Here is a 230,686-nt window from a genome sequence, read left to right on the forward strand (position 1 = left end):
ATAACCTTGGCCACCGTGGTGTGGGATAACTTTGACTTTTACGCCTTTTGGGGCAATACTTTCAAAATGTGTTTTAAAGAGCTCCGTAACTTCTTCCCAGTCTTGATCGGGAACCAGTCGCATGGATATTTTGGCATAGGCTTTACTGGCAATAACGGTTTTGGCGCCTTCCCCGGTATAACCGCCCCAAATTCCGTTTACATCTAAAGTAGGTCTGATGGAATTCCGTTCGTTGGTGGTATAGCCCTTTTCACCGTAAACGGCATCAATCTCCAATGCTTTTTGATAGGCATCTAGGCTAAAAGGTGCTTTGGCCATTTCGGCACGCTCTTCTTTTGACAACTCTTCTACCTTATCATAAAATCCGGGAATCGTAATATGGTTATTTTCATCGTGAAGATTGGCAATCATCTTCGCCAGAATATTAATGGGGTTGGCCACGGCACCTCCATATAAACCAGAATGTAAATCCCGGTTAGGTCCGGTAACTTCAACTTCTACATAGCTCAATCCTCGGAGTCCAGTAGTGATAGAAGGGATATTGTTGGCAATCATCCCGGTATCCGAAATGAGGATAATATCGTTCTTTAATTTCCCTTTATTCTCAGCTACATAAATTCCCAAGTTATCACTGCCCACTTCCTCTTCGCCTTCGATCATAAATTTGACATTACAAGGAAGCTGATCGGTTTTCACCATAAGTTCCAAGGCTTTCACATGCATATACATTTGCCCTTTATCGTCGCATGAACCACGTGCAAAGATGGCCCCTTCAGGATGTAGTTCCGTTTTTTTGATTACGGGTTCAAAAGGTGGGGAATCCCAAAGTTCTACTGGGTCAGGGGGTTGTACATCGTAGTGACCGTACACAAGGATTGTAGGTAAGTCGGCATTCACGATTTTCTCTCCGTAAACAATCGGAAAACCAGCGGTTTTGTGAATTTCAACTGTATCACAACCGGCCTCTTCCAATGACGTTTTTACCATATCCGCGGTTTTAAGCACATGGTTTGAATAAGCTGAATCCGCACTGATGGAGGGTATTTTAAGTAATTCTATTATTTCGTTCAGAAATCGGTCTTTATTGTCCGAAATGTATGTTTTTATGTTTTTCATCAATCTAATTTGATATGGATTTTAAAAGTACAAAAAGGAGGAATTTAAAGAGTGAAAATTTAGAGAATTGATTTTTTACTTTATATTTACATCCCATTTTAGGATGGATATGCAGGCGTGGTGGAATTGGTAGACACGCTAGACTTAGGATCTAGTGCCGCAAGGTGTGAGAGTTCGAGTCTCTCCGCCTGTACATGTTTAGAAAGCCTCTCTTTGTGAGAGGTTTTTTCGTTTGTAGCGTATTCAAAACTGTTAGGAGAGACGAGAAGTTTATCCCGAGCGCAGTCGAGGGGAGTCTCTCCGCCTGTACATTTCAGCTCCGCTCAATGCGGGCAATGGAAAGTCGACTCTTAAAAGTCGGCTTTTTTAATTGTACAGTTTGATATTAGATTTTTGAACTCTTTATTTATAATGAGCAAATTTGATTTCATTCAATACTAATTCATATTTATCAGGACTTTTTAGTGCAATGAAATACAATCTGATCTAAGCAATATTTATTTCAATTCTTATACACAATCAGTATAGTTGAATAATTAGAATTATTTTCTTACAATCCAAACTCGTTAATCTTCCTGTACACCGTAGTCCGCGAAACCTCTAAAAGTTTTGCCGCTTTAGATTTGTTCCACTTTACTTTTTGTAACGCTAATTCCAATACTTCTTTGGTCAATTCATCTGAAGATTCATCAGAATTTTTAGTATTGAATAGCACAGCATCAGAATGTAACTCACGAGGTAAATCTTCTGCTTTTATAATCGTATCACCTCTAAACTGGGCGTTAAAAGCCGTTTTCAAACAGTTGTTTTTTAGCTCACGTACATTTCCCGGCCAATCGTACACTTGTAATAAGCTAAGTGTTTCTTTTTCTACACCAGAAATGAAAGATGCTTTATCTTTTATAAAATGATTAAATAAAAAGGTAATATCACCTTTACGACTTCGTAAAGGTGGAATATTGAGTTCCATTATTTTAAGACGGTACAATAAGTCAGATCTGAAAGTTTTATGTTTTACCGCCAGCGATAAATCTCTGTTGGTAGCTGCTACAATACGTACATTGATTGGAACTCCTTTTTCTGAACCTAATGGATACACCATTTGCTCTTCTAAAATCCGTAACAAGTAGGTCTGCGATGCTATAGGTAATTCGCCAATTTCGTCTAAGAATAAAGTACCTTTGTTGGCTTGTTCGAACTTTCCTTTTTTACCGCTCGCATTCGCATTCGTAAATGCACCTTTCACATATCCAAAAAGTTCGCTCGCAATTAAATCTTTTGGTAGTGCGCCACAGTTTACGGTTACAAAAGCTTCGTGAGACCTGTTGGAATGTAAGTGTATCGCTTTCGCGAAAAGCTCCTTACCTGTTCCCGTTTCGCCATAAATCAACACCGAATGGTCATTTTTGGCAATCTGTTCCGCTTTGCGTTTAAGGTTTTGTATTTGGGTGTTTTGAGTAATTACAGCACTTAGACCAGACGGAATGGCTTTCTTTGGAAGATCCATAACCGGACTTTCAGTTATTTTCTCAAAACTGGCAAGTCTACCCATCATTCTGCCCATTACTATATAAGGAGTAGTATTTACGTTCCATTTGCGACCACGACTATCTTCAAACTGACTTTGAATAGGATGGTGCGAAAAACTAGATAGTTCATTTGGAGGAAACAATTGTAAACGCTCGCCGGAAACAAACCCAAGTTCGCGCATTGCATATTTGTTAACGTGCTTAATTACATAATTAGGATTAAAAAGCACTACCGGGCTTTTACCATTTAAAAGCTCGCGATAACCGCTACTTTCATCGAACATCAAATGCTCGTACATAGTAGTTTCAATAAGATTGCCTACCATTTTAATTAATGCGGTATTGTGAAGAAATACGCTTCGTTTATCTCCCGAAACATTAATAACCCCTAACTGATTCCCCATTAAAGGATCGTTAAGAGGCACTGCGGTACATATTAAATTGTGCCAGTTTTCGCAAAAATGTTCATACCCGAAAACAGAAATACTTTTATTTTCAACCAGCGCGGTACCAATACCGTTTGTGCCACAATAAGATTCTTCCCAGGACGCACCGGGTAAGAGGTTTATTTGATCAGCGACTTTAGAATTTTTAGGTTGCAATAATTTTAGAACCGTTCCTTTATGGTCAGAAAGGGTCACAAAAGGATTGATCCCATCTAAAGTTTGGTATAGGTTCTTTAAATGTGGCATTGCCATATCAATTAAAAATTGATTTTTGACTTGATGTTCTTTAATCTGAGCATCTGTATACAGCGTTGGGGCATAGGCAGATTTCAATTTTGTATTGAGTGATTTGCATCGTTTCCACGAATCTATAATAAAATCATTGCCACCATCTGTAACCAAAGATTTCCCTTCATTAAAAGAAGTCCATTTTTTATGCAATAGCGCATCTGTTTTAGAGTATTCCCCAAATGATTGTACCATAACATCCAAATTTTAAGTGTTTGTAATTCTGTAACAGAGACTGTAACAAAGGTGTTTTAAAGTGTTACAAAATGTAACAATAACACATAATAAATAAACGACCAGTCTATTCAAAAATAACTATAATTTATTATATATCTGCTGTTTATATCTAAATATTTGCTAATCTCTTAAAAATGGCATGACTTTTTTATCTATATGTTAAAGTGATAAAATAATTATACAGCGTTACACTTTTTAAAAGAATTAGTAATCTTAAAAAGCAATAAGTATGGAAATAAATAAGAAAGACCTCCTGTGGATGTATGAGAAAATGAAAACTTCGCGCTATTTCGAAGAACAAATGGAGAAAGCCTATTTAGAAGGCAAACAGCCTGTTTTTAATATTGGTGCAGGTGCTGTTCCTGGAGAAATGCACCTCTCAAACGGACAAGAACCTGCTGCTGTGGGTATTTGTGTTCACTTAACTGATAATGATACGGTAACGGCACCACACAGACCACATCACAATGCCATTGCAAAAGGGGTGGATTTAAAACCGATGACCGCAGAAATATTCGGGAAAGTTACAGGTTCGGGTAAAGGTAAAGGCGGGCATATGCACCTGTTTGACCTTAAAGCAAAATTTTCTTGTGGTGGAATTGTAGCTGCGGGGATGCCCCACGCTGTTGGTGCTGCTTTGGCAAATAAAAAGAGAGGAACAGATTGGGTCGCGGTAGCTTTTATAGGTGAAGGAGCTGCAAATGCAGGCGCTTTTCACGAAAGTTTAAACCTAGCTGCGCTTTGGAAACTTCCGGTAATTGTTGTCGTAGAAGATAATGCCTGGGGAATTTCGGTGGCAAAATCTGCCTCAACTTCGGTAGCAAGCAATGATGTAAGAGGTGCTGCTTATGGAATTCCAGGGCACTCAGTTAAAAATAATGATCCTTTTGAAATGTATCGTGTTTCTAAACTTGCTGTAGACCGTGCCAGAAAGGGTGAAGGCCCTACTATTATTGAGATTGAAACCTATCGTTATTTAGGGCATTTTCAGGGTGATCCGGAAACATACAGAGACCCCGAAGAGACAAGCGGATTGAGAGCAAAAGACCCGATTGAACGTGTAAAAGCACATCTCCTTGATCATAAACTGGCTACTGAAAAAGACTTTGACGCCTTAGATAAAAAGATTTTTAAAGAAGTAGATGAGGCGTATGAATTTGCTATGAATAGCGATTTACCAAAGCCCGAAGATGCATTAGAAGATGTATTCTGCTAGGGTTCTTTATCAGTTCATATTAAAAAGTTCAATCTTAAAAATATTCTTAAAATGAGTACAAAAACAAAAGTTAGAAAACTTACAGGAAGTAAGGCAATGGCAGAGGCCATTGATATAGCAATGCAAGAAGATAAAGAGGTCTTTGTAATGGGCGAAGATGTTGCAAAATATGGCGGAATTTTCGGTTCAACTACAGGTCTGCACGAAAAATATGGAGACGAGCGCATTATGGATACTCCTATTTCAGAAACAGGGTTTATCGGTGCTGCCGTAGGTGCCGCCGGAGAGGGAATGCGACCTATCGTAGAATTAATGTTCGTTGATTTTATGGGCGTTGTTCTGGACCAGATTTACAATCATATTGCGAAAATCCCGTATATGTCCGGACAAGCCGTAAAAATGCCTATCACCCTTATTACAGCAGTTGGCGGTGGTTATAGCGATGCCGCGCAACATTCGCAATGTTTGTACGCTACGTTTGGTCATTTGCCCGGTATGAAAGTAGTTGCACCCACAACACCGCACGATTTAAAAGGAATGTTATTAGCTGCCATTCGTGACGATAATCCGGTAGTTTTTATGTTTCATAAAACATTGCAAGGTTTAGGATGGATGGACCAGATTGATGCTTCCATAGGCGAAGTGCCTGAAGGAGATTACACTGTGCCTTTAGATAAAGCAAAAGTGGCTCGTGAAGGAACAGATATTACCATTGTAGGCGTACAAATGATGACCGTTGAAGCACTAAAAGCCGCAAAAATATTGGAGAAAGAAGGCATTAGTTGTGAGGTAATTGACTTACGCTCTATTAAGCCTATTGATAAAGAAACTATCCTTACTTCTATCGGAAAAACACATCGTTTGCTTATAGTAGATGAAGATTATTCTGCTTATGGGATAACTTCTGAAATAGCTGCGTTAGCCGCTCAAGAAGCATTATATGATTTGGAAGCACCCGTAAAAACGTTAGCAGTTCCTGATGTGCCGATACCTTATAGCCGCGTCCTTGAAAAATTTGTTATTCCGGATGAAAATAATATTGTTACTGCGGTAAAAGAAGTAATGGAATCCTAAAACTTAAGCAGTAGGTTTCATTTTATAGAGGCCTGCTGTTTTTTAAAATTAATCCAATAAACAGATAAAAAAGTATGTCAAATAGCATAGATGTCATATTGCCCAAAGAAGTTGGCGAAGAGGTAGAAAGTTTGGTAGTAATGTGGTATAAAGAAGAAGGCGATGACGTTGAAAAAGACGAAATTCTTGTCGAAGTACAAACAGACAAAGCCATTTACGAATTACCGGCACCGGAAGATGGTGTGCTTACTGAGATTTTAGTTAAGCGTGGTGAGGTAGCTGCTGTAGGCCAGATTATGGCAAAAATGAACGTTGGTGGCGAAGCTGAAGTCAATGAAACCTCTAAAAAAACAACTACTGCCGAGACTAAATCTAAAGAAAAAGCAATAGAAAATACTACTGTAAACAAAACCATAAAAGCCTCGCCTTTAGTCAAGAAAATGGCTAAAGAAAAGGGGATTGACCTTACTACGATTACAGGTTCAGGACCGGGAGGAAAAATTGTGGAGGCAGATTTAGAAAAAGCCCAAACGTTGGATGCTGACCCGGATTTTGATGTGGTTGAAAATTCACCAATTCGTAAGGCAACGGCCAAAAATATGCTGGCAAGTCTACAAAATACCGCTCAGCTTACCTTACAACGGTGGATAGATGTTTCAGAATTACAGAAGAGAAGAAAAAAATTATCGGCAGATGCCAGTTGGAATGATTGGGTATTGCGTGCGGTAGTGGTCGCCTTAAAAGAGCATCCGGATATGAATGCACATTGGGTAGATGATGAAAAGCGCAAACTTGCCAAAGTAGTGCATCTTGGTTTTGCGGTCGATACTGAAAAAGGCCTGATGGTACCTGTGATAAAAAATGCAGATAAACTTTCTCTCACTGAACTTTCTAGCGCATCTGATGAATTGCAATCTAAGGCAAAAGATATGAAGTTAAAATCTGATGAGTTAAACGGTGGCACATTTACTGTTACTAACCTCGGCGGGTTGGGGATTACCTATTTCACCCCAGTTCTTGATCCGCCACAAGTGGGGATTTTGGGCGTAGGAAGACTTCAAAAGAAAGTTACATTTAAAGGAGAAAACAATCAAACAATGGGGCAGAGCACCCAATTGCCGCTAAGTATCACTTTTGACCACAGAGCCGTTGATGGTGCGCCAGCTGCTCGATTCCTTCAAACCATCGAAACACATTTACAAACACCAGAAAATTTAATTTAAAAAAAATACAATGAGTAAAACAACAGAACAGGTTTTAAACCATCATTTAGAATCCTTTGGAGGCGCTAATATAGAAGAAATTTTGAGTGACTATACCCAAGATTCGATTTTAGTAGACCAGAAGAAAACGTATAAAGGGATTGAAGAAATTCGTGTTTTCTTTGAGTGGCTTTTAGAGCTATTACCGCCAGGTTCAGATTTTGAAATGGAAAAACTTGAGGTAATTAACGAGTATGCGTATATTGCCTGGAACGCCTCTTCTAAAAAGGCAAATTTTTTATTGGGTACAGATACGTTTCACATCGTGAATGGTAAAATTAAATATCAGTCCGTTGCAGCTAGAATGACTGAAAAGTAACAACTTTAACCCATAGAATGGGTTTAATACTATAGTTAATGATAAAAGCCTGCGTATTTGATGCCTTCGGAACATTGTTTCAATTGGATTTACCACCTGATGTAATAACCAATAAAAGAGCAGTAGAGGCGCTTCAAATATGCAGGCAAAAACAATTGGAGTATTCCTGGTTGTACAATCAAATGGGAAACTATTTACCATTTGAAAAAATTACGGAAATAGCACTCAAGTACGCCGTAGAAAAGGTTGATTTGGAGGATATAGCGCTGGAGCCTGCACTGAGCGAAGTCGAAGTGCGAAAGCTGAAAACCATTTTCTTTACACCTAATTATTACGGGGATGTTTTGGAAACTATTTCAACCTTAAAAAAAGAGAAGATTACGTGCGGTATTTTGTCTAACGGTTCTGTTAAAATGCTCTCCGAAGTACTAAAGCATACACAATTAGAAAATACTTTTGATTTTGTGCTTTCAGCAGATGCGGCAAAAACATTTAAACCGAATCCGAAAGTATATGCAATTGCATTACATCATTTAAGGATTCCTAAAGAAGAGATTCTGTTTGTTTCTTCCAATCAATGGGATGTTTCCGGAGCAAATGCTTTTGGTTTTAAAACTGCCTGGGTAAATAGAAATGAACATTTAAAAGAACCTATCTTAGCTAATGATAGCACGCTATTGTTAAAAACTCTTAGCGATATTCCTTTACTAATAGATGAACTGGGTATCGGAACATCTTGAAAATAAACCATTATGGATTGGAAATCCATAATGGTTTATTTTTTATGATCAACTTCTCGTTTTTTTAAATGCATTGCATTAAAGGCTTAAAAATGGCAAAGTTCCAAAAACCCCATCCATTTTTGATAATTAAGCCTAATAGGGTAACTTATATGGACGTTATTTTGAATGTTTCTTTCTAAAGATTTTCAGATGCTCAATCTGTTAATCGTTTAACGAACAATTCTCTGTTCGTACTATTAAAACCTAACTTTTTATATAATCGATTTGCATTGTTATGTTTTTCCACTTCTAAATGTATAGCGTTGATATGCAATCGTTTTGCTTCGGTCAATATAAATTCCATTGTCTTTGTGCCGATACCTTTCCCCCTAAACCGCTCTTTAATGAATAACTCATCAATAAATGCATCACGTCCACCGTATTCAAAACTAAAGCCAAAGGTCAAGACAACATATCCAATGGGCTTATCCTCAACTGATATCAGCCAAAGCCTTCCCAAAGATTCATTACTCAAAAAGTCCGTTAGGTTTTGTTCCGTGATTTTGGGATTGAAACTATAGTTGTCAACAGCATTAAATCCACGCATCATTTCCAAAAGCTTGGGAATATATTCTATGGTCGCTATTTCAAATTCTACTTTCATGAGTCCCTTTCTTTTGTTATTTCCACGAATTTAAAGCGTTGTTTTCAGAATCTATTTGCACAAACGGTTTATGTAAGCAATGTTTCAATAACCAAATTTGTTTTGAGACTGGAAGCGGCATTTCCTCTCACTGTACCCGAGACGGGCATGGTATTAACATAGTGACTGCTCGAAGCAACGGCAATATGGGCATGACCGGTCATAATCCCATTACTGGGGTCAAAACCGATCCAGCCGGCACCGGGTAAAAAGACTTCTGTCCACGCATGTAGTTCATACCGTGGATTTTCAACATCAACATAGTAATATCCGCTGACGAATCTTGCGGCAATCCCCAATTGGCGTAGTAATTGAATCTGCATCCAGACCAGGTCACGACAGGAACCTTTTTTTAAGTGAAATGTTTTGTCAGGTTCAAAAGGAACTCCTTCTTCTCTTGATGCTACGGTGAAATCAGCGTGGATGGCCATGGTAAGTTCCGTCAAAAAAGGTAACGTCTGCCTATTTTTTGAAGTCAGAATGGACTTGCCATAATTTAATAATGCATGGCCCACCTTTTCAGTATTTAGATAGTTTTGAAGCAAAGCGTTCAAATCTTCCGAATAGGAAAAAGGAACAGTATTGAAGTCAGGCGGATGAATCAAAAAATGAAACGGGTTGTATTCGTTGCTGATCACTACAGCTTCGGATACGATATTGATTTTTTCGTGCATTCCGTTAAACCAACAAAAATGGACAAAATTATTTTCTGCATCTAACTGTCCAGAACTACCGGAGGGTTCCGGAAAGAGCGAAAGAGCATGAGATTCCACATCAAGGTGAGGAGTATTCTTTGGTTTGAAAAGAAGATAATGTGGCTCCAAAAAAACGGGCTCGCTAAATGTATATTCCGTTTCATGGATGATTTTGAATTTCATGGGCAAGTAAGACTATTATTCATGTTATGGATTAGGTAAGTGCTACCCCCTGCTAAGGTGTGTCAATGAATTCCCATTGGAATAATCGCTCATTGCTGTATTTGCACTTGCGCGGGAACACCAAAAAAGGAATCATAAAAGCTAACCGAGACAGCATTTAGTTTTTGCTGAAATTCATCAAGATATTCATGCAATCCTTTTGAAAATACATCATTGATATCAATAAATTCGAGTTCCGACTTCAACTTTCCCAAATATTTTTCGGCATCACAACTAAATCCGGTTTTACTTCCCGTTATCTCCTGTAACGACTTTTCTGCATGAATAAGGCAACAAAGCATGGATCGCGGAAATTTTTTATCCAATATCAAAAACTCCGAGATATTCAGGGCGTTAAGTTTACCGTACTTTTTACGGTACATGTCATAAGCACTGACCGACTTTAATAAAGCGGCCCATTGCATTAAATCCAAAGGCCCCCCAACTTGTTGATGGGTGTTCAATAAGATATGGTACTTTACATCCATCACACGAGATGTTTTATCCGCGCGCTCTATGAGTTGTCCTATTTTACCAAAATGCCATCCATCACTTCTGGTAATCGTGGCATCAAAAATTCCGTAAAGCATCTGGCAATCTTCTTTTATTTTTTTGAAAAATGCCCTCGGATCATTACGCTTCCATTGCTTTTTTTCATGACCATCTTTTACGAAGAAATAAATGGCATTGATCTGTTCCCAGACTTCTTTGGTAATTTCCTGTCGTATAGATCTTGCATTCTCCCTTGCCTGTGTGATACAACTGTAGATGGAGTTTAAATTTTGGGGATCAAAGCCCAAGAAAAAAAGAACTTTGTCCTTGTCTACGGTTTTAAATCGCGATTCGTAAATGGGCCAATCTCCTGTGATGACCACCAAAGGTTTCCATTGTTCCTCCGCATCCGGGGGAGACTCTAACGAAAGGTTGAAATTAACGTCCATAAATCGGGCATAGTTTTCGGTTCGTTCAATGTATCGGTTCATCCAATACATGGTATTTGCAACTCTGCTTAGCATATTTTATTTTTTAATTCTAATCGAGTACCCAAGTGTCTTTACTCCCCCCACCTTGAGAGGAATTTACGACCAATGACCCTTTGGTCAATGCCACCCTGGTTAATGCTCCCGGGACTATTTTTATATCTTTCCCATAGAGGCAATAAGGTCTTAGATCTACATGCCTTCCTTCAATAGTATCATCGGTCAACGTAGGGACCCTAGAAAGGTTTATCATAGGTTGGGCAATATAATTTCTTGGATTTTTCTTTATTTTGACCAAAAAATCCTCGCACTCCTTTTTGGTCGATTTTGGACCTATAAGCATTCCGTATCCACCGGAACCATCGGTCTGTTTCACAACTAATTCTTGAATATTTTCCAGCACGTAGTTACAATCGTCTTTCTCGGCGCAGATGTAAGTTTTAATGTTGGGCAAAAGTACCTCTTCATCCAAGTAATATTTTATTAATCTGGGGATATAGGCATAAATGGCCTTATCGTCGGCGACCCCTGCCCCCGGGGCATTGACCAAAACTACATTGCCTTTGCGGTAGGCTTCAAAAATTCCGGGCGTGCCCAATAAGGAATTTTTATTAAAAATCAATGGATCCATAAACTCGTCGTCTACCCTGCGATAGATAACATGAACACGTTGTAGGCCATTTGTGGTGTTCATGTAGACGAAATCATTTTTAACGAGCAAATCCCTCCCTTCGACTAACTCGGCACCCATTTGTTGTGCCAGATAGGCATGTTCAAAATATGCGGAATTATAAATGCCCGGTGTCAATACAGCTATCGATGCCGGGGATTCTTTGGACAAGGATTCCAGCATATCCCGTAAATGATGTGTGTAATCATGGACAGGTCTAACATGAAGTTTTTGGAAAACCTCGGGAAAGGTACGTTTTAGAATCTCCCTGTTCTCCAACATATAGGATACTCCCGAAGGACATCTGAGGTTATCCTCCAAAACATAAAAATTACCATCGTCGCCCCTTATGAGGTCCGTCCCGGAAATGTGGCTCCATACATTTTCCGGAGGTCTTAGGCCAACACATTCTTTAAGATATCCGGCACTGGAGAGTACGAGTTCTTTTGGAATGATACCATCCTTTAAAACTTTTTGTTCATTGTAAATATCATTAATGAAAAGGTTTAATGCAACGATACGTTGTTCAAGACCTTTTGCGAGCCTATCCCAATCCGTGCCACTTATGATCCGTGGAATAATATCTAAATGTAGAATACGTTCCACGCCTTGATTGTCACTGTACACGTTAAAGGTCATGCCAAGAGACAGTTGGGCCCTGTCCGTTGCGTGCTGTAAATATTTGAGCTTATTTTTATTAAGTTTTTCCAAACGTTGTTTGAACTGTTCATAAGTAGGTCTCACAGAATTTGCTTCATTGAACATTTCATCATAAAACCCTGTAGTTTCATAATTGGTAAAATCTACTTTGGCCATAAAGGGATTTTGTTTTGGTTATGCTTTGTTTAAAAGGATAATAAATTTTGTATAGGGTCGCAAATAGAACCCATAATGTGAATTATTATAATATACTACAAATTATTGACCTATGGAAAAGCGGAAGAACGGTTTATGGATAATTTATGGGATTCAGATTTTTTGAAGAAGAATTTGTCCAAATCCTTAACAAAGAAGTATAATTGAACTAAAAGCGATACAAAAATTATGACACGTTCAAATTATTTATCATGATCTTTGCTTTTAAAATGGAACGCTCTTGAACTACAATGCTATTATCGGAAAAGTCTACGAGGAAACCAAGGGACTTCCGAATAAAGGAAAAATAGCCACTTATATCCCGGAATTGGCGAATGTAGACCCAAATAGGTTTGGGGTACATATGACCAACTTGAACGGTAAAGGCTTTGGGGTGGGCGACCATCTTAAGAAATTCTCGATACAGAGCATTGCGAAGGTATTATCGTTGACCTTGGCCTATAAAATAGTAGGCGAAAAAATATGGAAACGGGTAGATGTAGAACCCTCGGGAACCAAGTTTGATTCATTATTGCTACTGGAAGTGAATAACGGCATTCCCCGTAACCCGTTCGTGAATTCCGGTGCTATTGTAATTTGCGACATCTTAATTTCACATTTAGGAAATGCCAAAGTGGATTTCCTCGCTTTTGTAAGGGAGTTGAGCAATCTACCGGACCTTGTATATTCCGATAAAATTGCAGACTCTGAAAAGGCAAACGGTTACCGGAACGTGGCTCTGTGCAATTTTATAAAATCTCTGGACAATATTGAGAATGACCCGGCCGTGGTACTCGATTTTTATTTTGATATGTGTTCCTTGGAGATGAACTGCCAACAAGTATCAAATATGATGACCTATTTGGCCAATGGAGGGCATAAAGTTTCCGATGGTTCGGAGATTATCACAAAATCACAATCAAAACGGATCAATGCGTTAATGCTTACTTGCGGTTTTTATGATGAATCCGGAGAGTTTGCTTTTAAAGTTGGCCTGCCCGGCAAGAGTGGTGTAGGAGGCGGTATTGTTGCCGTATATCCGCAGCATTATGTTATTACCGTATGGAGCCCTCCACTCAATCCTCACGGGAACTCTTTTTTGGGGATGAAATTTTTAGAGGAGTTTACCACACATTCGGATTTTACTATTTTTTAGGACGATATGCTAGCTATTTTAATGTTACAACTTTCGCTTAGGTAAGAGGAGTTGATGAATGAATTTCATCTTGTTCACAACGGCAGGTGTTATTACAAACGGATACACGTCTGGTATACCCATTGCCCTATTGATACTATTTACGGCAAAGGACAAGGGCACGCATGTTTGGACAATGGTCTCAAAATCTTCAATGGTATAGGGGTCAAAAGAGGATGCTATCTTCATATTTTCCAAAATATCCTTATGATTTACTTCCAAGCCAAAAAAGTGTGCTGTTTCTACCATATCCATGATATGGAGATAATGCGCCCAGGTTTCTGCCCAATCCTCCCAAGGGTGGGACGTAGCATATTTGCTTATATATGAGTCCCGCCAATTTTCGGGCGCCCCGTTTTTATAATATGCTTTTAGTGCATCACCATAGTTGGCTTCCTCATTCCCAAAAAAATCCCTGAATGACCGTAACGCACTTTGATCTTTAGCGATTAACTGCTCCCAGAAATAATGACCGACCTCGTGTCTCAGGTGTCCAATAAGCGTACGGTAGCGTTCCTCCATTTCCTGTTTTGCCTGTTCCCTCAGCACATCGTCCGCTTCCCTAAGCAGTATGGTTATAACACCACTGGCATGCCCTGTCATGATATCGGCGTTGTCATTTTTAGCGATAAAATCAAAACACAGCCCGTCTGGATGGGTCATTCTGCTCCGCAGATCAAGCCCTATTTTTTGGAGTTGATAAATAAGGCGGTGTTTGGCAACTTCGAGGCTCTTCCATCTTTGAAGATTTATTTTATTGGAAAGATCAGGTATGGTCCGGTTGAGTTGACAGGCCCTGCAAAAAACCTCTTCAGCATTCTCTGGTATGAGCCAGTTACATATGCCATGTTCTCGGTTCTTACAATATTTGTACACTATTTTTTCCCTATCGGAAAGTAATGATGTACGTGTTGGGTCAAAGGTGAGCATTTGACGGTCATCGTCCCGGTAACCTGACAAGTGACCACAATTACCACAGTCGATGTTTTCAAAAAATAGCGGGTGATCACAATGACCGCATTTAAAAATTTTCATAGGTTGTTCAACTTCTAAAACACTTTAATCAGTGAATGTAGTCAATAAGAAGTTTAAATACTCAGTGCCATATTAATTTTGTCCTTTATCAATATCAAATCAAACAAATACAACTTTAATACAGATAGCCAGCAAAAGGGACAGACAAATTCCTATGGTCATAGCTATTACTGAATAGCGCAAGAATTTCCGCTTACGTTCCAATATTTTACCAACATGGTACATGTCTTTTAGCATAGCACGATGGGCGAAGTCGGTATCCGCTCTCATTTCAATCATAGTATCTTCAAATGAAGTGTAGGGCATGTTCAAATAATTCCCAAAAAATAATGGATTCATTTCATTGGACTTCATTTTTTCCGCAGTAAGCATATTTTTATCCTTTTCCGGAAGGATGGCCAATACGGAGAAAATAATTGAAAGGACGCAAAAAATACTTCCGCCAAAAAGAACAATAATAACGGAATTGAATTCTAATGTACTCTTTAAGATATTCCCTATTATCAAAGACAGTATAACCACGTTCAGCGATAAAATAATTCTAGCCTTTCTGTCTACCATTTGGTTCAACATGTAGTGATTTCTCAATGTAGTGTTCAACATACTGGTGAAAGTCCTTGAAGATGGTTTACTTGTTTTTTCCGCTATCATATAAACTTAAATGAAGTTGGTTCTTCTTTAGTATCCTGTCAAAAGTACTACTTTTAAAAAATGATTTTATATTTCCGATAATACAGACAGTAGAATTTAAGATGAACGACAAATCGAACTTTATGACAAAAAAGAGCCATTTATTGCATGGTTTCCTGCTTATATCGTTTTTTCTCAACGGAATCTGTAGTGCCCAAAGTATAAAGGCAGATGAGGGTAGTTATGGTATTGATGCGGAAAGGAAGTTAATAATTTGGCAAGCAAATGATCTAGATTCCATAGTTTCCAATAATCGTGAAATTAATACTATTGTTTTTGAAAAGGAATATAAGATTTCAAGCAATGTGGAAACTTTATCGAATCACAGTGAAAAACAATTAAAGTATGGCGATGAGAACTATGCGTTGTTCATCACACAGTGGCCCATAGTTCATATTGTTGTAGATACGAATACAATCAACGATAAAAATAAAATACCCGGTTATTTCACTTACTACAATGATGGGGAGTACATGAAAAATACTATGGGAATTCGGCATAGGGGCAATCTTTCCTTGACTTTTCCAAAAAAATCCTATGACATTGAATTTCGCGTTGATAGTGTTTCAAAAGAGTCCAAGGATTTACAATTTAAAGGGCTGCGATCAGATGATGATTGGATCCTTGATGGTCTTTACAATGAACCTTTACGCTTGCGTTCTACTTTGGCGATACGGCTTTGGAACAACATCCATAAGCCTCATTATCTAGATAAGGAGCCTAAAGCAAAAAGTGGTTTTGACTCAAAATTCGTAGAAGTATTTAAAAATCAGAAATATATTGGTCTCTATGCGCTATCCGAATCTGTTGACCGCAAACAATTGGCGTTGAAAAAGCACGTAGGCGATACAGTTCTTGGAGAACTGTTTAAGGCGGAGTCCTACCAAGGGGCAACCAATTTTACCAAGGCACCTGATTTCAATAATTTATTTCCCCACTGGGCCGGATTTTATATGGAATACCCATTGATTGATTACCGTGCACATTGGAACGATTTGTCCAAATTTGTTACTTTGGCCGTGTCCGCACCGGATGAAGAATTTGTCCAAAAAATCGAAAAAAATTTAAGGATTAATAATGCCATTGATTATTACCTCTTTGTAAATCTGGTACGTGCCACGGACAACTTGGGCAAGAATTATTATTTAGGAAGATTTGATGCCGATGAACCCTACTTTTTTATTCCCTGGGATGTAGATGGGGTTTTTGGGACTATACAGGACGGGAAACGCATCCCGACCACCAATGACATCTTGAGCAACCAACTGTTTGACCGTTTATTAAAGACAAATCCAAATGGATATAAGGAGAAAGTTAAATCCCGATGGAAAATGCTGAGGGAAAATGAATGGAGCGATGCTACATTATACGATATGGTAGATCGGTACTATCATGCTTTTCTTGATCAAGGACTTTATGAAAGGGAAGCTATGGTATGGCCGGATAATACCACTCTAGAGGACCATTACAACTATTTAAAAAAATGGATAAATGAAAGAACTCTTTTTCTTGATGCCCATTTTAAGGAGTTATAGGAATTACCGTAAAAGCATTTTTTTGCCTTTGTCATCAATGATATAAGTTACTCCATCTTTTATGAGCAATCCTTTTGTTTTTCCCGAGAATTTTTTAATGCCATGGGCAACATCTGTCCGGATGACCTTGCCCTCATAATCAGTTGATATTGTCCTGACCGGCGTATGGCCGATTATGATTTTATCGGCATCATAATATGTCAGAATTTTTTCCAATTCGGAAAATTCTATTTTAGAATAATTGGGTCGGGATAGCACTAAACCCCTATACCAAAATGGTCCTTTGGAGCTGTATAGAAAAGCTAACGTTGAATTATCATAATCCTCAGAATTATGGAATTGTTGGCGTACGGTATGGTTTATATCCTCCAAGCTCAATTTAAAATCCAATAATTCTGGACTTAGGCCAGCATGGACAAACAGATACTCTCCAATTTTTTCAATTACATTTTTAGTCGCTAACCACTCCCCAAGAACAGCACGATTTGAATATAGATACTTAAGCGCCTCACTTTTATCGGTCAATCCACTGATTTCTCGGGCAACATTGATGTATTTTTCTCGATTATAGCGATAATCCCCCTTAAAATTTAGGACTTCGTGGTTTCCCAGTATAAAATGTACCTGTCCGCCAGATGCCAATGCTTCTTGCTCAAGTTTATAAATTAACCATAACACTTGGGTTACATTCTTGCCTCTATCCACAAAATCACCTACCAGGATCAAATGCCCTTTACCGAATATCCAATCGTGATTTTCATCTATGACCTTATTGGAATATAAAAAACAGGCAAATGCATCATATTTACCTTCGATATCAGAAATAACCACTAATTTATTGGGCATTTCATATTCACTGGGAGGGATATGATAATTCTCTTTAAGCGATACATAAAATGTATTGGAATCCTCGTTATCGGCAATTACACCTATAGAATCGGATTCAAACCTAACATTTTTGAGCAATTGATTTTTGGAATTGACCCTATACAAGGTATCGTTGATAATGTAGGGACCGTCCCTCCCATTTAATCCTATTTTTTTGACGGTATTTTGTGCGTGCTCTGCCTCTTTTTTAGAACTGTTTTCTTGTTGGGCATTAATAGTGTTCATAAATAAAAACAAAAGGAAACTACACAACAGAAAATGGGTAGTCCTTCCAAGCATATATTTTGTTTTAATGACCAAGTAGTGTATAATAATTTCCTTTAAAATTAGTCAAATTAAAGTACTGTTCCTTTCTTGGTTGTAATAGATTGGTATTGGCTTTTAAATATTACATCTTGATCGTCTTTGACTTTTCCGTGAGTCCTTTAATTTCTACGTTCAATTCTACGTATATATGAATATTGCTCCACATAAACATAGACTTCTATATCTTATTGACATTCAAGTGAATATATGTCGCATTAGAGATTTATAAATTAATAATATTTATACGCATTTTCCGGAACATTGAATTTTGATGATTTTTTCATTTTCCCAAATGTTATGGAAATATTGATATTTTAAATAACGTCGACTCATAATAGTACATTTTTTCTTTAAGAAACAGATATACGTACCGTAAAACATAAAAAGCATTTGACACGGAGCCTATGGCCAATAAATTATATAGAGAAAGACTTTATTTCTTCTGTAAAAAAATCTCGGCCATCATACATCTCGCACTACCGCCCCCACAAGTTTCTATGGTGCCGAGCTCACTGTGTATGATGTCACAGTGTTTTTGGATGTTGATTATCTGACGTGGCGAAAGGCTTCTGGCAGCGGTACTGCTCATGACCAAATATTCGTAATCTAGGGTGTTTTTGACCTGTAGCATATTCCCCGCAAAATGACCGACCTGCTCTTCAGAAATGGGAATGATATGTTTACCAGTCTTTCGCAATTGGTCCACCACATGTTCCCTTTCCTCACGATCATCGATGGATTCCAGACAGATGATAGCAAAGGTGGTAGCAATACACATCATGACGTTGGTATGGTAAATGGGCATCCGTTTTTTGCCGACGGTTTGATTGGCCACGAACGAAACGGGCATATAGCCAAAATCATGGCAGAATTTCTCAAAAAGCTCGCGGTCGGCCCTATCGGACAGGGCACAATAGGCCCGTTTGTTTTCCCTGTCCAATACCATACTTCCGGTACCTTCCAAAAATTGACCCGTATTTTCGGCTTGGGAATAGTCCTTAATATCATCGATTTGAAAATCAGCGTCCTTTAGGGATTTCCAAATATCAAGTTTTCGTTCAACCCTTCGGTTTTCAGCATACATGGGATACAATGCGACCGTACCGTTCTCGTGAAAGGATACCCAATTATTGGGAAAAATGGAATCAGGCGTATTTTGTTCGCTTGTGTCCTCGACCACGATAACTTGAATGTTACGCTCCCTGAGAACGGAGACAAACCCGTCAAATTCCCTTTGAGCACTGGCGTTTATCTTATCTTTCCCAACATGTGTGTTTTTTTGGAAATAATTGTTTACCGCTGTCTCACTGTTCATATAAAACCGGTTCGGGCGAACCATCAACAGGGTATCGGTAACTTGCATTTTTTTACGTAAAATTGTATTTCTCATTATATAAATCTAGGAGACTGCTTCCATAATTGATTCATTGAACCAGTCCTTTACTGCTATCTTAATTTCTTTTTCAGGATTTTTATGCACATAGCCATGAGGCGTAAATCGATATTCTTTTTTCCAATCTTTAGCGTTTTCAGCCACTTGTTGCACGGCATCACAGACAAATTCTATTTCGGTATCGGTCATGGTAGGGTGAAAAGAAATACGCACCCAACCTGGCTTGTTGATGACACAACCATTTTCACTGTCCTTCATAATCTGCTGTGATTGTATCTCGTTTATATTCATCAGATAATGTCCATAGGTACCTGCACACGAGCAACCGCCCCGTGTTTGTATACCGAACTTGTCGTTCAGCAATTTCACCACAAGGTCGTAGTTCAATCCATCTAGATAAAAAGAGAAAATCGATAGCCGCTTTTTGTGTTGTGCCGCTAGGAGGTGTATGCCTTCTATTCTTTCTAACCTCTGGAATACCAAGGTGTTTATCTCTTCCTCGCGGGCCATTATGGCCTCTACGCCCATTTTTTCCTTTAATCGTATGGCCAAGGCAGTGCGTATGGTCTGTAGAAATCCAGGCGTACCGCCATCTTCTCGCTCCTCTATATTTTTTTTGTAGCGATGATTCCCCCAAGGGTCTGTGAATACCACGGTACCACCACCGGGATTATCGGGTACGTTCAATTTATAGAGACTCTTATTGAATATGAGAACACCACTACTGCCGGGACCTCCCAAGAACTTGTGCGGAGAGAATGTAATAGCATCCAGGTATTCCGTATCGTTAGGGTGCATATCTATATTGACATAGGGAGCGTTGCACGCAAAATCAACAAAGCAGAGCGCATTGTTCTGGTGCGCTAGACCTGCAATTTTATGATATGGAAGTGCTATGCCCGTAACATTGGAACAAGCGGTAATGGACACGATTTTTTCACGCCTGGGAAACTTCATCAACAGTTTTTCCAAAACCTTTAGGTCTATTAATCCTTCATTTGTATGGGGAATCAATTGTACCTTGGCCAAGGTTTCAAGCCAAGGGGTATGATTGGAATGGTGTTCCATATGGGAGAGGAACACCACAGGACGATTCTCTTCGGGTATATTCAAATGGGGTTTTAATTGTTCGGGAACACGAAGTCCCAAAATACGGAGCAACTTGTTCATGGCCCCGGTCATTCCGGTTCCACAACTTATTAAAACGTCATCATTGCTTGCATTTACATGGCTCTTTATAATCTGTCTGGCCTCTTGATAGGCTTTTGTCATGGTTGCACCGGTGAGTGATGTTTCCGTGTGGGTATTGGCTACCCAGGGAGCAACTTTATGAACCATTGTTTCCTCGATGGGCCAATATAAGCGACCGCTCGCTGTCCAATCGGCATAGATCATTCGTTCTTGCTTGCCATTGATCTCTAAAACCTGATCTTGTCCTATAATACCTTTTCGGAAAAATTCGAAATGTCTTTCCGTCCAGCTTTTTTTAGTCATGGTTATATATTTTTAATTTTTATAGCTGTTTTCAAGTTCTCCAATAACTAATTATGGTAGTAATTTCTAGGTGGAAGTATTACACACGTTGTGCGAGATGCCAAGTTTTTCCCACGGCACTTCTTTACGATGTAAAAAAACTGTGTATTTGTTCCACAATAAATTGTTGGGTTTCTGTTCTTGTTGAAACGAAGTTGTTTAAAAGGGGCCATTTAAATAATGGCCCCTACTGCATTCTCGGATTGCTAATTTTGACTAATTCGCAACTAAACTCGGGAATATACTTTCCTTAAGAATGCATTATTGTTACAACGGATTGCCATTTTTATCTAAAGAGCCTGACTTGACTACAATAAGCCGTTTCACATCAATATACTTTTTAATGGCATTATTTACTTGATCAAGCGTTATGGCCTGGATATCTTTTGAGAATTGGTCAATGTAGTTTGGGTCTTGCCCTCTTTCCACCAAGGCCAAAATGGTACCGGACAGCCCGCCTGTATTGGCCAAACCTACCTTAAAACCTCCCAAGAGGTTCGATTTGCTGTCCTCCAACTCTTGCTTGGTTATCCCTTTGGTCGCCCATTTGTCCAATTGTTCCATAGTGGCATCAAAACCTTGCTGGAACAGTTCAGGACTAAAGGAGGCGCCCACGGACCAATCCCCACCGGTATTCGTATGTCCCGAATGGCCAGAGCCTATGCTATAGGTAAGACCTGCCTCATCGCGCACGGTCTGCATTAAACGCCCTGAAAAACCGGCCCCGAAGGCATGGTTGCCAATATAAAAGGGAAGGAAATCGGCGTCCAATCGCTTTAGACCCGTATAAATACCTATGAACATCTCGGCATTGGGTTTTTCTGGAATGGTGATGACCTCTATTTTTGCCTTTGTTTTTTCGGGTTCTTGGTAATCTACCATGGTCTTGATACCCCCGTTCCATCCCTGAAAGGATTTGGCCAAGGCATTATGTAATATTTGTGCATCCACATCCCCAACAGCGACCAAATGCATGCCAGCAGGACCAAAATAGGTTTTGTGGAAGGCCTTTATCTGATTAAGAGTCGTTGATTTCACATCTTTCAATCGGGTTTCTATGTCATCTGCATAGTTGGGATGCCCTTTGGGATAAAGTGCTTGTGACAAGGCAATACTGCCCATCGTAGAGGGGTCAGTGACCGCATTTTCCAGTCCGCCAATGGTCTGTTCTTTTAAAAGGTCAAGCTCTTTTTTATCGAACAGGGGGTAGCGCAATTCTTCGGCCAATAGCGCGACCACTTTTGGTAGATCATCCGATAAACACTGAAAGGACATTGAAATGAAATGTGTACCTGCACTAATGAAAATATCCACACCCAACTGCTCCAATTTTTGGGAAAAGACGAATTTATCGTTTTTGGTAGTACCCTTTGACAGCATACTCGTAGTCAATGAAGGTATCAGATTGTTGCCCTTGGTATTCATATAAGCACTTATGGGAAAGCTCGCCGAAACGGTTACAAAACCTTTTGCGGCCGTTTTAGCGGAAATGACATCGATGCCCGCAACTTTTTTACGCAGGTATTTTTCTTTGGATGTTTTGGTGGCATGCTCACCGGGGTGAGTTGAACCCACACTTTTTTCTTTTGTAAAAGGAGGTATTTTTACAAACGCATTGTCGTATTTTGGATTTCTATAATATGCCTTGGTATCGCCAGTTTCCTGAAAATTGCTAGGCGCTCCGGTCTGACCGGACGCATCACCATCAAATGTTTCGGGAATAAAATAGCCCGTTGTACTTTGATCTTCTACCAAATAGGTGTTTGCTACTCTTTTAACGTCATCGGCGGTTACTTTTCCCAACCTTTCGTTTTCAGTGATGTAGATTGTCCAATCTCCTGAGGCAATAGCCTCTGTAAGCCCACCTGAAATAGCATCAGAGCCGTCACGGGACAATAAGGTCTGAGCTCTCTTTTTCGCTACTACCCGATTTATATCCTCTTGTTTTACGCCATTCTTCTTGATACTATCAAGGGTGCGTATTAGCTTTTTGTTAATGTCTTCATGGTCGGTTTCGGCATCAAAGCCTGCGCCTACGGTAAAAAGATTCACCTCTTTATAATTGGTTACGTCGGTATAGGCGTAGTAGGTGAGTCCCGTATCCATATATTCTTTTTGTAGTATCGATGAAGGACCTGAGCCCAAAATTTCTCCTAAAACGTTCAAGGCGGGAATATCGTCATGAAAAATACCGGGGATCTTATAGGCGATATTAATAATACCGCTTTCACCCGGTTTTTTGACCGTTACCCTTCTAGGGCCATATTGTTTTGGTTCTTCGGTATAGGGCTGCTCAATTGGTTTTGGAGCCTTGGTTATTTTACCGAAATGCTTGTCTACTAACTTGAAAAGATTCTCTTTCTCAAAATCACCAACAATGGTCAAGGTGGCATTATTGGGCCAATAGTATCGGTTATAAAAATCTTGGAATACGCTAATGGGCATATTCTCTATGTCGGATTTCCAGCCAATGGTAGAGTGATGGTACGGATGTGCCATATACGCCGTTGCCCACATTTCTTTAAGTAAAACGCTGCCCGAGTCGTTCTCACCACGTTCAAACTCGTTGCGAACGACCGTCATTTCAGCTTCCTTATCTTCTTTCAACAACAAAGAATTTCGCATTCTGTCAGCTTCAATATCCAAGGCCAGTTCAATCTTATCGCTGGGGATGGTCTCAAAATAATTGGTACGCTCATACCATGTAGTGGCGTTCATCTGTGCCCCGATTTTGTTGAGTTCGCTGTCAATGGAGGTGCCTTTGCGCTTATTATACCTTTCCGTACCCTTAAACATTAAATGTTCCAACAAATGCGCAGAACCGGTGCTTCCGGGTACCTCGTGTTTTGAACCCACGTGATATACTACCTGTACAGTGACCACGGGAGCGGAATTATCTTGTAGCAATAGTAATGACAGGCCGTTAGGGACGTAGGTATATTCTTCGATGCCCTCGAGCTCTTTTACTTTTTTGAATTTTGAAGTCGAACTTTGACCGTATGCCGATGGAAGCGTATATGCTAAGGCTACTAGTAAAAGTAAACAGGATTTTAGATTCTTTCTCTTTCTCATTGTGTTCAAATTTTGTTTCTAAACGGATAAAATATTAATAGTTATTCATTAACTCATCTTGATTTTTTATATCAAACAAGTACTAAAGACCCACTTCATCGAATAATAATCTTAATTCGGGATCTGAAGGTCTGGGTGCCGTGGCATCAACGATACGTCCGTCAGGACCTATCAGGATAAATCTAGGTATACCGTCCACTTTATAGTCAAGCAAAAATTGTGAATCCCAATTTTTGTCGGCAAGCAATTGAACTCCGCCCAATGCCTTCTTGGACACGATATTCTTCCAGCGATTATAGGCCTTATCGGTATCTATAGAAATACTTACAAATTCGATATTCTTATTTCTGTATGCTTCTTCTATTTTTTTTAGAAACGGAATTTCTGCAATACAGGGCATACACCAAGTCGCCCATAGATCTATGTAGACATATTTTCCCTTAAAATCATCAAGGGATGCGGTACCGCCCTTGACATTTTCATAATCGGTAAACTTAGGAGAAGGTTCTCCCTTGGCAATCGTCAAAAAGTTGTTATAGATTTCTGTGGCCTGCTCTTTGTCTGTCTCTTCAGTGGTCATGGCCATATAGGCATTATAGTATTCCGTGAGATTTTCTACTTGGTCAACATTCATTTGAAAATTATTGAAAATCACCCTATTTCGAATTTTCTCGTTCGGTATACCTTTCGCAATTTCAAGCTCGGCCAATTCGATTGCCATTCCTTCTCTTTCTGCCAGTTCTAGGGCCGCGTCATAATTTCGGGCATCCATAAAGTTGTTGTAGTTGAAAGAATATTCGTAGAGTTCAAAATCGTCGTATGCCACAGCAGCCATCTGATCAAGATACTTTCTAGGAAAGTTTATAAAAACCTTGGAAAATTCAGCGAAGGCATCGGTACCTAAATTATCCTTGACCATCTTATATCCGTACAGCGCGTCCAAAACATAGAATTCCAGGTCTTGGCGCTCCATTTTCTTCACGACTTCCGGTATTTCCGTATTTGTATTCAACAAGTTGGACAAAGAGTCTTCAACGGCTTTATATTCCGATACAAATTCTTCCAAATCAATGCGGTAACGCTCCTCTTTGTCGTATTGCCTATTGACCTTGTCCATCAGTTTTTCCTTGGTCAGAAAATAATTGTTGATGGTTACATCGGTAGGTAAACCTGACACCGACATGCTTTCAACAATGTTGGCAACATCGGCATTAATCTCAATTTCGGTTCCTGGCCTCAAATACAATTTCATGAAATAATCATCTACCCAAAAATCTACCACTTTGCCTTGTTCAATATCAAGGATAGTATCATTAAAGCTTCCGTTTTCGTTCAGGGAAAGTGGATAGTCTTTCCTATCCACGATGATACTTGCACGGTCTTCGATATTATCGAGCTTTCCTTTTATGACGATATAATCGGCCTTTTCCCTTACTGTTTGTTTTGTTTTTTGTTCGCAAGAGCTGATACCTGCTACTAAGCAAAAAATCGGTATGATATATTTGTGTGGTTGCATGCTCAGTTTTTTCTACGTTTCATCAATATTAAAATCCCCATGACTAAAACTATACCTGGAACAATGCCCATCAAAATAATCTTTGAAAATAGTTTCCCTTTACTATCAAGGGTGATAGAAAGGTCATTTACCGCGGGTCTATTGGTGTCAATCGGGTAATTATTATTTACCAGCCATCCGAACAACTCGGTGGCCATTATATTGTTTAGCAGACTTGGTACGTACTGCCTATTATATTCCATGTTGCTCAACCAGTCTGCATCACCGGAGAAAATAATGCGTTGTTGTTTTTTGCCGGAACTTTCTTTGGTCATCAAAAGCGCGGTTGCCGTGGCAATCGGCCTTTCGGGAATACTATCGCCCATGGTTTTCGTATTTGTAGCATCGGTAACAAAAATCGGGGAGGCCTTAAAGGCAGATTGCGAATCGGCTTCCAAGCCCATGACCGTAGGTTGCGAGATTTTGTTGATTCCGATTATTTCCGTTAATTCTTTCGAGAGCTCACCGACCTTTGGACTCAAATCGGTAAGCACGAACTCAGGTTCAAAATCGGGCAGGTCCTGTTGCAATTGCCCGTCGACAAAAGTCACGCCCAGGTGATCGGCTAATGGTAACAGAACTTCACGATGTTGCGGTTCGGCCAAAACCAGAGCATTACCGCCCTTTCCCAAATACATTTTAATTTTGAACAGTTCTTCCTCGGTAAAAGCTGTGGTGGGATCTGCAATAACCAGTACATCGGTTTCGCCGGGAATTTCATCTTGCGACAGGTCGACTTGACTGAAATTAAATCCGTTGTGAATCAACGCATACCGGTAATCCGCTTTCGTCATCGATTGGCCGTAACTACGATCGGATGCCGCGTTAGGGTTGCGTTCCCCATGGCCCTTGGTAAATACTACTTCGGACGGTTTTTCAAGGAGTAATTTCATGGCCGCCGATGTTTGTTGCTCGTCGGGATAGGATTTCATATCATTGAACATGCTCAGATAAGACACCTTATCCTTGTATGACAATTGGCGCACAAATCTATTCCCGTATTTTGATAGATCCACACGTTCCTTGATTTCTTCCGGAGTCAATACGGTCAAATCGCCCTCAACTCCATAACCATCTAAAGCCTTTAGGCTGAGTTCACCTAAATCACCTCCAGGATTATCCTCTATCAAATAACTTCCGCCCCCGACAATCGTATCGTAGAAATACACATATTCAAATTGCATTTGGGGGATGTATCGTTGGAAGTTTTCAAAACGTTTTTTGTCATTGTTCAACCCTTCAGGCATTGCAAAGGAAGCTAGGCCATCAAGAACATTGACATAGGAAGTTATTTTCAAATCGCCTTCGATCTGTTTCACGATTTCCTCACTATTTTTGGTCAGGGTATTGTATTGGGTTTTGGAAGTATCAATGTACCCTACCAAAGACGGTAGTGAACTTATGTAGGCCACTAAAGCCACTGCACCGAACAATAGTACATATTGCATAGCCTTGTACAATTTGGAGGTAACCTTCCGGCCAGAGGCGATCTTAAACGTTGCAAACGCCAGAAACATACAAATGATGATGATAAAGTACAATACATCCGCGGACGAAATCAGCCCTTCTACCATGACTCCGGCCCGGCCCGAGATCGAAAGCCAATAAGTGAGGTCTTCAATTATGGGAATGCCCTGACCTAAAGTGCCTACGAAACTGAGCACGCCCAAAAGAAATAGCGTACCAATGGCCGCAATAACCTGATAGGAGGTCAAACATGAAATAAACAGACCTATGGCCGCATATGTAGACGCCAATAGGAAAAATGCAATTATGGCCGAGGTTATCAGTCCATAGTCGGCATTTTCTATACTAAAGCCGGCCGCCACCAGATACAGTAAGAGGGCTATCACCATAATCAGAATGTAAGCAACAATGGCAAAATATTTTCCCAGCACCAATTCTACCGCCTTTACGGGCGAGGAGAGCACCAGTTTAATGGAACCGCTCGAAATTTCCTTGCTGATGAGCCCCATCGTAAGCAAGGGAATGTATAAAAAGGTATTTCTCAGCACGCCGTCAAAAAAACCTGTATTGGGATCGGAGAACACACCAAAGGTAAATCCTTTGGGCATCGGAAAATCGAACTTGAAGAAACTGATTACCGTATCGATAGAACTATGATACTCAAACGAGGACTGTACGATAAAAATAACAAGTACCAACCACGCAATAGGGGAATAGAACAAAGTGCTCAGTTCAAATCTGGCAATTCTTAAAATAGTTTTCATATTAGGCAACCTTTTCTTTTTTTTCTAAATCACTTGTAATCTTGGCAAAAACATCTTCCAACGAACTCCGTTCTACAGTAATCTCTCGGAGTCGCCAACTTTTCCGTACACTTGTTTCCACAATACGTTCCGCAATCTCTTGAGAGGTGTTGAAAGTAATGCGCACTTTTTCATTGGTAAGTGCCTCAGCAAGGCTTATGCCGTCGATGGCCTCCAATTCCGTTAAGGGCGGACAGTTTTTAAAGGTTAGGAGAATTGTGTTCGGTTCTATGTATTCATTGAATTGCTTTACCGAACCGGAAAAGACCAGATTGCCATGATCGATCATTTTAAGATCGGTACAGAGCGCCTGTACTTCTGACATTACATGAGAAGAAAATATCACGGCCCTGTTTTTGCCGATTCCTTCAATAATCTTCCGAACCTCGACAACCTGTATAGGATCCAGACCTACTGTAGGTTCATCCAAAATCACGATTTTTGGGTCGTGTATAATAGCCCCTGCAATACCGGTGCGCTGTTTATAGCCCCCGGACAAATTTTTGATCAACCTTTTGCTAAAATGGCCCAGGCCGCACTTTTCTTTTACAGTGGTCATTGCACCGGGAATATTCTTTGGGTTCATCTGTCGCAAATAGGCGCAGTGTTCCAAATATTCATCTATGGTATTATCAAGATATAAGGGTGCCTTTTGCGGTAGAAAACCAATTCTCTTTTTGGCTTCTACGGGATTTTCGCGAAGGTTTATACCATCAACGAGCACATTGCCCTCTGTCTGGTTCAACACACCGCACAGAATGTTCATAATGGTAGATTTGCCCGCACCGTTCGATCCGAGCAATCCTAAAATACCTTTGGTATCAATATCAAAATTGATATTTCTTACTGCCCAATCATTGGAGTATTTATGTGATAGGTTTTGAATACTTACAATTTTATCTTCCATAGGTATCTCCCGATATTTTAATTTATTTATTTGCCATTTTTTGTAGGCTTTTCCTTTTTTTACTATTTGTCAAGGCAGAGCAATCTCATTGCCTATCGATATTATATAGACATTCATAAAAAATTCTGATCTTGTTTTTTAGGTTTACTCTCTCGGGTTCTGAACAATCTGGCCGTTACTGCTATTGATGACATTCGTAGCAATAGGAGCTGCCCAATTAATACTGTTCGGGGCAAAGGTCACACCATCACGTACCAAAGAGATATTGGCATTTTCAATGGCATTTAAACGTTTGATATCAAAGAAACGTCTTCCCCATACGTTGAACTCGCGCCTTCTTTCATTAATGATCTGTTCTAAGGCGTTTTCTTGATTAGATACGGTCAAAAGATGCCCGCCTTCAGCGACAAAATCAGCGTCAAACCGATTAGCCCTCAATTCATTGACCACATCTATGGCCGCTGTAATATCTCCTGTTCTGGCCAAGCATTCCGCTTGGATCAAGAGAAGATTGGGCACGGTAACCCCAATTTGAAGTGGTGTAAAATTAGGCAGCTGAAGATTATCCGATATAAAATCCCTTTCAAGAAGAAGACTAACGCGCAGATCATTATCAACATCGCTAATGGCCAACAATTCTTCCGAATACGTGCCGAATACCACCGTATTGAATGTCGAGGAGTTGAAGAAAGATTCTACAACGGTCTCCTTTAAAAAAATACTTTCTTTGTTTTCTATGTTTTCCGGGAGTCCTGCCAGTAGTTCCGTATTATAATTTAAAAGGTCGCTTTTAAATGATAAAGCTATCTCGGCATTTAAGAGGGCGTTTTCATAATCGCCTGTATGTAACAAGACTTCTGCCAAAAGGCCATAGCCCGCAGCTTTGTTGGGCCTGGATGGTGTAGGGCTGTTCTGTGGAAGCAACGGTATGGCCGTGTTGATATCATTTAATATAAATTCGTACACCTCATTTACCGTATTACGGGGAACCTGCACTGTAATATCGCCAAAAACGGTAATCAATGGAACACCGGAGTTTGCATTATCTGCCTCTGGTAATCCAAAATGAGGCCCATAGATATTGACCAACTTGAAGTATGACAATGCGCGATGAATCAGTGCGTCACCGGTCAATTCATTCTTCTTTTGACTATTCTCCAATGGTTCCAATACTTGGAGGGCATAGTTGACCACACCGATCTGGTTATAATAGGTCTGCCAAACCAGGTCATTTTGGGACGAATTATAAAACAGCGTTTCCAGTTCATAAATCTGTGCAAAGGGTAGTCCTGATTGATCGGATTTCAGCACATCAACTTCATTAGAAGTTATCCGGATATTATCATTGATCAAAGCGGGTATGGAATTGGCACCCAATCCCAATGTATTCAAATCCGCACCATTGTTGAGCAACAAATCAACATCTTCCAGCGATTCGGCTAGAGCATTGGCCCTTGGGTCAATATCAACATAATTATCACATGCAAAAAGTCCCAAAAAAAGGGTAACCATAAATAAGGATATATATTTTTTCATAATCTGCTTTTTTTTAAAAATTTAACGTAGCTCCAAGAACAAAGGATACCGGTATTCTTATACCCGGGCGGAACGCCCCTGGGAACACTTCTGTGTCCAACGTACTGGCTTCTCCTGAAAACGGAACCGATTCCGGATCTAGGTCAACATCATTGGCCTTCCATAATAAGCCAAGGTTTCTCACTTGAAAGGTGAAATTCGCATTGGTCATTCCTAAACGGTCCACAATCGCTTTGTCTAGCCCGTATTCCAAGGTGATATCCCTCAAACGTATATGTGACGCATCATGTATTCCGTAGTTGGACAACGTAAAAAACTGTTGCCGGGTGAGGGATTGAAATTCTTCTTCGTTTCTCGCCAGTACCGGAATGTCCGTGAAATTTTCATCACCTGGTCTTTGCCAAGCCCTTGCAATATCTTCTTGAAAAACCTTTGAAAAGCCGGACAGGTATTTATTATCCAGATTTTCTTGAAAAACATGCCCGAACTTGAAGGTGGCCAATGCGGACAAGGTGAAATTTTTATAGGTAAAACTGTTTCTTAATCCCCCAAAACCGGGAGCATTAAAAGGTTTTGTCGTAACCAATCCGGCAGCGGTAGGAGCTTCTCCCAAATCATCAAAACCAACGGTATCGCCATTGTCGTTAAAGACCTGCGGATTTCCGTTGGGATCCAACCCTGCCCAATCATACCGTAACCTGACGCTTGAATCTTCACCTATAACCTCTCGAATACCGTTCTCCACTTCAAGAATGAAGAAATCGGTGAAATCCTGTGGAGCATTAAAACCATGCTGTAGCACCTTGTTTTCATTATAGCTGATGTTCAGATTGGTATTCCATTTAAATGCCTCGCCTTTAATAAAATCGATATTCAGGTTCAATTCTATACCTCTGTTCGAGATGGCTCCATTGTTGGCCAGTGTCTGAAATGTGGATTGGCCAAAGGTGGGGTTCACGATATCTTGGGTCAGTAAATTTCTTGACTGCCTGTCGTACACATCCAAGGTACCTATGATGCGATTGAAAAATCCAAAGTCAAGACCAAGGTTCGTTGTAATCGTATTTTCAAAACTTAGGTTGGGATTTCCGGGACTCGCAATACGTGCAAAAGGAGTGTTATTTACCGTATCAGGGTTATCGAATTCAATACTCACAACGGTAGTCAGTCCCCTTCTAAGGTTCCCGTTTTTACCATAGGATGCCCTCAATTTAAGATTATCGATCCATTCCGATTTAAAAAATTCCTCTTTGTTGAGGTTCCAAGATGCACCTACGGACCATAGTAAAGGTTTGCTCAAGCGTTCGTTGATTCCAAAAGCCGATGCTTGATCAATCTTTCCCGAAAAATTAGCATTGTAACGGTTCTTGTAACTGTATGCAACGTTGGTGAAGGTCGATACCGCCCGATTGGTGATCTCGGGCAAGAAATTGTTCAGGGAACGTGCTTCGAATCCATCAAAAGGCGAGCCATCGGGCACAAGGTAGGAAGCAACACCGCTGTTGACCGGGGGAGGACTGAAAAAACGATCGGAAAGTCCCGTTCTATCATCGTAAGCGAAAAGCACGCGGCGGTTCAAATCGTTAATACTTTCAGAAAATTCCATTCCCAACAGTGCGGATACCGAATGCCCGCCCTCAAAACTTTTGTCGTAGTTCAAGAATCCTCTAAGTACAGTATTGGTCAGTGTGGTCTTTTCGTTTTCCAAGGTACCACCATAGGGAACCAATCTTTGTACGAAAGGGTTTTCTGGACTTACCACTTCTGAAATAAAAAGATTGTTCTGCGTACGTATCTCAAAAAGATCTTGAGGTTTTACATTATTTACTTCTGTGGTGATTTGATTGAACTGGTACTTGAGGTCTGCACTCAATCCATCGGCAATCTTATAATTAAGACCGGCCGCCAAACGAAGGTTAAAGGTCCTAGTTTCATTATCTCGCAATCTTTGATCTAGTACAGGACTAAATGAAGGGTCGTCAAATCCCAATCCTAAAAACTCTTCGCGATTTCCAGAATAGATGTCCAAGGTATTCAACGGGTTACCGGCATCATCGACCAAACGATCAAAAATATTGATCGATGGTGTGATCGATGTAAGCGAGTTGCCGAACAATTCTCCAACACCGATACCGTTGTCGTTTGTTTTAGATGAGGCGAGCGAAACATCCAAAACAGCCTTGAGTTTTTCGGATAAATTAATATCGTTGTTTAAACTTAGGTTAATACGACTAAATTCATCGCCAACATCTGGCCTTTTTTCATCAATAAGAGTTGAGGTAAAACTATAACTATTGAAAGAGTTGCCCCCAGAAATACTTAGGGAATTCTGTGTTATAAAACCGGGACTCACCAACAATCGCTCAAAATCGTTCAAAACATTGTTTTTGGCCAATTCCGCAAGGCGGGCATCTCTTTCGGCAATACTGCTCGGGGAAAACACTGCATCAGGATTTCCGGGATCATCAATAAACTCGGGATTGGCAGCATAGAAGTCGGCCCATATATTGTCAAACGCGGAAATTCTGGCATAACGCGCCAACCTTCCGAAGGCACCTTCGTTGAATGCGTTCAATGCAACCGTACTGAAAGGTGAAACTTGCTGACGCCTGTTGTAGACTTCTATAGTGGTCGCGGCATCTGCAATACCAAGATTTGACAAATCTTGTTTGGTACCTATGGTCGTATTGGATGTAAAGGTTATTCGGGTTTTTGAGCCAACGGTACTTCCTCTTTTCGTGGTGATGACAATGACCCCGTTAGAAGCGCGCAAACCCCAAATAGCGGTGGCGGAGGCATCTCGTAATACATCTATGGTCTCAACGGTCTGGGGGTCTATATCGTTGAACGGCCCTTCGTACGGAAAACCGTCCAATACGATCAAAGGTTGTCTGTTCAATGAATTTTGTTGATTGACAGCTCTACTTGCACTGGAGTTTGGCGTATCAAAGGTACTAATGCCCCTTAGAACGAGTTCCAATCCTGTTCTGCCTCCATCCTGTGGCACCTGATTAATGTTGAGACCAGGCGAAAGACCCTGCAATTGATCATCAAGATTTACCACTTTTTGACGGGCCAGATCACGTTTAACGATTTTTGATGCTGCAACAACGGACTTTTCTATATCAGTTTTGGTATAACCCGTCAAAACAACCTCGTCCAATTCATTGACGGATTCTTTTAATACTATGGTATATTGTCTCTGTTCCGTAGTGATTTTTTGCTCGTAATCTTCAAAACCTATACTGGAGACCGTTAAAAATTGATTTAATGAAACCTCTAAGGTGAACTTACCATCAAAGTCGGTCTGCGTTCCCTTAATAATAAAATCATTGTTCGCGCTATTGGAGCCAAAGTTGTCCGTGGCCACAAATACACTTGCTCCAGGTAAAGGCACTCCCGCTTCGTCGCTTACCGTTCCCTCTATCACAAAGGTCTGCTGGTCCAACGGCGTACTAGTGTCGCTTTTTGAACGACGTAGCTTTATAACATTTTTCCTTGAAATTGTGTACTCGAAATTGCCGGAAGCTAAACTCTTGTCCAGCAACTCACTTACCTTAAAAATCCCTTTTTCGAGTGTTACCTGTGGTACATCCGCAAAAAGATTTGAGGGGTACATGAATTTGAAGTCCGTTTGCTTTTTGATAATGTTAAATACCTCATCAACATTCACAGTCTGTGTTGTGTTGATTTCAACTTTGGAATTTTGCGAAAAAACAGATTTGGACGATAATGCGAATGATACGGTACAGAAAAAAAATACAAATGTTCGCATAATGATTCTAGTAAGTCTTCCTATGGTATAGGCAAGACTGTTAATTGATCCTATTTTCATATATTTATAGTGTTAGTTGATATTTACGTATCAGTGAACAATCAAAAAGGAATGAAGCGAGTAATTGTGAGAGATTCAACTTCGTTCCTTTTCTCGTTATTTCAATTTAAGGAGACCTTTCCCTTTGTTATTTCATAAGATATGTTATTGGTATATTCCAATATTTCAAGAATATTTTCCAGTTCGTTGTCTTTTCTGAATACCCCGTTGAATTCTATTTTCTTGATTTTTTCGTTGGTAATCACAATTTCGGTATCGTACCATCTAGAAAGCACGATGATGATTTCCTCTAAAGGCTTATCCTCAAAACTGAAAACACCCTCTTTCCATGAGACTTCATTGAATACATCTACGGTAGTGACATTAATTACTTCCAAATCACTGCTGACCCGAGATTGTTGCGAGGGTTCCAGAACTGTTTTAGCACCTTTGTCTTTGCGCACGGTTACTTTGCCCTCTACCAAGGTCGTGTAAACGGTGTCATCGTCATTGTAGGCCTTTACGTTAAATTCAGTGCCCAACACTTCCAATTCTTGAAAAGCGGTGATTACCTTAAATGTGGCTCCATTATGCTCGGTACTCGGTGACACATCAAAATACGCTTCACCGTACACTATTTCTACCGTTCTAGTCTCGCCCAATGAAAAGTTCGCGGGATATTTTAGTTTGGAAGCACTGTTCAGCCAGACCATAGTACCATCTGCCAAACGTAAAGAATATTGTCCGCCTTTTGGTACCGTCAGGTAGTTGTAAGCAGGTACTACAGAAGATTCGTTTGTATTTTTATAGACCAGTTGCTTACCGTTGCTTTGAACATAATCGCTTTCATAAGGATTTTTTTTGTCCAGGACCACATCGGTACCATTTTCTAAAGTAAGGATTGCCTTGTCTGTTCCAATAGGAATTTTGAGTTCGGTGTCGGTCACTATATTTTCTTCGGAATCCCTATTTTGAAAAGTAAGTATTATGGATAGCGATACAACTACAAGTATGGAAGCTGCGGCAGCATATTTCCAAAAGTTTCTTCTTTTTCCTTTTTGTTTTACACGCTTATTTATTTCTTTCCAAATTTCTTCACGCTCTTTGAACTCGAACACTTTTTCTTCTTGTACATCAAAATTCAGTTGAACATACTGCTTGAAAAAACTCCGATTCTTCTTGATTTCCAACCAATCAATCAAGATACCAGCTTCTTGCTCCGTTAATTGATTGTTGCAATATTTGGCAATTAATATTTTTAAATCTTTCTTATTCATTTTTTACCAATTCTTATATAATACACTTGTCAAATCAAATACCCTTATTTTTATGTCATTTTTTTTTGACTTAGTTTTGTTTTTTGTGAAAGAAAAGTTACTAAAACATTAAATGGAATTAGATTATGATAACAATATTCTATTAAAGTCTGCCCTGAAAAATGGTGATGAAAAGGCTTTCAGGGTATTCTACGATAAATACTTTGATAGTCTTAGTAACTACTTAAACAGCCTTACCAATGATAAAGCCGCTACCAAGGATATCTTACAAGAGGCTTTCATTACGTTTTGGAACAAAAGGGATGAACTTCTACTTGACAGATCTTTCCAAAGCTATCTTTTCAAAATAGCGCATAATATTTTCATAAATCAATATAGGAAGAACACTAGAAAATTAAAACTGTTAGATGAAATAGCTTATTCCGTTAAAATAGCTACTTTAGAAAATGATCAGGATCTAGTTGAAAGAAAAATAACCTTCTTAAGGGAAACCATATCCCAACTTCCGACGAGATGCCGTCAAATTTTTGAAATGGGAAAATACCAGGGATATACCTATAAAGAAATTGCTGAGAAATTGAATATTTCCGTAAAAACCGTAGAAGTTCAAATGGGAAAAGCTTTTTCTATTTTACGGGATAAAATTAGTTCCAATCCCAACCTCTTTAATTTTATTTGCTTTTACAAGCTATTTGTTAAAAAAATGAAAGTATCAACTAATGCTAATTCTTTGGAAAAATAAAAGGTGTTTTTGTCATAAAAATTTGACAAAAACACCTTATTATTATTGAAATAAGTAAAACGTTATTAATTATCCGGTGTAATGGTGAAAGTAATATCGTCACCAAAAAAGTCAATGGTAATGACCATGGTGGCCGTAATTTCGTCATACGTCCCACTTCCCGATAATCTATCCGGAGTATCACCAAAACACTCATAATCTTGCTCCGCGATTTCAACGGTGCCGTTGGTTGCTCCGCCAAATTCCGGTGTAAATACGATCATGGCAGAGGGTTCTATATCACAACCGAAATCAAATATGTCCCCATTGATCGTGAGTTCCCCGCAACCCGGCACCCCTACGCCGCTAGTTTCGAATCCTTCTGCTAGGCCATTTAGAGCACCTGACCATACCTCTGTGTTTACAGGGCTTAAGCAATCGGATCCGTCAGAATCAAATTTATAAGGGTCGGTGCCTGCCAATAATTCATCGCCATTGTTTACGGAGTCTCCATCACAATTTGCAGCAGACCATGTATCGTTATCGGAATCAAAACCATTATAACCTTCCTCTTGGCCTGGTACACAGGCATTGAAGTCATCATCATCTATGGAGAAAAGGACGCCATCGCCGTCATTGTCAACTTCTTCCGTTGATGTACTGTCATATGGATCAGAACCTTGATTTACCTCTTCACCATTGCTTAGACCATCACTATCACAATCCGCATTGGCCCAAATCGTGTTCTCGGAATCGAAGAGGTCATAACCAATTCCTTGAGCAGGCAAGCAAGGGTCGTTGTCATCAACATCTTCCGAAGCTTCCACACCATCACCGTCCTCGTCAATTGGTGCATCCGATACGTATGGGTCGGTTCCGATCTCAACTTCCAATGCATTGGTAATATCATCATCGTCACAATCGGCTTCTGCCCATGCTTCGTTAGTTACATCAAAACCATCGTAACCTGCTTCCTGTGCGGGTATACAAGGGTCGTTATCATCTTCATCTACATCAGCTCCTATGCCGTCACCGTCATTGTCTTCTGGAACATAAGGGTCCGTACCGTTACTATCTTCCTCTCCATTGCTTATACCGTCATTATCACAATCAGCCATCGCCCAAACATCATTTGTGGCGAAATATTCATCGTATCCGGCATTTTGCGCCGGTATGCAAGGATTTTCCTCATCAGGGTCAACATCGGACAGTACTCCGTCACCATCATTATCAATTGGTCTAAGGGTTCTGTTGTCATCACTTTTGTTACAGGACAAAACCAAGAAGCCCAAAATTAAAAACGTGTAAAATGTTCTTTTCATAATATTCTTGAGTTAGTTATTAGTATTCTCGAAAAACTATATTAAAGAGGATATTTGCCAAATCACAGTATGTCAACTGCTGATTGTCCCCTGTCCATACAGCCTTTACAAATAGTAATACGCTTGGGAAATTCAAAACCCTTATTTGAGCAGTGCAGTTATTTTCAATTCTAGGTTTAAGGAGTACGTTTTGTAACGTTGGATATAATTAATGGATACTCATAAATATTAGTATTCGCTACGCAAGCATCACCAAAATAATACCCATAAAATATTTAATATACTTTGGAATTTATAGCGGAAGATAGTGGGCCGTAATGATGGAATAGTGGAGAAATATCATCAATAGCACTTTATGATGATTTTTAAGTTATCGTTTATTCCATATTCCCTTTAATTTCCTTCAGTTTCAAAAAGATAAATCAACCCACCCAACAAAAATGAATCAACGAAATAGGCATGGGTCAACTGAAATACTTCCAAATAGGTGAATATTGTGATGACGGAACTGATGATTCAACTGATCAAGGCGGCGGGCTCCCACTCTTGAATCTCGTCCAATTCATAGCGTTGTTTTTTGACCCAGAAAAAATGGATAATATAGATGGCGGAAATCGAGGGTGCCAGAACCCCAAGAAAGTTAAGAAAATCAAAAAGGTATTTTGAGAATCCGAATAATGCCAGGCCTATACCGCCGATGCTCGCCAAAATCACGATACGTTTAAATGACCATTCGGTTTTTATAGTGGAAAAAGTCAAGACCTTTGAGACGCTAAAGAAGTAAACAAAGCCTTGGGAGTTCTCATTCCGCCATCTCCCCGATACATATTGATTTCACTTTATCTATTTCCATTTTAAAAACAATACCTCCATAAATAGATCGGACCACAATAATGGAATCATTTAAGGAATACCCCTCATCAATCATACCGGCATAGGCAGTTTCAACCTCTTTTCTTACGGACCCGATACCTATGTTTTTGGATGTCTTAAGTTCGGACGGTTTTATGATTTCTATCTTGTATATCTTCATTGGGTCATCGTGGTTTTCATAATTCATCGTCAGTTTTATCCCTTTAGAAACATAATGCCAAGGCCTTGTAAAAACGTCCTCCGCATCCGTCCAATCTTCCTTTGATCCTATCTTTTCAGGTTCTCCCAATTTTTCTAACAATTCTTGCGGTTGAGTAGTCAAGGTCAGCCACCCATCCAAGGTTTCGTATGGATATTTTAAATCAGGTAGTAAAACGTGTTTTTTTTCAATTAATTGATAGTCGTCTATCCTCCAACCCCTATTGTTTCGAATGAAATTACCGACTACCATAACGCCCTCGATATCGTACATCAAGCCAAATTCTACGGTATCTTTTTTAATTTCAAACTCCTCTACCAAGAAATAGTGGCCAACTTGTTCCGAGGGTTCAATAAACTCCACCCGTTCTCCGAATTTTAATAAATTCACCTTGTACGGAAAAACATCATTTCGCATAAAAACCACGGGCAATCTATTTGGTTTATCGGGATGGTAAAAAGGTTGTAATTCGGGCAAGTCGATGATCTCCTGCATGATGGCCTCAATCTCCTTTGCATCAGGCAGCCGAGGTATTTCTAAAGGATTCTCGCTGCTTTCTTCGGATATATTATGCTTTACAGTCTGTACATTTTTACAAGAAGGAAATAGAAAAAAAATACTAAAAAATGGGAATAGGAATCTCATTTATTCATGATTTTGAAATACGTATAATGCTACCTATATCGGTCGAATCTGTTGAGATATGTCTATGTCCATAATACCCTGAAACAGAAATAGCGAAAGGTTCCAAAAAAATGATTTTGGCTATTTGATATTCCACCGTCTTGGTCAACTATTTGATGGTCATTAAACCATTCGAACACCGCCCTTGAATCATAGTGGAGGTATTCAAGAGTAAAGGTATCAAAGAGTTTATGAAATGAAGTCTCATCCGCTAGGTTGAGACCAAAAACAATTTTGCATGAATTAAATTAGCCTAAAATAATTCAAGAGATTATATTTAAACAAGCTCAATACCGATGAAAGCCGTAAGGAAATGATGGATGCCACCATAGCATATGTTCAATTTTCGATGGAGTTTACAAAAGAACCCCAACTAAAATCGGTTGATACGATACTGAAAAACAGTACTACAATCAATGAGGCCAATGAAAAATTGGAACCCGACTTTTCATTTCTAGGCACTTCTTTTGAAAAGGAAAAAAAACTATATGACGCTATGGAGAAACAGGTGTTCAAATTGTAGGAATGGGATACGCTCAAAACGAGTTTGGCCATAAGAAATACGTCTCAGCCTATTAGCTGGCACTGGATTTAAGCAATTAAATATTACTTTTATTGTTGAATATAAAAACTAAACAAATGAAAATAATTTTGACCACTCTTTTTTTGACACTATGCTCTTTATCGTTCTCGCAATCAAACGAAAAAAATAAGGTACTCCTTCAAGACCAACGTATTCAAAAAACGCTCGAAGAACTACTTTTAAAAGAAACCCCGAACGCCGCGGTAATCTTTGAAGAGCCTTCGACTCAAAAATTCATTCAATTCGCTGGCAGTAAAACCGAGGAACTGCTATTTGATTTTCCATCATCCCAGCTTAGTGCTGCCGAGTTTGAAAAAGCGACTACAATTTTAAAAGAGTATCAAATTGAGCATCACGCCGGGACATTTAGCACTTTTAGCAAGCCGATCGAGAAGAATATTGATTTGGCCATCGAGTTGATTTCAAAAATTATGATAGAGGTTCTCGGAACTGACGAGGATGTCAAGCTCACTATTCAAACCATTGATTAAATCGCTAGGCTATACCTTTTGAGCTGATTATTCAAGAGCCAAATTCCTTGGTCCATCATCGCTACCTTGTCCGAAAGTTGTAAACTTTCAGGTGGAATACTTTTACGATAATTCTGTGCATTACCCTGCTGGTCCCACGACATAGGCAGAGAACCATCCCCCTCAATGTGAGACAACCGAATTTTTCCTAAAAACGACCGCATTTACAGAGTTTTTGGACCAACCATAGCCCAATTGCTCTGACTGCGCACAAATATTACCAAACGATACAACAAAGACGGTGGTAAGAATGACTTTTATAACAACTAAGTTCTTCAGCATTTTTATAACTCTGGAGTGGTTTTTAAGTAAAGTTATTACAACTTCTTAAGTTATCGTTCATTCCATATTCTTTTTAAGCTCCTTCCTTTTAAAAAAAAGATAAATCAACCCGCCCAACAAGAAAGAATCGATAAAATAGGCATGGGTCAACTGAAATACTTCCAAATAGGTGAATACCGTGATTATGGAACTGATGACCCAACTGATTAAGGCGGCGGGTTCCCATTCTTGAATCTCGTCCAATTCATAGCGTTGCTTTTTGACCCAGAAAAAGTGGATGATATAGATTGCGGAAATCGAAGGGGCTAGAACGCCGAGAAAGTTTAGAAAATCAAAAAGGTATTTTGAGAATCCGAATAGCGCCAGGCCAATACCGATTATGCTTGCCAAAATCACTATGCGTTTAAATGACCATTCCGTTTTTATGGTCGAAAACGTCAAGACCGTCGAATAGAGATTACTTGCATTGCCCACCCAAGTGGACACCAATAACAGAACAAATGCCGGTATGACCAGACCAAATTCCTGCATGACTTTTATGATGTCGACTTCGCCCGTCTGTATCGAGGGAATGGCGCTAAATAGCAAAGCAACAGGAAAGCCTATCGTAATGCCCAATACGGCAATCATACTCTGTCTATCGTTATATATGAATCTTGAAAAATCGGCCATCATGACCGGGAAAAGTACCGATGAACCTACCAAAATGGAAGTAGCCTCGAACAGTGTCATGGTGGGATTTTCTGGAACGAAATTTATCAGTTCTTGAAGTGACATTCCCTTTTCAAACGAAACGTAAATAACATAGCACAAAAAGAGGGTCAAAATAGGAACCGCAATATTGGCCAATCTTTCGAGACTTTTGATGCCGAAAAAAGTTGTTGCCGTAATCAAGCTTCCCATAATGATGATGATAGGCCATTGTAATAGGGAGACGGACAAGGTATTGAATGCCGTATCGAGCACTGCGACGGACAATAGCTCCAAGGCCACCGAAAACCAACCTAGCAAGGTAATCCCGAAAATAAAGTTCATGATTTTAGCACCTTGCCTGCCAAAACTGAAATGAAGTATCATATAGGTGGAAAGGCGGGAACGGTTGCCGATTTTAGTGGTCGCCATACACATGAGGGTCAACACCAAGGTAGAAATACCGAAGGCCCAAAGTGCGGTCTTAAAACCTACGCTCAAGGCGATTTCAGAACCCAAATAAAGAATGGGCAGGGTAAGACCGGTACCTGCGATGATAACCGCGATAAGCCAACCCGAAGTGAAATCCTTGGGTTGTACTTTGGTGTTTGTATACTGGTCGGCCATTTTTTAGCTTATTCTATGGAGTGCAATATTTCAATCAACAATTTCCAGAATTTTTGAACCGAACTTATCTGTACCCGCTCTTCCGGGGAATGGGCCCCGAGAATATTCGGGCCAAAGGAAATCATCTGCATATGTGGAAAAGTTCCCGATAGGATGCCGCATTCCAAACCCGCATGAATCGATTTAATCGCGGGGAATTCTCCGTTCAGCTTTTTGTAACAAGCTTTTGCCAAGGACAGTAATTCGCTATCTGGTCGGGGTGCCCAACCAGGATAAGGCCCTACCTCGGTAACCGTGGCAAATGAAAAATACTTTTTGACCTGATCCGTCAATTCATCACGTTCGGCATCTACCGAACTACGGGTATGACAGGCCATAAAAAATGCACTTTCGGCAATATTGGCAATGGCAATATTATTGGAAGTCTGCACCAGACCAGGGATTTCTTTGGTCATTGCATGCACCCCGTTGGGCATTTTCATTAGAGCCGAGATCAGGTTTTTTTGCGTTTGAATATCCAAAACACCCATGGCATTCTCGGAAATTTCCGAGGCAATGTTCAATTCTGGGTCTGTGTCTTTATATTTTTTTTGAAGTTTGCTTTGGATGGATTCCAATTCCTCTGGAAACAATGCTGTTTTGTCCTCGCGGATGGCAATGATCGCGGATCCGTTTCTGGGAATCACATTGGTCAACGTTCCTACCTGTATCGAATGTATCCTACAATCCAGTGTTGAAATCAACTCTTGAAGGCATTCGGTTAGCACCTGTATCGCATTGGCACGGTTTAGATGAATATCTACTCCTGAGTGTCCTCCGGTTAATCCATTTACGGTTATTTCATAAAGTTCGTATTCTTTGGCATCCAGTATTTTTATATTGTATTTACCCTTAATTTCAACATCGACCCCTCCGGCACATCCTATGGTGATCTCATCATCCTCTTCGGAATCTAGATTTAATAAAATATTCCCTCTTAGCTGATCTTCGGTCAGTGCCATGGCACCGGTCATTCCTTTTTCTTCATCAATGGTAAACAAAGCCTCAATAGGCGGATGTGCTATATCTTTAGATGATAAAATGGCCATAATAGTCGCTACCCCTATACCGTTATCGGCACCAAGTGTTGTACCCTTTGCTTTGACCCAATCCCCGTCTACATACATTTGAATTCCTTGGGTGTCAAAATCGAAATTGGAATCGGCTTCCTTTTGGTGTACCATATCCAAATGCCCTTGCAACACAACACTCTTATGATGTTCCCTGCTCTTGGTGGCCGGTTTTTTGATAATGACGTTCCCAACGGTATCGACCGAAGTTTGCAGACCCAATGATTTTCCAAAGGCCACCATGAACTCTATAATTTGCTCTTCTTTATTGGATGCTCTAGGGATGGCATTGATGGCCTCAAAATGTTGCCAAATACTATTTGGCTCTAATGCGGTAATTGACATTTATTTCAGTATTTTTTTTAGGATAAGATACAGGATAAAAGCGACCAAGAACGAATCAAAAAAGGAAATCGAGGTCAAGGTCAGATAATCGTAAGCCCCCAAATAGGCGATGATACATGATACGCCCCAACTAAGCATGGCCGCCAAATCAAATGTGGGGAGTCTATCAAAATCGGCTAAATCATATCGTTGTTTTTTCACGAAGAAAAAATCGGCAATAAAGATTGCGGATACCGGTGGTATGAAAATGCTGGAAATGTTCAGAAAGTCTATAAAGTAGCCTGTTACGCCAGCAACTGCCAAAGCTGTCCCGATAATACTGGCCACGATACCGATACGCCAATTACCCTGTTTGGTAAAAATGGTCGAAAAAGTCAATACGGTAGAATAGAGATTGGCCGAATTGGTCGTCCATGTGGAAAATATCAATATCAGCAGGGCCGGTAGCGTAAGGCTCAAACCGATCATGATTTTCATGATATCAATTTCGCCCGTGGTCAAACTGGGAATTCCGCCCGCCAAAAGTACGAGGGGAAAACCAATGGTCAAACCTAATACGGCCAGCAGACTATCTTTATCGGTTCTTGCGAACCGGGAATAGTCGGGCATTAAAACCGGGGTCAATATCGCCATACCGACAACAGCGGAAATCGCTTCTCGAATACCGATACCTCCTGAACCCTCTATTGAAACAATGATATTCCACTCGCTTCCGCCAAGCGAAGCAAACAATACAAAAACCATGAAAAGGAGTAAGAGGGGTACGGAAACATTCGATAGCTTTTCCATCGCCTTGATACCGAAAAGTGCGGTCAATGTCATTAGCAAGCTTCCGATCACGATACTGATCCAAGCAGGAATATTCCAGCCCAATAATTGTGCGAACGCATCATTTAATGAGGTTCCAAAAATTTCTATTGTAACGGCAAACCACCCCAATAACGTAATGCCTACGATAAGATTTATGAGTTTTGCTCCGAGTCTTCCGAAAGGGAAATGTAGCAGCATATAGGTAGAAAGACGCGTTCGATTACCGATGATCGCCGTAATGCCGCACAATAGACTTAGCACCAGACAGACTCCTAGAAATATCCAGAAAGCGGTAGAAATACCTACGGATTGGGTCACTTCCGCACCCAGAAACAGGACGGGAAGTGTAATACCTATGCCAACGATGATACCCGCAATACGAATACCATGAACCGTTTTGTTCTCCGGAACTTTCGTTCTGGAATAATCATCGGCTATGTGTTTATCCTTGTCGGCCATCCATCAATGATCACCGATCAGTTTCGCCGCCAAAGGTTTTAATTCGGGATGGATATATACCCCATCTTCCGCAATCTGAACATCATCCAAATAGATACTGACCTTGCCCACGACCCCGTCAAAATGTGATTTTGCCACTTGCCCATCGGGTGGCATATCCATGGGACTGGTATGACCGAATCCGAAATCGACCCCGCCCCAAACACGTTCGTCCTCAACGATCTCGCCGCGCATTTGACGCACGCTTGGGTTTAACCCGAACATATTATGGGATATTTTGTACATATTCGGATCATCAAAGGAAGCGAGATATTTCTTGAATTTTTCCACCTCTGCAGGTGTACCCTTGACGTCGGCGATCTTACCATTCCTCATTTCAAACTCAATACGGTTGTCGGTGCCATAAACATTGGCGTTCATCAACAAGTCAAAGACAATAGTACCGTTCATGCTGCCAAGTTTGGGAACCATGTTGACATAGCCGGGTGCGGTTCCGAACTTTGGTTTGGAATAGTCGCCATCATCGATATCAAAAGCATAATTCAAATCGATATCATAGGAAACATCGGTGCCATTGGTACTGGTAATCCGGATTGTTTTACACTTCAATACCATATCACGCACTTTCTTTAGCATGCTGCCCAAATCGGGTATATTGTAGCCCGTGAAAGTGCGTACCAATGATTGTACCGACGAATCGGCTATAATCAGATATCGAAGTTTTTTATTGTTCTTGAAGGCGTTCTCCCAAATATCGGAATAGAGCAAAATGGTGGAGTTACATTCTAACCAAACATCTACATTGCTCAATGTAGCGGTCAAGGCTTTGGCGGGCCAATCGTTCATTCCTGCCTGGCCATCTTCCTTCGCTTTGGGTGTCCAAATCAACAACGGCTTTCCACCGACCGCACTAGCGGCATCCGCGAAAGCCTGCATCAATTCAGGATCGGAACCTGAGTCGGCGGTAATGGCCACGGACTCTCCCGATCTAACTTTAAACATATCCTCCATAATTACCTGTGCCACTTGGGAACGTTCATTGACATATTCGGTCTTGCTCATATTCTTTGTGAAATTTAGTGCTAAATGCGTTCTTAAAAAAGGGGAAACTAATAAGAGCTTCCCCATTTTTACTTAAACTAACTCAAAAATGCTAAAAATCGATGGAAACAGCAGCCCCATAAGTGGCAGGGCGACCTCTCCATCCGAAGTCATCGAATCCGCCGAATAAAGAGCCGGGTACAAATTCCGTGTAATATTGTTGATCTAGAATGTTGTTGCCCCAAATCGTGAATTTTATATTGTCAAAAGATAGTGAGGCGCGGGCATCCAATAATTGGTAAGCGCTTGTCGTAAAAGCATCTTGGTTCAACTCGTCCCAATAGGTTTTCCCCGTGCTGTTCAAATTGACATTGGCATTGAAATCGACGGTTTCAGATAATGCCACATTCGATTCAAGACCAATATTGAAGTTATTCACGGGTACAAAGGGCGTTTTCTTTCCGTTAAATGCGTTCAGGTCGGTCGTGGTGCCATTGGCTCCACCGGTGGTACCTCCTTCGGTAATTTCGGAATCTACATAACCGTAATTTGCGAGAAGATCAAGAAACTTGGAAAGCCGGACTTTGGCGTCGATTTCGAAACCGATGATCTTGCTTTTGTCATAGTTATAATTACCGGCAAAGAAGGTGTCCAGGTCAAAAATATACTGCTGTTGATTTGTAAAATCGGTGTAAAAAGCAGAGCCGTTTAAAATGAACCGGTTGTTCCACATCGATGTTTTAAAACCCAATTCAAAGTTATCGGTCAGTTCATCCTCGAAATCCCTATTGAAACGATCCGTTACAGCAGGATTGAACCCTCCCGTTCGATAGCCCCTCCCGTAGTTGGCATAAATCAAGGCGTTTTCAGAAGCTTGGTAGGACAAGGAAGCCTTAGGCTGAAAGATATTATTGGAACGTTCGGAAGTTACCTCGAACAGATTGTCTTGTTGCTTAAAGGTATCGTTGTCATATCGGAATCCGGCCGATGCCGTTAGCTTATCCGTAAGCTTATAGTCAATAAATCCGAACAGGGCGTATGTGGTCGTTGTATTGATGACATCCGCAGCTACCCCATAAAAGAGCTGGTTCAAATCAAAATCACGGCTTAGGCCATCTTGAAAAAATGGTTTTTCTATATCTTGATAAAAGCCACCTGCGCTCCAGTTTATTTTTCCCTCCGAGGCAACATTGTTCAAGCGCAATTCTTGGTTGAACGTTTTTGTCTCTGCGGTTTCTCCTTGTGTGAAGTCATCAAAGGGAGTGAAATCCAAATCCCCACTGAGAGATCTGTCTACATAATTGTAGGACGTGATACTTTGTATTTTCACTTTACCGGCGGTGTACTCGAGATTTAAGTTGGCAAAAGCATTACTGACATCCGATTTGCCCGGTTCATCGTGATTTACCACGTTGTTACCTTCCTCGGGGTCGGGATTTAACGTACCGCCCGGTGCTCCCTCGACAAAGATGTTGCCTGTCGGGTTTACGGAGTATCGTGCCGCACTCGCAGCGATATCGATAAATTGGAGCGTAGCACTGGCTTTAAAATTGTCGGTTATCCTTGCGATTAGTTGTCCCCTGATATTGAAATTTCGTTCGAAATCGACTTTTTCATTATTGAATTCGTTGGTCAATAGTCCGTCAAAATTCCTGAACTGGGTCGATAATCGATAGAATAACTTATCTTTTTTAATGGCCCCGGTAGAAACGAATTGGGTCAGTAAGGCATTGGCATTTCCGTAGCCCAGCGTCAAATTGTTCTTGGTCGTGTTTGTCGGTTCCTTTGAATAAATATTGATTGCGCCCCCGATAGCATTCTTTCCGTAAAGTGCTCCCTGCGGGCCTTTGACCACTTCGATCAAGGCCAAATCAAACAGTTCTTGGTTCAACAGACTAGGGTCGGGGATGGTAACCCCGTCAATAACGAAAGCCACCGGTGCATCGGCATTCCTGATTTGGGGAATACCCCTTACGGTCAAAAAGTTGATTCCTGCCGACTGTGAGCTATTCAATTTCAGGTTCGGTACCAATTTGGCAAAATTGGTCACATTGTTGATACCATTGTTCTCGATGCCTTCGGCATTCAAAGCCGTAACCGATTCAGGAATGGTCTGCACCGATTCGGTTCGTTTACGCGCTCTACCTACAACACCGGCAAAACCCTGCACGACTACTCCTTCCAATTGTTGCGCATCTTCTTCCATGGAAATATTCAGGGTGGTTTGGTCTGCTACCGTCACTTCTTGGGTTTTGAATCCTAAATATGAAAACACCAACACAGCGTCGGAGGCGACCGAAATTTCATAATTTCCATTAAAATCGGTAGTAACACCATTAGTAGTTCCTTTTTCGAGGATATTGACTCCCGGTAGGGGTTCAACACCATCAGTTACAACGCCTCGAACAGTTTTTTCCTGCCCCCAGCTTGCTAAGGGAATCAGAATAAGAATAAGTAGTAATTTTTTCATTGGTTCCGGTTTTAGATGATTGTTCCTTTAGTTTAAGTGATTCTAAAAGTAACTTTTGTTCATTATTTATGATTATTTATAATTACTAAATAATTATTTCATAATTTTCAAAATAAAATAGGAATTTGTGAAAACAAGTGAGATTGATTCGTTCCCGTTAACTTCGGAATATTTTGGTCTTTTATTGGAAGATTTACAGGCGACTTTCCAAAAAAAACATGGTTTGACGGAATTGCCGAAATCAATGCAATTCTTCGGCTATGGTAATTTTGATCCTGAAAAACCGAATCTCAAAAACGACCTTGAGCGTATTGGGAGTGACTTCATCAATGGAAAATATCTTTATGATAAGGCAAGGGACTTTCATAAGGGAAAACCCATCATAAAGTTGAATCGGTATTACAAGTCCATAGTCTTGCTGTACTTGGGTTATGATTCCGTATCCTCTTTTCTCGATGAAAATCGTTTGGAAGAATTCAAAGAAAAGAAACAGTTCGCCCTACTATATGATGAAAATGCCAGTAAGACCTATTATTATCTTAATTATTATTTTGGAGAAGACGATGTAATTTTAAAGGGAGAAACCATAATCTCTAACAATTGGAAGAAAATCAAGCACACCTATGTCTATCCGCAAGAAGATGGGAGTTATAAGGAGTTTTACAATTTTGGAAACATTGTAAGAAGGGAAGATACCATACATATCGATACCAAAACCCTGCTGGATGGTAAGTTGGTGGAAGGAGCTAGTGAAATTTACTACATAGGCCACAAAGACCCATCAAATGTCAAATTCTTATTGGGTACTTACTGTACTTTTGATATATATACCAATACCGTTGCCGGACAGTCGATATTGGAGCGATGCGACTCAAAGGAAGACATGGAACAACGTTCTAAAAGCGCTAATATCCCAGCATATATCGCTATGGAGATACGCAACAAAAGAGTGGTCAACAAAAGTATCGTTCCCAATCATTTCTTGGAAATCTCAGAGGCGAGTCCCTATTCCTCGATTTATGAAAGCTTGGCAGGAACGTATAATTTGACGTTCAATTTTTCCGATGGTTTTGAGGAAACGCTCCAATTCAAAATACTTTCTTCGAACTATAAAATTGTCCCCCTGAACGACCATGTTTATTTTGAAAAAGATAGCTTTGAGCTTATCAATAAAGGTTCTGTAATCCATTTTAGTTTTGAATTTGCGGGCATCATCGCCTTTGATCAAGTTGAAATCTATATTAAAACTTATTATTTAAAAGAGGATGCCGAGGCACAAAATGGTGTTTTTAGTGGTATTGATAATGAAAATCGGTTGGTGAGTGGGGTACTGTCAATAGCATTTGAAAATATCGGTAAAGCATAATCGTTTTGACCATCATTTATTTGATATTTTTAGTACTTGAATAATTTATGAATTTGTTTCTATGCGATTGAATATCTTTTTTTATCTATTGTGTATCAGTAGCCTAAGCGTTGCACAAACCTATGATGTACGCGACTACGGTGCCGTGAACGATGCAAAGACTCTGAATACCAAGGCTATTCAAAAGGCTATTGATGAATGTAGCCAGGCAGGAGGCGGAAAGGTTTTGCTCGCCGGGGGCGGAAAATTTATGACGGGTACTTTGTACTTGAAAGACAATATTACGCTTCACGTGGCGAACGGTACGACCCTTTTGGGAAGTCCACGTTACGAGGATTATACCACCGATACCCATAAGAATATGTACAAAAACGAGCCGCACATGAACCGCTGCCTGATTTTTGCCGATGGGGTAAAATCTATCGCTATAGAAGGTTACGGCACAATAGACGGTAATGGCCATCAAGAAAATTTTAAGGAGGGTCGGCCCATGTTGATTCGCATAATGAACAGTTCTGATATTCATCTTAACAATATTTCATTGATCAATCCCGCTGCTTGGACTTCTGCGTGGTTGTACTGCGATAATATTAGCGTCAACGGTATCAAAATAATCAGTCGTGTAAACAACAACGGAGACGGACTAGATTTTGACGGATGCACCAACGTAAGCGTGACCAACAGCATTTTTGACAATAGCGACGATAGTATCTGCCTACAGGCTTCCCGACCAGACCGACCCTGCAAGAATATCAGCGTGAGCAATTGCCATTTTACTACGCAATGGGGCGGCATGCGAATCGGATTATTGTCCCGCGGCAACATTGAATCGGTTACTGTAACCAATTGCACGTTTCGGAATATTAAGGATTCGGGACTCAAAATTCAGCAAAACGAAGGGGGCGAAATGCGTAACATGGTCTTCAGCAATCTCGTAATGGAAAACGTGCCGCGACCCATTTTCATGACCTTTACGCAACAACGCGCTTCGGTCGATACGCCAGAGGGCGAATATGAACCCTTAAAAAGGATGCATAATTTTATGTTCAACAACATCGTGGTCGATAATTCGATGGGCGATGTGAACTCCGCTTTTTTCCTAACCGGAATGCCCAATCACCGCATTGAAGATGTGAGCCTTAAGGATGTACAATTTATTGTCGCCGGTGGCGGAACACAGGCACAGGCCGATAAAACCGATCTGAAAGAATATACTTTAGAAACTCTCAAAGGCTGGTGGCCAGAATTCAGCAAAGTAGGAACGCTACCAGCATCGGGAATTTTCGCTAGGCATATTAATGGGCTGCATCTGGAAAATATCAGCATCACAACCGTGAACGACGACCTTCGAAAGCCTGTGGTCTTTCAAGATGTCATCAATGACAGCCACGATAATTTGCGTGTGAACGGTGAAACCATCCAAGAAATTAAGGTGATTAACGATTGAGGCGATTCGTTCCATAGGAATCTTCCCTTTTTTTGATGCACTATTTATAGTATTGCTTCCTTGATTCACATAAGCTGATTTGGACCTCCAAATCCTGAGATTTAGGTTACGCCCAAAACCATTAAACCTCTGCCTTAAGGTGTTGCTGCCGTAACCAATCGGTCGCTTCTTTACTTACGGCCCATTTGATGGAATTTACGATGAGCGAGCGGTACTGTTTGTCATAATACACCTGAGGCCCATGCCCGAACATGATGTAGGCGATGGGGGAATTTCCGTAGGTTTTTGTCCAACCAACCAAATTACTGCCGCCCGGGTGTTCTTTAAAACCGTCACCGCCACTGCGGAAATTTTCAGGAGTAAATTCGAAATTGGTATTCCGCAATAAAGGCGTTATATCATCTTCGAAAACGGTGTACATATATACCTCATCTTGAATTTTAAAGTTCGCATCAAAACCAGTAACGATGGGATGTTCGGTATCTAAAACTTTGATTTCTTGAGGGACGTTGAACCTGTAGCCAGAACCGGGTACTATTTTTCCACGGAGTTTTGCTGGCACGAACTGAAAACTTCCCCCTACAATTTCGGCATATTCGGGCCAAGAAGGCCAACTGGCGATAGCGTGATGCAGAAAAACGAAAGGTTTGCCTGCGTTCAACAGGTTTAAAAAATCCGTTTTATGCGCTTCAGGCGGGTCGGTAAGTTTAAACCGCGGTAAGCCGCCCGTATAAGTTACACCGGGCATATCGTAGCAGACGAACACGTCGAACTCGGCAGCTTTTTCTGGAGTAAAAAAAGCTTGCGCCTCGGGCTGTGCGGCATGAGTCCAGTCGATTTCGACGTCATCGTCCCACAGTTGCAGGGCTGAAATCATTTCAAAAAAAGGTTCTTCTTCGAACCAATGCCCTCCTGTGATCAACAGGGCTTTTATTCTATTATGCATTTTTTTGCTATTTAATTATATCAAAAAAACATCCCGAAAAACATATCAAATAATCGAATGGTTTTTCGGGAGGTTTTATCTTCTTCATCATGCGTTTGTTTTCAAAAACTCTTTAGCGCAGAGGTTATACATTTTATATTACTTCGCCATCGCGGGCTTCTCGAACATGCCCTTATCGGCCTCCGCGCCAAATTTGATGTTCGTCCAGTTCGTGATGGTGTATCCATCTCCTTTTACGTTCCCGTCCCAATCTGCTTGTACGTACTTGCGTTTTGCGGGAATTTTAATACCACCAACCGTTTGATATTTATAGGTCATTAAACTTGGCTCCGTAATTCCGAAACCTACGACCGTAAATAAAAACTGATCGATCAATTTTGTTTTTTTATTGATATAGAGTACGTATGTATCTTGAGCATCACCTACATTGTCGCCAAAAGTGATTTTGACCCGGTTATAGTCCTTTCCAGTCACTTTTTGATCTTCTAAAAGTTCATGGTTTACGCCCTCGTCGAGCAATTTAAAGAACATGCTAAACCAATAATAGTTCGTTTTTCTTAAAAAACGGGCAACCCCGTTGGCTTGTTCGTCGCTAGAAAGCTTTCCATCAAAAGTAACCCAGGCATTGGTACCATCGTAACCCTCAACTACTTTCCCGTTCGCGCCGGTAAGGCTGTGTTCGGTATAGGTAGCATACGAACGTTCGCCGTTGAAGAGGTATGTTTCGTTGGCCAACAAAGTGATGGCATTCTCGCCTTTGGGCGTGCGATATTCCAAGTCATAATTTACGGAACCTTTACTGTAAAAATTCTTTTTTCCGCCGGTCGCTTCGATGGCATCGGCCACAAGTTGTTTGGCGTCTTGGGCGTTCGTAAATGCGAAAACGCCCGCTACTAAAAATATGAGAATTGTTTTTTTCATGGTGTATTTAAATTTAGATGTGTTTATTTTTAATGGGATGTATTACTTCCATTTGATACTGCATCCGATACTAGGATGTTGTTGATCGTTTACGGACGCTCCGGCAACCAAGGCATCGAGGGCAGCGGATAGTTCTCTGCCCGTAGGCCTTCCCATTCCCGGTCGGGTCTCGTCGAAACGCCCCCTATAGGCCAGTTCCAGATTTCCGTCGAAGACGAAGAAATCAGGCGTGCACTCCGCTTGATAGTCTCGCGCCGCCTTTTGGCTCTCGTCGTAGAGATAAGGAAACGGATAGCCCAAAGAATCGGCTACCCGGCCCATCATTTGCGGCCCGTCTTGCGGATAAAAATCCACATCGTTGCTGCTGATGGCGATAAACTGCACGCCCTTGGCCTGATAGTCGTTTGCCACCTCGACCAAGCTTTCGTTGATGTGGTGTACAAACGGACAGTGGTTGCAGATAAAGGCGATGACAGTAGCTGTATCTGATTTTAAATCTGATAAAGACAGCGTTTTGCCAGATACAGTATCAGGAAGGTTGAAAGAGGGCGCCTTAGTGCCTAAAGCCAGCATATTGGATTGTACTAATGACATAATATTTGGTTTTTAAAACCACAGAACCTTTAAAAAATCCTGTGGTTTGGATGTTATCAAAATTATTTAGTAGCCCAAGTATTTGGCTCAAAAGCGGCATCGACCGGAGTCTGGGCCACGTAGTTGATGTAGTTCGTCATCACTTTAAGGCTCACGATAGTGATTACCTCAAGGATATTCTCCTGAGTATAGCCTGCCTCCAAGAAAGCGTCGATATCGTCTTGCGAAACGCGACCTCTTTTCACGGTAGTAGCCTTTACATACTGGCTCAAAGCCTCTAACTTTGTATCGGCTATGGGTTCACCGGCACGAAGGGCATCAAGGATGCTTTGGTCAATCTTGTGCATTTGACCGATAGTAGTATGTGCTGCCATACAGTAGTGGCAGTTGTTCTCGTAGCTGGCGGACAAAAAGGCCACTTGCTGCTCAACGCCAGTTAAAGTACTGTTTGCATCTAAATTGGCGCTACCTTCCCAGTAATTTTTTAAAAGCGCAGGGTGGTTCGCCATTGTGCCTAAAAGGTTGGGCGAAAAACCGTAGGCTTTCTTAGCCGCTTCCAAAGCTGGTCTTGAGTTTTCAGGTGCATTCTCGATGGTTCTTACATCGTAATCTAATTTTTCAATTGTTGCCATTTTAATGGATTTTGAGGATTAATATTAAATTTTAATTATTTGTGACCGTTCTTGATTTAGGGCATATAGGCGGCCATTCTACATGCTTGTTTATTTTCTTTTTCAAATTATCATATAAAATAATAGACCGTTCGTTTATTTTTAAAGTAAAAAAATAATAATTCTAACTTGCTATTCTTTCCTTTTTTCTTGTGAATTCCAAATTAATGTCCATAAAATGTTCCAAGGGTCCGCCGCTTCGTTCCACTTTCATACGGCCCAAGGCACCGTTAAAGCTGTCAAAAAGATAGTTCGCCAGATTAATGGCCGATATATCATCCCTGATTTCACCAGCTTGCTGACCTTTTTCTATAAAGGTGGCCAGACCCTTGCTCCATTCATGATAAACCTTGGAAATCTTATTGGAAACGGAATCAATGGTTCCAGCAACTTCAGTACTTAAGTTCCCCAAAAGACAACCTACTTTGTAATCGTTTTTGGTATACCAATGGATATGAATTCGGAAATGATTTTTGATACGATCAAAGTACGACAGGCTTTCATCAGACAGGTTCTTTTGAAAATCCTTACTGATAAGTTCGTCAAAATGGTCGATTGCTTTGATGGCGAAATCCTCTTTACTTTCAAAAAAATGATAAAATGAACCTTTGGGCATATCACAGGCTTTAAGGATATCGCGGATTCCCGTTTTGTGGAATCCATTCAATCGAAAAAGCTCTATGCCCTTATCAAGTATATTATTTATATCATGCTTTGCCATAACGGATTACTCTAAATACAATGCAAATGTATAATAATAGACCAGTCGTTTCAAAATTAAAAATGTTAAATTTTTCAAAACAGTACGTTGTCATTGTTTGATAAATCGATTTAATGTTTCAGATTGGCACTTATTTTGGTCGTCTGATAGTTCTAATAACAATATTTTCATCCTAATAAAGACTTTAAAACAGTGCTACTCTCAAAACAGAAGGAAATTTGTCAAAACACCATAGTTTGGGTATTTAGGGTTATATACCAAATTTTCATTTGTACAAAAACCAAAGGATAATCATTTTTCATATCCCTATTTTTCATTGATTTACAACTAATTTTAGAGTTGTTAACCTTATATTCTAGTCATCACTCAAGTATAATTGTACATAAAATATCACTAAGGGTTTTTTTCTATCCATACAAATAAATTGTACTTAGCGGACAACTTGAAAAGTGGTTGCGTGAATAAGGCGATTGAACCGAAGAGGTTACCACGCTTTTTTAGTAGATTTGATTCAGTAAGAAATTTTACCGAATCAAGTATAGTTATCAATCATATTCCCGATGAATTTAAAATAAAATATGAAGTATATATCGAATAGGTCACCGAACAATCATAGTAACATATAAATAATTAAAAGAAGAGAATATAGAATGAGCGATTTATTTTCATTAAAAAATAAAGTGTTTGCCTTATCCGGAGGTACTGGTACACTGGGAGGTTTCATAGCCGAATATTTGGTACAACAGGATGCCAAGATTATTTTGTTGGGGCGTTCACCAAATAAATTACTCACCAAAAAAAAGGCCTTAAATGCCATTAGTCCAGAAAGTACATATACTTATGAGGTGGATGTTTTGAACGAAGGGGCACTCAATGAGGTGAGGGATGAAATTTCGAACAATTTCGAGCATTTGGACGGTCTCATCAATTTGGCCGGAGGAAATATACCGGGCGCGACCCTAAATTCCGAGCAGCGCATCTATGACATTGCTATTGACGATACGCAAAAAGTACTGGATATTAATCTGTTCGGGACAGTAGTCCCTACCATCGTCTTAAGTCAAATTATGGCTGCCCAAGGACATGGTGCAATCATAAACATCTCATCCATGGCTTCTAAACAGGCCATTTCCCGAGTTTTGGGATACTCCATGGCAAAAGCGGGCGTAGACACCTTTACCAAATGGATGGCGAATGAACTGGCCTCTAAGTTCACGGATAAAATTCGTGTAAATGCCATTGCTCCGGGTTTTTTTATTGGAAATCAGAATAGAAGGTTGCTCACCAATGAAGATGGCTCCCATACCGAAAGGGGAAATAAAATACTTGCCAATACGCCCATGGCACGTTTTGGTGATGCTTCCGAACTTAACGGAATGGTACATTACCTTTTGAGCGATGCATCCAGTTTTGTGACCGGCAGTATATTTGATGTGGATGGGGGTTTTAGTTCATTTTCAGGAGTATAGATGAAGAATTTAAAAAAGACTTTTCGTTGGTTCGGTCCTGATTTTGGTGTCGCTTTGAGCGATATCAAACAATTGGGTGTAGAAGGTATTGTTGCCGCTTGTCAAGAAATTCCATTGGGAGAAGTATGGCCGTTGGAAACCATAGCTTCATTGAAAAAAGAAATAGAGGACCATGGAATGGAATGGGCCGTTGTGGAAAGCGTAAATGTTCATACGGCCATTAAATATGGTTTGCCGGAAAGAGATGCTTATATAGCCAATTATAAACAGACCTTAAAAAACTTGGCCGCAAATGGCATCTATGTGGTATGTTACAATTTTATGCAACTCATAGATTGGACACGTACAAACTTGGACTATGAGCTGCCTAACGGTGCCTCCGCATTGCATTATGATCCTATAGCTGCTGCGGCATTTGACCTTTTTATATTAAAGCGTGAACATGCCAGGGATAGTTATGATGAGGTTGTCCTCAAAAAGGCCCAGGATTATTTTGAAGCATTGGATGATGCGGCACGCCAAAGGTTGGAGAAAGCTATTTTGGCCGGTATGCCCGGTTCAAGAAAATTGATCGACTTGGACGAGTTCAAAAAGAATCATTCCCTTGTTTTGGAAATAGATAAAGAACAGCTTCAAGATAACTTGGCCTATTTTTTAAAAGCAATAATTCCAGAAGCGGAAAAATTGGGCGTGAGAATGGCAATACATCCGGATGATCCTCCATTTTCGGTCTTTGGGGTGCCTAGAATAGCTTCGAATTATGAGGAGTTAAAGTTTGTTTTGGAGGCTTGCCCTTCGGCAAGTAATGGTTTAACGTTCTGTTCAGGTTCCCTAGGGGCTTCGGCCGATAACGATTTGGTAAAAATAGTACAGGATTTTGGGGATAAAATCCATTTTGTTCACTTGCGAAACGTAACAAGACTTCCCGATGGTAGTTTTTATGAAGCGGAACACCTAAACGGTTCCGTTTCCATGGAAAAAGTGATGAAAGCTATTGTACAGGAACAAAGAAAAAGACATTTGAACGGTAAAGGGGAGATTCGTATTCCCATACGACCTGACCACGGCCATGTGCTGTTGGACGATAAGAAAAGAATGAACGATTTTTACTCAGGATACTCCTTGATAGGTCGGGCCATGGGATTGGCACAACTTTCAGGCCTGGAAAAAGGAATCCGGGAAGGACTTAAAATAGGAGGAACGGCATAAGTGATTTCAACATGATAAAATATAACCAATTGCATAAGTTCGGGAAATTAAGCTGTGTATGTCTCGTAACAATTATGCTATTGATTTCCTGTTCAGGGGTAAAGGACGGAAAAGTACTTTATTTTGCCCACTCGCTTCCAATGTCCCATCCGGTACATAAAGGTATCGTTGCGATGAAGGAATCCCTCGAAAAAAAATCCGAAGGCAAATTGCAGATCAAGATATTTCCCGATGGTCAACTAGGTACGGAACGTGAGGTCTTGGAATTGCTTCAGATAGGTAGTATTGCCATGACCAAAGTGAGCGCGGCCTCTATGTCCAACTTTGCTCCGGAGTATCAAGTTACGAACATACCGTACCTGTTTCGGGACAGAGCGCACTTGTTTCGTGTCTTGGAAGGTGACGTAGGAAAAAAGCTTTTGGAAAGCGGATCGGAATATCTATTAAGAGGGTTGTGCTTTTACGATGCAGGTGCCAGGAGTTTTTATACCAAGAAAGAACCTGTTCGCACGCCGGCCGATTTGGACAAAATGAAAATCAGGACCATGAACGATGAAATGTCCGTAAACATGGTAAATGCTCTGGGAGGTTCCGCCACGCCAATGGCCTATGGGGAATTATACACTGCCTTGCAGCAAAATGTCGTGGATGGCGCTGAGAACAACATACCTTCCTTTGTGACATCCAATCACTACGAGGTTTGCAAGTATTATACTTTTGACGAGCATACCATGGTACCGGACGTGGTGGTCATAGGAACAAAATTTTGGAACCGGTTGAATTCTGAGGAAAAAGAATGGTTGCGATATGCTGCCAAAGAAAGTGTTGCGAAACAAAAAGCGTATTGGGAAGAAACTGTTGCGGAAAATATGAAAGTTTTAAAAAAAGCCAATGTTAAATTTTTCTATCCCGATAAAAACGAATTTTCTGAAAAATCAAAACCGGTTTTGGAAAAAATGATGGGCAATGCCGAGATGAAGAAAGTGATTGAACAAATCTTGGCAAACTGATGGAAAAAATATATCAAATATTGAACAAAACGGTGGAGACCTTACTTGTTGTTATATTTGGGTTATTGGTTATAGATGTAGTCTGGCAGGTAATCTCAAGATATGTGGTAGGGCGATCCAGTTCTTTTACAGAGGAATTTGCACGCTTTTCGTTGATTTGGTTGACCGTTATCGGCGCGACCTATATCAACGGCCAAAAGGAAGGACATCTTTCTATGGATTTTTTGCTATCCAAACTTTCTGAAGATAAAAAGCGCAAAAGACAAAAAATGATTCAAGTGCTAATGGCGTTGTTCGCATTGGTCGTGATGGTTGTTGGCGGGGGCAATTTGGTATATACTACTTTACGTCTCGGTCAGACTTCACCTGCGCTACAGTTGCCTTTGGGATATGTGTATGCTATTGTGCCGTTCTGCGGTCTACTGATTATTTTCTTTTCAATCTACAATATTAGAAAACTAAATTTTGAATAGATGAGTATTGAAACAATTAGTATTCTGGTTCTATTCATTAGTTTTTTTGGGCTTTTAATCTATGGTGTTCCCGTGGCCTATTCCATAGGGATTTCCACAACATTGGTATTGGTGATCAATATACCGTTTTTACCTTCGGTGACCACTGCGAGCCAGCGGATGACTACTGGGATCGATAATTTTGCCTTATTGGCCATCCCCTTCTTTATTTTGGCCGGTGAGCTAATGAACAGGGGCGGAGTGGCAAAACGATTAATAGATTTTGCAAAATCGCTTATCGGGAGTTTGCCCGGAGGACTGGCCTATGTGAATATCATCTCGGCAATGCTTTTTGGTGCTATTTCCGGTTCGGCCATAGCGGCTGCATCGGCTATTGGAAGCGCATTGACGGATAAGATGGAAAAAGAAGGCTATCCCAGGGAATTTAGTGCTGCCGTAAACATAAGTTCTTCAACAACGGGACTATTGATTCCACCTAGTAATGTGCTTATCATTTTCGCTTTGGCCAGTGGTGGTACAGCTTCCGTAGCAGCATTGTTCATAGCGGGCTATATACCTGGAATTTTAGTGGGTCTGTCCGTTATGCTGATGGTCTATGTATATGCCAGAAGAAAAGGACTTCCTAAAGCGGATAGGGTAAGTTTTAAAAGATTGCTGATCGATTTTAAGAATGCGTTCATGAGCCTTACACTTTTGTTCATTGTTGTTGGCGGTATTGTTGCGGGAATTTTTACGGCCACTGAGGCAGCTGCCATTGCAGTGGTTTATGCAGCGATACTTGGCTTTATCAATAAAGAATTGAATGTAAAGGATTTCAGGTCTATCTTATTGAAAAGTGCCAAAACAACGGCGGTAGTCATGTTTTTGATAGCGACCTCTATGGTCATGTCTTGGCTTTTTTCCTTTGAGGGTATTCCACAAATGCTTACCAGTACTTTGGTAGATTCCGTAAGTAACCCCATAGTAGTATTTTTAATCATTAATTTAATATTGCTGATTGTGGGAACTTTTATGGATATGACACCGGCAGTACTCATATTTACGCCCATTTTTCTCCCCGTTGCAATGGCATTGGGAATGCACCCCGTTCAATTTGGTATGATCATCGTATTGAATCTTTGCATCGGTGTTTGTACACCTCCCGTAGGAACGTTGCTATTTGTGGGCAGTGGAGTGGCCAAAGTTCCGGTCACAAAGGTTATCAAACCCTTATTGTCACTTTTGGCGGCAATGACCGTAGTTTTGATTTTAATCACTTTTTTCTCGGAAATATCACTTTGGTTGCCCCGTTTTTTTGGGTTGATCGATTAGGAAATCGATTTTGATAAAAGAAATATAATATAGAACAACACATATGAGCACCTTTATCCATGATGATTTTCTGTTGCAGAATGATTTTGCCAAAAAATTATTTCACGGTTACGCGAAGAATCTTCCCATAATCGACTATCACAATCACCTTTCGCCTAGAGATATCGCAGATGACAGGACCTTTGAAAACTGCACCCAAATCTGGTTGGCCGGAGATCATTATAAATGGCGGGCAATGCGTACTTGCGGCGTTAATGAGAAATATATTACCGGTAAAGCTTCGGATGTTGATAAATTCATTAAATGGGGAGAAACCGTTCCTTATACCATGCGTAATCCCCTTTATCATTGGACGCATTTGGAGTTAAAACGTTATTTTGGAATAGATTCGCTACTTTCAGGAAGCAATGCAAAAGAAGTCTATAGTCAGACTTCGGACATGTTGCAAAGCGCGTCCCATAGTACACTTGGACTGTTAAAACAGTCCAACGTGGAGCTTCTTTGTACTACGGATGACCCAAAAGATGATTTAAGGTACCATCGATCTATAAAAAAACAGAATATCCCCATAAAAGTGTGCCCCACATTTAGGCCCGATAAAGCTTTTGGAGTAGAGAATACTAAAGCATATGTTGATTATTTGGAGGCGTTAGAATCGGTCATTGGAACGTCTATAGAAACGTACGATGACCTGCTAAGTGCGCTGGAAAATAGGATAGCTTTTTTTCATGAAAACGGATGCCGTTTGGCGGATCATGGATTGGATTGCATAATGCACCAAGATGTCACGGGCTTTTCTATAGACACTCTTTTTGTGAAAGCGAAAAAGGGAGCGGTTTTGCACGATAGCGAAGTTACATTCTTTAAATACCACACCTTATTGGCTTTATGTAGAATTTACCATGAAAAGGGATGGGTACAGCAGTTTCATTTGGGTGCGGTAAGAAATACCAATACCCGTTTGTTAAAAAAGTTAGGGCCTGATACCGGTTTTGATTCTATTGGAGATTACCCACAGGCCTATGGATTGAACAGGTTTTTGAATGATCTGGACGGTACCGATCAGTTGACCAAAACCATTCTGTACAATCTAAACCCTTCGGATAATGAAGTCATTGCCTCTACTGTTGGTAATTTTAATGACGGAAGTATAAAAGGTAAAATTCAATTTGGCTCTGCTTGGTGGTTTTTAGACCAAAAAGATGGTATGGAAAAACAAATAAATGCATTATCCAATATTGGAATTTTGAGTTGTTTTATTGGAATGCTTACAGATTCCCGTAGTTTTCTTTCTTTTCCAAGACATGAATATTTTAGAAGAATACTGTGCAATCTTATTGGTAAGGATGTTGTTAATGGAGAGTTGCCTTCGGATGAAAAGTGGTTGGGTAAAATAGTATCCGATATCAGTTATTATAATAGTAAGGAATACTTTGATTTCACCGATTGATACTTAGGTCTTTCCGATGTTTTACTAATACTTTAGGAATACGTCTATAATATTTATATTCATTCTAGGGACAAATTAATTTCAAATAAAAAACCCCTCATATGAGGGGTTTTCGTGTTTAAGGTAATGTTTTACATATAAGCATTTAGTTAAATGATTAAATAACTCCCACAAGTGAGAGAATAGTTCCGACTGCGACTACGGCCAAAACGGCTTGCATCGCAACGATAAGCACTGATAGATAAGAATCTACCCCAGTTTTAAATGATAAATGATTCATAACATACCTACTTTTAAGTTATAATCTTTCAAGTTAGTTTTGTTACAATGCCTAGCATGAAAAATGTTGTATATTCTTACATTTTTGTTGTGAAACCATTTCAAGCTGTGGTTTGTATTTTTGGAATAACGCGTTTCATCGGTAAAACTTAAAACTTCGCCGAATTTTTGAATTACCCCATTTTAATGAAAAGAGACAAAAAACACCCTTGCTTATTTAGGGTGTTTACATTTTAATCTATGTGATGATTTACTGCTAATCTATTATTCCAACAAGGTCTAAAATTAGTGCAACCGGTATAGCTATAAGAATTCCGATCAAGCAAAAAATCATTATCCGAAGAAACCCATTGAGCATTTTAGTGCCCGGAGAAAGTTCATGTTCCATAATCATAGTGTGTTGTTTCTTCTAAGATATGGAGTTATGTCATAAGACGCTGTAAAATAGATAGATAAATCGATTAACGTTTAAAAATAGACTATGAAATTATTTTAAAGCATTATTTTTTGATGGAATAGAAAGATTAAAGGAAACGAAGACTATTTTAGATTTATTCCTTTAAGTCCCGAATATGTGCCATTCTTGGTTTCAAAGTATCCTGCGGTCTACTTTTTTTGAATTTTTTCAATGGCTTTTTATTTTTATGGAGGATGCTGTCTTTTTCCTTGGGCAAACCTTCCGGTGGTCTTTGCCAATTTTTGTCGTTTGCATCAATAGGATTTCCTTCTTTGGATTTTACAAAAAAGTCCTTACAGGAAAGCCCGGTCACAAGGATTGAAATTACAATGAAGGCTTGGGGCCATTTCATATTGTAACGAGTTATAGTTATAATAATCTACGGATATGGTCCATAATTTGGACGCTTGCCCCTTTGTTATTTGTAATATAGTTAACATTTATAGCCCCCGTTGTTTCCCTTCGCGATTCATGATTTATGAGTCCGTCCAACGTTTTATCTAAACCTTCCTGATTGTCTATGGATAGAACACCACCAAGCTTTACAAGATTTTCCGCCTCCATAAAACCGGTATAGTTAGGTCCTATGATGACAGGAATTCCAAATACCGCGGGTTCCAAGGTATTGTGCAGACCTGTGGCAAAAGCTCCGCCCACATAGGCTACGTCCGCATAACTGTACACTTTTGTCAATAGTCCAATGGTGTCCAATATTAATACATCAAAATCCTGTATGATTTGGGAGGCTAAATCTGAGTACAGAACAGTTGGTTTTTTTAATACTTTCAATAATGACTTGCTGTGTGCCTCGTTAATATTATGGGGAGCAATAACGTATTTTAAGTCATTTTCCGTGTTGTTGATATACTGTACCAATAGCTTTTCATCTTCTGACCATGTACTACCGGCCACAAAACATATTTTTCCTTTGTTGAAATCATCCATAAAAGCTATGGAATTATCACGACTCAATATTTCAAAGACCCTATCCAGACGAGTGTCCCCAGCAATAGTGACATTGTCAAAACCTATGGAATGTAGTAAGGCTTTAGCATTTTCATTTTGTACATAAAAATGGGTGAAATACCTCAATGCCTTTCGCATGAAACTGCCATACCATTTAAAATAAGCTTGATTTCTTTTGAAAAGCGATGAAATCAAAAGTGTAGGAATGTTCTTTGCTCCCAATGCCTTCAGGTAATTGGGCCAAATCTCATACTTGATAAAAATGGCCAATACCGGATGTGCCAGCGTTAAAAACCGTTCAACTTTGTTTTTGCTGTCCATGGGCAGATAGGTGACCACATCTGCGGCAGGGGTATTTTTTTTGATTTCGAATCCGGAAGGGGAAAAGAAGGTAAGCAATATTTTATGGGAGGGGTACTCCGTTTTTAAGCGTTCCATAATGGGAAGACCTTGTTCGTACTCTCCCAAGGAAGCTGCATGAATCCAAATAACCTTATCGGTTTTCGCTATGTTTTTCTCAAGAGTTTTGAATGTATTGCTCCTCCCGGTAACGAACAGTTTAATTTTTGGGTTCACCAAGGCAATGAGTCTAAGGAATAGTGAAACCAATGAAATTAATAGCTGATAAAGAATGTACAAACCGGTAGATTTGCAGCTAAATTACATTTCTTTCTAGAAAACAATAGCGCATGGTTTCGTATTTTTGTGAAGCATAAGAAAATCGTGCGGCATGAGAAAAATACAAATGGTAGACCTTGGTGGTCAATATCAAGAAATAAAGGAACAGATAAATACTTCTATAACAGAAATTCTTGAAACATCATCATTTATAAACGGTCCCGCGGTACATGCTTTTCAAAAGGATTTAGAGGACTATCTTGGGGTTAAGCACGTAATTCCTTGCGCCAATGGTACGGATGCGCTTCAAATAGCAATGATGGGCCTTGGTCTACAACCGGGAGATGAGGTGATTACCGCAGATTTTACCTTTGCGGCAACTGTTGAGGTCATTGCCTTATTAAGATTGACCCCTGTTTTGGTAGATGTTGATGCCGAAACGTTCAATATTGATATTGAAGCTGTAAAAAAAGCGATTACGCCAAAAACGAAAGCGATCGTACCTGTACATTTGTTTGGACAGTGTGCGGATATGGATGCCATTCTAACGCTTGCCGAAGAACACAATTTATATGTAATAGAGGATAATGCACAAGCTATTGGAGCTAAATATTTATCCAAAAACGGCAATAAATCGATGGCGGGTAGCATGGGTCATGTTGGTGCAACTTCCTTTTTCCCCTCTAAAAACTTAGGGGCTTATGGGGATGGAGGTGCAATATTTACCAATGACGATGATTTAGCGCATACGCTGAGAGGCATGGTCAACCACGGGATGTACGAGCGGTATCATCATGATGTAGTAGGTGTAAATTCTAGATTGGACTCCATACAGGCTGCGGTCTTAAGGGTAAAATTGCCAAAATTGGACCAATATTGTGATGCACGCAGAGCATCCGCCAGAAAATATTCCAGAGCTCTTGCCAATCAACCGAATATAATTGTACCAAAAACGGTCAATGGGTGTGAGGGGATTTGCGATACTTGTGACTGTCATGTTTTTCATCAATATACCTTACGGATCACCAATGGAAAACGGGACGGTTTGGTGAAACACTTGCAGGAGAAGGACATTCCATGCGGGGTGTATTATCCTATTCCATTGCATAAACAAAAGGCATACTTGGATGAAAGATATAAGGAAGAGGATTTTTCAGTGACGAATCAATTAGTGAAAGAGGTGGTTTCCCTGCCCATGCATACGGAGCTGGATGATGAGCAGATAAGCTATATAACCGAAACGGTTATCGGTTTTGTAAACGGATAAACACTTTAAATACCTAGTTTTAGGCGATAAATTTGAATAAATGAAAGTATTGGTAACGGGAGGTCTCGGTTTTATAGGTTCGCACACCGTAGTGGAACTCCAGCATAAAGGTTTTGAAGTTGTTGTTATTGACGATTGTTCCAACGCCAAGGAAGATGTACTTGATGGAATAGAAAAGATAACGGGTAAAAGACCCCTTTTTGAGAAAATCGATTTAAAGGAGAAAGACAAGGTCGAAGACTTTTTTGACCGATATGAAGATGTGGAAGGTGTAATTCATTTTGCAGCTTCAAAAGCGGTAGGCGAAAGTGTTGAAAAGCCCTTGTTGTACTACGAGAACAATATTGGGACTTTAGTATATGTTTTAAAGGAGCTTTGCAAAAAGAATAGGGCCAGTTTTATTTTTAGTTCATCGTGTACGGTTTATGGCCAGGCAGATAAAATGCCCATTACCGAAGATGCTCCGGTAAAAGCGGCGGAATCTCCGTATGGCAATACAAAACAGATGGGGGAAGAGATTATACGGGATACTTGTAAAGTAGTACCTAGCTTAAATGCGATAGCTTTACGATATTTTAATCCGATGGGCGCCCATCCCAGTGCCGAGATAGGGGAACTTCCTATTGGAGTGCCACAGAATTTGGTACCGTTCATCACCCAGACCGGCATCGGTCTTAGAGACGAATTGTCCGTCTATGGGGATGATTATCCTACGCCGGACGGAACCTGCATACGGGATTATATCTACGTGGTAGATTTGGCCAGGGCCCATGTAGTGGCTCTTGAGCGCTTATTGAACGGTAAGAACAAAGAAAACTATGAAGTCTTTAATGTGGGTACTGGAAAAGGAAGTTCGGTATTGGAGGTCATACAAAGTTTTGAAAAAGTTTCGGGAAGAAAATTGAACTACAAAATCGTGGGGAGAAGACCGGGAGATATAACCACCGCCTATGCCGATACTACAAAGGCCAATGAGGAATTGGGCTGGAAATCAAAATATACTTTGGACGAAGCCATGAAATCCGCTTGGGTCTGGGAACAGAAAATTCGGGATTAATAAAATTTATATCTGAATAAGTAAGGGGAAATATGAGTATATTTCCCCTTATTATTTTTAATACTTTAAGAAATGAAAAGAATATCCTTCCTTGTTATTTTTCTAACGATTTTCGCTCTGAACGCTCAGGAAACGTATCTGCACTGCGGAAAAGTATTGGATGTGTCTTCGGGAAAAATACGTTCCGAAAAAACCATTGTGATATCGGGGAACAAAATAAAGTCGGTTTTAGATGGATATCAAACAGGTTCTGAAAACGATAAATCCATCGATTTAAAGAATAAAACAGTGCTTCCGGGTTTAATTGATTTGCATGTGCATATTGAAAGTGAGTCGAACTCACGAAGCTATATTGCAAAATACACCGACAATGAAGCGGATGTTGCTTTTCAATCTACGGTGTATGCCAAACGGACTTTGATGGCCGGTTTTACCACCGTTAGAGATCTTGGTGGAACAGGAGTAAACATTTCTTTGAGGAAAGCCATTGATGGCGGTAAGGTAGACGGTCCTAGAATTTTTACGGCGGGCAAAATTATTTCCTCTACGGGCGGTCATGGAGACCCGACAAATGGTGGCCGAGCCGATTTAATTGGGGATCCCGGCCCAAAGGAAGGTGTAGTGAATTCGCCCGAAGAAGCCAGAAAAGCGGTAAGACAACGTTATAAAAATGGTGCGGATGTCATCAAGATTACAGCTACGGGAGGTGTTTTGAGCGTGGCCAAAAACGGTAGCAATTCTCAATTCACAACACAGGAAATTGAAGCCGTAGTTTCTACGGCCAAAGACTATGGAATGCTCACTGCTGCCCATGCGCACGGTGATGAAGGAATGCAGAGAGCTGTAAAAGCGGGAATAAAAACCATTGAACATGGTACTTTCATGAGCGAGCAGACAATGGATTTGATGAAGCAATATAAATCTTATATGGTTCCGACCATCAGTGCCGGAAAATATGTGGCCGAAAAAGCGAAAATAAAAGGCTTCTATCCAGAGATAATAGTTCCAAAAGCACTTGAAGTAGGCCCTCAGCTTCAAGGAACTTTTCAAAAAGCCTATAAGAGAGGTGTTCCCATAGCCTTTGGTACGGATGCGGGTGTTTTTCCGCACGGCGAGAACGGAAAGGAGTTTGGTTATATGGTAGAGGCGGGTATGCCCGCTATAGAGGCTATACAATCGGCGACGCTGACCAATGCCGATTTGCTGAATGTTTCGGAGGAATTGGGACAGTTGAAAGAAGGTTTTTTGGCCGATATCATTGCGGTAGAGGATAACCCCTTGCAAAACATAAAGACCTTGGAAAAAGTTGTTTTTGTGATGAAGGATGGTTTGGTCTATAAAGAATAGACGTTGAACAGAGGTTATTTTGTCTTAATAATTCCTCGACGGCCCTGCCTCGGGGTTTCCGATATACCTCTCCTTTGGAGAGGTCGGAACTGCCGTTCCGGGTGAGGCAAAATATAAAATTTTGGTTTTTGGTTTTTTCAGCGAAAATGAAACTGGCGAAACCTGCCGGCCGCAGGCGGGTATCGCTACAGCTTGCCTCGGGGATAGTCAGTTTTAAGAAATTTTTTATTTTCAAATTTGAACTAAAATGACCCTTAGGCCGTACATAAGTTATGGCTCTGGATTTTACGGATAGTTTGGATGTATTGATGAAAGCGGAGCAAATGCAGCTTTCCAATAAATTGATACTGCAATTAAAGAAGGACTTTGCCCGTGCCAACGTTCAAATCGAAATTTCTATCAAAGATGGTTTTCAACTCATTCGCGATAGTGTTCGTGAGAAAGTCTATTTCTTGCTCATGGAACGTTTTGATAGTTATTTGAACCTGCTCTATGCTATAGATGTATCCGAGCATTTATTTAAAAATATACAAGTTACGGATGCCGTTGAGGTTTCGGAACAGGTTTCTTTTTTGATTTTAAAAAGGGAATTTCAAAAAGTTTGGTTCAAAGAGAAATATTCCTAAAAAAATACCCGTACAAAAGGCAGCCAAGCATCTAGATAAATACTTCGATTTTCATCATAGAGCACATCATATCGTATCCCTATCGTAAAGTTTTGATTGGTATAGCCAACACCCAAAAAAAGACCGGGTGCCCAAAAATCATTTTCAAAGGTAGTGGCACCTACTTGCTGGCTAAGGTTTACGCGTAACTGCTCATATTCAGCGGATAATTGAAGGAACGGCAAAGGATTGTACAAAGTCAGTGCACTTGCGCCATAAGCTACTCTTTTGTCATTGTCAAACTTCGCGTAATTAAAATTTAAAGCTGTTCCTGCGGCTAATTGGTCATTAAATTGGTAAATGGCACTTGGCGAAACGGAGGCATTGAATCCGCCGTTGTTCAGACCAAAGCCAAGCCCGCCGCCAAAACGTACATTGCTCCAAAAATCACTTCTGGGAATACCGTTTTGAGCCGAGACAAGATTGATTGAAAGCATCAAAAAGAGAAGAAAAAAGAGCTTTTTTAAGACCATTTTAAGAGAATTTGTTTGAAACGTTCATTTTTTGCAATAATACCTTTTGGCTTTCCGTTAGATGCCGTAAATGTCGTATTTTTGTTTGAGTTTATTCTAAAGATACAGAAAGTAATTCATGGATAAATATTCCTTTTTGAATGCCGTACATACTTCCTTCTTTTCCGAGATGTATGACAAATATTTAGTGAGTCCTGATAGTATTGAGCCCAGTTGGAGGGCTTTTTTTCAAGGTTTTGATTTTGGTGTAGAAAATGCTGAAGGTGAGTTAGCCCTGAACGACGAGCGCATTACCTCTATGGTAAATGGCGCTCAGGTTGAGTTGCCGGAATCACTTCAGAAAGAATTTCAGGTGATTCGTTTGATCGATGGTTACAGAAGCCGTGGTCATTTGTTCACGAAGACCAATCCCGTTCGCGAGCGTAGAAAGTATGTTCCTTCGTTGGAAATAGAAAACTTTGGACTGGAACAATCGGATATGGACACGGTTTTCAATGCCGGCGATATCATTGGTATTGGGCCAAGCAGCCTCAGAAACATTGTCAACCACTTGACAAGTATCTATTGCGATGCTATCGGCGTAGAATATATGTATATCCGAAAACCGGAGCGTGTAAAATGGATTCAGGACTGGATAAACGTCAATGACAACCATCCCAATTTTGATGCTGACCGCAAGAAGCATATCTTAAAAAAATTGAACCAAGCGGTATCTTTTGAGAGCTTCCTGCATACTAAATATGTAGGTCAAAAACGATTCTCTTTAGAAGGTAACGAATCCCTAATTCCCGGATTGGACGCTATCGTGGAACGGGCTGCGGAAATGGGGGTAAAGCAATTTGTGATGGGAATGGCCCATAGGGGCCGTTTGAACGTATTGACGAATATTTTTGGGAAGTCTGCCAAAGATATTTTCAGCGAGTTTGATGGAAAGGATTATGAGCAGGAAATATTTGATGGCGACGTAAAGTACCATTTGGGCTGGACATCGGACCGCATGTCCGATAATGGAAACAAAATAAAAATGAATATTGCGCCCAACCCTTCCCATTTGGAAACGGTAGGTGCCGTGGTGGAAGGTATTGCAAGAGCAAAACAAGATGCAAATTACGAGGATGACTTTTCCAAAGTATTGCCAATCGTAGTGCATGGCGATGCAGCCATTGCGGGCCAAGGATTGGTATATGAGGTAGTGCAAATGGCAAGTTTGGACGGTTACAGAACCGGAGGTACCATCCATATCGTGGTAAACAATCAAATAGGATTTACGACCAACTATTTGGATGCCAGGTCCTCTACGTATTGTACCGATGTAGGCAAAGTGACCCTGAGTCCTGTTTTACACGTAAATGCCGATGATGCCGAAGCGGTAGTACATGCTTCGCTTTTTGCATTGGAATATCGGATGCAGTTTGCCAGGGATGTGTTTATTGACTTGTTGGGATACCGAAAGTATGGTCATAATGAGGGCGATGAACCTCGTTTTACACAGCCTAAACTTTATAAAGCCATTGCAAAGCATATGAACCCGAGGGATATTTATGCAGACCGATTGATAAAAGAGGGAATCATTGACGAAGGTTATGTGAAAGAATTGGAAAATCAATATAAGGAAGCTTTAGAGGAAAAATTAGAGGATTCTCGAAAAGAGGACAAGACTATTATTACCCCTTTCATGGCAGACGAATGGAAAGGTTTTGAAAATGCTCGTGAGTGGGAAATGATGGATACTGTAGATACCACTTATAAAACATCCAAACTAACGGATATCGCCAAAGTAATTACGCAATTACCTAAGGACAAAAAGTTTCTTAGAAAGGTAGAGAAGTTGATTAAGGACCGTCATAACATGTTTTTTGAGAAAGACAGTTTGGATTGGGCAATGGGCGAATTATTGGCCTATGGTTCTTTGTTGGAAGAAGGCTTTGATGTGCGCATGTCCGGTCAGGACGTGGAAAGAGGCACATTTTCCCACCGTCATGCGGTAATGAAAGTAGAGGAGAGCGAGGAAGAAGTATTGTTGTTGAACCATATTGCGGAAAAACAAGGAAAATTCCAGATTTATAATTCGCTTTTATCAGAATATGGCGTGGTAGGGTTTGATTATGGATACGCTATGGCAAGCCCAAATACGCTGACCATTTGGGAAGCCCAATTTGGGGATTTTAGCAATGGTGCGCAAATAATGATCGATCAATATATTTCCGCGGCGGAAGATAAATGGAAACTCCAGAACGGATTGGTAATGTTTTTGCCCCATGGCTATGAAGGTCAGGGTGCCGAGCATTCATCAGCCAGAATGGAGCGTTACTTGCAATTGTGCGCACGCGACAACATGTACATTGCCGATGTGACGACACCTGCACAGATGTTTCATATTCTGAGAAGACAGTTGAAGGCAAACTTTAGAAAGCCATTGATTATTTTCACTCCAAAAAGTTTATTGAGACATCCTAAAGCGGTATCCAAAATTGCGGATTTAGCGGAAGGAAGCTTCAAAGAAGTAATAGACGATGCTGCGGCAAATGTGAAAAAGGTAAAAAGTTTGGTCTTCTGTACCGGTAAGTTCTACTATGATCTGTTATCCGTAAAGGAAGAGCTGAAACGTGATGATGTAGCATTAGTGCGAGTGGAACAATTATTTCCGTTGCCGCAAAAACAAATGCAAGAATTGATCGGTAAATATAAAAATGCCGATGATGTTGTTTGGGCACAGGAAGAACCCAGAAATATGGGGGCTTGGAGCCATATGATGATGCATTTTGAGGACGCCCATAAGTTTAGGGTGGCTTCCAGACGTTTTTATGCCGCACCTGCGGCAGGTAGTGCGGTCAGGTCCAAAATGAGACATCAACAGGTCATTGATTATGTTTTCGATAAAACAAAGGATAACATGAGCAAGCCCAGCAATGTGTAATAAAATATAATTAAGTAATACATCAAAATCATATAGAATGATTCTAGAAATGAAAGTTCCCTCGCCAGGGGAGTCCATTACAGAAGTAGAGATAGCGGAATGGTTGGTATCGGACGGAGATTATGTGGAAAAAGACCAGGCCATCGCCGAGGTAGATTCAGATAAGGCAACATTGGAGCTTCCTGCGGAAGCCAGTGGAACCATTACCTTAAAAGCGGAAGTTGGGGATGCTGTGGAAGTGGGTGCTGTAGTTTGTTTGATCGATACAAGTGCTGCGAAACCAGAAGGTGCTAGTAAAGCGATGGATGCTGTTGCTGGCGGAGACGAAGGTTCTGGAAGTGATGCTGAAAAAGATTTGGCTAAGCAGAAAGAAAAAACGCCGAATAAAGTCGATAGCGAGAAAGCCCCGCAGCCTAAGCAAGCAAAAGAAACATACGCTTCTGGAGTGGCATCTCCTGCGGCCAAAAAAATATTGGATGAAAAAGGTATAGTGGCTTCTTCCGTTTCAGGAACGGGCCGTGATGGTAGAATCACGAAAAATGACGCAGTGAAGGCCGTACCTTCTATGGGCACGCCAACGGGTGGTAATCGTGGAGAAACACGCTCCAAATTATCCATGCTCCGTAGAAAGGTTGCGGAACGCTTGGTTTCGGCTAAAAACGAGACGGCAATGCTTACTACGTTCAATGAGGTGGATATGTCGCCAATATTTGAGCTGCGGAAACAATACAAAGAAGATTTTAAATCCAAGCATGGTGTAAGTCTTGGTTTTATGTCCTTCTTTACTAAAGCGGTGGTAAGAGCCTTGGAAATGTACCCTGCAGTAAATTCCATGATAGATGGTAAGGAGATGATTTCCTATGATTTTTGCGATATCAGTATTGCTGTATCTGGTCCAAAAGGACTCATGGTACCGGTAATCAGAAATGCGGAAAACCTAACGTTTAGGGGTGTGGAAGCAGAAGTAAAACGCTTGGCGATAAGAGCGCGTGAAGGAGAAATTACGGTCGATGAAATGACAGGCGGAACATTTACCATTACCAATGGAGGTGTTTTTGGGTCTATGTTGTCCACCCCAATTATTAATCCACCTCAAAGTGCCATTTTGGGCATGCACAATATTGTCGAACGTCCAATAGCGAGAGACGGAGCCATTGCTATTGCACCTATCATGTACGTAGCACTGTCCTACGACCACAGGATTATAGATGGTAAAGAATCTGTTGGATTTCTGGTAGCGGTTAAAGAAGCATTGGAAAACCCAGAAGAGTTATTGATGCAAAACGATGTGAAAAAAGCATTGGAAATGTAATTGACGGAACTATAAATAAACAAAAAATGGGAGCAAAAGTTGCTCCCGTTTTTATTTTAGTATATCACCTTACTTTTTTAAATAAAGCAACTCTTTTTTATAATCGATTATGGCTTTTGCTTTTTTCAGTACATCGGCCCCGATAATACCATCTACAGGAAGTGCCTGATGGGAAGTTAATGCTTCGTTTACATGCACCAAGTCAAAAAGAACGATTTTCAACTTGTTTTTTTTCCATTTGCCTATGGCAATATTATTCTTTTTAGAGACCAGTGTTTCCATGTTGGTAGCACCTGCACCAGCAGCCTTGATTTTAGAGGTTTTGGATATTAAATGAAAGTGGTCAATCTTGTCAAAACCTATGCATGTATTACTGGCCCCTGTATCTACAATAAACCTTCCTGTGACACCATTGATTTTGGCCGTGATCTCAAAATGATTTGTGGCCGTAAGGTTAAGAGGGACTGCCAGATATTTTTTTCGTTTTAAAAATTTTTTAAGGGATGACATTTCAATTTTTTGTTAAAGATAAACCTATTTTTGCCATATGATTATTACAGATACCCATACGCATTTGTATAGTGAGGCATTTGATGAAGACAGGGGTGCGACCATTGAAAGAGCCATGGATTCAGGTGTGAGACGTTTTTTTGTTCCTGCGATTGATTCCACATATACAGATCGAATGTTACAACTAAAAAACAAATACCCAGAGCATATTTTTCTGATGATGGGGCTACACCCAACTCACGTAAAGGAGGATTTTAAGAGGGAACTTTTACACGTAGAAGAAATGTTGGAAAAGCACCAGTTTTATGCTATTGGGGAAATAGGGATAGATTTATATTGGGATAAAAGTTTTTTAAAACAACAACAAGAAGCTTTTCGATTTCAAATTAAGCTTGCAAAAAAGAATAAGTTGCCCATCGTAATACATTGTAGAGAGGCATTTGATGAGATTTTTGAAATTTTAGAGGCGGAAAAAGGGATTGGTTTACGAGGTATTTTTCATTGTTTTACTGGGAATTTAGAACAAGCGCAACGGGCAATCGGTTATAATATGAAGTTGGGAATTGGCGGTGTGGTTACTTTCAAAAATGGTAAAATTGATAAATTCCTTAATGAAATAGCGTTGGAAAATATCGTTTTGGAAACGGATGCCCCATATTTAGCTCCCGTTCCCTATCGCGGTCAGCGAAATGAAAGTGCCTATATTGTCAACGTTTTGGATAAATTAGCGGAAGTTTATGCTATGGAAAAAATAAAAATTGCCGAAGCAACCACTCGAAATGCAAAGGAAGTATTTGGAATTTAAGAAAAAGGAAAAAAATTTGAGCAGCACTAAAAGTAAAATATTATTGGTTTACACCGGAGGAACCATTGGCATGGTAAAGGATTATAATTCCGGTGCCTTGAAGGCTTTTAATTTTAAAAAACTCTTGAAAAATATTCCGGAGCTCAATCAGTTGGATTGTGATGTAAAATCAATTTCCTTTAAAGAACCCATTGATTCTTCTGATATAAATACCGCTCATTGGATTCATATTGCCGAAATTATTGAGAAGTACTATAGAGTTTATGACGGTTTTGTAATATTACATGGTAGCGATACCATGAGCTATACTGCTTCCGCGCTCAGTTTTTTGCTGGAAAATCTGAACAAGCCCGTTATTTTGACAGGTTCTCAGTTGCCCATCGGAGACTTGAGAACAGATGCTAAAGAGAATTTAATCACGGCTATACAGATAGCATCTTTAAAAGAAAGGGACCGATCGGTTGTTAGGGAAGTAGGGCTTTATTTTGAGTATAAACTGTATCGGGGCAACAGGACTACCAAAATAAATGCAGAGCATTTTCAGGCTTTCGCTTCCCGAAATTACCCTCATATGATGGAATCTGGGGTGCATCTTAATGTGCAAAAAGAGTATTTGCTAAAACCAAACAATCGTAAAAAATGCATCGTTCATAAACAATTGGATACCAATGTGGCAATTTTAAAACTTTTTCCGGGTATCACCGAGAATGTTTTGGAAAGCGTCCTAAATACAAAAGAACTTAAAGTCCTGGTTTTGGAAACATACGGTTCTGGCAATGCACCTACAGAGGCTTGGTTCCTTAATGCCTTAAAAAATGCAGTAAAAAAAGGCATGCATATTATTAATGTAACGCAGTGCTCTGGAGGTGGTGTTATCATGGGGCAATATGAAACCAGTGAGCAATTGAAAAAGCTACAAATAATTAATGGTAAGGACATTACAACGGAAGCAGCCATAACCAAAGCTATGTACATGTTAGGGACGGGTATATCCGATAAGTTGTTCAAAACGATTTTCGAGACATCGCTTAGAGGAGAAATGTCCTAAAATTAACCACTTTAATTTTCCTAACTAATATTTTTTTTGTTATTTGCCCACCCTTAAAAAAGTAGAACTAGAGAGGTGGCCGAGTGGTCGAAGGCGCACGCCTGGAAAGTGTGTATACCCCAAAAGGGTATCGAGGGTTCGAATCCCTTCCTCTCTGCAAAAGTTTTGATAGGTTAGTAGGAATGTTATTGGCTTATTTCAAAACTTTGAAGCCCAATAAATTTGAGCTATTTAAAACTTTTCATTACTATTGTGGATGCGTTGGGAGTTGTAAGGTTAATGCCCACCGCTCTAGACAGAAGTTTTACTTTTTTTATATTGATTTTTTTTTATCTTTAACCCTATTAACTAACTAATTTAAGTTTGAAAAAATGAAAAAATTATTCCCAAGCCTAGCAGTAGCTGGGGCATTTGTAGCAGGTACAAATATGGTAAGTGCAAAGGCGGCGGCAGTAACTATGCTATTGCAAGATGCGGCTCCAGAAGCTGAAAAAGGATTTACACAGGTCCTAAAGGAAATGTTCATAACAGGTGGTGCCGGTTTTATGGGTATCGTTCTTTTATGTTTAATTCTAGGTTTGGCAGTAGCTATAGAGCGTATTATATATTTGAATATGGCTAGTACTAATAGTACAAAATTGAAACAACAAGTAGAAGATGCGTTGGCTTCCGGTGGTGTTGAAGCTGCTAAGGAAGTTTGTAGAAATACAAAAGGGCCGGTTGCTTCTATCTATTATCAAGGTTTGGACAGAGCAGGTGAAAGTATAGAATCTGCCGAAAAAGCTGTGGTTTCCTATGGTGGAGTTCAAATGGGACAATTGGAGAAAAACGTTTCATGGCTTTCATTGTTTATCGCAATTGCACCGATGCTTGGTTTCATGGGAACTGTAATTGGTATGATTCAAGCCTTCCAAAAAATTGCAGCAGTAGGTAATTTAAGTGCTTCACTTATTGCAGGTGATATTCAAGTGGCGCTTTTGACAACGGTATTTGGTTTGATTACGGCCATTATTCTTCAAATTTTCTATAACTATATCATAGCGAAGATTGATAGTATTGTTAACGATATGGAAGATTCATCGATTGTTTTGATCGATATGTTGGTAGACCACAAAAAATAAGTTTCACTCCTTTAATAACAAAGAATTATGCAAAAAATTGTAAAAATAGCATTAGTTGTTCTAGGTCTATTAAGTGCCGTACTTTGGTATTTGTTGCCAAGCTCGGATATGCCGGTAGCAGAAGCCGCCGAGAGTGGAGCTATGAATGCGATGTTCATCATAACTTATTTGTTGCTGGGAATAGCGGTGGTAGTAAGTTTGGTATTTACGCTAAAGAACTTATTTTCCAATCCGCAAGGACTCAAGAAGACGTTATTTGTGGTTGGTGGATTTTTATTAGTGGTAGGTATATCCTATGTTCTCGCAAGTGGAACGGATGTAGATCCACAATTTATGGAAATGTCAGACGAGAGTACAATAAAGAAAATTGGTATGGGATTAAACGTATTTTTTATCCTTACCATTATAGCTGTGGCTTCTTTGATTATCCCAGGAATTAAAAATATGTTTAGTAAATAAAAATTTAAAAGACTATGGCTAGAAGAGCAGGAGCACCGGAAGTTAGTGCAGGTTCTATGGCAGACATAGCGTTCCTTTTGCTTATCTTTTTCTTGGTAACTACTACTATTGAAACAGATGCAGGATTGGATCGTATGTTACCGCCAATTGAACCGCCAGAGGATAATGTTGTCATAAAGCAGAAAAACATCTTTACCGTTACGATTAACAAAAACGGTCAGTTGCTTGTTGAGGATGAATTGACAGAGCTTAGTAAGCTTAGGGAAAAGGCAATGGCCTTTTTGGATAATGGTGGCGCACCCTCGGGAGATCCTTTATATTGTAATTATTGCAAAGGTGATAGGGATGCCAGTTCATCGGATAATCCGGACAAAGCCATTATTTCTCTTAAAAATGATCGTGAAACAAAGTATAGCACATACATAACGGTTCAAAATGAATTGGTAGGAGCTTACAACGAATTACGGAATAGAGAAGCCCAAAGACTTTATAAAAGAGATTTTACCGACATGGAGGCGGAATACTTAAACCCAGAAACTTCTGATGAACGAAAAGAGGTGCTGAAAGAAAGGGTCAAGAAGGTACAGGCCTTATTCCCAATGAAACTTTCAGAAGCTGAAACATCTGCCAATTAACAAATCATAAATAGAACAGATTATGTCAAAATTTGCAAAGAAAAAAGATGGAGATGTACCCGCGGTATCAACTGCGTCATTACCGGATATTGTATTTATGCTTTTGTTCTTCTTTATGACGGTTACAGTGATGAAGGATAGTTCTTTGAAAGTTGAAAATGTTTTACCGAACGCCAGCGAGATAAAGAAACTCGAAAAGAAAGATAGGGTAATCTATATATATGTAGGTAAACCTACTAAGGAATATGAAAAAGTCTTTGGTACAGAATCTAAAATCCAGTTAAACGATAAGTTTGCCAGCCCATCCGAGGTAGGTGACTATATCTTGGCCGAGAGAGCTAAAAAGGCCCAAGAATTACAAAATGTATTGACTACTGCCTTAAAGGTCGATAAGAATGCCAACATGGGTCTTATTTCTGATATAAAGCAAGAACTGAGAAAGGTAAATGCCTTAAAAGTGAACTACACTACATATGAAGGGGATGCATTTAAGAACCTTCAATAAGATATAATATTTTTCAAACTTATTAAAGAGCGCTCCAATATATTTGGAGCGTTTTTATTTGGTTAACTTTATAAACATGAAAGGATATCTTTTGTTCTTGATTCCAATGCTGTTTTCTTCTATCAATGCACAGCAGATTTCGGATAAAGAACGCTATTTTGAAGATCAGTTTTATATGGGTGTTACCTATAATTTCGTTAGGAACAAACCGGAAGGTTTTTCACAGCGAAGTCTATCTTACGGACTACAAGGCGGTTTTATAAAAGATGTGCCCCTCAACGCATCGAGAACTAGGGCCATAGGCATAGGCATTGGTCTTGCGCTCAATAGTTATTATTCCAACTTGGCGGTTAGGGAGTCCAATTCTGGTTTTACTTATGTTTTTGAGGAAGATATTGTCGATTTTAGGCGGTCTAAGGTAGAAGAACACTTAGTAGAGTTTCCATTGGAATTTAGATGGAGAAACTCTACGGCTGATGACCACCGTTTTTGGCGAATCTATACAGGCCTTAAAGCTGCTTATGTAATTAATGCGAGATCAAAACTTGTGACAGAAGATTTTAAGGATGGCTTTTTTAATACTGATGTCACTAATTTTCAATACGGTCTAACCTTTAATGCGGGCTATAACACCTTCAATATTCATATTTACTATGCCTTAAGCGATTTGTTCAATGAAGAAGTTTCCATAAACGGGGAAGCTTTAGGATTTAGACCTTTACGTGTAGGACTGATTTTTTATATTTTATAGTAGCGATAGACTTTTTTTAGTGTTAATATTATCACTTGTTGTTTTCTTAACATTGTTTTAAGTAATTGGCATGCTTCTTGGTGTTGATAGATGAAAGCGTTATTATCCTTTCTTATCTAGTATTGCCCCTTTCTCTTACTTAGTTTACTTATGTTGGCAATTAAAAATTGTACAATATTTAAAAATAGTAGTATGTCTAAAAGAGAAGAAGCACCAAAAGTAAATGCCGGTTCAATGGCAGATATTGCATTTCTATTACTCATTTTTTTCTTGTTACCACTAGTATCGAGGCAGATTCTGGTCTTGATCGAATGTTGCCGGGAGAAGATGATAATGCCGTTCCAATACCGAAAAGAAATATATTGCCCATTCTAATTAATAGTCATGATGAACTAATGGTTGATGGTGAACTGATTGAAATCTCAAATTTAAAAGGGCTCACTATTGCCTTTTTGGATAATGGTGGTGACCAATTAGAATGTGATTATTGTCAGGGCGAAGGAAATCCTGAATCTTCTGATAATCCCGATAAAGCAATTGTTTCGCTAATGAACAATAGGGAAACTAGCTACGGAATGTATGTAACCGTTCAGAATGAGCTTGTAGCTGCATACAACTTTTTGAGAAATCGTGAATCACAACGCCTTTACAAGACAGATTTTCACGCTATGCAAAAGCTTTATAAAAATCCAAGTACATCACAAGTAATTAAAAAAGAATTAAAAGATAGGATACGAACTATTCAAAAATTGTTCCCTATGAAATTATCGGAAGCTGAACGTAACTAAAATTGTATAATCATGTCAAAATTTAAATTAAAACAAAACACAAGCAGACCAGAAGTATCTACCGCTTCATTACCAGATATCGTTTTTATATTGTTGTTTTTCTTCATGACCGTTACGGTGATGAAGGATAATACTTTAAAAGTAGCTAACGAATTACCTAATGCCAGTGAGATAGAGCATCTGGACAAAAAAGATAGGATAGTTACGATTTACATCGGTAATCCAAAAAAACCTTTTAATAAATTATTAGGGTCTGAAGCTAAAATTCAGATTGATAATAACTTCGTCGATTTTGAGAATTTTGAGTCGGTGATACTGGAGAAGATTAACGAGAAACCAGAGCATCTTCAGGCTTTTGTGACAATTTCCCTAAAGATAGATAAAAAGGCATCAATGGGATTGGTGATGGATGTAAAACAAAAACTAAGGGCGATTAATGCTTTAAAAATCAATTATACAACTAACGAAGGGGACGCTTTCCTCAATATGGAATAGCCATATATTTTAAATAGTTATAACCAAAACTTCACGGTAAGAAGTTGAGAAAGTATTCCTATACATAAACCAATGAATAATTCAGGTTTTGAATGCGCCTTTAAATAGAGCCTTGAAGAAGCAACGACGCCAACTGCCAAACTAAAAAGGCTTATTGCAATAATCACATTGATTTCAAAATGTATACTTAGATTGATAAGGTACATGAACAAACCTCCAATACCGGCCATGTGCAGACTTGCTTTGTAATTGGTAAACACCAACAACAGATTGGCGCAGGCTGAACCAATCAAACCTACGAAATAAAAATAAAGCTCCCCGATATAATTATTGGGAAGCACCTTGTATAAAATCATCAACAGCAATACAATATGAATAAAAAGCGGGTATTTCCTTTCGGAAATACTTGCCATATGAACCGAAGTTACGATACCTAGATTTTTTAGTATAAAAAAAGCTATAATCGGGATGATGACCGTTAGGATAAAAATAGGAAGTACGTTGCCGCTTTGAATTTCCAAAGGACTATATTTTGGAGTGATGAGGAAATAGGCTAACGTACCAGCTATGGGTATGAATAAGGGATGAAAAATGTAGGAGATAGCATTCGCGAAAGTTTTCATTAAATCTGTTTTCGTAATCGCGCGACCGGAATTCCTAGTTGTTCTCGGTACTTGGCAACGGTCCTACGTGCTATGGGATATCCCTTTTCCTTTAAGATTGTAGCCAGTTTATCATCGGTCAGTGGTTTCTTTTTTTCCTCGTCCTTAATAACTGTTTCCAAAATCTTTTTTATTTCTTTTGTGGAAACATCTTCTCCCTGCTCATTTTTCATGGACTCGGAAAAATATTCCTTAATAAGTTTAGTGCCGTAAGGCGTATCTACATATTTGCTATTGGCAACCCTGGAAACCGTTGAAACATCCATTTCTATTTCATCTGCAATGTCCTTTAGGATCATGGGTCTAAGATTGCGCTCGTCACCTGTTAAAAAGTATTCTTTTTGATAGTGCATGATGGCGTTCATGGTAACAAAAAGGGTTTGTTGCCTTTGTCTAATGGCATCTATGAACCATTTTGCGGCATCTAATTTTTGCTTTATGAAGAGTACCGTGTCTTTTTGCGATTTTGATTTTTCCTTAGATTCTTTATAACCTTTGAGCATATTGTTGTACTCTCTGGAAACATGTAGTTCTGGAGCATTTCTACCGTTTAAGGTAAGCTCCAGTTCGCCTTCCACTATTTTAATTGAAAAGTCCGGGACTACATGTTCTATGATTCTGTTGTTTCCTGCATAGGAACCGCCCGGTTTGGGGTTTAATTTTTCAATCTCGTTAATGGCCTCCTTTAATTCTTCTTCTGAGACATCATGCTTTTGAATGAGCTTTTGATAGTGCTTTTTGGTAAATTGTTCAAAGGATTTTTTAAGTATGGCAATGGCCAATTCAATACTTGGAGTCAGTTCTTTTCGCTCTAATTGAATAATCAGGCATTCCTCCAAAGAACGCGCTCCTACACCGGGAGGGTCTAATTCCTGGACAATGTTCAAGACTTTTTTTATGGTTTCCTCATCGGTATATACATTTTGGGTAAAAGCCAAATCGTCCATGATATCCGCAATTGGCCTCCTTATGTAACCGCTTTCATCTACGCTCCCGACCAAAAATTCGGCAATGGCCCATTCCTGGTCATCCAAATACACTGTATTCAGCTGATTTAATAAGTGTTGGTTGAAAGATATACCTGCTGCGTAAGGAACGCTTTTTTCGTCATCGTCCGCACTATAGTTATTGGTATGCGTTCGGTACTCGGGAATCTCATCATCACTTAGATAATCATCAATATTGATGTCCTCTGCGTTAATAGTCTCCCCTTCAGATTCATCTTCATAAACTTCTGCAAATTCATCCTTAGGATTATCCAAATCTTCCTTACCGCTCTCCAATGCAGGATTCTCCTCCAATTCTTGTTTTAGGCGCTGCTCAAAAGCCTGAGTAGGTAATTGAATCAGCTTCATCAACTGAATCTGTTGAGGAGATAGTTTTTGGGATAATTTAAACTGTAGGTGTTGTTTTAGCATAGTTTATCTAGATGCATTATAAAAATAAGGAAATACCCTTAAAATTCTGCATTTTGGGGAGTTCTTGGGAAAGGTATAACATCTCTGATATTCCCCATCCCAGTTGCGAACAATACGAGTCTTTCAAAACCTAGACCAAAGCCGCTGTGCTCTGCAGTACCAAATCTTCGTAAATCCAGATACCACCAGAGTTCTTTTTCATCGATACCTAAATCGGCTATTTTTTGTTTCAAGACATCCAAACGTTCCTCACGCTGTGATCCCCCCACAATTTCACCAATTCCAGGAAAAAGGATATCCATGGCCCTTACGGTTTTGCCATCCTCGTTCAAACGCATATAAAAGGCCTTTATTTTCGCCGGATAGTCAAAAAGAATGACCGGGCAGTTAAAATGTTTTTCGACCAAATAACGCTCGTGTTCACTTTGTAGATCCACGCCCCATTCATCAATAGGGTATTGGAATTTTTTCTTCTTGTTGGGTTTGGAGTTTCTTAGAATATCAAAAGCTTCGGTATAACTTACTCTTTTAAAGTTGTTATCTACCACAAACTTCAATTTTTCTAGAAGTGGCATCGGACTTCTTTCCGCTTGCGGTTTGGATTTTTCTTCATCTAAGAGACGCTTTTCCAAAAATGCCAAATCCTCTTGACAATGTTCCAACACATAGGAAATCACATCTTTTATGAAATCTTCGGCCAAATCCATATTGTCATGCAGATCAAAGAAGGCCATTTCTGGCTCTATCATCCAAAATTCTGCCAAGTGTCTTGAAGTATTTGAATTTTCGGCTCTAAAAGTTGGTCCAAACGTATAAACTTTTCCGAGACCCATGGCGTATGCTTCGGCCTCTAATTGTCCCGATACCGTTAAATTTGTTTCTTTTCCGAAAAAATCGGCCTTATAATCAACCGTACCATCTTCCGTAAGTGGAGGGTTCTTTTCATCTAAGGTAGTTACGCGAAACATTTCTCCCGCTCCCTCCGCATCCGAACCTGTAATAATAGGTGCGTGAAAATAATGAAATCCATTGTTTCTGAAGTAATTATGAATGGCAAAGGAAAGTGCCGAACGTACCCGCATTATAGCGGAAAACGTATTGGTTCTAACCCTTAAATGCGCCTTTTCCCTAAGAAATTCCAATGAATGTTTTTTGGGTTGAATAGGGTAGGTGTCCGGGTCTGCATTACCGTGTACAAAGATATCGTTCACTTGAATTTCAAAAGATTGTCCTTTTCCTTGGCTTTTCACCAAGGTGCCACCGATACGAAGCGCCGAACCTGTATTGATTTGTTTTAAAACCGTTTCGTCAAAGTTTTCAAAATCTACAACACATTGAATGTTATTTATAGTAGAACCATCATTTAGTGCTATGAAACGATTGCTCCTGAACGTCCTCACCCAACCATTAATGGTTACCTCTTGCTGCAATTGTTTACCTGAAAGTAGTTCTTTAACTGATACTGTCTGCATTGTAAAGCTCTTGAAAAATTAAAAAATCAAAGATAGCTTTTTGATAAAAAAGAATAGGGAATACTGGTCTTAAAAAGGTACCGGAGCAATAAAAACTTTAATCGTTATCCTCTCCTTTCGGTAGGATATCAATTTGTGGTTTTTTAAGAACCTTTTTGTTGGCAATACTTTTTTCCAACGATAAGAGGAGAGACGGCAACAGAATTAGATTGGCCAACATGGCAAAGAGTAGGGTAGCGGAAACCAATGAACCAAGTGCAACGGTACCCCCAAAGTTGGAGATGACAAAAACCGAAAAACCAAAGAATAATACAATGGAAGTGTAGAACATGCTTACTCCTGTTTCCCTGAGGGCCGCATAAACGGATTTTTCTATTTTCCACTTGCTAGCGGTAAGTTCCTGTCTATATTTGGCCAAGAAGTGTATGGTATCATCTACTGAAATACCAAAGGCAATACTAAATACCAAAATGGTAGAAGGCTTTATAGGTACGCCTATAAAGCCCATGATTCCGGCCGTAACGAGCAAAGGCAGTAGGTTTGGTATCAGGGAAATAATGATCATCTTGAACGAACGGAACAAATAGGCCATAAACAAAGCTATCAACCCTATTGCCAGGGCCAATGATAGTATCAAGTTCTTGACCAAGTATTTTGTTCCTTTTAGAAACAACAAGGCACTTCCGGTCATGTACACTTTAAAACGCTCCTCGGGAAAAATTTTGGCGATGTTTTCCAAAAGGCGTTCTTCAATTTCCTCCATACGGTCTGTTTTTACATCGCGCATAAAAGTGGTCATACGTGCCACTTGTCCCGTACTGTCCACAAAACTTTTTAAGAGGTTGCCGTTGTCAGAAGATTTTCGGGCAACATCCATAATGAAGTTGTTTTCTTGGCTTGTAGGTAATTGATAATATTTGGGGATACCATTATAAAAGGCCTGCTTGGAATATTTCACCAGATTGACTATCGAAACCGGTTTGGACAGTTCAGGAATTTCATCGACCAGAGTTCCCAAACGGTCCATTCTTTTTAGATTGGCAGGCTTCAGTACTCCTTTCGGATTTTTAGTATCAATAACAATTTCTACGGGCATAATACCGTCAAACTCCTGTTCAAAAAATCGTATATCTTCAAAGAATTCGGCCTTTTTGGGCATATCTTCAATAGGACTTCCTGAAATATTTATTTGATAGATTCCTATAATACTTAAAACGAGCAACGCTATGGAAACGATGTAAACTGTTATTCTTCGATCCCTAACAATACGCTCCATCCAATTTGCGAAAGCATCTATCCACCGTTTGTTCAAGTGTTTTAAATGTCTGGATTTTGGTAGCGATAAAAAGCTATATACAATAGGAATAATCAAGAGCGATAATAAAAAAATACCAATGATATTGATAGAAGCAACAACGCCAAATTCCTTTAATAATTTGCTGTCCGTAATGATAAATGTGGCAAAGCCGGAAGCAGTTGTCATATTGGTCATTAAAGTAGCATTCCCTATTTTGGAAATCACACGTTGTAATGATAAGGCCTGATTACCATGTTTCTTGACTTCTTGTTGGTATTTATTGATGAGGAATATGCAATTAGGTATACCGATGACTATGATCAGTGGCGGAATCAATGCCGTTAATACCGTGATTTCATATTGCAGCAAGCCAAGGATTCCAAAAGCCCACATCACTCCAACAATCACTACGCACATAGAAATGAAAGTTGCCCGAACACTTCTGAAAAAGAAAAAGAAAATAACTGAGGTAACCCCTAAGGCGGCAAGAATGAATTTTCCAATTTCATCAATGATGTTTTGGGAATTCATGGTTCGTACATATGGCATCCCGGATATGCGGACATCCAAACCGGTTTCTTCTTCGAAATTCTTCACAAGGTTTGTCATGTCCTTTAGGATAAAGTCTTTCCTTACGGAAGTATTTACAATATCCTTGTCTAAATACATTGCGGTACGAACGGTACCGCTTTCTTTGTTGTAGATTAGATTGTCATAAAAGGGCAGTTCATTAAAAAGGTGGTTTTTAATACTATCTATTTCCTTTCTAGTATCCAGTTTTCCTTGTATCAGGGGTCTAAGGAAAAACTCTTGGTTTTCCTTATCCTTTATCAATTCCTGAAGATTATCCGTAGATAATACAAAATCAACTTCTGGAAAAGCACCAAGTTGTTTGCTAAGCTTGTTCCAACGATTAAAATTTGAGGGACTGAAAAGTGCACTGTCCCTTATGGCGAACACAACTACATTGCCTTCTTCCCCAAACTGTTTTAGGAATTCTTTATACTCTAAATTTACGGGGTGGTCATCTGGTAGTAAATTGGCTTGGGAACTGGAGAAGCGCATATTTTTCCACTGTAATCCCAAGAAAACCGTAAAAGCAATCACAAGTGCCAGTATTAGAATCCTATTTCTAAGAATGATTCTTGCGGTAGCAGACCAAAATCCTGTTGTGAGTTTTTTTACCATGGGTTCTTTAAGCCGGGTGCAAAGGTAACCAATGCCACTTATTGTTCCTAAGCAGATGATTTAAAAGTAAAATGAAAACCGATAAAAAAAGCGGCTGAATGCCGCTTTTTTTATTTTGAAAGACGCTTTTAAACCGTCATGATTTCAACTTCCTTTTTCTCCAAGAAAGCATCAATTTTTTTACTGTAGGTATCGGTCAATTCTTGGACATCCACCATGGCATTTTTTTCCAGATCTTCGGAAATATCCAAATCCTTGATTTCTTTATTGGCATCTTGTCGTGCACTTCTAACACCAACTTTAGCGTGTTCGGCTTCTGCTTTTGCCTGTTTTGTGAGCTGAATTCTACGTTCCTCGGTAAGTGGCGGAACATTAATGATGACCATATCTCCATTATTCATAGGGTTGAAACCAAGGTTGGAGTTCATGATTGCTTTTTCAATTTCCGGTAACATCGCCTTTTCCCATGGCTGAACTGAAATAGTGCGACCATCTGGAGTGTTCACATTGGCTACTTGGGATAAAGGTGTCTGAGAACCATAATATTCTACCATTACGGAAGATAGCATAGCGGGACTGGCTTTGCCCGCTCTGATCTTGACAAATTCTCGTTCTAAATGCGCTATGGCAGCGTCCATGCTCTCTTTTGTGGAATCTAAAATAAATTGTATCTCTTCATTCATAATCAAAATTTTCTGCGGTACTTACACAAATTATACCAATCTAAACATTAACAGTGGTCCCTATTGCTTCGCCATCTACAAGTCTAAGTAGGTTTCCTTTGGTGTTCATGTCAAAAACTACAATGGGCAATTCATTTTCTTGACTAAGGGTAAAAGCTGTGGTGTCCATAACTTTTAATCCTTTTGTAAGGACATCTTTAAACGAAATCGTATCAAACTTGGTGGCATTTTTATCTTTTTCCGGATCCGAAGTATAAATACCGTCTACGCGCGTTCCCTTAAGAATAACATCGGCCTCTATTTCAATGGCACGTAGCACAGCAGCAGAATCGGTCGTGAAATATGGGTTACCAGTTCCTCCACCAAAAATAACGACCCTCCCTTTTTCTAAATGGCGTATTGCCCTTCTTCGAATAAAAGGTTCAGCTACTTCATTTATTTTTATGGCAGATTGTAATCGCGTTTCCACATGTTGCATTTCCAACGCACTTTGTAATGCCAAACCATTAATAATCGTCGCCAGCATGCCCATATGGTCTCCTTGTACACGATCCATTCCTGTGGCAGCGCCCGAAAGACCACGGAAAATATTTCCGCCTCCTATCACTATTGCTACTTGGATACCTTTGTCAATAACTTTTTTAATTTCTTCCGCATATTCATTCAACCTATTGGAATCGATACCATATTGTTTCTCTCCCATCAATGCTTCTCCACTTAGTTTTAAAAGTATCCTCTTGTATCGCATGTTTATTTTATTTCGGAACAAAAATAATGAAAAAAAATGATGGCTTTAAAAGGTAATTTTTTGATTCAGCGCAGTCAATCTCCAATATGCCCAGTTTATCATTTTACATCATAATAATTACCTCGGTTTCGTAATGCTTTAATAAAAAAAGCCGCCAAGTTTGTGCTTGGCGGCCTTTTAATTTGAGTTAGTTTGCTTTTAATTATCCTACTGTTGCACGTTTAAAACCTGTAACGGTTACATCTCCATAAGATGCTACGTATTCTGCAACATTTATTTTTTCATCCTTAATGAAATTCTGATCTAATAAACACTGCTCTTGGTCCAGTGTTGTATTGTCAGAAATAAACCTTTCCATTTTTCCAGGAAGAATTTTGTCCCAAATTTGTTCTGGCTTGCCTTCCGCTTTCAATTGTGCTTTGGCATCTTCTTTGGCTTTTGCGAGAACTTCATCGGTCAATTGCGCCATAGAAATATATTGGGGTACGTTTTTAAGTGTTTTTCCTAAACGTTCCAATTCTTCATTTTCCTTTTCTATAACTGCAATTCTAGCCTCAGTCTCGGCAGCGATAAAGTCCGCATCAAAATCTTTGTAAGATAATGTCGTCGCTCCCATAGATGCTACTTGCATTGCCACGTCTTTCACAAGAACATCGGCTTTGTCTACTTTAGCGGAAAGACCGACCAATGCGGCTATTTTATTAATGTGAACATAAGAACCTACATATGGTGCCTCAATTCTTTCAAAAGCTGTAATTTCTAATTTTTCACCGATAACGCCAGTTTGTTCCGTTAGCTTTTCAGCAACCGTTATGCCGTTAAAATCGGAAGCTAAGAACTCTTCTTTCGTATTATAGTTCAATGCTTGTTCTGCAAGGTCGTTTGCCAAGGCCACGAACTTTTCGTTTTTACCAACAAAATCGGTCTCACATCCTAAGACGATTGCCACTCCAGCAGTATTGTCCGCATTCACTTTGGCAATAGCGGCACCTTCCGAGGAATCTCTATCCGCTCTCTTTGCGGCTACTTTCTGTCCTTTTTTACGAAGCACATCAATTGCCTTGTCAAAATCGCCTTCTGCTTCTACCAATGCATTTTTGCAATCCATCATTCCTGCTCCGGTAGCTTTTCTTAATTTATTTACTTCTGCGGCTGTAATCTTTGCCATAACTTTAAAATTATTTATGTATTCCCATGCCTACGGGAATGTGATAATTAGTAATTCTGAATTAAAGATGTTTATTCTACGCCTCCTTTAGCGTTGTCCTGCCATTCTTTGAGCTCATCCCATTTACCATCAGCGGCCATCTTTGCTTGTTTTGGCCAAGAAGTTGGGTCTAAATGAGCCATTCTTGAACTGGCTTCCGTTAAAATTTCTTTTATTTTTTCAGCGTCTCCTTTGGATAGATCAGCGAAAGTTGCCATACCTGCATTTGTCAATGCTTCCGCAGCTTTTGGACCAACACCTTCAATCTTGGTAAGATCATCTCCTTTTTCAGCTTTAGCCTTAGCTGCTTTTTTAGGAGCAGCTTTTTCTTCTTTCTTTTCTTCTACGATCGGTGCTTCCTCCTTTTTTACTTCTTCCTTTACTGTCTCTTTTGGAGCGGCAGCTTTCTTTTCCGTTTTTGGTGCCTCTTCTGTTTTAGCTTCAGTCTTTGGTTTAGCTTCTTTTTCTCCTTTTTCGGCCTTACGTTCCGCCAGACCTTCAGCGACGGCATTGGTTACCTGCGTCATGATGATATCAATTGATTTTGATGCATCGTCATTAGAGGGTATCAAATAATCAACATCTCTAGGGTCGGAATTGGTATCGACCATTGCGAAAATTGGAATGTTCAATTTCTGTGCTTCTTTGACCGCTATGTGCTCACGCATGGTATCAACGATGAAAAGTGCACCGGGAAGACGTGTCATTTCAGAAATAGACCCTAAGTTTTTCTCCAATTTAGCACGCAAACGGTCTACTTGAAGACGTTCTTTTTTAGAAAGTGTCAAGAACGTTCCGTCTTTTTTCATTCTATCAATAGAGGCCATTTTCTTAACAGCCTTACGGATGGTTACAAAATTGGTCAACATACCCCCTGGCCATCTTTCCGTGATGTAGGGCATATTTACGTTTGCCGCTTTTTCGGCAACGATGTCCTTTGCTTGTTTTTTAGTGGCTACAAAAAGAATTTTTCTTCCTGAAGCTGCAATTTTGGCCAAGGCTTCGTTGGCCTCGTCCATTTTTGCAACGGTTTTGTAAAGATTGATAACGTGAATTCCGTTACGCTCCATGTAGATATAAGGAGCCATGTTCGGATTCCATTTTCTGGTAAGGTGTCCAAAGTGTACACCAGCTTCTAATAATTGTTTTACTTCGACTTTCGCCATTTTAAATTTAGTTTACGTTCTTTTGAATTAGCAATGGTAAAGTGGTATCCAAAAAAATCGGAAGCCTTCACCATTTAGATGCTAAACTAATCTTACCTTTTTCCATATAGAAAATGGGAAAAGGATTTTTAATTGTTCCTCTTGGAAGAACTTTCAATGAACTGGTTAAAAATATAATAAAGGTGCCCTTTTGAAAGAGCACCCAATAATTCTGTGATTAACGCTTGGAGAACTGGAATTTCTTACGGGCTTTTTTCTGTCCGAATTTCTTACGTTCCACCATTCTTGGGTCTCTGGTCAATAAACCTTCTGGTTTAAGCGTAGTCCTATGCTCGGCATCTACCTCGCAAAGCGCTCTGGAAATGGCCAATCTGATAGCCTCTGCTTGACCTGTAATTCCACCACCGTATACATTTACCTTAACGTCGTAATTGTCTTCGTTTCCGGTAAGCGAAAAAGGTTGGTTTACTTTGTATTGTAGTGTAGCAGTCGGGAAATAAACTTTTAAATCTTTATTGTTGATGGTAATGTTTCCTTTTCCTTGGGAAACATAAACACGTGCTACAGCTGTTTTTCTTCTACCTATTTTATGAATAATTTCCATATTATTTAAGGTCTTTTAAATTTACTACAGTTGGTTTTTGAGCTTCTTGTTCGTGCGCCTCACCAGCGTAAACTTTAAGATTTCTGAACAATTCCGCACCTAATCTATTTTTTGGCAACATTCCTTTCACAGCTCTCTCTACAATGCTCGCAGGATTTTTTTGAAGTAATTCCGTTGCGGTAGTAGAACGCTGACCACCTGGGTAACCTGTATACCTCAAGTAGGTTTTGTCGGACCATTTATTTCCGGAAAGCGTTACTTTCTCTGCATTGATAATTACCACATTATCCCCACAATCTACGTGTGGCGTAAAACTTGGTTTATGCTTGCCTCTCAATAAATTGGCAACTTTAGAAGCCAAACGGCCCAAAGCTTCTCCTTCTGCATTTACCAATAGCCACTCCTTTGTAACCGTAGCTTTATTGGCCGAAACAGTCTTATAACTTAATGTATCCACTACTGCTTATTTTACTTGTTAAATACTATAATCCCGTCAAACGGGCTGCAAATGTACAATTATTAAGTTGAATTACAAATGGTTGTTTTTAAATATTTGTCTGATTTTTTCTCATCAATATTTTCATCTTTATTGGGTTGATACCGGATAAGATATTTTCTGATAAAAATCAAAAATTTTAAGTTGTTGTTTTTTCGTTTACGTATTATTTAAAACTCAAGCACTGACCAGTATGATTTAAAGCACTTGAAATATTCATTATATTTATTCGTTTGTAATTTTGTAAACTCAATTAAGAATTATGATGAAAAAGAATATTTTACTAATACTTGCCTTCAGTTTGTTTCTGGCGTCCTGTAGCTCCGATAAAGGTGAGGCTGCTGAAAACCCTGCCGACGCCATAATAGGAACATGGGATGCGACCGAATTCAGAATCGATGATAATACGGCAAGCGATGATGCAATATTAGGTCGAGAGATTCTTGAATTTTTAGCAAATAAGAATTGTGTGATTATCTCGCTTCAATTTAATGCAGATTTAACAGCTACGGCTACAAATTCATCCAATTATGTGGGAGATTTTCAGACAACCGAAACAGGGTTTGATATTCTATGTCCCACAGAATCAGATATAGAATCAAGTACGTATACATATGATGGTTCCGTGGTTGTATTTTTAACTCCCGATGGAGAAACGGAAACGGTAAACGTTACCATAGACGGAGAAACAATGATAGTGAATGCTGCGGATTTGGATATCCCTGATTTTGATGAAAGTGGCGAACTAATTTTTACTAAAAGATAATTTCCTTTCTATTTTGAAATTTAAAAAGCCCTCATGAGGGCTTTTATTGTTTATAAAATTTCGTTTGTATTGTTTGCTCTTCAGATTGAATTGAAATCATATAGATTCCTTTAGAAAGGGCCGCTACAGGGATATTCAACGCCCTATTTTTTATTTGCCATTGATGTTGTAGCACTGTATTGCCATAGATATCGGAAATTAAGATGGTCGCGTTATCTGAATTTTGCAATCCGAGTATATTTAAAATATTACTCGCAGGATTTGGAAATACTTTTACTTTTTCGGGTTTGGCAATTATTTCGTTAGAGTCAATTTGCGCATGCATACCGACCGAAAACAATAAAAAACTTAAAATTAAAATCGCTTTCCCCATAATTTTGATGTGCTACTTAAACAAACCAACTCTAAAGCTAAGAATGCTCTAGGTAGAGAGCAATTAAATGTTGTGTAAATGACCTTATAATGTGGTCAATGTAAGGAATTAACCTTTATTAACAATTAAAAGCCCTCCATGTAGTGAACATGAAAGGCTTTTAGGAACTAACTCAAAAAAATCTTTTTATAAAGGATTTTGTACCAGTAAGGGGTTTGCATTTAATGCATCTTGTGGAATTAACCATTGCCATCTTGAATCTCCAGCTGGTACGTCAAATACGTCAGAAATCAGGTCTGCACTGTGATTGGCTCCGTTTCTGTTTAAAGGAAGATCTAATCGTTTTAAGTCATAGAACCTAAAGCCTTCGCCCCAAAGTTCTACACGTCTTTGAACGTAAATTTCTTCTTTCAGGGCTTGCCCAGAATTCGTAGATAATATATAATTGGGATCTCTATTGGAAGCCAATTCAAATAGTACTTGTCTAGCTGCGGTCTCGTCTGAATAAGATAAGGCTTCTGCTTCAATAAGGTACATCTCAGCTGCCCTCATATAAGGAACATCCATTCTACTATCGCCTGTACCTGCAGCTATAAATTTTTGGTTTGTGTAAGGTTGTCTGCTATGTCTGGAGCTAATTTCAATTCCAGGCGGTAAAATGGGATGTTCTCCTGTTGGATCCCATAATCTCTTGCGAATATCGGTATCCGATATTTCATCATATAAAAGACTGCTTATGGCCTTAGGATTTCCTCGAATATTGGAAGAACTGAAATTTCTAGAAATATAGGCTCCGTAGTTTCCAAAAACATCGGTTTGGTCTTCTTGTATAAAGCTGCCCCACATCCATTCAACATTACTATAATCACTAAAATTGTTGAAATAGGTATCGTTGTCCATTAATTCGTAACCTTCTTTCGCTTGAGAAGCAAAATCTGCCGCAATGCCATAGTTGCCCTGTACAAGTGCTACACGTGCTTTTAACCCTCTAGCCACACTTATATCCAAATGTGATTTGTTTGGCCTGTTATAATCACTTAGTACGGCTATTGCATCATCCAAATCTTGGTTTACTTGAGCATACACTTCTTCCACGGTGTTTCTAGCTAAAGGCTCGTTATCAGGGGTCAAACGAATGGGTATTCCAAGCTGTGAATTGCCTCCTCCGGGCATATAACGTTGTCCATATAGCTGCACCATTTGAAAATGGGCCCATGCCCTGTATGTTAATGCTTGGCCCAAGGCTGCATCTCTTTCTGCTTCTTCCCCTGTCGCATTTTCCGCACCATTGATAATAACATTAGCGTTCCTAATTATCCTGTAGTATGTCCTATACGGGAACAGGTTGTTGGCAGAAGTTACATTGGTATGATCTTGCCATCCGCTCGTAGAAATAAACCAGTTATTGGCCCTAGCAGTATTTACATAATCTTCGCCGAGGTTCTCGTTTTGAAGCATTAATGCACTAATACCGGTCCTGCCTTGTGCTCCATATCTTATGTAAAGAGATCTATGTATACCGTTAACAATTAAGAATAGGTTGCCAGTAGTTTCTGTAGATGTGGTAGAGGCGACATTTTCAGTCGGTACCTGTTCTAGTAAATCTTTATCGCAAGAACTAATTATAGTTGTTAGAAGAATAAAGACTATTAATAAATTAAACTTTTTCATCTGTATATTTTTAAAATGTAACATTAAGCCCCAATGTAATAACTCTTGAAGGAGTGAACCTATTACTAGTGGTTCCCTGAAAATTTTGTACAACGTCCAGTCCCGTTCTTTTGTTAAACAGTACAAGGTTTTCGCCTGAGGCAAATACCCTTAATCCACTTAAGCCTATACCTTCAATAATCCTTCTATCAAAACTATAAGCAATGTTTGCCTGCCTAAGTGACAAGAAATCAGAATCTATTAAAAACCGGTCAGATCCAGCTCCAAACTGGTTTATCTGATTGGAATCCAATCTGGGTACATCTGTAATATCTCCAGGTTGTTGCCATCTCCGTAAAATATCAACGCTCAACGCATCACCTGCACTACCTGAATCCATTAAATTCCCCCAAGTTGTGTCATAAGTTTCTCCTCCTAATTGATAGGTAAACGTAAACCCTAGTTCAAAATTCTTATAGTTGAAAGTATTTGTGAAAGCACCAAATAAATCAGGTGTTGCATTGCCTACAAAATCAAAATTCGCCTTATTTTGATTTGTGGTCACTGTTGTACCATTGATTTGTCTAACGTCGCTATCTCCTACCGCGCCCAATTCGGGATCTAAAATATATAATGCAGAACCGTCCGCTGGATCTACACCGAACCAGTCTCTTAGCCAAAAATCATACTGATCACCACCTACTACCAATTTTTTTGAACCGTTTATCAGTTCTTCTTGTGGTAATCTTAATATTTCATTTTTTAAGGTAGAGGCATTAACGTTAGAGTTCCAAGAAAAATCCTCTGTTCTTATAAAAGCTAAATTTAAATCTATTTCAATTCCAGAATTTACCCATGCACCTATGTTTGAAGGTACTTCGTCTAAACCAGCACTCGTTGGAAGTGGAACATTGAACAGTAAATCTGTAGATTCCCTTTCATAATATTCTATAGTTCCAGAAACTCTATTGTCAAATAATCCAAATTCTAATGCCACATCCTTTTGAATATTGGTTTCCCATTTTATATCTGGATTACCGGCTGCACTCGCTAAAATTCCTCCTTCAGCTGCATTATTGTTACCTAGTGCGAATAATGCTTGACTTGGAAAAAAATTAGCTACACCATTATCAAATTCTATTTCGTCATTTCCAGTCTCACCATATGAAGCCCTTAATTTTAATGAATTCACCCAAGTCACACTATTCATAAAATTTTCAGTATCTATCCTCCAAGATGCTCCAACAGAAAAGAAATCTCCCCAGCGTACATTTTCAGCAAATCTAGAGGACGCATCTCTTCTGTACGAAGCGGAAACGTAGTATCTATCATCAAAATCATAATTTAAGCGAGAGAAATAACCTTCTCTAGTGAGATTTCTTCTAAAGGATTCTAAATCGGTTGTGGTAGTGAAATTTATAAGTTCGGTATTGCCATCAGCAATAATTTCCTGTCTAGTACCAGTCAATAACTCTAATTTAAAATCATAATTTTCATGGCCCAAAAGAGCACCTATGGAATGCTTTCCAAAATCTCTGTTGTAGTTTAAAAGTTGATTGTAATTTACTGTAGTTTGTATAGAAGAAGTTTTTAAGGATCTTCCAGCTGGATTTCCATCCCCCACTACGGGTGTTTGAAACCGTTCCCTGTAAAAAAACCTCTTATCTAAAGTTGCGTTGAAGGTGAAGGTAAAATCCTTTAAAAACTTGACTTCGGCGAAAGTTCTGCCCGATACATTATCTGTTTGACGAATATCGGTATTTAGTATAGTCTCTAATACAACATGTCTTCCTGAAGTGTTACCAATTCTACTATCGTCTCTAAAATCATATATCCGCTCTCCATTTTCATCTAGTATAAATTCTCCAGTAACTGGATCATGCTCGAAAACAGGATAAATTGGTGCAATAAATCTTGTTGTGAAAAATGGATTTACAAAAGAGTTTGATGTCCCGTCCGAAGCATTGTTGGATACTGCAGTAGATGCGGAAATATTTACCCCTGTTTTTAACCAATTTGTAACTTGAGAATTTACATTAACACGACCAGTAATTCTTTCAAAACCGGAATTTATAATAAACCCTTCATCATCTAGATACCCTATCGAAGCAAAAAAATCAGATTTTTCTGTACCTCCTGAATAAGAAAAATCAATATTTTTTCTATTACCTGCTCTTACTAATGGTTCTTGCCAATCCAAATCATCTGGATACAATAAAGAAGCAGCGGGATTTAACTGTCCGTTAGGTAAAACGATTTGATTATTTGGTACGTTAAATGGATTTACACCTAGAATACTAAAAATCTCATCAGATGCTTGTTGGTTCGCGTCGGCTACAGGAGTTGTACCCGAGATAGATAATGCATTTCTTCTAGCTTCCCACAGCAAAGGATAGTATTGCTCGGCATTTACTCTTTCGTATTCCGGTATGGCTCTTGAAGTTATTCCCTGACTAATAGTCAAATTGGCTGTACTTTTTCCTTGTCGGCCTTTTTTAGTGGTAATTAACACCACTCCATTTGCAGCTCTGGAACCATATAAAGAAGTAGAAGCGGCATCCTTAAGAACGGTAAGACTTTCAATGTCATTTGAGTTCAGACTAGAAAGATCACCTCCAAATTGTACACCATCTACTACATATAATGGTTCACTAGAAGAGCTGAAAGAACCATTACCTCTAATTTGAATATTTGGAGTTGAACCAGGTTGACCACTAGCTGCAGAAACATTTACTCCAGGCGCGGCACCCTGTAATGCCTGGACCACATTGGAAATAGGCCTGTCCTTGATTTTTTCAGCACTGATTTGAACAGCTGAGCCAGTAAAGTCGGATTTCTTTGACGTACCGTAAGCAACTACTATTACTTCTTCCAATGCTTGTGCATCTTCTTCGAGCGTTACATTTATCGTAGATTTTGATCCCACTTGAATTTCTTTGGTAGCATAACCAATATATGAAAAAACCAAAGTTTCACTTGATTCTGCTTGGATAGCAAAGTTGCCATCAAAGTCCGTTTGGACTCCTCTAGTGGTTCCTTTTATGAGAACGGTAGCCCCAGGTAGCGGTAATCCATTTTGGTCCAGAACAGTACCTGTTATGGGGTCTTGGATAATTTCGGACACTAATTGTGTGAAATTACTGGATGTTTCGGATTCTGAATCTTCATCATCATTTTGACGAGTTTCAAATTCGTCCATAATGGCTAGAACGGATGAATCATCTTTAGGAAATAAGACGATTTGATTCTTAAAAATTTTAAAATCAACGTTCTTATCCGAAAAAATTTGCTCTAGCAACAATGTTATATCAACATTGTCTGCGTTCACGGTAGCTTTTTTAGAAACGTCCACTAGACTATTATTATAAAAAAAGTTATAGTCTGTTTTCTTTTCTATTTCCGATAAAATGGTTTTTAATTCTAGGTTTTTGACATTTAGAGTGACCGCTTGGGCAAAAACTCTTTCTGCTCCAAATAGTTTTACGATTGTCATTAAGAACAGAATAGAATAAATTTTCATAACTCTAAGGAATAGTAGTCTAGTGGATTTTCCACTTTTTGAGTTTTCTTTCATAATTTAGTAGTATATAAGTATTAGTCAATTTTCAATAAATTGGTTGATTAGCTAAGAGAGTGTTCCAGCACTCTCTTTTTTTGTGGTTTTTATTTCATACTCAGTATAATTTTTTGGTTAATTTTTTCATATTTAATGTCCGATGAGATTATCAATAGTTTTAACACTTCGTCAGAGGTCAAATTATCAAAGGTTCCGGTATACTTATAGTCCAAAAGCTCCGGGGAATCTATTTTTATATCAATATTGTATTTGCGTTCAAGGTCTATTACTACCTGGTGTAGAGGCGTATCGTTAAATATAAGTTTGCCGGACGTCCATCCTAGGGCATTTTCAACCTTGACCTTTTCGATTTCAATCTTTTTCTCTTTTCTGTGAAAAATAGCTTTTTGTGAAGGAGCCAAAATAATTGGTGTTTCTTTCTCACGGGAAAGCTCAACTTTACCGGAAATTAAAGTTGTTTCGGTAAGTTTATCATCTGGATACGATTTTACGTTGAAAGTAGTTCCTAAAACGCGTATATCGTATTCTTCGGTCTTCACTATAAATGGCTTGTCTTTATTATGGGTGATATCAAAAAAAGCTTCACCCTTTAAAACAACTTCCCTAATACTATCATTGAACACTTTTGGATATTTTATAAAGCTATTGGCATTCAACGAAACTATACTGCCATCAGGTAGTTTGATTTCTTCTCTTAAATTGCTTCTAGTAATAATTTCTGTTGTCTCTGAAAGATCTGATTCTACAACTAGTGGGGTTATTTTTTCTTCATTATCAACATTGTAATAGAATGAGAGTCCCACAATCAAAGCTAAGGATGCTGCTATTGAAAAAACGGTTACTAGCTTTTTTCTATTTCTATTGTATGGTAGATCAACAATATCTTGGGGCTCTTCCGCTCTGAAATTTTTAAGGGTACGTGCTACATAATCCGCTTTTAGAAGATTATATTTTTTTTGGTTTTCAGGATTTTTTTCAATCCATGAAATTACCTCTTCTCTTTCTTGGGAATTGGTATTGTTTTTAATGAATTTCAGAAGAAGATTTTCTGTCATAAATAATGATTTCTCATATATATGACGTAATAAAATAGAAGTACCCCTAGTCGGTAACCGATATTTTTTAAAATAATGCTATAAATTCCCTGAGATGGAGACGCATATGCTTGAGGGCTTTGTTCATATGGTTCTCAATCGTTTTGACCGAAATATCCATTTCATCCGATATTTCTTTGTGTTTTAACCCTTGAATTCGACTTTTGATAAAAACCTTTTTACATTTTTCAGGCAACAAAGAGATAGCATGTTGAATTTCTTTTTCCAATTCTTTCTCAATTACTTCGGAAGACGCATCATCCTGTAGCGAGGATAGGTGAATATTATTTTCCCTAAATTCTAAATTCAATGATTCGGTAATCCTATTTTCTTTTTTCCGTAAATAATCTATACAGGTGTTTTTGGTCATTTGGTATAGATATGAATTGAGATTGGTATGAATGTTTAGTTGAGATTTTTTGTTCCATAACTTTACAAAAACATCTTGCACGATATCCTTTGCATCTTCCTTGTTCGTAAGATAACTTGAGGAAACGTGAAGTAGTCTAGAACAGTAAAGTTCGGATAAAAGTTGAAAGGCAAAGGCATCCCCCTTTTTTAGACTCTTTTTAAAAACAACACTATTAATATTAGTGGGCTCCAAATTTGAAATTAAAAATTAGTCAACATAAAAGTAACCAAAATTTAATGTTACGAAATTTTAACGACAAGTTTAACAATGTTTTTTTGAATGTGCTCCGGAATCGGACAATGCTTTGTTTTATATGCAATATTGATGTTGTGGAATCATATTTCCATAAATATCGGATATAAGAACGATTACTTTCTTGTAATTCAATGGTCAGAGTTTCTTATTTGCGAGCATAAGCGAAAATAATTTAAAAAAAGTTGATTCGGTTCAATCGATTTTGACATATTTTTCCTGGCTTCGTTTATAGCCAAGTCTATGGGCAATGGCCTGAATCATATCTCCTTGATGAATTTTAATTGGTTTATGATAAACTTTCCAACTTGGATTTTTTTCATCATCTGTTATAAATCGATATCCGATAGAAGCACCTTCCGTAGTACAATCAATTTTTAAGGCATCCTTTATAATTATAAACGTAGGATTTGCCGTTTTTGGCGGTTGTTCATTGGGCCAGAATGATTCAATAAGTTCTTTTTCCGGTCGTAATCCTTTATCATTTATGCGCGTGACCCAATTTTTACAGGCCTTTCTAAGTCTTTCTAATTGTTGTTTGTATTTTGGATTATCAGCTAAATTATTCAGTTCGTAAGGGTCTATGGTCAGATCGTAAAGTTCTTCATTTGGCTTTGAAGGATTGAACCACAAAGCCTGTTCTTTGGTTAATTGGTTCTTTTCCTTTAGCGCTAACAATTCCTGCATAATGGGCATTTGTTTACGATAGGCCATATCCGCGTAAAGTGGCTTTTGAGGCTCAAAGTTTTTAATGTATTTAAACTGTTTGTCGCGTACAGAACGGATTCTATCAGTAAGTTCGTCAAATCGGTCAGCCGCTCCGAATACATATTCAGGCTCATTATCACGTATGTATTTTCCCAAAAAAGCGGAACCTTGTATATGGTCAAGAGGCTTAATTCCTGCCAAAGAAAGCATTGTAGGTGCCAAATCAATAAAACTGATCATCCGGTTATCGCGTTGCCCGGCGAATTGCTTTTTGGGAAATCTGATAATTAACGGAACTTTGATTCCGCTATCATAAAGTAATCTTTTTTGCCTGGGCAATGGTCCACCATGGTCCGTATACCAAAATATGATGGTGTTTTCCAATAACCCATCTTCCTCAAGTTCCTTAAGAATTTTACCAACTTCAGCATCCATCTCCAAAATGTTGGAATACATTCTGCGAATATCCCTTCTTCCAACTTCGGTATCTGGTAAATATGGCGGTACTGGAACCTTTAAATCATTAGCAGTCCAAAGTGAGTCCTCCTGTTTTCTCCATATTTGGGATTCATGGGTTACACCAATATTAAAAACCGAGAAGAAAGGTTTGTTTTTGGGCCGGTTGCGCCAATGGGCTGTTTTACTACTTTCGTCCCAAGAGGTCATTGTGCGTATAAATTGGTAATCTTCCTTATCGTTGTTGGTGCAATAATAACCGGCAGCCCTTAAATATTCGGTAAACATCTTCACTTCTTTTGCCGGTACGGCTTGGTAGGCAATATTTTCTTCTGGTAGAGCTTTATAGCTATCTATTTTTCCTTGTGTGATAGTATCATTGAACCATGGGCCCGTACGCATGTGGCTGGCACCAATACTACTGGCATACATACCGGTTATGATTGCTGCTCTGGCCGGCCCGCAAACAGGATGTGGCGTGAAAAAATTATCGTAACAGACACCTTGTGAAGCTAGTTTGTCCAAATTAGGGGTGACTACGGTACTGTCTCCAAAAGCTGGAATATTGGGACTTTGGTCTTCGGCAACAATCCAAACAATATTAGGTTGAGCATTAATTTTTGGATTTATGACCTCACTTTTCCCATTATCCGAAATATCTTTTTTTTCCGTAGTACAGCCCGAAAGTAAAAAAACAGACCACAGAAAATACGACCAGTAAAATTTCATGCCGTACTTGAATTTAATGCGCCTCCAGCCAATTATTGCCTAAACCTATTTCCACATCCAATGGAACGGCGAGTTTATGCGCATTTTCCATTTCGGTTTTGATCAAGGTCTTCATTTCTTCCAGCTCAGATTTATAGCAGTCGAACACCAGTTCATCATGTACTTGAAGTAACATTTTGGTCTTGTAATTGCCTTCGGATAACTTTTTATGGATATTGATCATGGCAATTTTAATGATATCGGCTGCACTTCCTTGAATCGGGGCATTCACGGCGTTGCGTTCCGCTGCACCGCGGACCACCGCGTTACTGCCATTGATGTCCTTTAAATACCTTCGTCGTCCTAAAACCGTTTGTACATATCCATTATCGCGCGCAAAATCTACCAATTCGCTCATATAGTTTCTAAGCTTAGGATAGGTTTTGTAGTATGTATCTATAAGCTCTTTTGATTCTGCTCGGGTCAAATCGGTTTGATTGCTTAATCCGAAGGCCGAAACACCATAAATAATCCCAAAGTTGACCGTTTTTGCATTGCTACGTTGCTCACGGGTGACTTCCTCTATGGGTACATTAAAGACTTTTGATGCGGTGGAAGCATGAATGTCCTCACCATTTTTAAACGCTTCGATCATCGTATCCTCTTCACTTAAAGCAGCAATGATACGCAGTTCTATTTGGGAATAATCCGCAGCTAGAAGTATATAATTCTCGTCTCTAGGTACAAAAGCTTTTCGTACTTGCCTTCCCCGTTCCGTTCTAATAGGAATATTTTGCAGATTTGGGTTATTACTGCTTAAACGACCCGTGGCGGCGACTGTTTGCATATAATCTGTATGCACGCGCCCGGTAGTAGGTTCTACCTGTTCCGGTAGCGCATCCACATAGGTACTTTTTAGTTTTGATAAGCCACGGTAGTCCAAGACATCCTTAATAATTTCATGGTCCTTGGCCAAATAGGAAAGCACGTCTTCCGCCGTAGAATACTGACCTGTTTTGGTTTTTTTGGGCTTATCTACCAGTTTCATTTTATCAAAAAGGATTTCGCCCAATTGTTTTGGCGATCCAATATTGAATTCAACTCCGGCGGCTTTATAAATTTTTTGTTCAAGCGTAGCGATATCATTGTTTAAATCCTCGGAAAGTGAATTTAAAAAGGCCTTATCCAGATTGATGCCTTCCAGTTCCATATCCGCAAGGACTTTGAGCAACGGAATTTCTATAGTATTGAACAGCTCGTCCGTTTTTGCTTCGGCCAGTTCCGGTCTAAAATGTTGCGCCAATTGAAAGGTGATATCCGCATCTTCAACGGCATATTCGGTTTGTTTTACCAGTGGCACGTCTCGCATGGAAAGCTGGTTTTTTCCCTTTTTTCCAATGAGTTCCGTGATGGAAACAGGTGTGTAATTCAGATAAGTTTCCGATAATACGTCCATATTATGGCGCATATCCGGATTTATAAGATAATGGGCCAACATGGTATCAAAGAATTTTCCCTTTACCTGAATACCATACTTATCCAAAACTTTGATATCGTATTTGAGATTCTGACCAATTTTTTCGATTTCCTCAGATTCAAAGAAAGGTCGTAACAGTTCTACAATCTCTTGTGCTTCTTCTTTGGCTTCGGGAATAGTAACGTAGAATCCTTTTGTGGGTTCCCAAGAAAAAGCGATACCCACCAATTCTGCGGTCAGAGGATTTAATCCTGTTGTTTCCGTATCAAAACAGACCGAAGTTTGCTTCATCAAATTCTGCAAAAAAAGCTTCATGGCCATTCCCGGAGCAACACTTTGATATACATGGGAGATGTCCTTAATGGTATTTCTACTGTTCGTATCCTTGATGGTGGCCGGAGAGGCACCATCGCCCCCAAAAAGTGAAAATTGTCCGCTACCGGCGGATGCGGATACTTTTTTGGCAGTTTCTGTACTTGTAACCTGAGTTGGGGCAGTGTCTTCCTCCCCGGAAAATATTTTAAGAAACTGGTCCTTTAATCTTCTAAACTCTAACTCCTCAAAAATTTCCTGTACTTTTTCGGCATCAGGTTCACACATTTCATAGTCATTGGCATTGAACGTTACGTCACAATCAGTCTTGATTTTGGCCAATTTTCTTGAAAGTCGTCCTAGTTCGGCATTTTCTTCCACCTTTTCTTTCATCTTGCCTTTCAGCTGGTGGGTATTGGCCAAAAGGCCTTCCATGTCACCAAATTGTTCCAAGAATTTTTTGGCGGTTTTATCCCCTACACCGGGAAGGCCAGGAATATTATCGCTGGCATCGCCCATCATTCCCAAATAGTCGATGACCTGTTCCGGTCTTTCCACTCCAAAACGTTTTTGTACCTCGGGAATTCCCCAAATCTCAATACCGTTCCCCATTCGAGCAGGCCGGTACATAAAAATGTTTTTGGAAACCAATTGCCCAAAATCCTTGTCCGGTGTCACCATAAATACTTTATAATCCTCTTTTTCGGCTTGTTTGGCAAGCGTTCCTATGAGGTCATCCGCTTCATATCCCGCTACTTCTACAAAAGGAATTTTCATCGCTTTCAAAATATTCTGGATGTAAGGCACGGCAATTTTAATGGCGTCCGGTGTTTCGTCTCTATTTGCCTTATAGTCCTCAAACATTTCGGTTCGTTCTACGCTTCCTTCTTTATCAAAAGCAACGGCCAAATGGTCTGGTTTTTCCCTTTTGATAACATCGAACAAAGAATTCATAAATCCCATAATGGCAGAGGTATCCATGCCTTTGGAATTTATTCTGGGATTTTTTATCAGGGCATAGTACCCACGAAAGATCAGTGCATATGCATCAAGTAAAAAAAGTCGTTTTTGTTCTGCCATTTGTAGAAAATTAGAAATACGAAGTTAGCGGTACGAGTTTAAAATCGCTAACATTTTTAAAAGTACGATTTGAATAACATAAAGAAATGATAAATATTCAGATTGTCCTGTAACCTAAAGAAAGCTTTGCGATGGATTATTTATATGACCTTCTTCGGAATACGTGCGATAGCTAAATCCTGGTTGAATGCAATAACCACCCGTTTCCCCTTTTTTGTTGATAGCAATAAAACCGATTTGAAAATCGTTCCTGCCTTCATTTTTTGCCATAATCCGCTTAACGCCTTCCTCACAGGCTTCTTGAGGCGATTTTCCTTGTCGCATCAATTCCACGATTAAAAAACTGCCAACAGTGCGCACCACCTCTTCACCGACACCCGTTGCCGTGGCACCGCCCACCTCGTTATCCACAAAGAGACCTGCCCCAATGATGGGTGAGTCCCCAACGCGTCCTGCCATTTTATAGGCCATTCCGCTGGTGGTACATCCTCCCGCAATATCACCGTTCTTGTCAATGGCCAGCATACCGATAGTATCATGGTTTTCAATATTGATGATAGGTTTGTATTGCGAGGTCTTCTTCCATTCCAGCCATTCTTTTTTGGATTGTTCCGTCAACAAATCGGTCTTTTTAAAACCCTTTTCATAAGCAAACTGTTCCGCACCTTTTCCTGCCAACATAACATGAGGGGTATCTTCCATTACTTTGCGAGCAACGGAAATAGGATTGGCAATGTTCTGCATAGCTAGTACTGCTCCACAATTCCCGTCTTTGTCCATAATGCAGGCATCCAAGGTCACCTTTCCATCTCGGTCCGGTCTGCCTCCTGTTCCCACGGTTTGATTGCTGGCATCGTCCTCTTCAACTTTTACGCCCTGTTCAATGGCATCCAATGCATCTCCGCCATTGCTCAAAACTTTCCAAGCCTTAGCGGAGGCATTGAAAAAATTCCACGTGCAGATAACGATAGGGTTTATATTTTTTTCATTGCTACTGGATATTTTCTTTTCATTTTCGGTCTTACAAGATATCATCAAAGGAGCGGATAGCATACCCGCAGTGGCTGCAGTTGAATTTTTAAGAAAGTTTCTTCTTTTCATCGGAACGGTCTATTTTTAAGGGATTAAATATAATCAATATGATAGTTGAAGTCTGTGCTAATTCTTTGGAATCTGCTTTAAATGCCGAAAAGGGAGGAGCAGACCGTATTGAACTGTGCTCGGAGTTGGGAGTTGGGGGAATTACCCCATCCCACGGTCTGATTCAATTGGTAGTAGAGCGACTTTCCATCCCCGTACACGTGTTGGTACGACCAAGAAGTGGTCATTTTACCTATTCGGAACCGGAAATGGAAGTTCTTCTAAAGGATATTGAAAACTGCAACAATATTGGTGTATCTGGTATCGTCACCGGTGTTTTAAACAAAGATGCCACTATCAATGAGCAACAAATGCGGACTTTGGTGAAAGCGGTAAAACCGCTACATTTTACATTCCATAGGGCTTTTGATTGGGTGCCGAATCCAAAAGCAGCACTTGCGCAGCTCGAGGATATTGGAGTGGATACAATTCTCACTTCGGGGCAAAGCAGTAATGCGGAAAAAGGAATTACACTTTTAAAGGAGCTTGGAAATCATTCGGAAAAAATAACGATTATGGCCGGAGCCGGAATTAATGCGACCAATGTGCATTGGTTTAAAGAACTGGGAATGAAAGCTATACATCTTTCGGGAACTCAATTCGGAAATAGTATTTCCATCAATGATAAGGTGTCCATGAATTCCAGTAATCATTTGGCGGAGCATCATATTGCGGTAACGCAGACGGAAGCAATACGTAAAGTAGTGCAAAGCGTTAAATAAAAATCAAAAATTAGGCGGCCCACTTTAAAAAAATAACTTTGTAAAAAAAGCATATGCTTCGTTGGATACTATTTGTCATCATTTATATTGGTTTGAGTATTTATGTGCTGCAGGCGCTCAAAACGGTGGTGAAACAACCGTGGCCGTATTACTTGTACATTAGTATAGCAGCCTTCGTTTTAGTTAATTTTATATATCAATTTACAGCAGGTGAAGAAGTCGGGAGGGTTTTAAGCAGGCCTAAAAGCTATGCTTTCGGCTTTTTATTGACGATATTGACCTTTAAGGTCATCACGATCGTTTTCTTATTTTCCGAAGATATTTTTAGAATTCTTACTGGTGTCTACCAAAAGATTTTTGGTACCGCACGAGAATTTAGTCTGCCGCAAAGAAGGCGTTTTTTAAGCCTTATGGCGATGGGGATTGCCGCGATACCATTTGGAGCTTTGCTTTATGGGATGTTCAAGGGCAAATATAATTTCAAGGTACTGAAGTATGAGTTGGAGTTTGAAGACCTTCCCGATGGATTCAACGGTTATCAAATCACCCAAATTTCGGATGTGCATAGCGGAAGTTTTGATAATCGAAAAAAAATAGAGTACGCCATCAACCTTATCAACGAGCAGCAAAGCGATGCCATTCTTTTTACAGGGGATATGGTCAATAATAAGACAGAGGAAATGTTGCCATGGGCCGATTTGTTTTCGACCCTCAAAGCTAAGGACGGTAAGTTTTCCGTTTTGGGAAATCATGATTATGGGGATTATATTCCTTGGGAGACCGAAGAATTGAAAAGACAAAACCTTCAAGATTTAAAAGATTTGCAAAAGGAAATGGGTTTTGACCTATTATTGAACGAGCACCGATATCTAGAAAAAAATGGGGACAAAATAGCGCTCATTGGAGTTGAAAATTGGGGAAAGGGTGGTTTTAAAAAAGCGGGGGACCTTAAAAAAGCAACATCCAATATCAACACCAACGATTTTAAAATATTGATGAGTCACGATCCCTCACATTGGGCGGAAGAAGTTATCAGCGATGAGAAACACTTCCATTTAACGTTGAGCGGACATACGCACGGAATGCAGTTTGGGATTGAAATTCCAGGTTGGATTAAATGGAGCCCCGTAAAATGGCGTTATAAACATTGGGCCGGTATCTACAAGGAAATGGGGCAATACATTAATGTAAACAGAGGTTTTGGATTTTTGGGTTATCCGGGTAGGGTAGGTATTTGGCCGGAAATAACGGTCATTACTTTGAGAAAACGACAATTAACATGATTTTAACCTAGCCTTTTGCCCTCAGCAATCTTGGTAACACTAGTATTTTAACATTTTTTACTACATTTGGCGAAGATAGCAAAGCAGTTGATATGTCTAAATTTGGCGAACTTATTGATTTAAATGTTCCTGTACTTCTGGATTTTTATGCAGAATGGAATGAGCAGTCTACTTCCATGCACCCTGTTCTAAGGGACGTTGCCGCTGCACTTGGCGATAAAGGAAAAGTAATTAAAATAGACGTTGACAAAAACAAAGAACTTTCTCAAGCCCTTAGGGTAAAAGGCCTACCCACTTTAATGATTTACAAGAAAGGGGAAATGGTATGGAGACAAAGCGGAGAACAAGATGCCAATACGCTTATAGGCATTTTGAACGAATACGTGTAGATATCCCTATATTCTACCAAATTTATTATCTGGTTAAAGTTTAAAATCCTGTTCCCGATAACAATCAAGAGAAAATCGGGAGGGGGAAAATCTTAAAAAAAGAGATTCCTCTTCGTATCTCATTCGGAATGACAAACCGTTTAATTTTTCACCTATTTAATCCTGGGGTACGAGCCCAGATGTATCCTGTACTGCATCGGTAGCGGTATTGTCATTTCTTATGGTATCCGATATAGGCAAAGTGTCTGACATATCAGGGTCAGTGCCCGAGTCTATAGGAGCAATTTCAGTGTCATCCGTGTCTTTGTAGAAATGCTCGAACTTGTCAATATATTCATTGAAAATCAAGGTTTCCTTTTCCGCAATTTCTCTATCGTCATTAGCTATTAAGGTATCTATATTTCTACGATATGCTTCCATATCAGCAATAATATCATCGATATTGCTATACTGTTCATCAAGATTTGTACTGGCATAGTATTCCAATCTTTCTTGATACTTTGTTTTTAGTTTGTTGAACAATTCCCTTGCTTTTTGTGTTTCGCCTACCTTGTAATATCCATCTACGAAGGGTTCTACCAAAGCATAATATCCGAACAGGTCTACCGGCATGTTGTTCAAGGATATTTCTATGATTTTTTTGGCCTTGTCCATTTTGTTCTCCTGAATAAGCTTTTCCATAAGTCGTGCTAGATTACCACGGTAGGACACACTCTGTATTCTGGTTTGGGTGTCATGGTAAATGTCTTCGCTCCCTGAATTTCCCCAATCCCAATGGGTCAAGATATCATACATTAAATCGGAATCAATTCTGCCCATTTCAAAAGAATTGGGCCTTTCTGTACGGATGGGGACCAACTTGTAGGCCAAACCATCCAATTGTAGATAATCTTTCATCCAAAGGTATTCGGCATTGTCAAAACTACCTCCGGAAAAATATATGGGTCTTTTCCAGTCGTTATTTGCCAAAATATCCAGCATCATCATGCTTTTTTTGGTGATGACTCCTGGTAAATCAATATCAATATAATCTACAATTTCCGCTGAATCTTTTTCTTTGACCAATCCACTGGCCAAGGCATTTGCCTTGTTTACGGGAACCCTTATCTTATTGGTAGGGTAGAACACCATATTCTGTGTTTCTTCGGAATAGTTGCTGAGGTCCGCACCATTTTGCTCAAAAAGATATTTCAACTTGGTTCTTGGCTTGTCACTATCGATCCAATTGATAAAATCTTTGATATCCCATCTTTTTTCTGTAATTCCTTGATGGTAAAGTACATCTCTATTCCCTGTTCTATACTTTTCATGTGTTATTTGTGAGGGTATGGGGTCGCTTTCATATGCTTTCTTTTTCATTTGGTCTACATACCAATCCGTTTCAAAAAGACTGGTACAGACAATGCGCACGTCTGTACGGTATCCTTCGATTTCTTGTGCATACCATAACGGAAACGTATCATTATCACCAATTGTAAAGAGTATGGCTCCTGCGTCTTTTTGGCAGGAATCCAGATAAGCTTTTGCCGATGCATTTGCGGTGAACCTATTGGAGCGGTCATGATCGTCCCAATTCTGCACAGCCATCACAGTAGGTACCGCCAAGAGGCATATAACGACCACTACCGGTGCCAGAATTTTAGGAGTAAGCCAATCTTTAAAACCATCATAGAGCCCGTAAACACCTATTCCTATCCAAATAGCAAAAATATAGAAGGAACCGACCAACGAGTAATCACGTTCACGGGGCTGAAATATATACGGATTTGTGTAAAATTGAATAGCAAGTCCTGTGAACAGAAAAAATATCATTAATACCCAAAACTGTTTCACGTCTTTGGAAAATTGAAATACAATACCGATAATCCCTAAAAGCAAGGGCAAAAAGAAATAGGTATTCCTGCCTTTATTGTTTTCAATATCGCTTGGTAAATTATACTGACTGCCCAAACGCCAACTGTCAAAGAATTTTATGCCGCTCAACCAATTTCCGTTGTCATTGTATCTGCCTTGAACATCATTTTGCTTCCCGACAAAGTTCCACATAAAGTAACGCAAGTACATGTAATTGAATTGAAACTCTAACATGTACTTGATATTGTCCCAAACGGATGGGGGCTCCACTTCTATATAATCGCTAAATCGTTTTAAGAAGCTGATGTACTGTTCCGCATCGATTTCACCATTGGCAAAACCTTCTTTTACCTGCTTCACGGCTTGGCGCAATTCTTCGTTGGATTGTGTCATCCTAAATTCCAACGGCCCAAAATACTGCATGTAATTTTCGGCATGTTGGGAACTCCATAACCTCGGTAAGATACCTTGATGCTTTGGGTTTGGGCCTTGAATAGCATTCTTGTATTTATTTACTACGATATATTTGCCCAAAGTATAATCTTTTTCGTATTTGGGCTTACCATCTTCATCTTCCCCTGGAGGCGCAAACATATCGGAATAGTAGGTCCCATAGATTGGGCTGTCCACACCGGGGTATTGTTCTCGATTATAATAGGCCAAAAGTGCTCTGGCATCCTCTGGATTATTTTCATTGATGACCACATTGGCATTGGCCCGTATGGGAAGCATCAGCCAAGAGGAAAAACCAAGAAATAGAAACATGAGGCACAATACTATGGTGTTTCCGGTCCTGTAATTATTTTTCCTGGTATAATTGAGACCGAAATAAAATGCAGCGATAAACAAAAGTCCTATGATTATGGAACCTGAATTAAAGGGAAGCCCAATGCTGTTGATGAAGAATACTTCTCCCCATCCGAACAATTTTAAAACATAGGTTAACGAAAATTTGTAGACCAACATTAGAATGGCTATAACCGCAATATTGGCCAATAGGAAATTTTTGACCGTAGTCTTCTTATATGTTTTGAAGTAGTATAGCAAACCTATGGAAGGGATGGCCAAGAAGCCCATGAACTGAATTCCAAAAGTGAGTCCTATGACGAAAGAGATAAGAATGATCCACCGGTTGCCTCTGGGGTCGTCCAAATTGTCCGTCCACTTAAGGCCCAACCATAACAAAAGTGCCATGATAAAACTGGCCATGGCATACACCTCTGTCTCTACGGCATTGAACCAGAAACTGTCCGAATAGGTGAAAGCCAAAGCACCTACTAAACCACTGCCCAGAATGGCAATTGCCCTGCTATTGGTGAGTTTTTCATCTTTGTCCAATAATTTTCCGGTAATATTGGTAATGGTCCAGAACATGAACAAAATGGTGAAAGCACTGGACACGCCGGAAACCAAATTCACCATCATGGCCACTTGGTTATTTTCAAGGGCGAACATGGAGAAAAATGCCCCGATCATCTGTAACAAGGGCGCACCAGGCGGATGGCCTACTTGAAGCTTGGCGGCCGTGGCAATATATTCCCCGGCATCCCAAAAACTATTGGTCGGCTCTACGGTAATGAAATAAGTTATAAGTGCTATAAAAAAAACGGCCCAACCCAGTAGGGTATCCCATTTTCGGAAGTTCTTTGAAAACATGTAACCTTGGTTAAAGCTATTGGGCGAATTTACTAATTAAAACAGAGAACAGGCTATAATTTTCATAAACCTTTAACAGGCTTTTTGATAGTAATTTTTGGATTATTGTATTGAAAAATGTTTGCGCATACCAAACTTTGTTTTAAATTTGCACGCTCGAATGTGAAACTTATTGTTCCACATTTAGAGATTGGCCCATGGTGTAATTGGCAACACTCCGGTTTTTGGTACCGTCATTCAAGGTTCGAGTCCTTGTGGGCCAACAGAAATTTAGAAAATCCCACTGCATTACTGCTGTGGGATTTTTTATGTGATGATTTCTCATCATCAATTTCTTTCAAAAAATATAGCATGTTATTTATCGATAAAAAATAGCATATTATACATCTTTTTGTAATCGATTTCTGATAATTTGTATCTTGCTTCTCGATTTGAGTTAAGATAGCTTTTGATAAAGAACCTATTTTGTTCAATGCATATTTAGTTTTACCCCACCTTAAAACTATTAGTTTATGAATTTGACCGCTAAAAACTTAAAGATAATTTTAGTACTCGTAGTTGTAAGCTTTGGTGTGGGTATCTATTTGCAGCATTTACAGCACGAAAAGAGTACTGCCCACGCTTGGAAAGCCAATAGGTACAATCTTTCCCGTTTCAACAAAATTACCGAATTCAACAAAAAAATGAATGCGGGTAATTGGCGTGCGATGCAGGATAGTATTAAGGGTGAGTTGGACACGCTTATGATTCTTCGGTTTAGAAAAGAAATGGACAGCCTAAACGATGTTGCGCTACCAGAAAAAAAGCAAAGCGCCTCCTTATTGAACACAACTTTTTCGGAATAATGATTTTGCTAAGGGTTGAGCTTATTCGTTAAGATTACCAAGTGAATCATCAATTTCTGGAAAATCTTTTTTTGTTTCCTTCTCCATCGAATTTTCCTCAAGGGCTTCAGAATCCGTTCGTTCTCTCAATAGGTCTTCGGCTTTATTTCTTTCTATATATTCTTCATCAATTTCATCGAGTAACGTATTCATCTTGCGTTTATCCTTGATCATGGCCCAGGTCATAATGAGACTTGTTGCGATGATGACAAAAAGCAAAATTCCTGATTCGAAATTGGCAACCTGTGCTTGCGCGGGAATCGCATAGAACAGGAGTACGGTAATCAATCCTCTTGGTGCCACGAAAAGCTGTGGTAGAGTATCCTTTCCTATGAATACCCTTAAGATTAAAAATCGGATTCCGTAAATCGATATTGCTATCAAAATACTGATCAATGCCACATTAAAGTTAAATAAAGAGCCAATGGCAATGCTCAATCCAAAAACAACAAAGAAAAAGGTACGTACGACAAAAGCCGTTTCCAATGTTATGATATGGAGTTCATGGTAAATTTGATTGAGTTTGTCATTTTCTAAAAACACGGCCATTTTTCCCGGAAAAAATAATTTTACATTGGCAATGACCAAGCCAAAAATGAGAATAATGATCAGTGAGGATAAATGTAATTTTTTACCAATGGCGTAAAGTAACAGAAGTACCGCTATCAACAAAAAAAGCTTTGCCTGGCTCTTGATTTGTTGAAATATTAGAATAATGGCATAACTAGCTGCCAGTCCAATAACGATCGTTAAAATTAAATTTCCTGCAAAACCGACTACTCCTGCGTCTTCTGCCGGGTTTAATCCACCTATAAGGTAATAGAACATCATAATGCCCATAATGTCGGAAAAGGTGCTTTCATAAATATGAAATTCTTTTTTGTCCTCTGAAAGTCCGCTTACGCTAGGTATGATAATGGCGCTTGAAAGAATGGATAATGGTGTGGCATAAATAAGTGCGGACTGCATGGACATATCCGGGATGAATTGATATAAAATAAGCGCCGCAACGTATGCTGAGCCTACCAGCCCTATTAGGGCAATGGCCATTGATTTTAGAATAGGCACCAATTTTTCTCGCTTTAGTTCCAATTCCAGTGCCGCTTCCAAGACGATCATGATGAGCCCTACGATGCCAAGAATTTCTAGTCCGCCCGAAAAATCCAGTGCTTCCGGAACAAAATATTTTAGGACATACTGTAAAATAATGCCAAGAACAATGAGCATTAATACGGATGGAATATTGGTTTTTTTGGAAATACCGTTAAACCAAAAAGATAAAATTATAATAACGGAAGCCTCTATAATAAGGTTGTAGGAAGATAAAATATCCATGGTTAGTCTGTTTTATAGTCTAAAAATAGACTTTTCCTTTTTAGGTAACGCTTCAAGTTACTTTTAAAGTGTTTTAGAGCCTATAAAAATAGCTGCAATTTGTATGTTGGAAAGCTATTGTTTAAAAACAGAATTATTGTATCTTTGCAGCACTGAAAGAATAGCAGTTGTATTCATGAGGGGACATTTTGTCCCCTCTTTTATTACTTGATTTTATGTTAAAGGAAAACGTAAAAAAGCTTTTGGAGGCAGGATTGGCAGCAGATGAGTCGCTTTTTTTGATTGATTTTTCAGTAACTGCGGACAATATGATAAAAGTGGTCATAGATGGTGACCATGGCGTTACCGTAGAAGATTGTATAAAAATAAGCAGGGCCATAGAGCATAACTTGGACAGGGAAGAAGAAGATTTTTCTTTGGAGGTCGCTTCGGCAGGAGCAGCGGCACCCATGACGATGCCTAGGCAATATAAAAAGAACATAGGAAGAAAATTGGAGGTAACAACCTTGGATGCCAACTATGAAGGTACGCTTACCGCTGCAGATGACGAACAAATTGTGCTGGAGTGGAAGGCAAGAGAACCAAAACCAATTGGAAAAGGTAAACATACGGTTCAGAAAAGACAGGAATTATCTTTTACTGAAATAACGAAAGCAAAAGTTGTATTAAAATTTTAATTGTAAGCACTAATGGAAAATATCGCGTTAATTGAATCTTTCTCAGAGTTTAAGGATGATAAATTCATAGACAGGGTAACGCTCATGGCAATTTTGGAAGATGTTTTCAGAAATGCATTAAAAAAGAAATTCGGTTCGGATGATAATTTTGATATTATCATCAACCCGGATAAGGGAGATTTGGAGATTTGGCGTAATCGTATCGTTGTGGAAGATGGCGAAGTTGAGGAACCCAACGAAGAAATTTCACTATCAGAAGCGCGTAAGATCGAGCCGGATTTTGAGGTAGGTGAGGATGTTTCCGAAGAAGTGAAGTTGATAGATTTGGGAAGAAGGGCAATTTTGGCACTGCGCCAAAACCTGATTTCTAAAATCCACGAGCATGATAATACCACCATATATAAACAATTCAAGGATTTAGAGGGTGAGATATACACCGCTGAGGTACACCATATCCGTCATAAGGCGGTAATTTTATTGGATGATGAAGGCAACGAGATTATCCTCCCAAAAGACCGTCAGATTCCGTCGGACTTTTTTAGAAAAGGCGATAATGTAAGAGGTGTTATTGAAAGCGTTGAATTGAAAGGGGCTAAGCCTACCATTATTATGTCCCGAAGCTCTCCGATTTTTTTGGAACAATTATTTTTTCAGGAGATACCGGAAGTTTTTGACGGATTGATTACTATTAAAAAAGCCGTCCGTATTCCTGGGGAAAAAGCAAAAGTTGCCGTGGATTCCTATGATGATCGTATAGATCCGGTGGGGGCTTGTGTGGGGATGAAAGGTTCCCGTATTCATGGAATTGTACGCGAATTGGGCAATGAGAACATTGACGTTATCAATTGGACCAATAATCCTCAATTATTGGTTACCAGGGCATTGAGCCCAGCTAGGGTTTCTTCCGTGAAACTCAATGATGAAAAAATGACGGCTCAGGTGTACCTAAAACCAGAGGAGGTTTCCAAGGCCATTGGTAGAGGAGGTCACAATATTAGATTGGCAGGCCAATTAACAGGTTATGAGATAGATGTATTCCGGGAAGGGGTTGAAGAAGATGTTGAATTAACGGAGTTTTCAGATGAAATTGATGCTTGGATTATTGAAGAATTCAAAAAAATTGGTTTGGATACGGCGAGAAGCGTTTTGGAACAAGATGCGGATGATTTGGTGAAACGTACGGATTTAGAGGAAGAAACAATTTTAGAAGTTGTGCGCATCCTCAAAGAAGAATTAGAAGATTAGCTATATATTAGCACATAAAATAAAGAACGGGAATCAGTATTTATGGCAGAGAGTGCAACAGTAAGACTTAATAAAGTTCTTCGTGAACTTAATATTTCCTTGGACAGGGCAGTAGATTTTCTGAACAGCAAAGGACATGATGTGGAGGCGCGCCCTACCACGAAAATTTCCAATGAGGTATATCAGGTGCTACTTGACGAGTTCCAGACGGATATGAGCAAGAAAGTTGCATCCAAGGAAGTAGGAGAGGAAAAGCGCAAGGAGAAAGAGGCCATAAGGATTCAATTGGAGGAGGAGCAGGAAGAGCGTAGGCTTGCCCGTGAGAGAAGAAATGCTGCTTCCGAGAATGTTATCAAAGCAAAAGCTGAGCTTTCCGGACCTAAGACGGTTGGTAAAATCGATTTAAATCCTAAGAAAAAAGCGGCTGAGGCATCAAAAGAAGAGGTAAAGGAAGAAATAAAAGAAATAAAAGAAGTTGAAGAGGTAAAAGAAGTTGCTGTTCCATCCGCCGATACCAAAACGGCAGAGATGCCCAAGGCCAAAAAGGAAAAAGCGGCTGAAAAACCCAAAACCGAGGAGGCCGGCGCGGAACAAGAGCCAGAACCTGAAACGTTAGAAACACAATACAAAAAATTGTCGGGCCCAAAAATTACGGGAGACAAAATAGACCTTACCAAGTTTCAGAAACCAAAGAAAAAGAAAGAGGACGAAAAGTCCGGAGCGGGTGCAGACCGTAAAAAACGGCGTAAGCGCATCGTTAGCAAAAATTCCCAAAGCCCTAGTAGGAATACTGGAGGAAATGATAAAAGGGGTGGCGGAAGGCGTTTTGCCCAAGCCAATAAAGTAGAACCTACTGAGGAAGATGTACAAAAACAAGTACGGGAAACCTTGGAGAAACTACAAGGAAAATCCAAAAAAGGGAAAGGAGCTAAATACAGAAGAAGCAAGCGAGATCAACATCGTGAGCAGACTGAAAAAGACCTGGAGCAACAGGAACTGGAAAGTAAAATCCTTAAAGTAACGGAGTTTGTTACGGCAAGCGAGGTAGCAACGATGATGGAGGTTTCTACTACGGAAATCATTTCCGCATGTATGTCTTTGGGGATTATGGTAACCATGAACCAACGTTTGGATGCGGAGACTTTGACCATCGTAGCCGAAGAGTTTGGTTATGAAGTGGATTTCGTTACCGCTGATATTGAGGAAAGTATCGTTGAGGAAGAGGACGATCCAAAAGATCTGGAACCAAGGGCCCCGATCGTTACCGTTATGGGTCACGTAGATCATGGTAAAACTTCTTTATTGGATTATATCCGTGAGGAAAATGTAATTGCTGGAGAAAGTGGTGGTATTACCCAACATATTGGAGCATATGGTGTTACGTTGCAAAACGGGCAAAAGATATCCTTTTTGGATACACCGGGTCACGAGGCTTTTACGGCAATGCGTGCAAGAGGTGCCCAAGTAACGGATATCGCTATTATTGTAATTGCCGCGGACGACGATATTATGCCCCAAACAAAGGAGGCTATCAGTCACGCGCAGGCAGCTGGTGTTCCTATCGTTTTTGCAATAAACAAGATCGATAGACCAACGGCCAATCCAGATAAGATAAAAGAAGGGCTTGCCCAAATGAATTTGTTGGTCGAGGATTGGGGGGGTAAAATACAGTCCCATGATATTTCGGCTAAAGATGGTACAGGGGTCAAAGAGCTACTTGAAAAAGTATTATTGGAGGCCGAGCTTTTGGAATTAAAGGCAAATCCGGACAAATTGGCTACGGGAACCGTGGTAGAGGCCTTCTTGGACAAAGGAAAGGGATACGTTTCCACAATACTGGTGCAAGCAGGGACACTTAAAATTGGGGATTATGTTTTAGCGGGAACTTGTAGTGGTAAGGTCAAGGCAATGCAGGACGAACGCGGAAAAGAGGTAAAAGAAGTTGGACCTTCCCAGCCTATTTCTATTTTAGGATTGGACGGAGCACCTCAGGCAGGTGACAAATTCTATGTATTGGATGATGAGCGTGAAGCGAAGCAAATCGCGACGAGAAGGTCTCAATTGCAACGTGAGCAATCTGTAAGGACACAGCGACATATTACGTTGGATGAAATTGGTAGGCGAATCGCATTGGGTGATTTCAAAGAATTGAACATTATCCTTAAAGGTGATGTGGATGGTTCTGTGGAGGCATTGACAGATTCTTTTCAAAAGTTATCTACGGATGAAATCCAGGTGAATATCATTTATAAAGCAGTTGGACCTATTACGGAGTCCGATGTGTTGTTGGCTTCGGCTTCCGATGCGGTTATTATAGGGTTTAATGTAAGGCCGATGGGCAACGCCAAGGCTATTGCTGAGAAAGAGGAGATAGACATCCGTATGTATTCCATAATTTATGATGCCATCAACGACCTGAAAGATGCGATGGAAGGAATGCTTTCGCCAGAAATGAAGGAAGAGATTACGGGTACGGCGGAAATCAGGGAAACATTCAAGATTTCTAAAATCGGAACCATAGCAGGTTGTATGGTTACCAGTGGTAAAATCTTTAGAAATTCCAATATTAGATTAATTCGGGACGGTGTCGTTATATATACCGGAACCTTGGCTTCTTTAAAACGATTTAAAGACGATGTTAAGGAAGTTGCCAAAGGGTACGATTGTGGTCTTCAGGTCAAGAATTATAATGATATTCAAGTGGATGATATTGTTGAGGCTTTCCAAGAAGTGGCCGTCAAAAAGAAACTGAAAACGAAATAAGAATCATATAGATAAGAGCAAAAAAAATCGACCTATTTGGTCGATTTTTTTGGTTTTAATAACATTGCGTTTGGATACTTTTCCCGTACCTCGTTGAATTTTCTTTCGGCTGTCATTTTATCTTTGAAACGTCCTACGCGAACGCGATATGTAGGGGAGTCAAAATCTATTTTTGAGTAAAGCCCGGGGAAGTCTTGTTCAACACTGTTTTTTATGGATTGTGCTTTATTGTAATCCCCAAAACCAACTTGAATTCTGTAGTATTCATTACTCTTTAATGCGCTTTTGTAAATACTTAAAAGCTCAGTTATCTGTGGGTCTTGTTCTATGTTGATTTGGCCTTCTTGTGCTTGAGATGTATACGTAATCAAGGCAAAAAAAGACAAGGCTATTATTTTTTTCATGACATAGTATTAAGTCAATTTTACTGATTGCAAATGTAAATTTTTAAGACATAAATGGTTATGATTTTAACTTATTTAGAAAAACTCTAAATTAGAAATTATAACTCCATTAACATTTTTTCAAATAAAGTCTATGTCGTATTTTTGCATTCGATTTAGGTATGTTTTTTGTGTTTTTCCAACTGTAGATTGGGCTAAAATCGTGCCAAGATTATGATTGAAATATCCGATATATGAAAAAGGTTCCATACCGCAATCAGTTTTCTAAATTTTTAGGGTTAAGTCTTACCGTTTTTTTACTTTTTTCTGTTTCCATTAATGCTCAAGAGGAGGTTGCCGAAGAAGCACCTGCTGAGGCAACCGTGGATGGCAATCCTGCTAAGGGAAAATCGCTCTTTAATCAAAATTGTGCTGCTTGTCATGCCTTGAACAGAAAGATGACGGGTCCGGCATTGGCCAATGTGGAAACACGTTTGGCAGAGGAAGAAGGGTTAGACCGTGAATGGCTGTACAGATGGATCAAGAACAGTCCCGGAATGATAAAATCCGGGGATGCATATGCAAACAAAATTTACGCGGAATACAACCAAGCTGCAATGACAGCTTTTCCTACGCTGTCCAATGCGGATATAGATGATATTTTGGCATATACTGCCGCTCCGCCACCTGAAAAAACTGCACCTACTGGTGATGCTGCAACTGCGGTAGCAGCCAGTAGTAATTCTTCTGGGATATCAAACGAAATTATATTGGGTGCGTTGGTATTGGTTTTTGGTCTACTGGTGGTGATGTTGTTCTTGGTGAACAATACCTTAAGACGAATTGCAGAAGCTAATGGGATTACGGTTGAAAGGGAAAAATCGGAAAAACGCACACCAATTTGGAAAGCTTTTGCGCAGAATCAGTTTTTGGTATTGGTAACGGCTATATTCCTGTTGTTGGGAAGTGCCTATTTCGCATACGGATGGATGATGCAAGTGGGGGTGGACCAAGGATATGCTCCAATACAGCCTATACACTATTCGCACAAGATACACGCTGGCGACAATAAAATTGAATGTAAGTATTGTCACTCTTCGGCAAGGGTTTCCAAGCATTCAGGAATTCCTTCGCTTAACGTATGTATGAATTGTCATAAATCCATTTATGAGTATAAGGGCAATCCAGAAGGGCCAACTCAAGAAGATTTGGCAAACGGTTACACCAATGAATTCTACACAAAAGAAATCAAGAAGTTATATAAAGCTGTTGGTTGGGACGAAGAGAATCAAAAATATACGGGGGAGAGCCAACCGGTGGAATGGGTGAGAATTCACAATTTGCCGGATTTCGCCTACTTCAACCACTCACAGCACGTTTCCGTTGCCGGTTTGGAATGTCAAACCTGTCATGGCCCGGTTGAGGAGATGGAGATTATGTATCAATATTCTTCATTGACTATGGGATGGTGTATCAATTGTCACAGGGAAACCAATATTAAGGTCGAAGGCAATGAGTATTACGAAAAAATTCATGCGGAACTTTCCAAGAAATATGGAGTAGAGACATTGACAGCTGCGCAGATGGGCGGTTTGGAATGTGGAAAGTGTCACTATTAATTTAAGATTTTAAGAAGCTAATTACAGTTATAGCATATGGCATCAAACAAAAAATATTGGAAAAGCGAAGCGGAGTTAAATCCTAACGATTCCATTGTTGAGGCGCTAAAACAAAACGAGTTTGTAGAGGAAATTCCCGTAGATGATTTTTTGGGCGATAAGGATACACTTTCTACTACGAGCACAAATCGAAGGGATTTTTTAAAGTACGTTGGTTTTAGTACTGCAGCGGCTTCTTTGGCGGCTTGCGAGGGTCCGGTCGTAAAATCGATTCCTTATGTAGTTCAGCCTGAAAATATTGTTCCAGGTGTCGCAAATTATTATGCAACATCGATTGCCAATGGTTTTGACTTTGCCAGTATTTTAATAAAAACACGAGAGGGGCGTCCTATCAAGGTCGAAAATAATACCATGGCCAAAGTTGGTGGTTCTGCCAACGCAAGAGTGCAGGCTTCTGTCCTGTCCTTGTATGACAGTACAAGGTTACAAGGACCTATGGCGAACGGGGAAGCGGTTGAGTGGGGCGCGTTGAACGCTGCAGTGAAAGCTAAGATGGGAAGTCTCAAAGGTTCTTCCAAAAAGATTGCGCTGTTGACGCAGACGTATGCCAGTCCATCCACATCGAGATTAATGCAGGATTTGATGGCGGCCAATGAAAACGTAATGCATGTTACGTATGATGCTATTTCGGAAGATGCTGCCTTAACGGCTTATGAGAACAAATATGGTGAGCGTGCTTTAGCGGATTATGATTTCGAGAAAGCAGGTTTGATCATTTCTTTTGGGGCCGATTTCTTGTCAGATTGGCAAGGTGGTGGATATGATGCAGGGTATTCCAAAGGTCGCGTGCCCAAGAAAGGAAAAATGTCAAGACACGTACAGTTAGAGGCGAATATGTCTTTAACGGGTGCCAATGCAGATAAGAGAATACCACTTACGCCAACGGCTCAGAAAATTGTTCTCGCCAAACTTTATGGAAAGCTTAATGGTACCAATGTGGGAGGAAATACCTCGGATTATGATACGGTCGTAGAACAGATTGCAAAAGATATTCGTAAAGCAGGTTCTGGTGCAGTGGTGGTTACTGGATTGGACGATGTAAATGCGCAGGCCGTAGTTTTGGCCATCAATGAAATGTTGCGTAGTAAAGCTTTTGACGCTAACGCGCCAAGATATACGAGACAAGGTAATGTTAAGGCGGTAAATGCTTTGATAGCCGATATGAAAGCTGGAAGAGTAGGTGCCTTGATTATGGACGGAGTAAATCCGATGTATTCCTTGCCTAACGCTGCCGATTTTAAGGAAGGTTTGGAAAAGGTTGATTTATCCGTTGCTTTTTCGACAAACTGGAACGAAACGACCGAAGCAGTTCAATATGCTGCGGCTTCCAACCACTACTTGGAATCTTGGGGCGATTTGGAAATCAAGAAAGGACATTACAGTCTAATGCAGCCTACTATCAACGAATTGTTCGACACCAAACAGTTTCAAAGTGCTGTTTTAGGTTGGATGGGAAGTGATAAGACCTATTACGATTATATTACGGAAACTTGGAATACTTCCATTTTAAATGGAGGAGATTGGAATCAAGCGCTACAAGATGGTGTTTTCAGTGCCGCTACCATGATGGTAGATGAAACCGAAATGGTTTCGGAGACAGATGAAGAGACTCCCGAGGAAGTTCAAGAAGTACTGCCAATTGCATCTGCCTTGAGGAGTTTGGCCAATGCTACGGCAGATGGAATGGAACTTATCTTGTATTCAAAAGTAGGTATGGGAGATGGTCAACAAGCCAACAACCCATGGTTACAGGAATTTCCTGATCCGATTACAAGGGTTTCTTGGGACAACTATGTTACTATTTCTAAAGCTGATGCCGAAACATTAGATGTGGAGAATGTGAATGTCGCTAACGGTGGTATGGACGGAAACTATGTTCATCTTACGGTTAACGGGGTTGTTTTGGAAAATGTGCCGGTAATTGTTCAGCCTGGTCAAGCAAAAGGTTCTGTTGGACTTTCGCTAGGATACGGGAAAACTGTTGGTATGAAGGAAGATATGAAGACGGGAGTGAATGCCTTTGTATTGTACGATGGTTTTTCGGCCAATCAATCCGTGAAAATAGAAAAAGCTGCGGGCAATCATGAATTTGCCTGTATTCAATTGCATAAAACCCTAATGGGTAGAGGGGACATCATCAAAGAAACTTCTTTGGAGATATTCAATACAAAAGACCATGCAGAATGGAACCATGTACCTCAGGTTTCATTGAACCATCAAGAAGTTCCTGCGACCTCAGTGGATTTATGGGATAGTTTTGACCGTTCCATTGGGCATCACTTTAACATGTCGATCGATTTAAACGCTTGTACTGGTTGTGGTGCCTGTGTTATTGCGTGCCATGCGGAAAACAATGTGCCCGTTGTAGGTAAGGCGGAAGTAAGAAAGTCAAGGGATATGCACTGGTTGCGTATTGACAGATACTATTCTTCCGAAGAAACTTTTGAAGAAGATAATACCAAAAAAGAGGATTTTGATGGCTTGTCTGGCGATAATGGTTCTTTAGGTGGTTTTGGAGAGTTGGAAGACCCTTCTGCGAATCCGCAAGTAGCCTTTCAACCGGTAATGTGTCAGCACTGTAACCATGCACCCTGTGAAACGGTATGTCCTGTTGCGGCAACATCACATGGAAGACAAGGTCAAAATCAAATGGCATATAACAGATGTGTAGGTACAAGATATTGTGCCAACAACTGTCCCTATAAAGTGCGTAGATTCAATTGGTTTTTATACAATAACAACGATGAGTTCGATTTTCACATGAACAATGATTTGGGTAAAATGGTATTGAACCCAGATGTAAATGTTCGCTCTAGAGGTGTGATCGAAAAATGTTCCATGTGTATCCAAAAAACACAAAAGACGATTTTGGATGCCAAAAGAGATGGTAGAATTATAGAGGACGGAGAATTCCAAACAGCTTGCTCTTCAGCCTGTGGGAACGGAGCAATTGTATTTGGGGATATCAATGATAAGAAGAGTAAAGTAGCCGAGCTCAAAGAAAGTGATAGGATGTACCACTTGTTAGAGCATGTAGGAACAAAACCAAATGTATTCTACCACGTAAAAGTTAGAAATACCAACGAAGCATAACAATACTAGAAAGTAATTATAATAGAAGTCTATGGCGTCGCATTACGAAGCACCTATACGGAGACCCCTAGTAACAGGAGATAAAGGCTACCACGATGTAACCGTGGATATTGCCGCTCCGGTAGAAGGTAGGGCCAATAAGCATTGGTGGATAGTTTTTTCCATTGCCTTGGTGGCATTCCTTTGGGGAGTAGGTTGTATTATTTACACCATCTCTACCGGTATAGGTACCTGGGGATTGAATAAAACCGTTAACTGGGCTTGGGATATTACCAACTTTGTCTGGTGGGTAGGTATCGGTCACGCAGGTACGTTGATATCAGCGGTACTTTTATTGTTCCGTCAAAAATGGAGAATGGCGATCAACCGTTCTGCGGAGGCAATGACGATATTCTCGGTAATACAGGCTGGTTTGTTCCCTATCATCCACATGGGTAGACCATGGCTGGCCTACTGGGTACTGCCTATTCCTAATCAATTCGGTTCGTTGTGGGTGAATTTTAATTCGCCGTTACTTTGGGATGTATTTGCCATTTCTACGTATTTATCGGTTTCTTTAGTATTCTGGTGGACTGGATTATTACCTGATTTCGCTATGATTCGTGACAGGGCCGTGTTACCTTTTCAAAAGAAAATATACGGTATCCTAAGTTTTGGATGGAGCGGGCGTGCCAAAGATTGGCAACGTTTTGAGGAAGTTTCCTTGGTATTGGCCGGTTTAGCCACACCTTTGGTACTTTCTGTGCATACCATTGTATCTTTTGACTTTGCCACTTCCGTCATACCGGGATGGCATACCACTATTTTTCCACCATATTTCGTTGCCGGTGCAATTTTCTCCGGTTTTGCTATGGTAAATACGTTGTTGATTATCATGCGTAAAGTATGTAGTCTGGAAAATTATATCACGGTGCAGCATATCGAATTAATGAACATTGTAATTATGATTACAGGTTCTATTGTAGGTTGTGCTTACATTACCGAGCTTTTTATGGCATGGTACTCTGGAGTGGAGTATGAGCAATATGCATTTTTGAACAGGGCTACAGGGCCTTACTGGTGGGCTTACTGGGCAATGATGACCTGTAACGTATTTTCGCCGCAGTTCATGTGGTTCAAAAAATTGCGCACAAGTATCATGTTCTCTTTCTTTATCTCTATCGTAGTGAATATAGGAATGTGGTTTGAGCGATTCGTGATTATTGTGACTTCATTGCATAGGGATTACCTTCCGTCTTCTTGGACGATGTTCTCCCCAACGTTTGTGGATATCGGAATCTTCATCGGAACTATTGGATTCTTTTTCGTACTCTTTCTATTGTACTCTAGAACGTTCCCGGTCATTGCGCAAGCGGAGGTGAAATCAATATTAAAGTCCTCTGGTGAGCGATACAAGAAACTTAGGGATGCGGGAAAACCACTATATCAAATCTCAACGGCTAAAGTTGAAACAAAAGAGATTATTACTGATGACGTATTGATGGGTGAAGTTGTACCCACTACAGGTGATAAGGTAGGTGTTAACGAGCTGTTGAGTTCTATTGGAACATTCGATTCGACCAAAGAAACACCGGATAATCTAAAGAAAGTAAAAGGGATAGGACCTCAGATGGAGGCGACCTTGAATGAAATAGGGATTTTCACTTTTGCACAAGTCGCGAGAATGACAGAACGGGAATACAATTTGTTGGATTCTATTACAGGGTCGTTCCCGGGGAGGGCACAAAGAGACGATTGGGCCGGACAGGCAAAATTATTAAACGAGAAAAAATAATTATGGCATCTAAGGTTATACAGGCATTTTACAACGATGATGACGTGTTGATGCATGCTGTAAAAAAAGTAAAGGCAGCTAAACATCATATAGAGGAAGTATATTGTCCTTTTCCCGTGCACGGTTTGGATAAAGCTATGGGATTGGCGCCCACGCGTATTGCGATTACCTCATTTCTATACGGTTGTGTCGGGTTAACGGTAGCTATCGTAATGATGAACTATATTATGATCGAGGATTGGCCACAGGATATTGGTGGTAAACCAAGTTTTAGCTACATAGAGAATATGCCGGCTTTTGTTCCGATCATGTTTGAGCTTACGGTATTTTTCGCTGCTCACTTAATGGTAATCACTTTTTACTTGAGAAGTAGATTATGGCCGTTCAAGAAAGCTGAGAATCCTGATGTACGCACAACGGACGACCATTTCCTAATGGAAATAGAAATACATGAAAATGAGCAAGAGCTAAAGGATTTGTTAGCGGATACCGGTGCGGTCGAAATAAATATATCAGAAAAAAACAGTCATTAAATATGAACAGTTTTAAGAAAATAATAATGATAGTGGTTTTGATGATAGCTCTCGTAGCTTGTCAAGACGATAGTAAACCCAACTATCAATACATGCCGAACATGTATGAACCAGTTGGCTATGAAACATACGGTGAAGTAGGTTTTCTACCGGACAATCAAGAAGCACTGGTGCCTCCGGCGAATACCATCAATAGGGGCTGGTTACCTTATGGTTTTGAAAATACACCAGAGGGAAAGGAATTGGCCAGACTAAATACAAGCCCATTGGATTCTCTGGCAAAAGATGAAAATCTTGCAGTAGGCGGACAGTTGTATACGATATACTGCGCTATTTGTCATGGTGATAAGGGCAAAGGACAAGGTACTTTGGTGAAGCGTGAAAAGATATTGGGCGTACCAAGTTATGACGACGCAGCACGTAATATAACGGTAGGAACTACCTTTCATACCATGCAGTATGGTTTGAACTCTATGGGCTCTTACGCCTCTCAAATGAATACGACAGAAATGTGGCAAGTTTCGGAGTATGTTATGAAATTGAAACAAGATTTAACCAAATAATAGGCAAACAGAACTATGTACACGTTTTCAAATAGGCTAAAAATGGGTTCCATTATCTTAATGGTCGTTGGTGTATTGGGTATTGGATGGGGCTTTCTTGCTGCACCCGGTACTGTAGAGGAGGCAAAAGAGATGGTAGCGCACCATGATGACGGTCACGGAGAAGGTCATGGGACGGAAAGCGAAGCCGATTATATGGAGAAATCTGGTCATAACCCTGAAATGGGTGGACACGAGATGTCCGAAGCAGAGCATGATGAACATGTTTTTCATCAATTACAAAACAAACCTTGGGCCGCATTATATGTTGCCGCTTTCTTTTTTATGATGATAGCCTTAGGGGTATTGGCATTTTACGCCATACAACGTGCGGCACAAGCAGGTTGGTCTCCCTTATTATTTAGGGTAATGGAAGGTATTACTTCTTATTTAGTGCCCGGTGGTATCATCGTATTTGTGATATTGGTGCTATCGGTATTGCATATGAATCATCTTTTTGTTTGGATGGATGCCGATGTGGTGGCACATGATGAACTGTTACAAGGGAAATCCGGATATTTAAATCCTACTTTTTTCTTGATTAGGGCTGCTATCTTTTTAGGGGGATGGATTGCCTACAGGGAATATTCAAGGAAACTATCCTTGGAACAAGATGAATCCGATGATAATTCCAAGTTTAAATTAAACTTTAGGATTTCAGCAGCATTTTTGGTGTTCTATTTGATTTCTGAATCTATTATGTCTTGGGACTGGATCATGAGCGTTGACCCACACTGGTTTAGTACTTTATTTGGTTGGTACATTTTTGCGAGTATGTTTGTCTCAGGAATTACAGTAATCGCTATGGTTACGGTTTATTTGAAATCTAAAGGATATTTAAAAGAAGTAAATGATAGCCATATCCATGATTTGGCCAAATTTATGTTCGGTATCAGTATTTTCTGGACGTATCTATGGTTTTCACAGTTCATGTTGATTTGGTATTCGAATATACCGGAAGAAGTGACCTATTACGTGACGAGGATACAGGATTATAGATTGCCATTCTTTGGAATGGTAGCCATGAACTTTTTGTTTCCAGTATTATTACTAATGAATAGTGATTATAAAAGAATCAATTGGTTCGTAGTGATGGCCGGTATCGTAATTTTAGCTGGACATTATATGGATATTTTCAATGCTATAATGCCGGCTACTGTGGGCGACCAATGGTTTATCGGTATCCCTGAGATAGGAGCTATATTGTTTTTTGCCGGATTGTTTATCTTTTGGATATTCAGGGCATTGACATCCGCTCCCTTACAACCCAAAAGGAATCCATTTATTGAAGAAAGTAGGCACTTTCACTATTAATGAATTGTAAAGTATAATTTCAAATCATACAATGACGACATTATTGACTTTAGCTGTTTTAGTACTTGTGGCAATTGCTATTTGGCAAATGACCAAGATATTTGAACTTTCACAGCTTAAAACGGCTAATACGGAAATAGCTAATGATAAGGATAATAAAAACAATGGTTATTTATTGTTTGCCTTTCTTGTCTTTATTTATGGAATTACTATTTTCAGTTTTTGGAAGTATGCTAAGTTTCTCTTGCCAGAGGCAGCTTCAGCTCATGGTGGGGAGTATGATTATTTAATGTTGGTGTCCTTTATCATCATTTTTATCGTACAAACCATTACACAGGCGTTACTCCACTATTTTGGTTATAAATACCGCGGTGAGAAAGGTAAGAAAGCGTTGTTCTATGCGGATAACGACCGTTTGGAGTTTATTTGGACGATTATTCCTGTAATCGTATTGGCCGGACTCATTCTTTGGGGACTATATACATGGACCAACATCATGGATGTAAATGATGAAGATGACCCATTGATAGTTGAGCTTTATGCCCAACAGTTCAACTGGACCGCTAGATATGGAGGAGAGGATAACGTACTAGGTGGTGCCAATGTTAGAATGATAGATATTGATAAAGCTAATGTATTGGGTCTAGATGAAGCAGATTCGTATGCTGCGGATGATGTTATCGTAAAAGAGTTACACTTACCAGTAGGTAGAAAGGTGAATTTTAAAATGCGTTCCCAAGATGTTTTACATTCGGCTTATATGCCGCACTTTAGGGCACAGATGAATTGTGTTCCAGGGATGGTGACAGAATTTTCTTTTACACCTATTTACACTACTGAGGAGATGCGACAAATGCCGGAAGTGGTGGATAAGGTAAAAAGAACGAATAAAATTAGGGCTGAGAAATCCGCTTCCGGAGAGGAACAATTAGACCCATGGGAATTTGATTATATATTGTTGTGTAACAAGATTTGCGGTAAATCGCACTACAACATGCAAATGAAAATAATAGTAGAAACTGAAGAGGAATACAATAAATGGATGGCCGACCAGTCTACTTTCGCCGAAACTGTCCTTAAGGATGACACAAATCCTGCCTTTAATACGGTAGATGGGGTTACTTTGACAGAATAGGCAAACATAAAGCTAGAAAAAGAAAATTAACACAAAAGAAATCGATTATGTCAGCAGTAACAGCACATGTAGATGATCACGCTCATGACGATCATGGACATCATCATCACAAGGAAACGTTCGTAACAAAATATATTTTTAGCCAAGACCATAAGATGATTGCAAAGCAGTATTTGATTACTGGTTTGATTATGGGTTTCATTGGTATTGCGATGTCCTTACTTTTTAGAATGCAATTGGCTTGGCCAGGAGAATCCTTTCCAATCTTTGAAGCAGTTTTGGGGAAGTGGGCTCCGGATGGCGTGATGGATGCCGATATATATTTGGCATTGGTCACGATACACGGTACCATTATGGTATTCTTTGTATTGACGGCCGGGCTAAGCGGTACTTTCAGTAATTTGTTGATTCCATTGCAAATCGGTGCACGTGACATGGCATCCGGGTTTTTGAACATGGTTTCCTACTGGTTGTTTTTTACGTCCAGTGTCATTATGGTCATCTCCTTATTTGTTGAGGCGGGACCTGCTGCAGCGGGTTGGACTATTTATCCTCCGTTGAGTGCCCTTCCAATGGCACAACCAGGTTCGGGAATGGGAATGACCTTATGGTTGGTTTCTATGGCAATTTTCATTGCGTCTTCCTTATTGGGATCGCTGAACTATATTGTAACGGTCTTGAACCTAAGAACTAAGGGGATGATCATGACAAGATTGCCATTGACTATTTGGGCATTTTTCGTAACGGCAATTATTGGTGTTATCTCATTTCCGGTATTATTATCGGCAGCACTTTTATTAATTATGGATAGGAGTTTTGGTACTTCTTTCTTCCTTTCGGATATTTTCATTCAGGGCGAAGTATTGCATTACCAAGGGGGCTCACCGGTATTGTATGAACATTTGTTTTGGTTCTTGGGTCACCCGGAAGTTTATATTGTATTATTGCCTGCTTTGGGAATTACTTCAGAAGTAATGTCCACAAATGCCAGGAAACCTATTTTTGGATATCGGGCAATGGTAGCCTCTATATTGGCCATAGCATTTTTGTCCACCATCGTTTGGGGACACCATATGTTTATTTCGGGAATGAATCCGTTTTTAGGTTCCGTATTTACATTTACGACCTTATTGATTGCAATACCATCCGCGGTAAAAGCATTTAACTACATCACTACGTTGTGGAAAGGAAATCTTCAACTGAATCCGGCAATGCTGTTTTCCATAGGTTTGGTATCTACTTTCATTACCGGAGGTTTAACGGGTATTATTCTTGGGGACAGTACTTTGGATATTAATGTTCACGATACCTACTTTGTAGTAGCGCATTTCCACTTGGTCATGGGTATTTCTGCATTGTATGGTCTATTTGCAGGTGTATACCATTGGTTTCCTAAAATGTTCGAGGGTAAAATGTTGAACAAAAACTTGGGATATGTGCATTTTTGGGTAACAGCTATTTGTGCGTACGGGGTTTTCTTTCCTATGCACTTTGTAGGTATGGCGGGTGTACCGAGAAGGTATTACCAGAATACAGCTTTTCCAATGTTCGATGAATTAACGGATGTTCAAGTATTAATGACCGTATTCGCCATAATTGCCGGTGCTGCGCAATTGGTATTCGTTTTCAATTTTGTAAGAAGTATTTTCTACGGAAAAAAAGGTCCAAAAAATCCTTGGAGTTCCAATACTTTGGAATGGACCGCAGAGGTGAAGCATATACATGGTAACTGGGATGGACCTATCCCTGAGGTACACCGTTGGGCATATGATTACAGTAAGGTTGATGCTGATGGGGAATATATTATTCCAGGACAGGATTTTGTTCCGCAGCATATTCCGCTACAGGAAGATGAAGAGGAATTGAACCATTAATAGAAATGAAATTTAATTGAAATGCCCACTGTAAAAGTTGGGCATTTTTTTTTGATAAGGGGTATGCTATAAATAGATATTTTTTAAGATTAATTCAAAAATGAATACCTTCATTTTTTATTTATCAATTTAAGAACACATGAATAGAGTGATTTTAGTTTTGCTGATAGGCATTTTAGGTTTTCAAGCAAATGCCCAGCGAAAGCCAAAGATTAAGGGAAATAAGAATGTAGTAGAGGTCAGGGAAGATCTCCCTCCATTTCATGCCATCCAATTGGACGATGATTTGGAAGTAGTGCTCCAAAAAGCATCTAACGAGGGCTACACCATAGAGGCCGATGATAATTTGATAGATGTGCTCAAGTTCAAAGTTTCGGATAGTGTTCTCGTGATTTCATCGTTCTATAACATCATATCCAAAAAGAAATTGAATATCACTGTTTATTATACGGAATTGACCGACATCAATATGAAAAATGGTGAAATAAGTATGCAAGATGTTATTTCTTCTGACCGATTGTACGTATATACTTCCGGAACCTCAAGATTGGAACTCAATGCAACTGCGGATATTATCGATATAAGTATGGAGGGCATCAGCTCCGGGGATTTTAATCTGGCCAGCGATTCACTTAACCTCACTTTAAAAGATAGAATAGATGTAAGGGTTTACGCTACGGGAGAGAAGAACAATGTCTACATGTACAAAAATGCATCCGCAAAATTCGAAGGAACTTCGGACTTCTTTACCGCGAAACTTTACGGCAATAGTAATCTGAAAGCAGAAAAATTGGAAGCGCAAAGCGCAATGATTATTTCACAAGATTCGCCCAGTGCAAGGGTAAATGTATTGAGCGACTTTCAATTGTCCTCTAGAGGTTCCTCAAGGACCAGTTTATACGGGAATCCCAAAATAACCATATTGGACTTTTTGGATACCTCACGCTTGGACAAGGAAAAAGATTAATGTGCTATTGGAGCGGACATACAATGCTCCGGAATACCAAAACCATCTACCAATATTTCAATATGAGGTCTTAATTCAGTAGAGAGTCGTTCTACGCGCTGTCGTATGGCCTTTGATTTTGTGCTTCCCAAATAACCCTGTTCCAAGTACCAAGATGCGTCTTTTCGTATTTCATATAGCGCATATAATGTTCCAAGTTTTCGGAATAGGTCCCGGTTTTTGTTGTCCGAAATCTGTTCCGTAAATTCCGTGAAAGCTTCATATGCCAATTGAACGCTATACGCTTTTCCCAGTGCTAACAAATGAGTCTGTACTTTCAGAAATGCCTGATAGGAAGGAATGCCTTTTTTTACATAACTTCTAATACGCATGGCCAAAGTATAGGTTAGTCTTCGGGTACGATGGTCAAAAGCATGTTTGTGAAACTTCGGATTATATAAATGTTCCTTATCTACCTTGTTGGAATAGACCGGATTTATAGTGGCCAGTTTATCGGTTAATTGGGTGCCCAAAAGTTTTAAGACCGATGAAAACCCGGCACTGTTAAATTCTGACTTAAAATTGGACAGTACCCCTTTTGCGGCTAATTGTAATAATACATTGTTATCGCCTTCAAAAGTAGTAAAAATGTCAACATCGCCCTTTAAATCTGCAATTCTGTTTTCTATCAAATAACCTTTTCCACCACAAGCCTCCCTACATTCTTGAATTGTGTCGTTGGCATACCAAGTTATGATGGACTTTAAACCGGCTACTTGCGTCTCCACCATGCGTTTGTCCGATTTTGAATCGTCACAATAGACTTTCATGACTTTATCCAAGGTAATTTGATATACATAGGCCGAAGCTACCAAAGGTGTCAACCTCAATTGGTGAGAAGGATAATCCATTAATAAATCTTCTTGAATTTTTATGCTGTCATTGAACTGTCTTCTTTTTAAAGCATGTTTAATGGCTATGGCAAGTGCCATTTTAGCACCTCCAAGCCCGGCTCTGGCAACACAAATTCTTCCACCGACCAGAGTTCCCAGCATTGTAAAAAATCGTTTGTTGGGATTTTTAATATCGGAATGATAATGGCCATCCTCATTGATGTCGCCATACTTGTTCAATAAATTTTCCCTTGGAACACGAACCTGATCAAACCAAATTTTCCCATTATCTACTCCATTCAATCCTAATTTATAACCGTTGTCCTCTACGCGAACTCCCGGAAGCAGTTCATGTGCTTCATCACGAAGTGGTACCAATATGGCATGCACGCCCTCATTTTTTCCATCCACGATCAATTTTGCAAATACAGAGGCCATTTTAGAATGTAATGCATTCCCAATATATTCTTTATTGTCGTTCGTGCCGGGAGTATGGATTACGATGGTGTCCGAATCCTTATCATATGTAGCAGTGGTTTTTATGCCTCTTACATTAGAGCCGTGTCCCGTTTCGGTCATGGCAAAACAACCTAATAATGCTGTGGTCCCTGTTTTTTTAAGATATTTATCATGATGTTTTTTGGTGCCTAATTTTTGTATGCTCCCCCCGAACAATCCAAACTGTACCCCAAATTTTATGGTAAGGCTGCCATCTACATACATCATATTTTCAAAAATGGTCGCATAGCCTTCCATATCTCCAGTACCGCCGTACTCTTTGGGATAGGCCATAGCACCATACCCTTTTTCTGCCAGAAATTGTACTTGTTTCAATACAACGGTTCTAAAATCTTCTTTATTTCTATGGATGTCCCATTTAAAAATAGGGTCCTTGACCGCATCTCTAAAGGCATCTATGGTTTTGGAATATTTTCCCTTTAGAATGGAATCAATTTCATTGGCATCGTAAAAATCCGAGGTTAGCTCATGTTGTACTTCAACATTAAAGAGATGGTTGTAGTGGTTGGGCTGTATGCCCAAATTGATTTCAATATGTTTAAGACTGTCATTGAAAGGACAAGTATCAAAATACGCACAAACAATTTTTTGGCTGAAAGTGGATAAGGGATAGGTTTCGCTTTCAATCAATTTTATGTTGGAATTGGAAATCGTTTGTTTCCAATTTTTAAATTCTTCATTGGCTGGCGGTTGTTCTACGTTGAGCCAAGATTTGAGTTGTTCCTTTTCTTCCTTGGTCAAACTTTCATCGGTTTCTATCGCTTTTTCTACCACGTTGATCTCAGAAGCGGACACTAGATCGTCTGACCATATCACATAAAAAAAAGGAATATATTGGAGTATTCCCGGAGCATACGTTTTCTTTTCCATACATGAAATTTACGATTTTATTTACCAAAATGGAGTTTAAAATCTTGGTTCCAAAAGCATGGTCGTCTTTTTTCTTTTTCCGCTATCTTTGTTAGGATATGAATGAGTATTTAGACCCTTCTGGAGAACATTTTTCCGATGCCGAAATGGATATCGAAAGAGCCTTGCGCCCTGTTAATTTTGATGATTTTACGGGACAAGAGCAAGTGTTGGAGAATTTAAAGGTTTTTGTGGAAGCTGCGAATCAAAGGGGGGAAGCATTAGATCACACCTTGTTCCATGGCCCCCCCGGATTGGGGAAAACAACGTTGGCGCATATTTTGGCCAACGAACTGGGCGTAGGTATAAAGATAACCTCCGGACCTGTGCTAGATAAACCAGGTGATTTGGCCGGGTTGTTGACCAATCTAGATGAGCGTGATGTGCTTTTTATTGATGAAATACACCGATTAAGCCCTATTGTGGAAGAATACCTCTATTCGGCCATGGAAGATTACCGGATAGATATCATGATTGAAACAGGCCCCAATGCCCGTTCGGTACAAATAAATTTGAGTCCGTTTACCCTGGTAGGAGCCACCACACGGTCAGGTCTGTTAACAGCTCCCATGCGTGCTCGTTTTGGCATTCAAAGTAGGTTGCAATACTACGATACGGAACTGCTTTCCACCATCGTGGAGCGAAGTGCGGAAATCTTAAAAGTCCCTATTTCAAATGATGCCGCTATTGAAATTGCTGGCAGAAGTAGAGGAACTCCAAGAATTTGTAACGCCTTGTTGCGTAGGGTAAGGGATTTTGCCCAGATAAAGGGCAATGGAAATATAGATATCGATATTTCTAGATTCAGTCTTAAAGCTTTAAATGTGGATGCACATGGGTTGGATGAAATGGATAATAAAATCCTAACGACCATCATTGATAAATTCAAGGGAGGCCCGGTAGGGATTACTACCTTGGCAACAGCGGTATCTGAAAGTGCCGAGACCATAGAAGAAGTCTACGAGCCATTTTTGATTCAGCAAGGTTTTATCATGCGAACGCCGCGGGGTCGTGAAGTCACGGAGTTGGCGTACAAGCACCTCGGCAGAATAAAAGGAAATGTTCAAGGAGGATTATTTTGAGTATCGATATAAAATCAAAAAGGACAAAACTCATCAAAACCGAAGCCAAACGCCTCGGTTTTTTATCATGTGGTATTTCCAAGGCAGAGTTTCTAGAGGAGGAAGCCCCTAGATTGGAACAATGGCTCAACAACAATATGCATGGCGAAATGGGTTATATGGAAAACCACTTCGACAAACGCCTTGACCCAACGAAATTGGTTGAAGGGTCAAAGTCCGTTATTTCGCTTTTGCTGAACTATTTTCCCGAAAAAACGCAAATAAAAAACACTTTTAAGGTATCTAAATATGCATATGGTCAGGATTACCATCACGTCATTAAATCCAAATTAAGACTACTGCAAGAATTTATATCAGAAGAAATCGGGGAGGTCGATGGGCGCGCCTTCGTAGATTCCGCTCCGGTTTTGGATAAAGCTTGGGCCGCTAAAAGCGGACTCGGTTGGATGGGCAAACACAGCAACCTTTTGACCCAACAAGTAGGCTCTTTTTACTTCATTGCCGAATTGATCGTAGATCTTGAATTGGAATATGACAGCCCCGTGACCGACCACTGCGGTACCTGTACGGCATGTATCGATGCCTGCCCAACAGAGGCTATCGTGGAACCTTATGTCGTTGATGGTAGTAAATGTATTTCGTATTTTACGATTGAGTTAAAGAATGAAATTCCGACTTCCGTTCAAGGTCAATTTGACGATTGGATCTTTGGTTGTGATGTTTGTCAAGACGTGTGCCCATGGAATAAGTTTTCAAAACCACACCGGGAGCCATTATTCGATCCGCATCCAGATTTATTATCCATAACTAAAAAAGATTGGGAAGAAATAACCGAGGATGTCTTCAAAAGAGTATTTCAAAAATCTGCTGTCAAACGTACCAAATTTTCTGGCCTGAAGAGAAATATCGAGTTTCTCAAAAAGTAGGTTCCCCTCCTCTGGAGAGTAAAGGGAGGCCGACCAAGAAAGATTAGGAGAAAACAACGGAAGATGTTTTCAAGAAAGTTTTCCAAAAATCGGCAGTAAAGCGAACAAAATATTCGGGCCCCAACGGAATATAAATTTCCTGAAATAAGATTTTGATAAAACGCAAACGTTTTAGTTGTCGAATTCGCTTTTTTGAGTACTAAAATTCAATAAAACATCAAAGATTATAGTATATTCAAAAGATGTTTTTGAAGAGATGAAACATCAAGTTGCTTCAGTTTAAAATCAAACCAACTATGAAAATCAATAAACCAAGGTTAAGTTTCTGGCAGATATTTAATATGAATGTCGGGTTTTTGGGCATTCAATATAGCTTTGGTCTTCAACAAACGGCTATCAATCCCATATTTCTATATTTAGGCGCATCGGAAGAAATGCTACCTATTTTAAACATCGCCGGACCGGTAACGGGTTTGGTCGTTCAACCTATTATCGGGGCTATGTCCGATAAAACATGGTCGCCCAAATGGGGCAGGCGAAAGCCCTATTTTTTGATTGGCGCCATCATTGGTAGTCTGTGTCTTTTTGCTTTTCCGACCAGTCCCGTACTCTGGTTTGCAGTGGGTCTTTTATGGATTTTGGATGTTGGAAATAACATGGCTATGGAACCTTACCGAGCCTTTGTAGGAGATAAGCTTCCCGAAAAACAACTCAGCCTTGGATATCAAATGCAAAGTCTGTTCGTTGGTGCCGGTATTCTATTGGCCAATGGTTCTATTGTGCTGTTCCAATATCTTCTGGGCGATGAATCACTGGAAGTCGCTGGGACCATTCCCGAGTGGTTGTACTTTTCCTTCTATATCGGGGGACTTCTTTCTATAACAACCATTCTTTGGTCCGTTTTCAAAACACCGGAAATTCCACCATCCGAGGACGAATTGGCCGAAATAAACCACGATAAGGCTTTGCCAATTTCTGCACGTATTGCGAAACCTTTTACGGAAATAGCTACTGCGGTCAAAGAAATGCCTTCGTTTATGTGGAAAATAGGGGCGGTATATTTGTTTCAGTGGTATGCCCTTTTTATTTATTGGCAGTACATTACTCCGCTATTTAAGCTTACCATGGGCTATTCTACCTCAGAAGCCGCATCCCAATCCGCTCAAATGAGCCTCACATATAACATAGTGACCATGGTCGTGGCCTTGGCACTGGTTCCGTTAACCTTAAAATTTGGAGGCAAGAAGATATATGCCTTAAGCTTAGTAGGTACCGGACTTGCATTGTTCGCAATTCCTTTTATTGATGATGCCTTATTGGTTTTGGCTCCAATGGTATTATTTGGTATAGGTTGGGCAGCTATGATGGGTATTCCCTATACTATGGTCTCAAAAGTGGTTCCCCAAGAAAGACGTGGCGTTTATATGGGTATTTTGAATATGATGATCGTGATTCCTATGGGGATTGAAACCCTCACTTTTGGCCCTATTTACAAATACCTTTTAGGCGGAAACGCCGTAAATGCGATACTTTTCGCAGGAGCTTTCTTTATCATTTCCGCAATTTTGGCAATGAGGTTGAACGTCAAAGAAAAAGCCTAAAAGTTTTGATCAATTGATGTTCTGTTTTGAGAATATAGGATGATATCGGATAAAAGGTATTTCTGTTAATGCTTTTCTGAAGAATACCCCTAAATTTGTGTCTTTAAATAAGGACACTATAATGAGTAAGGAAAAACAACGCAGAGAAGCACTGGTTTATCATGCAAAACCGCAACCCGGTAAAATAAAAGTTGTACCCACCAAACCTTATTCCACCCAGCGCGATTTGGCACTGGCGTATTCCCCCGGAGTGGCAGAACCTTGTTTAGAGATTGCCAAAGACCGAGAAAATGTTTATAAATACACCGCTAAGGGAAATGTAGTGGCCGTAATTTCCAATGGGACGGCTGTTCTGGGATTGGGCAATATTGGGCCGGAAGCTTCCAAACCCGTGATGGAAGGAAAAAGTCTCCTGTTTAAGATTTTTGCCGATATTGATGGAATTGATATTGAAGTAGACACAGAGGACGTGGATAAATTCGTAGAGACGGTAAAAGCCATAGCCCCAACTTTTGGAGGAATAAATCTAGAGGACATCAAAGCACCCGAAGCCTTTGAAATTGAACGTAGATTAAAGGAAGAACTGGATATTCCGGTAATGCATGATGATCAACATGGTACCGCGATAATTTCTGCGGCAGCATTGCTCAATGCTCTGGAGCTTTGCAAAAAGAAAATAGATAACGTAAAAATCGTCATAAGCGGAGCTGGGGCAGCTGCCATTTCTTGTACGCGATTGTATCAGGCATTTGGAGCTAAGTCCAAGAATATAGTCATGCTGGATAGCAAAGGGGTCATCAGAAAGGACAGGGACGATCTATCTTCTCAAAAAGCTGAATTTGCTACGGGTAGGAAGATTTCTACTTTGGGCGAGGCCATGAAAGATGCCGATGTTTTCATTGGGCTGTCCATGGCGGATATTGTTTCTCCGGCCATGCTGAAATCCATGGCAAAGAATCCCATTGTTTTCGCCATGGCGAATCCCAATCCAGAAATTGAGTATAATCTAGCCTGCAAGACCAGGGATGATATTTTAATGGCCACCGGCCGTTCCGACCATCCGAACCAAGTAAATAATGTGCTTGGTTTTCCCTTTATCTTCAGGGGGGCTTTGGATGTTAGGGCTACCAAAATCAATGAAGAAATGAAAATGGCTGCGGTAAAAGCCTTGGCCGAGTTGACAAAAGAACCCGTTCCGGAACAGGTGAACATAGCTTATGGTGAAACTAGATTGACTTTTGGGAAAGATTACATTATTCCAAAACCGTTCGATCAGCGATTAATCTCTAGAATTCCCCCGGCAGTGGCGAAAGCGGCCATGGAAAGTGGTGTGGCCAAAGCTCCAATTGAGGATTGGGAAAAATATGAGGAAGAACTACTGCAGAGATCGGGTAACGACAATAAAGTGGTAAGATTGTTACATAGTCGCGCAAAGTCCAATATCAAGAGAATCGTTTTTGCGGAAGCGGACCAATTGGATGTTTTAAAAGCAGCACAGATAGTACATGAAGAAGGTATTGCCCAACCTATTCTATTGGGAAGAAAAGAGGTGATAGAAGAACTCATGGGAGAGTTGGAGTTCGACGCGGATATCACCATAATTGACCCAAAGTCCAAGGAGTTTGATGAAAAGCATGTTCGGTATGCCACAAAGTACTGGGAAAGTAGAAAGCGTAATGGAGCTACTTTTTATAGTGCGAAAATAAAGATGCGTGAGCGCAACTATTTTGGGGCAATGATGGTTTTGGAAGGCGATGCGGATGGAATGATCTCAGGATATTCCAGAGCATATCCAACGGTCGTAAAACCTATTTTAGAGGTAATCGGGAGAGCATCGAACGTGAAAAAAGTATCTACCGTAAATATTATGATAACGGATAGAGGTCCTTTGTTCTTGGCGGATACTTCCATCAATATAGAACCTAATGCCGCTGAAATAGCGGAGATTGCACAAATGACGGCCAATGTAGCGAGTACTTTTGGTTTTGATCCCGTATTGGCGCTATTGAGTTATGCGAACTTTGGTTCATCATCTCATCCAAATGCCAAAAAAGTGAGAGAGGCCGTTCGTATTTTGCACGAGGCCAATCCAAATTTGGTCGTAGATGGTGAAATTCAAACAGATTTTGCACTCAATAGGGAGCTTCACGAAAGCAAGTTTCCGTTTTCCAAATTGGCGGGTAGAAAGGTAAATACACTTATTTTTCCCAATTTGGAGTCGGCAAATATTACCTATAAGCTTTTGAAAGAATTGAACAAGGCCGATTCTATAGGGCCTATTATGGTGGGGCTTAGAAAATCGGTTCATATTATGCAGTTAGGGGCCAGTGTGGATGAAATTGTGAATATGACAGCGGTTGCGGTAATAGATGCACAGGAACGTGAAAAGAGGAAGAAAGCTAAAATGGGAAAGTAGGTTTGTAAATCAAAGATTTTGTTATTTCAATAGCCAATAGCCAATAGCCAATAGCCAATAGCCAATAGCCAATAGCCAATAGCCAATAGCCAATAGCCAACTTTGTACTTGAATTTTAATTATGATCCATCATCTTAAAGGAAAGCTAGTCGAAAAAAATCCAACGTACATCATTGTTGAATGTGGCGGGGTGGGTTATTTTGTAAATATTTCCTTGAATACGTTTTCAAAAATTCCAGATACAGAACTCGTTAATATTTATACTCACTTACAGGTAAAAGAAGACTCGCATACATTATTCGGTTTTGCGGAGAAATCGGAACGCGAAATCTTTAGATTATTACTTTCGGTTTCGGGTATAGGTTCCAGTACCGCAAGGACCATGCTTTCTTCGATGTCACCCAGTCAAATTAGGGAGGCAATAGCCCATGGAGATGTCCCTGCTATTCAAGCGATAAAGGGCATTGGTGCCAAGACGGCGCAGCGTGTTATTTTGGATTTAAAGGACAAGGTTTTAAAAGTCCAGGATATGGACGAAGTTTCGCCAACTTCGAACAATACAAATAAAGAAGAAGCGTTATCTGCTTTAGAGGTTCTTGGATTTGCAAGAAGGCAGTCCGAAAGGATAGTAGATAAGGTAATTTCCCAAGATTCCTCCTTAAGCGTGGAGAACATCATAAAGCTCGCGCTGAAAAATTTGTAATAAATAAGAGACCAGGGGCAATCAAACTTCTTAAAACATATTTTAAGGTACTATTCTTGTTCATGCTTTTCTGCGCTACAACACACTTTACCGTAGCCCAGGAAACTAATGAACAGGAAGTCGATTCCGTAAAGACCGGTTTTGATATCGGTAGGATTATTTTGGAAAACCCGGACAGCATCGTTTCCAAGTATATTTATGATGCACAGCTTGATCGCTATATTTACAATGAGAAAGTAGGGGATTTCAATATTGGTTACCCTATTATCCTAACTCCTGAGCAATATTTTGACCTTATCCAAAAAGAGGGGATTAAATCCTATTTCAAGGAAAAATCAGACGCATATTCAGGTAAAAAAGAAGGTAGTGAGGAAGCTCGAAAAAATCTCTTGCCCAACTTTTATGTGAACAATAATTTTTTCCAATCCATTTTTGGGGGTAATACCATAGAAGTAATTCCGCAAGGATCCGTAGCGATGGATTTAGGGGTTATCTGGCAAAAAAATGATAATCCTTCGCTTTCACCAAGAAACAGAACCAATCTTTCTTTTGATTTTGACCAGCGCATCAGTTTGAGTATGCTGGGTAAAATTGGGGAGCGATTGCAGGTGACCGCAAATTTTGATACGGAGGCCACATTCGATTTTCAGAATTTGGTAAAATTGGATTATACTCCTACGGAAGACGATATTATTCGTTCTATTGAGGTCGGTAACGTAAATATGCCTCTGAATAGCTCTCTGATACAAGGGGCGCAAAGTTTGTTCGGGGTCAAAACACAATTACAATTTGGTAAGACGACGGTGACTGCGGTATTCTCGGAACAACAATCACAAAACAATACTGTAGTGGCCCAAGGTGGCGGTACCTTGAACGAGTTTTCGGTGACGGCGTTGGATTATGATGAAGATAGGCACTTCTTTTTAGCACAATATTTTAGGGATAACTACGACCGGGCCTTGGAGACCTATCCTTACATTCAAAGTCAAGTCCAGATTACACGATTGGAAGTTTGGGTCACCAACAGAAGTCAGCAGACCTTAAATGTAAGGAATGTAGTGGCGCTTCAGGATTTAGGTGAAGCAATTCCTGATAAAACTAGAATTGCCAGTGATGCACCTGAAGGATTCTTCAACAACATAATGGATGCAAGACCCCGCAACAATGCCAATGATTTTGATCCGGCGTCAATTGGTAATGGTGGGGCATTGACCAATGGTATCCGAGATATTGCCACGGTCGAAAATGGATTTGATATTATGGGCTATTTTGCAGACCAAGGTTTTGATTACGCCATATTGGAGAATGCACGGAAACTGGACCAAGGAAGGGATTACGATTTCAATACACAGTTAGGCTATATTTCGTTGAACCAACGTTTGAGCAATGACGAGGTTTTGGCGGTTGCGTATCAATATACCTTTCAGGGAGAAGTATTTCAAGTAGGGGAATTTGCGAACGGTGGTTTGGAAGCTACTACAGTTTCGGCTGGAGTTAACCCGATTATCGAGAACAATACTTTAGTTCTTAAATTATTAAAAAGTAATATCACCAGGGTTCAAGATCCTATTTGGGACTTGATGATGAAGAATATTTATGCTACGGGTGCTTTTCGGTTAAGTCAGGACGATTTTAAGTTGAACATTCTGTATTCCGATCCAACGCCAAGGAATTATATCACACCTATAGAAGAAGGCCCGGGAACCGGATGGCCGGACGGTTTGGAGGAACGTATATTATTGGATGTCTTTAATCTGGACAGGCTTAATATCTATAATGACATACAACCTGGCGGTGATGGTTTCTTTGATTTTGTTCCCGGCCAGACCATTGATGTACAGGGCGGAAGAATTATTTTTACCAAGGTAGAACCGTTTGGGGAACATTTATATGAAACCCTTGGAGGGGGAGGAAGTTATGACGTCCCATCTAGCTATAATGCCAATCAAGAACAGTACGTTTTTAGGGATATGTACGAGGAGACCAAAGCCGCTGCATTACAGGACCCTGAAAAAAATAAATTCATTTTAAAAGGAAGATATAAGGCAGAGGGGAGCAATGGTATTCCTATAGGCGCTTTTAACGTGCCAAGAGGTTCCGTACGTGTTACGGCAGGTGGCAGACAATTACAGGAAGGAATAGATTATACCGTAAACTATCAAGCGGGTACGGTGCAAATCTTGGACCCCAGTTTAGAGGCCTCCAATACACCCATTAATATTTCGGTTGAAAACAACGCTGTTTTTGGACAACAGACCCGTCGTTTCACCGGGATTAATGTAGAACACCAATTCAATAAGAATTTTGTTTTGGGCGGAACATTTTTAAATCTAAACGAGCGTCCGCTTACGCAGAAATCCAATTTTGGTGTGGAACCGGTAAACAATACGATTTTCGGTTTGAACGGGAACTTCTCAACAGAAGTGCCTTGGTTAACGCGGATGGTGAACAAATTACCGAATATTGATACAGATGTTCCATCAAATTTATCGGTACGTGCCGAAGTAGCTTGGCTAAAACCAAATTCTCCTAAAAATGCAGATTTTCAAGGGGAAACGACGACCTATTTAGACGATTTTGAAGGAGCCCAAGCATTAATCGATATACGATCATCGCTAGGATGGACCTTGGCGAGTACACCATTGGAGTTTGCTCCCGGAGGACAATTGTCAGGCAGTGAACCCGAAGATCCGGCAAATTTGGAAAATGGTTTTGGAAGGGCAAAAATGGCTTGGTATACCATCGATCCTATTTTTTATACCAACCAAAGACCGGATGGTGTAAGTGATGATGATATTTCTACGAATCCTACCCGTCGTATTTTTATAGATGAGGTATTTCCACAGGTTGATGTGGCGCAAGGACAGACAACGGTCCAAGGAACATTGGATGTTGCGTATTACCCAAATCAAAAAGGGCCTTATAACAATAGCCCGGATTTTGATACGGAGCCACCTACCGAGAAATGGGCAGGCATTATGCGTCCTTTGAGCAGTACCAACTTTGAGCAGTCTAACGTAGAATTCGTTCAATTTTGGGTATTGGACCCTTATGTGGATGGGGAAGCTACAAGTTCTGGAGAATTGGTATTGAACCTTGGTAATATTTCCGAGGATATTTTGAAGGACGGAAGAAAACAATATGAAAATGGCTTGCCGGGCGTGGATAGCAATGATTTTACGGCACCCACTTCGTGGGGGGAGGTTCCGGCAACACAATCTTTGGTGTATGCCTTTGATGCAAGTGAAGCCAACAGAGCATTGCAGGATATTGGTTTTGATGGTTTGAACGATGCCGATGAAGCTGCCGTGTACGATACTAACGGGGGAGATGACCCAGCTTTGGACAACTACCGGTATTATTTAAATAGGGAAGGTGGTATTTTGGAGCGTTATTTGGATTTTAACAATCCGGACGGGAGTTCGCCGGTAGAGGTGACCAATACCAATAGGGGGTCTACCACACTTCCGGATGTGGAGGACGTGGACCGTGATTTGACCATGAATACGGTGAACAGCTATTATGAATATCGTATCGAAATAAAACCGAATACCACTATCAATGATAAATATGTAACCGATATAAAAGAAGGTACAACACCAGAACTGCCCAATGGTGCTCAGTTGAATAGAAGATGGATTCAGTATAAAATTCCATTAAGCGATTTTTCCGATGCGGTCGGGGGTATCTCGGACTTCAGGTCCATTAGTTTTATGCGGATGTACATGACCGGTTTCAATAGCCCAACAGTATTGCGTTTTGCTACCTTGGATTTGGTTCGTGGAGACTGGCGTACCTATACCAGAACGTTACAGGAAATGGATATTGATAACGATCCTGCGGATGATGGTACCACGCTAGAGGTAAATACGGTAAATATCGAAGAAAATAACAGTCGTATTCCTATTCCGTATGTATTGCCTCCAGGGGTTTTTCGGGAACAATTGAACAATAACAATACGATTATCCGTCAAAACGAGCAGTCTCTTTCATTATTGGTCAATAATTTGGAATCACAGGATGCAAGGGGAGTTTTCAAAAATTTGAATATAGATATTCGCCAGTATGAGAGCATAAAGATGTTCATGCACGCGGAAGAAATTGTAGATAGTGATTATGCGGATGCCGCTACCCCGTTAATCGGATTTTTAAGAATAGGTACGGATTTTACCCAGAATTATTACCAGATAGAATTGCCGTTGCAGTTTACATCGTTTAACGCGACTTCAGAAAGCGAGATTTGGCCGGATGTAAACGAAATGGATATTTCCTTGAGCGATTTGAACAAAGTGAAATCGCTTTGGATTTCTGGTGGGGATTTAAGTGAAGCCGGTTTTTTTGAAGTGGAAAACGGAGCGGTATTTCCGGTCACAGAATTTGCACCAAGAACTCCGGGAAGGTTGCGGATAGGAATCAAAGGAAATCCTTCATTGGGAAGTATTCGGAGTATGATGGTGGGAATTAAAAACCAAGATGCGCTCCCGGCGAGGGGGGAAGTATGGTTTAATGAACTTCGTTTGGCAGGATTGGACAATAACGGGGGTTGGGCCGCCGTAGCTGCTTTGGATGCCAATATTGCCGACTTTGCCAATGTAACCGCCACAGGGAGTACCAGTACCTCCGGTTTTGGTTCCATTGATCAAATGCCCAATGAACGCGCCCGTGAAGATGCCGTTAGCTATGATGTGGTGACCAATGTGAACGTGGGGCAATTATTGCCTAAAAAGTGGGGAATACAACTACCCTTTAATTATGGAATATCCGAGCAAATCATTACTCCGGAGTTTGATCCCGTATATGACGATTTAAAGTTGCAGGATAGAATCGATACGGCTCCTGTAACAGAATCTGCTAACGGGCCACCATCTAAAGAACAAATTAGAGAACAGGCAGAAGATTATACAAAAAGAACAAGCATAAATTTAATCGGGGTTAGAAAAGATAGGGGAGAAGAGGCAGATGCCAATTTCTATGACATTGAAAACTTCACTTTTAATTATTCATATAACGAAATAGAGCATCGGGATTTTGAGATTGCCGAATTACGAGATCAAAACGTGAATACAGGGTTTGTATATACGCATGCTTTTGACCCAGTTGAGGTAGCTCCGTTTGCTAAAAAGGATTCCCTGTTTACGGGAACCTATTGGAAATGGCTAAAGGATTTGAACCTGAACCTGCTTCCGGCGAGTGTTTCCCTGAATTCAAATATCAACAGGCAATTCAATGCACAACGTTTCCGAGGGGTAGCTGAAGAGGGACAAAACTTCATAAGTTTACCGGAACTGCAGCAACGTAATTACCTGTTCAATTGGCAGTATGCGGTCAATTATAATTTGACAAAATCGCTGCGTTTAAACCTTACGGCATCTAACAATAACATTGTCCGTAATTATTTTAATGAAGATGAACCTGTAAATTCACGCGATAGAATAAATCAAGCCTTAGGGGTTTGGGACGGTTTTTTTGATATTGGGGAGCCCAATAGGCATTCGCAACAGATGCAATTGAATTATGAAATCCCTTTTTCTAAAATTCCTGCACTCGATTTTATTAATGCGCAATATAGTTATACCAGTAATTTTGATTGGCAACGCGGCGGAGATGCCTTGCGTGAGGTGGTTGGAAGCGATATCAATACCATTCAAAACGCCAATACCCATAACCTTACTGCTTCTTTGACCTTGCAAAAATTCTACGATATGATAGGATTGAAAAAACGAAAAGGAGGTGCCAAGAGCAGTAGTCGTCCTGTCCGAGTAGACAAAGCTGGTGTTCCTGCCAAGGATGAGGAGAAAATAGAGAAAAAGACCAGTAAAACGTTCAATACGATAGTTGATCTTGTTACGATGGTAAAACGATTGAACGTTAATTACAATGAAAACAATGGTACAGTATTACCGGGATATACGCAATCTGTCGGTTTTATTGGGACTACGAGGCCCTCATTGGGATTTGTTTTCGGTAGTCAGTCGGATATTCGTTTTGAAGCGGCCAGAAATGGTTGGTTGACTGGTTTTGATCAATTTAACGAACAATTTATAAAGCGTACGAACAAGCAATTGAGCATTACGGCCACGGCCCAACCCACAAGGGATATTACCATAGATTTATCCGCGGACAGGCAGTATTCCGAAAGTTACCAAGAGAATTTCAATGTTGATACTGCCGGGGATGAACCTTTTTACAATGTACAGTTAGGAAATAACTTCGGAAATTTTAGTATTTCTACGATGATGATCGGAACTGCTTTCGGGAAGAGTGATGAATTTGATTCGGCCACCTTTGAGGAATTCAAACAAAATCGAATCACGATTGCCAATCGTTTGGTTTCGGATAGGGGTCAAAATCCAGGTACTTTGGATGCCGATGGTTTTCCACAACAATATGGAAAAACACAGCAAGATGTATTATTGCCCGCATTCTTTGCGGCTTATACGGGTCAAGATGTAAATCGTGTGAATTTGGATATTTTCAGACAGATTCCTATTCCCAATTGGAACATTAAGTACACAGGATTGATGAACAGCAAATGGTTTAAAAAGAAATTCAAACGTTTTTCCCTGCAACATGGGTATAGGGCTTCCTATAGCATCAATTCCTTTCAAACAAACTTGGAAAAGACACAATTGATCAATGATGGTCTTTCACCGGTAAATGCAGAAAATGATGATTTATTACCGGACCTGATTCTGAACAATGTGGTCTTGACCGATCAGTTTAATCCTTTGATCCGGATGGATTTTGAAATGAAAAATTCGGTTAGTGTATTGGCCGAAGTACGAAGGGACCGTACTTTATCCCTTAGTTTTGATAATAATTTAATGACGGAAATTAACGGTAAGGAATATACGGTAGGATTGGGGTATCGCATCAAAGATGTAAAATTCGTGACCAATATCGGGGGAAATAAAACACGGCTTAAAGGCGATTTAAACCTGAAAGCAGATGTTACGTTACGGGACAATCTGACCATTATCCGAAATTTGGACATTGATAACAATCAAATTACATCCGGTCAAAACTTATTGTCCATCAAGTTTACGGCAGATTATGCTTTGAGCAAACAGCTCAATGCCCTATTTTTCTATGACCATTCTTTTTCCCAGTTTGCGGTATCAACCGCTTTCCCGCAGACCACTATCAATGCTGGGTTTACATTGCGATATAATTTTGGGAATTAGGAAACTAGTTCAAACTCAAATACAAATATTAAATTCATAGTTGTTTTGAACTTATAATCTGTACTGGTTTCATCTCAGTGATTCCTCAACTTATCTGCCCTAATGCTCTATAATGTCTTACATTAGAAAGCATCGAAGTACAATTTTCGTACCTCCTTATACTTTTAACCGTATTTGTGTTTGAATATGTATTTGCGTTTGTATTTGAATTTGAGTTTATTTGAGAATCGTTTACATTTGCCAAAGGACTAAAAAAATAAGAATGAATATACCATCAGATTTAAAGTACACGAAAGACCATGAGTGGGTCAAGATAGAAGGCGATATTGCTACCGTTGGCATCACGGATTTTGCACAAGGGGAGTTAGGGGACATTGTGTATGTGGAAGTCGAGACCGTGGACGAAACATTGGATAAGGAGGAAGTTTTTGGTACGGTGGAAGCTGTGAAAACGGTATCCGATTTGTTTTTGCCCTTATCAGGAGAAATTATTGAATTTAATGAGTCATTAGAGGACGAACCGGAAAAAGTAAATACGGATCCTTATGGAGAAGGTTGGATGGTAAAAATCAAGTTCAGTGATTCCAGTGAATTGGAAGGCTTGCTTTCAGATGCGGATTACAAGGAAATCATAGGTGCTTAGAAAACAATTTTTCACGATACTTTTAATAAGCTGGACAATGTTCGTAACATTTTCCAGCTTATTTTCTTTTGAGGGTGTTGATACTTCAGGGTTTCATATTCCGCACGCGGACAAGCTGGTACACTTTACTTTTTATTTTGTCATGGCCATTTTATGGGTGTTTGTTTTGGGCGGCCATAAAAAAAAGAATCTTTTAAGACCGCTTATATTGGCCTTTTTGTTTTCGGCCATATATGGCATATTTATTGAGGTATTACAAGTTACGTTAACGGAAAATAGGCATGGTGATATTTGGGATGCCGTGGCCAATAGTTTAGGGGCATTGATAGGAATAGGTGCCATTGGTATCTATATTTTCAGATATGGGCCGTTAAAATGGAAATATTAATTGCATATTATTCAATTTATTAATTAAATTAGCAAACACTAAATTATTAGATATGGAACCTAAAAAGAATCCAAAAGCTGATTTGACCAAGAATAGCAGTCTCTATTTTGTGGTTGGATTGTTCGCGGTAATGTTGTTCACTTATGTGGCATTCGAATGGAAAACGTATGACGAAACCAATGAATATGATACTTCGATGAACGTAGATGATTTGTTGGATGAAGAGGTCCCAATGACGGAGCAGATTAAAACGCCACCACCTCCACCACCTCCGGCAGCACCTGAAATTATCGAGGTTGTTGAAGATGAGGAAGAAGTTGAGGAAACGGTAATCGAGTCTACGGAAACAAGTCAGGAAGAAGAAATTGTTGAGGTAGAGGATGTTGTCGTAGAAGAAGTGGAAGAGGATGTAGATGTTCCTTTTGCCGTTATTGAAAATGTGCCCGTTTTTCCAGGCTGTGAAAACGAAAGCAACAAGAGGGCTTGTTTTAACAAAATGATACAAAAGCATATCAGTAAGAACTTTCGTTATCCAGAAATTGCCCAGGAAATGGGTGTTCAAGGAAGGGTTAGCGTTATGTTCGTTATTCAAAAAGACGGTAGCATAGGTAACATTAGAATGCGTGGACCGGATAAAAATTTGGAAAAAGAAGCTGCCAGGATTATTGGTAAACTTCCTAAAATGACACCAGGAAAACAAAGAGGTAGAGCTGTAAGGGTTCCTTTTAGTATTCCGATTAATTTTAAATTGCAATAGTATAGATATTACGTTATCATAAAAAAGGCCCGAACGAAAGTTCGGGCCTTTTTTATTTGGTATTATTTATATCTTATTCAGCACCTTTAAGACTCTCGTAAAAAGTAATCCGGTTTTTTTCGGGGTCAATATAGCCTCCTCCATGGGTAGTGTCGTACTTAGCGGTCAAGCTTCCGTCCTTCGTTACCGCTTCAAGAGATTTCCCTTCTTTTATTGCCTTTGTTACATTTTTTTTGATATCCTTTAGCATTGCAACATATTTCTTAAGTTCGGCTTTGTTAGAGGGTCTTCCATGTCCTGGAATGATTTTAGTATCCTCATTGATGACTAGAAGAGCTTTTTCGTGTGCAGCGATATAACCCGTAACGCTTCCGCCGCTTTTTAAATCAATAAACGGATATCGGCCAGAAAAATAAGTATCTCCCATGTGCAAAACGTTATTGTTCACGAAATAGATCATGGCATCACCATCCGTATGCGCATTGTGTACATGAAATGCCATGATGGTCTCGTCATCTTCATACAGGGTCATATCTTCCGAAAAAGTAAGCTCTGGAAGTATTTCTATACCCAGCTCCGGTTTGTCCTTCAATTTATTTTTCAAGGTTTTCCGAACGTTTTCATGGGCTATCAAAGTAGTTTCTGCGGTGTTGAAGCTTCTATTTCCTCCCGAATGATCTCCGTGCATATGTGTATTGAAAAGATATCTTATTGGTTTTTTGGTGAGTGTTCCTATAGCGGTTTTGATCAAGGGGCTAAGCCGTTCAAATTGATCATCGATCATATAAACATGTTCTTTTCCCACGTAGATACCAATATTGCCACCCTGTCCAGTCAGCATATATACATCTTGGGAAAGTGTGTCAATAGTAATTTTCACGTCATTCTGTTGAGCGGAAATGTTCCAGCAAGAAAAGGAAAGTGTTAGTGCAAAAAATAGAATTCTTTTCATTTTAAGATTTTTATGAATTAGCTTAATCGTTTCAAATATAGGAGAAATAGGGGTATTTAATTGCAGAAATATGTGTTGGGGGTTATCTTTGCAGACCTATTATAATTGAAAGAATGAAGACTGCGGTAGAGGTGGCAAAAACAAGTTCTTTTACATTGCTTTTTGCTGATTTTAAGGAGATTACCAAGGCGAGATTGGCCATTAGCGTGGTGTTTTCCTCTATTGCGGGTTATTTTTTGGGGGCTTATGAAATTCAATATGTATCCATTGCGTTACTTGCTTTTGGAGGATATTGCATGGTAGGTGCAAGCAATGCCTTTAATCAGGTAATCGAGAAGGATTTGGACGCTTTGATGAAGCGTACCGCGAACAGGCCAATTCCTGCTGGCAGAATGTCCGTTTCGGCCGCTATGCGCATCGCAATACTGCTAACCGTTCTAGGGGTCGTTTCTTTATATATCCTCAATCCCAAAACGGCAATGTTCGGGGCTATTTCTATCTTTTTGTACACGAGCGTGTATACCCCGTTAAAGACTATAACCCCATTAGCGGTTTTTGTGGGAGCTTTTCCGGGGGCTATTCCTTTTATGTTAGGTTGGGTGGCGGCAACCAATGAGTTTGGTATTGAACCGGGTACCCTTTTCATGATTCAGTTCTTTTGGCAGTTTCCCCATTTTTGGGCATTGGGATGGATGTTAGATGAGGATTATAAAAAGGGAGGATTCAAAATGCTGCCTACAGGCAAAAAAGACAAAGGAACGGCACTACAGATTATCATGTATACCATTTGGATGATGCTTATATCCGTGATACCGGTATTTGGAATCACCGGAAGGCTGCAATTATCTGTTCCGGCGGCAATATTGATTTTTTTAATGGGAGGAGTGATGCTATTTTTTGCGTTACGGCTTTACACAAGCAGGGATAATGCATCGGCCAGGAAATTGATGTTGGCGAGCGTTACTTATATAACGCTAATGCAGGTGGTATATGTAATTGATAAATTTTTAGCATAGATGGATTTAACACAGGGAACGGAAAGGGATAAAAGTGCTAGAGCAAAAAAGATGATGCTGTGGTTCGGTATTGTAAGCCTTTTAATGGGCTTTGCAGGTTGGACAAGTGCCTACATCGTTAGTAGTTCCAGAGAGGATTGGATAAGGGAGTTAAATTTGCCCTCATCGTTTTACATTAGTACCGCGTTAATTATCATTAGTAGTGTTACCTACATTTTGGCCAGAAAAGCGATTAAGGAAAACAATCAAAAATTATGCACAACGTGGTTATTGGTCACCCTCGGATTAGGTATTGCATTTATTGTATTTCAGTTCAATGGTTTTTCTGAAATGGTGGCCCAGGGCTATTACTTTACGGGCCCTACCAGTACCATTAAAATGTCTTACGTATTCTTGATCGCTATGGTGCATGTTGTTCACGTGGTGGCAGGAATTATTTCTTTGTTAGTGGTACTTTATAATCAATGGAAAGGAAAATACTCGGCGGAATGGCATTTGGGACTTTCCCTGGGAGCTACTTTTTGGCACTTTTTGGATTTGCTTTGGGTGTATCTAATAGTCTTTATGACGGTGGTCAAATAATATTTTAAAACAATGGGAGTTTTGAACTTGTTGTGCTTTTATATAGTTTAAAAAAAAGGTATTTTTGCTAAAGTTTTATTAAAACGATAAATCAATTTATGGATTCTACGGTTACAACGGCAACGGAAGAAAATGTATGGGGAGGCGGAAACCGACCGCTAAGAGCTAGTTATGGCAAGCTTATGATGTGGTTTTTCCTTGTCTCGGATGCACTTACTTTTTCAGGCTTTTTGGCCGCATACGGCTTCTCAAGGTTTAAATTTATTGAAACATGGCCTATTGCGGATGAAGTTTTTACCCACTTCCCTGGATTCCATGGAGTGGAGGCGCCTATGTACTATGTGGCGTTCATGACCTTTATCCTGATCATGTCATCGGTAACCATGGTGTTGGCGGTAGATGCAGGGCATAGAATGAAAAAGAACGCTGTAATTTGGTATATGTTCGCTACCATTATTGGTGGTGCCATATTCGTAGGTTCCCAAGCTTGGGAATGGGCAACTTTTATCAAAGGGGATTATGGTGCAATTGAAACAAAGGGTGGTAGAATTTTGCAATTTGTAAATACGGATACCGGTAAAAGAGCTGCCCTAGCGGATTTTGCAACGACCATACCCAGTGAAAGAACCGAGCACGAACGTAAAAATGGGGTGTGGTACTATGATGAAACACCTTTGCCTAGCTACTCCGTGAATGAGGTCATTCAGGGTTTTAAAGCTAATTCCAATATTGTCGTTCGTACCGAGTTGATAAACGAAGAGGGTGAGAAGACAGTATTGTCTAGAAAAGAATCCTTGGACAAGCTTAAAAATGCGGTCGAAGTCGTAGAAGGGGCCAATCTTATTCATAATGAATATGGGAGCCGTCTTTTTGCGGATTTCTTTTTCTTCATAACAGGGTTCCACGGTTTCCACGTATTTTCAGGGGTGATGATCAATCTTATCATATTTTTTAATGTCGTTATTGGTACTTATGAGAAAAGAGGACATTATGAGATGGTAGAAAAAGTTGGTTTATATTGGCACTTTGTAGATTTGGTTTGGGTATTCGTATTCACGTTTTTCTATTTGGTATAGATTCAGAAGCATATTTTAAAATATTCGATTATAAAAAATGGCACACGAGCATAAACTTGAAATTTTTAGAGGATTATTAAAATTCAAATCCAACACCCAGAAAATCTGGGGGGTACTTATATTCTTAACATTGGTCACTATTGTTGAGGTTGTTCTAGGTATTATAAAGCCTGCAGCTTTAACGGGAACTTATTTTTTGGGTATGAAGTTGCTGAACTGGATATTCATTATCCTCACTTTGGTCAAGGCATATTATATTGCTTGGGATTTTATGCACTTAAGAGACGAGAAAAGTACGTTAAGAAGAGCTATTGTTTGGACACCTATTTTCTTGGTCATCTATTTGGTTTTCATCTTGCTGGTAGAAGCAGATTACATCTATAATATTTACAAAGACGGGTTCGTCACGTGGAATTTCTAGAATAGAATTAACAGAATAAAAAGACGGTTTAAAGACCGTCTTTTTTATTTTTGTAAAGGTTTATTTTCTGCAGTAAATTATGATATAAAGCATTAAAATAATACTGCGGGATAAATTGAATGTTCGGCAAATTGAGTTCAATATTTGGACAAAACCGAAAACGCACTAGATGAAAAAAACTTTTGTACTCGTTGTTCTTTTTATACTGCCTATTGTCGCGTATCTGTTTTTTGCATCGGGGGTGAACAACTTTGGTAAACTACCAACACTTACCCAGAATATTGATGAAATTTCCATAGATAGCGAAAATGTAAAGTTTTCGGACAACATCACGGTTTTAGGTTTTTTGGGAAACGAGGTCGGTCAAAAGAAAGGCAACGCCTTTAACTTGAATCAGAAAATCTACAAACGTTTTTACGAATTCAAGGACTTTCAGTTTGTCATGGTGATGCCTGTGGGAACCAAAGAAATGGTCGAAGAATTGAAAGAAGAGCTTTCTGATTTAGCCGATGTCTCAAAATGGAAGTTTGTTTACGCAGAGCCTGATGCCATAAAAGCAATTTTCAATAGCTTACAAACAGATTTGGCCTTGGATGAAAATTTGGCAACGCCATATGTTTTTATTATCGATAAGGATAGAAATCTAAGGGGTAGAACGGAAGATGAAGATGAGGGAACCAAATATGGATTTAATACCAATTCTGTGGCAGATCTGAACAACAAGATGGAAGATGATGTGAAAATCATTCTTGCCGAGTATAGATTGGCATTGAAAAAGAATAACGCAAACAGAGACAAGTAGTGAACAAAAAGTACACTTATATTTGGGTTTCTTTGATTATCTTGATTTTTGGCATTATCGTAATACCAAGAATCGTGGAGCGTATAAAAACGGGTTCTATAGTGGAACTTGATCGTATGAACGTTTCCAAAGAGCAACAGAAGCTTAGTTATATTAAGTTAAATGGAAAAAAAAGGCGTGTCCCCGAGTTTCAATTTGTAAACCAGGACAGTTTGTTAATATCGGATAAGGATTATCTGGGAAAGGTCTATTTGGTCGAGTTCTTTTTTACTTCTTGTCCCAGTATTTGTCCCATTATGACCAAAAACCTTGTCACACTTCAAAATCATTTTGGCTACAATTCAAACTTTGGGGTTGCTTCCTTCACTATTACGCCACAATATGATACGCCAAAGGTTCTTAAAACATATGCGGAGAAATATGGCATTACAGATATGGATTGGCACTTAATGACCGGAGATAGGGATGCTATTTACGATTTGGCGAATGGCGGATTCAATATTTTTGCTGCTGAAATGCCAGATGCTCCAGGAGGTTTTGAGCATTCTGGCTTGTTCGCATTAGTGGACAAAGAAGGGTATTTACGCTCTAGGTTGGATGATTTTGGAAACCCTATCGTATATTATAGAGGCGCCATTTCGGAAGAAATGGGTGAAAATAGGGAAGGCGAGAAAGAACAGATAAGCATGCTAAAGGAGGATATCAAAAAATTGCTCGAAGAATAATATGGAGGATATCGCTTTAAAAGAAAAGAAGTTCAATAGGCTAATTACTATAGTTTCCGTAATAGTGCCAATCGTTGTTGCCTTACTTTTTGGCGTGAAAATCCCCAATGTAGAGTCATTGTCATTTTTACCCCCTATTTATGCAAGTATTAACGGACTTACAGCATTTTTTTTATTGATAGCTGTTTGGGCCATTAAAAGTGGAAAGCAACAATTGCATCAAAATTTGATGACCACCAACATTGGGCTTTCCCTATTATTTTTGGTCATGTATATTGCTTACCATATGACCTCGGATTCTACTTCCTATGGAGGTGAGGGTATGATTAAGTATGTATATTATTTTATATTGGTAACGCATATCATACTATCAATTGCAATTATACCTTTGGTACTACGTACTTATGCAAAAGCCTATTTAAAAGATTTTGTAGCTCACAGGAAATTGGCAAGATATACTTTCCCTATTTGGTTATATGTGGCCGTAACCGGTGTCGTGGTCTATCTAATGATTTCGCCCTATTATGCCCATTGATATGAAGAAAATACGGTTCTCTTTTTTGATATTTCTACTTGTTCCTTTTTTCGCCGGGGCGCAATGTGCCATGTGTCGTGCTGTTTTGGAAAGTGAAGCATCCGGTAGAGCTGCCGAAGGTATAAACAATGGTATCGTATATTTAATGGCCATACCTTATGTTTTGGTCGCCGTACTCTTCTATTTCGTATATCGGAAAATGCGTTCTTAACATAATTTTAAAGTTTTAACATTTTTTTTTCGGTTTATCTGTAACATTGTTGCGGATAGCTAGTCATATGTATATGCAATACGTGTATTGCATTCATCAATCAAAATCAATCACTCATGTTCGACATAGAACGATGGCAAGAAATTTTCGATACCATTCGGAAAAACAAATTGCGTACTTTCCTCACAGGACTCTCCGTGGCTTCAGGAATTTTTATTCTCGTTATCTTATTAGGTTTTGGGCAAGGCATGCAAAACGGTATTGCCGAAGAGTTTAAAGAAGATGCCGCGACCAGTATTTGGGTCTGGCCCAGAAGAACTACCATAGAATATAAGGGACTAAATCCAGGTCGCCGTGTTCAACTCCGCAACGAGAACTTTGACATGGCCACAACGGCTTTTGAGGACTCTTATGAAAAAGCTTCGATGCTTTACATGCCCAGGGATATCCAAGTAGTATATAAAAACGATTTGTTGGTATATCGTATACAGGGAACAAACGGGAACCTTCAGGTCATTGAAAACGAATACCTTTCAGAAGGAAGATATATCAACGAGACGGACGTACGCGAGCACAACAAGGTAGCGGTAATCAGCGAAAAAATTAAAAGGGAAGTATTTTCAGAAGTGGAATCCCCCGTGGGAGAATATATTACAATTTCCGGGGCCGGTTTTAAAATAGTAGGAGTGTTCGGGGAGCATGGAGACAATGAAGGTGAGGAAGAGCGCATTTTTATCCCAATTTCCACTGCGCAAATCGCATTCAATGGTGGCGATAAACTGAATAACATCAATTTCATGCTTCCTGAGATGGAATCTTTTGATGCCACCGTAGCAAAAAATCAAGAATTTACCGATGCGTTGCTCACCTATTTAAAAGGATATCACAATATTGCTCCTGAAGATGAACGTGCTATACACATTTGGAATCCCATACAAGAAGCGAAAAGGTATTATTCCTTGATTGGCGGTATTAAGTTTTTCTTTTGGGTAGTGGGCTTTTTTACGATTATAGCGGGAGTAGTGAGTGTAAGTAATATTATGCTGATCGTTGTAAAGGAGCGGACCCGGGAAATAGGGATTCGCAAAGCATTGGGTGCCAAACCATGGTCCATTATCGGAATGATTATGCACGAGGCCATATTCGTGACCGCCATAGCAGGTTTTAGTGGACTCATTTTCAGTATGGGACTCTTGGAACTGCTTGGACCCCATGTGAAGGTAGATTATGTTTTAAACCCGTCCGTTAATTTTAATGTAGCGCTTACTACGGTTATTTTATTGATAGTAGCCGGCAGCTTAGCTGGATTTTTCCCCGCGTGGAAAGCGGTTAGGGTTCAGGTAATCGAGGCATTGCGTGATGAATAGAAAAATGGATAGTTTGTCTCACCATATAAAACCAAATAGCGATTATGTTCAGTAAGGACCGTTGGAAAGAAATCTTGGAAGTACTCTCTAGCAATGTCTGGCGAACCGTGGCTACTGCCTTTGGTGTAGGTTGGGGCATATTTATTCTCATTGTACTTCTCGCTGCGGGAAAAGGCTTGGAAAATGGTATCCGCCAGGATTTTAATGGGGTGGCGACCAACACAATGTTCATGTGGACCAGGACCACTACTATGGCGCATCTAGGGCTTCCAGAAGGTAGGGACTTTAATTTTAAGCTAGAGGATGTGGAATTGCTTCGGCGAAATGTTCCTGAGCTACGCATCATCTCGCCCCGAAATCGTATGCGCCAAGCTGAAGGTGATAACGTTGTCAGAGGTTTGGAAAGTGGTCAATACACCGTATTTGGGGACTATCCCGAAATTATACAACAGAATCCCATCTATACTGCTAAAGGTCGATTTTTCAATTACAATGATATTCAGAGCAAACGAAAAGTGGTGGTCATCGGCGATCGCGTTCGTTCTGAATTATATGAGAAAGATGAAGAAGTTTTGGGAACCTATATCAAAATAAGCGGTATAAATTTTATGGTCATAGGTACTTATAAACAAAAAACAAGCAATGGTGGCGGCGAGAACGGTGAGCGTGAAATCTTTATGCCGTTCACTACTTTTTCGCAGGCCTTTAATCGTGCCGATAATGTAGGTTGGATGGCCATAACGGCAAAAGACGGTAGTTCTATCAGTAATTTAAAGGAAAAAGTGGTGAGCACCGTAAAACAAAGCCGTAAGGTACATCCGGATGATAAAAGGGCCATTGGTTACTTTGATCTTTATGAACAATACAATCGTGTAGAAAGCCTGTTCGGTGCACTAAAGTTCGTAGCTTATTTTGTCGGGATTTTAGTACTGATTTCGGGAATCATCGGAGTGAGCAATATCATGTTGATCGTCATTAAAGAGCGAACAAAAGAAATTGGTATTCGGAGGGCTTTGGGTGAAAACCCATGGTCCATACGCATACAGGTGTTGATGGAATCCATTTTCTTAACTATCATTTCCGGTATGGTCGGTATCATTTTTGGTTCGCTGACCATTTACGGTATCAATGCCTTGTTGGAATCGGTAGGTCCTGTAGATATGTTCTTGAATCCCAGCGTTAGTTTAGGCGTTGTAATCAGTGCACTTGTCATTTTAGTACTGTCCGGATTGTTGGCTGGCTTCATTCCTGCCAATAGTGCCATACGGGTGCGACCCATAGAAGCTTTACGAACAGAATAACATATTCATCAATTATATTAAACCAATCAAAAATGAAAAAATCGGTTACCAGAATTATTTTATTGCTCATCATCGTGCTTTTCGGAGGAGCAATGTACTATCTCTATCAAAAAAATTCGGAAGACCCTGTTGTGTATGAGACGGAGCAAGCTTCAAAAAAGACCATTGTTAAAAAAACGGTGGCCACGGGAAGCATTCTTCCACTGGAAGAAGTATTGATAAAGCCCAATATTTCCGGAGTTATAGAAGAGGTATTCGTAGAAGGAGGGGATTATGTAAAGTCCGGTGATCTGCTCGCAAGAATTAAGGTAGTCCCGAACCTGAATGCTTTAAACGATGCTAGGAATGCCATTGACGAAGCCAAAATTGGTCTGGACGATCAACTGAGAAATTTGGAACGCCAAAAGAATCTTTTTGCTAAAGGAGTTATTTCGCAGGTAGATTTGGAGCGAGCAGAAGTATCCTATGACCAAGCCAAACAAGCCTATGGTGCTGCCAATAAAAGATATGATATTGTTAAAACCGGAACGGCAAAAGGATATGGTAATGCTGCCAATACCCAAATTAGGGCAACTGTGAGCGGTATGGTTTTGGAAGTGCCTGTAGAAGTAGGTAATCAAGTGATAGAGAGCAATAATTTCAATGAGGGAACTACCATTGCTGCAATCGCTGATGTGGATAAAATGATTTTTGAAGGAAAAGTAGATGAATCCGAAGTGGGGAAAATAAAAGAAAATCTTCCTTTGGAAATCACCGTAGGAGCTATTGAGGATAAAGTTTTTGATGCCGTCTTGGATTATATCGCTCCTAAGGGAAAAGAGGAAAACGGTGCCATTCAGTTTGAGATAAAAGGCACAATGGACAAACAAGATTCCGTATTTATCCGTGCAGGACTAAGTGCCAATGCCTCCATTATTTTAGCGAAAGTAGATAGTGTTCTTGCGCTAAAAGAAGCTTTGGTACAGTTTGATGAAGATACCAAAAAACCTTATGTGGAAGTAGCGACAGGCGAACAACAATTTGAGCGTAGGGATATTGATCTGGGAATAAGTGACGGTATTTTCGTAGAAGTAAAATCCGGTATCAACGAAGAAGATAAAATTAAAATCTGGAACGAGATAGAACCGGAAGAAGATAATAATTAAGAACAAAAAAGAGATAAATCTTGTAACATTTTTGAGGATTGGATGTCTTACTTATGGAAGTCCTTCAAGAATTCTCCAAACTACATAATAGAACCAACATGATAGAAATTAAAGAACTACATAAATCCTATAAAATGGGGAGCAACTCCCTACATGTTTTAAAGGGAATCAATTTTTCGGTAGAAGAAGGAGAACTGGTCGCTATTATGGGATCTTCGGGATCGGGTAAGTCCACGTTGCTTAATATTTTAGGAATGTTGGACGAGTTGGACGGTGGCAGCTATACTTTGGATGGCGTTCCCATCAAAAACCTAAATGAGACCAAAGCGGCGCAGTATCGCAATAAGTTTTTGGGTTTCATCTTTCAATCGTTCAATTTGATAAATTACAAGAGCGCCATGGAAAATGTTGCACTGCCTTTGTATTATCAGCGAGTTAGTAGAAAAGAACGTCAAGAAAAAGCATTGAAATATTTAGAACAGGTTGGCCTGAAGGAATGGGCCACGCATCTTCCCAGTGAACTTTCAGGGGGTCAAAAACAAAGGGTGGCCATAGCTAGGGCCATGGCCGCAGAGCCCAAAGTTTTATTGGCCGATGAGCCCACAGGGGCTTTGGACAGTAAAACGTCCTATGAGGTGATGGATCTTATCCAAAAAATAAACGATGCCGGAAATACGATTCTGGTTGTAACGCATGAGCCCGATATTGCGGATATGTGCAAACGTATCGTGCATTTGAAGGATGGTATTATTGTAGAAGATAAAAAAGTTAAGCAAGTAAGAGCTTCGGAATATGTTTAGTAGGGATAACTGGAGGGAAATATTCGAGACCATACAGAAAAACAAGTTAAGAACGTTCTTATCCGGTTTTACGGTAGCTTTGGGTATTCTAATATTTGTAGTACTCTTCGGTTTTGGGAATGGTCTCATCAACACATTTGATATGTTCTTTAGGGACGATGCCCAGAATTTGATTGTCCTTTTTCCCGGCCAGACAACAAAACCCTATAAGGGTTATAAATCAGGAAGAAGAATAGAATTTGACAATTCCGATTTAGAGGATATTAAAAAGAATTTCCCATTGTTTTTAGAATATATTTCTCCAAGAATTTCGCGAAACGGATTGGTGAAATATAAAAATCAATCCAACAATTACTCTACAAGAGCGGTAGCACCTTCACATCAATATGCTGAAAAAACCATAATGATGAAGGGCAGATATCTTAATTCTATCGATATCAATAAAAAGACAAAACACGCCGTTATCGGTAGGTTGGTAGAAATAGACCTTTTTGGTAATGAGGATTCCATGGGGAAATATATTGACATTGCCGGAAGTGTTTTTAAGGTAATCGGTGTGTATCAAGATGACGGGGGAGATGACGAGGAACGAAGAATCTACATTCCCTACACAACAAGACAGTTAATTGAAAAGAACACGGACAAGATAGATCAGATTATTACAGCCTTTAAACCCGAGTTGGGCTATAACGGAGCTATAGCTTTTGAAAGAAGTCTTAGGGATTTTTTAAAGGAGAAGAAATATATTAATCCAGAAGATCAAAATGGCATATTTATCAGAAATATTGCCGAGGGCTTGAAACAGACCCAACAATTGGCCAGAGTTTTACAAATCATAGTTTCTTTTGTAGCCTTTGGAACTATTATAGCGGGAATCATCGGTATCAGTAACATTATGGTTTTTGTGGTAAAGGAACGTACCAAGGAACTTGGTATTCGAAAAGCGTTGGGTGCAACACCAAAAGCGGTAATCGGAACAATCTTATTGGAATCGGTCTTCATTACGGCCATCTCAGGTATCATAGGAATGTTCATTGGCATTGCCATTCTGAGTTCCTTGGACAAAAAATTAGAGGACTTCTTTATCACCAACCCTTACATAGACATGCCCGTAGCCATTTTTGCGACTATAGTTCTCATTATTTTTGGCGCAATTGCCGGTTATATTCCCGCAAAGCGTGCGGCCCGTATAAAACCCATTGTAGCACTAAGAGACGAATAATATGCGATTTATATTTGATAGAAATACATGGCAGGAAATTTTCGGTTCTATTAGTAAGAACAAGACGAGAACTATTATTACCGTAATTGGTGTGCTATGGGGTATTTTTATTTACATAGCACTTTCTGGAGCCGCAAAAGGTTTGGACAATGGGTTTGACAAAGTATTCAAGACCGTTGCCGTTAACAGCATGTTCGTATGGGCGCAACAGACCAGCGTACCCTATGACGGATTCAAAACAGGAAGGCAGTTGCAGTTGAAGTTAGACGATGTACAGACCATTCAAAATAGAATACCTGAGGTACAATACATTGCGCCACGGGTAACCTTGGGTAATTTTGGTTCGGAACCCATATATACGGTCAGAGGGAGTAAATCAGGTAGTTATGTGTTGAATGGCGATTATCCCATTTATACCAAAATAGCGACCAAAAAAATATATGATGGTGGCAGGTTTATCAACGAAGAGGATATTGATCAAGCTAGAAAAGTTGTGGTCATAGGGGAACGGATAGAACAGGAATTATATGAAAAAGACGAAGACCCCATAGGAACCTATATTAAAATTGGAGACGTTTATTTTCAGGTAGTTGGCGTACATAAGCTTTCGCAAGGGGTGAGTTTCGATTCGGATAGTGCTATGTTCATTCCTTTCACTACCTATAGAAAACTATATAATTCCGGGGACAATATCGGGTACATGTGTATTGCCGCTTTTGATGATGTAGATGTAGTACAAGTAGAAAAGGACATCAAGGCACTGCTTAGAAATATTCATCGGGTAGATCCTGAGGACGAAAGGGCCTTTGGTTCCTTTAATTTAGGGGAAGCCTTTGCAAAAACCATGGGTTTTGCTGACGGACTCACTTTTATGTCCCTCATCGTAGGTATCGCTACTATCTTGGCAGGCGTTATTGGCATTGGAAACATCCTTTTGATATCTGTTAAGGAAAGAACCAAAGAGTTGGGCGTGCGCCGTGCTTTGGGCGCCACACCTGCGGAGGTTAGAAATCAAATCATTGTAGAATCTGTTTTCTTGACTATTATCGCTGGTATCATGGGAATTATTTTGGGAGCGGGAGTTCTCGCCCTGATCAATTCCTTCACCAAAGACATCGATTTCCCATACACCAATCCAACCGTACCTATTCCATACGTTCTGGGAGCATTGGTCATTATGGTCGTATTGGGAACCTTGATCGGTCTCATTCCTGCGCAACGTGCAGTGAGCATAAGACCCATTGAAGCATTGAGAGAAGAATAATTATATAAAAACAACAAACCATAAACAACAAATACATTTTAAAATGAACAAAATTGTAAAATATATATTGATAGGGGTTTTGATCCTAGGAGCATTATGGGCGGCTGTTTTCTTTATAAAGAGCAACAGTAAATCCTCTATCACATATGAGACCTCTAGTCCATTTATTTCCAGCATCGAAAAAAAGACCGTGGCTACAGGTAAGTTGGTTCCAGAAGATGAGGTGGAAATAAAGCCCCAGATTTCAGGTATTATTGAAAAAATATACTTGGAAGAAGGTGCCGAAGTGAAGGCAGGGGAGCTTATTGCCGTTATAAAGGTAGTGCCGAACGAGCAAGCTTTGAACCAAGCGGCCGGTAGGGTCCGTACCGCGGAATTGGCCTTGAATAACTCTAAAATCGAATTTGACAGGAATAAAGCGTTGTTCGATAAAGGGGTAATTTCAAGTCAAGATTTTAATACGCTCCAACTCAACTACAATCAAGCGGAACAGGAACTAAAGAATGCCCGTGCGGATTATCAGATTATCAGAAGAGGTTCCGCAGGGGGTTCTTCCAGTGCAAACACGAATATTCGTGCCACGGTAAATGGGACTATCTTGGAAATTCCTGTTGAGGAAGGCGATCAGGTCATCCAAAGTAATAATTTCAATGATGGGACCACTATTGCAACCATTGCCGATTTAGGAAAAATGATATTTGAAGGTAAAGTTGATGAAGGCGAGGTAGGAAAATTAAAAGTGGGCGCGCCTTTAAAGATTAATCTTGGTGCGGTCGAAGGCCAAGAACTGGATGCAAAATTACGTTTTATCGCACCTAAGGGGATTGAAGAAACGGGAGCCGTACAATTTAAGATCGAGGGCGATGTAGAGAAAAACGATTCCATCTTTATCCGCGCGGGCTATAGTGCCAATGCTTCATTGGTATTGGAAAAGAAAGATGATGTTTTGGTGATTCCCGAAGCTTTGTTACAATTTGATAAAAAAACGGACAAGCCCTTCGTGGAGGTCTCTACAGGGACGGACGAGGAGCAGAAATTTGAGCGTAGGGATATTGAAATCGGGATTTCGGACGGAATCAATGTGGAAATCGTTTCCGGTTTGTCAGAAGAGGATAAAATAAAACAGTGGAACAAGACCGAACCTATCAAGAAGGGTGAGGAAGAGGGTGAAGAAGAAGGAGAAACAGAAGAATAACATCAATCAATAATCAAATAATCAAAAAATGAAATTTAAACTAACCGCTTTATTACTGCTTTTTGTGGTAGCACTAACTTCGGCCCAAGTCAAAAAATGGACACTAGAGGAATGTGTTGCCTATGCCGTGGAGAATAATCTAACCGTAAAGCAATCTGAGCTAAATTTAGAGAATGCCAAAATAGACGAATCGGATGCCATTGGAGCTTTATTGCCTGATTTGAACGGATCTTTAAGTGCCTCGGGAAATACAGGTTTGGCGCTAGATCCCACTACCAATAATTTAGTGTCGGCAACAATATTTTCCGCATCGGGAAATATGACCTCCCAGGTAACCTTATTTGATGGACTCCGAAATTATAACCGTATCAACAGAGCAAAGCTAAATGCTATTTCCAATCAGTATAGCTTGGAAGATATGAAAGATGATATTCGATTGAACGTTGCCAACGCTTACCTTCAGGTATTGTCCAATAAAGAAGCGCTGAAGGTGGCAAAAGCGCAGTATGCGGTTACGGAACAGGATTTGAAACGAACCAAAGAATTGGTAGATTCCGGAGTAGTGCCTAGAGGGGATTTATTGGAAATTGAGGCTACCGCTGCCGGTCAAGAACAACAAATTATCAATAACGAAGGCTTGGTACTGATTTCCAAAATCAGTTTGGCACAGTTGTTACAGATTACAGAATATGAGAATTTTGATATTGCGGAAGAGGAATTTGATATTCCACCTTCTGATATTTTAAATAATTCCGCCAAAGTGATTTTTGATAAAGCGCTTACTTTTAGAAATGATATTAAGTTTGCTTTGACCGGAGTCGATTTGGCTGAAAAGGACCTCGAAATAGCCAAAGGTGCCAAATATCCTACTGTTGGTGCTTTTATCAATTATAATACTAGGTATTCCGATCAAAACAGAGACCCGCTTACAGGTGAATTAATACCATTTACGGACCAACTTTATATTAATGATGGTATTTCCTACGGAGCACAAATGAACATTCCAATTTTTAATGGATGGAGCGTAAGGAACAATATTAAGCGGTCAAAAATTAGTGTTGATATAGCTAAAGTGCAGTATGAGCAGGCAAAACTGCAATTAGAAACAGATGTAAATCAGGCTTATGTTGATGTTACGACATTTTTTAAGGCGTATGAAGCAGCGGAAAAAACCTTGGAAGCTCGGAGATTGGCATACCAATATTCAAAGGAACGTTTTGACGTAGGTTTAATGAACGCTTTTGAATTTAGCCAGGCACAATCCAGAATAGATAATGCGGAGGCCGATGTGGTTCGTACCAAATATGACTATATCTTTAGACTGAAGATTTTGGAATTTTATTTTGGAATTCCCATAACGTTGAACTAAAAAATATTTGATACATATATTGACCCGTTTGGTTTTCTAAACCAAACGGGTCTTTTTATATTCGCCATTCGTATGGGATTGATATTAAATTTGGAAACGGCAACGACCAACTGTTCGGTGAGTTTGGCAAAAAATGGAGAAACTTTAGCAATAAAGGAGCATAATTCTGCCAATTATTCCCATGCGGAGCAATTGCATCTTTTCATTCAGGATTGTTTTAAGGAGACTGATTTTGAACTCTCCGATTTGAATGCTATAGCCGTAAGCAAAGGCCCCGGTTCATATACAGGACTTCGCATTGGGGTGTCAGCAGCAAAAGGACTCTGTTATGCTTTGGAAGTGCCCCTAATTTCAGTTCCTACTTTAAAGAGTATGGCCGCACAAGTACAAGATGTTGCCACGGATTTGATTCTCCCTGTTTTGGATGCCAGGCGTATGGAAGTCTATTCCGCGATCTATGACACCTCTTTGAACGAGGTAAGGGAAACGCGTGCAGAGGTCATCAATGAAAGTTCTTTTTCGGAATATTATACCGATAAAAATGTATTGGTCGTAGGGAGCGGTGCAGAAAAAATACAATCCGTTATAAAGCATCAAAATCTTTCTTTTGATATCGCCGTTATTCCCTCGGCAGTGAATATGGGAACACTCTCCCATTTCAAATTTCTTAAAAAAGATTTTGAAGATGTAGCTTATTTTGAGCCTTATTATTTAAAGGATTTCATTTTACAAAAACCTAAAAAGCAAAACTCCCAATAATTTATCAGAAGCTAATTGTAGATTTTATCATCTAGTTAAAGGTTAAAACCCTGCAATTCCATTGCAGCTACTTTTAGTTTCCATAAATTTTTAAGAGTATCTGTCATTTCGAACGCAGTGAGAAATCTAATGATGAATCGATGCCACGGGATACCTCGTCGCCGTGTTCTGTCGGAACGACTCTCGCCCAAAAAGAATTTCATTCTTTAAAGAAAACTATGGATTTTAAATCTATAGTTGTTTATTTAGATTTCAGTTGATGCATTACTCTTTGTGGGAACGGGATTTCAATTCCTTCGGCATCAAATCGAACTTTAATTTCTTCCATAACATAAAAATGTGCCGCCCAGAATACATCATTGTTCGCCCAAAATCGGAGGGTCAAGTTTACGGAACTTTCCGCCAGTTCACCAACATAGACTTCGGGAGCGGGGTCTTTTAAAATGTCATTGTTATCGGCACATATCTGAAGCATAATATCTTTTGCTTTTTTTATGTTAGAGCCATATCCAATCCCCACATTGATCTTGTCCCTTCTCGTTTGCTCCGCATTGTAATTGATGATATTGTTGTTGGAAAGCTGTCCGTTCGGGATAATGGCCACTTGGTTTCCGAAAGTATTGAGTTTAGTCGTGAAAATTGAAATTTCCTTCACCGTGCCATCAACTCCTTGGGCGGAAATAAAATCACCCACCTTGAACGGTTTGAACAGTAAAATAAGCACGCCTCCGGCAAAATTGGAAAGCGAACCCTGTAGGGCCAGTCCAATAGCCAATCCAGCAGCACCAATGATGGCTACGAGAGAGGATGATTGTACTCCCAATTGTGTAATGACCAATACAAACAATAATATTTTTAAACCTATGGAAATCAAACTTTGCAGAAAGGTTTCCAAGGAAGGGTCATAATCTTTTTTCTGAAAGAACTTTCGAACCAACCGATTGATAAATCGGATGATATAAACCCCGACAATCAACATGATTATAGCCGCGATAAGGTCTGGTAAGGTATCCCAGAACCATTTTATGGCATTCTCGATATGTTCATCGTAGTTGGTAAATTTTTCCATGAGTTGAATTATTTGTGCGAAACTAAAAAAAATGAAAATGACCTTACAAGTGGAAAGCATTAAACTATTGTTAATGCCGCTGTATTGATTTTAAAAGGGTCAAAACTTCTTTGGTTTGCGTTAAAGGTAATTGGCAAGCGCCTTCCTCGCAAATATAAATCTGGGTCGTATTTTCTACATATCTGTTTTGCAAAAGCGACAAACCTGAATCTTTAGTGGTTCCCGCAAGAATGACATTAGGAAAATATTCTTTCATAATCTCTTTTGCGATTTCTTTGGCTTGGTTACCTACAATGGCTACTTCATAAAAGGATTCGTTCATAAGCTGCGCTAAATGTAGCCAATTGGCATGATTCTCCGGTCGCTCTTTAATATTCGTGGACATTGAGTGTAGCATTTTCTCGACGTATATTGAATATTCCATTTCCGGGAAATATTTGGAAAGCTTCAACAGATTCAAGGCCATGATGGAGTTGGAGGCCGGTATAACATTATCCGTGGCTTCTATGGTTCTCCTTACCAAAATAGCATCTTCAACAGAGGTAAAAAAAAACAGTCCACTTTCATCGTCCCGGAAATGTTGTATAACATAATTAACCAATTCTTTGGCTTTCTCAAGCCATTTTTCATCAAATGTTATTTCATACAATCCTATAAAAGCATTGATGAGGTTGGCGTAATCCTCTAAAAAACCATTAATAGTGCTTTTTCCATTTTTGTGATGATGGTACAATCCCCCACCTTTTTTAAATAAGTGTTCCGTTATGAAATCCGCATTTTTTAACGCGAGTTTTAAATATGTTGGATTTCCTATATATTTGTAGGCATCCGTTATGCCTTTTAGTACGAGGCCGTTCCAAGAGGTCAATATTTTATCGTCCAGTCTTGGTTTTTCCCTTTTGTCTCGTTCTTTTTTTAGTTTTAAGAGGCATTGCTTCATTCTCTTTTCTATAACCTCTTTTTTCAATTGATATTTTTTCTCAATTTCAACGATGTTGTTATCCCGGATCAACACATAATTTTCTTCCTCCCAATAGCCATAGGAATTGATGTTATAATAATCTGAAAAGAGTTCAAAATCACTTTTTAAAAGTGTTTGAAGTTCATGTGCTTCCCACACATAATAAGCTCCCTCTGTTAATTTTCCGTTTTTGGATAGACTATCGGCATCCAAAGCGGCATAAAATCCGCCATTGGTATCCAACAACTCATTTTCCAAGAAGGAGATGGTTTCTTCGACCACTCTTTTGTACAGATTGTTTTTACTGAGTGCAAAGGCTTTTGCATAAAGACCGATTAAAAGTCCGTTGTCATAGAGCATTTTTTCAAAATGAGGCACATGCCATTTGGTATCTACGGCATATCTGGAAAATCCCCCGCCCACGTGGTCGTAAACTCCCCCCCAGGCCATTCGGTTCAGCGTAGTATAAACGTAATCCAAGCCTTCTTTGTCTTTTTGTGAATGGGAAAAGTATAGCAGAAAATTTAGGTTCACGGGCATCATAAATTTTGGTGCTCGCCTGTAACCTCCCAAAAAAGTATCAAAGTATTGTGACCATTTTTGAACAAGTGCTTTTATTTCATTTGTGTCAAGGGAGCTAGACTCGTTTATCTTTGGAATTAAATTGATTTCTTTTAACCCGGCTTCCATATTTTCGGCATAACCTATTACCTTTTTCGGTTCGGTTTTATACAATTCGGAGAGTTGTTTTAGCACCTGTTTCCAATTCTCTTTTTTCACATAGGTAGCTCCCCAAAAAGGTCGCCCGTCGGGTAATGCCACAATGTTCAGGGGCCAGCCACCACTTCCTGTCATCATTTGAAGTGCATCCATGTATATTTGATCTACATCTGGCCGTTCTTCCCGATCTATTTTTATATTGATGAAATGGGAATTCATGACTTCTGCAACGCTTTCATCTTCAAAACATTCATGTTCCATAACGTGGCACCAATGACAAGCTGAGTAACCAATACTCACCAATAAGAGTTTGTTCTCTTTTTTCGCATTTTCCAAAACATCAGTGTTCCAAGCGTTCCAATTTACCGGATTATGGGCATGTTGCAATAAATAAGGACTGGTCTCGTGAATGAGGTCATTCGTGAATTTGGGATGCATGAGCTGTTTTGTTTTGATATAAAAAAAAGCGCCATTAAGGCGCTTTCATATGAATTTTACTATTGAATTATTTTACCTCAAAAGTGATTTTTACGTTCACTCTATAGTTCGTCATTTTACCGTCTTCTACAGTGGCACTTTGCTCATTTATGTATACCGAACGGATGTTTTTTACGGATTTAGATGCATGTGAAACTGCATTTTTAGCGGCATCTTCCCAGCTTTTATCTGAATTTGCCAATACTTCTATTACTTTTAAAACTGCCATAATTAGTGTTTTTTAAATTTTATTCAAAGTAAGGATTTTGAACCAGAAAACATAATAAATAAGAGCCTTTATCCATTCAGGGCAACCACTTCGTTTACCCTATCGCCCATCATATTTTTGAGCATGGTTTCAATCCCATTTTTTAGGGTAAAAGTAGAGGAAGGACAACCACTGCAGGCACCTTGTAGAATCACGTTTACGGTTTTGCTTTCCGCTTCATAGGATTTGAAAAGGATGTTTCCCCCGTCACTTGCAACCGCAGGTTTTACATACTCTTCCAAGATATCTATGATTTCCAAGGAAGTATCATCCAGATTTTCTTGCGGTTTTGCTTGGACCTTAGCAGGTTCTTCTCCAGTCGAAGCCGTTTTAGCATTTCCGTTTACTATTTCTTTGCCATCAGCGATAAAATTACGGATGAGCTCACGCAGCTCTAAGGTAATATCTTCCCATTCCGCTACCTCGTACTTGGTGACCGAAACGTAGTTGTCATCAATGAAGACCTGCTTTACAAATGGAAATTGAAATAGGGCCATCGCCAAAGGAGCTTCTCTAGCTTCATCAATATTTTTGAATTCATACATGGAACCCACAATCTTTTTGCTGGCCACGAATTTCATGGTCGCCGGATTGGGCGTTACTTCTGCATAAACGGTAACGGCTATAGGCTTGTCCGTATCCTCTTCTACAACAATGGGTTCTCCGGCATTTAAATATTCGACCAATTGTTGTGCTACTTCATCTTTTACATCTTCCCATTGCACAATATCATAACGCTCCAGGCCAATAAAATTACCGGAAACATAAACTGTTTTAATGAACGGCAAATAAAATAATTGCTGGGCCAAAGGTGAATTTTGAGCCTCGTCTATGTTTTTGTATTCATAATTTTTACGCTTCACCAAGAGGTGATTTGCCTCGAACTTTAGGATGTTGGGGTTGTTGGTGGGTACGACAGTTATAGAGTACTCTTTCATTTCATTTCAATTTTATACAAAAATACAAAGGAAATCTAAGTTGTAGCGCACATAATAATGTTATAGATAACCCGTTATACTTTATATTTAGCACAATTTGAACCTATAGCCTCATTCTCCCACAGATGAAATTTAAACTAGTACTGATTCTTGCTAGCCTGCTTTTTGGCTATAAGTCGATTGCCCAAGAGGGGATTCCCGTATATTTTGATTATTTAGCGGATAACTATTATCTGGTATATCCATCCATGGCAGGTATCAGTCAGGGAGGAAAAATTAGGCTTACTGCTAGAAAGCAATGGTTTGATGTTGATGATGCGCCAAGTTTGCAAACGGTAAACGCTCATTTTAGATTAGGAGATAGTCCCAGTGGTATAGGAGCGATCATTTTTAACGATGCGAACGGATACCATTCCCAAACCGGAGCCAAACTGACTTACGCACACCATCTACGAATGGGCGGTGGCGACGATATTCGTGTTTTGAACCAGCTATCCTTTGGTCTAAGTGGCACCATACTGCAAAGTAGTCTGGATGAAACTCAATTTAGATCGGTCGCAGTAGATCCCGCTATTTCAGGAATCAAGTTAAGTGCATCCTATTTTAATGTAGATTTAGGTGTCTCTTATAATTTTCAAGAATTTTATGCGCATTTTGTCGTAACCAATGCACTCACTGGAAGTCAACGAAATTTATATTATAGGGATAGGCAAGATAATCCCGATCAATTGGTAATTGATAACATTAGAAGGTATTTGGTTTCGGCCGGATATTTATTTGGAAGAAGTGAATGGCAACTGGAACCGTCCGTTTTATTTCAATTGACAGAGTTCACGGAGGAAAAAACAATAGATGTTAACGCAAAGGTTTACAGAGATGTAAACTTTGGTAGAATTTGGGGAGGAATCTCCTACAGGAGAAGCTTTGATGGCGCGCAATTTCAAACAGCTTCGGGATTTGGGGAGCAGAACTTACAGTTAATAACTCCAATAGTGGGGGCCAATATCAAAAACTTTTTGGTATCCTATAATTATTCCTATCAGATGGGAGATGTCCGCTTTTCCAACGGTGGTTTTCATCAAATAACGCTTGGGTACGACTTTGGTCAAAAAGAGCGTAAATACGATTGTTACTGTCCTGCGGCACAATAAACGAGCCTCCCCCAACCCCTCCCAAGGAGGGGAGTACATATTTCAAGTTTACTACAAATACAGAGCAGTCTTTTTTCTGACCCTAAGAATTTTAATACAACCCGTTTAGGGTCAAAAATTGAAAATAAAAGTCCTCTCCCTGTTGGGGAGAGGATTTAGGAGAAGGGGCCTATTCCCAAGTATAGTTTTTTCTGGACGCCTGCTTTTTTATAGCTCTTAACATTGCACTTTCCAATTCACCCTTGTTCTCATCTTTTTGTTGCTTTGCAATGTATTTTTCTCTTTTTGCATTCACCTCCCAGATTTCGTTCTGGATTTTTTCACGCTCCGCTCTTTTACCATCAATATATTCTTTCATTTCGCTTTCAGATTTGCCCTTTAGTTCTTTTGGAAGCTCATCTTCTGCGACCTCTGAGATATCAAATTCTTTATCTGCGCTAGCATCTACCAAATCCCATGTTTTGTTATTATAAAGTCTAGAACTCTTACTTACCGCTCGTTTTACGGCTACCGCTTCTTCTACTTCATAAGCATTCAAATCTTGGCTTCTTTGTTTACGTAATTTAGTGGCTCCCAATGAGCCATAAGAGATATAGGTTTTATTCAATTTGGAATTCAGTTTAATGATGATTTCATCATAAGGCGTGTCTATATGCACCACTTCCTTATTATGGTCAATGGCCATATATTCGCCACCTGTTAAATTTGCTCCTTTTTTCCAAAATGTATTTATTCCTAAATCATAACCGCCACAAAATATAGTGTTTACGACAACATCCTTCTCCTTGGCATTCAGCACCGCGTCTTCATAATTTAACTTTCCTTGGTCAAAGGGTTCGTTCCCGGCTATAAAAATAAGTTTCAAATTGCCCTTTTCTTTTCCCCAGTCCAATTGTTTAAGAGAAGTATGGATGACTTCGCCACAATATTCTTCACCGCCGTTAGTGGTAAGCGAAAACAGTTTCTCGGAGATTTCGTCCAAATCCCCACTAAAGTTCAATACCTGTTGAATATACCCTTCACTAAAAGAAAGATTATCATTCCCATATTGATATAGGGCGATTTGAAGCTCTGGACGTGCTTCGTTCCCACATTTTGCATAAGTGAATTCGTTCACGATATCCCATAACTGTGACTTCGCTTGGTTGATGAGACCGTCCATACTATTGCTCGTATCCAATAAAAGCGCAATTTTTACGGTATTTTTCTTTGCTTTTTCTTTAGAATGAATGGCCTGTGCAATAATAGGTTCGTTTACCGGTTTCTTTTTGAATTCGCAACCATATCCTAAGGTCATACTTAAAATCATTCCTGATGCCATGACCAATTTTACATACTTTTTCATTATCTGTTGTTTTTTAATTTGAGCATAAAGCTAGAAGCAAACTTTTTGATATACCATCTGTAATGAGCAAAGCGATGTTTTCAGTGAGTGAAGTTTACCTATGCGTTTGTAAACACGTTCAATAGCTATCCAAGTCCCGGTAATTCTAGATTGAGTGATTTTTTAGTGCCGTATAAATCCGCTAAGTTTACAGTACTAATTGGACATGCAAATACGGATTTACCACATATTATTATTTTTTTTAGCGGGCAGTTTTCTTTCTTTTTCGCAAACGAGAATTACGGGAAGAAAATTTATTGTTAAAGGTAGGGTCGAGGTCAAAGAGACTTTTCAGCCCATACCCGGTGTCTCCGTTTCTTCTACTTCCGGAGGATTTACCACTACGAACGGATTGGGCGAATTCAAGATTTTAGTGGCCGCTGGCGAGGAACTCATTATTGAGGACGCCGACTTTGAAACGGTTCGGTATCGTGTAAAGGATGATGAGGATATCAAGGTGCTGGTAGAGGGTTATGAATCCGATAGCAGCATTGGGAGTAGCTCAAAATCAAGAAGAAGGTCGGGATTGCTCCATCAATCTTATTTGGATTCTGCCAAAGCCTATAAGAAAAAAGACATTGCCAAAAGTATTGACTTCGTAGCACGTTCTATTGCAGATTTGGGAAAGCGAGGCGATAAAAAGGAATTAGCAAAATCACTGAGCTTACTTGGGGAAATCTACCTTTTTCATAAACAATATGACCTTGCTATTGATAATTTTGAGGATGCGTTGGAGTCGAATAAAACTATAGCTACTACCCTTTTATTGGGCGATGCATATAATATTAGTAAACAGTATGGAAAAGCGGAGGAAACTTTGAATTCCTTAAAGGATTTAAAAACCATGCGACCGGACCAACGTGTGGAGCTGTACGAAGGATTGGGTGATGCCAAAAAAGGTCAGGAAGAAACCAAATTGGCAGTGGATTTTTATAACGAGGGGCTTAAAGTGGCCACAAAAAATCAAATGGCCACCAAAATGACCGATCTTAATTCCAAAATAGCGGATGCGTACAGCGAGGGAAATCAATTGTTCGAGGCTGAAACCTATTATGGAAATTCATTACAATTGGCGAGTGAATTGGCGCCTAAACGCGCTTTGCAGGAGAAGGAAAAAGTAGCCGATTTCTACAACAAGAAAAACCAATACAATGAAGAAATCGCCATCCGTAAAAATAGCTTGGTAGAATTAAAGAAGTTGAACGCTCCTGCACGTAAACAAAAAGAGATTGATTTGGGCGATACCATTACTTCGCAACGTATCAATTATAAAATAGCCAATGCTTATATTGCTCAAGACAAGTACAATGAAGCTATTCCATATTTGGAACGGAGTATTGTGGAAGCAGGTTCCGAAGATGATTTGTTGGTACAAAAAGATGCGACCCGAAAACTATCCGAGGTCTATGAGGTAAAGGGCGATTTTGACAAAGCGTTGGAAAGTTATCAATCTTACGTCACGTTGGTGGATACTTTGTACATTCGGAAAGAACAGGAAATTTCCAGAGCGGCACGTTTTAGTCGCGAGATAGCTTCCACCCAAAACAGGATTTCCGGATTGGAACAGGAAAGGGAGTTGACCCAAAGTAAGTATGATTTGGCTCTCACGGAACAGGAATTGGCAGAAGAAGGTTACAAAAGACAGCGTTGGGTGGTCTATTCCTTGATATTTGGACTTTTACTTACCGCCTTGGCAGCCTTCTTTTTTTATCGCAGCAACCAGCAGCAAAAATTGGCGAACAATCTATTGGCGTTAAAATCGCTTCGTTCCCAAATGAATCCGCATTTTATCTTTAACGCTTTAAATTCGGTGAATAATTTTATTGCAAAGAGCGATGAGCGCAGTGCCAACAGGTATTTAAGCGAATTTTCTACATTGATGCGTTCCGTGCTGGAAAATTCGGACGAGGATTTTATCCCTTTGGCGAAAGAATTGGAGCTTTTGGAACTATATGTAAAATTGGAGCACTCTAGGTTTCCCGATAAGTTTGATTATAAAATCAATGTAGATGACGATTTGGACGTTAACGCTTTTCAAATACCCCCAATGTTATTGCAACCTTATATAGAAAATGCCATTTGGCACGGACTTCGTTATAAGGAGGAAAAAGGATTTTTGGAAATATCGGCCAAGCCAAAAGGAGAAAACCAAATGGAAATCTCAATCTCGGATAATGGCATAGGTAGAAAACGTTCGGCCAAGTTAAAAACGCAGAATCAGAAAAAACAAAAATCTAAGGGCATGGGAAATATCAAACAGCGGGTTGCCATTTTAAACGATATGTATCCGGATAAAGTGGATATTTCCATTTCGGATCTAAAGAATGATGGTACCGGAACAAAAGTCATATTCGTGTTAAAAAAAGATATATGAATTTAAAAGCAATCTTGGTCGAGGATGAGGCCAACAGTCGTGAAATTCTCAGGAATTATTTGAGCAAATATTGTCCTCGAGTTGAATTGTTAGGAGAAGCAGCATCAATCCAAGAAGGTTTGGCATTGATACATAAACATACCTTGGATTTGGTTTTTTTAGATGTGGAAATGCCATTTGGAAACGCCTTTGACCTTTTGGAAAAAGTACCTGAAAGAAATTTTGAAACTGTTTTTGTGACTGCGTACGATCATTATGCCAAGGATGCGTTGAACAATCAAGCGGCTTATTATTTAACAAAGCCCATTAATATCGACGAATTGATAAAAGCTGTGGAATATGTATTCGAAGTAAAGGAAAAAGAAAGTGCGCTAGAAGAAAAAGTTTTGAAAACGAGTGATAGGGGAATCGAAGGAAAAATAACCTTACCGCAACAAGACGGTTTTCAAGTGTTGAACGTGGCAGATATTCTATATTGCAAAGCGGATGATAACTATACCGAAATCTATCTTGAAAACAAAAAGATTCTGGTGAGCAAAACCTTGAAATACTTTGAAGAAGCTCTAAGCGCGTTTCCCTTTGCTAGAGTACATAAATCATATCTTGTAAACGTAAATGAAGTGGTTAAATACCGAAGGGGAAAAGGGGGTAGTGTAGTAGTTTCAAACGGAAAAGAGCTATTGGTTTCGGCCTCAAAAAAGAAAGAATTATTAGCTTATTTTGATTAAAAATTATTGAAATGATAGCAAGTGTTAGGGGAAAGACTCCGCAAATTGGGGAGGATTGTTATATCGCGGAGAATGCCACGATCGTTGGGGAAGTATCCATGGGAAATCAATGCAGTATTTGGTTCAATGCAGTGCTCAGGGGAGACGTTCATTATATAAAAATGGGAGATAAAGTAAATGTTCAGGATGGCGCGGTCATTCACTGTACCTATGAAAAGTCGCCAACGACTATCGGAAATAATGTTTCTATTGGCCATAATGCTATAGTTCATGGTTGTACTATTCATGATAATGTTTTGGTTGGAATGGGCAGTATTATTATGGATGATTGTGTTGTGGAACAAAATAGCATTATCGCTGCAGGAGCTGTGGTTACAAAAGGAACTCATGTACCGGAAGGAACTATATTTGCAGGGATTCCCGCAAAAAAAATAAAAGATGTTAGCCCGGAACTCAGTTCGGGGGAGATAAACCGTATTGCAGATGCTTATGTAACGTATTCCGATTGGTTTAAAGAGGGGAATTAGGAAAAGGATTATTATTTTAAAGGTTTTAATCGAGACCTTTTTTACGTGCGAATATGCTTATTTTTGCAAACCAAAACTAAAAGTTATGAACGCATATGTTTTTCCAGGACAAGGAGCGCAATTCATTGGAATGGGATTGGACCTTTACGAAAAATTTCCGATTGCTAAAGATTTATTTCACCAAGCAAACAATATTCTAGGCTTTTCTATCACGAATATTATGTTCAATGGCACCGCAGAAGGTTTAAAAGAAACCAAAGTCACCCAACCCGCTATATTCTTGCATTCAGTAATATTGAGCAAGGTCATGGGAGATTCTTTCAAGCCAAATATGGTTGCAGGCCATTCCCTGGGGGAATTTTCCGCTTTGGTTGCCAATAGTACCTTATCTTTTGAAGACGGATTGAAGCTGGTTTCCAAACGAGCCATGGCCATGCAAAAAGCATGCGAGTTAGTTCCCGGGACGATGGCTGCAGTTTTAGGACTGGAAGATGAAGCGGTAGCGCAAATTTGTGAAGAAACCGAAGGTGTTGTTGTTCCAGCAAATTATAATTGCCCAGGACAACTGGTAATTTCCGGTGAAATAGATGCTATTAATCTAGCTTGCGAAAAAATGAAGGAAGCCGGAGCACGAAGGGCTATGGTTTTACCTGTAGGCGGTGCGTTTCATTCCCCGTTAATGGAACCGGCAGGTGAAGAATTGGCTGCTGCCATAGAAAACACGGAATTTTCAAATCCGAGTTGTCCCATTTATCAAAATGTTGCTACAACTTCCATTACTGATTCAAAGACAATTAAAAAGAACCTCATTTCACAATTGACCGCTCCCGTAAAATGGACTCAGAGTGTTCAAAACATGGTGAAGGACGGGGCTACTTTGTTTACGGAAATAGGTCCTGGAAAAGTGTTGCAAGGTTTGGTGAAGAAAATTGAACGCAATGTGGAAACTACGTCACCTTTTATAGAGTAAATGGTCTTTTTTAATTTTTTGCATTTCAACCCAAAAAGTCAGTTTTAATCTGTTAATTAGTAGGTTAGCCTTTATTTTTTACTAATATTGATATAGAATAAGCCGCCCAACTTACTTAAAATTGATTTTAAAGTCAAAGAGCACCTATGAAATTAAGATTTTTTTCGGACTATATTCGGACTATATTCAATTTTGAATCACTTATTAAGGTGATTCTACTTCTTTTTATTTTGACAGCTTCTTCGTTGAAAGCCCAAAGTGTTTCTATAGCAGCTTCTCAACCTAATGCAGATGAAGATGGTCCAGTAAACGGACGATATACTATAACTGTTTCAAACGGAAATAGCGGTGATTTTTATACCGTCAATTTAGCAGTTGGCGGAACTAGTACTGCAACAGTAAATGATGATTATTCTCCATTACCTACCGCAGTTGGTGTCGCCACCAATTTCTTTGGAAACGGTAGTGCAACAGTAAATCTTAATATAATAGATGATCAAATTATTGAAGCTACAGAAACAGTAACTTTAAATATTACCAATACTAGTCCGGCTTTATTCGTTGCTACAGGTTCTGCTACGATAAACATTGCAGATAATGATATGGCTGGTGTTAATGTTTCGACAATAAGCGGCAATACGACCGAGGCAGGAGGGACCGCTACTTTCAACGTTAGCTTGACCGTTCAGCCTACCGATCCGGTAACGATTGCTTTATCCAGCAACGACATAGGCGAAGGAACCGTGCCGAACAGTGTTACGGTACCCGTTGCCAGTTGGGATACGGGCGTAGCCGTTACGGTAACGGGGGTTGACGATGATATAATTGATGGCAACGTGAATTATAGTATTATCACAGGAAACGTTACTTCCGCAGACACGAACTATAATGCCTTGGGCGGTGGTTCAGTTGCCAATGTTCCGGTTACCAATACGGACAATGACACGGCTGGGGTAAATGTCTCCGCCATTAGCGGAAATACGGGAGAGGATGGTACGACCGCTACTTTTACGGTCAGTTTGACCAGTCAGCCCACTAATGCGATAAGGATAGCTCTTTCGAGTAACAATACGGACGAGGGAACCGTAGCGAACAGTGTTACAGTACCCGTTGCCAGTTGGGATACGGGCGTAGCCGTTACGGTAACGGGGGTTGACGATAATGTAATCGACGGTCCCGTGAACTATACGATTGTCACGGGCAACGTCACTTCCGCGGACACGAACTATAATGCCTTGGGCGGTGGTTCAGTTGCCAATGTTCCGGTTACCAATACGGACAATGACACGGCTGGGGTAAATGTCTCCGCCATTAGCGGAAATACGGGAGAGGATGGTACGACCGCTACTTTTACGGTCAGTCTGACCAGTCAGCCCACTAATGCGGTAAGGATAGCTCTTTCGAGTAACAATACGGACGAGGGAACCGTAGCGAACAGTGTTACAGTACCCGTTGCCAGTTGGGATACGGGCGTAGCCGTTACGGTAACGGGGGTTGACGATAATATAATTGACGGCAACGTGAATTATAGTATTATCACAGGGAACGTTACTTCTGCGGACACGAACTACAATGTTTTGAACGGGGGTGCTGTCGCTAATATTGCTGTCACCAATACGGACAATGACACGGCAGGAATAAATGTCTCCACTATAAGTAATAATACGACGGAAGCGGGCGGTACTGCTACTTTCACAATAACACTTGCTAGTCAGCCTTCAGCACCTATCATTATGGAGCTTTCAAGTAGTAATACAGATGAAGGTACTGTGCCAGCCAGTATTGCTATACTAGTTGCCAATTGGAATACTCCAACGATAATTACGGTAACAGGCCAGGATGATTCAATTGTAGATGGGAATATTGATTATAGCATCCTCACTGGAAACGTCACCTCGGCCGATGCAAATTATAATGCCCTTAATGGCGCTGCCGTGGCAGATGTTCCAGTCACTAATACGGACGATGACGTAGCCGGCTTATCAATTTCGGACGCAACGGTTAATGAAGATGTAGCAACTGGAAATATGGTATTTAATGTTGAACTGGATGTAGCTGTAGTTGGAGGAACAACGGTACGATATACATTTTCAAATGGTTCCGCTACCGGAGGTGGTGTGGATTTTACCGGAAATACACCTCCCAACAATGTGCTTACTTTTAATGGAGACGCTGGGGAAATAGAAAACATTGTTGTTGCAATCACGGACGATTCAGAATTGGAATCGACGGAGGATTTTGTAGTACAGCTGGGATTGCCAACCAATGGGGTTACCCTTTCCGATGGAAATGCAACGGGTACAATCAACGACGACGATAACTGTGCTCCGGCTCCAATCTTAAATACCGATATTCCTACGATATTTTGTAGGGATGAAGGCAGTACCAATAATTCTATTTTTCAGAATACTACTGTGAGTAGCCTTAATGATTATACGAATACCCCAGCGCCTGACGGTACAGTGCTTACCTGGAGTAGATTGTCCAACCCACTGAATGAAAATGCTTATCTAACACCACAAGAAGTGGATGATCCAACAGTTGAAGGATCCTATTTTGGCTTCTTTTTGGATGATAACGGCACTCCTAATAATTTTGATGATGATTGCGCCAGTGGGGTTATAGAGGTAGAGTTGGTATTAAATGAAATTCCGCCATTGCCTGTTGTTAGTGGAGCTGAGCGGTGTGGCCCTGGAACGGTCTTATTAACAGCAACAGCAGAGACAGGATCTTCCATTAGGTGGTATGCTAGTGCAGATTCTGATGTTATTTTAAATGAAGGCGAAGAATTTACAACACCCTTTTTAAACGCTACCACTAGTTTTTATGTTGACGCTATAGCGAACAGTTGTTTTTCTGAGAGAGTTGAAGTGGAAGTGGTTGTAGGATTTCAGGCCACCACTGGTATAGCTGCCAATGCTTCCATTTGCAGCGTTCCGGCAAATGGCCCTACAATCTTGGACTTAGACGATAGACTTACCGGAGAGAGTGCCGGTAATTGGGCGGTTACGACAGACCCATCAGGGAGTATCGCATTAACACCTTCCAATATTATTGATTTTAGAAATTTACCGAGCGGTGATTATGTTTTTACATTTACCACTACAGAATCTACATTGCCCTGCGAAAACGTGTCCGTTGAAGTAACCATTTCAGTAAGTGATTGTGATACCGATGAAGATGGTGATGGTCTTTTCGGAGGAGATGAAGCTACTTTGGGGACCGACCCTAATAATGAGGATACTGACGAGGATGGTATCAATGATGGTGATGAGGTTGGAGCTGATATTGAAAATCCTTTGGATGAAGATAACGACGGAATCATTGATGCTTTGGATAGCAATATCATGGATTCCGATAATGATGGGGTAAACGACCAACAAGATCCCGCTAACGATAACCCATGTATTCCTAATAGATTTAATGGAGTTTGCGACACTGATGGGGACGGTATATCTGATTTAGAAGAACAGGAGACAGGCTCAGACCCCGATGATCCCTGTAGTCCAAATGCTACTCCAGATTGTGATACACCTATAGATTTGGAAGTAACGAAAGAAGTGGATATACCTGATGCAATTTTGGGTGAAAATAGGGTTTTTACAATTACTGTCAGTAATTTATCAAATAGGAAAGCTACAGCCATCGTAGTGGGAGATGTACTGGAACTAGGATTTGAATTTATTTCAAAAACGGTTTCGACGGGTAATTATGATGAGGATACAGGGGAGTGGGCCATACCGGAATTGCTCCCTTCTGCTTCGGCGACACTTACATTGGAAGTTCTCGTAGTAGAAGGTAACAATTATACCAATACTGCAACACTTCTAGAATCTATTCCGAGGGATGTTACGGAAGAAAACAATGAGGCTACAGTTGAGTTAAATATTGAGATGCCGGAGGGAATAGATATCGAAATCATAAAAACAGTGGACGATAAAACTCCTTTTGTTGGAGAAAACATTGTGTTTACAATAACCGCTATTAATCTTTCTTTGAATGAGGAAACCATCAGTAATGTTAACATTCAGGATATCATTTCATCCGAAATGGATAGCGGGTTTCAATATGTGAATCATGTTGCTGCTGAAGGTAGTACTTATAACGTAATATCCGGTGTATGGAATATTGAGGAACTATTATTCGGTGAGCAAAACCAAAGAACCTTGGATATAACCGTTTCTGTCCCTAGATTAGGGTTATTCGAGAATACGGCTACCTTGATCAGTTCATTTCCTACGGACACCAACGACGATAATAATAGTAGCACCGTTATAATTGATGTGGGGGAACCCACCCCTGCGGATCCTGGTTTTATCTTTAATCAGTTTTCCCCAAATGGCGATAACACAAATGATGTACTTGAAATAAACCTAACGGACCCTGACACGGGTATTGATGTGCCTATAGCCTATAGAATTCAAATCTTTGATAGGTATGGTAATTTGGTGTTGGATAACGAGGGACAAGATGCAGAAATTTGGGATGGTACATGGGAAGGTAAAGAGGCACCAAAAGGAACTTATTTCTATATTTTAAACTATGATTTAGGTCAAGGTTCAGTCTTGGACAAAGGTTGGATTCAACTAATTAGGTAAATGTTTATGAAAGGGAAAATCATTAACCCAAGTTACTGTTGTCAATTTTTATTGCTCTCTTTTTTATTTTTTTTCAGCATTGAGGTCAAAAGTCAAAAAGAACCACAGTATACGCAATACATGTATAATATTGGGAGCTTTAATCCCGCTTACGTGGGTTCGGTTGAAGCTATGGATTTGACAGCATTATATAGGGCTCAATGGATTGATATACCAGGTGCTCCGAGAACCATAAGATTAGGGACTAATATTCCTTTGAAAAACGAAAAACATGGCCTGGGTTTCAATATTGTTAACGACCAATTAGGCCCTGTTACGCAAACCTATTTTGACCTTTCATACTCTTTTCAGGTAAATTTATCCTCCAATAGCTATCTTTCTTTTGGTGTTGATGCTGGTGGTTCTGCTTTAAACGTAGATTTTTCAAAAGGAACTTTCAGGGACCCTGGTGAACCTTTCAACGGTCAAAATGTCAGTAACTTTTACCCCACGATTGGTGCTGGCCTTTTTATGTACAGTACTAATTGGTATTTGGGAGCATCGGTCCCTAATTTTTTGACAGAGGGTATTTATAATGACGAAGTAGCTACCGTTGTGGATGATAGACTTCAATTTAACTTTATCGGTGGTTACGTTTTTGAAATATCTGATAACTTTAAGTTTAAACCTGCTTTTTTGATCAATGCTCTTCAGGGAAATCCATTAAACGTGAATTTATCGGCAAATTTTTTGTTTGCCAATGCATTCACTGTAGGTGCATCGTTTAGACTGGAAAATGCATTCAGCGGTTTGGCTGGTTTTCAAATCTCCAAAGGAACTTTTATAGGGTATTCGTACGATTATAATACCAATCCTTTAGGCGAATTTAACAATGGTTCGCACGAGATGATTATTAAATTTACGCTTGGAAAAGGAACCGGTAACAAAACGAAAGGCAATAGGGAAAAAGAATTGAAAAACAAACCAAAGCAAATAGATAGTCCTAGATTCTTCTAATTAAAGTATTATGAGTTTTAGATTTTTAATCATTTTTATATTAATATCGTTCACGGCATTGGGTCAGAATAAAAATTCTAAGGGCGATAACTATTTTTATGGTTACCAATATAAAAATGCTATAGAAGCTTATAGAAAAGAACAATCAAAAAAACCGTTGACGAATAGCCAATTACTTAATCTGGCAGATTCATATTTTAAGATAGGTAAGTATGATGACGCAGCTAAACTTTACATGAGTGTAAGTGCAAATGATACCATTATATCCGTCCATCGTTTCAATAAAATGTTGCAGAGTCTTTCTAGGGGAGGTAATCAAGATAGTGTCAAGACGTTTATAAAATCTAAATCATCGGTATTTTCAACAGAACTTATAGAAAATGCTGAATTCAATTATCAGCTTTATAATAGATCTCCCGATCAAGATGTTAAAATCATAAATCTTTTTGCCAATAGTGCGCAAGCGGATTTTTCACCTGCGTTTTATAAAGAAAACCTTCTTTTTAGTAGTAGTCGCCCACGGAAATCCAAAAATATTTATACTCCTTCTGGAGAATCATACTTGGATATATATGTAGGCAAGTTTGAAAAAAGTGGAAACGTATCGATGGCAACTCCTTTTTCAGAGCTACCATCTTTTAAATTTCACAAGTCAACCCCTTTTTATGCCGCAAGCTCTAACAGATTTTTTTATATCGTTTCAAATACGGAAGACGGTCAAATGGCTTTTAATGATGAAGGAAAGAACGCTTTGGCCTTAGCTGTTTTATATGATAGTGGGCAATTTCGTTTTCTTTTAAAAGATTTGAGCGTATCTTTTTATTATCCTTATTTTGACGATGAAAGTGAGCGACTTTACTTCGCTGCCAATTTTGAAGATAGCTACGGTGGTACAGACTTATATTATGTAGTTACCAATAATGGTCAAGTTATGACGGCCCCCATTAATTTAGGACCAAAAATCAATTCCCCCGGAAATGAGATTGCGCCATATATTTTTGATGGAAGTCTTTATTTTTCCTCGGATGTTTTTTACGGGTTGGGTGGTATGGATGTGTACAAGTCCAATATTCAACCTGATGGTTCTTATAGTATTCCTGTCAATATAGGAGAGGGTATCAATTCTAAAGACGATGACTTCGGATTTATTATAAAGGAAAATGAAAATAAAGGATATATTGGTTATGTTGCTTCCAATAGGCCTGGAGGCAAGGGAGGAGATGATATCTATAAGTTTGAAATGGATAAAATCCCTGGATTGAAAACTTTTAGCGTAAAGGGAAAGGTGGTAAACACTGCATCAAAAAAGACAATAGACAAAGCAGAGATTAGATTGTTGAGTCGAGAAGGGGATGTTCTGAAAGAAATTTATTCAAAAGACGATGGCAGCTTTTCAATAGAAATCCCATGGCAAGATTACGTTAGTGTCTCTGCAACCAAAGATGGATACTCTATCTTTTCGATGGCTTATTCCGATGAGGGTATAGAAGAAGTACAAAAAAAACCTTTTAATATAGGATTGGCCAAGTGGAGCGATTGGATATTAGAAAAAGAAGATAAAACGGTTCTAAAAATAGGCAAGTTCTTTTTTGATAAAGGAAGGAGTACGGTTACACCATCGGTTGCCATAGAGTTGGATAAAGTTGTAGCTGCCGTTTCCAGTTTTCCAGATTTACAAATAAAAATTGAATCCCATACCGATAGTAGAGGAAGTACTTCATATAACAAACGCCTATCCCAAAAAAGGGCAGATGCCATTAAAATATATCTTTTGGGAAAAGGACTTTCAGCTTCAAATATTATAGAGGCAAAAGGTTATGGAGAAGAAAGAATTAAGAATAATTGTACCAATGGCACCTATTGTTTGGATTTTCTCCACAAACAAAATGAGCGTACGCTATTTGTGGTCGAAAAAAATTAAATAATAACCAACCAGAAATAATAAACGGAGAATAGTCCCAAGAAAATAATCCCTAAGTAAGATAAAAGCTTTAAATTTTTTCCTGGACGGTGTTCCGTTTGAATATCTTCACTGGTTACATTCTTCAAATTCATATAACCTATAATCGGGGCTACAACGAATGAAACAAAAGTAGCTAGCGCTACAAGATTGCCCATATTGGCTCCGAATAAATAAATAACCAAAAAATTGATTGCTGCCAATAGGATTACGCCAATAGCGAAATTGGTTTTGTTTTTCCTAAACTTTTTCTTCTCATCAAGTAATTCCAATATGTCCAAGCTTACTCTCGTTACCGCATCATGTGCGGTCATGCAGGTACTGAACATGGTAGCAAATGCAGAAACTGCAATGAAAATATAGGCCCAAGAACCAATATGGCTTGTAAAAAGCTGTACTACTTGATCCGCAAACTGAACAGCATTATTGCTAAGTATCGTATTCGTGCCGTATAGTGTAAACCATCCAATGACCATAAAGAAAATTGCTAGAATTGCGGTCAAAACATAACCTACATTAAATTCTTGAAGGGAATCTTTCAAAGGTGGTTTTTCTTGATTCTTCCATTTTTCTATACTCCAAAGGCTTACCCAACTTGAGGCTTCTACCGTAGTGGGCATCCAACCCATTAATCCTATGAGAAATAGAATATCTACCTCGTTGAAAATTGGTACCGGGATAAATCCCTCACTTTCTGTTACCGGGCCTTGGGCCACTACTAATAACGTAGTGACAATCAGGGCTAAAAAGAGGATACTTACCACAAATTTTAAGCTAATTTCTAAAAACTTGTATTTGCCAATAATAAGGAGGCCGCTGATAAGCATAAACAATCCAAGGGCAGTGCCGCTTATGGATATGTCGGATATTTTAAATAAGTTAATAAAGAGACCGGCCGTTACCGTATAAAGCGCAGCTAAAATAGTAAAAGTGGTCACTATGGTAATCAGTGTATAAAACCACAGATAGCCCTTTCCCCTGTTCAAATACCCTTCTATGAGGGTGCTATTGGTTACACTGGTATAGCGAACGCCGAATTCGAAAAAAGGATACTTTAGGATATTGGCTAAAATAATAGGTACAACCATGATCCAACCATATTGAGCTCCTGCTTTGGTAGAAAGCACTAAATGGGATGTTCCTATGGCCATACTGGCAAATAACAATCCGGGACCAAGATTTTTTAATAGTGTTTTCATGATTATTCAATACTTATTTTATCTCCATAGAATCTTGGTTCCGTTTTGAATGCAAGGTCCAAGAATACTTTTACCCTTGCGAAGTATTCCCGGAGTTGTACCCTTAGCCCGGATTTTATGGAAATATCTTTTGCATTGTACCCTATGGCATGTAACCCTTTTTTTTCCGCAATATAAATAGCACGTTCATTATGAAACTTCTGTGAAATTATAGTAACATTTTTAAGTCCAAAAACTTCTTTTGCCCTCACTACAGAATCTAAAGTTCTAAATCCCGCATAGTCAAGGAATATTTTTTCCGATGGAATTCCGGCCGTAATCAAATCTTTTTTCATAGTATTTGGCTCATTGTAATATATGCTGCCATTATCTCCGCTGACCAGAATAAAGTTTATCTTATTTTCTTTATAAAGGGTTACGGCGGCCGCTATGCGGTAAGTATAATATGGATTTGGATTACCATTTTTTATTTTTTTTGAGGTACCTAACAGTAATCCAACTTTGTTTGAAGGAATATCGGAGAGGTCCGTGAATGTTTTTCCCTCTGCAAAGGAATTGATAAGTGTATTACAAATAAGCAAAATCAAGGCCATGATCAGAAATAGGATCAAGCTTATTTTCAATACTTTTTTTCTCCTCATTAAATCTATAGTTGGTAGGTTAAAGGTAGGGAATTGATAAAAATGATGAATTTTCGATTATAAAAAGAATTTTGATGTCATAAGAATTGTATAGACTGATATACTTTTTACAAAACCTTCAATAAAACATACGATTATAGATGATAAGCTGAATTTTATGCATCTATTTCATGCCATTCCATAGAAATCAATAACAAATTAAAATATTGACTTACTGGAAAAAACTTAATTTAGAGTGGAATATTTATAAAGATTATCAAAATGGGACAGCAAAAGCCATATCATGCTAAATACAAAATTAGAATTGTAACTGCTGCTTCTTTATTTGATGGTCATGATGCGGCTATTAATATCATGAGGCGTATCATTCAGGCCACTGGGGTTGAGGTGATTCATCTGGGGCACGATAGAAGCGTTGACGAAGTGGTAAATACTGCTATTCAGGAAGATGTTAATGCCATTTGTATGACGTCCTATCAAGGAGGTCATAATGAGTATTTTAAATATATGTATGATCTTCTCAAAGAACGTGGCAGGGAGGATATCAAGATTTTTGGTGGGGGCGGAGGTGTTATTCTTCCTCATGAAATAAAAGAACTGATGGACTATGGAATAACCCGCCTTTATTCTCCGGATGATGGTAGGGAAATGGGTCTGCAGGGCATGATCAATGATTTAGTGGAAAAATCGGATTTTGCCATTGGGGATAACATCACTAATGAAATGGAAGTGCTGAAAGAGAAAAGCCCGAAAGCTATCGCGCGACTCATTTCCGGAGCGGAAAATTTTCCGGAGAAGATGGAAAAGGAACTGAAGCAAATTGGTGAGCTGAGTAAAAAATCAAACACACCTATACTAGGAATTACGGGAACGGGCGGAGCCGGTAAATCCTCGTTAGTGGACGAATTGGTGCGTCGTTTTTTGATGGATTTTCCAAAAAAAACATTGGGGATTATCTCTGTAGACCCCTCTAAAAGAAAAACTGGAGGAGCTTTGCTCGGGGACAGGATTCGCATGAACGCTATCAATAATCCGAGGGTTTATATGCGTAGCCTAGCTACGCGGCAATCAAATTTGGCATTGTCCAAACATGTTGGTGAAGCCATAAATGTTCTTAAAGCGGCTGAATTTGACCTTATTATTCTTGAAACTTCGGGTATTGGACAATCGGATACTGAAATCTTGGAGCATAGTGATGTTTCCCTCTATGTAATGACCCCGGAGTTTGGTGCGGCCACACAGTTGGAAAAGATAGATATGCTTGATTTTGCCGATGTAGTAGCTATTAACAAATTTGATAAAAGAGGAGCTTTGGATGCGGTTCGCGATGTAAAAAAACAGTACATGCGCAATCATGATCTTTGGGACACCCCTCAAGAGGATATGCCTATTTATGGGACAATCGCTTCTCAGTTCAATGACCCGGGCATGAATCGGTTGTACGGTGCGGTAATGGAAAAGGTTTCGGAAAAAACGAAAGCTGAGTTTGTCTCTAAGCTTGAAATCTCGAAAGGAGAGAGCGAAAAAATACATATAATTCCACCTTCGCGGACCAGATATTTATCGGAAATCGCTGAAAATAACAGGAGTTATGATGAAACGGCAAAGCTTCAGTCAGAAGTGGCTCAAAAGCTCTTCGGTATTTATAAAACACTGGAATCGGTTTGTGATAAGAAAATTTCCCTGAATGAATCCGGTCTGGAACTTCATCAAAATGAAATTGGGGATACGACCAAAAAAAACCTTGTCCGATTGCTTTTGGCCGAATTTGACAATGTTAAATTAAATTTGAATCCACATCATTGGAAAACGATTGTATCATGGGAAGGAAAAGTGAATCGCTACAAAAACCCTGTATATTCTTTTAAGGTTCGGGATAAGGAATTGAAAATTGAAACACATACAAAATCCCTATCGCATTTGGATATTCCTAAAATTGCCTTGCCAAAGTTTCAGGCTTGGGGAGATATTTTAAAATGGACTTTACAAGAGAATGTTCCTGGAGAATTTCCGTACACGGCAGGATTATATCCTTTTAAAAGAACAGGGGAAGACCCCACGCGAATGTTTGCGGGTGAGGGTGGCCCGGAACGCACCAATAGAAGATTTCATTATGTAAGTATGGGGTTGCCGGCAAAGAGGCTTTCAACAGCTTTTGATAGTGTTACCTTGTACGGGAACGACCCTGATTATAGACCGGATATTTATGGTAAAATCGGAAATGCCGGAGTAAGTATCTGTTGTCTGGACGATGCCAAGAAACTGTATTCAGGTTTTAATTTGGTTGATGCCATGACTTCCGTAAGCATGACCATCAATGGCCCTGCACCTATGCTTTTGGCATTTTTCATGAATGCCGCGATCGATCAACAATGTGAACTATATATTAAAGAAAACGGATTGCAAAAAGAGGTCGAAGCCAAGATTGAAAAAATATACCAAGGAAAAGAACGGCCTAGGTATCATGGCGAGCTTCCTGAAGGTAATGACGGGTTGGGGCTGTTTTTACTAGGGGTCACCGGCGATCAAGTGCTCCCTGCCGAAGCGTATAATAATATCAAAGCTAAAACTTTAGCAGAAGTCAGAGGAACGGTCCAAGCGGATATTTTAAAAGAAGATCAAGCCCAAAATACCTGCATTTTCTCAACGGAATTTGCGTTGCGCTTAATGGGAGATGTACAGGAATATTTCATTGAAAAACAGGTTCGGAATTTTTATTCCGTTTCTATATCGGGATATCATATTGCGGAAGCGGGAGCCAATCCCATTACACAGTTGGCACTGACCTTATCCAATGGTTTTACCTATGTGGAGTATTATCTTTCAAGAGGAATGGATATTAATGCTTTCGGCCCCAATCTATCCTTTTTCTTCTCAAACGGTATCGACCCCGAGTATGCGGTGATCGGTAGAGTGGCACGCAAAATATGGACAAAGGCCTTGAAACATAAATATGGGGCCAATCCAAGGGCTCAGATGCTTAAATACCATATTCAGACTTCTGGGAGAAGCTTGCATGCACAAGAAATCGATTTTAATGATATCCGAACGACCTTGCAAGCGTTATATGCCATATATGATAATTGCAATTCGTTGCACACCAATGCATATGACGAAGCAATTACAACTCCAACCGAGGATTCCGTGAGGAGGGCAATGGCGATACAGCTCATTATCAATAAAGAATTGGGATTGACTAAAAATGAGAACCCGCTACAGGGATCATTTATCATAGAAGAGTTGACTGATTTGGTGGAAGAAGCGGTACTGTTGGAATTTGATAGAATTACCGAAAGAGGAGGCGTTCTAGGTGCTATGGAGACCATGTACCAGCGTAATAAGATTCAAGAGGAAAGCCTTCATTATGAAACCTTAAAACACAACGGGGATTTTCCGATTATTGGTGTGAATACCTTCTTGAGTTCCAAAGGTTCGCCTACAATCTTACCCAACGAAGTAATCCGAGCGACCGAGGAAGAGAAGCAGTATCAGATAAAAACACTGGAACAGCTTCACAGTGCAAATGATTCATCGGTGACATTAAAGGAACTGCAGAAAACGGCTATCCAAAACGAAAACATTTTTGAACGGTTGATGGAAGTGGCCAAGTCTTGCTCTTTGGGCCAAATGACAAAAGCGTTATTTGAGGTCGGTGGACAATATAGAAGAAACATGTAGCACTCCTTTTTAAGTGTTCCTAATTAAATTTAACCCTTATTGAAATGATCATGTTTTACTTGGATTAACAGTAAGAAAAGAGGCTTCTATGAAAACAAAATTCACCTTTAGCCTTTAGAATTCACTTTTAAAAAGGTTTTTAATATAATTTTAAATGCTTAGGCTTTCATTTGTACCATCAATGGGAACATTGTTGCTATGAAGAGAGCGGGCAAGTGCATGACTAATTGCTTTGCCCGCTTTAATTTAAGGCCCCGGTTATAGAATTGGAAATGCGTAGGATAAATAAAAATAGTGTTTATGTATTGCTTTTTTTAGGAATTGCAGCAGTATTTTTATGGGGCTATATTGAACTTCAAAAGCCCGTGAATACTGATGTCTCCATGATTAAAAATGTTCAAAAGGTGAATATTGAAGAAATAATTTCAATGTTTAGGAGTAATGAACAGGAGGCAAATACTACTTTCATAGAGAAGGTTATCGAAGTTGAAGGTATTGTGGAAAATATTTCCTTTTTGAATAATAGACATACCATCTTATTAAAAAGTGATAGTTTTTCCAAAAATTTTGTTATGTGTGATATGTCGCCTTTGAGCAAGGATAATATCAAAGAGTTGAGTAAAGGAGATACTATAGTGTTAAAAGGAGTTTGTAAAGGCTTTCTTTTAGACGTAATAATGTTAAATTGCATGCTGATCGATGGGAAAACTAAGGAGTAATATTATCGTAGCATTGTTTTTGTTACATCTAGGTATGTATGGCCAGAATAGCGATAAAGTAATCGCGAGGCAAGGACAGGTTTCTTTCTTTTCGTACACAGCCGTGGAAAACATTGAAGCGACCAACAATCAAGTTCAGAGTATAATAGACAAGGAAAGTGGTGAAATTGCCGTTCAGATGTTATTACGCGCTTTTGTGTTTAAAAAAGCGTTGATGGAAGAGCACTTTAACGAGAGTTATGTAGAATCCGATATTTATCCAAAACTGACATTTAGCGGAAGACTTGCCGATTTCTCCGGATTAAATGTTGTTGATGCACCGTTATTTATTAAAGGTATTATGGATTTTCACGGGGTACAAAAGGAAATTGAGATAAAAGCGAATGCCGAAAACCAAAGTGGGAACATTACAATTTCTGGCGATTTTGAAATTGCGATAGATGATTTTGATATAAAAGTACCCCCATTGTTGGTTCCCAATATTTCAAAAGAAATTAAAGTTCAGTTCAAATTAGAATATACACCCTATGAAGAATAAGAAACAGGTGATTTTTGCTTTGAACATATTTTTGTTTGTAATGTTCAATTCCTATTCACAAGATTTATTGAATATTCTGGAAAAAGAAGCTCCGGCAATGCCTTTATATACACAGGCAACTTTTAAGACCAATAGAGTGGTGTTGGGCCAATCTGTAGAAACGCGGAAAAAAGGTACGTTAGAGTTTATTTTGGGAACAAGATATTGGAACATTCCCAATAATGATGCCAGCCAAAGTTTTGCAGCGGATAGGTTTGCCGCACACCTTGGAGCCCAGTATGCGTTTACCGATAGATTTACGTTAGGAGCAGGGATTGGGTCTTTTGATGGAGTGTTCAACAGTTTTGCTAAATACCGATTAGTAAGGCAGCGAATGGATAAAAATGTTCCCATTAGCATTACCTTACTGCAAGGCATATCATATTTCACAAGGGATTTTGCCATATTTCAATTACCGGATAATTCTTCGGAAAGATTGTCTTATGTGACACAGGCCATAATTGCAAGAAAGTTTAGCAGTGACTTTTCTTTACAAATTACGCCAACATATATCCGTACGGGATCTGATCAACCAACGGAAGGTGAAAATAATTTGTTCCTATTGGGTCTTGCGGGCAGGTATAAATTAGGAAATCACGTATCAATCGGCGCAGAATATGGGTATTTATTGGGAAGAGACGAAAATACTAGGGGTTTTGACCTTTTCTCCCTTGGTTTAAATTGGGAGGTAGGAGACATCATCATGCAATTTTCTATGTCCAATTCAAAAAGCTTTGATGATATAGCGAGTTACACCCTAAATCCAAATAATTTTCATTTTAGACCGGGAGGTTTGCATATAGGGGTCAACGCGACTTACGTATTACATTTAAAAAAACGCAAACAACTACCCAAGGATAAATAGGATTAATCAGGCTACATGTTAAAGATTTAGCCACTGTTTAAATTCTGCAGCTTTATTTTTCCCAATGATAATATCCACTTCCGAATTAGGATTTATCAATATTTTCAATTGATTGTTACCATAACGTATTATTTTTTCGATGGAAGAAATGGCAATGATAAATTGTCTGTTGGCCCTATAGAAAAAGTTTTTGTCCAGACCGGAGAATAGTTCATCAAGACTGGCGTTGGTAGTAGACCTTTTTCCATGAATATCTATCACATAGGTAATCGTGTTTTCTGTGTAGATATATGCTATTTCATCTGTTGCTACCGATAACAGCTCGTTCCTTAAATAAGTCAGGATTCTTTTTTTGCCTTTCTCATTGGTTAGTTCTTTTTCTTTTATATCAGTGCTTTCTTCTGTATTCTTGTTTCGTTCGGTCACATTATCGTTTACCCATTTCTGATATTTGTCCAAATCATTGTTAAGTTTGGCCAGATTGATGACTTCAGTTTCCAATGCCTCATTTTTGTTTTCAATCCGTTTCTCGTATAAACTTCCAATTAGGCGAACGGTTATGACGCTAGTTAGAACCATTACAAATCCCATGATAATGAAAATAGTGTAAAACCTATTTCTCAGACTCTTGATTTGTGAAGCCATTCTAACGGAATTTGCATGGGCGGCAACTATCCAATCAGAATTGGGTATGGGTTTAAGAAATACGATATCCGTTTTATCGGAATCGGCATTATTGAGTTTTGTAAAGATCAAATCGTAAAATTCATCATTACTGATTTCTGTATTCATGGCCGAGTTCGAAGATTCTTCTTTCGGTATCATTGTTCCGACCAAAGTATTATCAGGATGGCTAATTCGTTCTCCGGACCAATCAAGAATACTAATGAAGCTTGTCCCGTTATTGGTGTTTTGAATACTTTCTTGAATATTGCGCTGTATCTTTTCTTTGGCAATGCCCTCTTCAAATTCATTCCCCAACAAGAGGGCTACTTCCTTTGCTTCTCTTTTGCTGGATGCTAACTGCGTATTCAACATTTGTTCAACGGTTAAGTTGACAAAATACTTGGACGCTATTCCGCCCACTAAGGCAAATAAAATTGTAATCGCTAAAAAAGTATATAAATAAAGTCTGTCCTTTTTCATGTTTTATATGCTTGAAAAACATCATAGATGTAGCGAACGTAGAAACTTGTTCGCCAATTATTTCATTTGTCAAAGATATGGGACTTAAAACAATAATGAAGAACTAAATAACAAGTTTAGCCCTGTTTACAGGTTCTTGGAGAATATTTGAATACAGCGATCAATTCCTTTTTAAAGCTAAAAATTCAGCTTCGCCCATCTTTATAGGATAAAAGGACCTTTTCGAAAGTTTATTTGCATCATCAAAATAATATAATCTAAAAATAAAATTATCATGAAATCAAATTTTATCAAAGCATTAGCAATTACTGCTTTACTAGCTTCCTGTTCGGAAGACGATGTGGTTGTGGAAAATCCAAATCCACCAATAGATACTCCAGGTGAGGTGTCTGTAGTTTTAAATGAGGTGGAATACCTTGGAAATCGAGTAGAAATCTTTAATAATGGCGAAGAAGCTGTTGATCTGGATGGTTACTTTTTATGTCTTGCCCCAGGAACCTATAGACAAATAGGTGCTTTGGAAACAGTAGGAAATGTAAACCTTCAACCGGGAGAATATCTAAGTGTGTCCTATGAGATGCCGAATGCCGAAGGCGGATTAGGTTTATACCGTAATAATGCCGGATTTGGTGATGCGGCCAATATTGCAGACTTCGTACAATGGGGAGCTGCCGGTGCAGTAAGGGAAAATGTTGCAGTTGATGCAGGAATTTGGACCGCTGGGGAATTTGTTCCTGTTATGGGAGATGAAAACAACAGTATTATTTTTGATGGTGAAGGTACAGGAGCTTCAAACTGGGCCGAAACTACAACGGTAACTATAGGAGCCGAAAATGTATTGACCATGCCTGCCGAATTGAGGGCATCTATTGTATTGAACGAAGTTCAATACGGAAACCTTGACCAAGTGGAAATCTATAACAACGGAGACGTAACGGTAGATTTAAGTTCGTATTGGCTATGTCTAGGACCTGGACAATATGCCCAAATTGGCAGCATAGTTCCTGTGAGTGGCTCTGTTGAATTGCCAGCAGGTGAATTTTTAGTACTTCCTTTCAATATGTCAGATTCCGAAGGTCTTGGTCTATATTCCACGAATACCTTCGCCAGTGCCGATGCTATAGTTGATTTCGTCCAATGGGGCGAGGCCGGCAGTGCGCGTGAAAACGTTGCCGCAGAAGCAGGTATCTGGACTGCTGGTGAATTTGTTCCCGTTGTTGGACAGTCTGCAAGTATTGAGTATGATGGAGAAGGCGATGCTGCTTCGGATTGGGCAGAAGAAGCTATCCCATCTTTAGGAGAAGCTAACGATGCGGTAGCTAGAACAACCACGTTTAATATAACGATTACCAACGCAGCTGAGATTTTTAACGTACACACTTTTTCTGAGCGTATCAGAAATTCAGTAAATGAAGGAGCTGGCCCTTTGACGCAAAATGGAGATCAATATAAAATAAGCTTTAAGGCTGTTCCCGGTACTAAATTTACCCCAATAACGATGATGGGTAATAGCAATGACTGGTTCTTGGCACCAGAAGATTTGGCTGGTATTCCTTTATGGGATGAAAATGGTGCACCTTTAAATGGTGTTGATATCGCTAATGAACTTGTTCTTTATGATTTAGGTACTGAAGCGGATAACATTCCTGCTGCATTCCCACCTGCAGGTGCAAACGTTGGTGATGCAGATCCAAACACTACTATCCGTTTAGTTGATAGAGCAGGTAGAAGAGGAGATACATACATGACTGCTGTATTGGATTATGCAGAAGGTGTAAACGAGGCAGGTACGTTTACGTTCACTATAACAACCTTAATGGCTCCAAACCCAGCGCAACCGGCAAGTTCTGAAAATGGTTTTGTAGTTACACCGGGGATAGTAGCATTACATGCCAACAACGCTCCATTGTTTGATTTAGGTGAAGAAGATAGGGGAGAAGGTCTTGAAGCTATTGCCGAAGACGGTATGCCAGGAGAATTATTCTCTTTTTACAGAGAAGAAGGAGATAGTGGATTCTTGCGTCTAACGTCTACGCGTACAGTGTTCTCCCCAGGTGTAGTATATGCTTTTAACGGAGAAAGAGATCCATTTGTATTACAAGGAGAAGTGAACAATCCCGCCAATGGTCTTGAAGAAATTGCTGAGGACGGTAACAATGCCGTAGCATTAGAATACTTACAAAGTATTGGTATTCCAGTTGCTGCAAGTGATCAAACTTCTAATGTTGGTCCAGGGGAAAGCTTAACGTTTAGCTTAACGGTACCGGAAGGCCAAGGGTTTAAATTTGGTTTTGCAACTATGTTCGTTGATACTAACGACTGGTTTATTGCGTATAACAATGCAGGATATCCATTATGGGATGAAAATGGTACACCGGCATCAGGTTTCGGTGCAAGTGAAAAATCCTATTTATTCGATTCTGGTACAGAAATAGATCAGCTTACAGGATTTGGTGAAAATCAAGCTCCAAGACAAGGTGCGCGTGATACAGGTGCCGAAGACCCCAATAATATCGTCAGAAGAGTAGGTCCAAGTAATGGAACTTTTCTAACGGATGCACAATTTGGAAAAGGCGCATATGATAACCCTGCCGGTGTTATTTATGTTGGTGATCCAAGAGGTGGTTATAACGCTGTTAAAGTTGAGATCCAACCACAATAAAAGTAGTTCTCTATATAGTGTGTTTTTTGGTTCGAAAGCCGGGAAGATAATATCTTCCCGGTTTTTTTTGTGATATAAGTTGATTGACTATCTTATGAATAAATGCTTACTTGATTCACTATCGTGAACAAAAAAATAGAATATTCAACTACTGAGTGATTTTCTGAGAAAAAACCTTGGATAAACTTGCCTGACTTAAGGGTTTGTCAAAATAACCTGAAACTTCAGGATGCTCCTTTGCAATAGCTCTATCTTTCGCATTGGTGAATGCGGACAGGATAAATATGTTCGGAAAGTTTTTTGCGCTGGTGATATTTTTTAGCTGGTCTATAAATTCCCAACCGTTCATATGGTTCATTACCAAATCCAAAAGGATAATTTTAGGAAAAGCACCAGATGCCTTGCTAAGTTCTTTAGCGGCAGATAATGCTTCTTCCGCACTAGAAAATACATCGGTTTTATAACCACTCCCATATTGTTCTACACAATAACGAATAGCGAATTGAGACACTAAATCGTCATCAATTATCCATATGGTTTTGGTCATAATATTACTTGTTTGGTAATTTAGGTGAAACAAAAATAAATTTTCCCAAGAATTTTGAAGTATTATATCGTCTTACAGTTCAAAAATATCTTTATAACGCTCATAAGTTCAGATGAACAAAAAAATCCGCAAAAAACCAACAAAAGTTTATTACGGATTCAATCTGTACTCGAGATGGGACTTGAACCCATACGGACTAATGTCCATTGGATTTTAAGTCCAACGTGTCATATATTAAAATTATATAATATATCTGAAAATCAATTAGTTATAAATTTTTAATTTGGTTTGATATCGAATAATATCATATAAAATCATTAAATGTTGTACCTATGTTGTACCCGTTACTATCATATTTTATAGGGTTTCAGTTCAAAAAATATTAAATTTGTTGTACCTAAATCAGGTTTTCGATAAAATTAAGCAATTTATAATGGCATCAAACACAAAAATCACACTTCGTAAAAAGGCTAATAAAGAGGGTCTTTTTCCACTAGCTATTCGAATTACGAAGAATAGACGTTCCAATTATATGTATATAGGACATTATATAGATAGTAAACATTGGGATGAAAAAAAGAAGGTAGTGCGCAAATCACATCCGGATTCTGATTTGTTAAATACGCTCTTGCTTTCTAAATTATCAGAGGCAAACAGAACGCTCTTAGAACTACAAGTCGAAAACCAAGATATATCATCAAACCAAATTAAAAAGGAAATCACCTCCACATTGGAATTCACCAGTTTTTCGGAGGTGGCAGATGCCTACCTTAAAGAACTTGAAAACAAAAACAAACTCACTAGACTATATACAGATAGGGTCAGGGTCAATCATGTATTGAAATTTCATAAATCAAAACAGTTGATGTTTCAGGAAATAGATGAGGGCTTTTTAACACGCTTTCAGTCCTATTTAAGTAATAAACAGAATTTATCCGAAAGATCCATTGTAAATAATTTGGTCGTTATTCGTACGCTTTATAATCGAGCAATTAAGCTAGGAATCGTTGATCAAAAGAACTATCCTTTCGGTGCCGATAAAATACGTGTCAAATTCCCCGAAACTGAAAAAGTAGGGTTGACAATCACGGAAATACAAAAAATCGAAAATCTAGAAAATCTGTCCAAAGCTCAGAATCATGCCAGAAATGTTTGGCTGTTTAGTTTTTATTTGGCTGGTATAAGGGTAGGAGATGTTCTAAAAATCCGTTGGAGCGATATTTATGATATGCGAATCCATTACCGTATGAATAAGAACGCAAAATTGGTTTCTTTAAAATTACCGGATAAACTTAATCCAATAATAGAATTTTACAGGCCAGATATGAAGCACACCGATGATTTTGTTTTTCCAGAACTTAAGAAGGCGGATTTAAAAAATGACAAAGATATTTATGTCAAAACCAATACTGCAACAAAAAAATTCAATAAGTATCTCCGAGAGATAGGTGTAAAGGCAGGCATAAATAAAAAAGTCACCATGCATATTGCTCGTCATAGCTTTGGAAACATTGCAGGTGACCGGATTCCAATTCAGATGCTTCAGAAATTATACCGCCATTCTTCGATTACCACAACAATGCAATATCAATCAAATTTCATCAGCAAAGAGACGGATAAGGCTTTGGATAAGGTGGTCAACTTTTAAATTTAAAAGCCCACCCCCAAATCTTACCATAACTTGACCGCGCCGGTACCTGTTTCGATTTTATAGTGTCCAAATAGGTAAGCGTAAATTAAAATCGAAATAGGGCGCATCTACTTACCTTTCTTGTATTAGTTAGAATCTACTTCAGATAATCCTAAGGATTCAAGTAAATCATTGGATTTTCTTCAAAACTACACTTCTTCCATAGTTAAAATTAAAGTACTTCCTGTTCCTGTACTGCCTAACAGTTAATTTGAAGTCGGTTGGCAATTCAAGATGTGTCATTGTCATGACAATCTTGCTTTTTCTCCCGATGGTCGCAAAAGAAGAAAAAGTAAAAAGGTGAAGCGAGAGTTCATACAGTTCCGTTGCAGCATCTATGAAAAGAAGATGCTCAGGTTAAAGGCCAAAAAGGCAGGGCTCTCCCTATCCGAATATTGTAGGAGTGCGGCTTTTGAAAACAACATCGTAGAAAGGCTCACTTCGGAACAATTGGCACATTATGCGATGCTGGTCAAGTACAAGAACAACTTTACAAGGATCGGCAATATGTTCAAAAAGAAGAATCCCAAATTGGCAAAGGAAGTGGAGCAGCTAGCCAATGAGATACGAATGCATCTCTACAATTTCAAAAAATGATAGGAAAGGGAAAATCAATATCGCATACCGGAGCATCCATGGGCTATGGATGGAACCAAGAGAAAAATACAGAGGTGGTCTACAAGCAACATCTGGCAGGGGATAACCCAAGGGAGATCACAGAGGAGTTCAAGATAATCCAAGAACAGAACTTAAGGACCAAGAACAACACCCTGAGTTTTGTATTAAGTCCGACTATGGAAGACGGAACAAACCTATCAAGCGAGCAGCTCCAAGAACTTACCCAAAGATTCATTGCCGAAATGAAGCTCACCGAGCATCAGGGAATCGGTTTTGTGCATAGGGACAAACAACACGTTCATGTTCATGTTTACGTCAACAGGATAGGTTTTGATGGGACGGCCTATAAGGACAGTTTCATCGGAAAGAGAAGCCAATATGCCGCCGAGGTGGTTGCCAAGGAAATGGGACTTACCACGGCAAGGGAAGTGCAGCAGGAAAAACTCAATGAACTAAAAAGGATACGCAAAGAAATCAAACAGACCCACGAAAAAATAATGACGGAAAAGAGACCCAAGGATTTCGACCAGTATATCAAATACATGCGACAAAACGGGATAAAGGTCATACCCAGTATCAATAGGCAAAACCAGTTACAGGGGTTTCGATTCGAGTATAAAGGGCATAATCTAAAAGGAAGTGAAGTACACCGTTCGATGTCGGGAAGCAAATTGGCCATTCAGATTGGCGACAATTCTAAAATGGGCATCCAACTTAAAAAAGGGAACACAATCAAGCTATTAGGAAAAACAACAGGGCTCAACACAAATATAGCAATCAGTATTGCAAAGAGGGTCTTGAAAAGAGTTGTTAAAAGAACGCTGGACCGGGGCATAGGAATATAAACTTAAAGAACAGAACCATGAAAAAGATGGAAGAGATGATGGAACTCATGACCGAGGAAATAGATGGTTTCAATAAATCAATCAAAAAATTGGAAGGTCTATCCGAGAAATTAGAGGACCTGAAAATAAAGGTGGACACTTCGAATATCGAATTTCATATAAAACAGTTTGCAAAAGAACAGAAGCAAACCAACAAAAGGGACAAAGAGAAAACAACGGAAATACATCAGGCAATTAAATTGGCAAGAATAACTCCCAATTGGTTGGCAATACTTTTATGTTTAATGGTATCGATACAAACCCTTTCCCTAAGCTATTACGCCTACCACTTTATTCGATTCGAGGATAAGCGAATGGAAGCGTTCCACGAAGGCAGAGTAGTGGGCTTAAGAAGTGTTAGAGGATATTTCGAAGACCATGCAATCATCTATGAGGACTTTAAAAAATGGACTAGAAAGAAAGATAGTATTTCAAATCAACAATAGGTGGTGCGCCCTATCCTGTTTTTGCTTAACGATTATCTACCGGAACACTACAAAAACAGGACAGGAACCATGCGCAAAGTTCTAGGTAAGAATTTGGGACACAATCGTTGCTAAAAATTACCTTGAGATTGAAAAACGAGCTCTTACTATCCTAAACATCAAAAAAAATCAAGAGAAGAAAGGCATTTTTATAGTGACGGATTTCAATCATGGTTTGAAGAAATTCGATAGAATCTTTCAACCCGAAATCTTAAATATATAAAATCGATATTTTCATTCTGAAATAATAGAACCCTGAATCATACCCGTTTTGGACTTTCTTGCTTTTTTCAAATTCGCTGGATCTGCACCTTAGCTATTTAATATTGATTAGAAACATATTGAGATCGAGCTTTCGCATCAATGCGCATTCCCCTATCTAAACAGTATTTTTTTAATTTCTTCAAATCCACTACAAAATCGTTCACTATCAAACCTTGAGAGGTTAAACCTTGTTTTGCTTTTAAATATGATTTGTGCCACTCCTTCCAAGTATCATGCATGCTCTCTTGGTCGTCAATTAGCTCTAGAAATTTTCTCCAATCTTTTTTTCGATAATAGGCTAAGTTTACCTCCATGGCAGTCTTTTTTTCAGACGTGTGTTACAACGCCGCGCTATGTGCAGTCCGGCTAATTTTAAGGAAATATAGCGAAATCCTGTAAAACCATAACGAGAGAAAGGTTCCTCCGCTTAGTCTTTCGTTATGGTTCCCGGCCAGGCCTGCTTGGCAGGCCGTGAAGCCTTGGGATTTTGCGGTATTGGGATTAAAATTAGCCGAACCGGATTGCATATAGCGATTGATATGTCGAGTAATGGAGCCGTTGCGGCGATATTGGCAAAAGGGACCCTTGTCCTACGGATTTTGGCGATCCGGCATAGCGCGGCGATGATGTCGACCCGCTTTTGGTGCGGTAGCTGCGTTAGCAGTGCAACAAAAGTACGCCGCAGGCGTATTCGACATCATCGGTTTAGCTATGAACAGTACGGGAGCAAACTAGCGTTTGCTTTCCGCCACGCACATAGCGCAATCTTTTGGTTTTGTTTTATTTTTTTCTTGTTCAGAGCAAAATCCAAAAGATTTTGCGGACTTCATAAAAATACACATACCTTTGGATAAGCCCCAAACCCGTATTGTTTATAGGTTTTGTTGTGCGTTCGTTTTTTTGAACGTTGCTAGTCCTTCATGTATTTCTCTAAATACCCACTTTTTTTAAGGAACGCCATCGGGTATTTTATGTTTAAAATATCATTTATGGCTTGTTTTTTGTCTGTTTGTTTTTTGAAGTACGCCTCGGTAATTTTATACCCAATCCAATATCCTAAATCGTTTGGTCGATTGTCTTTTCCGCTCGTTTCGTAAAGCCAATCTTTATAGTTTTTTTTCTTCATTACTTTAACGAACTCTTTGCAAAGTTCTTCTTTATTCTCGTTGCCATAATTAAATGGAATCAAATTAATATGTTTGCCCGAAATCATTTCTCCGATAAAATCGGCACTCCCTTCCAAAATTGATTGTTTTAGAAGGTTGTCTTTGCCCTCGATCCTTTGTTGATAGTGAATCAGTTCGTGGGAAACTAATCCAGTCAAACCGTTAAGATTTTCTAATTTTTCCGAACCTATTAAGAGTCCTTTGTCGGTTATTGTACCCCCTGATGTAAACATTCCGACAACAAAATAAACTGGCGGGAATTTTGCAGCCGGATACCAGTCTTTCATTTCCGAATAAGCATTTTTAATCTCGATTTCTTTTCCGCTCAAACTATCTAAAATGTTTCTTGATTTCAAATAATCTTCTTTTCTTTCCTGAACAGTTTGAAACAGGGTTTTTGGGTCAAAATAACCAACTAACGGACTAAAACCTTCTGACGCATTTTTTAAATAGTCCTCAAATGGGTTTTCAGATGAATTGTCCATTTCGTCGAATGCTTTCCAAAATCTTTCATAGTCTTCTGTGATAAATTTGGCATCTAATGGATTTTCCGTGAAGCTTTCTTGCGAGAAAACTAAGTTAGCTGCGAACAACGCTAAAACTAATAACATTACATTTCTCATAATCTAAAAACTTTATTTAGATATAAAGAAAATGTCTTTTCTATATTAAATCGAATTATATGACTGTTCTGTATGTCCAAAATCACGTTTTTGGACAAATTCAAACATTTAAAAAATCTGAAGGATTTTTCCCTGTGGTTGTTTTGAAGATTTGATTGAAGGAGGATTTTGAACTGAAGCCCGATTCAAGGGCAATACCCAGAAGGGTTTTGTTCTTTTCGTTTGGATCATTGATTCGTTTCAAAGCCTCTTGCACTCTAAACGAGTTAACATAGGAACTAAAATTAGTACCATGATAGGAATTGATAAGGCCAGAAACATATCGCTGTGGCAAGTTTAATGTAAACGCTACTTCGGACAAAGACAGTTTTTGTTGTAGATAGACTTGCTCTACTTCAAAAAGAAACTTTAACCTAGCCAGCTCACTTTGGTCATTAAATTGTGAAAATTGTTCTTTGATTATCTCTGTTTTTAAAACCTTTGGTATGTTAAAAAATGAAGGCTGAAATAATCCGATATATCCAAGAACAAATATGAAAAGCAACAATATTATTTCAATAAATTGGAAGACTTGAAGCTCCCAAACGGTTTGCAATAACCAAAATGTGGTTAATATTGAAAAAAACACGAATATTACTAGAAGTTTTGAAACTTGGTTGAAATTGGATTTGATGGCCTGTATTCTCCTCAATCTTAAATTAAGACTCCTTAGTTCTTTTCCGAATAGGATTAAGACTAAAACCATTGTAATTACGGGTATTATCTCTGTATAACTATACCATAATTGATTTGTCTGGAGTTCGAGATTAGTATGTGAAACCCTATTGCTAAAAAACAAAAATAACTCAACTATTATCTCTACAATGGCGGGTAGAAAAAGAAGGAAATGCTTTGTACTGGATTGGAAAGTTGGTTGTGTATTCTCTTTAAGGAATAGCCATAAGGCGGCTGGTATTATTAAATATGACCCAAATACCCAAAATGGAAAGGAATTCGTAGAGCTGTGATATTCAACCCTCATTCCCCAAATATTTAAAACTTCAATTGTAATTACCGCCGTAATCAGTCCTAAATAAAAAGTCGAATATTTTTTTTTGAATACTGCAGATAACAAACCAAGACTCAATAAGATTCCTTGGCCCGAAACTAAAAGCAGTATGATTTGTTCAAAGGTTTTCACTTTTAGTTTTTTATCTTTTCTCAGTTATTTTTTTAAATGACGCACAACGGTTAGTATAAGAAAAGTAGGGCTGTTGTTAAGCGATGTTCTTTCGGTTTAGCCATAAGCCAAATCTTTTGCATTTTGTTTTTACTTTATTTTCCTAAAAGCCAAATCAAAAGATTTGGCGACTTTGCAAATAAGCCCAAACCCTTTGTTTAAGCTTTATTTGCTCTATTTTTTTATACATTGTTAGCACCTCGCCATTATTTCTATTCTTGTCCAATTAATTTTGTTCTTTGTTGCTTTGCATTTGATAATATATAATTTTTAATGTCATTAATATTTTGTTCTGATAACCTATCATTAAACTTAGGCATTCCTTTTTCAATAAAAATTCCATCTCCAACTATTTGAGTAAAGGATTCGAATATTTCTGGTTTGGAGTAGCTCAAGTTGGGGATAACGCCATCTCCATGACAAAATCCGCAATATCTACCAAATAAACGCTGCCCATTTTCAATTTGTTCTTGTGTAGCATCAAAATCGAGATTGATGAGTTCTCTTGGTTCCTTAGCTGGAAAAGTTGGAGGGGCTTTTTTACCACCAATTGCAAATGTATAGATACCTCCAGGGTTTATTTGATCTACGTATTTAACCCAAGTCGCCAAGCCACCTCCCCACCCAGCTACTAGGGTAACATATTGAGTGCCATCAACCATATACGTAATAGGAGGAGCGACTATTCCGGTTTGTAATGGGAAATCCCACAATTTATCACCAGTCATAGCATCATAGATTTTGAAATCACCCTTGCCTGTTCCTTGAAACACTAAGTCTTTAGTTGTAAGTACTCCGGCATTCCAAGAAGATTGATGAGTTACACTCCAAATTTCACGCTGTTTGACTGGATCCCATGCAATCAATTTGCCAACGGTTTCCGGGATTAAAGAATCTTGAACTACTGGGCTATTCGCATCGTATCCGGTGCCTGTATTCCATGATTTTCCATCATCTATAAATTCGAATTTTTTATTTTGCCCATAGAAATTAGAACCTTCTCTGGCAGGGATATAAACCAAACCTGTAGATTTATTAAATGCCATAGGATGCCAATTATGAGCACCAATTGGATGAGGAGCAATGTATGCATTAACATCTTTATATCTGGCAAAGGAGCTCTCAATGGGGCGTCCTGTTTCGTAATCAATCTTCTTAGCCCAATTGGTATAAACAAATGGTTCGCCCGATATGAAATCTCCGTTTGTTCTGTCAATGACATAGAAGAAGCCATTTTTTGGTGCTTGCATCAATACCTTTCTCGGTTTGTTTTCAATTTCTAAATCTGCTAAAATTATTGGTTGGGTAGCGGTGTAATCCCAAGATTCGCCCGGTGTAGTCTGATAATACCAGTTCATTTCTCCATTATCTGGATTTAGGGAGACTATTGAAGAAAGGTATAAATTGTCTCCTCCTCCGGGACTTCTGATTTCTCTGTTCCAAGGAGAGCCATTCCCCGTTCCAATATATAATTGATTTAGTTCGGGGTCGAACACAATCGCATCCCAAGCTGTACCTCCTCCTCCAAATTTCCACCATTCTCCTGTCCATGTATTCGCTGCTTTTTTCATCGCATCTGATTCAAAACCATTTTGAGGATTATCAGGAACAGTATAAAATCTCCATTCCTGTTCACCAGTTATTGCATCATAGGCAGTTATATAACCCCTTACCCCATATTCTGCCCCACCATTTCCAATAACTATATTTCCTTTTACAATTCGAGGAGCTCCAGTTATTGTATATCCTTTGTTTTGATTTACGGTTAAAACTTCCCATTCTTTTTTACCGGTAGCGGCATCAATTGCGATTAGCCTGCCGTCAAAAGCACCCAAATACACTTTTCCTTTGTAAAGAGCTACTCCTCTGTTTACTACACCGCAACAGCCTTTTTCACCATATTCTCTTGGAACTTCAGGATCAAAAGTCCAGATTACTTCGCCTTTTCTTACATCAATCGCATAAACCATACTCCACGTTCCTGTCAAATACATAATGCCGTCTACAACTAAGGGTGTCGCTTCCAAGCCTCTTGTAGTTCCCAAGTTTATGCTCCAAACCAATCCTAAACTATCAATTGTAGATTTATTAATTTGGTTAAGCGAACTATATCTGTCTTCTTTATAATTTCCTCCGTGGGTTAGCCATTCATTTTCTATGGTTTCAACGGTTGCTAACTTGTCATCATCGATTCCATTCGTTATGTTTTTTATATGGTCAGGAGATCCAGAATTTGGTATTTTTTTACAATTAATAAAAGCACAAGAAATCAGAATTGTAAGAATGTAAAATTTTGATTTTTTCATCTTTTTTATTTTTTGGTGGGTGCTAACGGTTCGGCTATGATTCCGTTGTGGATAATTCCGCAGGAATTGTCCGCTTTAGGAATCATGCGTTTAAAAGTAATGTTTTTTGTTTAGAAAGAAGTAACAATGGATTATAGCCATTGTTAGCTACAGTTTTTTTATTTTTTCCATTGCTTCTTTCAGTTTCTCTGAGTCAAATCCCTTTACTAAATCGGTAGAAATTAAATTCTTTTTAATTCTGCTTTCCAGTCCGTTTAGAGATTTGTCGTCATCGATAATTATAAAATCCATTACTTTAAATTCCGATAAAAATTTTGACACTTCTTCCTTCCGATTTTTACAATCCGTGTATTCTGGTAAAAATCCAGTTATTGTTTTCTTTATTCCGCGATTTTCGAAAATTTGATTGAATTCAGAAAGAGTTTTCGCAGTTCGTCGAGTCGAACTTAACCAAATATCAAATTCGGCAAGTGTTAGGAGCCGGTTTAAGTTTTCAATACATGATTCATTAAATTCCGAATAACCGTCCGAATGAATTTTATCCGCCTTCCATGATGGGTTTGTAATAAGAACCCCATCTAAATCTAATATCAAAAGCTTGTTATTCTTCAAATTGTAGCTAACGCCGCGCTATGTGCAGTCCGGCGAATTTTAAGGAAATATAGCAAAATCCTGTAAAACCATAACGTGAGAAAGGTTCCTCCGCTTAGTCTCTCGTTATGGTTCCCGGCCGGACCGCGCAGCGGTCTTATGGTCTAGGGATTTTGCGGTATTGGGAATAAAATTTGCCGACCGGATTGCATTTAGTGTCCTGATATGTCGAGTAGTTAAGCCGTAGCGGCGATTATGGCAAGAAGGTCCCTTATCCTAGGGATTGAGCAATCTGACAGAGCGCGGCGATGATGTCGACCCGCTTTTGGTGCGGTAGCTGCGTTAGCGGCGCAACAAAAGTACGCCGCAGGCGTATTCGACATCATCGGTTTGTATAAGATTAGTTGCGTCGTTTAAGCAAGTAATTTAGCAAATACAAACGAAAGAGAAAATCCGCTAGGATTTTCCAAGTAGGCGAGTACTAGCAATTAATTTTATACTTTGTTGGGCATAGTTTTTTTATCAATGATTAAAAATGCTTTTAATAAAATCAATCTGCACCATACTTGATTGGTTAAACAATTCACTTGGATGCTCCAAAAGACCAAAATGTCCTCCCTCTAGAAAAACAATTTTCTTCGGTTGGCTAATTTTATCAAAAACCGTTTTGGCTATAATATCACTTGCTCCTTCCATTTCATCGTTCTTGCCTACAACTAATAATGTTGGAACTTTTATAAAGCTAGCAGCAATGCCTCTGTGATAATTTTTTGGGGAACTCTTAAAGGTAGAAAATGAAACACTATTTTGCCAATTGGTATCAAAACGACCTCCATATTCAATAAACCAACGATATGCCGTAAGTTCTTTGAGTGCGGAACTCATATTTTGTTGATTTGGAGACACTACAGCCATAATACTTGTTTCTTCTTTGTCAAGTTTTTCTAGATGTTCATTTAAAAGTATTTCTTTAATACTTTTCATCATTTCATCTGACTTCTCAAATGGGACTTCCGTATCACCGAAAGCAGGAACTTGACCAATTATTGCGTTCACTCTTTCATCTACAGCACCTACAGTTAACGCTTCGGCACTACTAATACTATCTCCCCAAAGGATTATTTTATTGGTGTCAATCATGCTTAATGTGAAAGCAAAATTTATTGCATCAATATAACCTCTGCATTGCACCCAATAATTGAGTTCTTGTCTAGGAGTTCCTTCACTAATTCCAAAGTTGCGATGGTCATATAATAAGACAGCGAATCCCGCCTTGTAAAATTCTTCCGCATACTTATCTGCTACCATACTATTTATCGTGGCTGAAAGACCATGCGCCATTATTACTAATGGTAGTTTTATATTATTGTTTTTAGGTAAATATAACCTACCTTTTAGGATAGCACCTACAGAAGGAAACTCTATATTTTTATATGTCTTTATTAAATAATTTGAATTTTGGGAGTATGTTTCATAAGTGTTCTTGTCAGTATTTTCGATTGAATTACAGGATGTTAACATCAGAATTGTTAATATAAATTTTAAGATTTTCATATTATTCGCAGTTTATTGTTTTCTTTTTGTAAATGGAATAATCATAGGAACTTCCTTTTGATAGGCTTCATATTTTTCTCCAATAGATTTCCGAAGGTCTTTTTCTTCTAAATACTTTACGGCAATAAAAATGTAAAGTGTAGTTACTACACTGAATAATAAGTGCCCTACAGTCATTGTTGATGTTGCCCAAAACGCAATGAGAAAACCTAGCATAATTGGGTGTCTAACAAGTTTATATAAATAGTTGGTTTGAAATTTAGGGTTAGGGGTTTGTTTGTTCTTTAGATTATCAAATATCTGTGATAGTCCAAAAAGCTCAAAATGATTAATCATAAATGTCGATAGAAGAACAATAAACCAACCGAGAAAAAATACTGCTGTTAAGATACTAGAAAGGATAGTGTTTTCAACTTCCCAAACTTTAGTCGTAATGGGCTGCCATTGCCAGTAAATTAAGATTAATGCTAAACTGGACAGCAAAATATAAGTGCTTCGTTCCATTGCTTGACTAAAATTAGAATTGAACCATTCTTTAAACTTCGGTCTTGCCATAATACTATGTTGCAAAGCAAATATGCTTAATAAAACTAGATTGATTATAATGGCGTTAAATAATGAAGGTTCTATCCCAGAATCTATTGTTTTCGGAACATAAATATTTCCCACGAATCCGATTGCATAAAGGAATGCAACAAGAAAAATAATATATGCAACTGCTCCGTAAATTAAAATGGCTACTTTTTTCATTTCTTTTAGTTTTTATTATAGACCAAAATTCAACTAAAAAAAATGTTCTTAACTTGCTTAAAAATCCAAAAAGCATGCTCTAACGTCCAAATCCTTTTCGAAAGTATTAATTGTTTTTAATTTTGGACTTGAATTGATGTGGAGGTAATTTAAATTTTTCTTTAAATGATTTTATAAAATGAGAGTTATTTATAAACCCACTCTCATAACATACTTGGCTTACGTTTAAATCATTTTCAATTAAAAGCTTTTTTGCATATTCCAGACGTTTAATCTTTATCCATTTATAGGGTGTAATATTAAAGTGGCTATTAAAATCTCTTTTAAATACAGATAAACTTCTTCCACACAGTTTTGCAAATTCTTCAAGTTTTAGATTGTACTGAAAATTATCGAGCATTATTTTTTCAATATCAGTTTTAGTGTAAGTTGTTTTTGTGTAGCAATTTTTTTGGGTTTCTCTAATGGTTCTTTTTCCGGTAATAAACATCTCAATCTCTTGAATAACAGAAAATGAGTCACCCACCCAAAAGCAATGGTCAATTCCAGATAGCTCAACCAATTTTGAATTCGGAATTCGGAATGTAATATACTTTGCTTCTTCTACATTTACATCAATATCATTTTTTCTATGAAGGATAAGTGTAGGTACGTTTATCTTATTTAAAATTTCAGTAATATCCGATTCAGTATTCATTTTAGCGAGAGCTAATGCAGCTCTAGGACTAGCTGCAGAGCGTAAATAACTTGCAAACCAATTATAATAATAAGTATCATTTTCCATTGAAGGCATAATGTATTCTAAGCCCATCTTTTGTCCATTTCCCCATTCTTTTTCAATGGTGTCATAGAAAACTTGACGCTCCTTTGGTTTAGGAGCCCAAGGATAATCTTTAGAATATTTTCTTTTTGCAAAAGCTCCAAATGTTATTAGAGAAATTGTACGCTCTGGGTACGTAGCAGCAAAAAGACTGGCGATTGTTCCTCCTTCAGAATGGCCAAAAAATATGGCTTTTTTACTTCCAGACACACGCATTACGCTTAAAATATCCTCCATTCTTTCATTAAGGGTACATAGTGGGTTTACTCTATCTGAAAGTCCAGTACCTCTTTTATCAAACAAAATAAGTCTCGAAAATTTTGAAAGATGAGTTAAGAAATTAGATAGTTTAGAATCTATCCACATCATATCGATATTAGAAACCCAACCAGGGACAAAAACAAGGTCAACAGGACCTTGCCCTATTACTTGATATGCAATATTAATGTTGTTGTTTTTTGCATATTTTGTTGTTGGTTTCATTTAAAGTGATATCTATATTGATTTTCCAGTTTTCAATTCTCAATAGTTTACTTTTATTGGCTTTTTCGAAATTATGCCCAACGCCGCGCTATGTGCAGTCCGGCTAATTTTAAGGAAATATAGCGAAATCCTGTAAAACCATAACGAGAGAAAGGTTCCTCCGCTTAGTCTTTCGTTATGGTTCCCGGCCAGGCCTGCTTGGCAGGCCGTGAAGCCTTGGGATTTTGCGGTATTGGGATTAAAATTAGCCGAACCGGATTGCATATAGCGATTGATATGTCGAGTAATGGAGCCGTTGCGGCGATATTGGCAAAAGGGACCCTTGTCCTACGGATTTTGGCGATCCGGCATAGCGCGGCGATGATGTCGACCCGCTTTTGGTGCGGTAGCTGCGTTAGCAGTGCAACAAAAGTACGCCGCAGGCGTATTCGACATCATCGGCTTCGGCTATGATTAGTTGCGGTTTCGATGGGTTTTATTTTTCAGTTTTCTCGGGTTTCTATACGTGACAGGAGGTTTTATTTTATTGAAAATTAAGCAATTAACTATAGCCATTGTTGTGGTGCGTTTTTTCCTCCAAAATGTTTCAATATTCTACTCAATCCTTGATTTGTTTGGTATACTTTGAATCATTTTATTATAATATCTGAGTTTGATCGGTATTATTGACTTTTCATTTTTCAAGGTTTTAGTTTTTAAGTTCCTTTAAAGCATTTTCATATTGGTAGTTCAAGTATTTTTCTTGTCCGACCAATTCATTGAACAAAGTTCTTAATACAATCACACTTTCATCCAAAGATTCCTTTCTATGGATTTCCCTTGAACTTAAGAAGGCTATTATTCTTTCAACCGTTTTGTTTACAGTGTTCTGTTGGTCATAAATTTCGTATAAAATCTTGGATTCCTGCAGCGGTATTCTATTCGTTATTTTATCTGCCTTAGCTACTGTCCAAACAATGTTGTTCAATCTATCTTGAAGTATTCCGTTCGGCGCAACATTACTGATATCAAAACTTTTATCTGAAAAGAATGTTGTCTCCAGTGAATCTTGGACATAGGCTTGATTGATTCTCTTTTTGACTTGCTCGTGATAAGGTATGTAAGTTTCAAGAAATTTTTGATTCTCGGATATTTCTTCTCTGATGTTTTTTATGATTACTTGTGTCTGTTTGTTTTCATTGTAGTCATTTCTCCATTCGCTAATGAACAGGGCCAATAGGACGCTAAAAACAATCAAGGCCGATTCCGATAAGAGTTTACCGATTCTTGTTCTGTTTTTTCTTTTTCGGCTTTCCTTGGTCATGTTTAAGAATTGAAAATAGTCGAATTAAATGCACCACAACGGCTGGGCTATGATTAGTGCGGCGCAGAAATCCGACGGATTTCCAGCTACGCGCTAAGCAAAAGCTTTTGGTTTTGTTTTTTCTTTTTTTGTTCCAAAGCAAAATCCCAAAGATTTTGCGACCTCATAAATATACACAGACCTTGGCGTAAAACCCGAAGTCCGTATTAATTATAGGCTTTGTTGTAATCAGTAGCGACACGTTTGAGTAAGCACTAACGATTGCGTTTCCATATTTTTTCCATCTGAGTAAAGTCCATCTGCGCAACAGTTGCGTTTGAGTAAGGTCCATTTGCACAAACTTGCTAAAAAGTCCATTGAATACTAGATTCCATTCGCATTTAGAATAGGAATAGTAATAGCAATTCCCAGAACTAATAAAATTCCGATTTCAAATTTTCTTTTAGCAGCGTTAGCCAAACCGTAAAAAACAACAGTACTCAACGCCAAATAGATTAATGATAGATATAAGTTAATCTTTGCTCCAAAAATACCTGTGAAAAGTAATGAAAGTATAATATTGAAACTCCAATAAGTTGAAAGTTGATTATTAAAACTCATATAAAAAATCACAGAATTAATTATCAAATAAATAGCTGTGAAGATAATTACACTCTTACTTGGCATTTTATTTTAGCTATTGATTACAACGGTGTCGTGTATGATTTTGTGCGGGCAGAAATGCAGCGCATTTCGGCAGTAGCACAAGGCAATACTTTGTTTAGTTTTTTAATTTTTACTAAAAATACTAATAAAAAGTATTGCCGACGCAAAAAATCAACGCCGCACATCGGACACGCCCAAACCCCGCATAAATTATACACCTTGTTGCCAACAGTTTTCTTTTTGAACTAACATTTTAAAATTCAGTATTTATAATGCTTTACAGCGTTTCGTCAGAATTATTTAGAGCTTAGTTGTCAAATTATTTTTTAGCGCACGTCAAATTATAGTTTTCTTTTTTAAGTGCAGTTTAAGTCAAAATCAGTATAAAGTTCAGCTTATTTACGTCAATTTTTATTTAGCGCTCGTCAGATTTATATATAGAATTTATGTCAGAATTAAGTTGAGCTTTTTTGTTACTTTTTTAAGTTTAGCAAGTCAGACTTTATAGCTAAAACACAGTTTATTGAGCCACGAGATTAATTGTTGGCAACAATTGGATAGCATCATTGATGCTATCCTACTTATGTGCACACTAAGATAATAAATCTTTGATGTCCATAAATGATCTGTCTGCAACATGGGTGTATATTTCTGTGGTTTTGGTAGAGCTATGTCCCAGAAGTAATTGAATGTGTCTAATGTCTGTTCCATTCTCTAAAAGATGGGTGGCAAAACTATGCCTTAACATATGCGGAGTTACTTTTCGCAGAATACCAGCTTTTTTTGCTGCCACATCAACAATATTCAATACACTTGTACCGCTATATTTGCCTCTTTTTGCTCCTTCAAAAAGGTATTTGCTTGGTCTATACTCCTTGTAATACTTTTGTAAATCTTTAAGAATGCTTGGGCTAAGAACACTATACCGGTCCTTATTCCCTTTGGCATTTTTAATATTAATCATCATTCTTTTACTATCGATATCGGTTACCAACAGATTCAAAAGCTCCCCACGACGAAGTCCAGATGAGTAGAGAAGTCCTATAATGCATTTATGTTTTATATTATTGGTACACTCCATGATACTGATGACTTCTTCTTTTGATAGAACCTTAGGTAGTGGATTCTGTTTTCGGGGTCTTTCAATAGAATAGAATCTATTGGGCATGCCTAAAACTATCTCGTAGAAAAATTTGATGCTGTTTACAGCTAAGTTTATATAGGAGTTCGATTTTTTCTCCTGAATCAATTTTTGCAAATAATTCCGAACATCCATTTCATTAAGATCTGTTGGGTCTGTATCGTAATAATGATTTATGAAAGCTTCGAAGCAAGAAACATAATTGCGAATGGTACTTTCCGCATAACGCTTTAGTTCGAGTTTAAGCAAGTACTCTTCCGGACAGTTTTTATAGCCTTTTTTTACTGGTCGATTTCTGATTTTTTCCAGATTTACCTCAGGATTATCCCTATTAACTATGCGTTCGGCAAAAAATAATTTCCATTTACCCAAGCCACTCCACGAAATGTTTTAAATACCAACTCTAGATTGTTTTTATTGTTGGGTATATAGTACATGCCAAATTCCTTACTCCAGCATACATTTGGTAAGGAATCCACCAAGGCCTGTACAACCTTGTTTGTGTTGAACTGAAGACCAATACATTTTCGATTATTGATAAGTAAGTGTTTTAAGGTAATAGAGCGATTCGAATTCATAACGAAAGTTTTGACCAAAGTAGCTGTTACATTTGATATAATCGTATCTTAATCGAATAGAATACGTATAAATACCACTTAATTTATCGGTTATGAGAATTCATAAAGAATGTTTTCATTGTAGTAAAGAATTGGAAGGAAGAACGGACAAGAAGTTTTGCGATTCACATTGTAAAAGTGCTTATCAATATAAAAAAGAAAAACAGAATCCTCATAGGTTTTATAACAAGGTGGATAACCAACTGAAGTTGAATAGGAAGATACTTAAGGAATATAATAAGGGAGGTAAAGTAACAATACGAACTAACCTTCTTTTAGAACTAGGTTTTAACCCGAATTTCTTTACACATTATTGGAAAAACCAAAAAGATGACATCTATCTATTCGTCTATGAATACGGTTTTTTAAAAAAGGAAGAAAACGGAAAAGAGAAATACATTTTGGTCACTTGGCAGGATTATATGGACAAAAACCTAAATAGCACTAATTAGGACCATTTAAAATGTTAAAGTTGGTGAAAAATGAAATGTTGTACCTATGTTGTACCTGAGTCATTTTTTGACATGAAAAAGCCGAGGCAAAACCTCGGCTATCTCCCTTGTACTCGAGATGGGACTTGAACCCATACGGACTAATGTCCATTGGATTTTAAGTCCAACGTGTCTACCAATTCCACCACTCGAGCCTCACAATGTCACGACAGACATTGGAACAAAACGCTGAAAGGAATTTCTGAGCGAAAAACGGGATTCGAACCCGCGACCTCCACCTTGGCAAGGTGGCGCTCTACCAACTGAGCTATTTTCGCATGTTTAGGAACGTGCATCTTTCCCGATGCGGACGCAAATTTAATACAATTCTATAAAATCCAAAGTAAATTTTAGCAAAAGAAATAAAAATAATCAGACGTTAAGAAGTAGCTTTCTTGTTCTTTGTAAGCAATCGTTTTATTTCGTTCAACTTCATTAAGGCTTCAACAGGTGTTAGGGTATCAATATCCAAATGGAGTATTTCTTCCTTGATTTCTTCCAATAATGGGTCGTCTAGATTAAAGAAGCTCAGTTGCATTTCCTGTCCGTTCGGCAGGCCGGTATTTTGGGCGGTATCCAGTTTTTCATTTGTGGAGTCATTGGCATGCGACTGCTCCATCTTTTCAAGAATTTTGTTCGCCTTACGTATCACTTGTTGCGGCATCCCCGCCATTTTTGCCACATGTATTCCAAAGCTATGTTCGCTTCCACCGGGAGTTAGTTTACGCAGAAACAAAACTGTGTCTTTTAATTCCTTTACGGATACGTTGAAATTTTTGATCCTATTGAACGTATCGCTCATTTTATTAAGTTCATGATAATGTGTGGCAAAAAGCGTTTTCGCTCTTGCCGGATGCTCATGCAAGTATTCGGAGATGGCCCAAGCAATCGAAATTCCGTCATAAGTACTGGTTCCTCGACCAATTTCATCAAGAAGTACCAAACTGCGTTCGGAGAGGTTGTTCAAAATGGAGGCAGTCTCGTTCATCTCTACCATAAAGGTAGATTCTCCCATAGAAATATTGTCACTGGCACCCACACGGGTAAAAATCTTGTCCACATATCCTATTTTCGCAGATTCGGCTGGCACAAAACTACCCATTTGGGCAAGTAGCACAATGAGCGCGGTTTGCCGTAATATGGCAGATTTACCACTCATATTGGGCCCCGTAATCATTATAATCTGCTGTTGTGACCGATCTAGCTGTACATCGTTAGCTATGTAGCTTTCCCCTAATGGCAGTTGTTTTTCAATAACCGGATGCCTTCCGTTTTTGATATCAATATCGGTTGAATCGTTGAGTTCCGGAGCAACGTAGTTGTTCTCTTTTGCCAATTGCGCAAAACCGCAAAGACAATCCAATTGCGCAATGAGGTTGGCATTGTTCTGAACAGGAGCAATATACTCTTGCATCCATACCACCAATTGCGAAAAAAGTTGCTGTTCAAGGGAAAGAATACGGTCTTCGGCACCTAAAATTTTAGCTTCGTATTCTTTTAATTCTTCGGTAATGTAGCGCTCGGCATTTACGAGTGTTTGCTTGCGAATCCAGGTTTCCGGTACTTTGTCCTTGTGCGTATTTCGTACTTCAATATAGTAACCAAAAACATTGTTCGATGCTATTTTTAACGACGTAATACCGGTTGCGGTAGTTTCCCTTTCCAGCATTTTATTAAGGTAGTCTTTGCCCGAGGATGCCAATCCCCTTAACTCATCCAATTCTTCCGAAAAACCGGGGGCTATAGCGTTCCCTTTTAAAATATTGACGGGAGCCTCTTCGTTGAGCATCTCCTTTATTTTGGCGCGCAGCATGTCACAGGATTGCAATTGGTCCCCTATAAGGGCCAATGCTTCATTTTTTGAGCTGGAAATAAATTGCTTTACAGGAACAATGGCCTCCATGGAATTTTTTAGCTGCACTACTTCCTTCGGATTTACTTTTCCAGTGGAAACCTTGGAAATGAGACGTTCCAAGTCTCCCATATTACGGATACAGCCTTGCAGTTTTTCAAGCAGTTCCTCGTTTTCGGTAAAATGCAGAACGGCTTCGTGCCTATTTCTTATTTTCTGGACATTTTTAAGGGGTAATGCCAACCATCTTTTTATCATACGCCCTCCCATGGGAGAAATAGTACGGTCGATCACGTCCAATAAAGTCACGGCGTTCACGTGGGTAGAGTGGTAAAGTTCCAGGTTTTTAATCGTGAAACGATCCATCCAGATGTACTCGTCTTCCGCTATTCTTTGCAGTTTGTTAATATGCCGCAACTGTCTATGTTGCGTTTCGGATAAATAATGAAGTACCACTCCGGAAGCAATGATGCCATGGGTAAGGTGGTCTACACCGAAACCTTTGAGTGTGTTGGTCTTAAAATGGTTGGTTAGGTTCTCTAGGGCATAATCTTCTTGAAAGACCCAATCTTCCATATAAAATGTGTGGAATTGCGAACCGAACAACTCGGTAAATTCTTTTTTGTGATTTTTTGAAATTAGGATTTCGTTGGGGGCAAAATTCTGAAGCAATTTATCGATCTGTTCCTCATTGCCTTCCGAAGTCAAAAACTCCCCTGTGGATATATCAACAAATGCAACGCCCAGTTTTTTTCGACCAAAATGCACGGCACAAAGAAAATTATTGCGCTTTGCGGACAAAATATCATCGTTCAGGGCCACTCCTGGGGTCACCAGTTCCGTAACCCCCCTTTTGACTATGGTCTTGGTTTGTTTTGGGTCTTCCAGTTGGTCGCAAATAGCGACCCGTTGTCCGGCCCTTACCAATTTGGGTAGATAAGTATTTAAAGAATGATGGGGAAACCCGGCTAGTTCCGTTCTATCTCCGCCATTATTTCTGTGCGTGAGGATAATACCCAATATTTTGGAAGCTTTTACTGCATCTTCCCCAAAGGTTTCATAAAAATCGCCCACTCTAAACAATAACATTGCATCAGGATACTTGATCTTGATGGTATTGTATTGTTGCATTAAGGGAGTCACCTTTTTTTTTGTCTTGCCGGCCACGTTTTTTATCTACTTATTTTTGCTGTACAAAACGAATATATATCTTTCCCAATGGCATTTGAATTTTTGTTGATATTTAGGGCCGATAGTTGAAAAGTATTCTATGAGAAAGTTACAAAACGAGGAATTGGACAGATTGGATGTTGTCGCCTTTAAACAGATGGCAAAAACACCGGTTATCATTGTGTTGGACAATATTAGAAGTTTGAACAATATTGGTGCTGTTTTTAGAACTGCCGATGCTTTTTTAATCGAAAAGATTTACCTCTGTGGCATAACGGCCCGGCCACCGCATAAGGATATTCATAAAACGGCTTTGGGGGCAACCGAAAGCATGGATTGGGAGTATGCGGAAAACACCTTGGAACTCGTACAAGAGCTAAAGTCCAAAGGTTGTTATACCATAGCTGTTGAACAGGCGGAAAGGGCCACCATGTTAAATAAATTTGAACTGGATGCCGATAAAACCTATGTGCTTGTTTTCGGGAATGAAGTAAAAGGGGTTGCTCAAGAGGTCGTTTCGGCCTGTGACGCTGTTGTAGAAATTCCTCAGTTCGGGACCAAGCATAGTTTAAATATTTCGGTAAGTGCAGGTGTGGTTGTTTGGGATTTTTGGGTAAAATTGAATGCAATAAAAAACCTGGCCTAGGCCAGGTTTTTATGTAAAGTTTGAGTTAGTTAGTTTACTGTTACTTCCACAATAACGTAAATACATTTGTTCTGTGCAAGAAAATTGCCAAATTTGTGTTAAGCATGATGCAGTATGGCGAAATCCTCAATCTGCTCCAAAACCGTTGCATAATCGTTTTTTTTATTTACAAAATCATGTTCGGTAATATCAATAACAAGCTGATTTTCTTTTGGATAGGTCTTCAAATAATCAAAATAACCCCTGTTGATATCCTCCAGATATTCAGGAGCGATATTCTGTTCATAATCGCGTCCTCTTTTTTTGATATTTTCTAAAAGTCTTTCAGTTGTCTGATACAGATACACATAAATTTTTGGCTTTTTTACTTCTTTGTACATAAAGCTAAAAACCTTTCGGTACAATTCAAACTCTTGTTTTTGTAGTGTTACCTTGGCAAAAATGAGCGATTTATAAATATCGTAGTCACTGATCATAAAATTCTTGAAAAGATCAAATTGGCTGGTATCATCGGTAAACTGCTGATAGCGGTCCGCCAAAAAGGACATTTCCAAAGGAAATGCGAAGCGGGCCTGATCTTCGTAGAAATTTGGTAAAAAGGGGTTGTCCGCAAAGCGTTCCAAGATCAACTTGGCATTAAAATCTTCTGCTATTTTATGGGCCAGCGTTGTTTTCCCGGCACCAATGTTTCCTTCTATAGTGATAAATTCCATAGAGGAGAATAATTCATATTTGTTCCTGTATAACTTATTTAAGGTTTTGACGAGCTTTGTTTTATCCGGGCATTCCTGTAATAGGTTTCTTGTATCTTTTTCTAATTTTGGATGATAAAATTGTGGGGCGATATCCGCCAGGGGTTTTAGGACAAACCTACGATTTTGCATTTGCGGATGGGGAACTTTTAGGTCATCGGTTTCTAAAACCTCTTTTCCATAATAGATAATATCCAAATCTATTGTTCTATTGGTATATCCCCCCGAAGCAGCGCGCTCACGGCCCATTTCCCGTTCTATTTTCAGCAACTCGGCAAGCAGTTCTTGTGGCGATTTATCGGTCTTAAGTAAAATACAGGCATTCAGAAAATCTTCCCCTTCAAAGCCCCAAGCGGGTGACTCGTAAAGTCCGGAAGCACCGATAACATTGCCCAATCGCTCATCAATTAAAAAAACTGATTTCTGTAGGTTCAATTTTCGGATACCCTCGTTACTTCCAATAGATAGATAAGCGGATTGCTTCTTGGCCATATTGGAAACAAAATAAATAAAACAATTTCACTTTAGTTATCTTTACGGTCAAATAAAAATTGCAGATCAGTGAACTTTTTACGAAACTTTTTGGCGGCTATCTTGGGCTGTCTATTCGCTTTTGGTATCCTTTTTATCATGTTTTTCATCTTCGCAAGCCTATTGGGCTCCGGTGAGGATAAGGTGTCGGTAAAAAATAATTCTATATTGGAGCTTCAATTGCAAAGGCCCATTGCGGATTACACGGGTAAGAACGATTTAAATCCTTTTGGAGGTTTGTTCGAGGAATCACAAGGGCTGGACGAAATTTTACATGCCATAGCCGTTGCCAAGGATGATGAACGCATCAAGGGCATCAGCATCAATAATAATTTTGTAATTGCCGGTCTGGCGCAGGTACAGGCAATCAGAAAAGCTCTGGAGGATTTCAAAAAAGCGGATAAGTTCATCTACACGTATTCGGATTTTTATATGCAAAAAGATTATTATTTGGCAAGTGTATCGGATTCAATCTTTATGAACCCGGTAGGTGCCATGGATTTTAAGGGACTTTCCAGTGAGGTGCTTTTCTTCAAGGAATTACAGGAGAAGACCGGTGTAAAGATGGAGGTAATAAGGCATGGGAAATATAAAAGTGCGGTAGAGCCTTATTTGGAAAACGAGATGAGCGAATCCAATAGGACCCAAATCAAGGAATTGATACAGTCGCTATGGAATTCCATGGTAAGCGATATTGCTACGGGAAGGGGTATTTCTGAAACAGATTTGAACCGTATTGCGGATACTTTAGGGGGCCGTTCCCCGAAGATGGCCAAACGCTCGGGACTTATAGACGATATTGTTTTTTATGATGAATATGAGGCTAAATTGGCCGGTAGGGTCGGAAAAGAGAATCGGAAGGATTTGGAATACGTCTCTTTGGATGAATATACCAAGTATTCCAACAAAAAGGTACTGCAATCCGGGGGAGATAAAATAGCGGTAGTTTTTGCACAGGGCGAAATTTTCTACGGAGAAGGAGGCCCGGATATTATTGGACAAGGAATTATTAACGATGCCCTGATAAAAGTGCGTGAGGACGAAAATGTAAAGGCGGTGGTCTTGCGGGTAAATTCCCCCGGTGGTAGTGCGTTGACCTCGGATATTATTTGGCGAGAGGTAGAACTTTTGAAAGAAACGAAGCCCGTAGTGGTCTCAATGGGGAACGTGGCCGCTTCTGGGGGGTATTATATTGCTGCGGGTGCGGATAAGATTTTTGCCGAACCTACTACGATTACGGGTTCCATAGGTGTTTTTGGTACGGTCCCCAATATAAGCGAACTGGCAAAGGATATCGGTATCAATGCGGAACAAGTAGGGACCAATACGAATTCTGTGGATTATTCTTTGTTCGAGCCGATGTCCGATAATTTCAGGGAAGTAATAAAGGAAGGTATAGAACAGACCTATCAAACTTTTTTACAGCGTGTTTCCCAAGGGAGGGACATGACTATAGATGAGGTGGATGAAGTTGCGCAAGGACGTGTATGGAGTGGGGTAGATGCCAAGCGTTATGGACTTGTGGACGAACTGGGCAATTTGGAAGATGCTATTGCCGAGGCGGCTAAAATGGCAGAACTTGGCGATTACGGAATAAAGAAATATCCAAAGTACAAATCGGCTTTTGAACAATTTATGGAAGATTTGGGCGGTGCCAGTGCAAAGGCAAAACAGCATGTAATCCGTGAGGAAATTGGAGAGGAAACCTACATGTTGTGGAAAGAGGTTAAAAATGCTACACAACAAAAAGGAATACAGGCCAGAATGCCCTTCTCATTGAACATTAAGTAATTTATGACGCAAACGGATAGGCTGCTTGCACGCAAAATTTACCTGTACCTTGGGGCGTTGTTCATTACCTCGCTAGTAGTATCCAATCTTATTTTTCAGAAATTCTTTTACTGGAATCCATTTGGTGAGGTTTCTATATTCGGGGCCCCGTTATTCGAGATTTCAGTGGGCATCCTCCCTTATCCTATCACATTTTTGATTACGGATTTAATTTCAGAAATCTTTGGAAAGAAAAAGGCGAACCAAATTGTGGTTGCAGGGATATTTGCATCTGTATTTTCCTTGGCTATCGTATATACTTCTAACGCAGCGCCCGCCACGTCCTGGTCACCGGTGTCGGATTCATTGTTCACCTCGGTCTTTGGGAATACGATTATCGCTGTTTTCGCTTCTATGATGGCCTATTTGCTGGCGCAGTTCGTAGACATTCAAATTTATCACTTTTGGAAAAATCTGACCAAGGGCAAATACCTATGGCTAAGGAATAACTTTTCTACTTTTTCATCCCAATTGATAGATACATTTACGGTAGTAGTATTATTATGCTCTTTTGGAGAGATTCCTTGGGAGAGATTCACGGGACTTGTCATCAGCGGTTTCATTTTTAAGATAATAATAGCATTTATTGACACCCCTTTTTTGTATCTCTTCGTATATCTTTTGAGAAAAAGGTTCAAATTGGCCATTGGTCAAGAAATTGACTTGGACGCATAATAATATACGGAAATAAAAGTTTTAAAGAAAAATCGTACAAACGTATGAAAAAGAAGATACTAAGAATTGTTGGAGGTATATTTTTGTTGGTGTTGTTATTGCTTGTTGCGGTTCCGTTTTTTTTGGAGTCCAAGATCGGTGATATTCTCAAAAACAATGTCAATAATAACGTCAATGCTACACTTGATTTTTCCGAGGCTAATCTGAGTCTTCTGAGTAGTTTTCCCAATGCTTCCGTGAGTTTGGAGAACGTAAGCCTTGTCAACAAAGAACCGTTCGCTGGCGATACTTTGTTCGCTGCGGATAATGTAGCGTTGCAAATGGGGATTATGGAGCTTTTTAAAGGTCAGGGAGAACCTATTTCTATTTCAAGATTTAATGTGGATAAAGCTTTATTGCATATTAAATTGGATGAGGAAGAAAATGCAAACTATGACATTGCCAAGGAAAGCTCGGGCAATACTGAAACAGAATCGGGGTCGACCGACGGATTTTCATTCAATATGGAATCTTACGAAATCAAGGAGTCCATCATCAAATATGATGATTTCTCAACGGGCATTCATCTGGAAATTTTGGATATGAACCATGAAGGTAAGGGAGATCTGTCCTTGGCAAATTCTGAATTGGACACTCATACCGATGCGTTGGTCTCCTTTGAGATGGATAGTGTTAACTATTTGAATAAGAACAAAGTAAAGCTGAACGCGCTTATTGGCATCGATTTAAATGAAAATAAATATTCTTTTTTGGAGAACGAGGCGGTGGTGAATCAATTGCCTCTTGTTTTTGAAGGTTTTGTGAAGGTGATGGAAGAAAGTCAAGAGATAGACATCAATTTCAAAACACCATCCTCGGATTTCAAGAATTTCTTAGCCGTGATTCCGGAAACCTACTCTAAAAATATTGAAAACGTAAAAACTACCGGGAATTTTATTTTGGAAGGTAAGTTCAATGGAGTGGTAGATGAAACCCATATTCCAAAATTCAATATTAAGATCAATTCGGATAACGCATCTTTCAAATATCCGGACCTGCCGAAAGCCGTAAGCAATGTTTTTATTGATGTTGAGGTGAACAATACAACGGGAATTGCCGAAGATACTTTCGTAGCCATAGAAAAACTATCTTTTAAGATCGATGAGGACAAATTTAATATGACCTCAAAGATTACGGAATTGTTGGGCAACACTAAGGTGAAGGCACATGTGGACGGAAAAATGAATCTGGCCAATATATCTCAAGCCTATCCCGTACCGGCAGATATGAAACTCAAGGGAAAGTTGAACGCGGATATTAACACCGCTTTTGACATGGCTTCCATAGAGAAAAAGCAATATGAAAATACGGCAACCTCCGGTAGTATGGACGTTCAGGATTTTGAATATGCGGCTGCCGAAATTCCTAATCCTGTTGTGATTAAGACCACTGCCTTGACCTTTAATCCTAAAACCGTTACGCTCAATAAATTGAACGGAACCACAGGTAAAACCGATTTTGATGTTTCCGGGACCATTTCCAATTTCTTAGGGTACCTCTTTAATAATGAAAAAGTTAAGGGGAACTTCAATTTAAACTCCAATGTGTTTGCGCTGAATGATTTTATGACAGAAGAAGGAAATGAGACTACGGGAAATGAGGAAAAAAGCACCGGTGAAACAGCTGAGGAGCAAATAAAGATTCCGTCTTTTTTGGATGCTAATTTCACCGCAAATGCCAATACGGTAATCTATGACAACATCAATCTAAAAAATGTAAAGGGAACTTTGAGGATCAAGGATGAAAAGGCCATTCTAAGTAATATGACCTCGTCTTTGTTTGATGGTAAAGTGGCTTTTAACGGAGAAGTCTCCACCAAAAATGAAACGCCCACTTTTGCCATGAAATTGGGAATGGACCAGCTGCAGATAGGAGAGACTTTCAAGTCTTTGGAACTTTTTAAAGTACTGGCGCCAGTAGCCAAAGTATTAAAGGGAAAATTTAGTTCCGATATTTCCCTCGCAGGAAATCTGACCAATGATTTTAGCCCGGATCTGCTCTCTTTAACGGGAGATGTGCTGGCCAATGTATTAACGAGGGAAATTAGCCCAGATAGTTCGCCAATACTTTCTGCTCTGGATTCCAAGTTGGATTTTATCAATCTGGATGAATTAAACCTGAAGGAACTTAAAACAAAACTAAGTTTTAAGGACGGTTTGGTTTCCGTTAAACCCTTCAATATTAATTATAGGGATATTGTAATCAGTGTTGATGGAGGCCATACGTTCGATAGTAAAATGAATTATAAAGCAACCATGCAAGTGCCGGCCAAATATCTGGGGAAAGAAGTGAATAATCTTATTGCAAAAATCGATGATGCAGAGTTACAGGATTTGACCATTCCAGTAACCGCAAACATTGGAGGAATGTACAATAGCCCGGAAGTAACAACGGATTTGACCTCTGGCATTAAGGGATTGACCAATCAATTGGTTGAAATTCAAAAACAAAAATTGCTGAACAAAGGAAAGGATAAGGCCAAAGATTTGATCGGGGATATATTAAAAGGGGATAAAAAGGATTCTACGGCCACAAAAGACCCTACAAAAGATGCCGTCAAAGATGTTTTAGGGGGTATTCTCGGAAAGAATAAAAAAGATTCTACAACGGTGGACTCCATACCTGTAAAAAAGGAAGAAGATACAGTAAAGGAGAAGGCTAAGGATATTTTGGGTGGTCTTCTCAATAGGAATAAAAAGAAAGACACAGCTAAGACGAAGAAAGATTCAAGCAATTAATGAATACTCAACCCTACGTAGTATCCCTCACTGCCTCTCACATTAAATACTGTATTATCCTCAAAAATGAGGTACTGCCCTTTTATTCCTTTTAGTCTGCCTTCAAAATTTGGAGTTTTGTCCAAGTTTAGGCTCTTTACTTTTTCAGGATATCTGAGTACGGGATATTCCAGATTGGTCTCGGCATTGTTTTCAATGAAATAAGGAGCTGCTTCCTCTGGGATATATGGTTTTAATTTATTGCGCCATGTTTCTAAATCCTCATCATCCACGGTGTTGGTCAACATTTTCCGCCAATTGGTTTTATCACCAATGTGGTCTTTCAGGGCAACTTCCGTGATTCCTGCCAAATAACGGTTGGGCACTTCTACAATTTCTATGGCCTCATGTGCTCCTTGATCGATCCACCGTGTTGGTACTTGGGTCTTTCTGGTAACTCCAACTTTAATGTTGCTGGAATTTGCCAAATAGACGATGTGGGGTTGTAGCTGTACTTTTTTTTCATATGCCAGATCTCGGTCTTCTTTGTCCAAATGTGCCGTACTTAATTCAGGCCGCATAATCCAATCCCCAGCGGAAGGAATCTCAAAAAAACAGGTTTTGCAGAAACCTTGGCGATAGATAGGTCTGTCATTTCCACAATTTAAACATTGAAATTTTTTTAAATCGATTTTTATCGTCTTGTCCAAAACTTGGTTCACGTTCAGAAAGTCAGCTTCAAAAACAAGATAATACTGGATCGGGCTTCCTATTTCGGTCTGCATTTTTCGTAATACCCCTTCGTATTGCATAGGTGACGGTAAATATTGGTTCAATTTGAAAATGATGGGTATATACCCTATTTTAGAGACCTAAAGATACCCAAAAATGCCGATTCCGCTCTTTAATTCTATAGCTTCATGGTTGCTAAAAAAGCGCTATCACCAAATAGAACTTTTTTTAAAATATCCCGAAGAAGTTCAGGAAGAAGTATTACTTCAATTATTGGAAATTGCAGAGGATACCGAAATAGGAAGGACATATGATTTTGAATCCATAAACAACTACGAAACTTTTAGAGAACGGGTACCCATTGTTTCCTATGAGGATTTTGAACCGATGATAGAGCGAACCCGAAAGGGCGAACAAAATCTTTTCTGGCCTACCACCGTAAAACTATTTGCCAAGAGTAGTGGCACAACAAATGCAAAGAGCAAGTTTATCCCAGTAAGCTCGGAAGCGTTGGAAGATTGTCATTTTAAATCTGGGAAAGACTTGTTATGTCTTTATTTGAACAACAATGAAAACTCACAGTTGTTTACCGGGAAAAGTTTACGATTGGGTGGGAGCAAAGAGATTTATGAGGACAATGGCTCTTTTTTTGGAGATCTTTCCGCAATATTGATAGATAACATGCCTTTGTGGGCAGAGTTCAGTAGCACGCCCAGTAACAAGGTTTCCTTAATGAGTGAGTGGGAAAGTAAACTAAAGGCGATCATTCAAGAAAGTGTTCAGGAAAATGTTACCAGCTTGGCCGGTGTGCCCTCTTGGATGTTGGTTTTGCTGAACAATTTGTTAGAGGATACGGGAAAGGAAAACCTATTTCAGGTATGGGAGAATTTGGAAGTTTATTTTCACGGTGGAGTAAGTTTTAGTCCTTACAAGGAACAATACAAAAAACTATTGCCTAAAAGGGATTTTAGGTACTATGAAATTTATAATGCGTCCGAAGGATTTTTTGCCATACAGGACAGAAATAATGCAGACGATTTATTATTGATGTTGGACTATGGAATTTTTTATGAATTTATCCCAATGGATGTTTATGGCACTGAGCAACAACGGGCAATACCACTTTGGGAAGTGAAAGTAGGCAGAAATTATGCTATCATCATAACGACCAATTCTGGCCTATGGCGGTACAAAATTGGGGATACAGTTCGGTTTACTTCTAAAAATCCATACAGAATTAGGGTAACGGGAAGAACTAAACATCATATTAATGTTTTTGGGGAAGAACTCATTATAGAAAATGCAGAGGAGGCCCTAAAAAGTGTTTGTAAAAAAACAGGAGCACAGATAAAAGATTATACCGCAGGGCCAATTTTTATGTCCGGTAAAGAAAAAGGGGCCCATGAATGGATTATAGAATTCAGAAAGTGCCCGGAAGATTTGAACTATTTCACAGAATTTTTGGATAATGCCTTGAAATCCTTGAATTCGGATTATGAGGCCAAACGATACAATAACACTACACTTAAAATGCCCAAGGTTCACATTGCTCGTGAAAATCTTTTTTATGATTGGCTCAAAGAAAATGATAAACTTGGAGGTCAACATAAAATCCCTAGACTCTCCAATAGGCGGGAGTACATAGATGAGTTGCTTCGGGAGAACTCATCATCATAATACTGTTAATCAATAATGTATTTCATCTATGATACTTGCTGTACGTCAGTAGGTACGGGTCTATATCGATAAAAAGCGTACCTAGAACAATTAAATATCGGATTCTAACGTTAATGAAAGAATTTAGACAAACAGTTCCCAAACTAAAAATAGAATAAACTACAATTATGGCTGAGAGATTAGTAATCGTTTCCGATATGTGGGGCGCAAAAAAAGGACTTTGGATTACCTCATACTTAGGATACCTACAACAATATTTTGACATCACCTTTTACGATAGCCAACAACTGGCCAATCTTGACATAGCCGTGCAAACGGAAGAAAATATTCACAATGCCTTTACCAAAGGAGGTATAGAAACCGCGGTAGCCCATCTACTTAAAAAAGAACAGCAACCAAGTTATTATCTTGCTTTTAGCACTGGAGGAACTATTGTTTGGGAAGCCGCCCAAAAAGGACTTCCTGTAAAATCATTGTATTGCGTTTCCGCTACAAGGATCAGGTTAAAGAAATCCAAACCTTGTTTACCGTTCACATTATTATATGGTGAAAATGATGCTTTTAAGCCCAGTGAATCTTGGGCAGAAAGTATGGATGTTGAACCAGAACTGATCGCAAATTTTGGGCACACCCTTTATACTGATGAAAAAGTGATTCAGAAGGTGTGTTTGGATTTGTTGCAAGAAGTAACACAAATACAACCCGCAATAAAAAAGGTAGTTTAAGAAACTGCCTTTAATTTTTTTACCGTTTCGTAAGATAGTTTTTGTTCGGCGTATGCCTTGGAAACTTTAAACTCTCCTTCACCGCTACTTGGCATTTCAAACATGGCATCCGTGAAGATCGCTTCACATAATGAGCGTAATCCACGCGCGCCCAATTTGTATTCTATCGCTTTTTCTACAATATAATTTAGGGCTTGTTCCGTTATGGTAAAATTGATATCATCCATGGCGAAAAGCTTTTCATATTGTTTTATGATTGCATTTTTCGGTTCGGTCAAAATGGCCCGGAGTGTCTTTTTATCCAAAGGGTTCATATGGGTAAGCACGGGAAGCCTTCCGATAATTTCGGGAATAAGCCCAAATTCTTTTAAATCCTTTGGGATGATGTATTGCAAGATATTGCTTTCGTCCAACTGCTCATCCGCTTTGGAGGCACTATAACCAACAGCCTGAAGATTCAATCGTTTTGTAATGGCCCTTTCAATACCATCAAAAGCCCCACCGGCTATGAATAGAATATTTTCGGTATTGACCTCAATGAATTTTTGATCGGGATGTTTGCGACCACCTTTTGGCGGAACGTTCACTACAGTACCTTCCAATAATTTCAATAATCCCTGCTGCACTCCTTCCCCGGATACATCTCTAGTAATGGATGGATTATCGCTTTTACGGGCAATTTTATCGATTTCATCAATAAAAACGATGCCTCTTTCCGCTTTTTCAAGATTGTAATCCGCGGCTTGTAACAATCGGGTCAAAATACTTTCTACGTCCTCACCAACATATCCGGCTTCCGTAAGTACGGTTGCGTCTACAATGGCCAAAGGAACATTGAGCATTTTGGCTATGGTTTTGGCCATTAAGGTTTTTCCGGTACCTGTTTGCCCCACCATAATAATGTTACTCTTCTGTATTTCAATATCATCTTCTTTTGATGAAGGTTGTAATAATCTTTTATAGTGATTGTAGACAGCAACGGACATTACTTTTTTGGTACGTTCTTGACCGATGATAAAAGTGTCCAAAAAGGATTTGATTTCCTGTGGTTTTTTAAGGACGAGTTCAGAGGAAAGATCGTTCGTTTTGGTCTGTCTGGATTCCTCTGCAACAATACCGTGTGCCTGTTCAATACAACGATCGCAAATATGCGCATCCAGACCCGCTATCAATAAATTGGTTTCCGGCTTTTTTCTACCACAAAATGAACATTCTAAATTTTCCTTTGCCATAACGTCTTTTCACTATCTTGAACATAAAACGAAGCAATTTCGTTTTTGGTTCAAAAGAATCATACAATTTTGGATTATAGGTCGCGATTAGTTTTTATCCCTGACTAAAATCTCATCGATCATACCATATTTTTTTGCCTCATCTGCCTTCATCCAATAATCACGGTCACTATCTTCATGAACCTTCTCCTTGGTTTGTCCTGAATGGCTGGCAATGATGGCGTAGAGCTCTTCCTTGAGTTTCAAGATTTCCCTTGCGGTGATTTCTATATCGCTCGCCTGACCTTGGGCTCCCCCCATCGGTTGGTGAATCATGACCCTGGAATGGGTAAGACCGCTACGTTTTCCTTTTTCGCCCGCACAAAGGAGCACGGCTCCCATAGAGGCTGCCATTCCCGTACATATGGTTGCTACGTCAGGCTTTATGAACTGCATGGTGTCGTAGATGCCCAGACCTGCATATACGCTCCCTCCCGGAGAATTGATATAAATTTGGATGTCTTTAGAGGCATCCGCACTTTCCAGGAACAATAATTGTGCTTGTACAATGTTGGCTACTTGATCGTTGATTCCCGTCCCCAAGAAAATAATACGGTCCATCATCAATCTAGAGAAAACATCCATCGCGATGGCGTTTAACTGTCTTTCCTCTATAATGTTAGGGGTCATATTGACGGGATACATGCTGCTCATTATTTTGTCATAATAAGTACTGCTGATGCCCTGATGGTTTATGGCGTAATTCTTGAATTCTTTTCCGTAGTCCATAAATTTTTTAAATCGATTTTTTTATAAAAAAAGGTGCCGAAAATAGATTTTCCGGCACCGTAAAGATACTTAAATTATTGTTTGAAAACTACCCGTAAACTTCTTTCACGAAGTTTTCATAAGTGACTTCTTTAGTCTTTAGATTCCCTTTTTCCTTATAAAGGTTCAATAATTTTTGACTCATTAATTGCTCTGACAGTCTTTTGACTTCATCTTGATTACCAAGAACCCTAGCGGCAATATTGTCCAGTTCCTCTTCTTTGGGATCCATTTGTCCAAATTGGGCCATCTGGGATTTTATAAAGCCTTTGGCGAATTCTTTCAATTCATCAAATTGTACCTGAAGATCATTATCCTTTATGATTTTACCTTCGATCAATTGGTAACGTAATCCCTTTTCGGATTTTTGGAACTCTTCGCTGGCTTCCTCTTCGGAAAGGGGTTTTTCACCGGTCATTTGTATCCATTTGGTCAAAAATCCGGCAGGAAGTTCAAATTTCGTGTTTTCGATAAAATACTCCGTAATATCGTTCAAAA

186 protein-coding genes and 5 tRNA genes (2 of these 191 only partly in view) are annotated in these 230,686 nt (G+C 39.3%); 105 read left to right on the forward strand and 86 right to left on the reverse strand.

Going from position 1 to position 230,686, the window contains the following annotated elements:
* On the reverse strand, positions 1 to 1,116 hold the 5' portion of the coding sequence (locus tag ACKWBX_RS03275; protein ID WP_413967214.1) for a dipeptidase. It extends 279 nt beyond the left edge of the window; only the first 1,116 of its 1,395 coding nucleotides appear in the window; its start codon is at positions 1,114 to 1,116; its stop codon lies beyond the left edge, outside the window.
* Positions 1,117 to 1,227: 111 nt separating this feature from the next.
* Here ACKWBX_RS03275 and ACKWBX_RS03280 point away from each other — a divergent pair.
* Positions 1,228 to 1,309 (forward strand) — tRNA-Leu (locus tag ACKWBX_RS03280).
* A gap of 357 nt (positions 1,310 to 1,666) precedes the next feature.
* Here the strand turns inward: ACKWBX_RS03280 and ACKWBX_RS03285 are convergent.
* On the reverse strand, positions 1,667 to 3,574 hold the full coding sequence (locus ACKWBX_RS03285; protein ID WP_413967215.1) for a sigma-54-dependent Fis family transcriptional regulator: 1,908 nt from the start codon (positions 3,572 to 3,574) through the stop codon (positions 1,667 to 1,669).
* 271 nt (positions 3,575 to 3,845) lie between these two features.
* On the opposite strand from ACKWBX_RS03285, the gene ACKWBX_RS03290 reads away from it, so the two are divergent.
* From ACKWBX_RS03290 to ACKWBX_RS03310, 5 genes are all read left to right on the forward strand, one after another.
* Positions 3,846 to 4,832 carry a thiamine pyrophosphate-dependent dehydrogenase E1 component subunit alpha gene (locus ACKWBX_RS03290; protein ID WP_413967216.1) on the forward strand — a complete coding sequence of 329 codons (987 nt, stop codon included), beginning with the start codon at positions 3,846 to 3,848 and terminating at the stop codon, positions 4,830 to 4,832.
* A 51-nt stretch (positions 4,833 to 4,883) separates the two neighbouring features.
* Positions 4,884 to 5,906 (forward strand): alpha-ketoacid dehydrogenase subunit beta, encoded by a 1,023-nt coding sequence (locus ACKWBX_RS03295; RefSeq protein WP_413967217.1) that lies wholly within the window; start codon positions 4,884 to 4,886, stop codon positions 5,904 to 5,906.
* Positions 5,907 to 5,980: 74 nt separating this feature from the next.
* Positions 5,981 to 7,129: a dihydrolipoamide acetyltransferase family protein gene (locus ACKWBX_RS03300; RefSeq protein ID WP_413967218.1), complete on the forward strand. Its 1,149-nt coding sequence runs from the start codon at positions 5,981 to 5,983 to the stop codon at positions 7,127 to 7,129.
* 10 nt (positions 7,130 to 7,139) lie between these two features.
* Positions 7,140 to 7,487 (forward strand): nuclear transport factor 2 family protein, encoded by a 348-nt coding sequence (locus tag ACKWBX_RS03305; RefSeq protein ID WP_413967219.1) that lies wholly within the window; start codon positions 7,140 to 7,142, stop codon positions 7,485 to 7,487.
* Between the two features lie 38 nt (positions 7,488 to 7,525).
* On the forward strand, positions 7,526 to 8,227 hold the full coding sequence (locus tag ACKWBX_RS03310; RefSeq protein WP_413967220.1) for a haloacid dehalogenase type II: 702 nt from the start codon (positions 7,526 to 7,528) through the stop codon (positions 8,225 to 8,227).
* A gap of 196 nt (positions 8,228 to 8,423) precedes the next feature.
* Here ACKWBX_RS03310 and ACKWBX_RS03315 read toward each other — a convergent pair whose 3' ends face one another.
* From ACKWBX_RS03315 to ACKWBX_RS03330, 4 genes are all read right to left on the reverse strand, one after another.
* Entirely contained in the window at positions 8,424 to 8,873 is a 450-nt protein-coding gene (locus ACKWBX_RS03315) for a GNAT family N-acetyltransferase (protein ID WP_413967221.1), read from the reverse strand.
* A gap of 68 nt (positions 8,874 to 8,941) precedes the next feature.
* The gene (locus ACKWBX_RS03320; protein WP_413967222.1) at positions 8,942 to 9,790 is read right to left on the reverse strand and encodes a transglutaminase family protein; all 849 of its coding nucleotides are present in this window, start codon (positions 9,788 to 9,790) and stop codon (positions 8,942 to 8,944) included.
* Positions 9,791 to 9,879: 89 nt separating this feature from the next.
* The gene (locus ACKWBX_RS03325; RefSeq protein ID WP_413967223.1) at positions 9,880 to 10,845 is read right to left on the reverse strand and encodes an alpha-E domain-containing protein; all 966 of its coding nucleotides are present in this window, start codon (positions 10,843 to 10,845) and stop codon (positions 9,880 to 9,882) included.
* 16 nt (positions 10,846 to 10,861) lie between these two features.
* The gene (locus ACKWBX_RS03330) at positions 10,862 to 12,295 is read right to left on the reverse strand and encodes a circularly permuted type 2 ATP-grasp protein (RefSeq protein ID WP_413967224.1); all 1,434 of its coding nucleotides are present in this window, start codon (positions 12,293 to 12,295) and stop codon (positions 10,862 to 10,864) included.
* 280 nt (positions 12,296 to 12,575) lie between these two features.
* On the opposite strand from ACKWBX_RS03330, the gene ACKWBX_RS03335 reads away from it, so the two are divergent.
* The gene (locus ACKWBX_RS03335; protein ID WP_413967225.1) at positions 12,576 to 13,490 is read left to right on the forward strand and encodes a glutaminase; all 915 of its coding nucleotides are present in this window, start codon (positions 12,576 to 12,578) and stop codon (positions 13,488 to 13,490) included.
* 24 nt (positions 13,491 to 13,514) lie between these two features.
* Here the strand turns inward: ACKWBX_RS03335 and ACKWBX_RS03340 are convergent, their stop codons facing one another.
* Both ACKWBX_RS03340 and ACKWBX_RS03345 read right to left on the reverse strand, forming a co-directional pair.
* Positions 13,515 to 14,564: a zinc-binding metallopeptidase family protein gene (locus ACKWBX_RS03340; RefSeq protein ID WP_413967226.1), complete on the reverse strand. Its 1,050-nt coding sequence runs from the start codon at positions 14,562 to 14,564 to the stop codon at positions 13,515 to 13,517.
* Between the two features lie 99 nt (positions 14,565 to 14,663).
* Positions 14,664 to 15,215: a Pycsar system effector family protein gene (locus ACKWBX_RS03345; protein WP_413967227.1), complete on the reverse strand. Its 552-nt coding sequence runs from the start codon at positions 15,213 to 15,215 to the stop codon at positions 14,664 to 14,666.
* A 122-nt stretch (positions 15,216 to 15,337) separates the two neighbouring features.
* On the opposite strand from ACKWBX_RS03345, the gene ACKWBX_RS03350 reads away from it, so the two are divergent.
* Entirely contained in the window at positions 15,338 to 16,789 is a 1,452-nt protein-coding gene (locus ACKWBX_RS03350) for a CotH kinase family protein (protein WP_413967228.1), read from the forward strand.
* 3 nt (positions 16,790 to 16,792) lie between these two features.
* On the opposite strand, the gene ACKWBX_RS03355 is transcribed toward ACKWBX_RS03350, so the two are convergent.
* The 10 genes from ACKWBX_RS03355 to ACKWBX_RS03400 form a co-directional block, all read right to left on the reverse strand.
* Positions 16,793 to 17,902, reverse strand: a complete 1,110-nt coding sequence (locus tag ACKWBX_RS03355; RefSeq protein ID WP_413967229.1) for a metallophosphoesterase — start codon at positions 17,900 to 17,902, stop codon at positions 16,793 to 16,795.
* 514 nt (positions 17,903 to 18,416) lie between these two features.
* A complete protein-coding gene (gene ctlX, locus ACKWBX_RS03360) occupies positions 18,417 to 19,373 on the reverse strand; it encodes a citrulline utilization hydrolase CtlX (RefSeq protein WP_413967230.1) in 957 nt (318 codons plus the stop codon).
* Between the two features lie 9 nt (positions 19,374 to 19,382).
* Positions 19,383 to 20,870: an aminotransferase class V-fold PLP-dependent enzyme gene (locus ACKWBX_RS03365; protein WP_413967231.1), complete on the reverse strand. Its 1,488-nt coding sequence runs from the start codon at positions 20,868 to 20,870 to the stop codon at positions 19,383 to 19,385.
* 306 nt (positions 20,871 to 21,176) lie between these two features.
* Entirely contained in the window at positions 21,177 to 23,981 is a 2,805-nt protein-coding gene (locus ACKWBX_RS03370) for a M16 family metallopeptidase (RefSeq protein WP_413967232.1), read from the reverse strand.
* An 82-nt stretch (positions 23,982 to 24,063) separates the two neighbouring features.
* The gene (locus ACKWBX_RS03375; protein ID WP_413967233.1) at positions 24,064 to 25,497 is read right to left on the reverse strand and encodes a TlpA family protein disulfide reductase; all 1,434 of its coding nucleotides are present in this window, start codon (positions 25,495 to 25,497) and stop codon (positions 24,064 to 24,066) included.
* Positions 25,498 to 25,499: 2 nt separating this feature from the next.
* Positions 25,500 to 27,767, reverse strand: coding sequence for a Gldg family protein (locus ACKWBX_RS03380; protein WP_413967234.1), 2,268 nt, complete (start codon positions 27,765 to 27,767; stop codon positions 25,500 to 25,502).
* 1 nt (position 27,768) lies between these two features.
* A complete protein-coding gene (locus ACKWBX_RS03385) occupies positions 27,769 to 28,713 on the reverse strand; it encodes an ABC transporter ATP-binding protein (protein WP_413967235.1) in 945 nt (314 codons plus the stop codon).
* Between the two features lie 144 nt (positions 28,714 to 28,857).
* The gene (locus tag ACKWBX_RS03390; RefSeq protein ID WP_413967236.1) at positions 28,858 to 30,249 is read right to left on the reverse strand and encodes a RagB/SusD family nutrient uptake outer membrane protein; all 1,392 of its coding nucleotides are present in this window, start codon (positions 30,247 to 30,249) and stop codon (positions 28,858 to 28,860) included.
* A 13-nt stretch (positions 30,250 to 30,262) separates the two neighbouring features.
* Positions 30,263 to 34,084 (reverse strand): SusC/RagA family TonB-linked outer membrane protein, encoded by a 3,822-nt coding sequence (locus ACKWBX_RS03395; RefSeq protein WP_413967237.1) that lies wholly within the window; start codon positions 34,082 to 34,084, stop codon positions 30,263 to 30,265.
* A 101-nt stretch (positions 34,085 to 34,185) separates the two neighbouring features.
* Positions 34,186 to 35,340, reverse strand: a complete 1,155-nt coding sequence (locus tag ACKWBX_RS03400) for a FecR family protein (protein WP_413967238.1) — start codon at positions 35,338 to 35,340, stop codon at positions 34,186 to 34,188.
* Positions 35,341 to 35,452: 112 nt separating this feature from the next.
* Here ACKWBX_RS03400 and ACKWBX_RS03405 point away from each other — a divergent pair, with 112 nt between their 5' ends.
* Positions 35,453 to 36,082, forward strand: coding sequence for an RNA polymerase sigma factor (locus ACKWBX_RS03405; protein WP_413967239.1), 630 nt, complete (start codon positions 35,453 to 35,455; stop codon positions 36,080 to 36,082).
* A gap of 65 nt (positions 36,083 to 36,147) precedes the next feature.
* Here the strand turns inward: ACKWBX_RS03405 and ACKWBX_RS03410 are convergent, their stop codons facing one another.
* Positions 36,148 to 37,383, reverse strand: coding sequence for a hypothetical protein (locus ACKWBX_RS03410; protein WP_413967240.1), 1,236 nt, complete (start codon positions 37,381 to 37,383; stop codon positions 36,148 to 36,150).
* Between the two features lie 604 nt (positions 37,384 to 37,987).
* On the opposite strand from ACKWBX_RS03410, the gene ACKWBX_RS03415 reads away from it, so the two are divergent.
* Complete coding sequence (locus ACKWBX_RS03415; RefSeq protein WP_413967241.1) at positions 37,988 to 38,167, forward strand: hypothetical protein; 180 nt, start codon at positions 37,988 to 37,990, stop codon at positions 38,165 to 38,167.
* Positions 38,168 to 38,185: 18 nt separating this feature from the next.
* Here ACKWBX_RS03415 and ACKWBX_RS03420 read toward each other — a convergent pair whose 3' ends face one another.
* Positions 38,186 to 39,100: a hypothetical protein gene (locus ACKWBX_RS03420; RefSeq protein ID WP_413967242.1), complete on the reverse strand. Its 915-nt coding sequence runs from the start codon at positions 39,098 to 39,100 to the stop codon at positions 38,186 to 38,188.
* 352 nt (positions 39,101 to 39,452) lie between these two features.
* Between ACKWBX_RS03420 and ACKWBX_RS03425 the strand changes: the two genes are divergently transcribed.
* Both ACKWBX_RS03425 and ACKWBX_RS03430 read left to right on the forward strand, forming a co-directional pair.
* Positions 39,453 to 39,662 (forward strand): hypothetical protein, encoded by a 210-nt coding sequence (locus ACKWBX_RS03425; protein ID WP_413967243.1) that lies wholly within the window; start codon positions 39,453 to 39,455, stop codon positions 39,660 to 39,662.
* A gap of 116 nt (positions 39,663 to 39,778) precedes the next feature.
* The gene (locus tag ACKWBX_RS03430; RefSeq protein WP_413967244.1) at positions 39,779 to 40,213 is read left to right on the forward strand and encodes a hypothetical protein; all 435 of its coding nucleotides are present in this window, start codon (positions 39,779 to 39,781) and stop codon (positions 40,211 to 40,213) included.
* Here ACKWBX_RS03430 and ACKWBX_RS03435 read toward each other — a convergent pair.
* The 6 genes from ACKWBX_RS03435 to ACKWBX_RS03460 all read right to left on the reverse strand — a co-directional run bounded on the left by ACKWBX_RS03435 (position 40,210) and on the right by ACKWBX_RS03460 (position 48,085).
* Entirely contained in the window at positions 40,210 to 40,416 is a 207-nt protein-coding gene (locus ACKWBX_RS03435; protein WP_413967245.1) for a hypothetical protein, read from the reverse strand. The two genes, ACKWBX_RS03430 and ACKWBX_RS03435, sit on opposite strands and share 4 nt — an antisense overlap.
* Positions 40,417 to 40,591: 175 nt before the next feature.
* Positions 40,592 to 41,851, reverse strand: coding sequence for a purine-cytosine permease family protein (locus ACKWBX_RS03440; protein ID WP_413967246.1), 1,260 nt, complete (start codon positions 41,849 to 41,851; stop codon positions 40,592 to 40,594).
* A gap of 8 nt (positions 41,852 to 41,859) precedes the next feature.
* Positions 41,860 to 43,305 (reverse strand): aminoacyl-histidine dipeptidase, encoded by a 1,446-nt coding sequence (locus ACKWBX_RS03445; RefSeq protein ID WP_413967247.1) that lies wholly within the window; start codon positions 43,303 to 43,305, stop codon positions 41,860 to 41,862.
* Positions 43,306 to 44,574 (reverse strand): purine-cytosine permease family protein, encoded by a 1,269-nt coding sequence (locus ACKWBX_RS03450; RefSeq protein ID WP_413967248.1) that lies wholly within the window; start codon positions 44,572 to 44,574, stop codon positions 43,306 to 43,308. It abuts the gene before it with no gap.
* A gap of 3 nt (positions 44,575 to 44,577) precedes the next feature.
* Positions 44,578 to 45,636, reverse strand: a complete 1,059-nt coding sequence (locus tag ACKWBX_RS03455; protein WP_413967249.1) for a M29 family metallopeptidase — start codon at positions 45,634 to 45,636, stop codon at positions 44,578 to 44,580.
* A 91-nt stretch (positions 45,637 to 45,727) separates the two neighbouring features.
* Positions 45,728 to 48,085 carry a TonB-dependent receptor gene (locus ACKWBX_RS03460; protein WP_413967250.1) on the reverse strand — a complete coding sequence of 786 codons (2,358 nt, stop codon included), beginning with the start codon at positions 48,083 to 48,085 and terminating at the stop codon, positions 45,728 to 45,730.
* A gap of 127 nt (positions 48,086 to 48,212) precedes the next feature.
* On the opposite strand from ACKWBX_RS03460, the gene ACKWBX_RS03465 reads away from it, so the two are divergent.
* Together ACKWBX_RS03465 and ACKWBX_RS03470 are read left to right on the forward strand one after the other, a co-directional pair.
* Complete coding sequence (locus ACKWBX_RS03465) at positions 48,213 to 49,451, forward strand: hypothetical protein (protein WP_413967251.1); 1,239 nt, start codon at positions 48,213 to 48,215, stop codon at positions 49,449 to 49,451.
* Positions 49,452 to 49,512: 61 nt separating this feature from the next.
* Entirely contained in the window at positions 49,513 to 50,898 is a 1,386-nt protein-coding gene (locus tag ACKWBX_RS03470; protein ID WP_413967252.1) for a glycoside hydrolase family 28 protein, read from the forward strand.
* 121 nt (positions 50,899 to 51,019) lie between these two features.
* On the opposite strand, the gene ACKWBX_RS03475 is transcribed toward ACKWBX_RS03470, so the two are convergent.
* From ACKWBX_RS03475 to ACKWBX_RS03495, 5 genes are all read right to left on the reverse strand, one after another.
* On the reverse strand, positions 51,020 to 51,844 hold the full coding sequence (locus ACKWBX_RS03475; RefSeq protein ID WP_413967253.1) for a ThuA domain-containing protein: 825 nt from the start codon (positions 51,842 to 51,844) through the stop codon (positions 51,020 to 51,022).
* Between the two features lie 138 nt (positions 51,845 to 51,982).
* A complete protein-coding gene (locus ACKWBX_RS03480) occupies positions 51,983 to 52,765 on the reverse strand; it encodes a DUF6503 family protein (RefSeq protein WP_413967254.1) in 783 nt (260 codons plus the stop codon).
* Between the two features lie 42 nt (positions 52,766 to 52,807).
* Entirely contained in the window at positions 52,808 to 53,359 is a 552-nt protein-coding gene (locus ACKWBX_RS03485) for a thioredoxin family protein (protein WP_413967255.1), read from the reverse strand.
* 62 nt (positions 53,360 to 53,421) lie between these two features.
* Positions 53,422 to 53,991 (reverse strand): carboxymuconolactone decarboxylase family protein, encoded by a 570-nt coding sequence (locus ACKWBX_RS03490; RefSeq protein WP_413967256.1) that lies wholly within the window; start codon positions 53,989 to 53,991, stop codon positions 53,422 to 53,424.
* A gap of 163 nt (positions 53,992 to 54,154) precedes the next feature.
* Complete coding sequence (locus ACKWBX_RS03495; protein ID WP_413967257.1) at positions 54,155 to 54,751, reverse strand: TetR/AcrR family transcriptional regulator; 597 nt, start codon at positions 54,749 to 54,751, stop codon at positions 54,155 to 54,157.
* A 650-nt stretch (positions 54,752 to 55,401) separates the two neighbouring features.
* Here ACKWBX_RS03495 and ACKWBX_RS03500 point away from each other — a divergent pair.
* The 6 genes from ACKWBX_RS03500 to uxaC are packed head-to-tail and all read left to right on the forward strand — an operon-like array spanning position 55,402 to position 61,673.
* On the forward strand, positions 55,402 to 56,220 hold the full coding sequence (locus tag ACKWBX_RS03500; protein WP_413967258.1) for an SDR family oxidoreductase: 819 nt from the start codon (positions 55,402 to 55,404) through the stop codon (positions 56,218 to 56,220).
* Complete coding sequence (gene uxuA / locus ACKWBX_RS03505) at positions 56,221 to 57,429, forward strand: mannonate dehydratase (RefSeq protein ID WP_413967259.1); 1,209 nt, start codon at positions 56,221 to 56,223, stop codon at positions 57,427 to 57,429.
* An 11-nt stretch (positions 57,430 to 57,440) separates the two neighbouring features.
* On the forward strand, positions 57,441 to 58,439 hold the full coding sequence (locus ACKWBX_RS03510; protein WP_413967260.1) for a TRAP transporter substrate-binding protein: 999 nt from the start codon (positions 57,441 to 57,443) through the stop codon (positions 58,437 to 58,439).
* Positions 58,439 to 58,912 (forward strand): TRAP transporter small permease, encoded by a 474-nt coding sequence (locus ACKWBX_RS03515; RefSeq protein ID WP_413967261.1) that lies wholly within the window; start codon positions 58,439 to 58,441, stop codon positions 58,910 to 58,912. The genes ACKWBX_RS03510 and ACKWBX_RS03515 overlap by 1 nt, the downstream gene beginning before the upstream one ends.
* Complete coding sequence (locus ACKWBX_RS03520; protein ID WP_413967262.1) at positions 58,913 to 60,223, forward strand: TRAP transporter large permease; 1,311 nt, start codon at positions 58,913 to 58,915, stop codon at positions 60,221 to 60,223. It begins immediately after the preceding gene.
* Positions 60,224 to 60,266: 43 nt separating this feature from the next.
* Complete coding sequence (uxaC, locus tag ACKWBX_RS03525) at positions 60,267 to 61,673, forward strand: glucuronate isomerase (protein WP_413967263.1); 1,407 nt, start codon at positions 60,267 to 60,269, stop codon at positions 61,671 to 61,673.
* Between the two features lie 830 nt (positions 61,674 to 62,503).
* On the opposite strand, the gene ACKWBX_RS03530 is transcribed toward uxaC, so the two are convergent.
* Both ACKWBX_RS03530 and ACKWBX_RS03535 read right to left on the reverse strand, forming a co-directional pair.
* Positions 62,504 to 62,761, reverse strand: a complete 258-nt coding sequence (locus ACKWBX_RS03530; protein WP_413967264.1) for a hypothetical protein — start codon at positions 62,759 to 62,761, stop codon at positions 62,504 to 62,506.
* A gap of 17 nt (positions 62,762 to 62,778) precedes the next feature.
* A complete protein-coding gene (locus ACKWBX_RS03535) occupies positions 62,779 to 64,014 on the reverse strand; it encodes a 3-deoxy-D-manno-octulosonic acid transferase (RefSeq protein ID WP_413967265.1) in 1,236 nt (411 codons plus the stop codon).
* A gap of 91 nt (positions 64,015 to 64,105) precedes the next feature.
* Between ACKWBX_RS03535 and ACKWBX_RS03540 the strand changes: the two genes are divergently transcribed.
* The 4 genes from ACKWBX_RS03540 to ACKWBX_RS03555 all read left to right on the forward strand — a co-directional run bounded on the left by ACKWBX_RS03540 (position 64,106) and on the right by ACKWBX_RS03555 (position 68,290).
* On the forward strand, positions 64,106 to 65,260 hold the full coding sequence (locus ACKWBX_RS03540) for a DegT/DnrJ/EryC1/StrS family aminotransferase (RefSeq protein WP_413967266.1): 1,155 nt from the start codon (positions 64,106 to 64,108) through the stop codon (positions 65,258 to 65,260).
* 40 nt (positions 65,261 to 65,300) lie between these two features.
* Entirely contained in the window at positions 65,301 to 66,317 is a 1,017-nt protein-coding gene (gene galE, locus ACKWBX_RS03545) for a UDP-glucose 4-epimerase GalE (protein WP_413967267.1), read from the forward strand.
* A gap of 72 nt (positions 66,318 to 66,389) precedes the next feature.
* Positions 66,390 to 67,664: a metal-dependent hydrolase family protein gene (locus ACKWBX_RS03550; RefSeq protein WP_413967268.1), complete on the forward strand. Its 1,275-nt coding sequence runs from the start codon at positions 66,390 to 66,392 to the stop codon at positions 67,662 to 67,664.
* 272 nt (positions 67,665 to 67,936) lie between these two features.
* Positions 67,937 to 68,290, forward strand: coding sequence for a hypothetical protein (locus ACKWBX_RS03555; protein ID WP_413967269.1), 354 nt, complete (start codon positions 67,937 to 67,939; stop codon positions 68,288 to 68,290).
* On the opposite strand, the gene ACKWBX_RS03560 is transcribed toward ACKWBX_RS03555, so the two are convergent.
* Positions 68,287 to 68,802, reverse strand: coding sequence for an alpha-ketoglutarate decarboxylase (locus ACKWBX_RS03560; protein WP_413967270.1), 516 nt, complete (start codon positions 68,800 to 68,802; stop codon positions 68,287 to 68,289). The two genes, ACKWBX_RS03555 and ACKWBX_RS03560, sit on opposite strands and share 4 nt — an antisense overlap.
* Positions 68,803 to 68,920: 118 nt before the next feature.
* On the opposite strand from ACKWBX_RS03560, the gene ACKWBX_RS03565 reads away from it, so the two are divergent.
* Positions 68,921 to 71,719, forward strand: coding sequence for a 2-oxoglutarate dehydrogenase E1 component (locus tag ACKWBX_RS03565; protein WP_413967271.1), 2,799 nt, complete (start codon positions 68,921 to 68,923; stop codon positions 71,717 to 71,719).
* Positions 71,720 to 71,756: 37 nt separating this feature from the next.
* Entirely contained in the window at positions 71,757 to 73,031 is a 1,275-nt protein-coding gene (gene odhB / locus ACKWBX_RS03570; protein WP_413967272.1) for a 2-oxoglutarate dehydrogenase complex dihydrolipoyllysine-residue succinyltransferase, read from the forward strand.
* Between the two features lie 69 nt (positions 73,032 to 73,100).
* Here the strand turns inward: odhB and ACKWBX_RS03575 are convergent, their stop codons facing one another.
* Positions 73,101 to 73,541, reverse strand: a complete 441-nt coding sequence (locus tag ACKWBX_RS03575) for a retropepsin-like aspartic protease (protein WP_413967273.1) — start codon at positions 73,539 to 73,541, stop codon at positions 73,101 to 73,103.
* A 37-nt stretch (positions 73,542 to 73,578) separates the two neighbouring features.
* Here ACKWBX_RS03575 and ACKWBX_RS03580 point away from each other — a divergent pair, with 37 nt between their 5' ends.
* From ACKWBX_RS03580 to ACKWBX_RS03625, 10 genes are all read left to right on the forward strand, one after another.
* Positions 73,579 to 74,346 carry a TatD family hydrolase gene (locus ACKWBX_RS03580; RefSeq protein WP_413967274.1) on the forward strand — a complete coding sequence of 256 codons (768 nt, stop codon included), beginning with the start codon at positions 73,579 to 73,581 and terminating at the stop codon, positions 74,344 to 74,346.
* On the forward strand, positions 74,321 to 75,394 hold the full coding sequence (locus ACKWBX_RS03585; protein ID WP_413967275.1) for an asparaginase: 1,074 nt from the start codon (positions 74,321 to 74,323) through the stop codon (positions 75,392 to 75,394). Before ACKWBX_RS03580 ends, ACKWBX_RS03585 begins: the two co-directional genes overlap by 26 nt.
* A gap of 69 nt (positions 75,395 to 75,463) precedes the next feature.
* Positions 75,464 to 75,551 (forward strand) — tRNA-Ser (locus ACKWBX_RS03590).
* Between the two features lie 214 nt (positions 75,552 to 75,765).
* The gene (locus ACKWBX_RS03595; protein WP_413967276.1) at positions 75,766 to 76,515 is read left to right on the forward strand and encodes a MotA/TolQ/ExbB proton channel family protein; all 750 of its coding nucleotides are present in this window, start codon (positions 75,766 to 75,768) and stop codon (positions 76,513 to 76,515) included.
* Between the two features lie 27 nt (positions 76,516 to 76,542).
* Entirely contained in the window at positions 76,543 to 76,974 is a 432-nt protein-coding gene (locus ACKWBX_RS03600) for a hypothetical protein (RefSeq protein WP_413967277.1), read from the forward strand.
* Between the two features lie 14 nt (positions 76,975 to 76,988).
* Positions 76,989 to 77,609 (forward strand): ExbD/TolR family protein, encoded by a 621-nt coding sequence (locus tag ACKWBX_RS03605; RefSeq protein WP_413967278.1) that lies wholly within the window; start codon positions 76,989 to 76,991, stop codon positions 77,607 to 77,609.
* A gap of 22 nt (positions 77,610 to 77,631) precedes the next feature.
* Complete coding sequence (locus ACKWBX_RS03610) at positions 77,632 to 78,114, forward strand: ExbD/TolR family protein (RefSeq protein WP_413967279.1); 483 nt, start codon at positions 77,632 to 77,634, stop codon at positions 78,112 to 78,114.
* Between the two features lie 76 nt (positions 78,115 to 78,190).
* A complete protein-coding gene (locus ACKWBX_RS03615) occupies positions 78,191 to 78,865 on the forward strand; it encodes a porin family protein (protein WP_413967280.1) in 675 nt (224 codons plus the stop codon).
* 311 nt (positions 78,866 to 79,176) lie between these two features.
* A complete protein-coding gene (locus ACKWBX_RS03620; protein ID WP_413967281.1) occupies positions 79,177 to 79,653 on the forward strand; it encodes a biopolymer transporter ExbD in 477 nt (158 codons plus the stop codon).
* A gap of 12 nt (positions 79,654 to 79,665) precedes the next feature.
* Positions 79,666 to 80,148: an ExbD/TolR family protein gene (locus ACKWBX_RS03625; protein WP_413967282.1), complete on the forward strand. Its 483-nt coding sequence runs from the start codon at positions 79,666 to 79,668 to the stop codon at positions 80,146 to 80,148.
* 17 nt (positions 80,149 to 80,165) lie between these two features.
* Here the strand turns inward: ACKWBX_RS03625 and ACKWBX_RS03630 are convergent, their stop codons facing one another.
* The 10 genes from ACKWBX_RS03630 to rplM form a co-directional block, all read right to left on the reverse strand.
* Positions 80,166 to 80,771 (reverse strand): hypothetical protein, encoded by a 606-nt coding sequence (locus tag ACKWBX_RS03630; RefSeq protein WP_413967283.1) that lies wholly within the window; start codon positions 80,769 to 80,771, stop codon positions 80,166 to 80,168.
* Entirely contained in the window at positions 80,771 to 82,228 is a 1,458-nt protein-coding gene (rpoN, locus tag ACKWBX_RS03635; protein WP_413967284.1) for an RNA polymerase factor sigma-54, read from the reverse strand. The genes ACKWBX_RS03630 and rpoN overlap by 1 nt, the downstream gene beginning before the upstream one ends.
* 38 nt (positions 82,229 to 82,266) lie before the next feature.
* On the reverse strand, positions 82,267 to 83,700 hold the full coding sequence (gene asnS / locus ACKWBX_RS03640) for an asparagine--tRNA ligase (RefSeq protein WP_413967286.1): 1,434 nt from the start codon (positions 83,698 to 83,700) through the stop codon (positions 82,267 to 82,269).
* A 97-nt stretch (positions 83,701 to 83,797) separates the two neighbouring features.
* A complete protein-coding gene (locus ACKWBX_RS03645) occupies positions 83,798 to 86,185 on the reverse strand; it encodes an efflux RND transporter permease subunit (RefSeq protein WP_413967287.1) in 2,388 nt (795 codons plus the stop codon).
* A 128-nt stretch (positions 86,186 to 86,313) separates the two neighbouring features.
* Complete coding sequence (gene frr, locus ACKWBX_RS03650; protein ID WP_413967288.1) at positions 86,314 to 86,868, reverse strand: ribosome recycling factor; 555 nt, start codon at positions 86,866 to 86,868, stop codon at positions 86,314 to 86,316.
* Positions 86,869 to 86,908: 40 nt separating this feature from the next.
* Entirely contained in the window at positions 86,909 to 87,616 is a 708-nt protein-coding gene (gene pyrH / locus ACKWBX_RS03655) for a UMP kinase (RefSeq protein WP_413967289.1), read from the reverse strand.
* A 202-nt stretch (positions 87,617 to 87,818) separates the two neighbouring features.
* Positions 87,819 to 88,784: a translation elongation factor Ts gene (gene tsf, locus ACKWBX_RS03660; protein ID WP_413967290.1), complete on the reverse strand. Its 966-nt coding sequence runs from the start codon at positions 88,782 to 88,784 to the stop codon at positions 87,819 to 87,821.
* Between the two features lie 71 nt (positions 88,785 to 88,855).
* Complete coding sequence (gene rpsB, locus ACKWBX_RS03665) at positions 88,856 to 89,989, reverse strand: 30S ribosomal protein S2 (protein ID WP_413967291.1); 1,134 nt, start codon at positions 89,987 to 89,989, stop codon at positions 88,856 to 88,858.
* 217 nt (positions 89,990 to 90,206) lie between these two features.
* The gene (gene rpsI / locus ACKWBX_RS03670; protein ID WP_413967292.1) at positions 90,207 to 90,593 is read right to left on the reverse strand and encodes a 30S ribosomal protein S9; all 387 of its coding nucleotides are present in this window, start codon (positions 90,591 to 90,593) and stop codon (positions 90,207 to 90,209) included.
* A gap of 1 nt (position 90,594) precedes the next feature.
* A complete protein-coding gene (rplM, locus tag ACKWBX_RS03675; RefSeq protein ID WP_413967293.1) occupies positions 90,595 to 91,050 on the reverse strand; it encodes a 50S ribosomal protein L13 in 456 nt (151 codons plus the stop codon).
* A gap of 304 nt (positions 91,051 to 91,354) precedes the next feature.
* Between rplM and ACKWBX_RS03680 the strand changes: the two genes are divergently transcribed.
* A complete protein-coding gene (locus tag ACKWBX_RS03680; protein WP_413967294.1) occupies positions 91,355 to 91,855 on the forward strand; it encodes a hypothetical protein in 501 nt (166 codons plus the stop codon).
* A gap of 43 nt (positions 91,856 to 91,898) precedes the next feature.
* Here the strand turns inward: ACKWBX_RS03680 and ACKWBX_RS03685 are convergent, their stop codons facing one another.
* The 8 genes from ACKWBX_RS03685 to ACKWBX_RS03720 form a co-directional block, all read right to left on the reverse strand.
* Entirely contained in the window at positions 91,899 to 92,228 is a 330-nt protein-coding gene (locus tag ACKWBX_RS03685) for a T9SS type A sorting domain-containing protein (RefSeq protein ID WP_413967295.1), read from the reverse strand.
* 186 nt (positions 92,229 to 92,414) lie between these two features.
* The gene (locus ACKWBX_RS03690) at positions 92,415 to 93,899 is read right to left on the reverse strand and encodes a RagB/SusD family nutrient uptake outer membrane protein (protein WP_413967296.1); all 1,485 of its coding nucleotides are present in this window, start codon (positions 93,897 to 93,899) and stop codon (positions 92,415 to 92,417) included.
* Between the two features lie 10 nt (positions 93,900 to 93,909).
* Complete coding sequence (locus tag ACKWBX_RS03695; RefSeq protein WP_413967298.1) at positions 93,910 to 97,452, reverse strand: TonB-dependent receptor; 3,543 nt, start codon at positions 97,450 to 97,452, stop codon at positions 93,910 to 93,912.
* An 89-nt stretch (positions 97,453 to 97,541) separates the two neighbouring features.
* Entirely contained in the window at positions 97,542 to 98,510 is a 969-nt protein-coding gene (locus ACKWBX_RS03700; RefSeq protein WP_413967299.1) for a FecR family protein, read from the reverse strand.
* A 67-nt stretch (positions 98,511 to 98,577) separates the two neighbouring features.
* The gene (locus tag ACKWBX_RS03705; RefSeq protein WP_413967300.1) at positions 98,578 to 99,153 is read right to left on the reverse strand and encodes an RNA polymerase sigma-70 factor; all 576 of its coding nucleotides are present in this window, start codon (positions 99,151 to 99,153) and stop codon (positions 98,578 to 98,580) included.
* Between the two features lie 255 nt (positions 99,154 to 99,408).
* Positions 99,409 to 101,106: a sulfatase-like hydrolase/transferase gene (locus tag ACKWBX_RS03710; protein ID WP_413967301.1), complete on the reverse strand. Its 1,698-nt coding sequence runs from the start codon at positions 101,104 to 101,106 to the stop codon at positions 99,409 to 99,411.
* 13 nt (positions 101,107 to 101,119) lie between these two features.
* Positions 101,120 to 103,954, reverse strand: a complete 2,835-nt coding sequence (gene polA / locus ACKWBX_RS03715) for a DNA polymerase I (RefSeq protein ID WP_413967302.1) — start codon at positions 103,952 to 103,954, stop codon at positions 101,120 to 101,122.
* Between the two features lie 114 nt (positions 103,955 to 104,068).
* On the reverse strand, positions 104,069 to 105,055 hold the full coding sequence (locus ACKWBX_RS03720) for an isoaspartyl peptidase/L-asparaginase family protein (RefSeq protein WP_413967303.1): 987 nt from the start codon (positions 105,053 to 105,055) through the stop codon (positions 104,069 to 104,071).
* A 38-nt stretch (positions 105,056 to 105,093) separates the two neighbouring features.
* Between ACKWBX_RS03720 and ACKWBX_RS03725 the strand changes: the two genes are divergently transcribed.
* The 3 genes from ACKWBX_RS03725 to ACKWBX_RS03735 all read left to right on the forward strand — a co-directional run bounded on the left by ACKWBX_RS03725 (position 105,094) and on the right by ACKWBX_RS03735 (position 107,488).
* Positions 105,094 to 105,816 carry a copper homeostasis protein CutC gene (locus ACKWBX_RS03725; RefSeq protein WP_413967304.1) on the forward strand — a complete coding sequence of 241 codons (723 nt, stop codon included), beginning with the start codon at positions 105,094 to 105,096 and terminating at the stop codon, positions 105,814 to 105,816.
* Positions 105,817 to 105,869: 53 nt separating this feature from the next.
* Positions 105,870 to 107,099 (forward strand): metallophosphoesterase, encoded by a 1,230-nt coding sequence (locus ACKWBX_RS03730; protein ID WP_413967305.1) that lies wholly within the window; start codon positions 105,870 to 105,872, stop codon positions 107,097 to 107,099.
* Positions 107,100 to 107,191: 92 nt separating this feature from the next.
* Complete coding sequence (locus ACKWBX_RS03735; RefSeq protein WP_413967306.1) at positions 107,192 to 107,488, forward strand: thioredoxin family protein; 297 nt, start codon at positions 107,192 to 107,194, stop codon at positions 107,486 to 107,488.
* A 156-nt stretch (positions 107,489 to 107,644) separates the two neighbouring features.
* Here ACKWBX_RS03735 and ACKWBX_RS03740 read toward each other — a convergent pair whose 3' ends face one another.
* Positions 107,645 to 110,998, reverse strand: coding sequence for a glycosyltransferase family 117 protein (locus ACKWBX_RS03740; RefSeq protein ID WP_413967307.1), 3,354 nt, complete (start codon positions 110,996 to 110,998; stop codon positions 107,645 to 107,647).
* A 191-nt stretch (positions 110,999 to 111,189) separates the two neighbouring features.
* Here ACKWBX_RS03740 and ACKWBX_RS03745 point away from each other — a divergent pair.
* A tRNA-Gln gene (locus ACKWBX_RS03745) sits at positions 111,190 to 111,261 on the forward strand.
* A gap of 249 nt (positions 111,262 to 111,510) precedes the next feature.
* Positions 111,511 to 111,843, forward strand: a complete 333-nt coding sequence (locus tag ACKWBX_RS03750) for a hypothetical protein (protein WP_413967308.1) — start codon at positions 111,511 to 111,513, stop codon at positions 111,841 to 111,843.
* Positions 111,844 to 111,864: 21 nt separating this feature from the next.
* On the opposite strand, the gene ACKWBX_RS03755 is transcribed toward ACKWBX_RS03750, so the two are convergent.
* Positions 111,865 to 113,217, reverse strand: coding sequence for a cation:proton antiporter domain-containing protein (locus ACKWBX_RS03755; protein ID WP_413967310.1), 1,353 nt, complete (start codon positions 113,215 to 113,217; stop codon positions 111,865 to 111,867).
* Between the two features lie 215 nt (positions 113,218 to 113,432).
* Here ACKWBX_RS03755 and rimP point away from each other — a divergent pair, with 215 nt between their 5' ends.
* The 3 genes from rimP to infB are packed head-to-tail and all read left to right on the forward strand — an operon-like array spanning position 113,433 to position 117,902.
* Positions 113,433 to 113,894, forward strand: coding sequence for a ribosome assembly cofactor RimP (gene rimP, locus ACKWBX_RS03760; RefSeq protein ID WP_413967311.1), 462 nt, complete (start codon positions 113,433 to 113,435; stop codon positions 113,892 to 113,894).
* 12 nt (positions 113,895 to 113,906) lie between these two features.
* The gene (nusA, locus tag ACKWBX_RS03765; RefSeq protein ID WP_413967312.1) at positions 113,907 to 115,139 is read left to right on the forward strand and encodes a transcription termination factor NusA; all 1,233 of its coding nucleotides are present in this window, start codon (positions 113,907 to 113,909) and stop codon (positions 115,137 to 115,139) included.
* Positions 115,140 to 115,181: 42 nt separating this feature from the next.
* Entirely contained in the window at positions 115,182 to 117,902 is a 2,721-nt protein-coding gene (gene infB / locus ACKWBX_RS03770) for a translation initiation factor IF-2 (RefSeq protein WP_413967313.1), read from the forward strand.
* 32 nt (positions 117,903 to 117,934) lie between these two features.
* Here the strand turns inward: infB and ACKWBX_RS03775 are convergent, their stop codons facing one another.
* Positions 117,935 to 118,306 (reverse strand): SPOR domain-containing protein, encoded by a 372-nt coding sequence (locus ACKWBX_RS03775; protein WP_413967314.1) that lies wholly within the window; start codon positions 118,304 to 118,306, stop codon positions 117,935 to 117,937.
* A 233-nt stretch (positions 118,307 to 118,539) separates the two neighbouring features.
* Between ACKWBX_RS03775 and ACKWBX_RS03780 the strand changes: the two genes are divergently transcribed.
* The 9 genes from ACKWBX_RS03780 to ACKWBX_RS03820 all read left to right on the forward strand — a co-directional run bounded on the left by ACKWBX_RS03780 (position 118,540) and on the right by ACKWBX_RS03820 (position 131,256).
* A complete protein-coding gene (locus tag ACKWBX_RS03780) occupies positions 118,540 to 119,904 on the forward strand; it encodes a cytochrome c3 family protein (protein ID WP_413967316.1) in 1,365 nt (454 codons plus the stop codon).
* A gap of 36 nt (positions 119,905 to 119,940) precedes the next feature.
* Positions 119,941 to 123,057 carry a TAT-variant-translocated molybdopterin oxidoreductase gene (locus ACKWBX_RS03785; RefSeq protein WP_413967317.1) on the forward strand — a complete coding sequence of 1,039 codons (3,117 nt, stop codon included), beginning with the start codon at positions 119,941 to 119,943 and terminating at the stop codon, positions 123,055 to 123,057.
* A 31-nt stretch (positions 123,058 to 123,088) separates the two neighbouring features.
* Complete coding sequence (gene nrfD, locus ACKWBX_RS03790; RefSeq protein ID WP_413967318.1) at positions 123,089 to 124,831, forward strand: NrfD/PsrC family molybdoenzyme membrane anchor subunit; 1,743 nt, start codon at positions 123,089 to 123,091, stop codon at positions 124,829 to 124,831.
* A 2-nt stretch (positions 124,832 to 124,833) separates the two neighbouring features.
* Positions 124,834 to 125,364: a DUF3341 domain-containing protein gene (locus ACKWBX_RS03795; RefSeq protein WP_413967319.1), complete on the forward strand. Its 531-nt coding sequence runs from the start codon at positions 124,834 to 124,836 to the stop codon at positions 125,362 to 125,364.
* A gap of 2 nt (positions 125,365 to 125,366) precedes the next feature.
* Positions 125,367 to 125,927, forward strand: a complete 561-nt coding sequence (locus tag ACKWBX_RS03800) for a c-type cytochrome (RefSeq protein WP_413967320.1) — start codon at positions 125,367 to 125,369, stop codon at positions 125,925 to 125,927.
* Positions 125,928 to 125,942: 15 nt separating this feature from the next.
* Positions 125,943 to 127,280 (forward strand): quinol:cytochrome C oxidoreductase, encoded by a 1,338-nt coding sequence (locus ACKWBX_RS03805; protein ID WP_413967321.1) that lies wholly within the window; start codon positions 125,943 to 125,945, stop codon positions 127,278 to 127,280.
* Positions 127,281 to 127,311: 31 nt separating this feature from the next.
* Positions 127,312 to 128,415 (forward strand): cytochrome c oxidase subunit II, encoded by a 1,104-nt coding sequence (locus ACKWBX_RS03810; protein WP_413967322.1) that lies wholly within the window; start codon positions 127,312 to 127,314, stop codon positions 128,413 to 128,415.
* A gap of 47 nt (positions 128,416 to 128,462) precedes the next feature.
* Positions 128,463 to 130,289: a cytochrome c oxidase subunit I gene (locus tag ACKWBX_RS03815; protein WP_413967324.1), complete on the forward strand. Its 1,827-nt coding sequence runs from the start codon at positions 128,463 to 128,465 to the stop codon at positions 130,287 to 130,289.
* Between the two features lie 139 nt (positions 130,290 to 130,428).
* Positions 130,429 to 131,256 carry a GIN domain-containing protein gene (locus ACKWBX_RS03820; protein ID WP_413967325.1) on the forward strand — a complete coding sequence of 276 codons (828 nt, stop codon included), beginning with the start codon at positions 130,429 to 130,431 and terminating at the stop codon, positions 131,254 to 131,256.
* Here the strand turns inward: ACKWBX_RS03820 and ACKWBX_RS03825 are convergent.
* Complete coding sequence (locus ACKWBX_RS03825) at positions 131,253 to 133,517, reverse strand: acyl-CoA dehydrogenase family protein (protein ID WP_413967327.1); 2,265 nt, start codon at positions 133,515 to 133,517, stop codon at positions 131,253 to 131,255. The two genes, ACKWBX_RS03820 and ACKWBX_RS03825, sit on opposite strands and share 4 nt — an antisense overlap.
* 98 nt (positions 133,518 to 133,615) lie before the next feature.
* On the opposite strand from ACKWBX_RS03825, the gene ruvB reads away from it, so the two are divergent.
* The 9 genes from ruvB (at position 133,616) to ACKWBX_RS03870 (ending at position 149,256) form a co-directional block, all read left to right on the forward strand.
* A complete protein-coding gene (gene ruvB, locus ACKWBX_RS03830; RefSeq protein WP_413967329.1) occupies positions 133,616 to 134,638 on the forward strand; it encodes a Holliday junction branch migration DNA helicase RuvB in 1,023 nt (340 codons plus the stop codon).
* Between the two features lie 2 nt (positions 134,639 to 134,640).
* Entirely contained in the window at positions 134,641 to 135,564 is a 924-nt protein-coding gene (gene queG, locus ACKWBX_RS03835; protein WP_413967981.1) for a tRNA epoxyqueuosine(34) reductase QueG, read from the forward strand.
* A 296-nt stretch (positions 135,565 to 135,860) separates the two neighbouring features.
* The gene (locus ACKWBX_RS03840; protein ID WP_413967330.1) at positions 135,861 to 137,165 is read left to right on the forward strand and encodes an MFS transporter; all 1,305 of its coding nucleotides are present in this window, start codon (positions 135,861 to 135,863) and stop codon (positions 137,163 to 137,165) included.
* Positions 137,166 to 137,286: 121 nt separating this feature from the next.
* Positions 137,287 to 139,581 carry an NADP-dependent malic enzyme gene (locus ACKWBX_RS03845; RefSeq protein ID WP_413967331.1) on the forward strand — a complete coding sequence of 765 codons (2,295 nt, stop codon included), beginning with the start codon at positions 137,287 to 137,289 and terminating at the stop codon, positions 139,579 to 139,581.
* A 121-nt stretch (positions 139,582 to 139,702) separates the two neighbouring features.
* Complete coding sequence (gene ruvA, locus ACKWBX_RS03850; protein ID WP_413967332.1) at positions 139,703 to 140,284, forward strand: Holliday junction branch migration protein RuvA; 582 nt, start codon at positions 139,703 to 139,705, stop codon at positions 140,282 to 140,284.
* Between the two features lie 62 nt (positions 140,285 to 140,346).
* Positions 140,347 to 147,468 (forward strand): T9SS outer membrane translocon Sov/SprA, encoded by a 7,122-nt coding sequence (gene sov / locus ACKWBX_RS03855; RefSeq protein WP_413967333.1) that lies wholly within the window; start codon positions 140,347 to 140,349, stop codon positions 147,466 to 147,468.
* Positions 147,469 to 147,730: 262 nt separating this feature from the next.
* Positions 147,731 to 148,111: a glycine cleavage system protein GcvH gene (gcvH, locus tag ACKWBX_RS03860; protein ID WP_413967334.1), complete on the forward strand. Its 381-nt coding sequence runs from the start codon at positions 147,731 to 147,733 to the stop codon at positions 148,109 to 148,111.
* Positions 148,104 to 148,499 carry a VanZ family protein gene (locus tag ACKWBX_RS03865; RefSeq protein WP_413967335.1) on the forward strand — a complete coding sequence of 132 codons (396 nt, stop codon included), beginning with the start codon at positions 148,104 to 148,106 and terminating at the stop codon, positions 148,497 to 148,499. Before gcvH ends, ACKWBX_RS03865 begins: the two co-directional genes overlap by 8 nt.
* A gap of 52 nt (positions 148,500 to 148,551) precedes the next feature.
* Positions 148,552 to 149,256, forward strand: a complete 705-nt coding sequence (locus tag ACKWBX_RS03870) for an energy transducer TonB (protein WP_413967336.1) — start codon at positions 148,552 to 148,554, stop codon at positions 149,254 to 149,256.
* Positions 149,257 to 149,329: 73 nt separating this feature from the next.
* Here ACKWBX_RS03870 and ACKWBX_RS03875 read toward each other — a convergent pair whose 3' ends face one another.
* A complete protein-coding gene (locus ACKWBX_RS03875) occupies positions 149,330 to 150,208 on the reverse strand; it encodes an MBL fold metallo-hydrolase (RefSeq protein ID WP_413967337.1) in 879 nt (292 codons plus the stop codon).
* Positions 150,209 to 150,321: 113 nt separating this feature from the next.
* On the opposite strand from ACKWBX_RS03875, the gene cyoE reads away from it, so the two are divergent.
* From cyoE to tsaB, 17 genes are all read left to right on the forward strand, one after another.
* On the forward strand, positions 150,322 to 151,224 hold the full coding sequence (cyoE, locus tag ACKWBX_RS03880) for a heme o synthase (RefSeq protein ID WP_413967338.1): 903 nt from the start codon (positions 150,322 to 150,324) through the stop codon (positions 151,222 to 151,224).
* A complete protein-coding gene (locus tag ACKWBX_RS03885; RefSeq protein WP_413967339.1) occupies positions 151,225 to 151,806 on the forward strand; it encodes a cytochrome c oxidase subunit 3 in 582 nt (193 codons plus the stop codon).
* Between the two features lie 98 nt (positions 151,807 to 151,904).
* On the forward strand, positions 151,905 to 152,882 hold the full coding sequence (locus tag ACKWBX_RS03890; RefSeq protein WP_413967340.1) for a cytochrome c oxidase subunit 3: 978 nt from the start codon (positions 151,905 to 151,907) through the stop codon (positions 152,880 to 152,882).
* Positions 152,883 to 152,919: 37 nt separating this feature from the next.
* Positions 152,920 to 153,303 (forward strand): cytochrome C oxidase subunit IV family protein, encoded by a 384-nt coding sequence (locus ACKWBX_RS03895; protein WP_413967341.1) that lies wholly within the window; start codon positions 152,920 to 152,922, stop codon positions 153,301 to 153,303.
* A gap of 169 nt (positions 153,304 to 153,472) precedes the next feature.
* Entirely contained in the window at positions 153,473 to 154,105 is a 633-nt protein-coding gene (locus ACKWBX_RS03900) for a hypothetical protein (RefSeq protein ID WP_413967342.1), read from the forward strand.
* The gene (locus ACKWBX_RS03905; RefSeq protein WP_413967343.1) at positions 154,105 to 154,830 is read left to right on the forward strand and encodes an SCO family protein; all 726 of its coding nucleotides are present in this window, start codon (positions 154,105 to 154,107) and stop codon (positions 154,828 to 154,830) included. Before ACKWBX_RS03900 ends, ACKWBX_RS03905 begins: the two co-directional genes overlap by 1 nt.
* A gap of 1 nt (position 154,831) precedes the next feature.
* Positions 154,832 to 155,365 (forward strand): DUF420 domain-containing protein, encoded by a 534-nt coding sequence (locus tag ACKWBX_RS03910; protein ID WP_413967344.1) that lies wholly within the window; start codon positions 154,832 to 154,834, stop codon positions 155,363 to 155,365.
* Between the two features lies 1 nt (position 155,366).
* On the forward strand, positions 155,367 to 155,576 hold the full coding sequence (locus tag ACKWBX_RS03915; protein ID WP_413967345.1) for a hypothetical protein: 210 nt from the start codon (positions 155,367 to 155,369) through the stop codon (positions 155,574 to 155,576).
* A gap of 116 nt (positions 155,577 to 155,692) precedes the next feature.
* On the forward strand, positions 155,693 to 156,943 hold the full coding sequence (locus tag ACKWBX_RS03920; protein WP_413967346.1) for an ABC transporter permease: 1,251 nt from the start codon (positions 155,693 to 155,695) through the stop codon (positions 156,941 to 156,943).
* A gap of 44 nt (positions 156,944 to 156,987) precedes the next feature.
* Positions 156,988 to 158,244 carry an ABC transporter permease gene (locus ACKWBX_RS03925; RefSeq protein ID WP_413967347.1) on the forward strand — a complete coding sequence of 419 codons (1,257 nt, stop codon included), beginning with the start codon at positions 156,988 to 156,990 and terminating at the stop codon, positions 158,242 to 158,244.
* Positions 158,245 to 158,276: 32 nt separating this feature from the next.
* Positions 158,277 to 159,389 (forward strand): efflux RND transporter periplasmic adaptor subunit, encoded by a 1,113-nt coding sequence (locus ACKWBX_RS03930; protein ID WP_413967348.1) that lies wholly within the window; start codon positions 158,277 to 158,279, stop codon positions 159,387 to 159,389.
* Positions 159,390 to 159,487: 98 nt separating this feature from the next.
* Complete coding sequence (locus ACKWBX_RS03935) at positions 159,488 to 160,189, forward strand: ABC transporter ATP-binding protein (RefSeq protein ID WP_413967349.1); 702 nt, start codon at positions 159,488 to 159,490, stop codon at positions 160,187 to 160,189.
* A complete protein-coding gene (locus tag ACKWBX_RS03940) occupies positions 160,182 to 161,411 on the forward strand; it encodes an ABC transporter permease (RefSeq protein ID WP_413967350.1) in 1,230 nt (409 codons plus the stop codon). Before ACKWBX_RS03935 ends, ACKWBX_RS03940 begins: the two co-directional genes overlap by 8 nt.
* A gap of 1 nt (position 161,412) precedes the next feature.
* Entirely contained in the window at positions 161,413 to 162,675 is a 1,263-nt protein-coding gene (locus ACKWBX_RS03945; protein WP_413967351.1) for an ABC transporter permease, read from the forward strand.
* Positions 162,676 to 162,718: 43 nt separating this feature from the next.
* Positions 162,719 to 163,870: an efflux RND transporter periplasmic adaptor subunit gene (locus tag ACKWBX_RS03950; protein WP_413967352.1), complete on the forward strand. Its 1,152-nt coding sequence runs from the start codon at positions 162,719 to 162,721 to the stop codon at positions 163,868 to 163,870.
* Between the two features lie 28 nt (positions 163,871 to 163,898).
* A complete protein-coding gene (locus ACKWBX_RS03955; protein ID WP_413967353.1) occupies positions 163,899 to 165,239 on the forward strand; it encodes a TolC family protein in 1,341 nt (446 codons plus the stop codon).
* Between the two features lie 72 nt (positions 165,240 to 165,311).
* The gene (tsaB, locus tag ACKWBX_RS03960; protein WP_413967354.1) at positions 165,312 to 165,998 is read left to right on the forward strand and encodes a tRNA (adenosine(37)-N6)-threonylcarbamoyltransferase complex dimerization subunit type 1 TsaB; all 687 of its coding nucleotides are present in this window, start codon (positions 165,312 to 165,314) and stop codon (positions 165,996 to 165,998) included.
* A gap of 241 nt (positions 165,999 to 166,239) precedes the next feature.
* Here the strand turns inward: tsaB and ACKWBX_RS03965 are convergent, their stop codons facing one another.
* From ACKWBX_RS03965 to ACKWBX_RS03980, 4 genes are all read right to left on the reverse strand, one after another.
* Complete coding sequence (locus tag ACKWBX_RS03965) at positions 166,240 to 167,067, reverse strand: mechanosensitive ion channel family protein (RefSeq protein WP_413967355.1); 828 nt, start codon at positions 167,065 to 167,067, stop codon at positions 166,240 to 166,242.
* 70 nt (positions 167,068 to 167,137) lie between these two features.
* Complete coding sequence (locus ACKWBX_RS03970) at positions 167,138 to 169,186, reverse strand: thioredoxin domain-containing protein (protein WP_413967356.1); 2,049 nt, start codon at positions 169,184 to 169,186, stop codon at positions 167,138 to 167,140.
* A 67-nt stretch (positions 169,187 to 169,253) separates the two neighbouring features.
* Entirely contained in the window at positions 169,254 to 169,454 is a 201-nt protein-coding gene (locus ACKWBX_RS03975) for a dodecin family protein (protein ID WP_413967357.1), read from the reverse strand.
* A 68-nt stretch (positions 169,455 to 169,522) separates the two neighbouring features.
* The gene (locus tag ACKWBX_RS03980) at positions 169,523 to 170,431 is read right to left on the reverse strand and encodes a NifU family protein (protein WP_413967358.1); all 909 of its coding nucleotides are present in this window, start codon (positions 170,429 to 170,431) and stop codon (positions 169,523 to 169,525) included.
* 125 nt (positions 170,432 to 170,556) lie between these two features.
* Here ACKWBX_RS03980 and ACKWBX_RS03985 point away from each other — a divergent pair, with 125 nt between their 5' ends.
* Positions 170,557 to 171,582 (forward strand): PorP/SprF family type IX secretion system membrane protein, encoded by a 1,026-nt coding sequence (locus ACKWBX_RS03985; RefSeq protein WP_413967359.1) that lies wholly within the window; start codon positions 170,557 to 170,559, stop codon positions 171,580 to 171,582.
* Between the two features lie 169 nt (positions 171,583 to 171,751).
* Here ACKWBX_RS03985 and ACKWBX_RS03990 read toward each other — a convergent pair whose 3' ends face one another.
* Positions 171,752 to 172,927, reverse strand: a complete 1,176-nt coding sequence (locus ACKWBX_RS03990) for a vWA domain-containing protein (RefSeq protein ID WP_413967360.1) — start codon at positions 172,925 to 172,927, stop codon at positions 171,752 to 171,754.
* Between the two features lie 205 nt (positions 172,928 to 173,132).
* On the opposite strand from ACKWBX_RS03990, the gene ACKWBX_RS03995 reads away from it, so the two are divergent.
* From ACKWBX_RS03995 to ACKWBX_RS04025, 7 genes are all read left to right on the forward strand, one after another.
* Positions 173,133 to 175,340 carry a tetratricopeptide repeat-containing sensor histidine kinase gene (locus tag ACKWBX_RS03995; protein ID WP_413967361.1) on the forward strand — a complete coding sequence of 736 codons (2,208 nt, stop codon included), beginning with the start codon at positions 173,133 to 173,135 and terminating at the stop codon, positions 175,338 to 175,340.
* Complete coding sequence (locus tag ACKWBX_RS04000) at positions 175,337 to 176,068, forward strand: LytR/AlgR family response regulator transcription factor (protein WP_413967362.1); 732 nt, start codon at positions 175,337 to 175,339, stop codon at positions 176,066 to 176,068. Before ACKWBX_RS03995 ends, ACKWBX_RS04000 begins: the two co-directional genes overlap by 4 nt.
* Positions 176,069 to 176,079: 11 nt before the next feature.
* Positions 176,080 to 176,595, forward strand: a complete 516-nt coding sequence (locus tag ACKWBX_RS04005; RefSeq protein ID WP_413967363.1) for a gamma carbonic anhydrase family protein — start codon at positions 176,080 to 176,082, stop codon at positions 176,593 to 176,595.
* Positions 176,596 to 176,680: 85 nt separating this feature from the next.
* Positions 176,681 to 177,565 (forward strand): ACP S-malonyltransferase, encoded by an 885-nt coding sequence (gene fabD, locus ACKWBX_RS04010; RefSeq protein WP_413967364.1) that lies wholly within the window; start codon positions 176,681 to 176,683, stop codon positions 177,563 to 177,565.
* Positions 177,566 to 177,711: 146 nt separating this feature from the next.
* Positions 177,712 to 182,163 (forward strand): Calx-beta domain-containing protein, encoded by a 4,452-nt coding sequence (locus tag ACKWBX_RS04015; protein ID WP_413967365.1) that lies wholly within the window; start codon positions 177,712 to 177,714, stop codon positions 182,161 to 182,163.
* Between the two features lie 6 nt (positions 182,164 to 182,169).
* Complete coding sequence (locus ACKWBX_RS04020; RefSeq protein ID WP_413967366.1) at positions 182,170 to 183,159, forward strand: PorP/SprF family type IX secretion system membrane protein; 990 nt, start codon at positions 182,170 to 182,172, stop codon at positions 183,157 to 183,159.
* A 10-nt stretch (positions 183,160 to 183,169) separates the two neighbouring features.
* Positions 183,170 to 185,080 carry an OmpA family protein gene (locus tag ACKWBX_RS04025; RefSeq protein ID WP_413967367.1) on the forward strand — a complete coding sequence of 637 codons (1,911 nt, stop codon included), beginning with the start codon at positions 183,170 to 183,172 and terminating at the stop codon, positions 185,078 to 185,080.
* Here ACKWBX_RS04025 and ACKWBX_RS04030 read toward each other — a convergent pair.
* The gene (locus ACKWBX_RS04030) at positions 185,077 to 186,318 is read right to left on the reverse strand and encodes an NRAMP family divalent metal transporter (RefSeq protein ID WP_413967368.1); all 1,242 of its coding nucleotides are present in this window, start codon (positions 186,316 to 186,318) and stop codon (positions 185,077 to 185,079) included. The two genes, ACKWBX_RS04025 and ACKWBX_RS04030, sit on opposite strands and share 4 nt — an antisense overlap.
* Before the next feature lie 2 nt (positions 186,319 to 186,320).
* Complete coding sequence (locus ACKWBX_RS04035) at positions 186,321 to 186,959, reverse strand: SanA/YdcF family protein (RefSeq protein ID WP_413967369.1); 639 nt, start codon at positions 186,957 to 186,959, stop codon at positions 186,321 to 186,323.
* 261 nt (positions 186,960 to 187,220) lie between these two features.
* On the opposite strand from ACKWBX_RS04035, the gene ACKWBX_RS04040 reads away from it, so the two are divergent.
* From ACKWBX_RS04040 to ACKWBX_RS04055, 4 genes are all read left to right on the forward strand, one after another.
* Positions 187,221 to 190,637: a methylmalonyl-CoA mutase family protein gene (locus ACKWBX_RS04040; RefSeq protein WP_413967370.1), complete on the forward strand. Its 3,417-nt coding sequence runs from the start codon at positions 187,221 to 187,223 to the stop codon at positions 190,635 to 190,637.
* Positions 190,638 to 190,909: 272 nt separating this feature from the next.
* Complete coding sequence (locus tag ACKWBX_RS04045; protein ID WP_413967371.1) at positions 190,910 to 191,356, forward strand: OB-fold protein; 447 nt, start codon at positions 190,910 to 190,912, stop codon at positions 191,354 to 191,356.
* Complete coding sequence (locus ACKWBX_RS04050) at positions 191,337 to 191,894, forward strand: YceI family protein (protein WP_413967372.1); 558 nt, start codon at positions 191,337 to 191,339, stop codon at positions 191,892 to 191,894. The genes ACKWBX_RS04045 and ACKWBX_RS04050 overlap by 20 nt, the downstream gene beginning before the upstream one ends.
* Positions 191,884 to 192,798 carry a DUF5777 family beta-barrel protein gene (locus tag ACKWBX_RS04055; RefSeq protein ID WP_413967373.1) on the forward strand — a complete coding sequence of 305 codons (915 nt, stop codon included), beginning with the start codon at positions 191,884 to 191,886 and terminating at the stop codon, positions 192,796 to 192,798. The genes ACKWBX_RS04050 and ACKWBX_RS04055 overlap by 11 nt, the downstream gene beginning before the upstream one ends.
* 18 nt (positions 192,799 to 192,816) lie before the next feature.
* Here ACKWBX_RS04055 and ACKWBX_RS04060 read toward each other — a convergent pair whose 3' ends face one another.
* Positions 192,817 to 193,944 carry a LytTR family transcriptional regulator DNA-binding domain-containing protein gene (locus ACKWBX_RS04060; protein ID WP_413967374.1) on the reverse strand — a complete coding sequence of 376 codons (1,128 nt, stop codon included), beginning with the start codon at positions 193,942 to 193,944 and terminating at the stop codon, positions 192,817 to 192,819.
* A gap of 274 nt (positions 193,945 to 194,218) precedes the next feature.
* Between ACKWBX_RS04060 and ACKWBX_RS04065 the strand changes: the two genes are divergently transcribed.
* Complete coding sequence (locus ACKWBX_RS04065) at positions 194,219 to 196,606, forward strand: spondin domain-containing protein (RefSeq protein WP_413967375.1); 2,388 nt, start codon at positions 194,219 to 194,221, stop codon at positions 196,604 to 196,606.
* A 148-nt stretch (positions 196,607 to 196,754) separates the two neighbouring features.
* Here the strand turns inward: ACKWBX_RS04065 and ACKWBX_RS04070 are convergent, their stop codons facing one another.
* Entirely contained in the window at positions 196,755 to 197,153 is a 399-nt protein-coding gene (locus ACKWBX_RS04070; protein ID WP_413967376.1) for a response regulator, read from the reverse strand.
* Positions 197,154 to 197,586: 433 nt separating this feature from the next.
* Here ACKWBX_RS04070 and ACKWBX_RS04075 point away from each other — a divergent pair, with 433 nt between their 5' ends.
* The 4 genes from ACKWBX_RS04075 to ACKWBX_RS04090 all read left to right on the forward strand — a co-directional run bounded on the left by ACKWBX_RS04075 (position 197,587) and on the right by ACKWBX_RS04090 (position 200,791).
* Positions 197,587 to 198,801, forward strand: coding sequence for a phage integrase SAM-like domain-containing protein (locus ACKWBX_RS04075; RefSeq protein ID WP_413967377.1), 1,215 nt, complete (start codon positions 197,587 to 197,589; stop codon positions 198,799 to 198,801).
* 342 nt (positions 198,802 to 199,143) lie between these two features.
* Positions 199,144 to 199,440 (forward strand): mobilization protein MbpA, encoded by a 297-nt coding sequence (mbpA, locus tag ACKWBX_RS04080; protein WP_413967378.1) that lies wholly within the window; start codon positions 199,144 to 199,146, stop codon positions 199,438 to 199,440.
* On the forward strand, positions 199,437 to 200,306 hold the full coding sequence (locus ACKWBX_RS04085; RefSeq protein ID WP_413967379.1) for a relaxase/mobilization nuclease domain-containing protein: 870 nt from the start codon (positions 199,437 to 199,439) through the stop codon (positions 200,304 to 200,306). The genes mbpA and ACKWBX_RS04085 overlap by 4 nt, the downstream gene beginning before the upstream one ends.
* 17 nt (positions 200,307 to 200,323) lie before the next feature.
* A complete protein-coding gene (locus ACKWBX_RS04090) occupies positions 200,324 to 200,791 on the forward strand; it encodes a DUF6730 family protein (RefSeq protein ID WP_413967380.1) in 468 nt (155 codons plus the stop codon).
* A 359-nt stretch (positions 200,792 to 201,150) separates the two neighbouring features.
* Here the strand turns inward: ACKWBX_RS04090 and ACKWBX_RS04095 are convergent, their stop codons facing one another.
* From ACKWBX_RS04095 to ACKWBX_RS04135, 9 genes are all read right to left on the reverse strand, one after another.
* Entirely contained in the window at positions 201,151 to 201,408 is a 258-nt protein-coding gene (locus tag ACKWBX_RS04095) for a hypothetical protein (RefSeq protein WP_413967381.1), read from the reverse strand.
* A 596-nt stretch (positions 201,409 to 202,004) separates the two neighbouring features.
* Complete coding sequence (locus tag ACKWBX_RS04100; protein WP_413967382.1) at positions 202,005 to 202,883, reverse strand: DUF2268 domain-containing putative Zn-dependent protease; 879 nt, start codon at positions 202,881 to 202,883, stop codon at positions 202,005 to 202,007.
* A gap of 100 nt (positions 202,884 to 202,983) precedes the next feature.
* The gene (locus ACKWBX_RS04105; protein WP_413967383.1) at positions 202,984 to 204,063 is read right to left on the reverse strand and encodes a helix-turn-helix domain-containing protein; all 1,080 of its coding nucleotides are present in this window, start codon (positions 204,061 to 204,063) and stop codon (positions 202,984 to 202,986) included.
* A gap of 251 nt (positions 204,064 to 204,314) precedes the next feature.
* Positions 204,315 to 206,408, reverse strand: coding sequence for a PQQ-dependent dehydrogenase, methanol/ethanol family (locus ACKWBX_RS04110; protein WP_413967384.1), 2,094 nt, complete (start codon positions 206,406 to 206,408; stop codon positions 204,315 to 204,317).
* A 147-nt stretch (positions 206,409 to 206,555) separates the two neighbouring features.
* On the reverse strand, positions 206,556 to 207,002 hold the full coding sequence (locus ACKWBX_RS04115; RefSeq protein WP_413967385.1) for an HAD domain-containing protein: 447 nt from the start codon (positions 207,000 to 207,002) through the stop codon (positions 206,556 to 206,558).
* 519 nt (positions 207,003 to 207,521) lie between these two features.
* Entirely contained in the window at positions 207,522 to 208,553 is a 1,032-nt protein-coding gene (locus tag ACKWBX_RS04120) for an alpha/beta hydrolase (protein ID WP_413967386.1), read from the reverse strand.
* Positions 208,554 to 208,565: 12 nt separating this feature from the next.
* A complete protein-coding gene (gene mddA / locus ACKWBX_RS04125) occupies positions 208,566 to 209,303 on the reverse strand; it encodes a methanethiol S-methyltransferase (protein WP_413967387.1) in 738 nt (245 codons plus the stop codon).
* Between the two features lie 106 nt (positions 209,304 to 209,409).
* A complete protein-coding gene (locus ACKWBX_RS04130; protein WP_413967388.1) occupies positions 209,410 to 210,606 on the reverse strand; it encodes an alpha/beta fold hydrolase in 1,197 nt (398 codons plus the stop codon).
* Between the two features lie 688 nt (positions 210,607 to 211,294).
* Positions 211,295 to 211,909, reverse strand: coding sequence for a hypothetical protein (locus tag ACKWBX_RS04135; protein ID WP_413967389.1), 615 nt, complete (start codon positions 211,907 to 211,909; stop codon positions 211,295 to 211,297).
* Between the two features lie 582 nt (positions 211,910 to 212,491).
* On the opposite strand from ACKWBX_RS04135, the gene ACKWBX_RS04140 reads away from it, so the two are divergent.
* Entirely contained in the window at positions 212,492 to 212,803 is a 312-nt protein-coding gene (locus ACKWBX_RS04140; protein ID WP_413967390.1) for a hypothetical protein, read from the forward strand.
* A gap of 343 nt (positions 212,804 to 213,146) precedes the next feature.
* Here ACKWBX_RS04140 and xerA read toward each other — a convergent pair whose 3' ends face one another.
* Both xerA and ACKWBX_RS04150 read right to left on the reverse strand, forming a co-directional pair.
* Positions 213,147 to 214,067 carry a site-specific tyrosine recombinase/integron integrase gene (xerA, locus tag ACKWBX_RS04145; protein WP_413967391.1) on the reverse strand — a complete coding sequence of 307 codons (921 nt, stop codon included), beginning with the start codon at positions 214,065 to 214,067 and terminating at the stop codon, positions 213,147 to 213,149.
* Positions 214,031 to 214,273 (reverse strand): hypothetical protein, encoded by a 243-nt coding sequence (locus tag ACKWBX_RS04150; protein ID WP_413967392.1) that lies wholly within the window; start codon positions 214,271 to 214,273, stop codon positions 214,031 to 214,033. Before ACKWBX_RS04150 ends, xerA begins: the two co-directional genes overlap by 37 nt.
* A gap of 92 nt (positions 214,274 to 214,365) precedes the next feature.
* Between ACKWBX_RS04150 and ACKWBX_RS04155 the strand changes: the two genes are divergently transcribed.
* A complete protein-coding gene (locus tag ACKWBX_RS04155) occupies positions 214,366 to 214,764 on the forward strand; it encodes a hypothetical protein (RefSeq protein ID WP_413967393.1) in 399 nt (132 codons plus the stop codon).
* Positions 214,765 to 214,874: 110 nt separating this feature from the next.
* On the opposite strand, the gene ACKWBX_RS04160 is transcribed toward ACKWBX_RS04155, so the two are convergent.
* The 3 genes from ACKWBX_RS04160 to mutS all read right to left on the reverse strand — a co-directional run bounded on the left by ACKWBX_RS04160 (position 214,875) and on the right by mutS (position 217,786).
* A tRNA-Leu gene (locus tag ACKWBX_RS04160) sits at positions 214,875 to 214,958 on the reverse strand.
* Positions 214,959 to 215,008: 50 nt separating this feature from the next.
* A tRNA-Gly gene (locus tag ACKWBX_RS04165) sits at positions 215,009 to 215,081 on the reverse strand.
* Positions 215,082 to 215,182: 101 nt separating this feature from the next.
* Positions 215,183 to 217,786: a DNA mismatch repair protein MutS gene (mutS, locus tag ACKWBX_RS04170; RefSeq protein ID WP_413967394.1), complete on the reverse strand. Its 2,604-nt coding sequence runs from the start codon at positions 217,784 to 217,786 to the stop codon at positions 215,183 to 215,185.
* Between the two features lie 139 nt (positions 217,787 to 217,925).
* Between mutS and ACKWBX_RS04175 the strand changes: the two genes are divergently transcribed.
* The gene (locus ACKWBX_RS04175; protein WP_413967395.1) at positions 217,926 to 218,471 is read left to right on the forward strand and encodes an RNA methyltransferase; all 546 of its coding nucleotides are present in this window, start codon (positions 217,926 to 217,928) and stop codon (positions 218,469 to 218,471) included.
* A gap of 98 nt (positions 218,472 to 218,569) precedes the next feature.
* Here ACKWBX_RS04175 and folK read toward each other — a convergent pair whose 3' ends face one another.
* The gene (folK, locus tag ACKWBX_RS04180) at positions 218,570 to 219,715 is read right to left on the reverse strand and encodes a 2-amino-4-hydroxy-6-hydroxymethyldihydropteridine diphosphokinase (protein ID WP_413967396.1); all 1,146 of its coding nucleotides are present in this window, start codon (positions 219,713 to 219,715) and stop codon (positions 218,570 to 218,572) included.
* Between the two features lie 69 nt (positions 219,716 to 219,784).
* On the opposite strand from folK, the gene sppA reads away from it, so the two are divergent.
* The 3 genes from sppA to ACKWBX_RS04195 are packed head-to-tail and all read left to right on the forward strand — an operon-like array spanning position 219,785 to position 225,036.
* On the forward strand, positions 219,785 to 221,545 hold the full coding sequence (sppA, locus tag ACKWBX_RS04185; protein WP_413967397.1) for a signal peptide peptidase SppA: 1,761 nt from the start codon (positions 219,785 to 219,787) through the stop codon (positions 221,543 to 221,545).
* Between the two features lie 3 nt (positions 221,546 to 221,548).
* A complete protein-coding gene (locus ACKWBX_RS04190; RefSeq protein WP_413967398.1) occupies positions 221,549 to 222,259 on the forward strand; it encodes a queuosine precursor transporter in 711 nt (236 codons plus the stop codon).
* Between the two features lie 44 nt (positions 222,260 to 222,303).
* Positions 222,304 to 225,036, forward strand: a complete 2,733-nt coding sequence (locus ACKWBX_RS04195) for an AsmA-like C-terminal region-containing protein (protein ID WP_413967399.1) — start codon at positions 222,304 to 222,306, stop codon at positions 225,034 to 225,036.
* Here ACKWBX_RS04195 and ACKWBX_RS04200 read toward each other — a convergent pair.
* Positions 225,033 to 225,827 (reverse strand): DUF2797 domain-containing protein, encoded by a 795-nt coding sequence (locus ACKWBX_RS04200; RefSeq protein WP_413967400.1) that lies wholly within the window; start codon positions 225,825 to 225,827, stop codon positions 225,033 to 225,035. The two genes, ACKWBX_RS04195 and ACKWBX_RS04200, sit on opposite strands and share 4 nt — an antisense overlap.
* Positions 225,828 to 225,903: 76 nt before the next feature.
* On the opposite strand from ACKWBX_RS04200, the gene ACKWBX_RS04205 reads away from it, so the two are divergent.
* Positions 225,904 to 227,424 carry a GH3 auxin-responsive promoter family protein gene (locus ACKWBX_RS04205; RefSeq protein ID WP_413967401.1) on the forward strand — a complete coding sequence of 507 codons (1,521 nt, stop codon included), beginning with the start codon at positions 225,904 to 225,906 and terminating at the stop codon, positions 227,422 to 227,424.
* Positions 227,425 to 227,591: 167 nt separating this feature from the next.
* Positions 227,592 to 228,149 (forward strand): dienelactone hydrolase family protein, encoded by a 558-nt coding sequence (locus ACKWBX_RS04210; protein ID WP_413967402.1) that lies wholly within the window; start codon positions 227,592 to 227,594, stop codon positions 228,147 to 228,149.
* Here the strand turns inward: ACKWBX_RS04210 and clpX are convergent.
* The 3 genes from clpX to tig all read right to left on the reverse strand — a co-directional run.
* A complete protein-coding gene (gene clpX, locus ACKWBX_RS04215; protein ID WP_413967403.1) occupies positions 228,146 to 229,381 on the reverse strand; it encodes an ATP-dependent Clp protease ATP-binding subunit ClpX in 1,236 nt (411 codons plus the stop codon). The genes ACKWBX_RS04210 and clpX overlap by 4 nt on opposite strands.
* Positions 229,382 to 229,468: 87 nt before the next feature.
* Positions 229,469 to 230,149, reverse strand: coding sequence for an ATP-dependent Clp endopeptidase proteolytic subunit ClpP (gene clpP, locus ACKWBX_RS04220; protein ID WP_413967404.1), 681 nt, complete (start codon positions 230,147 to 230,149; stop codon positions 229,469 to 229,471).
* A gap of 88 nt (positions 230,150 to 230,237) precedes the next feature.
* Positions 230,238 to 230,686: the 3' end of a trigger factor gene (gene tig / locus ACKWBX_RS04225; RefSeq protein ID WP_413967405.1), read on the reverse strand. Its footprint extends 874 nt past the window's final position; the window shows 449 of its 1,323 coding nt (coding positions 875-1,323); its start codon lies beyond the right edge, outside the window; it ends in the stop codon at positions 230,238 to 230,240.

This window comes from Maribacter algae (assembly GCF_047345745.1).
Taxonomy (GTDB): Bacteria; Bacteroidota; Bacteroidia; order Flavobacteriales; family Flavobacteriaceae; genus Maribacter.

Coding starts and splice junctions, on each gene's coding strand:
- ACKWBX_RS03480 (WP_413967254.1), bottom strand. CDS start 52,765: ATGAAAAAAACAATTCTCATATTTTTAGTAGCGGGCGTTTTCGCATTT.
- ACKWBX_RS03350 (WP_413967228.1), top strand. CDS start 15,338: ATGACAAAAAAGAGCCATTTATTGCATGGTTTCCTGCTTATATCGTTT.
- ACKWBX_RS03425 (WP_413967243.1), top strand. CDS start 39,453: ATGATGGATGCCACCATAGCATATGTTCAATTTTCGATGGAGTTTACA.
- ACKWBX_RS03345 (WP_413967227.1), bottom strand. CDS start 15,215: ATGATAGCGGAAAAAACAAGTAAACCATCTTCAAGGACTTTCACCAGT.
- ACKWBX_RS03395 (WP_413967237.1), bottom strand. CDS start 34,084: ATGAAAATAGGATCAATTAACAGTCTTGCCTATACCATAGGAAGACTT.
- nrfD (WP_413967318.1), top strand. CDS start 123,089: ATGGCGTCGCATTACGAAGCACCTATACGGAGACCCCTAGTAACAGGA.
- ACKWBX_RS03475 (WP_413967253.1), bottom strand. CDS start 51,844: ATGCATAATAGAATAAAAGCCCTGTTGATCACAGGAGGGCATTGGTTC.
- ACKWBX_RS03560 (WP_413967270.1), bottom strand. CDS start 68,802: ATGGTCTTAAAAAAGCTCTTTTTTCTTCTCTTTTTGATGCTTTCAATC.
- ACKWBX_RS03970 (WP_413967356.1), bottom strand. CDS start 169,186: ATGCATCCCAAATTCACGAATGACCTCATTCACGAGACCAGTCCTTAT.
- ACKWBX_RS03750 (WP_413967308.1), top strand. CDS start 111,511: ATGAATTTGACCGCTAAAAACTTAAAGATAATTTTAGTACTCGTAGTT.
- ACKWBX_RS03305 (WP_413967219.1), top strand. CDS start 7,140: ATGAGTAAAACAACAGAACAGGTTTTAAACCATCATTTAGAATCCTTT.
- ACKWBX_RS04025 (WP_413967367.1), top strand. CDS start 183,170: ATGAGTTTTAGATTTTTAATCATTTTTATATTAATATCGTTCACGGCA.
- ACKWBX_RS03935 (WP_413967349.1), top strand. CDS start 159,488: ATGATAGAAATTAAAGAACTACATAAATCCTATAAAATGGGGAGCAAC.
- ACKWBX_RS03400 (WP_413967238.1), bottom strand. CDS start 35,340: ATGAATAAGAAAGATTTAAAAATATTAATTGCCAAATATTGCAACAAT.
- ACKWBX_RS03780 (WP_413967316.1), top strand. CDS start 118,540: ATGAAAAAGGTTCCATACCGCAATCAGTTTTCTAAATTTTTAGGGTTA.
- ACKWBX_RS04195 (WP_413967399.1), top strand. CDS start 222,304: ATGAAAAAGAAGATACTAAGAATTGTTGGAGGTATATTTTTGTTGGTG.
- ACKWBX_RS03815 (WP_413967324.1), top strand. CDS start 128,463: ATGTCAGCAGTAACAGCACATGTAGATGATCACGCTCATGACGATCAT.
- ACKWBX_RS03810 (WP_413967322.1), top strand. CDS start 127,312: ATGACGACATTATTGACTTTAGCTGTTTTAGTACTTGTGGCAATTGCT.
- ACKWBX_RS03550 (WP_413967268.1), top strand. CDS start 66,390: ATGAAAAGAATATCCTTCCTTGTTATTTTTCTAACGATTTTCGCTCTG.
- ACKWBX_RS03430 (WP_413967244.1), top strand. CDS start 39,779: ATGAAAATAATTTTGACCACTCTTTTTTTGACACTATGCTCTTTATCG.
- mddA (WP_413967387.1), bottom strand. CDS start 209,303: ATGAAAAAAGTAGCCATTTTAATTTACGGAGCAGTTGCATATATTATT.
- ACKWBX_RS04135 (WP_413967389.1), bottom strand. CDS start 211,909: ATGACCAAGGAAAGCCGAAAAAGAAAAAACAGAACAAGAATCGGTAAA.
- ACKWBX_RS04060 (WP_413967374.1), bottom strand. CDS start 193,944: ATGAAAAAGGACAGACTTTATTTATATACTTTTTTAGCGATTACAATT.
- ACKWBX_RS04015 (WP_413967365.1), top strand. CDS start 177,712: ATGAAATTAAGATTTTTTTCGGACTATATTCGGACTATATTCAATTTT.
- ACKWBX_RS04055 (WP_413967373.1), top strand. CDS start 191,884: ATGAAGAATAAGAAACAGGTGATTTTTGCTTTGAACATATTTTTGTTT.
- polA (WP_413967302.1), bottom strand. CDS start 103,954: ATGGCAGAACAAAAACGACTTTTTTTACTTGATGCATATGCACTGATC.
- cyoE (WP_413967338.1), top strand. CDS start 150,322: ATGAAGACTGCGGTAGAGGTGGCAAAAACAAGTTCTTTTACATTGCTT.
- ACKWBX_RS03470 (WP_413967252.1), top strand. CDS start 49,513: ATGCGATTGAATATCTTTTTTTATCTATTGTGTATCAGTAGCCTAAGC.
- ACKWBX_RS04030 (WP_413967368.1), bottom strand. CDS start 186,318: ATGAAAACACTATTAAAAAATCTTGGTCCCGGATTGTTATTTGCCAGT.
- ACKWBX_RS04085 (WP_413967379.1), top strand. CDS start 199,437: ATGATAGGAAAGGGAAAATCAATATCGCATACCGGAGCATCCATGGGC.
- ACKWBX_RS04110 (WP_413967384.1), bottom strand. CDS start 206,408: ATGAAAAAATCAAAATTTTACATTCTTACAATTCTGATTTCTTGTGCT.
- rpoN (WP_413967284.1), bottom strand. CDS start 82,228: ATGCTAAAACAACACCTACAGTTTAAATTATCCCAAAAACTATCTCCT.
- ACKWBX_RS03955 (WP_413967353.1), top strand. CDS start 163,899: ATGAAATTTAAACTAACCGCTTTATTACTGCTTTTTGTGGTAGCACTA.
- ACKWBX_RS03320 (WP_413967222.1), bottom strand. CDS start 9,790: ATGAAATTCAAAATCATCCATGAAACGGAATATACATTTAGCGAGCCC.
- ACKWBX_RS04095 (WP_413967381.1), bottom strand. CDS start 201,408: ATGGAGGTAAACTTAGCCTATTATCGAAAAAAAGATTGGAGAAAATTT.
- ACKWBX_RS03805 (WP_413967321.1), top strand. CDS start 125,943: ATGTACACGTTTTCAAATAGGCTAAAAATGGGTTCCATTATCTTAATG.
- ACKWBX_RS03775 (WP_413967314.1), bottom strand. CDS start 118,306: ATGAAAAAAATAATAGCCTTGTCTTTTTTTGCCTTGATTACGTATACA.
- ACKWBX_RS03495 (WP_413967257.1), bottom strand. CDS start 54,751: ATGGCAAAGCATGATATAAATAATATACTTGATAAGGGCATAGAGCTT.
- infB (WP_413967313.1), top strand. CDS start 115,182: ATGGCAGAGAGTGCAACAGTAAGACTTAATAAAGTTCTTCGTGAACTT.
- ACKWBX_RS03540 (WP_413967266.1), top strand. CDS start 64,106: ATGAGAAAAATACAAATGGTAGACCTTGGTGGTCAATATCAAGAAATA.
- asnS (WP_413967286.1), bottom strand. CDS start 83,700: ATGCAGACAGTATCAGTTAAAGAACTACTTTCAGGTAAACAATTGCAG.
- ACKWBX_RS03370 (WP_413967232.1), bottom strand. CDS start 23,981: ATGAGAAAGAGAAAGAATCTAAAATCCTGTTTACTTTTACTAGTAGCC.
- ACKWBX_RS03595 (WP_413967276.1), top strand. CDS start 75,766: ATGAAAAAATTATTCCCAAGCCTAGCAGTAGCTGGGGCATTTGTAGCA.
- rpsI (WP_413967292.1), bottom strand. CDS start 90,593: ATGGAAATTATTCATAAAATAGGTAGAAGAAAAACAGCTGTAGCACGT.
- sov (WP_413967333.1), top strand. CDS start 140,347: ATGCTTTTCTGCGCTACAACACACTTTACCGTAGCCCAGGAAACTAAT.
- ACKWBX_RS04155 (WP_413967393.1), top strand. CDS start 214,366: ATGAGAATTCATAAAGAATGTTTTCATTGTAGTAAAGAATTGGAAGGA.
- ACKWBX_RS03915 (WP_413967345.1), top strand. CDS start 155,367: ATGAAGAAAATACGGTTCTCTTTTTTGATATTTCTACTTGTTCCTTTT.
- ACKWBX_RS03380 (WP_413967234.1), bottom strand. CDS start 27,767: ATGAAAACTATTTTAAGAATTGCCAGATTTGAACTGAGCACTTTGTTC.
- ACKWBX_RS03620 (WP_413967281.1), top strand. CDS start 79,177: ATGTTGCCGGGAGAAGATGATAATGCCGTTCCAATACCGAAAAGAAAT.
- ACKWBX_RS04065 (WP_413967375.1), top strand. CDS start 194,219: ATGAAATCAAATTTTATCAAAGCATTAGCAATTACTGCTTTACTAGCT.
- ACKWBX_RS03515 (WP_413967261.1), top strand. CDS start 58,439: ATGGAAAAAATATATCAAATATTGAACAAAACGGTGGAGACCTTACTT.
- ACKWBX_RS03710 (WP_413967301.1), bottom strand. CDS start 101,106: ATGAAATTTTACTGGTCGTATTTTCTGTGGTCTGTTTTTTTACTTTCG.
- ACKWBX_RS03580 (WP_413967274.1), top strand. CDS start 73,579: ATGATTATTACAGATACCCATACGCATTTGTATAGTGAGGCATTTGAT.
- ACKWBX_RS03385 (WP_413967235.1), bottom strand. CDS start 28,713: ATGGAAGATAAAATTGTAAGTATTCAAAACCTATCACATAAATACTCC.
- ACKWBX_RS03605 (WP_413967278.1), top strand. CDS start 76,989: ATGGCTAGAAGAGCAGGAGCACCGGAAGTTAGTGCAGGTTCTATGGCA.
- ACKWBX_RS03365 (WP_413967231.1), bottom strand. CDS start 20,870: ATGACTAAAAAAAGCTGGACGGAAAGACATTTCGAATTTTTCCGAAAA.
- ACKWBX_RS03445 (WP_413967247.1), bottom strand. CDS start 43,305: ATGTCAATTACCGCATTAGAGCCAAATAGTATTTGGCAACATTTTGAG.
- ACKWBX_RS03585 (WP_413967275.1), top strand. CDS start 74,321: ATGCAAAGGAAGTATTTGGAATTTAAGAAAAAGGAAAAAAATTTGAGC.
- rpsB (WP_413967291.1), bottom strand. CDS start 89,989: ATGGCGAAAGTCGAAGTAAAACAATTATTAGAAGCTGGTGTACACTTT.
- ruvA (WP_413967332.1), top strand. CDS start 139,703: ATGATCCATCATCTTAAAGGAAAGCTAGTCGAAAAAAATCCAACGTAC.
- ACKWBX_RS04020 (WP_413967366.1), top strand. CDS start 182,170: ATGAAAGGGAAAATCATTAACCCAAGTTACTGTTGTCAATTTTTATTG.
- ACKWBX_RS03735 (WP_413967306.1), top strand. CDS start 107,192: ATGTCTAAATTTGGCGAACTTATTGATTTAAATGTTCCTGTACTTCTG.
- ACKWBX_RS04200 (WP_413967400.1), bottom strand. CDS start 225,827: ATGCAATACGAAGGGGTATTACGAAAAATGCAGACCGAAATAGGAAGC.
- ACKWBX_RS03330 (WP_413967224.1), bottom strand. CDS start 12,295: ATGGCCAAAGTAGATTTTACCAATTATGAAACTACAGGGTTTTATGAT.
- ACKWBX_RS03405 (WP_413967239.1), top strand. CDS start 35,453: ATGGAATTAGATTATGATAACAATATTCTATTAAAGTCTGCCCTGAAA.
- ACKWBX_RS04000 (WP_413967362.1), top strand. CDS start 175,337: ATGAATTTAAAAGCAATCTTGGTCGAGGATGAGGCCAACAGTCGTGAA.
- ACKWBX_RS03630 (WP_413967283.1), bottom strand. CDS start 80,771: ATGAAAACTTTCGCGAATGCTATCTCCTACATTTTTCATCCCTTATTC.
- ACKWBX_RS03890 (WP_413967340.1), top strand. CDS start 151,905: ATGGATTCTACGGTTACAACGGCAACGGAAGAAAATGTATGGGGAGGC.
- fabD (WP_413967364.1), top strand. CDS start 176,681: ATGAACGCATATGTTTTTCCAGGACAAGGAGCGCAATTCATTGGAATG.
- ACKWBX_RS03785 (WP_413967317.1), top strand. CDS start 119,941: ATGGCATCAAACAAAAAATATTGGAAAAGCGAAGCGGAGTTAAATCCT.
- ACKWBX_RS03295 (WP_413967217.1), top strand. CDS start 4,884: ATGAGTACAAAAACAAAAGTTAGAAAACTTACAGGAAGTAAGGCAATG.
- ACKWBX_RS04040 (WP_413967370.1), top strand. CDS start 187,221: ATGGGACAGCAAAAGCCATATCATGCTAAATACAAAATTAGAATTGTA.
- clpP (WP_413967404.1), bottom strand. CDS start 230,149: ATGGACTACGGAAAAGAATTCAAGAATTACGCCATAAACCATCAGGGC.
- ACKWBX_RS03885 (WP_413967339.1), top strand. CDS start 151,225: ATGGATTTAACACAGGGAACGGAAAGGGATAAAAGTGCTAGAGCAAAA.
- tsf (WP_413967290.1), bottom strand. CDS start 88,784: ATGGCAAAGATTACAGCCGCAGAAGTAAATAAATTAAGAAAAGCTACC.
- ACKWBX_RS03325 (WP_413967223.1), bottom strand. CDS start 10,845: ATGCTAAGCAGAGTTGCAAATACCATGTATTGGATGAACCGATACATT.
- ACKWBX_RS04045 (WP_413967371.1), top strand. CDS start 190,910: ATGCGTAGGATAAATAAAAATAGTGTTTATGTATTGCTTTTTTTAGGA.
- folK (WP_413967396.1), bottom strand. CDS start 219,715: ATGGCCAAGAAGCAATCCGCTTATCTATCTATTGGAAGTAACGAGGGT.
- ACKWBX_RS03825 (WP_413967327.1), bottom strand. CDS start 133,517: ATGGAAAAGAAAACGTATGCTCCGGGAATACTCCAATATATTCCTTTT.
- ACKWBX_RS03420 (WP_413967242.1), bottom strand. CDS start 39,100: ATGAGATTCCTATTCCCATTTTTTAGTATTTTTTTTCTATTTCCTTCT.
- ACKWBX_RS03945 (WP_413967351.1), top strand. CDS start 161,413: ATGCGATTTATATTTGATAGAAATACATGGCAGGAAATTTTCGGTTCT.
- tsaB (WP_413967354.1), top strand. CDS start 165,312: ATGGGATTGATATTAAATTTGGAAACGGCAACGACCAACTGTTCGGTG.
- ACKWBX_RS04210 (WP_413967402.1), top strand. CDS start 227,592: ATGGCTGAGAGATTAGTAATCGTTTCCGATATGTGGGGCGCAAAAAAA.
- pyrH (WP_413967289.1), bottom strand. CDS start 87,616: ATGCGATACAAGAGGATACTTTTAAAACTAAGTGGAGAAGCATTGATG.
- ACKWBX_RS04070 (WP_413967376.1), bottom strand. CDS start 197,153: ATGACCAAAACCATATGGATAATTGATGACGATTTAGTGTCTCAATTC.
- ACKWBX_RS03375 (WP_413967233.1), bottom strand. CDS start 25,497: ATGCAACCACACAAATATATCATACCGATTTTTTGCTTAGTAGCAGGT.
- galE (WP_413967267.1), top strand. CDS start 65,301: ATGAAAGTATTGGTAACGGGAGGTCTCGGTTTTATAGGTTCGCACACC.
- ACKWBX_RS03600 (WP_413967277.1), top strand. CDS start 76,543: ATGCAAAAAATTGTAAAAATAGCATTAGTTGTTCTAGGTCTATTAAGT.
- ACKWBX_RS03795 (WP_413967319.1), top strand. CDS start 124,834: ATGGCATCTAAGGTTATACAGGCATTTTACAACGATGATGACGTGTTG.
- ACKWBX_RS04090 (WP_413967380.1), top strand. CDS start 200,324: ATGAAAAAGATGGAAGAGATGATGGAACTCATGACCGAGGAAATAGAT.
- ACKWBX_RS03700 (WP_413967299.1), bottom strand. CDS start 98,510: ATGACAGAAAATCTTCTTCTGAAATTCATTAAAAACAATACCAATTCC.
- ACKWBX_RS03840 (WP_413967330.1), top strand. CDS start 135,861: ATGAAAATCAATAAACCAAGGTTAAGTTTCTGGCAGATATTTAATATG.
- ACKWBX_RS03755 (WP_413967310.1), bottom strand. CDS start 113,217: ATGGATATTTTATCTTCCTACAACCTTATTATAGAGGCTTCCGTTATT.
- uxaC (WP_413967263.1), top strand. CDS start 60,267: ATGAGCACCTTTATCCATGATGATTTTCTGTTGCAGAATGATTTTGCC.
- ACKWBX_RS03575 (WP_413967273.1), bottom strand. CDS start 73,541: ATGTCATCCCTTAAAAAATTTTTAAAACGAAAAAAATATCTGGCAGTC.
- clpX (WP_413967403.1), bottom strand. CDS start 229,381: ATGGCAAAGGAAAATTTAGAATGTTCATTTTGTGGTAGAAAAAAGCCG.
- ACKWBX_RS03690 (WP_413967296.1), bottom strand. CDS start 93,899: ATGAAAAAGTTTAATTTATTAATAGTCTTTATTCTTCTAACAACTATA.
- ACKWBX_RS03520 (WP_413967262.1), top strand. CDS start 58,913: ATGAGTATTGAAACAATTAGTATTCTGGTTCTATTCATTAGTTTTTTT.
- ACKWBX_RS03450 (WP_413967248.1), bottom strand. CDS start 44,574: ATGGCCGACAAGGATAAACACATAGCCGATGATTATTCCAGAACGAAA.
- ACKWBX_RS04100 (WP_413967382.1), bottom strand. CDS start 202,883: ATGAGAAATGTAATGTTATTAGTTTTAGCGTTGTTCGCAGCTAACTTA.
- ACKWBX_RS03530 (WP_413967264.1), bottom strand. CDS start 62,761: ATGAAATGGCCCCAAGCCTTCATTGTAATTTCAATCCTTGTGACCGGG.
- ACKWBX_RS04175 (WP_413967395.1), top strand. CDS start 217,926: ATGAGAAAGTTACAAAACGAGGAATTGGACAGATTGGATGTTGTCGCC.
- ACKWBX_RS03950 (WP_413967352.1), top strand. CDS start 162,719: ATGAACAAAATTGTAAAATATATATTGATAGGGGTTTTGATCCTAGGA.
- ACKWBX_RS03310 (WP_413967220.1), top strand. CDS start 7,526: ATGATAAAAGCCTGCGTATTTGATGCCTTCGGAACATTGTTTCAATTG.
- ACKWBX_RS03410 (WP_413967240.1), bottom strand. CDS start 37,383: ATGAAAAGAACATTTTACACGTTTTTAATTTTGGGCTTCTTGGTTTTG.
- ACKWBX_RS03285 (WP_413967215.1), bottom strand. CDS start 3,574: ATGGTACAATCATTTGGGGAATACTCTAAAACAGATGCGCTATTGCAT.
- ACKWBX_RS03985 (WP_413967359.1), top strand. CDS start 170,557: ATGAAATTTAAACTAGTACTGATTCTTGCTAGCCTGCTTTTTGGCTAT.
- frr (WP_413967288.1), bottom strand. CDS start 86,868: ATGAATGAAGAGATACAATTTATTTTAGATTCCACAAAAGAGAGCATG.
- ACKWBX_RS03875 (WP_413967337.1), bottom strand. CDS start 150,208: ATGAAAAGAATTCTATTTTTTGCACTAACACTTTCCTTTTCTTGCTGG.
- ACKWBX_RS03565 (WP_413967271.1), top strand. CDS start 68,921: ATGGATAAATATTCCTTTTTGAATGCCGTACATACTTCCTTCTTTTCC.
- odhB (WP_413967272.1), top strand. CDS start 71,757: ATGATTCTAGAAATGAAAGTTCCCTCGCCAGGGGAGTCCATTACAGAA.
- ACKWBX_RS04050 (WP_413967372.1), top strand. CDS start 191,337: ATGGGAAAACTAAGGAGTAATATTATCGTAGCATTGTTTTTGTTACAT.
- ACKWBX_RS03990 (WP_413967360.1), bottom strand. CDS start 172,927: ATGAAAAAGTATGTAAAATTGGTCATGGCATCAGGAATGATTTTAAGT.
- ACKWBX_RS04190 (WP_413967398.1), top strand. CDS start 221,549: ATGACGCAAACGGATAGGCTGCTTGCACGCAAAATTTACCTGTACCTT.
- ACKWBX_RS03685 (WP_413967295.1), bottom strand. CDS start 92,228: ATGGGGAAAGCGATTTTAATTTTAAGTTTTTTATTGTTTTCGGTCGGT.
- ACKWBX_RS03980 (WP_413967358.1), bottom strand. CDS start 170,431: ATGAAAGAGTACTCTATAACTGTCGTACCCACCAACAACCCCAACATC.
- ACKWBX_RS03460 (WP_413967250.1), bottom strand. CDS start 48,085: ATGAAAAAATTACTACTTATTCTTATTCTGATTCCCTTAGCAAGCTGG.
- ACKWBX_RS03730 (WP_413967305.1), top strand. CDS start 105,870: ATGCTTCGTTGGATACTATTTGTCATCATTTATATTGGTTTGAGTATT.
- ACKWBX_RS03455 (WP_413967249.1), bottom strand. CDS start 45,636: ATGAGCAAGACCGAATATGTCAATGAACGTTCCCAAGTGGCACAGGTA.
- ACKWBX_RS03940 (WP_413967350.1), top strand. CDS start 160,182: ATGTTTAGTAGGGATAACTGGAGGGAAATATTCGAGACCATACAGAAA.
- ACKWBX_RS03610 (WP_413967279.1), top strand. CDS start 77,632: ATGTCAAAATTTGCAAAGAAAAAAGATGGAGATGTACCCGCGGTATCA.
- ACKWBX_RS03965 (WP_413967355.1), bottom strand. CDS start 167,067: ATGGAAAAATTTACCAACTACGATGAACATATCGAGAATGCCATAAAA.
- ACKWBX_RS03625 (WP_413967282.1), top strand. CDS start 79,666: ATGTCAAAATTTAAATTAAAACAAAACACAAGCAGACCAGAAGTATCT.
- ACKWBX_RS04150 (WP_413967392.1), bottom strand. CDS start 214,273: ATGAATTCGAATCGCTCTATTACCTTAAAACACTTACTTATCAATAAT.
- uxuA (WP_413967259.1), top strand. CDS start 56,221: ATGAAGAATTTAAAAAAGACTTTTCGTTGGTTCGGTCCTGATTTTGGT.
- ACKWBX_RS03870 (WP_413967336.1), top strand. CDS start 148,552: ATGGAACCTAAAAAGAATCCAAAAGCTGATTTGACCAAGAATAGCAGT.
- ACKWBX_RS03500 (WP_413967258.1), top strand. CDS start 55,402: ATGAGCGATTTATTTTCATTAAAAAATAAAGTGTTTGCCTTATCCGGA.
- ACKWBX_RS03895 (WP_413967341.1), top strand. CDS start 152,920: ATGGCACACGAGCATAAACTTGAAATTTTTAGAGGATTATTAAAATTC.
- ACKWBX_RS03925 (WP_413967347.1), top strand. CDS start 156,988: ATGTTCAGTAAGGACCGTTGGAAAGAAATCTTGGAAGTACTCTCTAGC.
- ACKWBX_RS04035 (WP_413967369.1), bottom strand. CDS start 186,959: ATGAGGAGAAAAAAAGTATTGAAAATAAGCTTGATCCTATTTCTGATC.
- ACKWBX_RS03615 (WP_413967280.1), top strand. CDS start 78,191: ATGAAAGGATATCTTTTGTTCTTGATTCCAATGCTGTTTTCTTCTATC.
- ACKWBX_RS03315 (WP_413967221.1), bottom strand. CDS start 8,873: ATGAAAGTAGAATTTGAAATAGCGACCATAGAATATATTCCCAAGCTT.
- ACKWBX_RS03740 (WP_413967307.1), bottom strand. CDS start 110,998: ATGTTTTCAAAGAACTTCCGAAAATGGGATACCCTACTGGGTTGGGCC.
- ACKWBX_RS03845 (WP_413967331.1), top strand. CDS start 137,287: ATGAGTAAGGAAAAACAACGCAGAGAAGCACTGGTTTATCATGCAAAA.
- ACKWBX_RS03720 (WP_413967303.1), bottom strand. CDS start 105,055: ATGAAAAGAAGAAACTTTCTTAAAAATTCAACTGCAGCCACTGCGGGT.
- ACKWBX_RS03910 (WP_413967344.1), top strand. CDS start 154,832: ATGGAGGATATCGCTTTAAAAGAAAAGAAGTTCAATAGGCTAATTACT.
- ACKWBX_RS03820 (WP_413967325.1), top strand. CDS start 130,429: ATGAATAGAGTGATTTTAGTTTTGCTGATAGGCATTTTAGGTTTTCAA.
- ACKWBX_RS03355 (WP_413967229.1), bottom strand. CDS start 17,902: ATGAACACTATTAATGCCCAACAAGAAAACAGTTCTAAAAAAGAGGCA.
- ACKWBX_RS04120 (WP_413967386.1), bottom strand. CDS start 208,553: ATGAAAATCTTAAAATTTATATTAACAATTCTGATGTTAACATCCTGT.
- ACKWBX_RS04130 (WP_413967388.1), bottom strand. CDS start 210,606: ATGAAACCAACAACAAAATATGCAAAAAACAACAACATTAATATTGCA.
- ACKWBX_RS03725 (WP_413967304.1), top strand. CDS start 105,094: ATGATAGTTGAAGTCTGTGCTAATTCTTTGGAATCTGCTTTAAATGCC.
- ACKWBX_RS03300 (WP_413967218.1), top strand. CDS start 5,981: ATGTCAAATAGCATAGATGTCATATTGCCCAAAGAAGTTGGCGAAGAG.
- ACKWBX_RS04075 (WP_413967377.1), top strand. CDS start 197,587: ATGGCATCAAACACAAAAATCACACTTCGTAAAAAGGCTAATAAAGAG.
- ACKWBX_RS03490 (WP_413967256.1), bottom strand. CDS start 53,991: ATGGCAACAATTGAAAAATTAGATTACGATGTAAGAACCATCGAGAAT.
- mutS (WP_413967394.1), bottom strand. CDS start 217,786: ATGCAACAATACAATACCATCAAGATCAAGTATCCTGATGCAATGTTA.
- ACKWBX_RS04005 (WP_413967363.1), top strand. CDS start 176,080: ATGATAGCAAGTGTTAGGGGAAAGACTCCGCAAATTGGGGAGGATTGT.
- ruvB (WP_413967329.1), top strand. CDS start 133,616: ATGAATGAGTATTTAGACCCTTCTGGAGAACATTTTTCCGATGCCGAA.
- ACKWBX_RS03695 (WP_413967298.1), bottom strand. CDS start 97,452: ATGAAAGAAAACTCAAAAAGTGGAAAATCCACTAGACTACTATTCCTT.
- ACKWBX_RS03435 (WP_413967245.1), bottom strand. CDS start 40,416: ATGCGGTCGTTTTTAGGAAAAATTCGGTTGTCTCACATTGAGGGGGAT.
- ACKWBX_RS03510 (WP_413967260.1), top strand. CDS start 57,441: ATGATAAAATATAACCAATTGCATAAGTTCGGGAAATTAAGCTGTGTA.
- ACKWBX_RS03930 (WP_413967348.1), top strand. CDS start 158,277: ATGAAAAAATCGGTTACCAGAATTATTTTATTGCTCATCATCGTGCTT.
- ACKWBX_RS03555 (WP_413967269.1), top strand. CDS start 67,937: ATGGCTCTGGATTTTACGGATAGTTTGGATGTATTGATGAAAGCGGAG.
- ACKWBX_RS03485 (WP_413967255.1), bottom strand. CDS start 53,359: ATGTCATTAGTACAATCCAATATGCTGGCTTTAGGCACTAAGGCGCCC.
- ACKWBX_RS03340 (WP_413967226.1), bottom strand. CDS start 14,564: ATGAAAATTTTTAAATGCGGTCATTGTGATCACCCGCTATTTTTTGAA.
- ACKWBX_RS03800 (WP_413967320.1), top strand. CDS start 125,367: ATGAACAGTTTTAAGAAAATAATAATGATAGTGGTTTTGATGATAGCT.
- ACKWBX_RS03390 (WP_413967236.1), bottom strand. CDS start 30,249: ATGAAAAAATATATATCCTTATTTATGGTTACCCTTTTTTTGGGACTT.
- ACKWBX_RS03975 (WP_413967357.1), bottom strand. CDS start 169,454: ATGGCAGTTTTAAAAGTAATAGAAGTATTGGCAAATTCAGATAAAAGC.
- ACKWBX_RS03680 (WP_413967294.1), top strand. CDS start 91,355: ATGAAAAAGAATATTTTACTAATACTTGCCTTCAGTTTGTTTCTGGCG.
- ACKWBX_RS04205 (WP_413967401.1), top strand. CDS start 225,904: ATGCCGATTCCGCTCTTTAATTCTATAGCTTCATGGTTGCTAAAAAAG.
- ACKWBX_RS03645 (WP_413967287.1), bottom strand. CDS start 86,185: ATGGTAAAAAAACTCACAACAGGATTTTGGTCTGCTACCGCAAGAATC.
- ACKWBX_RS03415 (WP_413967241.1), top strand. CDS start 37,988: ATGGCGGAAATCGAGGGTGCCAGAACCCCAAGAAAGTTAAGAAAATCA.
- ACKWBX_RS03920 (WP_413967346.1), top strand. CDS start 155,693: ATGTTCGACATAGAACGATGGCAAGAAATTTTCGATACCATTCGGAAA.
- ACKWBX_RS03995 (WP_413967361.1), top strand. CDS start 173,133: ATGCAAATACGGATTTACCACATATTATTATTTTTTTTAGCGGGCAGT.
- gcvH (WP_413967334.1), top strand. CDS start 147,731: ATGAATATACCATCAGATTTAAAGTACACGAAAGACCATGAGTGGGTC.
- rimP (WP_413967311.1), top strand. CDS start 113,433: ATGTTAAAGGAAAACGTAAAAAAGCTTTTGGAGGCAGGATTGGCAGCA.
- ACKWBX_RS03900 (WP_413967342.1), top strand. CDS start 153,473: ATGAAAAAAACTTTTGTACTCGTTGTTCTTTTTATACTGCCTATTGTC.
- ACKWBX_RS03440 (WP_413967246.1), bottom strand. CDS start 41,851: ATGGCCGACCAGTATACAAACACCAAAGTACAACCCAAGGATTTCACT.
- ctlX (WP_413967230.1), bottom strand. CDS start 19,373: ATGAGAAATACAATTTTACGTAAAAAAATGCAAGTTACCGATACCCTG.
- nusA (WP_413967312.1), top strand. CDS start 113,907: ATGGAAAATATCGCGTTAATTGAATCTTTCTCAGAGTTTAAGGATGAT.
- ACKWBX_RS03290 (WP_413967216.1), top strand. CDS start 3,846: ATGGAAATAAATAAGAAAGACCTCCTGTGGATGTATGAGAAAATGAAA.